A 230,686-nucleotide genomic window follows, 5' to 3' on the forward strand; every position below is an offset into this window, starting at 1 on the left:
GCACCCGCCACATACAACTCACCCACCACACCCACCGGCACCGGAACCAAACACCCATCCAGCACATACACCCACGTATTCGCCAACCCACGCCCCATGGAGGGCTTGGCGGCGGCCCTGGCCGCGAACTCCGGGCGGAAGCGGTGCGATGTGGTGAAGGTGGTGTTCTCGGTGGGCCCGTAACCGTTGGTGAGCAGCGTGCCGGGGAAGTCCTCCAGCATCCGCCGCACGGCCGCGGGTGACGGCTCCTCGCCCCCGACCCATATGTGCCGCAGCTGCCCGAGTGCGGGGCTCCGCTGTGCGACGAGGACGTTGAACAGCGAGGCGGTGATGAAGGCACTGGTCGCCCCGTGCCGGGCGACCGCCTGCTCGATGCTCAGCGCAGGCGACTCGCCCGGCGGGGCGACGACGACGGTGCCGCCACCGAGCAGAGGGACCCAGAGCTCGAAGGTGGAGGCGTCGAAGGAGTGCGGTGAATGCGCCAGTACGCGGCCGTGGGTGCCGTCCGCCCAGCAGGGGTCGGCGCACAGGGCAAGGATGTTGCGGTGGGTCACCAGCACGCCCTTGGGCCGGCCGGTGGAGCCGGAGGTGTACATCACATAGGCGGCGTCCTGCCCGTCGTTGCCGGGCAGGCTCCGGCCCGTGCCCGGCATCCGCTCGGCGTCGGAGAGCGCCAGCACCGTGAGGTCGTCGTACGCCTGCGCCCAGGCGCTCGCCCGCCGGTGCGCGGACGGGTCCGTGAGCAGGAGGCACGGCCGTGCCGTGTCCAGGATCGCCCGCAGCCGCGGATCGGGGCTCCGCAGGTCCAACGGCAGATAGGCCGCACCGCTCCTGAGCACGGCGAGCAGGGCCACGACCAGGTCCGCGGAACGTTCCATCGCCACCGCGACGTAGCGCTCCCGGGCGGCACCGAGCCCCTGGAGCGTCTCGGCCAGCCGCCTGGACCGGGACTCGAGCTCCGCGTAGCTGAGCCGCGTATCACCGCACAGCACGGCGATGGCATCCGGCGACGCGGCCGCCTGCTCCTGGAACCGGAGGGGCACCGAGCCCTCGGGTACCGGGTGCACGGGGCCCTGACCGGCCTTCAGCAGGGCCTGCCGCTCGGTGTGGCCCATGAGCTCCAGACGTCCGATGGGCAGGGTGGTGTCCGCCACCGCGGCGGTCAGGAACCTCTCATAGCAGCGGGCGAGCCGTTCGGCCGTGGCGTGGTCGAAGAGGTCCTCCGCGTAGACGAGCCGCCCCTCGAGCCCGGTGTCGGTCTCGGTGATGTCGAAGAGCAGGTCGAAGGCGACCGAGCGGTCCCGCCCCTCGGTCATCATCCGGGCCTCGATTCCCGGGATGCGCATGGCGGCGGTGGCGTTGTTCTGGAGGACCAGCATCACCTGGAACAGCGGGTGCCGACCCGCGGACCGCACCGGGTTGACTGCCTCGACCAACTGCTCGAACGGCACGTCCTGGTGGGTGAGCGCGGCGAGCACCCCGGCCCGCACACGGCGCACCAGCTCGCCGAAGTCCGGCTCCCCGGACTTCGCGGACACATCGGTGCGGACCACCACCGTGTTCACGAAGCAGCCGACGAGGTCTTCCAGTCCGGCGTCGGTGCGGCCGGCGACGGGACTGCCGACCGGGATGTCGGTGCCCGCACCGAGCCGGTGGAGCAGTCCGGCAAGCCCGGCGTGCAGCACCATGAACATGCTCGCGCCCTGCTCCCGGGCGACCTCCCGGACCCGGCCCTGCGCCTGCCGGTCGAGGCGGAACGGTGCGACGGCCGCCCGGTGCGAGGCGACGGGGGGCCGTGGCCGGTCGGTGGGGAGGGCGAGCTCCTCGGGGAGGCCGTCGAGGGCACGCCGCCAGTGGGCGAGCTGCTGCGCGAAAACACTGCCCTCGTCCTCGGGCGACCCCAGCACCTCACGCTGCCACAGCGTGAAATCGGCATACTGCACCGGCAGTTCGTCCCAGCCCGGCGCGGCACCGGCCAGCCGCGCACGGTACGCCACCGAAAGATCACGGAGAAACGGCGCCACCGACCATCCGTCAAAGGCGACATGGTGCACCACGACCACCAGTACGTGCTCTTCGCGCCCGAGCGACAGCAGCTCCGCTCGCAGCGGCAGCTCCAGCGCCAGGGCGAAGGGTCGGTCCACGGCAGCGGCCACGGTCCGTTCGAGGGCGGCCGACTCGACCGGACGCACGGGCAGTTCCAGGCGGGCCGCGGCGTCATCGGGCTCCAGGATCTGCTGCCGCGGCTCGCCGTCCTGGGCGGGGAAGAGCGTCCGCAGACTCTCATGGCGCCCCACCACGTCCTGCAGCGCCGCGGCGAGCGCCGGTGTGTCCAGCGTCCCGGACAGGCGGAGCACGACCGACGTGTTCAGGGATTCGTCCCGGCCGTCCACCTCACCCTGGAACCAGAAGCGCAGCTGCGAAAAGGACAGAGGGATCATGTCGTCCGGGTCTCCAAGCCTCAGAGCGTCAAAGAATAAGGAAGAGGGTGGTCAGGCGAATGCTTCGCGGAGTTCGTTCAGGTACCGCAGCCCCTTGAGCACGGTCGTGTTGTCCACGCCGAAGTCGATCAGGCAGGCGATCTCGTCGACACCGATGTCACGCAGCCGTTCCGCGATCTCCCGCACATCGCCCACGGTGCCGAAAAGGCCGCGCTCTTCGACATAGCTGTCGAAGGAACGGGCGACGAGGAAATCGATGTCATCGTCTTCGAGAGCGTCGAAGTCGGCATCCATATCGGGATCGGCATCGGTACCGGCGCCGGGATATCGGGCATCGTTTTCCAGCGAACGGGTGACCAGGTGGAGCGAACTCTTCAGGTAGTCGTGGAGCGGGGCGCGTACGGCCTCCCGAACCGCCGCCCTGTCGTGGCCCAGCAAGGTGTGCAGCATCAGGGCCACATGGCCCTCCTCGCCGCCGTGGGTCTCCCGGTGCACCCGCCGGTATTCGGCGATCTTTCCGGCCAGTGCGCCGATGTCCTGGTGGAGCAGATGCGTGAGCACCCCGGCACGGCTCGTGGCCGCGGCACGGAAGGTGTCCACGTCGCCCGCGCTGGTGATCCAGACCGGGAGTTCCGGCTGCACGGGTGGGGGGAAGATCCGGACCGTGGTCGGCCGGCCGGTCCCGTCGACCACGTCGGCGCTGCCACCGCGCCACAGGGAGCGGACCTGATCGAGGTGCTCCAGGGTGACGCGCTTGCGGTTCTCGTACGAGGTGCGGCTCAGGGCGAAGTCGACCGGGTGCCAGCCCGACGCGAAGGAGACGCCGGCCCGGCCCCCTGACAGGTTGTCGACCACCGACCATTCCTCGGCGATCCTGAGGGGGTGGTGAAGGGGCGCGACCACGCTTCCGGCCCTGATGGCGATGTGCTCGGTCGCGGTGGCCAGTGCCGCGCCCACCACGGCCGGATTCGGATACAGGCCGCCGAACGCGTGGAAGTGCCGTTCCGGGGTCCACACGGCGCGGAAACCGTGCTGATCGGCGAACCTTGCGCCTTCGAGAAGGAGTTCATAACGGCCGCCGTCGTCCTGGCGGCTTCCGCTGTCATCGGCGAAGTAGAAGAGACTGAAGTCCATGTGATCCCCCGTCTTACGTGGTGGGTGGCCGTCAACCGTCAGCCGTCGAGTTCCGGCGCATCCGCCGCAGCGCCGGCCGCGCCTTCGGGGCACTGTCGAGCCGCGCCACGAGATCGGCCACCGTGGGTTCGTCGAAGACCGCAGCGACCTCGAGCTCGACCCCGAACGCCGCACGGATCCTGCTCACCAGCCGGGTCACGAGCAGCGAGTGCCCGCCCAGCTCGAAGAAGTCGTCGTCGATGCCGATCCCGGGCACCCCGAGGAGTTCCTCGTACATCCGGCACAGGACCTCTTCCCGGGAGGTCCGCGGCTTCCGTCCCCCGCTCCTCGGACCGGCTCCGGGCGCGGGCAGGGCGTCGCGGTCGAGCTTGCCGTGTGGCGTCAGCGGGAAGCTGTCCAGGACGACGACGGCCGAGGGCAGCATGTACGAGGGCAGAAGGTCCGCGGCGTGGGCGGTGACGGCTTCCCCGAGGTGCGCGAAGCCGGGCTCGCCGGCGGGGACGCCGGCGTAACGGTCGTACCACCTGTCGTCCCCGTCATAGCTGCCGTCCCGGTCGTACCACCTGCGGGGCATGCCCTCGGCCGTGATCGGTCCCGGGCCCGGCTCGCCGCCCGGGTGCCCTGCGCCGGCGTCGCCGAACTCGGCGTCGAAGTGCTCCGGACCAGGCGTCCGGGACCAGCGCAGTGCGACCTCGAGCCCGAAGCCCTCGCCCAGCCGGACCATGTCCTGCGGGTCCACGCCATCGGCCGGGGTGCGGCCCAGTGCGCGCAGGTCCTCGCTCAGGCGGGCGTTCGGCATCCCCGTGATCCGCAGCGCGGGCGCATCCCCCGCCCGGGCCGCGATCGCCACGGCCTTCCGGATGCCGTCGACGGTCAGGATGTCCGTCCCCCAGCGCAGCCCGGTCGGGACTGCCGCCGCGCCCCGGGGCGTTCGGGGTGCGGTGCGCAGAAGCACGTCGTATCGGTAGCGGCTCAGCTCGTTGGCGCTTGTGGTCCGCTTCAGCCGCGCCTCGCAGGAGGTGAAGCGCGGCGATGAGGCGACGTACGCGGCGAAGAAGTCCGGGTCCACCAGCAGTTCCCGGTCCGCCGCCAGGCAGCGCCGCACGGCCCGGCGGTGCTCCGGGCTGCCCGGTACCGCTCCGGTCCTGTGTGCCGCGACGGCCGCGTGGAAGCACTCCGCGAGGCCACGGTGGCGCAGGTCTCCCACGAACACCGTGCCGCCGGGGGCGAGGGCAGGTGCCACGGACTCCCGCAGCACACGGGCGAGATAGTCCCCGCCGGGGAAGTACTGCACCACCGAGTTGAGGACCACGACGTCGAAGTGGCCGTCCGGCACTCCGGTCGTGTCATGGGCCGGCTGGCTGAGCAGTGTGACGCGCTCGGCGAGTTCCGGGTGCTCCGCGAGGTCGCCGCGCAGGTTCGCGATCCCCCTGGGCGACAGGTCGAGGCCCCAGTAGGACTCGGTCCCCGGGGCGATGCTGGTGAGCAGCAGTCCGCTTCCCACGCCGAGTTCGAGCACCCGCCGCGGTCCGAGTGCCTTGAGGGCGCGTACGGTGTCCGCCCGCCACGCACGCATCTCCGGCAGGGGGATCGCGGTGCCGTCGTAGCTGCTGCGCCAGCCGGTGAAGTCCTCGCCGAAACGGGCCGCGGTCCGGCCCCCGTAGAGGGAGTCGTGGATCCGGCGCCACTCGGCGACCGAGTCGACGTCGGTCCTGCGGCCACCGCCGGCAGCGCCGGATTCAGGCACCACGTAGGCCACGATCCTGTGGTCGCCGTGCCCGTACTCCCGTATCGTCACCGCCGCCCTTGAGACCTGGGGGTGGGCCGCGATCACCCCTTCGATCTCGCCCGGTTCGATCCGGTGGCCTCGCACCTTCACCTGCTGGTCGGCGCGCCCGACGAACTCCAGTTCGCCGACATCGTTCCTCCGGACGAGATCCCCGGTGCGGTACATCCGCGTCCCGGGGGCGCCGTACGGGTCCGCGACAAAGCGCTCCGCGGTGGTCGCGGGACGGTGCAGATAGCCACGGGCCAGGCTCACTCCCGCGACATGCAGCTCACCCACCGCACCGTCCGCTACAGGCCGCAGCCGTTCGTCGAGTACATACACCCGCGTGCGCCGCACCGGCCTGCCGATCGGCGGCGGGTCGGCGGCGCCGGTCAGCGGGCCGCTCATGGTGGCGCAGACCGTGGTCTCGGTCGGCCCGTAGGCGTTGATCAGTGTGCGCCCGGTCGACCAGCGGCGCGCCAGCCGCGCGCCCAGTGCCTCGCCGGCGACGACCAGGGTGCCCACCGTGGGCAGGGCGTCAGGTGACAGCACGCTCAGGACGGCCGGTGGCACGGTGAGGTGGGTGATGCGCCGCTCGTCCAGGACCCGGTGCAGCTCAGGTCCCGGCAGCAGACCGCGGGCGGGCGCCATGACGAGCGTGGCGCCGGCGGACAGCGCCATGGTCAGTTCCCAGAAGAACGCGTCGAAACTGGGCGAGGCGAACTGGAGTACCCGGGAGGCGGGTTCGAGCGCCGTCACCCGCTGCTGGTGGGCCGCCAGATTGGCGAGCCCGGCCCGTGTCACCACCACGCCCTTGGGGCGCCCGGTGGATCCAGACGTGTAGATCACATACGCGGCGCCGGCCGGATCCAGCGGACCGCCCCGCTCGGAGTCCGCGAGATCGGCCGCCGTGTGGCAGCGCAACTCCGCCCCGAGTTCCGCTGAGTCGAGGCAAACGGGCGGCAACGCGCCGGTCACCTCGGGAGGCAGTGCGCTCGCCCCGGTCGTGAGCAGCAGGCCGGGCCGGGCATCGCCGATCAGCTGGGCGATGCGCCCGGCGGGATATTCGGGGTCCACCGGCAGATACGCGGCCCCGGTCTTCATCACGGCCAGCACCGCGGTCACCAGCGCGACCGACCGGGTCGCCGCGGAGGCCACGATCACCTCAGGTGCCGCGCCGTGCCCGATCAGGAGGCGCGCCAGCCGGTTCGCCCCGGCGTTGAGCTCGCCGTACGAGACCACCTGGTCCTCGAACACCACTGCCGGTGCGTCCGGGTTCTTCTTCGCCCAGTCCTCGAAAAACCCCATCAGGGTGGGCGCCCCGGCCGTCGCGGTACATTCGCCGCGATCGGGTAACTGTCGAAGGTCGAAGGATTCCATGGGCGCGGGAATCGTGGCGGCACACTCCGCGCATTCCGTATATGCGGCGCACTCGGCGTATTTGGCCACGGACTCGTCACCACACGCTAAGGCGTCGAGCGGATCATCACCCACGAACGACTCCTCGCCTTGATCCTGGACCCGTGGTGACGCGCACGCGCATTCCTCGGCGTCTTTGACGAGGACCAGGGACTTGTCCGCTCCCTCATTGCGCAACAGTGCGTTTCGACACGATTCAGCGGCCGATCCTAGGCACGCAACGGTCTGTTTTCACAGTGTTGCAGATGGTTATGTGATCTTGTTAACGTTACCCGTCCACCGCGCCGGCTACGAAGGACCCGTTCTCGCGATGACTTCTCAGGACAGCGCACGATTAGGCGGCCTGTGGAACCACCGCAACTTCCGTCTCCTGCTGATCGGGGAGACAACCAGCAAGCTCGGCACCAGCGTCACTGCGGTGCTGCTCCCCCTGCTCGCCGTCGGCACACTGCATGCCTCACCCTGGATGATCGGCCTGCTGACCGCCGCCCCCTGGGTGCCCTGGCTCATCATCGGACTGCCCGCAGGAGCCTGGGTGGACCGGCTTCCGCGCCGCACCATCATGCTCAGCTGCAACCTGGTCTCGGCCACCCTGCTCGTCAGCGTGCCAGCCGCCTGGTGGCTGGACACCCTGAGCATCTGGCATGTGCTCGTGGTGGCCCTGCTGACCGGTGCCGCCTCCGTGTTCTTCTCCACGGCGTACTCCGCGTATCTGCCCTCCCTCATCGACAAGGCCGATCTGATGGACGGCAACGCCAAGTTGCAGGCCGCCGACCAGACCACCCGCGTCGCGGGACCCGGCCTGGGCGGACTCGTCGCCCAGTTCGTGGGCAGCGCCATCGGACTGCTCTTCGAGGTGCTGGCTTACGTCGTGTCGACGGTGTGCCTGCTGTCCATCCGCGCCACCGAGTCCCTGCCCGCTCGTGAGCCGAGACCGATGGTCCGCGAGATAGCCGACGGCCTTCGCTTCGTCACGGGCGACCGCTACGTCCGCACCATCACGGTCTTCGGCGCGGCGGTGAACATGGCGCTGGCCGGGTACCAGGCCACCCAGATCGTCTTCCTCGTCCGATCGGTCGGCGCCGCCCCGGGCCTGGTCGGAATGCTGGTGGCCTTCGGAGGGGCCGGGGGAATCCTGGGCGGGCTCGCCGCGTCACGGGTGTCCCGCCGTTTCGGCACGGCGCGCGGTCTGCTGTACGTCCAACTCGTGGCGTCGCCCTTCGGCCTGCTCATCCCGCTCACCCACGAGGGCCCGGGGCTCGCCCTCTTCGCCGTCGGATCCACCATGATGATGGCCGGTCTGGTGGCCTGCAACGTCATCATCGTCAGCTTCCGGCAGTCCTACTGCCCACCGGGGCTCATCGGACGCGTCACGGCGACCACGCTTTTCGTCAACTTCAGCACGATTCCCCTCGGCGCCCTGCTCGGCGGGGCGATGAACACCGTCCTGGGGCTGAGGCCGACGATGTGGGTGGTCTGCGCCGGCCTCTGCGCCACGAGCGGCATCCTGCTCTCGGCTCCCCTGCGACGGCTGCGGGATCTGCCCGTCTCGCAGCACGTGCCTGCGGCCTGACTCACCGCCTGCTGGACACCCCGTAGTACTGAAGGTCCTGAACACCGGGAACGGGCTGCACCGGGTAGCGGGTCGTGACGTATGCGACGGTGTCCCCGTCGCGGCTGACCACGACCTCGGTGCGGCCGGTGCTCAGGGGCAGGGCCCTGGCGTACGGTCCGGCAGGAGCGCCGTGGACACGGGGCACATCGCCCACACGCGCGGTGACCGTGGCGGGCGCGGTGAGGAAGGTGAGCACCTCCACCTGGTCGCTCGCGGGCGCGGTGCCCGGGCGGGGGCGCATCAGCAGGGGATGCTTCGCGGCACTGGTCGTGGACGTGAACTGCACGCGTGAGGTGATGTATGCGGTGTCGCGGACGATCCGGGGCCAGCTCCCCGTCTTGAAGCGGGTGAGGTAGTAGGAGGAGATGTCCAGGTAGGTGTGGCCGTTGTGCAGCGAGGGGGCGAACTGACTGCCCTCCGAGTAGTCGTTCCAGGTGGTGAGCTGCACCCAGTCCGCGCCGTCGGCGATCGCGTGGTTCCAGGTCGAGCGCAGGGTTGCGGTGTTGCCCGCCTCGTCGTAGACACCCTGGTTGGGCCGGACGTCCTGCACGGACACGGCCTGCATCCACTTCTTGCCGAGGGAGCGGGCGAGCTGGATGTCGTCGGGGACGCCGTCCTGCTGGACGTAGCTGCGGTTGCCCCAGGACGAGAAGGTGTCGCTGATCGGCGCGAACCGCTCGGCGTTCGCCCGGAAGTCCAGGAAGACCGGGACGAGCGCGGTGCCGATGCCGTGGTCGCGCAGCCGGTCGACGACCTGGCTCCACCAGGCGGGATCCTGGGCCTCGGCCTTGAACGGCGAGACCACGAGGCGCCCGTCAGCCAGCCGGTACGCGGACGGGGAGGCGGCGAGCAGGGCGAGTTGGTCGGCGAGCGTGCGCGGGTCGGTGTCCAGGGAGGTCATGTCCGGCATCAGTACGATGCGGAATCCGGGGTCGACGCGTTGCGCCGCGCGCAGCAGCAGGTCGACCCGCTCACGGTTGGTGCCGGTAAGGGAGAGGATGTCGACGGTGAACCCGTCGATTCCGGCGTCCCGGGCAGTCCTCACTTCCCTTTCCAGGTTGGCGAGTTGCCAGTCGCCGCTGCTCGGCTGCACGGGCAGGGGCCGGTCCCGCAGCAGTCCGCCGTAGGCCGCGTGCTTTCCCTTCTCGCCCTGGGGCGTGAGGTAGTTGCGGGCGTAGTAGTCCTGCGTGGCCGGCTCGTTGTCGAACGAGAGCGGGTACGGCGGGAAGTAGTGCGCGAAGACCTGGTGCGGGCTGCGGCGCAGCACGTCGGCGGCCGGCAGGTCGAAGGCGAGCGCCTGGCTCGGCTGCCCGGTGGGGGTCTCGGTGGCGGTGGGCTGTGGGTCGCGGGTCGGCCGGCCATCGGTGGGCGCCGGGGTCCGCGGCGCGGAGGGAGTCGCGGTGGGCTCCCAGTCGGGGGGCGGCTCGGTGGCTGGCGCGCTCGGCCGCGCGGCGCTCGACGGGGTGGACTCCGGACCGTCGGCCAGCCCGGCGCCGGCGGCCAGTCCGATCAGTAACAGACCGAGCACGGCTCCGAGTACGGCGCGTCTTCGGCCTCCCGACGGCTTGCGGTGGCGGTGTGCTGGACGAGCCTGGTGATGCGTCATGGGTGTCCTCCGCGGACTCCGGCGGGCCGCAGGGCGCAACCCTGGCGCAAGCATGGACTGTTTTGTGTGCGGGTGCAGCGCTGCCGGACGGGCGAATACGGCGATCCCCCGCCGACGGTTCAGGACGTGGTGGCGCCGAGCCGGTCGGTTTTGTGCGACCGCAGATAGGAGTCGACCTTGCCCTCCCGCATGGACTGCCACAGCTCCGCGCCGGCGCTGTTGTCCAGGAGGACCACGGACTGGCCGGATATGGTGTCGGTTCCCTTGGCGGGCGCGTTCATGAACACCATGGAGCCGGGGCGCACGTTCCTGTTGTCCCAGAGCAGTTCGCGCAGGTCACCGTCGCTGAGCCGGTCGTCGACGCTGACGGCGGCGGTGAGGTCGTCCAGCACAGCGGTGGCCTTGGCGGGGTTGGAGAAGGTCGAGGGGCGCATGACCTTCCCGAGCAGGGTCCGCAGGAAGTACTGCTGGCGGTGGGTGCGGTCGAAGTCCCCGCGGGCCAGGTGGTGCCGCTCGCGTACGTAGGTGAGGGCCTGCGTGCCGTTCATATGGCGGTTCGCGCCGTCCACGACGAGGTCCACTCCGCCGACGGAGTCGGTGAGGTGCTTGAACCCGTCCCAGTCGATGACGGCGAGATGGTCGACGCGCACCTTGGTCAGCCGCTGCACCGTGTCGATGAGCAGCGGCGGTCCGCCCCACGAGAAGGCGGCGTTGAGCTTGGACTTGCCGTGTCCGGGGATGTCCACCCACGCGTCACGCGGCAGCGAGACGACATACGCGCCGGAATGGTCGTCCGGCAGGTTGACCAGCATCATCGTGTCGCTGCGCTGGGCGCCGTAGGTCCACTGGGGGGCCTTGGCGTCACGGCCCGTGGTGGGCAGATCGGAGCGGCTGTCGACCCCGACGAGGAGGAAGGTCTGGCCGCCGTGCGACGGAGCGGGCCGTGCCGCTTCGGGTACCTCCGTCGGGAAGACGCCGGAGATGCGGTCGACCTTGCCGGTGTAGTGGTCGACCGTCCACCAGGCGACCCCGCCCACCATGAGCAGGCCGACGGCGAGCAGTGTCAACGCCCCGATGAGGACCCGGCGCGCACGGCTTCTGCGGCGCCGGGGCTGCTTCCCGGCGGCCCTGGTCGTGTCACCGGCACCGGCTTCTCCCGGAGTCCCGTCGGACACACCGGCCGGGCGTTCGGCCGCCGCTTCGTCCCGGTCCTGAACAGCGGCGTCGGCCGCATTCCTGTCCCCCACCACGCACCCCCGCATCGCCGCGATGCGACCCCTTCCGCATCGGGCGCACACTGTAACCATCGCGTTCGATGTTCGTACAGATTTCCGCCAAGCTCACCGCCCGGCACCAACCTGCGCACGGTATGCGGTTTCATATGGCACGGCACTTGTCGGTGACGTTCACGTAAAGGCACCCAAGCGAGCACAAGTTTGCCGTACCGTTCACCATCGTGTCACATGTTCGACGAATAGACGTTCGTGACACGGGTAGCTCACACAGCCGAACGTGCCTGGGGGGGTACATGTGGGATGTTCAAGCAGCTGAATCCGACCGATCACGCAAGGCCCGCTACCGGGCACGCGCTTCGCTGTGGATGGGACGCAAGTCCCGGTGGTATGTGTCCGCTTCGCTGATCACCGACCTTGTCGGCGCCGGCGTGCCGGTGGGGCTGATGCTCTACGTCACCCACCAGCCGTGGGCCGTGGCGAGCGGCATCGTCGCCGGGTTCGCCTGGGCCGGCGTCCAGTCGTTCCGTTCGCGCTACGCGGCCCGGGCCATAGGCGAGGACCGGGGGGCGCTTCCGGTGCTCCACGACTGGTTCATCCTGCTGGGGGTGCTTGCGGTGGGGCACGCCGCGACGGGGGTGCGGCTGCGCGCGCCGCTGTGCCTGGTCGCGCTGCTGCCCGCCCTGCTGCTGACCCTGCTGTGCCGCAAGGCGGTGCACCGTCACCTCGCGGCGGAGCGCCGTAGCGCGCAGGCGGTGATCAAGGTGCTGGTGGTGGGGGAACCCACCGCGGCCGACAGCGTCGCCGCGCACCTCGCCGCCCGCACCGACCATCCGTACGTGGCGGTGGGCGCCGTACCCGTGGGCGACGGCGAGTTGGGCTCGGGCATCCGGACCGGTAACCGGCTCGACGCGGCGGCGCCCCAGTGCACCGCGGAGGACGCCGAGCTCGTCGTGGGCGCGGTGCACGGGCTCGGCGCCGACCTGGTGCTGGTCGTCCCGGGTGCCGCGCTCTCCGGGGAGCGGCTGCGCCGGCTCTCCTGGGGCCTGCACGACGCCGGGATCGAGTTGTTCCTCGCGCCCGGCCTGGTGGAGGTGTCCGTCAAGCGCCTGGAGACCGCTTCCGCCGGCGGAATGTCGCTGCTGCGGGTGGCCCCGCCGACGACGGAGGGCGTACAGCCCGTGCTCAAGCAGGTCCTGGACCGCAGCGCCGCCCTTCTGGGACTGCTCGCGCTTGCTCCGGTGCTGCTGACGGTCGCGGCGGCGGTGAAGCTGTCATCGCCGGGGCCTGTGCTCTACCTCCATGAGCGGATCGGCCTGGGCGGACGCCCGTTCGTGATGTGGAAGTTCCGCAGCATGCGGGTGGGCGCCGACAGTCAGAAGGCCCAGCTGGCCCAGGAGAACGAGAACGACGGGCCGATGTTCAAGATGCGCCGCGATCCCCGGGTCACCCGGGTCGGTCACTGGTTGCGCCGCACCTCGCTCGACGAACTGCCCCAGCTGGTCAACGTCCTCAAGGGTGACATGTCCCTGGTAGGCCCGCGGCCCCCGCTCGCCGACGAGGTGGCCCACTACACGCCCGTCGAGTGGCGGCGGTTGACCGTCCGGCCGGGGATGACCGGGCTCTGGCAGATCAGCGGGCGCTCCGACCTTTCCTGGGACGAGACCGTCCAGCTCGATCTCAGCTATGTCGACAACTGGTCGTTCACCAGTGATGTGGACGTCATGGCCCGTACGTTCCGCGCCGTCGTCGACGGCCGCGGAGCGTACTGAGAGGGACGCCGTGGCCGCACAGCACCCCGGCGCCCGGAGGCCCGGCGACCGGCCGGACCCGTCAGCTTCCGAGACCCTCGCGCCAGTGTGCGTAGGTCGAGGCGATGCCGTCGCGCAGTGGGATCGCCGGCTTCCAGCCGAGCCCCGCCAGCAGGGAGATGTCCAGCAGCTTGCGCGGAGTGCCGTCGGGCCGGGCTGTGTCCCAGGCGATCCGGCCGGTGAAACCGGTGACCTCGGCGACCGTCCCGGCCAGTTCCCGGATGGTGAGGTCGCTGCCGCAGCCGACGTTGACCGGCTCGTCGCCGTCGTAGGAGCGCAGCAGCAGCGCGCAGGCGGCGGCGAGGTCGTCGACGTGCAGGAACTCCCGGCGCGGGGTACCGCTGCCCCACAGCACGACCTCCTCGCGCCCCTCGGCCGCCGCCTCGTGGAAGCGGCGGATCAGGGCGGGCAGGACGTGCGAGGTCTCCAGGTCGAAGTTGTCGCCCGGCCCGTAGAGGTTGGTCGGCATCGCGCTGATGTAGGAAGCGCCGTACTGGCGCCGGTACGACTGCACCTGGACGATGCCCGCGATCTTCGCCAGGGCGTAGGCCTCGTTGGTGGGCTCCAGCGGGCCGGTCAGCAGCGCGTCCTCGGTGATCGGCTGGGGGGCGTGCTTGGGGTAGATGCACGACGATCCCAGGAAGAGCAGACGGCCCACTCCGGCCGCGTGGGCTCCGGCTATCACGCTGAGCTGGATCTGGAGGTTCTCCTCCAGGAACTGCACCGGCTGTGTGCTGTTGGCCATTATGCCGCCGACCTTCGCGGCGGCGAGCACCACCGCGTCGGGGTGCAGGGCGGCCAGCTCCGCGGCGGTGCGCGCGGCGTCGCGCAGATCCAGTTCGGCACGGGTACGGGTGATCACCTCGTGCCCGTCGGCGGCGAGCCGGCGGGCCACGGCGGAGCCCACCAGGCCACGGTGGCCGGCGACGAAGACACGGGCACGGTCGGGCAGCAGCGATGCGGTCATGGACCGGATCATGCCAGGCGTCGCGTGATCGGTACGAACACACCCGCAATTCGAACGACTTTTGCCGTAGTTCACCACGTTCACGACATAAGGCCCGCGTATCGCGGGCGCACGAACCGGAACCGCCCCCCGGCGGGTCCGGCAGGGAAGGGAACACCGCATGACCAAGACCGCGCTGATCACCGGCGTGACCGGGCAGGACGGCTCGTATCTGGCGGAGCTGCTGCTGTCGAAGGGCTACCGGGTGCACGGCCTGGTGCGCAGGTCGTCCAGCTTCAACACCGAGCGGATCGATCACATCTACCAGGGCCCGCAGGAGGCCGAGCGCAGTTTCGTGCTGCACCACGCCGACCTCTCCGACGGGGTGGCGCTGGTGAACCTGCTGCGCGAGATACAGCCGGACGAGGTGTACAACCTGGGTGCGCAGTCCCATGTGCGGGTCTCCTTCGACGCGCCGCTCTACACCGGCGACGTGACCGGTCTGGGCGCGATGCGGCTGCTGGAGGCGATCAGGGCGAGCGGGGTGCAGACGCGGATCTACCAAGCGTCGTCCTCGGAGATGTTCGGCTCCACGCCGCCCCCGCAGAACGAGGACACCCCCTTCCACCCGCGCAGCCCGTACGGCGCAGCGAAGGTCTTCGCCTACTGGGCCACCGTCAACTACCGCGAGGCGTACGACATGTTCGCGGTCAACGGCATCCTGTTCAACCACGAGTCCCCGCGCCGCGGCGAGACCTTCGTGACCCGCAAGATCACCCGCGCCGTCGCCCGGATCAAGGCCGGTCTCCAGGACCGTCTCTACCTGGGCAACCTGGACGCGGTCCGCGACTGGGGGTACGCGCCCGAGTACGTCGAGGCGATGTGGCGGATGCTCCAGCACGACGAACCCACGGACTACGTGGTCGCCACCGGAGTCCCCGCCACGGTGCGGCAGTTCGTGGAGACCGCGTTCGACCACGTCGGTCTGGACTGGAACGAGTACGTCCGCTACGACCCCAAGTACGAGCGTCCCAGCGAGGTCGACGCGCTGATCGGGGACGCGTCCAAGGCCCGCGAGCTGTTGGGCTGGAAGCCCACCGTCCTGGTGGAGGAACTCGCGCGGATCATGGTCGAGGCCGATGTGCGGCAGGTGGAGGACCAGCTCGCGGGGGCCTCGGTGCGCATCGACCGCTGACGCGGCCGGGCACGCAACGTCGCCGCTGGTAACGGATGGGAACACCGGCTCCATGAGGGCGGCGTGAACACGTTTAAATTGTTTATCAGATGAGTCAAATGCGTTCCGCGAAGTGACATGCACTCGTAGAGTTCGCGCACAACACGTTCATACGGCCCGCCCGGACCCAGGGGGCATAGGCGGGCACGTCACAGGCAGAGAGTCCATGACCGGGCTCAGAAGCCGGGGGGTACATGCACAGAAGAACAAGAGGGCGACTCGGCGTCGCCCTCGCACTGTCAGTGGCAGCAACGGGAGGCCTGGGCCTCATCACGATGCTGCCGCAGTCCGCTTCCGCGATCACCTCGCCCGTCGCCTTCACCGCCGACGACCTGCCGACCTGGCAGACCAACGGCATCGTGTGGGCCCTGGCCGAGGCGAACGGCACGGTCTTCGCGGGCGGCACCTTCTCACAGGTGCGCCCGCCGGACGGGGAGAGCGGCACCGCGCAGGAAGCGCTGAACCTCGTCGCCCTGGACGCGGCGACCGGCGATCCCACCTCCTGCAAGCTGTCGTTCGCCGTCGGAAGCGGCAGCGCGACCGTGCGGGCCCTCGCGGTCTCGCCGGACAAGAAGACGCTGTACGCGGGCGGCTACTTCGGCTCGGTCAACAACGTGCCGGTCAGCAGCCTCGCGGCCATCGACATCGCCACCTGCACGCCCAAGGCGGGCTTCCGCCCGAGCGTCCCCGCCACCGTGCGGACGCTCGCGGTCACCGGGGACACCGTCTACCTGGGCGGCGACTTCACCTCCGTCGGCGGCGCCGGGCACGCGCGGTACGCGGCCGTGGACGCCACCAGCGGCGCGGTGAAGCCGTTCCAGGCCGATGTCGACGAGCCCGGCCGGGCCGTCGCGGTCACCCCTGACGGCAAGAACGTGATCCTCGGCGGTGACTTCTTCACCGTCAACGGCGCGAGCTCGCACGCCTTGGCCGTCGTCGACGCGACCACGGGCGCCAATGTCCGCACCTACCCCGGCTTCATCGACGGCAGGTCGGTGGTCAAGGCGCTCGACACCGACGCCACGGGCTTCTACACCGGCAACGAGGGCACCGGCGGCGGTGTCTTCGACGGCCGTATCGCGCTGGACCTGTCCACACTGGACCAGCGCTGGCGCGACACCTGCCTCGGCGCGACGCAGGCGGTCGAGTCCTACCAGGGTGTGCTGTACAGCGCCTCGCACGCCCACGACTGCTCCAGCGTCGGGGAGTTCCCCGACGGCCGCCGTCGCCACCTGCTCGCGGAGCCGACCACCGGCACCAACAAGCTGGGCTGGTTCCCCGACACCAACGACGGTCCGGGCGAGGGCATCGGCCCGCGCGCCATGGTGGTCTCGGAGACCTCGAACAACAAGTACATGTGGGTCGGCGGCGAGTTCACCACCGTCAACGGCTCGGCGGCCCAGGGCCTGACCCGCTTCGCGTCCTCCCCGGACACCGGAGCGCCGACGGTGCCGTCGGCCAGTGGCGAGTCCGTGTCGTCGACCGAGGCCCGGGTCCGCTGGCGCTCGAGCTATGACACGGACGACAGCAAGCTGACGTACAAGGTCTACCGCAACAACGGTGCCACGCCCGTGTACACGGTCGAAGGCGACTCCGTCGAGTGGTCACGTCCGCAGCTCTCGTTCACCGACAAGAACGTCTCCCCCGGCTCCACCTACAGCTACCGGGTGACCGCCACCGACGCCGCGGGCAACGCCTCCGGGCTGTCGTCCACGGTCACCGTGACGGTGCCGACGTCCACCCAGAACTACGCGGCGCAGGTGCTCGCCGACGGCGCGAACCTGTACTGGCGCTACGACGAGTCCGGCAGCCCGTTCATCGGGGACAGCTCGTCGGGTGACCAGAGCGGCGTCCAGATCAACGAGCCCTCGCTGCGCCAGACCCCGGCAGCCGTGACGGGCGCGTCCACCGCCATCGGGTTCAACGGCAGCAACGAGTGGGTCTACAGCGAGAAGCGGACCACGGTGCCGAGCCAGTACTCGATCGAGACCTGGTTCAAGACCACCACCACCCGGGGCGGCAAGCTGGTCGGGTTCGGCGACCGGACCACCCAGAACAGCGGCAACTACGACAAGCACGTCTACATGCGCAACAACGGTCAGTTGATCTTCGGCGTCTGGACGGGCACCGCCCGCACCATCACCACGCCGAACAGCTACAACGACGGCGCCTGGCACCATGTCGTCGCCACCCAGGGCTCCTCCGGGATGGCCCTGTACGTGGACGGCGTCCAGGTCGGCACGCTCGCCGAGACCGGCAACCAGAGCTACAGCGGTTACTGGCGCGTAGGCGGGGACAATCTCAACTCCTGGCCGAACCGTCCGACCAGCTACACCTTCGCCGGTCAGATGGACGAGACGGCGATCTACCCGTCGGCACTGAGCGCGGCCCAGGTGCAGAAGCACCACGCCCTCGCCTCGGCCGTGGCCGACACCGTGCAGACGGTCAAGGCCGCGGACGACACGTATGTCAACGCCGGTGCCGCCAGCGCCAACTACGGCACCTCCACCTCCCTGGCGGTGCGTGGCACCTCGCCGTACGAGACGTATCTGCGCTTCGACCTGCCGGCGGCTCCGGCCGGGACGGTGCTCAAGAGCGCACGGCTCACGGTGAAGACCACCACGATGAGCAGTGCGGGCAGCACGGACGAGATCTCCGTGCGGCCGGTCACCGGAAGCTGGACGGAGTCGGGCACCACCTACGCCTCCAAGCCGGCCGTCTCCGGGACCGCGATCGGCACCCTCACCGGGATGACCGAGCTGTCGTCGCTCTACTCGACGGCGCTCGAGACCGGGGCGCTCTCCCCTGCCCTGGGCGGCAGCTACAGCCTGGCGCTCACGAGCACCGGTGCGGACGCCCTGTGGCTGTGGTCCGGTGAGGCGTCAGCCGCGGAGAACACCCCGCAGCTGGTGCTGACCTTCGGGGCGCCGTAACCTCGCCGCCTCTCCGTGCGGGCCCGCACCTCGGTGCCGGGCCCGCACACCCTCCGGGCCCGCACCTCCGTGTGGGCCCGCCTCCATACCCCGGGGCCCGCTGGCCCCGCAGGAGCCACCATGCACACTCGTACTACTCGGCCTGTCCGGCCTCTCAGGCGCGGCGCCGTCGGCGTCGTCGCTCTCACCGCGCTCCTCGCGCTCACCGGTTGCAGTTCGGACGGCGACGCGGAGGCGAAGGCCAAGCCCACCCAGAGCGCCTCCGGCAAGAAGGCCGCCGCCACACCCGACTCCCAGGCGAGCGCGCCTTCCGAGGGCCCGCGGGCCCCCGCCTCCAAGGGCCCGGTCCTGCCCGACGCGAAAATCACCCCGGCGACCGGCACCTTCACCGCCAAGGAGAAGAAGTACCTCAGCGGCCGGGTACCCGTGGACATGGACCCGGCCGCCGTGCTCCAGACCGGCCAGGAGACCTGCCAGCGCATCGAGCGCACCGCCGCCCACGACAGGAACGCCGCGATCGGCGCGATCATCTCCGGGGACCTGCCGGAGGCGGACGCCGCGATCAAGCAGCTCTGCCCGAAGCAGCAGCCCCTCTTGGACACCGCCGCGACCGGGTTCCCCGGAGGCACCAGGAAGAACCCGGAGCCCGGTACCTACCAGGCGCTCACCACCGCCACGGGTTGCACCTGGCAGGCGACCGGAGACGGCGGCACGGTGCTGGCGGCCGGTCCCGGAACGGGCGCCGGGAAGAAGGTGACCGCGGAGATCCCGGCCGGGACCCGTGTGTTCGTCTCGACCGGCTGCTACGCCTGGCTTCCCGCGTAGAGGTTCGGCTCCGTCACGACGTCTCCCCCCCGGCTGAGCCGGGGGGGGAGACGTCGTGACGGTGTGAGGTCCTGTCCGGACAGGACCTCACACGGGCCGCGGTGCCGCGCCTACCGCATGGCCCCGGGGAGCGCTCATGCCCGCGCGTACACATCCAGCAGCGTGCCGAGCACCGCGTCCATCGAGAACGTCCCGGCAGTGAGTTCGCGGGCCGCCGCGGAGGCGGTCAGGCGCGCGGACGGATCCAGCAGGTCGAGTACCGCCGGGGCGATCCCGTCCGGGCCGGACACGACGCGACCGGCCCCGGAACGGTCCACATCGCGGGCGAGGCCGTTGGAGTCGGTCACCACGACCGGGGTGCCCACGGCCATCGCCTCCAGGACCGACATCGGGAACGGCTCGTCGACCGAGGGCAGTACGTAGACGTGTGCCCTGCGCAGTTCCCCGGTCATCTCCGTCCCGGTGAGCGGCCCCGGGCAGCTCACCCTCCCCGCGAGTCCCAGCTCGTCGATCCGCTTCCGGACCGCGGCGAGTTCGCCCTCGTCGGGCCCGGCGACGACGAGGGTCGCATCCGGATACCTGGCCAGGATCGCGGGCGCCGCGTCCACCAGGTCGACAGGACGTTTGCGGGCCTGCAGGCGGGCCGCGTACAGGATGCGCGGGGGTCCCTGCGGAGCGGGCCCCTCGGGCTGCGCGGGTACGCCGTTGACCAGGCGGACGGCGCGGTCGAGCCCGGCTCCGCCCACCACCGCGTTCAGGTCCCGGAGCTCGCGGCTGGTGAGATGCAGCACCGCACGCGCGCCGGTCAGCACCCGGCGCACCGCGACCGCGTCGAGCAGCCGGGCCGACAGCCGCTCACTCGGGTCGACCATGCCGTGTGTCTGGAGGATCAGGGGACGCCCGGCCCGCAGCGCGGCCAGCGCCACCGGCAGGGTCACCAGGTCCCGGGCCAGATGCACATGGACGACATCGGCGCCCCGCACGAGGCGGTGCGCGCCGGCCAGGAGCGAGGGCGAGGTCAGGCCGCTGAAGCCCAGCGGCAGGACCCTGCGCGCCTGGTACAGCCGCGCGGGCACATCCTCGATCTCATCCGGCAGTGGGCTCGGGAAGCCGTCGCCGAGGGCGGTGAGACGCGCGTCGTGGCCGCGTTCCCGCAGTCCCCGGCAGAGGTTGAGGGCGACACGTACCGGGCCGCCGAAGGCGTGCGTGGGACTGTGGAGGGTGACCGCGTGCAGCACTCTCATGCCGGCTCCTCGACGGGCCTGCGCCGGTTGTCGGCGGTGTGCAGGGTCAGTTCCGGCAGGTCCTTGTGGAGTACCGCCCCGGCGCCGACGACTGCGCAGCGGCCGACCTTCGCCCCGGCCAGGACGGTGGCGCGGGTGGCGATCCAGGCTCCGTCGTCCACGGTGATCGGCGCGTTGCGGTACCGGAAGTCGGCAGCGCGGTGGTCATGGCTGCCGGTGCACAGCAGCGCCTCCTGCGACACGCACACATGGGCGCCGATGGTGACCGGCTCCAGGTTGAGGATCCACGCCCCCTCGCCGATCCAGGTGTGGTCGCCGACGGTCAGTTTCCACGGCCACAGCACGCGCACACGGTGCCGGATGAGCACTCCGGTCCCTATCTCCGCACCGAAGGCGCGCAGCAGCGCCGTCCTGACCCGCGCCGGTGTGAACCACGCCATGAAGACCGTGTTCATCACCGCGAACCACAGCGCCTGAACGATTCTGCTGCGTCCCTTGTCGTATCCGGCCAGTGTGAAGGCCGGGAGATCACGCATCGATCCACCCCCCAACGGCGTCCTCCAGGACGCAACTTCGCCACACTGTAATAGCTGGGCGTTCATCGAAGGCAGGCCGTCAGTACACTGCGGCGGGGATCTCTATCGGGGGCGGGGGCGGGGCGCCATGACGCAGCACACGGAGCGGAGCGCCACAGCGGCGCCCGCCGCACCGGAGCCGGATGCGCAGGAGCACACCACGACGCCGCGGTTCTCGCCGCGCACACTGCTCGCGCGCGCGCTCTCGGTCCCGCTCGTGCTCGGGTTCTCGGTGTTCCTGCCGCTGCTGGTGCTCGTCCAGCCGGGCACGGGTCTGTACGACACGGCGTTGTGGATGCAGCTGACGCTCACGGTGTACTCGGGCCTGCGGCTGTCGGCGATGATCCTCACCAGCCGCCGCAAGCTGCTCGCGGGGTCGTTCTGGTTGTTCGTCTACATGGCGATGGGGGTGGCACCGCTCGTCCAGGCCGTGCTCGGCCGCACACCGACCCCGGTGGTGGGGGCGCGTACCGATCTGGCGGAGGCCGTCCTGCTCGTCCTGGTCGGCTGCGTCGCCTTCGACGTCGGCTCGCTGCTGGCCCGCCAGCGGCCGGGGCGGGCGCGGGACGAGAGTCCCCGCACGGCGCTGGTTCACCGCCGTCGTCTGTATCTGCTGACGATCGTCGCCTTCGTGGGCTCGGCCCTTCTCGTGGTGAAACTGGGCGGTCCCGCGGTCTTCTTCACCAGCCGCCAGGAGATCATCAGCAGCGTCCAGGACGCGGGGCTCTCCCAGGCGGACTCGCAGGCGGGCCAGGCCATCGTGCGCGGCTTCGGCACCGTGCCCGCGCTGATCGCCTGGCTTGCGTACACACGGTGGCTGGTGACCTCGCGGCACGCCCGCCGTTCCGTGATGATCATCGCCACCTGGCTGGCGCTGGCGGGTCTGAACGGAGTGGTCAACAACCCGGTCTCCAACCCGCGGTTCTGGTTCCTGACCGTTCTCTTCTCCCTGCTGTTCACCGTCTTCCCGGTGAGCGCCGCGTTCTACCGGGTCGCGCTGAGCCTGGGCGTGATCGTGGCCCTGATCGTCTTCCCGTTCTCGGACCGGTTCCGCTACGACGACGACAACTACCGTCCGCTGGAGACCACGTCCCCTCTGGAACCGCTGACCATCAAGGACTACGACCAGGTCGGCATGTTCGCCAACACCATCACCTACGTGCGCTCCGGGCGCGGGCACACCTACGGCCGCCAGCTGACGGGTGCGGCACTGTTCGCGGTACCCCGGTCCGTGTGGGCGGACAAGCCGATGGACACGGGTGTGCTGGTCGGCGAGTGGATGGGGGCCACCAACACCAACCTCTCCTCGCCGGTGTGGGCCGAGCTCTGGATCGACTTCGGCCCGGCCGGTATGGCGGCGGGATTCGTCGGCCTGGGGTACGTGGCGGCGCGGGTCGACCGCCGGTGTGCGCGGCGGGCGGTGCGCCGGGCGCCACCGGGCAGTCTGATCGCGCTGACGGTACCGCTGGTCGCGGGATACTCCTTCATCCTGCTGCGCGGACCGCTGTTGCAGGCGTCGGGGCGCGTGGCTATCGCGGCGTGCTGCATCGCACTGATCACCACGTTCCGGCAGGACCGGGCGGGCGGGCTGCGCTGATCGGTGACAGGGGGCGTCTGCCGGCTCTCAGCCGGCGGGGACCGCTGAAGCGGGCGTGACCCCAGGCCGTTCCGCGGCGGGCAGCCGGGCGACGCGGGTCCAGGCCGCCACCGCCTTCAGCGCGGAGCCCGCGGCCAGCCCCCAGGCCGCGCCCAGGGCCGATCCGGTCAGCAGGTATCCGCCGAGCATGAGGGCGACCGAGAGCAGCGAGAACAGCACCTGCACCGACAGGGTGGCGCGGGGGCTGAGCACCCGGAGCGTCACCAGGGCGCAGGTGCCCAGGCCCATCACCGCGTACTGGGCGCCCGTGGCGGGCAGCAGCGCGGCCGCCGACTGCCATGTGTCGCCGAGGAGTCCGCGTCCCACGCCGTCGGGAAGGGTGTAGAGCACCAGACCCCAGGCGAGGCCCACGGCACAGAGCAGCAGGCCGAGCACGGCCGCGGCGCGGGCGGTGGCCCGACGGCCGCCGAGACGGCCCAGCAGCGGCGGGCCGAACGCGTTGACCGAGTTGAACAGCACGTTGAGCGGGCCGAAGAGGGTGGTGGCACCGCGCAGCGCGCCGACCGCCAGCGGAGCCGCGAACAGTCCGAGGCCCAGCACGGCGAGTTGGCTGGAGGCGTTGCCCACGGCGAATTCGACCACGAAGCGCTGTCCGAGGTGCCCCCGGCGCACGTACGCCCGCAGGTCGGCCCGGGCGCCGCGCACGTGCGGCCACAGCAGGCGCAGGCCGATCAGCAGCGCGGGCACGGCCGACAGTCCCCAGACGGCCACGAGCAGACCCGGGGCGGTGTGCTGCGGCTGGAGCAGCAGCGCGGGCACCACGCACAGCAGGCGCAGGCTGTCGGCGGCCAGCGCGAGGCCGGGGCGCCGCAGGGTCGAGAACGCGTACCGGAGTGCGTCCTGGACCAACACCAGTGGCAGTACGAGTCCCAGGGCGAGGAAGGCTCCGCCCGGTCCGGACCAGCCCTCGCCGACGGCGGCGGTCGCCGCGCCGGCCAGGGCGAGCAGGACGCCGGCCGCGGTGGCGGCCAGCGCGGTGAAGGAGACCGCGGACCGGCACGCGGCCCCGGTGGCCGCCGCGCCGCCCCGGGTGAGGACCACGGCCTGGCCGACGTACGCCATGTTGAGGCCGAGCAGCACCGTGAAGGTCAGATAGACCATCGAGAAGGCGGCGAACCCGGGAGCGGTGGAGACCCGGGCGGCGATCACCAGGACGGCGATGTTGGTGAGGCTGGACGCCGCCTGGTCGAGCACCGAGGCGACCACGGCCCCCGAACGCCGCGGTGCGGGCACCGGATCGGCCGACTCCGCCTGCGCGGGCGGCTGGCCGGTCGCCCCAGGCTGATCGGGTATCGGGTCGGACGCCCCGGGCTCGCCGCCGGGCGCGGTCACATGTCTCCCGAGCGTACGGTGCGCAGCGCCATCGTGCTGCTGGGGTCGGCGTCCGGGTCGAGCTCCGGCTCGAGGCGGGCGCCGGGCGGGACGGGACGGCCGGCCGGACTCCCGCCCTTGCGGCGCCGGTTGCCGGCGGGTGCGGCGGGATCGGCCGTACGCCGCGACTCGGTGTGTGTCACCGCGCCGAGCACGGTGCCGCCCGCGCCGACGATCAGCTCGCGGATGCGGACGAGGTCGGCCCGGTGCACGGTGCGCGGGTCGCAGACGATGAGCACACCGTCGACGCGGTCGACGAGCGCGAGGGCGTCCGCGTAGGCGAGTACGGGCGGGGCCACGACCACGACGGTGGCATCGGGGTCGTCGGCCTCGGCGATCAGCTGGGTGACCTGGGGGGAGGTCAGTGCGCGGGGGACGTTGCGCACGCGCTCACCGGGCACGAGGCCGAAGGCGCCGGACTCACCGGCGTCGACCACGAGGCGGTCACGGCCGGGCCACTCTCCGTCGGTGGCCTCGGCGTACCCGCCGCTGCGGCTCCAGCGGGGCCGGGTCGCGGCGGACACGTCGAGCCGTTCGGTCAGGGACGGGGTACGCAGATCGGCCTCGACGAGGAGCACGTTCTTGCCGGTCTCCGCGAAGGACGCGGCGAGGTTGACCGCCATGGCCACGCTCGACTCCATGGAGCCTCGCGCCGCGACGACGAGCACACGCCGCCGGTCCGCGAACCGGTCGTCGTAGGCGAGCCGGAAGGCGATCGAGCGGTACTCCTCGGCCGCCCGGGAGTCCGTACGGCCGACCACCAGGGCCGCGCCCGACCCGCGTGGCAGCGCGCCCAGCACGGGGCCGCGCACCGCACGGGCCACGTCCCCGGCCGAACGCGGCGCGGGGTCGAAGACCAGCCGCACCCAGGCGCCGAGCAGTCCGAGGCCGACACCGACCAGGCCGCCAAGGCCGAGCGCCAGCGGCATGCCAGGGCCGTCGGAGGCGCTGGGCACGGTCGCGTCGCGGATCACGTTGCCGGGCGTCATGTCGAGCGCCTTCAGGCTGGTGATCTTGGAGCGGAGCTCGGTGATGCGGTTGAGCAGGTTGACCTGCAACGCGTAGGCGGAGTCGGCGGCGGCACCTTCGGGCAGTCTCTTGAGCCGGTCCGAGAGTTCGTCGTTCTGCTTGCCCAGCGGATTCAGCTGGTCCTGGAGGCCCTTGACGTTCGCCGCGCGGACCGATTCGTACTGCTCCTTGCGCAGGGCGATGTACGCCTGCGTCAGTGCGTTGGCGCGCCGCGACGCCGCCTCGGGATCGGAGGCGTTGTAGGTGAAGTGGAGCACGAGGGTCTGCGGCGGGGTGGTGACCTGGAGCCCGCCCTGGAGCTGTTCGACCTCGTCGGCGTCCATGCCCAGTTTCTTCGCGGCCCTCTCGGCGACCTTGCGGCTGAGGGCCGTCTGCCGCTCGGACCCCATGTTGATCGCCTTGTCGATGGACAGGGCCGGGTTGAAGGGGTCACTGGAAGGGGCACGCAGGACGACGTCGGTGGTGGCCGCGTAGCTGTCGGCGCCGGTGATACCGAGCCAGGCACCCGCCAGCAGCCCTACGCCGACGCCCCCTGCGATCAGCCAGCGATAGCGCAGCAGTTGGCGGAACTGCTCCCGCAGCTGCTCCGGCTCGTCCTCCGCCCGGATCGTGACGTGTGTCTGGCTCACCTTCCAGGGCCCCCCATAGCCTCATCGATCAGCGCGTCGATCCGCGCGAGACCCGCTTCCCGTGACAGATGAGCCGCCACATGGCGCGGTCCCGCCGCGCCCAGCTCGTCCGCCATTCCCGGATCTCGGGCGAGTCTACGCACCGCTGACAGAAACTGATCCGGATCTTCTGGTTCCACGAGCATTCCGGCACCGGATCGCAACACCTCGCGGGCCGTGCCGCCTTCCGCGGCGACGGAGGCGACCACCGGCCGGCCGGCCGCGAAGTAGGAGGTCAGCTTGGAGGGCACACTCATGTCGAGTACGGAGGCTCGCTGGGTCACGGTGAGCACATCGGCCGCGGCGAGCACATCGGGGAAGTCCGCGTCGGAAACCGGAGGCAGGAATTCCAGGTTGGGCAGCCCTCCGGCCATCCTGGCGAGGTGCTCGCGCTGGTTGCCGTCACCCATCAGCACGATCCGGGTCGCCGGATCGCGACGGGCCGCCTCCACCAGCACCTCGAGCCCCTGCTTGAGGCCCATGTTGCCCGAATGCAGGACGACGGTCCGCTCCGGACCCCAGCCGAGACGCTCCCGGGTACGGGCACGCGGCCCCGACGGTGCCTGTATGTGCGACCAGTTGGGCACCAGACGTATACGTCCGGGGTCCACCCCCATGGCCCGTACACGCTCGACGAACGTCTCATGGATGACACCGACGAGGGTGGCACGCCGCAGCACCCACGACTCCGCTCGCTCGGCCAGCTCGGCGGCACGGCCACCGCCGCCCTTGATCCCGGACTGTGCCGCGGCGGCGCCCATGAGGTCCTGGACGACGGGCACGTACGGGGCGCGGTGCCGGGCGGCGATCCGCGCGCCGAGCACTCCGCCGGCGAGGCTGGGCAGCTGGGCGAGCACCGCGTCGAGCCGGCCGGTCCTGGGCGGGGCGACCAGGCCGTGGGCGAGTATCGAACCCTCGAACAGGCCTCGGCGCAGGGCGCTCTGCCGCGGCGGGACACTGTGCCGACGGCGGTGCACCGTGACACTGGCACGTCGCTCGGTAGCCTGCCACACCTTGCGGTAGGCGGGATCGAGCCGCCACGACGGGTAGTGCGGAAGCCCTGCGAGCACGTGTGTGTCATGGCCGCGGCTAGCCCAGTGCTCGGCGATGCCGGTGGCGTACGGGCCGATGCCGGTGTGCTCGGGCGCGTAGTTGGTGGACACCAACAGCAGCCGCCGCCTGGCGTCCCCGTCGTTGGTCTGTGTCACGCGACGAAACCTTTCCCCCAGCCGCGCCAGCGGCCTCCCCAGTGTGTTCACGTCCCACGGGACCCCCGAATCCCATGCGCTGCTCGAAAGTGAACCAGGACGCACCCAATTGTTCACTCTCCTTGCACCGAGCATGAACGCTATCGTCAAATTCTGCGCGCTCCTGTCAACGGATGCGCGCGGGGGGACACCATCGAACAAGGGGGGCATTTGTGCCATCGAGCAAGCGGTACCGCGTGGGCTACGCACCGGGCGCCTACGATCTCTTTCACATCGGGCACCTGAACATCCTGCGCCACGCACGCGCCCAGTGCGACTACCTGGTGGCCGGGGTGGTCTCGGACGAGATGGCCGAACGCGCCAAGGGCAGGCGCCCGATGATCCCGCTGGTCGAACGACTGGAGATCGTCCGCAGCATCCAGTACGTGGACGCCGCGTTCGTCGAGACCGTGCCGGACAAGGTGGAGACGTGGAAGCAGGTGCGCTTCGACGTGCTCTTCAAGGGCGACGACTGGCGGGACACACCGAAGGGAGAGCGGCTGGAGCGGGACTTCGCCGCCGTGGGCGTGGACGTCGTCTACTTCCCGTACACCGTCCACACGTCGAGCACCCAGCTGCGACGCGCGCTCGACGCCCTCAACACACCGCGTCTCACCGAGGAACTGCGGACAGCTCCCGGAACCATTTCGTGAGGAAGGCGACGAGGAAGAGCGCGGCGGCGACGGCGAGCCCGGTGTAGGCCCACCGGAAGGCGCCGCCCCCGAGCAGCAGGAAGACCAGGCAGAACACCCCGTGGTCCACGGGCAGCAACGCCACCGCCCGCACCGTGGACGGCCCGGCCCCCTGCCCCGGCCCCGCCTTGGGCTTGAGCTTCTCGGTGAGCAGCCCCCCGAAGAACGTGACGACGGCGGCGAGCTGGAAGCCGAGCGGCACCAGCAGCCAGCCGTCGGCCGCGGTCCCGAAGTGCTCGGGGTGCCGGTAGAAGGCGATCAGCACCGCGGTGTGCAGCGCGGTGAGCTTGGCGCAGTCCACCACATGATCAAGCCACTCCCCCGCCGCGCTCCCCCCACCGCGCAGCCGCGCCAGCTGCCCGTCGGCCGAGTCGAACGCGAACCCGACCGCGAGGCCGAGCCACACCAGGAAACCCACCGCCCAGGTGGGCTGCGCGAACGCCACCACCAGAACCGCCGCGAAACTGAAGCCCGCACTGATCAAGGTGACCTGGTTGGGCGTGAGCCCCATCCGGTAGGCCCCGGCCGCGAGATACCTCCCCGCGGGCCGGTTCACGAACCGCGAATACAGCGATACCCCTTTTGCACTCTTCTGCGCGGACTTCAGACGTGTCAGCGCCGACTTATCAGTAACCGTGCTGCTCATCGATCCCCCCGGACCTCATGACCCCACCAGTGGCTCCCCCGGCCCACATCATCACAGGTGGGGACCTGCAAAAACGAACCGCCGGAAAACTGACCGGAAACCGGGGGTGCCGCCACACCCGGCTCGCGACCGGGGTCCCCGCGGGCCCACGCGGCGCCTGCCGCGGCCCCGACGAAATGACGGCGAGACAGGGCGGCGCTCCTGGACTTGGTCCTACCCCCTCTGATTCCTCTGCTTCTTCTTACCCATGACGCGGGCAACGCCGATTGCCACGGTCATGACCAGGCAGACAACGGACACCGCGGCGAGGCCCCCGACAGTCGGGTTGACCCAGGAGGGGACGAGGTCGTGCTCGGAGTTGCACCAGTTGTGCAGCGGAAACAGCGGATCGTTGGGGTGCTGTAGCGCGAACCCGGGGTCGTAGGAATCGCCCCAGGTCTCACCGATGTCCATGCCGCCCCACGCGGCGAGGGCCCCGACGGCGAATGCCACGGCAGCCAGCACCGCGGTCACGGCGAAGCACACGAACCACCATCCAGGGTGGCTCCAGAGCTTGCCCCGGAGCTCCCTCCACACCAGCCGGATCATGTTCACCGTCCCCGGTTCTCCGGAGGTCGGTCAGCGCGAGCGCGCCGGCGCGTTCTCCTGTCGCTAGATCTTCTCTGGAACGCATCGGCGAAACCGGACACGAACGGCGACAGCTTGCCATCCGGCTGACCACCCGGTGAGAGGGGGCTCTGCGGCCCCTCATCGGCCTCCGTGCCGGACCCGGCTTGGGCCCGCGGTGGGCCCTGGGGCCCTTCTCCAGGCCCAGGGGCAGGCATAGCGTGTTGGTTGGGCTCCCGGGGGACGCACACGTGGCGTGTGGGCACCAGTCAGTTGACCTGCACTCCCGAGAGGGTGGTGAGTCGCTTGTCGCGGCCCGGGCTCCACACGCCTACCGGTGACGTCACGCACACCGGTGTCCCCATGCCGTGCTCGAGCGACCGCAGCACATGGCCGTCCTCGCTCAAGGCCGTTCGCATTCTGCTGCATGTGCTGTTCGCGTTCACGCTGGTGGGCGCGTTGGGAGTGATCGGCTCAGCCGTCGCCGCCGAGAGGATGACTCCGGGGCTGTGCGGACTCGCGTTGTACGCGGCCGCGCCGGGCGCCCTGTCCTGGGTGCTCTTATGGCGCATCCCCAGGGGCGGTAGACGTGACTGGGGCGGTCTGGTCGCCTTGCAGACTTTGTTGGTCGCGGGCAGTCTGCTCAATCTCGCCGCCGGGTCGCTGCTGGGCCTGAGCCAGCTGATCCTGCCGGTGCTGACCCTGGCGTTCCTCACCAGGCCTCAGAGCCGGACATGGTTCGGAGTGCGGGTACGGGGACGGAACTGGCGCGACCTCCGTGAAGCGCTCCGCCGGTTCTCCCTGTCGCGCATGCTCTTCCGGCGAGGCGAGCGGGGACAGACGGCCGTGGAGTACCTGGGCCTGATCATGATCGTCACTCTGATCATCCTGGCTCTGGTGACCGGTGGCGTATCTCGTCACGTCGCCGACGGGCTCCACACCGCGGTCTGCACCATCGCCGGCTCGTCGTGCGAGACGGGCGGAACAGTCGGCGGGAACGGCGGGGGCACCGGGGGTGCGGCCGGCGGTGGTACCGATTCGGGTGGTTCGACCGGCGGCGCCGATGGGGGAACGGACGGAGGTTCGAGTTCGGCCGGCACGGCTTCTGGCGGTGCGAATTCAGGAGGAGCCAGTTCCGGTGGTGCCGCATCCGGCGGTTCCGATGGTTCTGATTCCGGTGGTTCTGGCTCGGGTGGCTCCGGTGGCACCGTCTCCGGGTCCGGTGGTGCGACCGGCGGCGACACAGGTGGAAGCAACGGCGGACACGACGGCGGAAGCACCGACGGCGGAACCAGCTCGGGAGGATCAACCTCAGGAGGCCCAACAGGAGCCGACAACGGCGGCACCACCTCCGGTGGCAACAACGGCGGGTCGGACTCCGCTGGGTCGAGCAGCGGCGACACGGGCGGCAGCAACGGTGGTGGCACTGAGGGCGGAACGACCTCCCGTGGCACGTCCGGCGGCGACAACGGTGGGGCGAGCGGCGGGTCGGCCTCGGGTGGCTCGGGCGGCACCGGCTCCGGTGGTGCGACCGGCGGCGACACAGGTGGAAGCAACGGCGGACACGACGGCGGAACCAGCTCGGGAGGATCAACCTCAGGAGGCCCAACAGGAGCCGACAACGGCGGCACCACCTCCGGTGGCAACAACGGCGGGTCGGACACCGGTGGGTCGAACGGCGGCGGCAGTTCCCATTCCGGTGGGTCCGGCAGTTCGTCCGGCGGCTCCAACTCAGCCGGAAACAACGGCGGTAACTCGGGCGGCTCAAGTTCCGGCGGCGCCAATTCAGGCGGAAGCAACAGCGGCTCCTCCAGCAGCTCCTCCAGCAGCTCGTCCGGCGGCTCGACCGGCGGCTCATCGGGTGGTTCATCGGGTGGAACCAACGGCGGCATCGACGGCGGCCTGATCGGTGGCACGAGTTCCGGCGGTGCTTCCGGCGGCAGCAATGGCGGCTCCTCCGGCTCCAGCGGCAGCGGCAGCGGTAGCGGTAGCGGTAGCGGTAGCGGTAGCGGTAGCGGTAGCGGTAGCGGCAGTTCATCGGGCGGAACGTCCGGAGGCTCCAGCTCGGGTGGCCAGCCCAGCGCGGAGCCGACACAGCCCGAAGACCCCGAACCCGAAGACTCCAAGGATCCTGAGCAGTCCGAGGCCGACAAGAAGTGCGATGGCAACGGCCTTCATGCCGGTGCCTCCGGTTCCGGCGAGCGGGTCGTCCTGGCCATCGGCCCCGACGATGGGGCTGGTGGCGCCGGCCCGGCGCACACGGAGCCAGGTCTCGAAGCCCTTGCCGCCGCCGCCATGGCCGCCAGCAGCGCCATGGTCTCCGGCTTCGACGCCCTCCAGCAGGCCGGCAGCGCCGCCGGCTGCTCGGATGCGACAGGGGAGGACGGTGACCAGGACAAGGACAGCGATACCGACGAGGACACCGACCACGACAAGGACAGCGACACCGACAAGGCGGATGGGCCCGAACCCAATCCTCATCCGGAGGTGGCGATCGACCCGGACGTGGACGTGGAGGACATTCAGGAGAGTCTCGAGGGCAAGGGTCATGTGACCTGGCGTGATACGCGTGAGCAGCTCTACCGCAATGACACCCGCCCGCCGAGCGTCATCTTCAACCAGGGCTTCGCGCCGCAGGATCCGAACAACCCGGACCTGGACAGCTATGTGAACCACAGCGAGAACTCCGCCTTCGTCGGCACCACCAACAATGAGGAGTTCGCGACCAAGTGGGGTGCCAAGTACGTCTACGACATCGACGCGCCTGGCGGTATCGACATCAACAAGACGTACGGCCCCGACAGTCCCTACTCCCATGAGGACGAAATCGCCTTCCCCGGCGGGATCCGTCCTGAATACATCAGGGGCGTCTGGGAGGTGAAGCCCGACGGATCCCTGGGGAAGTACGTGAGCAACAAGAACTTCACGGGTTAGCCGGGAATTCAGGGGCGGTCGGACGGCTCCGGTATCCGCGCCGGGGTGGTGTGGCCGTGCAGCGATCTGACCGAAGCGGCCCGCGCCGGCCGGGCCCCGACGTCGAGGTGGCCACCGTGCCATCGGCACCGGCGACGGCGGCTGCGCTTGATGCGCACCCGCTGGACCTGGATGCGTACCCGCGGCGTCACACCCTGATCCCGTCGCATGCCATGATGGCTACCGAGCAGTAGCTTCACAGCTTGATGGAGGGCACTGGCATGGCCCGTGTGTTCGGTGTGAGCAGCAGCATCGTCGTCGACGTCCCGCCCGATGTCGCCTACCGGGCCGTAAGCAGTCCGGCCGACATGGGCCGTTGGAGTCCGGAGAATCTGGGCACGACGGGCGGCGCGGAGGACGGACCCGCCGTGCTGGGCACGACATTCGTCGGGCGCAACAAGCGTGGACGGTTCCGTTGGGTCACACGGTGCACGGTCACGGCGGCCGATCCCGGCCGTCGCTTCGCGTTCCGTGTCCACGCCATCGGGCTCAACCGCCCGCTGCTGCCCGGCCCGATCGCCACCTGGGAGTACCGGTTCGAGCTGGCCGGTGACGCCACGCGGATCACGGAGACCTGGACCGATGACCGGCGGGCGTGGCCCGCCTTCGTGGCCAATGCCTTCGACCGGGTCGCCACCGCAGGCAGCACCTTCGCTGACTTCCAGGCCCGGAACATCGATGCAACGCTGCGCAACCTCAAGCGGGAGCTGGAGACACCTGCGGGGTGACCGCACCCCGTGACCGCGCCGCCCCGTCGACCTCCGCCGAATGCGCCCGCTTCGCGGTCCGCTGACGACCGTCGACCACTTCGGTGACCGGCGGACGCCGGGTCTCGGTCCAGACGCCGAGAGCCTCGCCGGGGCACCGGACAGTGGATGTGGTCAGGCAGGCAGCTTGAGCAGCATCAAGGGCGTCGTGGTCGGTTGGAGGGAGCCGCCGTCGGGTTCGAGGGTGAGTCCGATGGCGGTGGCGTTGGTGAGGTCGCCTTCGATGGCTACGGCCCCGTCGCGCTCGAGCAGTCCGGCCGGGTGCATGGTGCCCTGCTCGGCGTACCAGAGCTGGTAGGTCTTCCCAATTGCCGGCCTGGGAAGGTTGGCACCGACGAACACCGCCTTGCCGAATTGCCGGGACGCGATGACCGAGGTGGCGGCTCCGTTGGTCGTGCGGCCCTGGACGGTGCGGGCGTCGGGGGCGGAAAGGACCGAGGTCAGGTCTTCGAGTTGCCCGGCCACCTGCTGGGCCTGCCGCTGTGAGTCGCTGTTCTGCTGGTGCTGCCAGGCCGCGACGCCGGCCAGGGTGACAGTGGCGGCGAGGCTGGCGGCGACGAGGAGGGGGCCGGTCCTGCGCATGCGGGAGAAGACCGATGTGATGCGCTGGCCGGTCGCCGGCACCCGCGGGGGCATCTGGCGCACGGAGTCGATACCGCGCATGACGGAGTCCCTCATGGCCCGCGGGGCGGGGGTGTTCACCGCGGCGGCAAGCCGACTCGCCGTGGCGGAGAACCCCGCCACCTCGTCCCGGCATGGTGCGCAGTGCGCAAGGTGGACCTCGACCGCGCCGTGTTCGTCGTGCGGGAGCGCGTCCAGAGCGTAGGCGCCGGTGAGGGTGTGGGGTTCTTCGTGGACTTTCATGTGGTCACCCCCATGCAGTCACGCAGCCGGATGAGCCCGTCGCGCATGCGTGTCTTGATGGTCGGAAGCGGTGTGCGGAGGGTTTCCGCGACTTCCCGGTAGGTCAGCCCCTGGTAATAGGCGAGAGTGACCGCCTGCCGTTGGAGTTCGGTGAGTTGCTTCATGCAGCGGCGTACCTGCTGGCTCTGCAGTCGGGTCTCGACACGCTCGGCGACATCGTCGTAGGGGCGTTGCAGGTCGCGTACCGCGTGGTCGTGGTCGCGGTTGGCCGCGGCTTCGGCGGAGCGGACCCGGTCCACGGCACGGCGGTGGGCGAGCATCGTCGCCCAGGCGTGGACGCTGCCCTTGCCCGGGTCGTAGCGGGACGCGCGCCGCCACAGGTCGATCATGACCTCCTGCGCGACCTCTTCGGACTGGGCCCGATCGCGTACGACCTTGAGGACGATCCCGAACACGGTGTCGGCGACCGCGTCATAGAGCACGGTGAACGCTTCCTTGTCGCCGCAGGCCACTCGCTGCATGACTTCGTCCAGCCGAAGTCCAGCCGGTCGCGGCGTGCCGGAAGAAGCGGGTTCACTCAACTGGCTTCCTCTCATCGCTGGTGGGCCGCCTCGCACAGACAGCACTGTTGCCCGGCGGGATGCTTCCATCGCATGGCGGCCCTTCGATGACCAATGGAGATAAATGGGCGACTTTACGGACACTGTGCTAAAGCATCCCCATCATTGCTTCGCTGCGGTCGGGGCTGCGGATGGGTCGGCCTGCTACCGGAGGTACGGGTAGCTGGAGCGCGGACACCGGTGCAACGACCGGTCGGGGCGTCGCGTAACTCGTGCCGGCCGAGCGCAAGCGCACAAGGGCTCTCACCGGCGTGCCCGGCAGGAGGCCGCGCTCTCGATGGCAGGCCCAAGCCGGTGGGTCCGGCGCTGCGAATGACAGGTGTGACGATCAACCGGGCAACTCTCATCCGTGTGACACTGGCAGGCGTCAGCGGTCTGCTGGCAGCGTTCTCCTCGTTGACGGTGGCGGAACTCGCGGCGGCGCTCGTGCGGCCGGAGTCCAGCCCCGTGGTCGCGGTCGGCGGTGCGTCGATCGACCTGACGCCGGCGCCGGTGAAGGACTGGGCGATCCGCAACTTCGGCACCGACGACAAGCTCGTGCTGCAAGCGGGCATCCTCGTGGTACTGGCGCTGTTCGCCACAGCCTTCGGGCTGCTGGCCGTCAGGCATCGACGGGCCGGTGCCCTCGGAGTCCTGGCTTTCGGTGTGATCGGAGCCTCGGCCGCGCTGGGGCGGCCGGATTCGGTGTCGTGGACCGACGCCCTGCCCTCGATCGCCGGGGCAGTCGCCGGAGCCATGGCGCTGTACGCACTGGCAGGGGTTCTCACCGGCGGCAGGAAAGCGCGCGAGGCGAACGGGCCGCACAGCGGACCCGGCGGCTGGGACCGCCGGGGCTTCCTGGTCGCCGCGTCCGCGGCAGCCTCCGCCTCCGCAGGGGCGGGAGCCCTGGGCCGAGTGCTGGCCTCGTCCCGGAGTGGTGACGCCGTCGCGTCACGAGCCGCCGCGACCCTGCCCGCTCCCGGATCCCCGGCCCCCGCCATCGCCTCCCGGTCCACGGTCCGCGTACCCGGAATGCGGCCGTTCACCACACCGAACAAGGACTTCTACCGCGTCGACACCGCCCTCGTCGTCCCCAGGATCGATGCGTCGGCCTGGCGTCTGAAGATCCGCGGGAAGGGGGTCACCACCCCGCTCACGTTGACGTTCCAGGACCTGCTGGGCGGAGACCTGATCGAGCGCGACATCACTCTGACCTGTGTGTCCAACGAGGTAGGCGGTCCCTACGTCGGCACCGCGCGCTGGATCGGCGTACGCCTGGCGGACCTGCTGGAGCGCGCAGGGGTCACACCGCCCTCACACGGGGGGCCGGCGGATCAGCTGGTGGCCCGGTCCGTCGACGGGATGACCCTCGGCAGCCCGGTCGAAGAGGTCATGGACGGCCGGGACGCCCTGCTTGCCGTCGGCATGAACGGCGAACCGCTGCCGTTCGAGCACGGGTTCCCGGTCCGCATGATCGTGCCCGGGCTCTACGGCTACACCTCCGCCTGCAAGTGGATCGAGGACATCGAACTGACCACCTTCGACACCTACGATCCCTACTGGGTGAAGCGGAAGTGGGCTCGCAGGGCCCCGGTCAAGACACAGTCCCGCATCGACACCCCCAAACCCTTCGCCCGCCCGGCTGCCGGCACCGTCATGATCGCCGGGGTCGCCTGGGCCCAGCACCGGGGCATCGACCGTGTCGAGGTGCGTGTCGACGACGGTCCCTGGCGGCCTGCCGACCTCGCGGCGGAGCACACCACCGACACCTGGCGCCAGTGGTCCCTTCCCTGGAGGGCGACGTCCGGCACTCACAGCCTCACCGTCCGCGCCACCGACCGCACGGGCGAGACCCAGACCGAAGTGCGGGCCCGCACCGCCCCCGACGGCGCCACCGGTTGGCACAGTGTGGTCGTGACCGTCACCTGACCGCTCGAACGGGCCACGACGTGGCGTCCGAAAAGCCTCATGCGAACGCCAGTTGGGGGACCCACCAACGGGTGATATCCCGTCGTCCGCGGGAATCCACCAATCCGGCCGGGGGCCTCGCCCCGAATTCCCAGTGTGACGATCAAACGGGCAGCCATCGCGAGGCCCAGGCATACGAGGCACCGCTCGCCGCGGATGACCATCGCGCAATGATCACCCGGGACCCCTGACGAGATGAACACCATCGGGTAGCCCAAAGCTCGCCTTCTCGCGCGGGGCACCCGGCTCCCCCTGGTCGCTACACACTGTTTCGCTTCGAGCACTCTGGAGAACTGATGAATGCCTTCCGCTTCCGCCGTACCGCCGTCGCCGTCGCCGCGGCAGCCGTGCTGCCCCTCGTACTCACTGCGTGCGGGGAGAGCGGCTCCTCGACGTCGGCCGCGGACAAGGGCACGACGGCGCCGTCCGAGGAGCAGTCGACTCCTGCCATGGACGACGGCGCTGCGGGCGCCGACGGCCCGTTCGGGCCCGCCTGCGCCTCGGTCCCCAAGGAAGGCGCCGGCTCCTTCGACGGCATGGCCCAGGACCCGGTGGCCACGGCCGCCTCCAACAACCCCGCCCTGTCCACACTGGTGACCGCGGTGGAGAAGGCCGGCCTCGTCGACACCCTCAACAACGCACAGAACATCACCGTGTTCGCGCCGACCAACGACGCCTTCGCCAAGATCCCGAAGGCGGATCTGGACAAGGTCCTCAACGACAAGGAGATGCTGACCGACATCCTCACATACCACGTGGTCGGCCAGCAACTCACCCCGCAGCAGCTCGGGAGCGGCAGCTACGACACGCTGCAGAAGTCGCCCCTCACCACCAAGGGTTCCGGCGAGGACTACACCGTCAACGGCAACTCCAACGTCGTCTGCGGCAACGTTCCCACCGCCAACGCCACCGTCTACATCGTCGACACCGTCCTGATGCCCAAGTCCTGAACGGTCAGGGCCGACCGGCACCCAGAACGCGACTGACGGACTGGGACGACGGGCGGGGCGCACGTCGCGCGGACATGCGCCCCGCTGCCCGGCACGATGCGCGGAGCGCGTATCCCGGCGACGGCTTCCGGGGGCAGATGGGAGTGACCTGTCCCCGGAAGCCGCTGGTCATACCGTGCGCGCTCCTCAGTCCGCCTATCGCTGGTTGACCGGCACGGCCAGATCCTCCACCTGATGGCTCGGGGGGAAGACCCCCTTGTAGGTTGCCTTTCCGGTCAGCGGGTCCACGCCGTACAGACGGAACAAGCCGTTGGTGGCGAGGGCGGCGAAGCCGTGGTTGGTGCCGCGCTTGGCGTCGTAGTAGATGTCGAACCCCGCCCCGGAGCCGGCATCCACTCCAAGGCTCCCGGTAGGAGCGAGGTTGCCGGAGTTCGCCGGCGACTGCACCACGACGCGGTCGTTCAGGGTGTCGATGTCGAACAGCGTGGTGGCCGTTGCCGCGCTCAGATCATTGTTGGTGTAGGCGGCTGCGGTCACACCCAGGGCCGTCGAGGGCGGTGTCGTCGGATTGGTGAGGGCGCCGTCCATGGTCGTGGTGAACGGCGCGGCGGGGTCGTCGATGTTGTGCCGCAGGTTCTGCCCGGTGTCGGAGATCACCCGCAGCCGGTTGGCCGCCGGGTTGAAGTCGACCCCGAACGAGGTGCCGGACAGGGCCACGGTGAGCTGGGAGACCTTCGTGGCTACGGCGGTGCGGGTGTTCAGGGTGTAGACGCCGCCCTGGTCACCGACGCCGTAGAGCCGGCCGTCCTGGACCCGGTAGTCGATGCCGACGAGCTCGGCGTCTCCGGACAGACCGGTGACCCGGCCCAGAGCCCGGACCCTCGAAGGCCGGTCGACGTCGAACTGCACCAGACGCTGATCGGTCGTCAGCCCGACCGCCGTCAGCCCGTCCCGACCATAGTCACCGAAGAGACCTGGTGCCGATGGATCCGCGACAGCCGTCGAAGCGGCGCACGAAGCAGCGAGAACCAGGGCGAAGATGAGAGACGTACGCGTACGCATACCGCACCTTTCCAGAGGATTGAGGCAGCTCCCCGCACGGCGTACGGGTCGAACTGCACAAGAGGATTCGAGGGGAACACCGCAGAGCGAGCGGGAATGGCGAGCTGGTCCCACCAGGCCACTGGATGCCTGTGACGCTCAGCGGCACTGCCACCTCGCCGTACCGCCGGTCAGGATCGGCAGTGCAGCGAGACAAGGCAGAACGAGCAACCGCCTGCGGACCGTGGACACGGAACTGCGGAAACGCATCCGACGCGCATCGAGATCAGGGAATTCACCAGAACCCGATGCAGCTACCACTACCGAATTCCAGTGATATGCCGTGACGACACGCGCGGCATGCCGACAAGTCACCGGAATTGAAACCCGTTTGGTCCGGCAGAGCCCTGAGGCCGCCGGTCGTACGAGTCGGCACTGGCCGCCTCAGGCGGCGGCAAGGCCACACCGGAACGGCCACCACGGCAATCGCCACGCCACGCACAAGCTGACGCACAGGACTTCCTCCCATCCTCGTTCCGCCTTTCGGGACCGGACCGGCCTTTCCCTAGGGATTCGACGCCCACGAGAATCCGGATTGACCGCATTCCGCACTCCTGTGACTGTTCGAGCCACATATGCAGGCCCGAAGGGGCGGTTCGAAAACTGCTTTCACCTTTCCGGAGCAATCGCCGGACACAACCAGAACCAGATACGTCCCCGCACTTCGAGCACCGCCTCCTCTTGTCCGCGGCCCCTCCATCAGCGCCTCGGCCGACATCGCGGCACGAACCACGGAAAGTCGTTGCCGAACCGGGCGCGAGCGGAGGCCCGCTGTACCCACGGCCCTGCTCACCCGGATCGCCGCGCGGTGCCCGCCCCCCGGTGTGCTCAACCTGATCTGCGGTGCGACCGGGGATCTCCGGACCGCCGGCGCGTGGAGGCCCGTCCGGGGTGCCGGGCGGGCCGCTGGAGCGCGCGGCGGCGTCGACGTACTCCCAGGCGGTCGCCGGTCGATGGATCAAGTCTCAAAGATCGACCACAAGTTGCACACATCCTCTCTACATACCGGCCCCGATGGTCTAGATTGATCGTGCTTCAGCTGTTCGAACACGAGGCGACCGTTAATGATCTAGTGGTCCGGCGCTACGGAAAGCCAGCAGTCGCGTCCCCGGCGCCAGCCGCGGGGGATCAATATCTGGGCCCGAGAAGGGCCTTGGGTGCGGGGAGCACCCGGGGTTTCGACGGGTTCCAGCGCACCTCGAGAGCCTGGCAGGACATGCGAGTCTGCTGCCGCCAGGGTGGATTGTCACGTAGCTCGGAAATACCCCGGAAGTCGTGCGCCGGGGGCGGATGTCTTCCGCGGGGAGGAACAGCGCGGCGCGGGGAGCGGGGCCCCCGCGGGGCGGAACAGCGTCGAGCGAAAACGTCGTACCACTGGGGACCTGGGGGGTTCTGTGCGGCAAGGGGGATTAGTCAGCCCGTTTCCGTCAGCGCGCGGGCGACTGACGGACGGGGCAATCAGCCAGCCCGCGATCGACTGGGAGCAGCGGTACCGCCGTACCGTGATCACTAGCGATATCGTGGCCACCGCCTTCGTGGTGGCGACGGTCGGCAACTTCTTCGGGGCCCGTGACGCGGCCAACTGGCACGAGAAGTGGCGAATTCTCGCCTTCGGCACCGAGCTGCTGGTGCTGGGGGCGCTTGCGGTGAGCCGGTCGTGGGCTCCGGCCGTGCTCGGCCAGGGCGCCGAGGAATTCCGGCGGCTCGGACGCTCACTGTTCACGGCGACCGTCGTACTGGCGCTCGGCGGGATCGCCCTCACCTCGCAGAACATCAAACTCTGGATCTTCGTCGCGATCCCCGCGATCGCGCTCGTCACCATGACCACGCGGTATCTGTTGCGCCTCTGGCTGTACAAACAGCGGAAGGAAGGACGGTGCCTGCGACCGGTGCTCGCTGCCGGGAGCCCGGCCACCGTGGGCGACCTGATCACCCGGACCCGCAAGTTCCCACACCTCGGCTGGCGGGTGGATGCGGTGTGCACGACGGACGGTCTCGGGCTCGACGGTGACCGACTGGACGGAGTGCCGGTCGTCGGCCGGCTGACGGACGTCGCGGGCCACGTTCGCAGCGACGGCTACCGTGTCGTCGCGGTCACCGCCGACCCGCACTGGTCACCGGACCGGCTGCAGCGGCTGGCCTGGAACCTCGAAGGCAGCGACGCCGAGATGGTCGTGGCCCCCGTGCTGATGGAGGTGGCCGGTCCGCGGCTGCACGTCGACGCGGTGCTCGGGATCCCGCTGCTGCGGGTCAGCATGCCCACCTTCACCGGGGGCCGCCGGGCGGTCAAAGCGGTCGTCGACCGGATGGGCGCAGCGATCCTGCTGATGCTGTTCGCGCCGCTGATGGTGTTCGTCGGGCTGCTCGTGCTGGTTGACAGCCGGGGTGGGGCGTTCTACCGCCAGCGCAGGGTCGGCAAGGACGGCCGTGAGTTCACCATTCTCAAGTTCCGCACCATGGTCGCCGGGGCTGACGGGGCACGTGCCGAGCTGGCCGACCGCAACGAGGGCGCCGGCCTGCTGTTCAAGCTCCGCCGGGATCCGCGGGTGACCCGGGTGGGAGCGGTGCTGCGCCGGTACTCGATCGACGAGCTCCCGCAGCTTCTCAACGTGCTCACCGGATCGATGTCGCTCGTCGGTCCCCGGCCTCCGCTACCGGAGGAGTCCGCTGCGTACGGCCCGGACATCCGGCGGCGGCTGCTGGTCAAGCCCGGACTCACCGGCCTGTGGCAGATCAGCGGACGCAGCGACCTGTCGTGGGAGGAGGCGGTCCGGCTGGACCTGCGGTACGTGGAGGACTGGTCGCTCGCCCTGGACACAGTGATCTTGTGGAAGACGCTGCGTGCGGTGCTCCAAGGGCAGGGGGCCTACTGATGCGCGGAGAGGTGCGGCTCAACCGGCCAGCCGGCGCGCGGACCGCAGGCCGTAAGGGCCTGCCTCGGGAGGGGAACGGGTCATGAGGGTCAGCGTTTTCGGGCTCGGTTACGTGGGCTGTGTGTCGGCCGCGTGCCTGGCCAGCATGGGTCACGAGGTCATCGGGGTGGACGTGAACCAGGTGAAGGTCGACCTGGTCAACGACGGCAAGGCCCCCGTGGTCGAAGAACGGATCGGCGAGCTCATCGCCGAGGTCGTGCGGACGGGAGCGTTACGCGCTACCGGCGACGTCCGCCAGGCGGTCATGGAGAGCGAGGTGTCGCTCGTCTGCGTGGGCACGCCGTCGGAACCCAACGGCAGCCTGTGCACCACGTACTTGGAGCGGGTCACCGAGCAGATCGGCACCGCGCTGGCGGACCGCGGTGGGCGGCACACCGTCGTGTTCCGCAGCACCATGCTCCCGGGCACCTGCCTGAACCTGCTGGTACCGATCCTGGAGAAGTACGTCGGCGGCACGGCCGGGGTGGATGTCGGGGTCGCGGTCAACCCGGAGTTCCTGCGCGAGGGCACGAGCGTGCAGGACTTCTTCGACCCGCCCAAGACCGTCATCGGCGAGCTCGACCCGGCCAGCGGCGACGTGGTGATGGCGCTGTACGACGGCTTGCCCAGCGAGGTGTTCCGGGTACCGGTCCCCACGGCCGAGGCGATCAAGTACGCGGACAACGCGTTCCACGGCCTCAAGATCGGCTTCGCCAACGAGCTGGGCGCGGTGTGCCAGGCGCTCGGGGTGGACTCGCACCAGGTGATGGACGTGTTCCTGGCGGACCGCAAGCTGAACATCAGCCCCGCCTACCTGCGGCCCGGGTTCGCCTTCGGTGGCTCCTGCCTGCCCAAGGACCTGCGCAGCCTGGTCCACGCGGCGCGGCGGGCCGACGTCTCGGTGCCCATCCTCGCCCACGTGCTGCCCTCCAACTCCGACCATCTGCAGCGCGCGGTGGAGCTGGTCGAGCGCACCGGCAAGCGCCGGGCGGGCCTGTTCGGTTTGTCCTTCAAACCAGGCACCGACGACCTCCGCGAGAGCCCGCTCGTCGAGCTGGCGGAGAGGCTCTTCGGCAAGGGGTACGACCTGCGGATCTACGACGCCAACGTGAGCCTCTCCCGACTGCTCGGGGCGAACCGCGAGTACATCGAGACCCGGCTGCCCCACCTCGCGCAGCTGCTCGCGGACTCCGTCGACGAAGTGCTCGAGCACGCTGAGGTGTGCCTCGTCGGGACCAGGGATCCGGCCGTGCTGTCGGCGCTGCCCCGTGGCAACGGCGACGGCCCGGTGATTGTCGACCTCATCCGCCTTCCCGACGCCGAGGCGCGTCGGGCCGAACCGGGGTACATGGGCCTTGCCTGGTGACGCATCGTTCAATGACACAGCCGGCGGCGACCGGCCGAGCCGGCGCGCGCTGGTCCTGGTGGAGAACTTGTCGGTGCCGTTCGACCGGCGGGTGTGGCAGGAGTGCACGACGCTGCGCGACGCGGGCTGGAGGGTGCACGTCATCTGTCCCCAGGGGAACAGGCGGGACACGGAGCCGGAGGCGGAGATCGAAGGGGTGCGGATCCACCGCTACCCGTTGCGCGCGGCCACCGGAGGGCCGGCCGGCTATCTGCGGGAGTACGGATCGGCGTTGTGGCACACGGTCCGGCTGGCCCGGAAGGTCGGCCCGGTCGACGTGGTCCACGCCTGCAACCCGCCCGACCTGTTGTTCCTGCCGGCGCTGTGGCTGAAGCGGCGCGGAGCGCGGTTCGTCTTCGACCAGCACGACCTGGTACCCGAGCTGTACCTCTCCCGGTTCGGCCGCGGCGAGGATCTGCTCTACCGCGCCGTGTGCGCGCTGGAACGGCTGACCTACCGCGCCGCGGACGTGGTGCTCGCCACGAACGAGAGCTACCGGGACGTCGCGGTGCGCCGCGGCGGCCGGCGGCCGGCGGACGTGTTCGTGGTGCGCAGCGCACCCGACATCGACCGGTTCCACCCCGTGCCGCCCGAGCCGGAGCTGAAGCGCGGCAAGCCCCATCTGCTGTGCTATTTAGGCGTCATGGGCCCGCAGGACGGGGTCGACTACGCCTTGCGGACCCTCGCGAAGCTGCGCGACGAGTTCGGGCGGACCGACTGGCACGCGGTGTTCGTCGGCGCCGGCGACACCTTCGACGCGATGGTGGAGCTGTCCCGGCAGCTCGGGCTCTCGGAGCAGGTGCAGTTCACCGGGCGCGTTCCGGACGCCGACCTGGTGCGCTACCTGTCCACCGCGGACGTGTGCCTCTCCCCCGACCCGCGCAATCCGCTCAACGACGTGTCGACCATGAACAAGGTCCTGGAGTACATGGTGATGGGCCGGCCGATCGTCTCGTTCGACCTCCGGGAGGCGCGGGTCTCCGCCGGTGACGCCGCCGTCTACGCGCCCGCCAACGACGAGGCCGAGTTCGCCAAGCTCATCGCGCTGCTGCTGGACGATCCGGAGAAGCGGGCCCGGATGGGCGAGATCGGCCAGGAGCGGATCAGCGGGCCACTCTCCTGGCGGAACTCGCAAGCGTCGCTGCTCGCCGCCTACGCCGCTGCCTGCCGTGACCACGCTCCGGCGTCGGCGGGCGGCCCGTACCGGCCAGGGAAGAGGCCGCGCCGTTGAGCGATGACACCATACGCCTGGTCACGATCGGGCGGATCGTCCGTCGGCGCTGGCGGCTTCTCACCATCCTCACCGTGGTGGGTGCGCTCGTCGGCTACGGCACCTCTCTGCTGTTTCCGCCGCGCTACACGACGTCGGCGTCGGTACTGCTGCCGGGGGCGTGGGAGGAACGCGAGCTGCTGACTCAGGCGCAGGTCGCGACCAGTTCGGTGGTGGTCGACCGCGCGGCCACCACGCTCGGCTGGGCCGGTGTCAGCGGCAGCGAACTGCGGGATCGGGTGAGCGCCCAGGCCGCCGAGGGGAACATCGTCAAGATCTCGGGCACGGCCGACACCCCGGAGCGCGCACAGCGGCTCGCCGACCAGGTGGCCCAGCAGTTCGTCACGTTCGCCGCGCGGATCGTCGGCGACAACACCGACCCCGAAGCAGCGGCGCGGGCCGAAGCACTGCGGCAGATGGTGGTGCAGACCAGCCGCCGCATCACCGAGCTGGCCGATACGGCCGATCCCGGGCAGACCGTGGAGGGCGTGCAGACCCGCACCGAGCTCGCCAAGCTGCGCACCTCGCTGCAGGAGGCCATCAACAAGCTGGACCAGGCAGACCCGGCTGCCAACAAGGCCAACATGGTCGTCATGGGGCCTGCGGCCCGGCCGGCCGGTGAGGCACCGCCGACGAGGACACAGCTCATCGCCGCCGGGGCGCTGCTGTTCTTCCTGCTCGCGGTCATCGGCCATCTCACCGCCGCACGGACGAGTCGCCGGCTGCGCACCGAACCGGAGATCGCCGCGGCGCTGGGCTCGGCGTCCCTGGGGACCGTCGACGTAGCTGGTGAACGGCTCGTGCACCGGCCGGAAGGCCGTGGCCCACGGGCCCTGGTCCGCCGGCTGCTGGGCACCGACGTCCGGTGGGACGTACCGACCCCGCAGACCTCCGGCGACGAGGCCAGCAGGCAGATCCGCTACCGGCGGGTCTGCGCCCGCCTACGGGACCAGCTGCCGGCCCCCCGGCGGCTGCTGGTTGTCGTCCCGGAGGGCGACGAGATCGCCCGCCGGGCCGCCGGTCAGCTTGTCGCCGAGGCCGGGAGCGATCCTTCCTCCGGCTCGTCCAGCAGGGGACCCATGCTGCGGGTGGTGGGGGTTTCGATGTCCCAGCCGATGGTGCCGGACCGCGACAGCGAGTCCGGCGTCCTGGTCGTGCTCAGCGCCGGCAACTGGACCGCAGGTGAGCTCGCCGGCATCGCCGGGGCGTGTGCGGACGCCAGGCACGAGGTCGTCGGCGTCGTGCTCGCCTGCGCGGTCCGGGCCCGTCCGACACGGTCTGCCGGCCGCCGTCGGCATGCCGCCGCGCCCGCGCTCGCGGTGGGCGACGACGCGACGGGAGGTCCAGGGTGACGACGAGTACGACTTCGGATTCCTCGACCGCCGCTCCGCTGCTGGACCTGCAGGCGCTGGTGGTGGCGGTGCGCAGACGGCGGCGCCTCTGGTGCTCCGCTGCACTGCTGGGGCTGCTCATCGGCGCGGCGGTGGCGGTCCTGCTGCCGCCGCCACCGACCGCGGTGACCAAGGTGCTGGTCGCGCATCAGGAGGACCAGCCGAACGACCCCGGAACGCTGATCCGCACCGATGTCGCGCTGCTGCAAACCACGCGGATCGCCGGCAAGGCCCTGCAGTCCCTCGAGTCCCCGGAGAAGCCGGAGGACTTCATGCAGGACTACGGGGGCGTCGGCCTGACCAACAACCTGCTGCAGATCGATGTGGCAGGTGACAGCGACGCGGAAGCGGTGGCTCGCGCCAAGGCCCTGGCCGATGCGTTCGTCGCGGACCATGTGAGGCGGATACGCGAAGCCGCGAACGCCCAGGCCAAGACCCTGCTCGACCAGCGTGACCGATTGCGGGACGAACTCGCCCAGGTCAACAAGGCGATCGGAGAGGGCTCGACGGACAGCGGACCGGACGCGTCGGCGGACATGGAGTCGCTCTTCGCCCGCCGGGCCGAACTCACCTCGCGGATCGCCGATTTCGACCAGCGCGCCGCGGAGGCGCGCATCGGCGCGCCCCAGCTCATCGCCGGCACACAGATCGTGGACGCCCCGCGCGCTGTGCGGCACTCCCTGCCCAGGACCGCTGCCACCAACGCCGCGATCGGTCTCGTCCTCGGGCTCGCACTCGGGCTCGCGGTGGCCGCGGTCGGCACAGTGGTGGCGGACCGCCCCGTGCTGCGCCGGGAGATCGCGGCCAACCTCGGCGCCTCGGTCATCGCGGAGCTGCCCGGCCGCTCGGCCATGCCGTGGCAGCGCCGGCGTATCCGGACGGCACGCGAACAGCTCACCTCGTCCCTGGCCCGTACCGTGCGCGGCTCGGCGGAACCGGTGTCGCTGCTGGAACTGGGCTGTGCGCGCAGCACGAGCGTGATCGCTCTGGATCTCGCCAGGGCACTGGCCGCGGAGGGGCCGGTGGTCGTCATCGACGGGCTGCCCGGCCCGCAGCTCGCGGGCCGCCGCCCGAAGCCGGGAGACCCGACCGTGGTCAGCGGCGAGCGTGCCGCGGCCGTGTCGCATCAGGAGCGCCCGTTCGGCGTCGGCTCGGTGGCGCCCGGCACGGCGTGGACCGACCTCCAGTACCTCGGCACTCAGACCGTGCTCGTCGTGCGTGCCGGGCACGGCAGCGCCGCATGGCTGCACACCGTGGCGCGGCAGCTCGCGGACCAGCGCATTCCGGTGATCGGTGTGGTGCTGATCGACCCCGATCCGCGTGACCGGACCGACGGCACGCTGTGGAACGGGCTGCACACCGCGCTGCGCGGCCAGCACGAGCGGCCGGCCCTGCAGAACGGTGGGGGTACTTCCCACGCCGTTCAGGCTGTGGGAGAGGGACGGCGGGGGACGGAGCGGCCGCCGGTGCGGGCGGCACGGGTCCCGGACAGCGACCAGGAGGCACGGTAGGACATGTGTGGCATCGCAGGCACTTACCGCTGGCCGGACGGGAAGGTCGTGACCGACCGGCTCACCGACTCCCTCGCCCACCGCGGTCCGGACGGCGCGGGCCGGTACAGCCACGAAGCCGGCGACGGCGAAGTACACCTCGGGCACCGCCGGCTGGCCATCATCGACCTGTCCGGGACCGGCGCCCAGCCGATGGTCTCGGACGGCCTCGTCCTGACGTACAACGGGGAGCTGTACAACGCACCCGAGCTGCGTGCCGAGTTGGCAGCGGCCGGGGTGCGCTTCCGCGGCACCTCCGACACCGAGGTGCTGCTGGAGGCCTGGCGACGCTGGGGCACGGACTGCCTGCCCCGGCTGCGCGGCATGTTCGCGTTCGGGATCTTCGACGAGCGCACCGGTGAGCTGGTGCTCGCCCGCGACCAGCTCGGCATCAAGCCGCTGTTCCTGCTCCGGCGCGGCGAGGGTCTGGTGTTCGCATCCGAGCTCAAGGCGCTCGCCGCCGTGACCGGCGGGTCGCTGCAGGTGGACCATGCGGCGCTGGTGGCCTCGCTGCTGTACTACTGGGTGCCGGACTCACGGTGCGCGTTCCGCGAAGCGGAGAAGCTGCCGCCGGGGAGCTGGCTCAGGTGCCGGCCCGACGGCCGGGTGGAGCGCGGCCGGTTCTGGAATCTCCGGGACGTCGCCGCCGAGGCCCGGGAGCGGGCCCGGGACGGCGAGCAGCCGGATGTCGCCGCCATCGTCGAGGAGTCGACCCGTCGCCACCTGCTGTCCGACGTACCCGTGGCGACCTTCCTCTCCGGGGGTCTCGACTCCAGCTACCTGACCGCGCTGGCGGCCCGCGACCGACCCGGGATCTCCGCTTACACGATCGGGTTCCGCGCCGAGGACGCCAGGTTCGAGGCGATGCCGGACGACCTGCGCTACGCCCGGCGGGTGGCCGAGCGGTTCGGCGTCGACCTGCATGAGATCGAGATCGCTCCGAATGTGCTCGACCTGCTGCCGCGGATGACGTACCACCTGGACGAGCCGATCGGCGACCCCGCCGCGATCAACACCTTCCTGATCTGCTCGGCCGCTCGGGAGGCCGGGGTCAAGGTGATGCTCTCGGGAATGGGTGCCGACGAGCTGTTCGCCGGTTACCGCAAGCACCTGGCCAACCTGATCGCGCTGCGCTACCAGCGCGTCCCGCGGCCCCTGCGGCGCGGCTTGTCCGGGGCCGTGGACCGGCTGCCGGTCGCCACGGCCCGCCGGGGGTACCGCTCGGTGCGCTTCGCGAAGCGGTTCCTCTCCTTCGCCGATCTGCCGGAGGAGACCGCGTTCCGGCGCAGCTACACCATGTACGACCAGGCCGAGCTGCTCGACCTGGTCGATCCGGACCTGGCCCAGGCGGTCGACGACGTGCTGACCGAGCATGCGGACGTCTACCAGGACAACGACCTCGACGACTTCGTCAACCGGATGTGCCTGGGCGACGCCCGGATGTTCCTTCCGGGCCTGAACCTCGCTTACACGGACCGTTCGAGCATGGCCGCGTCGACCGAGGTGCGGGTGCCGTATGTCGACGTCGAGGTGGTCAAGGCGGCGTTCGCCGTGCCCGGTGACCGCAAGATCGTGGGACGGCAGGGCAAGGCCGTCCTCAAGGAGGCGGCCGCCTCGGTCCTGCCCCGGGAGATCGTGTACCGGCCCAAGGGCCTGTTCAGCGCCCCGCTGCGCGCCTGGATGAGCCGGGACCTGGCACCGCTGGTGCGCGAGGTGGTCAACGACGGCGTGCTCGTCCGCTCCGGGTTCCTTCGCCGCGACGCCCTGGCGCGCATGGTCGCCGAAGACGCCGCCGGGCAGCGGGACTTCTCCAAGCATCTGTGGCATGTGCTGACCCTCGAGTACTGGTACCGCGGCGCGACCTCCGGGTCCGGCCACAACTCACCGACGGCGTAAAGACAAGAGGACTTCGGGTGAAACAGGTAGTGCAGAACTACAAGAGCGGCGAGCTGGCGCTGCTCGACGTGCCGGTGCCGGGGTGCAAGCCGGACGGTGTGCTCGTCCGGAGCGCCTACTCGCTGATATCCACCGGCACCGAGCTCATGAAGGTGTCCGAGGCCGGCATGTCGATGCTGGGCAAGGCCCGCTCCCGGCCGGACCAGGTGGCCAAGGTCGTGCAGAGCGTGGCCACCAACGGGGTGCCCGCCACCTACCGCAAGGTGATGGGCAAGCTGGACTCCTACACGCCGCTGGGCTACTCGCTGTGCGGGGTGGTCGAGCAGGTCGGCGCCGGGATCGACGATGTGAAGGTCGGCGACCTCGTGGCCTGCGCGGGCAACGAGCACGCGTTGCACGCCGAGCTGAACTGGGTGCCGAAGAACCTCTACGCCCCGGTGCCGGACGGCCTCGCTCCGCGGCACGCGGCCTTCGGCACCGTCGGGTCGATCGCGTTGCAGGGCGTGCGCCGCGGCGAGCCACAGCTCGGCGACGTCGCGCTGGTCATCGGCCTCGGGCTGATCGGGCAGCTGGTGGTCCAGCTCCTTGCCGCTTCGGGAGTCCGCGTCGTCGGGGTCGACCCCGACCCGGTGCGCTGCGGGCTCGCGGAGCGCCTGGGCGCCGCGGCCAGCGGCGATCCCGCCTCCACGGCCGTGGAGAACGCCGTCGCGGAACTCACCGGCGGTCACGGCGTGGACCAGGTGTACCTGGCCGCCGGCGGCGGCAGCAACCAGCCCGTCGAGCTGGCCGCCCGGCTGAGCCGGGACCGCGGCCGGGTCGTCGACATCGGCAAGTGCCGCCTGGACCTGCCGTGGAACGCGTACTACGAGAAGGAGCTCGACGTCCGGTTCTCCCGCAGTTACGGCCCTGGGCGCTACGACCCGGAGTACGAGCTCGAGGGGCGGGACTACCCGATCGGCTACGTGCGCTGGACCGAGCGCCGCAACCTGGCGTGCTTCCTCGACCTCCTCGCCGGCGGACCGGTCGACGTGGAGCCGCTGGTCTCCCACATCGCCGACTTCGACGACGCCGTCGAGACGTACCGGAGCCTGAAGGACGGCGCGCTGAAGGCCGTGGCCGTGCTGTTCCGGTATCCCGCCCACCCCGGCCAGGCTGCGGAAACGGAGGCCACTGCGGTGGCCGTGCCCGCGGTGCGGCGCAACGGCGGAGTCCCCGCTCCGGCCCGGTCGGCCAAGACACCGGTGCGGCTCGCGTTCGTCGGCGCGGGGAACTACGCGACGTCGATGCTGCTGCCGCACCTGGCACAGCGCGACGGCGTCGAGTTGTCCACGGTCGTCACCACGACGGCGCTGTCCGCGGCCAACGCGAAGCGGAAGTTCGGCTTCGCCGAGGCGACCACCGATCTCGACGCCGTACTCGGCGACAAGTCCATCGACGCGGTGTTCGTCGTCACCCGCCACAGCTCGCACGCCGAACTCACCCGCAGGGCACTGCTGGCCGGCAAGACGGTGTTCGTGGAGAAGCCGTTGGCACTCACCGGGGACGAGCTGTCCGGCGTGCTCGCGGCGGTCGAGGAATCCGGCAACGACCGGCTGCAGGTGGGCTTCAACCGCCGGTTCGCTCCGCTGTTGCGGGAGGCCAGGCGGCGGTTCGGCGCCCGGACCGGCCCGGCGAGCATCCGCTACCTGGTCAACGCGGGGCGGCTGCAGCATGGGAGCTGGTACCTCCAGCAGGGCACCGAGGGCTCGCGGTTCGCCGGCGAGGGCGGGCACTTCATCGACACGGCGAGCTGGCTGCTCGAGGCCGACCCGGTCTCGGTGTACGCGATCGCCACGCCCGGCAACGAGGATCTACAGGTCGTGCTGCGCTACCCGGACGGCTCCACGGCCACCGTCAGCTATGTCACCACCGGCCCGGCCGGCTTCCCCAAGGAGACGCTGGACCTGGTCGCGGACGGCCGCGCACTGCGGCTCGACGACTTCGTCCGTGCCTCGGTCTACGGCCGCAAGCGGTGGGTCAGTTCGCGGCTGCCCAAGGCCCGGGACAAGGGTCAGTCCGCCGAGCTGGCCGCGTTCGTCAAGGCGGTGCGGACCGGCGGTCCGATGCCGGTGCCGCTGGAGTCGCTGGTCGCCACCACGTCGGCCACCCTCGCCGTACAGGCCAGCCTGGTCGCCGGTGCCCCGGTGACGTTGGCGAGGGCGCGATGAGCATGAGCGCGGGCTGGTACCTGCGGCGGCTGTCCCGGATGGGACCGCGGGAGGTCGGCGGCCGGGTGGGCGACGCGGCGCGCAGGCGGTGGTGGCGGTCGGCGCGGCCGGACTGCCCGGGAGTGACCGGCGCCCGGTTCACCGCGGTACTGCCCGCGGGGACGGTCGCCGCGATACCTCCGGACGCCGCGAAACGTCTCATCGCCGAGGCGGACCGGCTGATGGCCGGGCGCGCCGAGTATTTCGGGGTGGACCGCGACGACCTGGCCGACCCGGACTGGTGGTACGACCCCAGGACCGGGCGCCGGGCTCCGTGGGGCTACGCCTTCGACGTGCCGTACCGGGACGAGGAGGCGGTCGGGGACATCAAGCAGATCTGGGAGTTGTCCCGGCACCAGTACCTCACGGTGCTCGCCGCCGCCTACGCGATCACCGGGGACGAGCGGTACGCCGAGCGAGTGGCCGAGCACCTGCGGTCGTGGTGGGCGGTCAACGCGCCGCTGCGCGGGGTTCACTGGACCAGCGGTATCGAGTTGGGGATCCGGCTGCTGTCCTGGGTGTGGATCCGCCGGCTGCTCGACGGCTGGCCGGGTGCGGCCGGGCTGTTCGAGGGCAATCCGGTGGCGCTCCACCAGATCTGGCACCACCAGCGCTGGCTGGCCGCCTTCCCCAGCCGGGGGTCGTCGGCGAACAACCACGTCATCGCCGAGGCCGCCGGGCAGTTCGCCGCAGCCTGCGCGTTCGGGTGGTTCCCCTCCTCAGCGCGTTGGCAGGCCGACGCACTGAGTTCGTTGGAACGGCATCTGCGCGGCAACACCTTCGCCTCCGGCCTCAACCGCGAGCTGGCCACCGAATACCACGGACTGGTGCTGGAACTCGGCCTGGCCGCGGTGGCCGAGGCGGACACCGCCGGAGTGCCGGTGCCCGCGTCGATCCGGCTGGTGCTGCTGCGGATGACCGACGCGCTCGCGGCCGTCGTGGACAACCGGCTACGGCCGCCGCGCCAGGGGGACGCGGACGACGGGCACGGTCTGGTCGTGGACGGCGCGGGCACCGACCGCTGGGCCTCGCTGCTGGCCACCGGGGACGTCGTGTTCGGCCGGCTCGCCTGGTGGCCGGCGGTGACCGGCACCGACGTGCGCACCCCGCTGCTGGCCGCGCTCATCCGGCCCACGGCACCGGCCGTGTCCCGCCCGGCAAGCCGACCCGCCCATTTCGCCGACGCGGGCATGACGATCCTGCGCGGTCCGGCGGAGATCTGGTGCCGCTGCGACGGTGGTCCGCACGGATTCCTGTCCATCGCCGCGCATGCTCACGCGGACGCGCTGTCCGTGGAGGTCCGGCACGACGGGGTCGACGTGCTCGCCGACCCGGGGACGTTCTGCTACCACGGGCAGCCCGAGTGGCGGCAGTACTTCCGGTCGACCCTCGCCCACAACACCCTGCAGTTGGACGGCGGTGACCAGTCCGTCTCCGGCGGCCCGTTCCTGTGGACCCGGCAGGCCCGCAGCCGGGTCCTGGTCGCGGACACATCCGACGCCTCCGGCCGGGGGACGGCCCGCTGGTGCGCCGAACACGACGGTTACGAGGGCTCCGTGCACCGGCGCCGGGTGGAGCTGAGGGCCGCAGCTGAGGAACTGCGGGTGGTGGACGAGGTGCGCGGAGCGCGCCGGGCCGTGCGACTGGCGTTCCACCTCGGCCCGGCGATCACCGCGGACCTGGTGGGGAACCGGGCGGTGCTCACCTGGACCCGGGACGGCGAGGACCGCTCCGCGGCTCTCGACCTCCCCGCCCAGCTCTGCTGGCGGGCGCATCGCGGCGAGAGTGACCCGCCGCTGGGCTGGTACTCCGCCGGCTTCGGGCGCAAGGAACCCGCCACCACGCTGGTCGGCACCGGCTTCGCCGACGGCACCGCGCTGTCCGGGGAGTTCACCACCGTGCTCAGGTTCCACGGCTAGGGGGGCGGGTGGGGATCAAGTGGCGGCACTGGGCGTTGCCGGCGGCACCGCTGGCGCTGGCCCTGCTGGCGGCGGCCGGCTGTGAGAGCGCGCCGGACGCGCGGCCGGAGCGGACCGCCGCGCCGACCGCCGCGCCGTCCACGTCCGTGGCCCGGGTGTGCGCCAAGCCCGCGGCCGGGCCGGCGAAGGCGCCGGCAGGTGCGGTGACGGTCGACCCGGCGGTGGCCGGTGACCTGGCCGCGAAGACCAGGAACAGCCCGCCGCACACCGTGTTCTGGCTTCGACCGGGTCAGCACAGGCTCGAGCCGGACCGCTACGCCCAGGTCATCCCCAAGGAGGGGAACAGCTACCTCGGCGCGCCGGGCGCGGTGCTCGACGGCCGCAAGACCAACCAGTACGCGTTCGGCGGCACCGCCCGGAACGTCACCATCCGCTATCTGACGGTGCAGGGTTTCGTCGCGCCGCATGACGAGGGCGTGGTCAACCATGACTCGGCCGACGAGTGGGTGATCGAGCACGCGACGATCCAGAACAACACCGGCGCGGGGCTGATGGCCGGTGCCCGCCAGCGTGTCCGCGCCAGCTGCCTGCGTGGCAACGGTCAGTACGGCATGAACGCGTACAAGGCCACCGGCCGGATCAGCGGCCTGGTCGTCGAGGGCAACGAGATCACGGGCAACAACAGGGACGACTGGGAGCGGCGGCGGCCGGGCTGCGGCTGCACCGGAGGCGTCAAGTTCTGGGCCGTCAACGGCGCCGACGTACGCGGCAACTGGGTGCACGACAACCGCGGTGCCGGGTTGTGGGCGGACACCAACAACAACGACTTCCGCATCGAGGACAACGTGCTCGAGGCCAACGACGGTGCCGCGCTGATCTACGAGACCAGCTACAACGCGGTCATCCGGAAGAACACGATCCGGCGGAACAACTGGGTCGAGGGCCGCAGGCATGCCGACCGCGGCGACACCTTCCCGTTCGCGACCGTCTACCTGTCCGAGTCCGGTGGCGAACCACGGGTCCGGGCCCGCACGGACAAGATCGAGATCTACCGGAACGTGCTGGAGAACAACTGGTCCGGTATCACCCTGTGGGAAAATGCCGACCGGTTCTGCAACAGCCCGGCCAACGCCTCGTCCGGTGACTGCACGCTACTGGTGGAGAACACCGGCCGGTGCGCACAGCCGGCGATCGCCACCGCACCGCTCTACGCCGACTGCCGGTGGAAGACCCAGCGGGTGGACATCCACAGCAACCGCTTCGTGCTGGACAAGTCCGTCGTCGCCTGCATGGTGGACTGCGACCGAATGGCGGTGCTGGCCAACTACGGCACCTATCCGGACTGGTCGCCGTACCAGGGAGAGCGGGTGGCCGAGGCGATCACCCGCAAGCAGGACAACCGCTGGCACGACAACGTCTACCTCGGACCATGGAAGTTCGTCGCCCACGACCCGAGCCGGATACTCGACTCCGGGCAGTGGCAGGGCACGCCGTACCAGCAGGACGCGGGCAGCACCTTCCGCGCGCAGGACGGTGGTTGAGATGAGCCCGGACCACACGGACCAGACGTCGAAGGTCGTCGGGACGGTCTGGGGACTGCTGGTCCTCAACACGCTCGGCTCCGCCGGGGCGAAGACCGTCATCCCGCTGCCCCGCTCCCTCATCCAGATGGTCACCATGGGCGCACTGGCCGCCGCGTTCGCGCTGGCGCTCGCGGTCAACCTCCGGCTGCGTATCCGGGCCAGCGCCTTCGTGTTCCTGCTCACCCTGCTGCTGGTGCCGAGCGTGATGTCCAGCGCGGACCTGGAGTCCGGGTTCGGCGCGCTGTTCCGCTGCGCCCGGCTGGCGCTCTTCGTCGGCACGCTGTGGCTGCTCAGCCGCTGGTGGGACGGCGGACTGACATTCGTCCGGCACCACATACGGATCTACTTCGTGGTGCTCGGGTCGGTGGCCGCCGGCGCGGTCGTCTCACCGGGCGCCGCCATGCCCGAGCTCTACGGCGGACGGCTGGTCGGCGCGTTGTGGCCGCTCACCCCGCCGCAGATCGGACAGTACGCCGCGGTGATCATCGGGCTGACCGTGCTGCTCGTGCTGGGCCGCCGGACCGACGCGCGCAGCGCGGCGCTGGTCATCGTGCCGGCACTCGTCCTGCTCGCGCTGACCCATACCCGGACGGCCACGATCGGCCTGCTCATCGGGCTGGCGTTGGCGATCGGCTCGCTGATCATGACCAGCGCCGCCGCCCGCCGGTTCTTCGCCTGGGCGGTGCTGTGCGCCGCCGTGGCCGCGGTGGGGTTCGGCTCAGCGCTGCAGGCGTGGTTCCTGCGTGGACAGAGCCAGGAGTACTTCACCAGCCTCACCGGTCGGGCAAAGGTCTGGAACGCGCTGCTGGCAGCCCCCCGGACGACTTCGGAGTCCCTGTTCGGCGCGGGCCTGGGCGACAAGTCGTTCGGCGGGCTGCCGATCGACAACAGCTGGCTGGCCGTCTACCACGAGCAGGGTATGACCGGTGTCGCCCTGGTGGCGGCGATCATCACCGTGCTGGGCGGAGTCGCGTTGCTGCGGCCGCCGTCGCTGCCGAGGGCCTGCGCGATCTTCCTGGTCAGCTACTGCGCGATCGCGTCGTACACCGAGGCCGGGCTGGGCGACGCCTCGCCGTATCTGCTGCATCTGGCCGTGGCCGCCTCTTTGCTGGCGGCACCCCCCGCGGCCGCTCCCCTCTCGGCACCCGAAGCCCCTCGCCGGCGGATCCCGCGATGGGCCATGAGATCGGAGGTGACCTGAGCATGCACGTTCTCGTAGTGCACAACCGCTACGCCTCGGCGCAGCCGAGCGGCGAGAACAAGGTCGTCGACCAGGAGGTGGCGCTGCTGCGCGGCGCCGGCCACCGGGTCGAGGTGTTCGAGCGGCGCAGCGACGACATCGCCGCCCGGTCCCTGCTGGGCAAGGCCGCGATTCCGCTGCTGGTGCCGTGGAACCCGGCGGTCCGCGCGGAGCTCGCCGCCCGGCTCCGCACCGAGCGGCCTGACGTGGTGCACGTCCACAACGTCTTCCCGCTCCTGTCGCCGGCGGTGCTCGCCGCCTGCGCCGACGCCGGCGTACCCGTCGTCGCCACACTGCACAACTACACCCAGGTCTGCCCGCCCGGCACCCTGCAGCGGGACGGCCGGCCGTGCACCGAGTGCGTCCGGTCCGCGCCGCTGCCCGCCGTCCGGCACGGCTGCTACCGGAGCTCGCGGCTGGCGACGGTGCCGCTCGCGGTCAGCCTGTCGGTCAACCGGCGGCGTTGGTGGTCCGGGGTGGAGCGGTTCTTCTGCATCTCCGCGGCGCAGCGCGACGTCCTGGTGCGGGCCGGCATGCCGTCCGAGCGGCTGGCGGTGAAGCACAACTTCGTGCCCGACCCGGGCGCCCGCCGGGATGGCGACGGCGAGCATCTGCTCTATCTCGGGCGGCTCGCGGAGGCCAAGGGTGTGCGGCTGCTCATGGCCGCGTGGGACGCGATCGCCGCAGAGGGCGGTGTGGGCGTGCCGCTCACGGTCGCCGGTGCGGGGCCGCTGGAGCGAGAGGTGGCCGACTGGGCGGCGGGCCGGGACGACGTGCGGTACGTCGGCCTGTACGACCCGGCCCAGTGTCGGCAGGCGATCGCGCGGTCGGTCGCCGTGGTGGCTCCGTCCACGTGGCTGGAGGCGTTCGGCCTGGTGGTCGTGGAGGCGATGGCGGCGGGGGTCCCGGCCGTCGCCGCCGGTCACGGCGCCTTCGTCGAACTCGTCGAGGACGGGGTGACCGGGCTGCTGCACCGGCCGGGCGGGCCCGGCTCGCTCGCGTCCTGCCTGCGCCGGGTCACGGCCGATTCGGCCCGCAACCGGGAGATGGGCCAGGCGGCCCGGCGCCGTTACGAGCGGGACTTCAGCCCGGCCGTCGGGCTGGAACGCCTGGTGGACGGGTACCGCACCGCGATCGCGGTGCGGTCCGGCGGCGGGGACAGCCCGCCGCTGTCACGTGACGAAAACACTGGCTCGCGGCGGGGGCACCCGCGCGAGCGGGATGGGGGCAGGAGATGACACGATGCCGACTCTGCGGCTCGGCGGCGCTGGTGAGCGTCGTCGACCTCGGGGCGACCCCGCCGTGTGAGAGCTTTCTCGCCGCGGACCAACTGGACCAGCCCGAACCGGCGTACCCGCTGCACCTGCGGGTCTGCACCGACTGCTGGCTCGCGCAGATCCCTCCGCTGATCACGCCGGAGGAGACGTTCACGCAGTACGCGTACTTCTCCTCCTACTCGACCTCCTGGGTGGAGCACGCGCGCACCTTCGTCGCCGACGCCGTACGGCGGCTGGGCCTCGGCTCCGACTCCTTCGTGGTCGAGGTCGCGAGCAACGACGGGTATCTCCTGAGACACATGGTGGACCGCGGGATCCGCTGCCTCGGCATCGAGCCCTCGGTGAACGTCGGTGCCGCGGCGCGGGACGCGGGTGTGCCCACGCTCACGGAGTTCCTGGCCCCGGCCACCGGCGCCGGCGTCCGCGCCGAGCACGGCCCGGCGGACCTGGTCGTGGCCAACAACGTGTACGCGCACATCCCCGACGTGGTCGGGTTCACGCAGGGGCTGCGCGTCCTGGTCGCCGACGACGGCTGGGTCTCCATCGAGGTGCAGCACCTGCTGACCCTGATCGAGGAGAACCAGTACGACACGATCTACCACGAGCACTTCCAGTACTACACGGTCGCGTCCGCGATCCGGGCGCTGGCGAGCGGCGGACTCGCGCTCGTGGACGTCGAGCTGCTGCCCACGCACGGCGGCTCCATCCGGCTGTGGGCCCGGCCGGTCGAGGTGGCCGGCGAGCCGACCCGGCGGGTGGCCGACGTGCTGGCCCGGGAGAAGGCCGCCGGGCTCCAGGAGCTGTCCGGGTACACCGACTTCTCCGCCCGGGTGGCCAAGGTGCGCCGGGACCTGCTGCGGTTCCTCATCGAGGCGGCCGAGCGCGGCGAGACGGTCGTCGGCTACGGCGCCCCGGGCAAGGGCAACACCCTGCTCAACCACTGCGGCATCCGGCCCGACCTGCTCCCGTACACGGTCGACCGCAACCCCTACAAGCACGGCAGGTTCACCCCGGGCACCCGCATCCCGATCCTGCCGCCCGAGCAGATAGCCGCCGACAGACCGGACTACGTCCTCGTCCTCCCGTGGAACCTGCGGGCCGAGCTGGTGGAGCAGCTGTCCTTCGTGCACGCCTGGGGCGGCCGGCTGGTCTTTCCCATACCGGAACTGAGCATTGTCGAGGTCAAGGCATGAAGGTCGTACTGTTCTGCGGCGGCTATGGACTGCGGATGCGGAGCGGTGCCGCAGACGACGTGCCCAAGCCGATGGCGATGGTCGGCCCGCGGCCGCTGATCTGGCACGTCATGCGCTACTACGCGTACTTCGGGCACACGGAGTTCATCCTGTGCCTCGGGTACGGGGCTCACCACATCAAGAACTTCTTCCTCAACTACGAGGAGACGACGTCCAACGACTTCGTACTGCGGGGCGGGCGGACCGAGCTGCTGTCCACCGACATCGCCTCCTGGACGATCACGTTCGCGCAGACCGGCATCGAGTCACCGATCGGTGAGCGGCTGCGCCGGGTGCGGCACCACCTGGACGGCGACGAGATGTTCCTCGCCAACTACGCCGACGTGCTCACCGACGCCCCGCTGCCGGAGATGATCGACCGGTTCGCCCGTCGCGACGCCGGTGCGTCGATGATGGTGGTGCCGCCGCAGTCCTCGTTCCACTGCGTGGAGCTGGGCGAGGACGGCCTGGTGGGGGGCATCACGGCGGTGAGTGACATGCCGCTGTGGGAGAACGGCGGCTACTTCGTGCTCCGCCAGGAGGTCTTCGACCACATCCCGGAGAACGGGGACCTGGTCGCCGACGGCTGCGCCCAACTGGCCAAGCGCGGGCGGTTGGTGGCGCACCAGCACCGCGGCTTCTGGAAGCCGACGGACACGGTGAAGGAGCGGGCCGCGCTCGATGACGCCTACGCCCGGGGCGACCGCCCCTGGGCCGTGTGGGAACACGGCGGCGCGGGGGCGACCGGCGGCAGGTACGGCTCCGGAGCAAGAGCGTGATCCGGCTCGTGGCCGGGCGCCTGGACCGGATCGTCGCGGTGGGCGCGCACTGCGACGACATCGCCATCGGCGCCGGCGGGACGCTGCTGACGCTGTGCCTCGCGCGGCCGGGTATCCGCGTCGACGTGCTGGTGCTCTCCGGCGGTGGCAGCGAGCGGGAGCAGGAGGAGCAGGCCGCGCTCGCCGCGTTCTGCCCGGGCGCCGACCTGCGGCTGACCGTGCACAAGCTGCCGGACGGCCGATTGCCCGCGCACTGGGAAGAGGCCAAGGCCGCGGTCGAGGAGTTGCGCGCGGGGACGGAGCCGGATCTCGTGCTGGCTCCGCGTACCGATGACGCGCACCAGGATCACCGCGGTCTGGCGAAGCTGATGACCACCGCGTTCCGCGACCACATGGTGCTCGGCTACGAGATCGTCAAGTGGGACGGCGATCTCGGCCGTCCGGCGGCGTACCAGCCGCTCTCGGCGGAGGTCGCCGAACGGAAGGTGCGGCTGCTGCAGGAGCACTACCCCTCGCAACGGCACCGGCCCTGGTACGACCGCGAGGCCTTCCTCGGTCTCGCGCGGATCCGCGGCATCGAATGCCACGCGCGCTACGCCGAGGCGTTCGCCGTCACCAAACTCACTCTCAACCTGGGGGAATGAACCTTGCGCGTACTGCTGACCGGGCACCAGGGCTACCTGGGCACCGTGATGGCCCCGGTCCTCGCGGCCGCCGGGCACGAGGTCACCGGGCTTGACGCCGGCCTGTTCGCCGACTGCGTGCTGGGCCCACCGCCCGCGGACCCTCCCCCAGTCGGCGCCGGCGCGCCTTTGGGCGGTGCCCCCACCCCAGTCGGCGCCGGCGCGCCCGTGGGCGGTGCCCCCACGGGATCCCGTGTGGACCTGCGCGACATCACGGCCGAGCACGTGGCCGGGGTGGACGCCGTGATCCACCTGGCCGCCCTGTCCAACGACCCGCTGGGAGCACTGGCGCCGGACCTGACCTACGACATCAACCACCACGCGTCCGTGCGGCTGGCCCGGCTGGCCCGCGACGCCGGAGTGCGGCGCTTCCTGTACGCGTCGACCTGCTCGGTCTACGGCGCCGCGGGCGGTGACGACCTGGTGGCCGAGGACGCGCCGCTGCGGCCGGTGACGCCGTACGCGGAGTCCAAGGTGCGGGTGGAGGACGACCTGCACGCGCTGGCCGACGGCGACTTCAGCCCGGTGTACATGCGCAACGCCACCGCCTTCGGCTACTCACCCCGGCTGCGCGCGGACATCGTGCTGAACAACCTGGTGGGCCACGCGCTCCTGTCCGGCGAGGTGCTCGTGCTCTCCGACGGCACTCCCTGGCGCCCGCTGGTGCACGCCGCCGACATCGCACGGGCCTTCACGGCCGCGCTGGCCGCGCCGCGGGACGCGGTGCACGACCGGGCCTTCAACATCGGCAGCGAGACCAACAACGTCACGGTCGCCGAGATCGCCGAGCAGGTCGCCGAGGCGGTGTCCGGCTCGAAGGTGGTGATCACCGGGGAGACCGGTGCCGATCCGCGGTCGTACCGGGTGGACTTCTCCCGTTTCCGCGCCGCGGTGCCCGGCTTCGACTGCGAGTGGACGGTGAAGCAGGGCGCGCTCGAACTCGCCGACGCCTACCGGAAACACGGTCTGACCCGGGAGGACTTCGAGCGACGCTTCACACGGCTTGCCGTGTTGCGCGCCGCGTGCGACGCCGGCGCCGTCGACGACACCCTGCGGTGGCGCCGATGACCGAGGCCGGCGAAGCGATGCACAGGCTGGTGGAGCGGCTGTACCCGCTGTGCCGGAGCATCACCGGCGACGGTGTGCGCGCCACCCTGGACATCGTCGGCGAGTACATCCCGCTGCAGGTGCACGAGGTGCCGACCGGGACGCAGGTGCTCGACTGGACGGTGCCGCAGGAGTGGAACATCAAGGACGCGTACATCGCCGACACCGCCGGCCACCGGGTCGTCGACTTCGCCGCGTCCAGCCTGCACGTGCTCGGCTACAGCGTGCCGGTGTCGGCGACCATGCCGCTGGCCGAGCTGCGCGGACACCTGCACACCCTGCCGGACCACCCGGCCTGGGTGCCCTACCGCACCAGCTACTACAAGCCGGATTGGGGATTCTGCCTGGCCCAGGAGACCCTGGACGCGCTGCCGGAGGGCGAGTACGAGGTGTGCGTCGACTCCACACTGACCGATGGACACCTCACCTACGCCGAGCACGTGGTCCCAGGGCAGGTCGCCGACGAGGTGATCGTCTCGTGCCATGTCTGCCACCCGTCGCTGGCCAACGACAACCTGGCCGGAATCGCGGTGGCGACGTTCCTGGCCCGGGCGCTGGCGCAGCAGACACCGCACTACACCTACCGGTTCCTGTTCGCACCCGGCACCATCGGGGCGATCACCTGGCTGGCCCGCAACGCGGAGCGGGTGGAGCGGGTCAAGCACGGGCTTGTGCTGGCCTGCGCCGGCGACCCGGGCCGGCTGACGTACAAGCAGAGCAGGCGCGGCGACGCCGAGATCGACCGGGTGATGCGGCACGCACTGGACGCCTCCGAACGCCCGCACCACATCACCGAGTTCACGCCGTACGGCTACGACGAGCGGCAGTTCTGCTCGCCCGGGTTCGATCTCGGCGTGGGCTCGCTCAGCCGGACCCCGTACGCCGGCTACCCCGAATACCACACCTCGGCGGACAACCTGGACTTCGTCTCCCCGGAGGCGATGGCGGACACGCTCGCCCTGTGCCGCGAGGCATTCGCCGTGCTCGACCGCAACCGGCGTTACGTCAACCTCAGCCCCTACGGCGAACCACAGCTGGGCCGGCGTGGGTTGTACGACGCGCTCGGGGGCCGCAGTGACACCAAGCAGGCCCAGATGGCCATGCTCTGGGTGCTCAGTCTCTCCGACGGCGAGCACAGTCTGCTGGACGTCGCCGAGCGGTCCGGGCTGCCGTTCGACACCGTCGCCGCCGCGGCCGACGCCCTGGCCGCCACCGGGCTGGTCAAGGCATGACGCCGATGACCACCGAGGGGGAGGATCCGCGGCCAACGGCCCCACCGGCGGGACCCGCCAGACGGGGCATCGTCGGCCGGCTGTCCTGGGGGCTGGCCGACCAGGCGGCCTCCAGCGTGTCCAACTTCGCGGTGGGGATCTACGTTGCCCGCTCGCTGGGGCTGACCGCGTTCGGCGTGTTCAGCCTGGCCTGGGTGACCTACGGCGTGGTGCTCAGCGTGTCCCGCGGGCTGGCCACCGACCCGCTCGTAGTGCGCTTCAGCGGCGTGCCGGACGCGTCCTGGCGGGGGGCGGTGGCCCGGTCGTCGGGTACCGCGCTCGGCGTCGGTGCCGCCGTCGGCGCGGCGTGCCTGGTGGTCGGGCCGGCTGTCGGCGGCCGCGTGGGGACCGCGTTCGCCTGTCTCGGCGTCATGCTGCCGGGGCTGCTGCTGCAGGACGCCTGGCGGTACTCGTTCTTCGCCGCCGGCACCGGGCGGAAGGCTTTCGTCAACGACCTCGTGTGGGGCGTCGCGCTCGTCCCGGCCATGGTGGTGGCGGCCCGCGTGGGCAGCGTGGCCGCGTTCGTGCTCGCCTGGGGCGCGTCCGCCGGGGTGGCCGCGGTGTACGGCTGCTTCCAGTCCGGGATCCGGCCCCACATGACCGGAGCGCGCGAGTGGGTTCGCGAGCACCGCGACCTCGGCTACCGGTACCTGGTCGAGAACACCTGCGTCAGCGGCGCGAGCCAGCTGCGGGCGTACGGGCTCGGCGCGATCGTCGGGGTCGGCGCGGTGGGTGTGGTCCGAGGCGCCGAGCTGCTGCTCGGCCCGTTCCTCGCCGTGCTGATGGGGCTGTCCCTGGTCACCGTCGCGGAGGCGGCTCGGGTGCTGCGGAGGGCCCCGCACCGGCTCGCCGCGTTCTGCCTCCTGCTGGGCGGCGCCCAGGCCGCCGCCGCGCTGCTCTGGGGCGCGGCACTGCTACTGGTGCCCGACCCGTTCGGCCGGCTCGTGCTCGGCGATGTCTGGCACTCCGCATCGCAGCTCATCGTGCCGGCCACGCTCGGCGTCGCGGGAGCCGGCCTCGGCACCGGCGCGGCGGCCGGGCTGCGCGCGCTCGGCGCGGCCCGGCGCAGTCTGCGCTGCCAGCTGTTCGCCTCCGCCTGCTATGCCGGCGGCGGGATCGGCGGGGCGGCCGTGGCCGGCACGGTCGGCTCGGCCTGGGGCGTCGCCGCCGCGACCGTCGGCAGCTCGGCCGTGTGGTGGCTGCATCTGCGCTCCGCCGTGCGCGGGCACCACCAAGAACCCATCCGCGAAGTGAGGACGCCATGACTGCCCATCCCCGGTTGAGCATCGGCCTGCCCGTGTACAACGGCGAGGAGTACCTGGCCGAGTCCCTCGACGCCCTGCTCGGCCAGACCTACGAGCACTTCGAGCTGGTCATCTCCGACAACGCCTCGACCGACGGGACCCAGGACATCTGCCGCCGGTACGCCACGAAGGACTCGCGCATCCGGTACCTCCGGCTGCCCTGGAACATCGGCGCCGCGCCGAACCACAACCACGTTTTCACCGAGTGCCGCGGCGAGCTGTTCAAGTGGGCCTCGCACGACGATCTGTACGCCCGGGACCTGCTGCGGCGCTGCGTGGAGGCACTGGACGAGCGGCCGGACGTGATCCTCGCGCACTCCGGCCAGGCGGTCATCGACGGCGACAGCCGGGTGAAGGTCCCTTACGAGTACGGGCTCGCCACCGACTCGCCGCACGCGCCGGAGCGCTTCCGCAGTCTGCTGTTCGAGCCCGGCGGCGACGACTTCTACGGGGTGATGCGGGCCGACGTGCTGCGCCGGGTGAAGCCGCACGACAGCTACCACCACGCGGACCGGACCTTCGTCGCCGAGATCACCCTGCACGGGCGCTTCCACCAGGTGCCGGAGCTGCTGTACTTCCGCCGCGACCACCCCACCCGCGCCGAGCGGGCGAACCCGGGCAAGCGCTCCCGGTGCGTCAACCTGGACCCGCGCCGGGCGGGCCCGCTGCACCCCACGCCCCGGCTGCTCGCCGAGTACGTCTGGGGCTTCGCCTCGGCGATCCGGCGTGCGCCGTTGTCCACATCCGACCGGCGGGCGTGCTACCGCCACCTGGCCGCATGGATGACCAGCAGGGTCCGGCCGGGCGCAGGCGAACGGGTCGAGGACCGCGCCCCGGTCGACCCGGACCGGCTCACCGTCTCCGTCGACGCCCTCGTCGCCGGCCGTGAGGGGAGGCAGGTATGACATCCGCGGACGAAACCCCAGTGCGCGTAGGGGTGTTCGGCCTGCTCGGCTCCGGCAACCTCGGCAACGACGGGTCGCTCGAGGCCGTGCTCGGGTACCTCCGCGCCGAGCAACCGGAGGCGGTCGTGGACGCGTTCTGCGGCGGACCCGAGGTCGTCGCGACCCGTTACCGGATCCCCGCCGCACGGCTGCACTGGTACCGCGGGGAGTACCGGACCGCGTCGCGTGCGGGCGCGATCGCGGCGAAGGGTCTGGGCAAACTCGTCGACGCCGTCCGCACCGCCGCATGGGTGCGCCGGCACGACGTGGTGATCGTGCCGGGCATGGGCGTCCTGGAGGCCACGCTGCCGCTGCGGCCGTGGGGCTTCCCGTACGCGCTGCTCCTGCTCTGCGCATCCGGCCGGCTGTTCGGCACCCGGGTCGCGCTGGTCGGTGTCGGCGCCGCCGCGATCGGCGACCGGCCGACCCGAACACTGGTGCGCTGGTCGGCGCGGCTGGCCACGTACCGGTCGTACCGGGACGCCCTGTCCCGCGACGCGATGCGGGCGATGGGCGTGGACACCGCGCGCGACGAGGTCCACCCGGACCTCGCCTTCGCCCTGCCGGCGCCGCGGGCGAGCGGACCCGACAGGCTCTCGGCCCCGCCGGGCCGAGTCTGCGTCGGCGTCATGGCCTTCCACGGCGGCAACGACGACCGAGCCCGGGCCGATGAGATCCACCGGCGCTACCTCGACGGGACGACGCGCTTCGTCCGCGCACTGGTCGAGGACGGCAGACCGGTCCGGCTGCTCACCGGCGACGAGGTCGACCGGCCGGTCGTCGCCGCGATCCTCGACGCCGTGGACTCGCCGCTGGTCACCGCTGCCGAGGCGGCCTCGCTGGCCGACCTGATGAAGGAGATGGCGGCTGCCGACACCGTGGTGGCGACCCGGTACCACAACCTGGTCTGCGCGCTGAAGGTCGGTACGCCGACGCTCGCGCTCAGCTATGCGGCGAAGAGCGACGTGCTCATGGCTCAGATGGGTCTTGGCGCGTACTGCCACCCGGCTCGCGAGGTCGACGGCGACCGGCTTCTCGAGCAGTTCCGGGCCCTGGAAAAGAGGTCGGCGGAGCTGCGGCAGACCCTCACTGAGCGGAATCTGGTCGCCGCCGGACAACTCGACCACCAGTTCACCGCCTTGACAGCGGCCCTGTTCCCGGCGGCCGACCACGCCCACGCCCTGCGGGAGGCTCCATGAAAGCGACCGAAGTCCCGGCGATCGCCGGCGCGTACCTGTTCGAGCCGACGCCCTACGCCGACGAACGCGGCTTCTTCTGCCGCACCTTCGACGCCGACGTGGTCCGCTCGGTGGGCCTCGACCCGGACGCCTTCGTCCAGGACAGCCTGTCCCGCTCGGTCCGGGGCGTGCTGCGCGGCCTGCACCTGCGCTCCGGCGCAGGCGAGGCCAAGCTGGTGCGCTGCTCGTACGGGAGGATCTTCGACGTCGTCGTGGACCTGCGAGCGGACTCGCCGACCTACCTGGGCCACGCCTCCTTCGAGCTGTCCGACGAGACGCAGGTGGCCCTGTACATCCCGGCGGGGTGCGCGCACGGCTTCCAGGCTCTGACCGAAACCGCGGACGTCTCGTACCGGATCGACCGCCCGCACGACCCGGCCGAGGGCGTGACGATCGCCTTCGACGACCCGGAGCTCGCCATCGACTGGCCGCTGCCGGTCACATCGATGTCCCAGCGGGACCGTGAGGCGCCGAGCCTCGCCGAGGTCCTCAAGCACCAGGAAGGTTGAGGTCGACGTGCACACCGAAGACACCGAGGGCACCGCGGAGTTCCCGCTGCCCCGCTCGCGGCGGGCCAACGCGCGGCTGCACGCCTTGATCCCCGGGGGCGCGCACACCTACGCCAAGGGCGACGACCAGTACCCCGAGGATCTGGCCCCGGTCATCAGCCACGGCCGAGGCGCCCACGTGTGGGACGTCGACGGCAACCGCTACATCGAGTACGGCTCCGGCCTGCGGTCGGTCAGCCTCGGCCACGCCCACCCACGCGTGACCGAAGCGGTGCGACGGCAACTCGACCGCGGCAGCAACTTCGTCCGGCCGTCCATCGTGGAGGTCGAAGCCGCGGAACTCTTCCTGGCCACGGTGCCGACCGCCGAGATGGTGAAGTTCGCGAAGAACGGCTCCGACGCCACCACCGCCGCGGTACGCCTCGCCCGCGCCGCCACCGGCCGCCACCGGGTGGCCATCTGCGCCGACCATCCGTTCTTCTCCGTCGACGACTGGTTCATCGGCACCACGCCGATGTCCGCCGGTGTTCCGGCGGCGACCAACGAGCTCACCGTGACGTTCCCCTACGGGGACCTGGCCGCCACGGAGGAGTTGCTCACCCGGTACCAGGACGAGGTCGCCTGCCTGATCCTCGAACCCGCCACCCACACCGAGCCGCCCCCCGGGTACCTCGCCGGCCTGCGCGAGCTGGCCGACCGGCACGGCTGCGTACTGGTCTTCGACGAGATGATCACAGGCTTCCGCTGGTCCGAGGCGGGTGCCCAGGGCCTGTACGGCGTCGTCCCCGACCTCTCCACGTTCGGCAAGGCGCTGGGCAACGGATTCGCCGTCTCCGCGCTGGCCGGGCGCCGAGATCTGATGGAGCGGGGCGGGCTGCGTCACCCCGGCGACCGGGTGTTCCTGCTGTCCACCACACATGGTGCCGAGACGCACTCCCTGGCAGCCGCGATGGCCGTGCTCACCACCTACGTCGAAGAGGGCGTCACCGCGCGGCTGCACGCCCTCGGCGAGCGGCTGGCCGCCGGAGTCCGCGACGCCGCGGCCGCCATGGGCGTCGGCGACCACATCGTCGTCCGGGGACGGGCCAGCAACCTGGTCTTCGCCACCCTCGACGAGAACCGGCAGCCGTCACAGCGGTACCGCACCCTGTTCCTGCGCCGACTCCTCGAGGGCGGGGTGCTGGCCCCGTCGTTCGTGGTGAGCAGCGCGCTCGACGCCGCCGACATCGATCACACCGTCGACGTGGTGGCCCAGGCATGTGCGGTGTACCGAAAGGCACTGGACGCCGCCGACCCCACCCCCTGGATGGCCGGACGCCCGGTGAAGCCCGTATTCCGCCGCTTGGCGTGACGTGCCGTCAGCGGTGATCCCACCGGCCGGCGCCGGCCATCCGGTCGACGAGCCACGCGGTCGCCGGAACCACCGCCAGCGCGGTACACCAGCCGCCGAGGACGTCGGTCGGGTAGTGCGCGCCCAGGGCGACCTGGGCCCAGCCCATGGCGGCGCCGGCCACCAGCGCCGCGGCAAGCACGACCGACGTGCCGGCCGTCCTGCCGAGACCGAGCCGGCCGGTCACGAGCAGCGCCACCACGAGGGCGAACGCCGTGGCAAAGGCGGTGTGCCCGCTCGGGTAGGACAGGTTCTCTCCGTGGATGGTGCGTCCCACCAGGGGCTTGAGCACCGTCGCCGTCCCCACGGTCATGCCGGCGCCGACGACGACGAGCACCGCCGCGCGAGGACGCCGGAGCAGCAGGCAGCCCGCCACGGCGGCCACGACCAGCGCCGCCGCCCCCACCGGCTCCCCCAGGAAGTCGACGGACAGAGCGATGTGCCGCCACGTCGGCCCCACACCTTCCAGGGCCGCCCCGATCCGCGCGTCCACCGTTCCGGGCTTGCTCTCGTCGGCATACAGGACCCCGAGCCCGACCACCACCGTTGCGGCGAGCGCCGCGACCAGCCCGAGCCACCCGCGCACCGCCGGGGCCAGCACCACGGGCGCCGACCGGCCAGTCACCCGCCCACCGCGTCCGGTCGGTCTGCGGTGCCCTGCCGTGGGAACACGAGCCGGTCAACGACCGGCTGCTGCCCGCGGAGGCCACCACCCTGTGCCAGCCCGCCGATCCGGCGTTGCGCACCAAGGGCCAATCGGTCGCCCGCCCGGCGGTTCGGGCCCGCGCCGCGAGCATCACGTTTCGGGCTCCTGTGGCCGACTGCCGCTGCAGCCCCAGCGGGGGCACACCGTCGCAGACCATCCGGCAGACGCGATGCGCCTCCCCCTGCCGTCGGGGCCGACACCATGTCACCCGCCGCTACCACCGCGCCTCGCCCCCAGTAACTGCCCGGCTCTTCCCGCCGCATGGCAGGACGTCCGATGTGCCGACCACGCAACTCGACGGCTTGTCCGACACCCTGGCCAAGGCGTCGGAATCAGCCTCTCCTCGCCACCCTAGCCGTCAACGCGGCCGCAACTCCGGATCCCTGTTGCGTTCCAGAGCACCGAGGGTCGCCGAGACCGCGATCGTGACGCGCGGATGACGTCCAACCACGGGACATCGCCATGCTCACCGCCGACCGCGCCCGGATCGCGACCGGGAAGGCTCAGCAGCTCGGCTCCCCACACCGCCGCCTACAAGGCGACCCTCAGCCTGACCACCACGCCGACGGTGTCCGTCGAAGCGGGACAAGGTCACTGCCGCACATCGTCCGGCATCACCCCAGGGCGCGGCCGTCGTGCCCTGACGCACGAAGATGACGGCGGAGTCATCACATGCGACTCGGTACGGCTGCGGCGGCAAACGGTTTCACCCTTCCTGCCGCCCTTCAACCGCGTTGCGTGCGATGACCTGCGCGTACCAGTCGGCGCTCTCCTTGGGCGTGCGCCGCTGGCTCGCGAAGTCCACGTGCACGATGCCGAATCTCTTGCTGTAGCCGTAGGCCCATTCGAAGTTGTCCAGGAGCGACCACAGGAAGTAGCCCCGCACGTCGGTTCCGGCCTCGATCGCCCGGTGCACGGCGGTCAGGTGGCTGTGCAGGTAGGAAACGCGCTCGGGGTCGTGCACGCGGCCGGACGGATCCGAGTAGTCGTGGTACGCCGCGCCGTTCTCGGTGACCAGCAAGGGGACGCCCGGCAGGTCGTCGCGCAGCCGCGTCAACAGCTCGTACAGTCCACCGGCGTCCACGGGCCAGTCCATGGCGGTGCGCGGTCCAGGTGCGGGCAGGAAGCGGACATGCCGCTCGGCTCCGGCCCAGGGCGACGGCGACTCGCACTCTCCGGCGGCGACGACGGTGGGCGAGTAGTAGTTGATGCCGAGCGAGTCGATCGGCGTCGATGCCGCCGCGAGGTCCCCGTCCCGTACGAACGACCAGTCCGTGATCGCGGCGGTGTCGCGGATCAGGTCGTCGGGGAGGCGGCCGTGGAAGACGGGGTCGAGGAAGATCCGGTTGCCGACGGCGTCGATCCGGCGGACGGCGTCCAGGTCGTCGGCCGACGGCGTGAGCGGTCGTAGTGCGTGGAGGTTGAGGGTCAGCGACACCTCGGACGTGTCCGGTAGCGCCGCGCGCAGCGCTCGGACCGCCCAGCCGTGGGCCAGGTTGAAGTGGTGGGCGGCGCGCAGGCTGTCCAAATGGCTGGTGCGGCCCGGGGCGTGCACGCCGCTTCCGTACCCGAGGAACGCCGCGCACCACGGTTCGTTGAGAGTCGTCCAGGTCCCTACGCGGTCGCCGAGGGCGTCAGCCATGATGCCGGCGTACTCGGCGAAACGCTGGGCGGTCTCCCGCTGCGGCCAGCCGCCCGCGTTGTCCAGCTCCTGGGGCAGGTCCCAGTGGTAGAGGGTGGCGACCGGACGGATTCCGGCGTTGAGGAGTTCGTCGACGAGCCGTCGGTAGAAGTCGAGGCCCTTCTGGACAGCGGGCCCTCGCCCGTTCTGCTGCACGCGGGGCCAGGCAATGGAGAAGCGGTAGTCGGTCACACCGAGGCGCCGCATGAGGGCGACATCCTCAGGCATGCGGTGGTAGTGGTCGGCGGCTATGTCGCCGGTGTCACCGTTGCGGACTCTGCCCGGTGTGCGGCTGAAGGTGTCCCAGATGGAAGGGGTGCGGCCGTCCTCGGCGGCAGCGCCTTCGATCTGGTAGGCGGCGGTGGCGGTCCCCCACCGGAAGCCACCGGGAAACCGAAGCTCGGTCGTGTCGCTGGGGAGTATGTCGAGTGCGGACATGGGCTGATTGCTCCGAATCAAGGTCGGATGGAAGGCTGAGCGTTGTCGGAACTGGCCTCGGGTCAGCCCTTGACGGCTCCCTGCATGATTCCGCCGACGATCTGCCGGCCGAGGAAGGCGAAGACCAAAAGCACGGGCAGGGTGCCGAGCAGGGTGCCGGCCATGACCACGGACTGGTCCTGGACGTATCCCCCGCCGAGCTGGCGAAGGGCGACCTGGACGGTCGGCTCGGAGGAGGACAGGGCGATGATGGGCCAGAAGAAGTCGTTCCACGCGGCCATGAAAGTGAGCAGGCCGAGGACGGCCATGCCGGGACGGGCGATCGGGACCACGATCGACCAGAAGATGCGGGCGGTGGAGGCGCCGTCGACCCGGGCGGCCTCGATGAGTTCGTCGGGCAGCGACTGGAGTAGGTACTGGCGCATGAAGAACACGCCGAAGGCGGAGACCAGGCCGGGCAGGATCACTGCCTGGAGCTGGTTCACCCAGCCGAGCTCGGCGATCAGCATGAAGAGCGGGATGACCCCGAGCTGCGGCGGGATCATCATCGTGCCCACCGTGACCGCGAGCAGCGCGCCCCGGCCCCTGAAGCGCAGCTTGGCGAAGGCGAACCCGGCGAGGGTGCAGCACAGGACGGTGCCGAGGGTGATCGAGCCGGAGACGATGAGGGAGTTGAGGAGGGCCGTGCCGATGTCGGCTTCCTCCAGGACCGCCTCGAAGTTGCGGATCAGGTTCGGTCCGGGCAACAGGGTCGGCGGGACCTTCGCCAGATCGGCGTTGGAGCGACTCGCGGCGACTATCGTCCAGTAGAACGGGAAGGCGGAGAAGGCCACGGCGACGACGAGGATCGCGTAGGCAAGCGGACCGGCGTGCAGGGTGCGGCCCGCACGGGAGGACCTGCGGCGCGGCGGGCGCGCACGTACAGCGGTAGGTGAAGCGGTCGCCAGGTCGGCCGGCCTACCGGGTGCCGGGACCTGGGCGGGCTCGGTATGCACGGTCATCGGCCGGCCTCCTTGCGGGAACGGCGGCGCGCGATCAGGGCGTTGGCCCCGACCAGCACGAGGATCAGCAGGAACGTCACCCAGGCGATCGCCGCAGCCCGGCCCAGGTGGAAGAAGCCCCAGCCCTGCTCGTACATGTACAGGCCGAGGGTCTGGTACTGATGCGAGATGCCGCCCGACATGGAGCCCTCGAAGAGCAGCGGCTCGCCGAAGAGCTGGGTCGCGCCGATCGTGGAGACCACGACGGTGAACAGGATCGTGGGCCGCAGCCCCGGCAGCGTCACATGGAAGAGCTGCCGCCACCGGGAGGCGCCGTCCATCTCGGCCGCCTCGTACAGCTCCGATGGGATGGACTGCATGCCGGCTAGGTAGATGAGCGCGTTGTACCCCGTCCAGCGCCATATGACGATCGTCGAGACCGCGATCTGGGAGGCGAGGGTGCCGGTCTGCCAGTCGACCGGACCGATGCCCACGAGGCCGAGAACATAGTTGACCAGCCCGAAGTCGCGGCCGAAAAGCTGGGCGAAGACGAGGGTGGCGGCGGCGACCGAGGTGGCGTACGGCAGCAGCATCGCCGTCCGCAGGAACGTCCGGCCGCGGAGCTTGTAGTTGAGCAGGTGCGCCAGGCCGAGCGCCATGACCAGCTGCGGCACGGTGGACAGCACGCCGATGGTGAAGGTGTTGCGCAGCGCGGTCCAGAAGTACTGGTCGTTCAGCAGTGCGGCGTAGTTGCCGAAGCCCCGCCACTCCATGTCACCGGGTGTCTGCAGCTCCACCCGGTAGAGCGAGACGAAGGCGGTGTAGATCAGCGGGAAGAGCCCGAAGGCGGCGAAGAGGGTGAAGAACGGGGCGACGTAGGCGTATGGCGCGAGCGTGCTGCGAAGGCGACGCGCTGCGAAAGGACTTCGAGGCTTCGCGATCTCTGCCGGGGCGGTGAGGGTCACTTGGCGGCCCTTCGAGGTGAGAGGTGAAGGAGGACTCCTCCGCCGCCGAGCGGGGTCGAGTGCGGCGGCGGAGGAAGGACGGGTAGCTGCAGTCGGGCACTGCGCGGATCCCTATCCGAGGGTGTTCGCGACGCCCTTCTTCGCGTTCTCCCACGCCTTCTCCGGGGCGAGGCCCTTGCGTTCCACCTCGCTCAGCGCGTTGGTGATCTGCTGGGCGATGTTCTGGTCGTGGACCCCGAGGACCTGGACAGGGGCCGACTCGGCCGCGTGTCCGAAGATCTGCCCGATGGGCGCGCTGGAGAAGTACGGGTCCGTGGTGCGGGCGATCTCGGCGATCGCGCCCTTGGCCGAGGGGAAGTTGCCCTGCTTGGCGAAGACCTTGACCTGCTGCTCGGGGGCGGTGAGCCAGGCGATCAGCTCGTACGCCTCCTTCTTGTGCTTCGCGGCTTTCGGGACGGAGAGGTAGGAGCCTCCCCAGTTGCCCATGCCGCCCGGGAGCTTGGCGATGTCCCACCTGCCCTTGCCGCTCTCACCGGCCTGGCCCTTGATGTAGCCGAGCATCCAGGCCGGGCAGGGGATGGTGGCGAAGGAACCGGCGGCGAAGGCCTGGTTCCACTGGGGGGACCATTGGTCGAGCTCGGCGCTGAGACCGGCGTGACTTGCCTTGACGGAGGCGTCCCATGCCTTCTTCAGCGCGGGGTTGGTCTCCCAGATCAGCTCACCGGAGGCGTCGTAGTAGCGCTCTTCCTCCTGTCCGATCATGATCGAGTAGAGACTGCCGACACTGTCCAGCCAGGCGCTCTTGCCCGGGGCCTTGGCCTTGTACTGCTTGCCGAGCTCCAGGTAGCCGTCCCAGGTGGCCCAACGCTTTGCCAGTTCGGTGCGGTCGGTGGGGAGGCCGGCCTGCTTGAAGAGGTCCGTGCGGTAGCACATCGCCTCGGGGCCGACGTCGGTCCCGAGGCCGAGGACCTCACCGTTCCTCCCGGTCGCGGCCGCCCACTTCGCCTCGGCGAAGGCGCCCTTCAGCTTGTCCGCGCCGTACTTCCGCAGGTCCTCGAAGCGGTCGGTCTGCTGCTGGGTGACGGACGCGATCCGGCCCACCTCGATGCCTTGGACGTCGGCGAGGCCGCCGCCGCCCGCGAGCCGGGTCTGCAGGGACTTCCAGTAGTCGGCCTCGTCCTGAGTGGCGGTCTGCTTGATCGTGACGCCGGGGTGGAGCTTCTCGTACTCCGCGTAGAGCCCAGCCTCCTTGTAACCGAAGGAGCCGAACAGGTCCACGGTGATCGTGACCTTGCCGCCCGCCCTCTCTGACGAGGAACCGGAGCCGCAGGCGGCGAGCAGTGTTCCGGCCAGCACGACTCCGCCGAGGCGGAAGATCGCTCTCCTGGCGGCTCTGGCAGTAGTCAAGACGGCCTCCTGGGCTTCGGTTGAACACGAGGTGCTTGAGAGCGCTCTCAGACGCGATGTGGAGCCTGCCCGGGCGCGCCGCACACCGTCAAGACTTGAAGCAGTAACGGCTTGGTTTCACCGACAAGAGGCGACCGTTGGGAGATTTGGCCGCGAAGACACCTCGGCCCTGCGGCGATCGGTCGGCGGCTGCGGACGCCCGACCGCTGGAGGCACGCCGGGGAGGGCTGCAGCCGTCATCAACCGAACTCGCGCGACGATGCAGGCGGTTCGCCGCCCGTACGAGTTGTTCGGCCGGACGACAGCCGACACCGCGCTTCTTCTCACAGACTCATCGAGCCGGGGCTGAACGCCTGAAAGAGCGGGCATCCGATGCCATACGGCGCATCAACGGCACCGGCCAACGGGGAGGCAGGACGCGACGTGTGGACGGGTCACCTGCGATTTCGGATTTCAGGAGGACTGGCGCCGCACCAGCACGGTCGGGGTGATCACGGAATCGGCCCACGCCTGCTCAGGGTGATTGAGAAGGCGCATCAGAAGCCTGACCATCAGGCGGCCCATACCTTCGATGTCCTGACGAACGGTGGTGAGGGCAGGGGACGCACCGCTGGCGACGTCTTCCATGTCATCGAACCCGACGACTGAGACATCCTCGGGGACCCGCAGGCCGCGCTCCAGAAGAGTGCGCAGCGCGCCCCGTGCCATCAGGTCGTTCGCGGCGAAGACGGCATCGAGTCCGGGGCATCGGTCGAGCAGCGTTCTCATGGCCCTGGCGCCGCTCTCCTCAGTGAAATCGCCGAGCTGCACGAGTTCGGGGTCGGCGTCGATGAGGACGTCGTGGTAGCCGGCTGCACGGTCCACCGCGGAGGTCTGGTCAGGTGGGCCGGCGATGTGCGCGATTCTCCGGCGCCCTGTGGAAGCGAGGTGTGATACCGCTGCCCGCGCCCCGCCCCTGTTGTCGCAGTCTACGTGGGGGACCGCTGAAAAGGAGCCCGCAGGGGGGCGGCCACCGAACACGGACGGCACCCTGCTGTGGGCTATCAGATGGGCAAGCCTGTCGTCGCTGTGCAGGGAGAAGGCAAGAGCGCCGTCCACGTGCCCGCCGGAGAGGTACCGGGCGATCCGGTCATGGTCGGACTCGCCCTCCACCCACAGCAGCACGAGCTGGAGGTCGTTTGCCGTCAGCTCCCTGCTGATCCCTCTTACCTGCCGCTCGAAGAAGGGATCAGAGAACACCCGGAACTCGGGCTCGGCGATGATCACGGCCACGGCGCCGGTACGTTGGGTAACCAAGGAACGCGCCGCCCGATTGGGAACGTAACCTAGATCGTCGACAGCCTTGCGCACCTTGTCGATCAACGGCTGGCGCACTCCGGACCCGCCATTGACCACACGGGACACCGTCGCCCGTGAGACGCCCGCGCGAGCCGCCACCTCTTCGAGGGTGGGACGAGACGTCATCGTCTGCTCGGGCAAGAGGCTCTCCTGTTCCACGTGCTGAAGTCCGGCGGGCTGCCGTTGCAGCATAGTCCCGCAGCACGGAAACATGAGAGCGCTCCCAGAAAGGAGACTCTTCTCCGCGCCTCACGCGCCTCCTCTGCACGCCGCGCCCCGTGGGCAGCCGATGCGATTCGCACGCTCCGGGCGGGCGAGTTCCCCCGCCAACCCCTGTCGCGCACAGAGCCTGATCACCCGTACTGCGGCCACCTTTCAACTCCTTGAAGACCCAGCAGCCGGCACGCGGTTCTGGCTCAAAGTATTGACCGCCCCGGAGTGCCGTCCTACGTTGTCGGCGGTTTGAGAGCGCTCTCAGAAGGGCTGCGCATGAGATCTCGCAGAAATCTGTCGTTACTGACGACGGCTGCTCTTGCCGTTACAGCGCTGGGCACCGTCGGCAGCGGTGCCGCTTCGGCCGCGACCGTGGAGGTGGGCAAGGGCAGCTACAGCGACGTACGGCCCGCCGGCCGCCAGGGGCCGTCGAACAACAGTGGCCAGGCGGTCAAGCCCAAGGTCACCGTCTCCGTGGCGGACGCCCCCGTCCCGACGAACGACTGGTGGTCCTCGCTGGCCTTCCAGCGCTTCTCCAGTAACCCGTGGTCGGAGAACATGTACGGCCACCCCCTCACCTACAAGGCGGTCGCCGGGGGCTTGGAGGTCGGCTACCCGACCACACATCAGATCGTGGGCAGCGGCCGTCAGTACGAGTTCCCGCACAAGGCCGACCTGACCCTGGGACTCGCGGGTCTCAACTCTCCCGACGCCAAGGCGGACGGGTGGAGCGACTGGACCGTCAGCCCGTACTGGAACGACGGAGCGCGCAGCCTGCGGACGACGATCGGTCATGGTCTTCCGTTCGTGTACGCGGAGGGCACCGGCGGGGCGGCACAGATCAGCGCCGCGGCCCCGCCGACCGTCTTCGCGGATCAGGGCAACGTCCTCGGTCTCACCATCTCGGGTCATGACTACGCGCTGTTCGCTCCGGGCGGCAGCGACTGGACCGTCTCCGGCAATGGGATCCGGGCGGACCTGGGCACCAAGAAGTACTTCTCTCTCGCGGTCCTTCCCAGCAAGGACGCACTCCCCCACTACAAGAAGTACGCCTTCAGTTTCGTGACCGGCTCGAAGGTGGCGTGGGAGTACAGGGAGGGCGACGGCGAGGTCAGGGCGACCTATGCGCTTACCACCGAGGCGATGGAGGGAACCGAGACCGGCACCATGCAGGCGCTCTACCGCCACCAGTGGCTGCACACCACCGACCCGCTGACCGCCTACAGCTACGTTTCGTCACGCGGCGAGATGAAGGTCCGCGAGGGCACCTCCTTCACGACCACTCAGAAGGTGAACGGCGTCCTGCCCGGCCTCCCGAGCGCGACCGGCGTCGACAAGGCGAAGCTCCGCGCCTACATCAACGACGTGCTGACCCAGGGCGACCCCTTCGGCGGCGCCATCGACACCTACTGGACCGGCAAGGCCCTGGGTAGGCTCGCCCAGCTCGTCCCCCTCGCGGACCAGGCCGGGGACACCGCCGGCCGGGACAAGCTGCTGACCTTGATCAAGGGCCGCATGGAGGAATGGTTCACGGTCGGCGGCCCCTCCGAGTTCTCCTACGACAAGGACTGGCGCACCCTCATCGGGTACCCGGCCTCGTACGGAAGCGACCAAGAGCTCAACGACCACCACTTCCACTACTCGTACTACGTGATGGCCGCCGGCATCGTGGCGCAGTACGACCCCCGCTGGGCCGCTGACTCCGAGTGGGGCGGCATGGTCAAGGAGCTCATCAAGGACGCCGCGAACCCGGCGAGGAACGACACCGAGTACCCGTTCCTGCGCGGCTTCGACGTCTATGCCGGCCACAGCTGGGCCGCCGGCCACGAGGCGTTCGCGGCCGGCAACAACCAGGAGTCGTCATCGGAGTCGATCAACCTCAGCGCCGGCCTGATCATGTGGGGCTCGGCGACGGGCGACAGGGCGCTGCGCGACCAGGGCGTCTACATGATGATGACGGAGTCGGAGTCGATCGCGCAGTACTGGTTCGACGCCGACCGGCAGGTCTACCCGCAGGACTTCACCCATGACGTCGTCGGCATGGTCTGGAGCAGCGGCGGCGCGTACGCGACCTGGTGGACCGCCAACCCCGAGGAGATCCACGGCATCAACTTCCTGCCGATGACCGGCGGTTCGCTGCATCTGGCCCGTGAGAAGGCCATGCTGAACCGCAGCGTGGCCGAGATGGAGAGGGAGAACGGCGGCCCGGCCGTCGAGTGGAAGGACATCTTCTGGCAGGTCCAGGCTCTCTACGACCCGGCCAAGGCCATGAGCTACTGGAACCAGTGGAACGGCGGCTACGTCCCCGAGGCCGGCGAGACCAAGGCCCACACCTACCACTGGGTCGCCACGATGAACGCCATCGGATCGCCGGACATGACCGTCACGGCCAACTCCCCGACAGCCGTCGTCTTCGACAAGAACGGCACCAAGACCTACGCCGCGCACAACTACGCAGCCGAGGCGTGCTCGGTGGTCTTCTCCGACGGCGGAGTGCTGAACGTCCCGGCGAAGTCCACCGCGTCCGGCGCGGGCGACGACGCCGGGCTCGGCACCCTGTGCGGCGCCCCCGGGGACGACAAACCCGGCGCACCCGGCACCCCGGTCGCAAGCGACATCACCGACACCTCCGTCAAGCTGACCTGGAGCGCCGCCACCGACGACAAGGGCATCAAGGACTACGACGTCTACCGCGGCACCACCAAGGTCGCCACGGTCACCGGCACCACCCACACCGTCACCGGCCTCACCGCCGGCACCGACTACACCTTCAGCGTCAAGGCCCGTGACACCTCCAGCCAGGTCGGCCCGGCCAGCGGCACCGTGACCGTCACCACCACGGGCAACCCGCCCCCGCGCGACGAAGCACCCGGCGCGCCCGGTACCCCCGTCGCCGGTGAGATCACCAGTTCCTCCGTCGCGCTGAGCTGGGAGGCGGCAAACGACGACAGGGGCGTCAAGGACTACGACGTCTACCGCGGCACCACCAAGGTCGCCACGGTCACCGGCACCACCCACACCGTCACCGGGCTCACCGCCGGCACCGACTACACCTTCAGCGTCAGGGCCCGCGACACGGCCGACCAGGTCGGCCCGGCCAGCGGCACCGTGACGGTCACCACCTCCGGCCCCCCGCCGGTCACGGGTGACACCTTCTACCTGCGCTCCGGCGGCCAGCTGGCCACCCAGGCGGCCGCTGCCGGCTCCTCGGACACCATCCGGTCCGCGGACGGCACCAACCGCGACGGAGCCCCCTACAACCCGCTCGTCTACGAGGTGAAGAACGTCAACGGCACGCTGAAGGCCGGGACCGGCACGGCCTTCACCTTCAAGGTCGACGCCGGAACCAACGTCGGCTACGCCCAGCAGGCCCGGGTCTCCTACGACCTGACCGGCGACGGCGCCTTCGACCGTGTCGAGACCTTCCGCTATTTCGCCTCCGACCCGATCACCGGCTGGGAGGACTACTCCTCCGCCCGGCAGGGAGGACTCTCCGCCTCGGGCACGCTGGGCGACCTGAACGGCGGCACCATCCGCGTCGAGGTCTGGAGCGCCCTGGGCAACGGTCCTTCCACTATCCAGGTGGGCACGGGTTCCGTCCTCACGATCCCGTTCGCCTGACGGGAACCCGGCCCGGCCTGTGGGAATGCCCACAGGCCGGGCCGCCCGTGCGACCGGCCAGGGCCCGCACCTTCAACGGCTCCCGCCCGGTGCCGTAACGAACCGGCACCCCTCATCGCGCTGATCCGACCGCCGATGGATCCAGCCCGATTCGTGCATCCCTGCGCACGCCCGCTGAAGAAGGCGACGACATCGCCCAGGACTCCGAGGGCCGAGCGCAGGATCTGCCGTGTGGTGCGGTAGCTGAGGGTCAGCTTCGCAGACCGGCCGCGGATGTTGACGCCCGGCCGGGCACGCCTTCCCGGACTGGGACGCCGAGCGGGAGGGTGTGGCCGCTCTGATCACGGAGTGGGACGCGGACCCGGACACGGGTGTCCGCACGAGCGGATCGCGGTGTGCGTCCCGACCAACCAGATGGCGACCGAGCCGTGGTCGCCGAGCCCCCTACGACAGCCACCGTCATGTGTATCGCCTTGCGCGCTCAGCAGTGTCAGTCGTGGGCGACGACGGCGACGGGGACGGCGGCATGGTGCAATACCGCGTGCGCCACGGAACCGATGTGGATGCCGAACGGTGCACGGCGCACGCGACGGCCGACGACGACGAGCGAGGCGTCACGGGAGGCGTCGACAAGGTGGCTGGCGGGGCTACCCATACGGGATATCTCGTCCACCCTGACGTCCGGGTACTTTTCCCGCCAGGGCAGGAGCACCTCGGTGAGGGCGCCTGCCTGCGCACGGGATATGTCCGCGCGGGGGTCGTACCCGCCGGCCATGCCGTACGCGTAGGAGGGCGGCAGGTCCCAACTGTGGACGACGGTGAGGGTGGCCTTGCGACGCCGTGCCTCCTCGAATGCGAAGGAGATCACCTGGACATTGGAGCTGCCGGTGTCCAGCCCCAGGACGACGGGCCGGAAGCCGGCGGCACCGGACGCGGTGCCGACGGCGTCCTCGAGGTGCTCGGCGGCCTGCCCACCCGCCCGGACCAGGACCACGGGCACCTCGGTGTGGGCGGTCACGGACTGGCCGACGGAACCCACGAGGAAGCCACCGATACCACTCAGCGCGCGGGAGCCGAGGACCAGCAACTCCGCGTCCAGTGCGGCGTCCAGGAGGACACCGGCCGGGATTCCGTTGCGTTGTTCGGTGCTCACCTCGACGCCGGGGTGACGCTGCCGCAGTTCTTCGGCGACCTCGCGGAGGACGCGCTCGGTCCAGTGCTGGTCGGTCTCGGCCCCGAGGAGCGGCGCCTGCGCCATCGGCACCGGCTGCCACACCTGGACCAGTTTCACCGGCAGGTCGTGCAACTCCGCCTCACGGGCGGCCCATTCCGCGGCGGCACGGCTCTCGGTCGAGCCGTCGAGTCCCACGACAATCGTTCCGGGCACAGAGCCCACCTCCTGCGTTGTGTGATCTGCTTCGAGCATCTCGGTCAGTGGACGACCGGGGCAGGGACCGCTGGTCCCGGATGGGGGCCGGCAGGCCCTCTTGGCGGACCGGAGCGGTGGGCCACGTCAGCGGGCCCACCGCACCGGCGGCGTTCAGCGCAGCCACCTGTGGTCGCGGACGAAGGGGAGCTTGTCCCACGGCCGCCCCAGGCCCAGGGCGTCGCCGGCCGAGGCGGCGGCGAGGGCGATGAGCACCATGGCGTAGACGAGGTGGTAGTCGATGAACGGGTTCGTCGACATGCTCCGTGAGCCGTCCGACAGGTGCTGAGCGGGTGGCCACTCGGCCATCCACATCAGCGCCATCATCACGGTGCCCGCGAGGGCCGTCAGGCGCAGCGCCACCCCGGCGGTCAGGGCGAGGCCGATGCCGAGCAGACCGAGCATGAACAGCCAGTCCGCCCAGGCGGCGCCGGCCCAGGAGTGGAAGGCGGATTCCATCGGTCCGACGGCGACGTGGCCGAGGAACCCCTCGGTGGGCGAGCCACCGTCGATCCAGCCCTTGCCGGACCGGGTGGCGTAGCCCAGTCCGAAGGTCTTGTCGAGGAAGGCCCACAGGAAGACGAGTCCCATCAGCACACGGACCGAGGAGAAGACGTAGGCCCGTGCCGTGTCCGTGTCGATGCGTGCAGGCGCTGCGGACTCCGGGGCGGAGGCGGCCTGGTTCCTGCGCATGGACGGCAGGTGGAATCGGGCCTTCGGGTCGGGGTGCTGGTGCACGGCCATGGTGATGATCCCTTCGATGACGTTCCGTTCGGTTCCTGACACCGCGGACTCTCCCGGCCGGCGCCGGGCCGCGCCGGGCGCCAACGGTCCACGGCGGTGGGCTGAACAGCCCTTGGTGAGGACCCCGCCCGCCCTCACGGTCCACGCGGCGCCTTTCATCGTCGTCGCTGTAAGAGGCCGGGAGGTACCAGCGTGGGCGGCTCGGCTGCGCCACCTGCCCTGGGCAGATGCCGCACCGGCGGGCAGCGTCGGCGTGCCCCGCCCGGCCGGCGGGCCCGTTCAGTCGTGTGGGACGACCGCGACCGGGGCCAGGCAGTGGTGCAGGACCGCGTGGGTGACGGCCCCGATGTGGGTACCGATCCGCGCGCGCCGGACCCTGCGGCCGACGACGACGAGCCGGGCGTCGTGCGACAGCTCCATCAGGTCCTGCGCCGGCCGACCCTGGCGGCAGTCGCGCGCCACCACTACGCCCGGGAACTTCTCGGTCCAGGCGGCCAGCGCCTTGTCGAGCGCCCGTCGTGCGTCCTCGGCGACCTCCGTCATGAGCAGTGGCAGTGCGCCGCCCATGTCGGGTCCGTAGAGCGCGGGGACAGCCCAGTTGTGCACCACCCGCAGGCCGCAGCCGTATCGGTCGGCCGCACCGAAGCCGAAGGCGAGCACCTCGTCGCTGGGGGCGGACACGTCCAGACCGACCACCACATCCCCCGTAAGGTTCTGCTCGGGCTCCAGGGGGTCGTGCGGGCGAACGAGGACGACAGGTCGCCGCGTGCGGGCGAGCACGGCCAAGGAGACCGACCCTGCGAAGAAGCCGGCCAGGCCGCCCAGACCGCGGGAGCCGAGCACCAGCAATTCCGCGTCGTCGGCAGCGGCGCACAGCACCTCCACCGGGTCGCCGGCCACCCACTTCGTCTCGACATCCAGGCCCGGGTGGCGGCGCCGCAGCCGCCTTTCGGCGGTGGCGAGCGTACGCTCGCCCCATCCGCGTGCCGTCGCCGGGTCGACCAGACGAGTGCGCGGGTCCTCGTCCCTGCTCCATGCCCGGAGCAGCCGCAGCGGCACCGCGCGGCGCAGTGCCTCCTGGGCGGCCCACTGCGTGGCGGTGAGGCTCTCCTGGGATCCGTCGAGGCCGACGGTGACGGTGCGGGACATGGGGACTCCGTAAGTCTGGCCGCCGGCAGAGCCGGATGCGGCGTACGTGGACTGAACTGCACGACCTCTCAAGGGAGTTGGCCGTCCGGCACTCCGAGGCGCCATGCTGGGCGGGCCTGCCCCTCACACCGTGGTCGGCCAGGGTGGTTCGCGCAGGGGGCCGGAGGTCCCTGTCATGGGCCAGTGGGCCTCGCGGCCGCGCATCACCGGCTGGACGGCCCCGACGCCGTGACCGAACGGCCGGGAGACAGGGCCGATGGGCCCTCCGCGGATCGCCGCCTTCTCACGGATGCTGAGGACGGGAAAGGGCGGCCGAAGCGGCGTGCCCGTCGAACCGTATGGAGGCACCCTCATGACCAGCAACATCACCGTAGGAGTGGACGGTTCCGCGGAGAGCCTGGCAGCGGCCGGCTGGGCGGCACGCGAAGCCGAACTGCGCGGGATGCCGCTGCGTATCGTGCACGCCTGGCTCTGGCAGCCGCTGGACGTCCCGGTCGTCCAGGACAGGGAGACGCAGGCCAAGTCCGCCCACACGGTGCTCCGCGAAGCGGAGACTCACATCGCTGGCCGTCACCCGGCTCTCACGGTCACCGCCGAAGTGGTCCAGGACACCGCGGTCGCCGCTCTGCTGAGGGAGGCCGAAGCGTCCGAGATGCTGGTGCTGGGTTCGCGGGGGCACGGGGCGTTCGTCGGCTTCCTCCTCGGCTCCTACGGTCAGCAGGTGATCGCCGCCGCGAAACGGCCCGTCATCTCCGTGCGCGCCCGTGGCGGGCAGACGCAGGCGCAGGGCGGCGAGATCGTCGTGGGCCAGCAGGGCACGCCGGAGGACAGCGACGCGGTGCTCGGTTTCGCATTCGAGGAGGCGGCCGCACGCGGCGCGGCCGTGCGTGCGGTACGGGCCTGGAACCTGCCGCCGGTCTTCGCATACAGCCCCGGCTCGATGTGCCTGGCGGACGAGGCGGGCGGATTGGAGCCCTTCGAGAAGAAGGCGCTGGCGGAGGCCCTCGCCCCGTGGCGGGAGCGGTTCCCCGACGTCCCCGTGACCGAGCACGTCGAGATCGGCAGCGCGGGACAGGTACTGCTGTCGGCCGTGTCGAACGCGCAGCTGCTCGTGGTCGGCCGACGGACGCGCCACGCGCCCGTCGGTACCCGCATCGGATCGGTCGCTCACGCCGCCTTGCACCATGCGCCCTGCCCCGTCGCTGTCGTTCCGCACGACTGACCGTCTCCCGGTGGCGGGGGCCGAGCACATGGCCGGCCCCCGCCATGAAGACGACACCGCCGGGACCGCCGAAGCGGCCGGATCGCAAGGCGATTCCACGACCAGGAACGCATACCGGGCCGAGCTGTCGTCGCTCGCCGCAGGGCCAGCCTGCGGGCCGGCGAGGTCAACCCGTCCGAGACCCGCCCGCGGGCCAAAGCGCCCTCGGTCACCTGGGTCATGTGCGGCCCCGGCGTGTAGGCGTCAGGGTCGCCCAGTACATCGAAGCCGACCTGACCCGGGGCAGAGCTCGCCTGTGAAACGAGCTCAGCAGACCTCCGCCTCACCACAGGCCGGATTCCGCATGACGCTGACGACTGCCGAGTTGGCCGGTCGGCATCAGCGACTCGCCGACATCAATCATGCGACGGCGCGGCAAGGGGACTTCCGGACCCGCCTCGAAACGACATCCACGACAGGTGGCCCGTCCAGACGTCGCCGGATGTCAGCGCGCGAAAGAGTCCGGCGGCCGCGCCCGTCGTGCTCTTCGTAGGCCGGGATGCCGACAGCGGCCCCTGCTCAGCTCCGGCGCGTCACGGAGCAGGGGCCCTGTCATCAGTACGCATCCGCGTACGTAACTGGCGTTCAGCCTCGCGGGCGGGCTTCCCGCCCGGCCGAACCAGCCTGGTCCTTGTGGGCGGCCAGTGCCTGGGTAGCGATGACGGCGGCCTGCACCCGGCGTTCGACACCCAACTTGGCGAGCAGCCGCGAGATGTTGTTCTTGACGGTCTTCTCCGCCAGGTACAGGCGCTTGCCGATCTCCCGGTTCGTCAGCCCTTCTCCCACCAGAGCGAGAATCTCCCGCTCCCGCTCGGTCAATCCGGGCAGCCCCTGGCGCTGCTCCTCCTGGGGGGATCCGCCACGCAGCCGGGCCATCACCCGTGCCGTGGCGCCGGGGTCGAGCATGGACTGGCCCGAGGCGACCGTGCGCACGGCGGTGACCAGGTCCGTGCCGGTGATCTGCTTGAGGACGTAACCGGATGCGCCGGCCATGATCGCGTCGAGCAGCGCCTCCTCGTCGTCGAACGAGGTCAGCATCAGACAGGCCAGGTCGGGCATGCGCGAGCGCAGTTCCCGGCACACGCTCACGCCGTCCCCGTCCGGCAGACGCACGTCGAGGACAGCGACCTGCGGGCGCAGTGCTGGCACCCGCACCAGTGCCTGCTCGGCCGTACCGGCCTCCCCGACCACGGTCAGGTCGGGCTCGGCGTCCAGCAGATCGTGCACACCGCGACGCACCACCTCGTGGTCGTCGAGAAGGAAGACCCTGACCGGTGCCTTCTCGGTGAGGCCGCCGCTGCTGTCTGTCATCGCACACTCCGTGTTCGCCGAATTCTCCGCCCCGAGGGGCTCCTTGGGTATCCTGTCGCGCGAGCGGGACCATCGCCCAGGGCCGGACGGCCCCCATGCCCCGGCCAGGCCCGGCAATCGCCGGTACCCGATGCCGCAAAGGCCAGCGCACCCCCCTGTGGACGACGATCACGAGCCGGGTGAACGGTATCCGTCGGCGCCCCCGTTGTGCGGCCCTCGGTTCCCGCTGCGACGACGAGGCATCGCTGGCGAGGGGCCTTCGGCCCCATGGTGAGGGACCCGCCGGACCTGCTGCCTTCGCTCGCGGTCCGGTTGACTTCCCCGCGTGCGCCGGCACGGCCGGGGCAATGGCCCCGGGACACCGCTTGGATCAAGAAAGCAGGGCTGCCGCCATGACGACGCCCCAGATCAGCCTGACCACGACCCCGCTGGACCACAGTACGACGGCGGTCGCCCTGGCCGGGGAGCTCGACCTGTACACCGTTGCGCACATCGAGGCGGAGCTGACCCATCTCACGCGGGAGACCGCGCGCGAACTGGTGCTCGACCTGGCAGACGTCACCTTCTGTGACAGTTCCGGCGTGGCGCTGTTCCTGCGCATGCACCGCCGGTGCGTGGCTGCCGGTGTGCGCTTGAGCCTGTGCCGCATCCAGTGGCTTACTGCTCGCGTCGTCCGCGCCCTGGGTGTGCACCACGTCGTGCCCTGCTCCTTCGCCTGACCCCTCGGAGAGATCCGGCCTGCGGCGATGGCCGAACCGGCGCGGCTGAAAGGTCCGTTCGGCCCTACTGAGGCAGCGTGCAGCGGGAGACGCTGGCTGGAGGCAGCGAAGTCGTCCAGGGCCGAGCTGGAGCAGAAGGTGAGCACGATGAAGGACGAAGCCACGCACACCACGGTGGACGGCCACCGTGAGGCGGTGGCGCCCCGGCGGACAGAACAGCTCGGCCGTGTCGAGTGCCTGCGGCTGCTCGGCAGCGTCTCGCTCGGGCGCATCGTCTTCACCCATCAGGCCCTGCCGGCCATCCGACCGGTGAACCACCTCATGGACGGCGAGGACATCATCGTCCAGCTGCACGACGGCGCCACGCTCGCCTCCATCGTGACGCCGAACCAGGCCGCAGGTGTCGTGGTGGCCTACGAGGCTGACGTCATCGACCTCGAGACGCACGTCGGCTGGAGCGTGGTGGTCACCGGTTACGCCCACGGGGTCACCGACGAGAGCGAACTCGCGCGCTTCGCCGCCCGTCTGCGCCCGTGGGCGCAACACCCCGCCATGAATGCCGCGTTGCGTATCCGGCCGGACCTGGTGACGGGCTTGCAGGTCATCGCATAGAGCCAGTCGCACCGGATGACCGAGTCCTGCGACGGCAAACGCCGCTGTCACCCCGACTGCGGGCACCTGTTCCACGGCAGCCCTCAGAACATCGGGTGGGGCCGCGGACGGGGCGCCGTCCCCGGCCTGCACCGGAAGGATCGGATGTTCGCCTGCTGGGAAGCCGGCGATCAATCGCCAGGGCCGGAGGCGAGAGGCGCGCGCCACACCAGCCGGCTGCCACCCTCGTCCGGGCGCCCGATCTCCACGGTGCCACCCACTTTTCGGGCCCGCTCTTCGAGGTTGTTCAGGCCGCTGCGCCGGCCGTCGGCAGGAATGCCTCTGCCGTTGTCCGTCACGGTGAGGAGGACTTCGTCGGAGGTGGCTTGCAGGACGATCTCCACCCGGGTGGCGTGTGCGTGGCGGGCGGCGTTGCTGAGCATTTCGGTCAGGGCTGCCGTGACGTGATCGGCCACCTGCGGCGGTACGTCCGTGTCCAGCAGGCCCTCCATGCTCAGGCGGGGCGGGAACCCGAGCACAGTCGCCGTCTCGCCCACGGTGCGGGCTATGCGCGCCCGCAGACTCGGCCCCGTGTCCTCCTCGCGGGCTCGCAGGCCGAAGATGGTGGAACGGATGATCTTGATGGTCTCGTCGAGGTCTCCGACGGCGCGCGAGACCCGTTCGGCGGCGCCCTCGTGCTGCACGAGGCGTGCGGCGCTCTGCAACGTCATGCCGGTCGCGAACAGGCGCTGTATGGCGAGGTCGTGCAGGTCCCGGGCGATGCGGTCGCGGTCCTCCAGGAGCGCGAGCTGCTCGGCGTCGCTGCGGCGTTCGGCCAGCTCGAGGGCGAGCGCGGCCTGTCCGGCGAAGGCCAGCAGCGGCTCCAGTTCGGCTCCGGCGAAGACCGGCTCCCCTTGGTGGCGGGCCAGCAGCAGCACTCCCCGGGTGTCCTTGGCGGCTGTGCCCAGGGGGACGGCGACCGCCGGGCCCAGGCCGTCGAAGCGGCCGGGCCCGGCGCTGTACCGGTCGTCCTCGGCGAGGCCGGCCGTGGTCACGGGTGCACCGGCCTGGTAGGCGGCGCCGGAAAGGGTGCCTTCGACCGGTACGACCAGGCCGCGGCGGGTGTCGTCGTCGGCACCGATGGCCAGCTCGACGACGAGGTCGTCCGTACCGGCCACGGGCACGGACACGTCGGCGAGCGTAGCCTCCGTGATCTCCCGGGCTCGGCGGGCGATCAGCTCCAGGACCTCCAGGCGCGGGCTGCCCGAGAGCAGGCTGTTGGTGATCTCCGCGTTCGCCTGCAGCCAGCGTTGCTGGCGCTGCGAGGCTTCGTAGAGCCGGGCGTTGTCGATGGCGACCCCGGCGGCGACGGACAGCGTGGAGATCACCGACTCGTCCTCAGCGTCGAAGTCCATGCCCCCGTGCTTGTCGGTCAGGTAGAGGTTGCCGAAGACCTCGTCGCGGACGCGGATGGGCACGCCGAGGAACGTCCGCATCGGCGGGTGGTCGGAGGGGAAGCCGTAGGACGCCTCATGGGTGCCGAGGTCGGTCAGGCGGAGCGGTTCGGGATTGCGGATGAGCTCGCCGAGGATGCCGTGCCCGGCCGGCAGGGGCCCGATCCCGGCGATCTCCTGCTCTGTCAGGCCGACGGTGAGGAACTGCGACAGGCTCCGTCCGTCGGGGCCGATCACTCCGAGCGCCGCGTACTGGGCATCGACCAGCAGCGCGGCGGCTTCCACGATCCGTCGCAGCACCTGCGCAAGGTCCAGTTCGCGGCCCACCGAGACGACCGCCTCCAGCAGGCTGTGCACCCGGTCCCGGGTGCCTCGCGCGGCGTTGATACGCGCCTGCAGTTCCTCCAGCAGCTCGTCGAGCCGCATCTGAGGCATCCGCGACAGCGGCTCCTCCACACCCACCGGGCCTCCTCCGTCGATCCCCCGCCCGTACCGGGACAGCCTATCGGCCGTGTGGGTGGACGGAGGGTCAGGTCAAGGGCAGTGGCCGGGGCCCGGCGTAGTACGCGGCGCGCATGATGTCCTGCATGTCGTCGAGCATCGGCATGCGCGGGTTGGCCGGGGCTCACTGGTCCTCGTAGGCGTTCAGCGCCGGCTGAGGCAGGGCGCCGAATACGCCGTCTCGTCGATGCCCAGGGCGCGGAAGGACGGGGCGATACCGACCGCGTCGCGCAGCGCTCCACGGCGGCCGCGTAGGAGGCGACGCCTTCCTCGGGGGTGGAGGCGGGCAGGCCCAGTACGCGGGCGACGTCCTGGAAGCGTTCGGAGGCCCGGTGCCGATGCAGGTGGTGCCAGCGTGCGGGCTCCCGCCTGCCCCGCGGCAGGGGTCGAAGGGGGCTGTCCCAGTGCCATTGGGCCCTCGTCTCCCGCACGCCGAGCGGCCCGACAGATCACGGGCCGAAGGGCCCGCGGTACAGGTCCTGACCGGTTCTGTTCGCCCTCCCCACCGCGGCCCACGCTGGTGGCGACGACAAGCAGGAGGAGCGGGCGATGGAGGCAGCAGTGGTGAAGACCCTGAGAGAGCCGTTGGCAGGTGCGCATCCGCGTCGAGGCGTCCGGCTGTGCCATACGGACATTGACGCGGCCCACGGTGACCGGCCGGTCAAGCCCCCCTCCGTTCGTAGCCGGGCACGAGGCCGTCGGCGTCTATCGAGGACTCGGGAACGGGATAGCCCCGGGACAAATTCCCTTTGTGCCGGGGACGACCGTGGTGCCGCGGGCGGAGGCCAAGAGCTGTTCAGGCGAATGGAGATGAGAACCGTGGTGAAGCACCGGACTGTGGGCGAAGTGATGTCGAGCGAAGTGGTCAAGGCACATCCGGACACCTCCCTCAAGGAGCTGGCCCGCCTGCTCACGTCCCACCGCGTCAGCGGTCTGCCGGTGGTGGACGACGACGACAAGGTCATGGGCGTGGTCTCGCGGACCGACCTGACCCGGGAACAGGCGGCTCGCGGCCGGACCGGGGCCGGCCGGGACCGCGTGCTGGGAGCCCTGAGGCGGATCGCCCGCGCTCGCCCCACCGCCCCGGCCCTGACGGCCGGCGGGCTGATGTCGAGTCCCGCGGTCACCGTGCATCCCGAGCAGCGCGTGGTCGACGCGGCGCGCATCATGGAACGCCGCCACATCGACCGGCTACCCGTCGTGGACGAGGAGGACCGTCTCATCGGCATCACCACACGCCGCGACCTCCTGAGCGTCTTCCTGCGCACCGACGAGGAGATCCGCGAAGACGTAGCCGGCGCTGTCTGCCTCCACGGTCCCGCTGACGACGCCGGCAAACTCCACATAGATGTCCGAGACGGGGTCGTCACCATTGAGGGCGCCGCCGGACCTGAGATCGACACCATGGCGCTGATCCGGGCCGCATGGCGGGTCGACGGCGTCGTCGGCGTGGTCAACCGGCTGGCGGCCGACCGGCAAGACGCCTCGTCCGTACGGCCGAGCGAGCTATAGCAGTCGGACCTTCCGGAACGCTGGGGCAAGTTTGCCCGGATGCTGAGCCCCTGGCCATGGAAGGAACTGGCCATGGAAGAAGGCGCGCTGCCGATCATCACCCGCCCCAGGCGCAGCGCCGAACTCGTCCACCGCTTCGAGGCCTGCCCCCTGACCGCCCACACCCTGCCGATCGTCGAAGCCCGTACCCGGTTCTGCCGCTGGTGCGCCACGCGTCACACCTCATCAGGGATGTGCCGCTGTCGCCGAAAGGCACCAGGCGGTCGGCCTGGCGCGTGCGGCGAGCCGGACGGCCCGGTGTGGCTGCGGGCACGCGGGATGCCCCAAGTACTTGAAAATGCCGGGAGCCGGGTGGGGGGTGCCCGGGCCGTTGGACCCCCGCAGACGCCGAAAGGCACTGCACGAGCGGCGGCACCCGCCGCCGCGTCGCGGTCGCCTCCCGCTCCGCAGGGGAGGCTGACGTGATGTGCAAGCGCGGGCTCGACTCCCGCCCCTGAGCGGTTCTGCGGGTCGGGCGAGGCCGCGCTGGGTGCTGCGGCGGCCTGCCCGAGACGTCCGGGGTCACGGCGTGTGGACGGTGGGATCAGGCCGGGTGCCGGTCGTAGCCCCAGGTCCAGTCGGCGACTTCGGGCATGTCAGTGCCGTGCTCTCGGATCCAGGCGTGGTGGCGGACGCGGGCGTCCGCCATGGCCTGCCGTACGCTCACGGCCCGAACGGCGAGGCCGGGCACGCGGTCGATCACGTCCATCACGAGGCGGTAGCGGTCGAGGTCGTTGCGTACGACCATGTCGAAGGGGGTCGTCGTGGTGCCCATCTCCTTGTAGCCGCGGACGTGGAGGTTCGGGTGTCCGGCGCGGCGGTAGGCGAGGCGGTGCACGAGCCAGGGGTAGCCGTGGTAGGCGAAGATCACCGGCTTGTCGCGGGTGAACAGGGCGTCGAATTCCAGGTCGGTCATGCCGTGCGGGTGCTCCTCGTGGGGCATGAGCCGGGTCATGTCGACGACGTTCACCACGCGCACGGCGAGCTGGGGCAGATGGCGCCGCAGGAGGCCGGCCGCCGCGAGGGTCTCCTGGGTGGGTACGTCGCCGGCGCAGGCAAGGACGACCTCGGGGTCGCGCGTTCCGTGCTCGCTGCCTGCCCATTCCCACACACCGGCGCCGCGGGCGCAGTGCGCGCGGGCGTCCTCCAGGGAGAGCCAGTCGAAGCACGGCTGCTTGCCGGCCACGATCACGTTCACGTAGTCACGACTGCGCAACGCGTGGTCGGCGACGGACAGCAGGGTGTTGGCGTCCGGGGGCAGGTAGACGCGGACGACCTCGGGGCTCTTGTTCAGGACGTGGTCGACGAAGCCGGGGTCCTGGTGGGAGAAGCCGTTGTGGTCCTGGCGCCACACATGGGACGTCAGCAGGTAGTTGAGGGAGGCGATGGGTGCGCGCCAGTGCAGGGCGCGTGAGGTCTTGAGCCATTTGATGTGCTGGTTGACCATGGAGTCGACGATGTGGGCGAAGGCTTCGTAACAGGAGAACAGCCCGTGCCGGCCCGTCAGAAGGTAGCCCTCCAGCCAGCCCTGGCACGTGTGCTCGGAGAGGATCTCCATCACCCGGCCGTGCCGGTCGAGATGCTCATCAGTGTCCAGGACCGGGTCCTGCCATGCCTTGCCGCTCGCCTCGTACACGGCCTGGAGGCGGTTCGAGGCGGTCTCGTCGGGGCCGACGAGGCGGAAGTCGCGGCGCTCGCCGGTGGATGCCATGACGCTTTCGAGGAACTGTCCGAGTACCCCGGTCGGCTCGTGGCGGGTCGCGCCGGGCCGGTCCACGGGGACGGCGAAGCCTTCGAGCGGAGGCAGGGGCAGGTCCCGCAGGAGCAGGCCGCCGTTGGCGTGGCGTGTCGCACCGAGCCTCCGTTCGCCCTCCGGCACGCATTCCAGCACCTGGGGGCTCGGCCGGCCGGTCTCGTCGAAGAGCTCCTCGGGACGGTACGAGCGCAGCCACGCTTCCAGTTGGGCCCGGTGGTCGTCGTTGTCGCGGACTTGCGCCAGGGGCACCTGGTGGGAACGCCAGGTACCCTCGACGGGCACGCCGTCGACCTCGGCGGGGCCGGTCCAGCCCTTGGGCGTGCGCAGGACGATCACCGGCCAGCGCGGCCGTCCGGCGGGGGCGCCGGTTCGGGCCTGCTGCTGGATGCGCCGGATGTGGTCGAGGGCCGTGTCCATCGCGGCTGCCATGGCCTGGTGGACTTGGTGCGGGTCATCACCGGTTACGTGCAGGGGATCGTGACCGTAGCCGCGCAGCAGCTCGTCGAGCTCCGTCTCCGGCATCCGCGCAAGCACGGTGGGGTTCGCGATCTTGTATCCGTTGAGGTGGAGGATGGGCAGGACCGCTCCGTCGTGGACGGGGTCGAGAAACTTGTCGGAGTGCCAGGAGGCGGCCAGCGGTCCCGTCTCCGCCTCGCCGTCGCCGATGACGCACGCCACCAGCAGGTCCGGGTTGTCCAGGGCGGCGCCGTAGGCGTGCGACAGGGAATAGCCCAGTTCGCCGCCCTCGTGGATCGAGCCGGGGGTTTCGGGCGCCACATGGCTCGGCACTCCGCCGGGGAAGGAGAACTGCCGGAACAGCCGCGCCATGCCGTCCTCGTCACGGCTCACGTCCGGGTAGACCTCGCTGTAGCTGCCCTCCAGCCAGGAGTTGGCGAGAACGGCCGGCCCGCCGTGTCCGGGACCCCAGACGCAGAGTGCGTCGATGCCGTGCCGCTTGATGATCCGGTTGAGGTGGGTGTGCACGAGATTGAGCCCCGGGGAGGTGCCCCAGTGGCCGAGCAGCCGCGGTTTGATGTGCACCGGTTCCAGCGGCTTCTTCAGCAGAGGGTTGTCCATCAAGTAGATCTGGCCCGCCGAAAGGTAGTTGGCGGCCCTCCAGTGCGCATCCAGCGCACTGAGCTCCTCGTCGGTCAGCGGTACGCCGTCCGGCCGCTCGTCCTTGCGCATGCTTCCTCCGTCGTGTGTGGTCGCGGGCGGCAGGCGGGAGCCGGGCCGGCGTAGCCGAAACATGCGACGCGCCGCGTCGCAGGAGTGCGGACCGTCTCAGCAGCGCCCCGGGACATGGGACCTCCCGCGAGTCCACCGACCCCATGGTCGGAAGTGCACCCGCCGCCTCAGACGCTGACACGGCAAAAGCCGCGCGGTAAGGGCCGGATGGGCCCACCCTGCTCTGCCCGGGCGGACCACAGCCACGTGCCTGCTCTGTACGCGGCAGACTGGATGGACACCGTTACTGTCCATTCCGCGCGGAGGGGGCGGGCTCACGATGCCTTCCCGGAGTGGGAGTCATGGCCGTACATGTTCGTGGCGGCGACAAGGGCGAGCATCCCGACCGCCATCATGATCAGTCCCACCAGTGGCCGGTCAGCACCGTCCCACTGCCAGTCGACGGCGAACACGAGAATCGCGCCGAGCCCGATCGATGTGACGGCTCCGATGGCCAGCAGTCCGAGCATGTGGCCCACCTCCTTGGAACGGCTGATGGGCACCCTGCCCCTGCCAGATCTCACTGTCACCGAACAGTGGAGCAGCTCCAAGGGCCTGATGGCCCGTCCGACGCACCCATGAGGCCCGCAACGCGCGGTGGACACAGTGGTGGGCCCGACAGGCCGAGAATCGGGCTGCCGGGCCCGGGACATCGTGACGGGACTCAGCTCAGGGCCGCGCCGAGTGCCAGGAAGCCGGCTACCGCCACCAGCAGCATGCCCATGAGGGGCGTTATGAAGCGCAGATACTGGTCGTAGCGGACCTTGGCCAGGGCAAGGCCGCCCATGACGACAGCGGAAGTGGGGGTGATGAGGTTCACCCATCCCGAGGCCGACTGGTAGGCGGTGACCACCAGGGCTCGGCTGACTCCGGCGAAGTCGGCCAGCGGCGCGAGGATCGGCATGGCGAGGGCGGCGTGGCCGGAGGAGGAGGGGACGAAGAACGCCAGGGGGAGGTTCACCACGAACATCAGGACGGCGAACACGCCGGACGATGTGCCGGACACCGCCCCATGCAGGGTGTTGAGGATGGTGTCGGTGACGCTGGCGTTGTTCATGATGACGGTGACACCCCTGGCCAGCATGACGATCACGGCCGCGCCGATGAAGTCTCCCGCTCCGGCGGTGACGGCCTCCGCGGTGCCCTTCTCCCGCAAGCCTCCGATCAGCCCGACGAGGACGGCCGCGACGATGAAAAGGGCGGCGAGCTCGGGGAAGTACCAACCGAGTGTGGGCAGGAAGGTGACGTGCAGATCGGTCCAGGGGACCACGGCGAAGATCATGAAGAGGAAGGTGGCTGCGAAGAGGCCCAGGACGGTGCGCTGACGACTGGTGAGCTCCACCTGGTCGCCGCCTTCGGTCTGGAGACGACGGTCGTCCTCGGTGAGCGGGGTCAGGGAGCGTGAGGGGTCGGCGGTGATGCGGCGGGCGTAGCGCAGCAGGTACGCGGCTGCCAGCGTCGTCAGGCAGGCCCACATCGCCAGGCGCAGCAGGATGCCGTCTCCGGTGCCGATGCCGGCGCTGTCGGAGGCCACTCCGGTGGCGAACGGGTTCACGGTGGAGGCGAGGGTGCCGACTCCGGCGCCGACCATGATGACGGTCGCGGCGACCATGCGGTCGTAGCCCAGGCCGAGCATCAGGGGGATCATGAGCCCGTAGAAGCCGAGGGTTTCCTCCGCCATGCCGTAGGTGGTGCCGCCGAGGGAGAACACCGCCAGCAGGACGACGAGCAGCACCGCTCTGTGGTGGCGCAGGCGTTGAGCGAGACGGGCCACCCCGGCGGTGAGGGCTCCGGTGCGCATGGTGACGGTGATGAAGGCTCCCACGGCCAGGATGAAGAGGAACACTCCAGCGGCGCCCGCGAAGGTTCCGGTGCCACCGGGTGTGGTGAGACCGCTCTGGGTGTCGGTGACGCCGTACAGGCCGTTGACCGGTGAGAGGAACAGGTCCTTGAGCCGCTCCCAGAAGCCGGTGGTCACCTCCACCGACCGGTAGGTGCCGGGAACGGGGCTGCCGTCCTTGGTGTCGTAGCGTCCGGCGGGCAGCACGAAGGTAAGGGCCCAGACCGCGACGGTGACCGCTATCAGGACGGTGAACGCGGAGGGGAACGACAAGCGCCGCTTCGTGGGTGCGGTGCCGGCCTTGTCGGCGGTGGGCTCGGGGGCTCTGGGGGTGGTGCCGAGGCTCATGTCAGGTCCTCATGTGCGTCGAGGCGGCCGTCGAGGTCGCGGCCGGTGGGTGTGACGACGGTGCCGGCGGTCCCGTCGAGGATGGCTCGGGCGTCTTGGAGGGCGCCGATGGCTGCCGTGCCGCCCGTGAGTTCCACGAACCGGCACACGGCGTCGACCTTGGGGCCCATCGATCCCGCCGGAAAGTGCTGGGCTCGCAGCGCTGCGGGGGTGGTTCGTCCTATGGGTTCGGCCTCAGGGGTGCCGTAGTGGAGGGAGACGTGGGGGACGTCGGTGAGCAGCAGCAGGGCGTCGGCGTCGAGCGCCTCGGCCAGGAGGGCCGCGGTGAGGTCCTTGTCCACCACCGCTTCGACTCCGGTCAACTGCCCCTGTCCGTCCCGGACGACCGGTACGCCGCCGCCTCCGGCGCACACGGCCACCGCTCCCGACTGGAGCAGCAGCCGGATCAGTCGGGTCTCCACGACCCTCTGTGGGCGGGGTGAAGGTACGACACGCCGCCAGTGCGTGCCGTCCTGCCTGACCGTCCAGCCCCGGTCGGCCGCCAGCCGTTCGGCCTCATCCCGTCCGTAGACGGGGCCGACGAACTTGGCCGGGTCGGCGAAGGCGGGGTCGGCCGCGGAGACCAGGGTCTGGTTCAGCAGGGCGCACATCTGGCGGCCGGGAAGGGCGTTCTGCAGGGACTGCAGGAGCCAGTAGCCGATCATGCCCTGGGTCTCCGCGCCCAGGACGTCGAAGGGGTAGGGGCTGCTCAGGGAGCGGTCTGCGGCGCTTTCCAGTGCGAGGACGCCGACCTGGGGCCCGTTGCCGTGGGTGATGACGAGCTCGTGCTCGTGGGCGAGCGGGGCGAGGGCCGCCACGGCGGCGCGGACGTTGGCGAGTTGCACGGCGGCGTCCGGGCGCTCCTCGCGACGGAGCAGGGCGTTGCCACCCAGGGCGACGACGACACGCATGAGTGTTCTCCAGGGGGTGGGGGGCGGCCGGGTCAGTCGGCGAGGGTGGCGACGAGAACCGCCTTGATGGTGTGGAGCCGGTTCTCGGCCTGGTCGAACACGATGGAGTGGGAGGACTCGAAGACCTCGTCGGTGACCTCCAGCGCGGTCATGCCGGTGCGGGCGGCGATCTTCGCGCCGACGGTGGTGTCGCCGTTGTGGAAGGCGGGAAGGCAGTGCATGAACTTCACCCGCGGGTTCCCGGTCGCCTGAAGGACGGCGGAGGTCACCTGGTACGGCTTGAGCAGGGCGATGCGTTCGTCCCACAGCTCCGGCGGCTCCCCCATCGACAGCCAGACGTCGGTGTAGACGAAGTCGACCCCGGCCACGCCTTCGGCCACGTCCTCGGTGAGCGTGATCCGCGCGCCGGTGCCGGCTGCCACCTTGCGTGCCTCGTCCACTGTCTCCGGGGCATTGTGCAGGGAGCCGGGACCGACCATGCGTACGTCCATGCCAAGCATTGCCCCGGTGATCAGCAGGGAGTTGCCGACGTTGTTCCGGGCATCCCCCAGATAGGCGAAGGAAACCTGGTGCAGCGGCTTGTCGGTGTGCTCCCACATGGTGAGCACGTCGGCGAGCGACTGGGTGGGATGCCACTGGTCGGTCAGCCCGTTCCACACCGGCACGCCGGCGTACCGGGCCAGCTCCTCCACCAGGCGCTGGTCGCTACCCCGGTATTCGATGCCGTCGTAGTAGCGGCCCAGCACCCGGGCGGTGTCCTTGATCGACTCCTTGTGTCCGAGCTGTGAGCTCGAGGGCTCCAGGTAGGTCACGTGCGCGCCCTGCTGGTGGGCGGCCACTTCGAACGCGCAGCGGGTCCTGGTCGAGGTCTTCTCGAAGATGACGGCGATGTTCTTGCCGCGCAGCCTCTGCTCCTCGCAACCGCTGCGGCGGTCCGCTTTGATTTGTGCGGACAGCTCCAGCAGGTGGCGGAACTCCACCGGGGTGAAGTCGAGTTCCTTGAGGAAGGTGCGGTGGCTCAGGTCGACGGTCATGCTCTGGCTCCTCGGGGCGTGTGTCAGGGGTATGGCAGAGGTGGGGTGTCCGGGCGCCGGAGTGCGTCAGGCGGCTTCTCGTTCGATGGGGCAGCTCATGCACCGAGGGCCGCCACGGCCTCGGCCGAGCTCGCTGCCGCGTACGGTGATGACCTCGATCCCGTTCTTGCGCAGGTGGGTGTTGGTGGTGACGTTGCGCTCGTAGGCGACGACCACCCCGGGCTCCACGGCCAGCACGTTGCAGCCGTCGTCCCATTGCTCCCGCTCGGCGGAGCGCACGTCCTGGCTGGGTGTGAGCACGTTGATGGACGGCAGGCCCAGGGCGTCCGCGATGGCCTGGTCCATGTACTCGGGTGCGTGGTCCGTGATCTTCAGTCCCTGCCCGCCCGTGCCGGGTTCGATCGTGGACACCGGCAGCATGCCCAGGCCGGCGTAACGGGTGAAGGTGTCACCGCTGACCATCGTCATCACGGTGTCCAGGTGCATGAAGCTGCGGCGCTTGGGCATGTTGATCGCCACCACCCGCCGGGCGGAGCCCGCGGCGAACATGCGCAGTGCCAGGTTCTCCACGGCCTGCGGGGTGGTGCGCTCGCTCATGCCGACGAGTACGGCGCCATTGCCGATGACGAGGACGTCGCCACCCTCGATGGTGGCGGGGTAGGCCCCCTCACCCTCGGTCCACCGGTGGAACTCGCTCTTGTCGAAGAGGGGGTGGTGGCGGTAGACGGCCTCGAAGTGGACCGTTTCACGGCGGCGGGCCCGCTTGCTCATCGGGTTGATGCTCACCCCGTCGTACACCCAGCACGATGTGTCGCGCGTGAACAGGTGGTTGGGCAGCGGTGCGAGGAGGAAGTCGTCGGGTGCCATGGCATGGAGCCGGACACTCGGAGTGGTCCCGACGCGCTTGAGCAGTTCACCCTTGGTGACACCACCGATGAGGCAGGCGGTCAGCGCGGTAGGCTCAAGGGAGTCGAAATAGGCACGGAAGTGGTCGGTGGCCAAGGCCCCGAACTCGCGCTCGTCGAAGACGCGACCCATGATCAGCTGCCGAGCGGCGGGCAGTTCCAGCGTCTCGGTCAGCAGGTCCGCGAAGAGATGGACACGCACTCCGCGGTCGCGCAGCGTGTCGGCGAAGGCGTCGTGCTCCTCGCGGGCGCGTTTGACCCACAACACGTCGTCGAAGAGGAGCGCGTCCTTGTTCGTGGGAGTGAGCCGCTTCAGTTCCAAGTCCGGCCGGTGCAGGATGACCTGCTTCAGACGGCCCGTCTCGGAGTCAACGTGAAAAGACATGGAGCCCCCGTGAGGTCGGTTTCGAAGTGCCGCGGAAAGCAAGGCACATGGCGTGCTCCCCGGCGTCTGCGTGACGCCGGGGAGCACATGAACCCTGTCACTCGCGGCCGGCTGAACCCGGACGGCAACAGTCCCCGGTGGCAGGCCGTGCGGTACCGGCGGTGAGGGCCCGTTGGGCCGAGGTCGCAGGGCCCTTCGGCTCTGGGTGCCGGACGGAAGGACAGGCGCACGGGACGCACGGTCTGGGTGTATCGGCCCCGCTGGCCGCGCAGGGCTCCCGGCGAACTGCTCCACTGCGCGCCTCTTCGCGATACCACGGCCACAGGAGCCCCGCAGTGGTGCAGCCGGCGTGCGTGACGGTACCTGGGCACCCGCCCTCGCAGTCCCACTCCTCCCAGGCCTCCCCGTCCTCGCGGGGCGGCTCGCGCTCGTCGAGCTCGTCGTCGTAGGCGCGGTACGAGTCGGGGTGCGGGAACGGCTCGGTCAGCAGGTCGTAGTTGGTGTGGGTGTCGCCGTACCAGCCGCAGCCCCGCGGGCCGCGCCACAGCCGCTTGAACCCCTTTCGGGGTTCCCGTGCCGCAAGAGGTGCTCGCGGTACTCGGTCGGGAACGTGATCCCGAGCTCCCCCTCCGCCGCCCGCAGGTCCGTCTCGGTCAGCCTCCGCTCCGGCGGGAACCCCTCCCGCCGCATGGCCTCGGGGTCCCGGTACCCGTGACGGCGGCCGTCCAAGAGGCGGAAGTACTCCGCCCTCCAGTCGATCTTCATGCCACGAGGTTAGGCACCGTGCGCGAGGGCGGGGCAGGCCCGCCCTCGCGCAGCGCTTCACCACGGCCCGGCAGTGGATCTCTCCGCCCAGGACGGCCGTGAGCGTGAGAACCGACCAGCAGCCCAGAGCCGACCGGGTCCAGTAAGCCGCTTGAAGACGCTTCACCTCACCTCCCCGCCGCCCACCGAGTCACCGGAAGGTGATCCGGATCACTTCCTGTCACAAGGGGCGGTGGTCCGGTGTCCTGTGGTCGATCGCCTTGAGACAGAGGAGGAAGCCATGCCTGACAGGAACGGCACGAAGCACCGCGTCGTCGTCCTCGGCGCCGGTTACGCCGGGGCCTACGTCGCCGGGACCCTGGCTCGGCGGCTGGCACCGTCGGATGCCGAGATCACCGTGGTCAACACCGAGCCGGACTTCGTGCAGCGGCTGCGACTGCACCAGCTCGCGGCCGGCCAGGCAATCGAGGCCCCGCGCCTTGCCGACGTCTTCGAGGGAACCGGGATCCGGCTGCGACTGGCCCGGGTCACCGACGTCGACCCCGCGCGCAAGTCCGTCACCGTGGCCGTCACCGGCGGCAGCGGCGAGGTCGGCTACGACACCCTCGTCTACGCGCTCGGCAGCCACGGCGCCGACCACGGTGTCCCCGGTGTCGCCGAGCACGCCTTCGACGTCGCTACCCGGCCCTCCGCGCTGCGGCTGCGCGACCGTCTGGACGGTCTGGAGGCGCGGGGCGAGGGCGGGAGGGTGGTGGTCGTCGGCGACGGGCTGACCGGGATCGAGACCGCCACCGAGATCGCCGAGTCCCGCCCTGGCCTGTCGGTAACGCTGATCGCCCGCGGCAAGCTCGGCACCCCCCTCTCCACGGGGGCCCGCAACCACCTGCGCCGCGTGTGCGACCGGCTCGGCGTCACCGTTCTGGAGCACACCGAGGTCGACGCCGTCGAGGCGACACGGGTGCGGTGCGCCGACGGCACCGCCCTGGCATCCGACGCGACTGTGTGGACGGCCGGGTTCGCCGTCACCCCCCTCGCCGCCGCCGGCGGGCTCGAGGTCACCGGGGAGGGCCGGATCGTCGTCGACCGCACCATGCGGTCGGTCTCGCACCCGGACGTCTACGCCGTCGGGGACAGCGCTTACGCCGTCGGCGACAACGGCCTGCCACTGCCGATGTCCTGTGCCTCAGCCGGCTACACCGGACGGCAGGCCACGAACGCGATCGTGGCACGCCTCACCGGCGGCAAGGTCGCGCACACCAAGCTGGAGTACGTCGGCAACCACATCAGCCTCGGGCGCCGGGACGCGATCCTGCAGATGGTCGATCACGAAGCGCGGGCGAGGGCGAAGTACCTGGGCGGCCGGAAGGCCGCGAGGATCAAGTCGGGCATCGTGAGGATGTCGTTGTGGGGCACCTGGCACCCGACGTTCGGCATGCCCAAGCGCAAGCATCACGTAACCGCCGCGCCGGCCCCGTCCCTTGAGAAGAGGGGCCGCTCCCTGGAAACGGAATAGCAGCCCAGGGCCGAGAACACCGACGTAGAAGTCTGCCCCCCGGCCCACGGCCGACCACCGCAGGTAACCGCCGCTGGCCGACGGCGGCAGGCGTCGGCCAGCGGCGGGGCCGACAGCCTGACAAGGCATTCGAGGAAGAAGGATCGAGAAGTGACCGACCACACCACCGACCCGGCGACCGAAGCGTTCGTCGCCCACCGCAACCTGCTCTTCACCGTCGCCTACGAGATGCTCGGATCGGCGGTCGACGCCGAAGACGTCCTCCAAGAGACCTGGTTGCGCTGGGTCAAGGCCGATCTGGGACACGTGAGCGACCAGCGGGCCTACCTGGTGCGGATCACGACCCGGCAGGCGCTCAACCGGCTGCGCACCCTGAAACGCCGCCGCGAGGCGTACGTCGGCCAGTGGCTGCCCGAACCGCTGATCACCACGCCGGACGTGGCCGAGGACATCGATCTCGCCGAGAGCATGTCGATCGCGATGATGCTCGTCCTGGAAAGCCTCTCCCCCACCGAACGAGCCGTGTTCGTACTGCGCGAGGTCTTCGAGGTCGACTACGACGAGATCTCCGAGGCCATCGGCAAGAGCCCCGACGCGGTCCGCCAGATCTCGCACCGCGCCCGAAAGCACGTCGGCGCCCGCCGCCCCCGCAGAACCGCCTCCGTGCGCGAGACCCGGGCGGCCCTTGAGTCCTTCCAGCGTGCCGTCGAGACCGGGAATCCACAGGACCTCCTCGACGTACTCGCCCCCGATGTGGTTCTACTCAGCGACGGCGGCGGCCTCAAGAGGGCCGCGCTGCATCCGGTCACCGGCGCCGAGAAGATCGTCCGCTTCTGGCTCGGCGGCTCCGCCAAGGTCGAGGCCACGATCACCTGGGAGCCCACCGCGGTCAACGGCAGCCCCGCGCTCGCCGTGTACGTGGGCGGCGAACTCGACGGCGTCATGACCGTCCGGGTCGAGGACGCCCGCATCTGCGGCCTCTACTTCGTGCGCAACCCCGAGAAGCTGACCCACCTCACCTCCGAGACCCCGCTCACCCTCCGCTGACGTCGGCGGCTCGGAACCGCCCGCCGATCGCCGCACACCACACGAGAGGAACCCCGCCATGGGCAGACAGACGAACACCGCCGCGTCGCGCGGCCGCACCTTCCTCCGGACCACGGCAGCACTCCAGACCCTGACACTCTTCTTCCAGTCGGTCACCGCAGGCATGCTGCTGACCTCGTCCCACGGCTATCTGATGCACGACATCGGATCGAAGGTGATGTACGCGGCCGCCATGCTGTTCCTGCTCGCCACGATCCTGGCATGGCGCCCGGGCGGCGGATCCCCCCGCCCCGTCCTGTACGCCGCCGGCTTTCTCCTCCTCGCCTCGGCACAGGTCGCGCTGGGCGTGGCGCACGTGCCTTCGTTCCATGTCCCCCTGGGCGTGGTGATGTTCGCCCTGAGCACCCTGCTTCTCGCCTCGTCACTGCTCCCGCACCTGGCGCTGCGCCCGGCGGCCAGGTCCTGGCCGCCGCCTGGTGAACCCCTGCCAGGTCGATCCCGGCGCTGGACTCAACGAGCCACCATCGCCGGCGATCTCACCAACAACCAGTTCTGACCCTCTCAGAAAGGCGGGCTCCCGTGTTCGATCGATCCGTCCTCTCCCTGGCCGCTGCCTTCCTGATCGGCGGTCTCGCGTTCGCCGAACCGGCCGCCGCTGACACCCCGGTCCAGCAGGTCGCCGCAAGCGTCTACACCGTGAGCGCAGGCAGGGTCGGGGCCTCCCTGTCGGCGCTGGCAGGCTTCCTCGGCTCGGTGGCCGGAGCCCTCGCGCTGGCCCGCGTCGACACCCGTGGGCGCCTCGTCACGTGGGCCGGGCGTAACGGAGCGGTCACGGCTCTCGTGGCCGGTACGGTCGCCATGGTCGTCGGCGGGACGGTGGCGGCCACCGCCGACGGTGGTCTCGGCACCGGCAACGGGCTCGGCGGCGCCTACTTCGCCATACTCCTGGGTTTGATCGCCGTCACCCTCGGCCGGCTGGCCCTCACCCCCCGGAAGCGCTGATCCCATCACTCTCGGGAGCGGCCGGGACGCCGAGAAGGTGCAATCGGCTCATGCGGACGTCAAGTCGCTGCACACGTCTTGGAGCGCTGCCCCAGCAACTGGTACCGCCTCAGCGACCTACCGCAGGTCCTCACGTCTCACGTCACGTACCGATGGCGCAGCCGGCCACCGCCGTCTTCAACCCGCGCCAGACCTCGCTGGCGGAGCTGCGCTGATGGGTGACCGAGTGCCGCTACCACTGCGCCCCAGTCGGTGCCGGCCCACTCCGCCCCGAGATCGCGGCCCTGTCCATGTCCGGATCCGGCATCGTCGTCGCCGTCAACGCCGTTGCCCTCAAACGCCCCCGCCTGCCCCGCCCGGTTCCTGCGTACCCGGCAGATGGAGGCGACGACGATGTCCGGTTACGGGGCCGTGGCCGCGCTGCGCTGCGGCAGGCACGAGTGCGTCCTACCGTGGGAAATGTGACCGTCCGCGAGCCCCGCACGCCGCCGCGGCCCCAGCCGATGCTGAGGCTCAGGCTGCTGCTCGTTCTCGGGGTCACCCTCGGGCTACTGGGCATGCACGCTTTGGGCACTGCCGCGCAGCCGTCGACGGGCGCCACCGAGCACATGTCCCACCACGTGGCGGCGGCGTCGATCGGCCCGCAGTACCTCTGCCCCGAGGATGACCCGGGTATGACCCGCCACGGCGGCCACGCGGACCAGATGTGCGCATCTGCGGCCCTGCCCGGATCCCCCGGCATCGCCGCTCCGGACACCGCACCCCTCACCGGCCTGCCGAGCGGCATCGCCGACACTCCGGCCGCGCTGTCGGTCGCGCTGGCCTACGAACCCGCCGGAGGGCGGGCACCACCCATGCTCGCCGAACTCCAGATCCTACGGATGTAGGGGCTCCTCCCGTGGCACGCGCCCGAGGGCGCCGACCACGGACCGCCCGGCCCTACTCTCCCGTATCCGATCACTGGAGCTCAGCGAAATGAACACGAACCGATCCCTGCCGCGCCGCGCTGCACTGGCGGCCACCGCGGTCGCCGTCGGCCTGGTCCTGGCCGCGTGCGGCAGCGACGACAGCACGAACACGGCGGGTACCACTCCTGCGACCACGACCGCACCGGCGGTGTCGGAGGCCGACCGGCACAACCAGGCGGACGTCGCGTTCGCACAGGGGATGATCCCCCACCACCGCCAGGCCGTACTGATGTCCGACATGGTGGCCGCCCGCAGCGCCTCCGCCGACGTCAAGGCACTCGCAGACAAGATCAAAAGGGCGCAGGTCCCGGAGATCGAGACCATGTCCGGCTGGCTCAAGGCCTGGGGCGAGAAGGTCCCCACCGGCATGGGCATGGACGGCATGTACCACGGCGTCGACGGCTCCGGCATACCAGGGATGATGGACGACCAGGACATGAACCGGCTGGACAAGGCCCGAGGCGCCTTCGACACCATGTTCCTGACAATGATGATCGAGCACCACGAAGGCGCGATCGACATGGCCAAGACCGAGAAGCAGCAAGGCGCCTACGTCCCCGCGAAGGATCTGGCCGACGCCATCATCACCTCCCAGACCGCCGAGATCACCCAGATGCGGCAGATGCTGAACGCGGAAGGGTCGTAAGGGACCAGGCACACGGCCGGGCTGCAGCAGCGCCCGAAGCCTGATCCTGGAAGGGCGAGGACGGTGCGCTGCCTTCCTCGCCCTCTCTGATACCGCCCCTGTCTTGTCTCGTCACCTGAGGCAGGTGAGCACGGTGCGGACGGACAGCAGAGCGGCGCTGGTGACGAGCGTCAGTCGGGTGTGCGGGGACCAGTTGCGGCGGCCCGTCGTGCGGCGCCGGGTACGGTGGCGCAGGAGTTCCGGCAGGACGGGGAAGCCGACGCCTCCGAGGATCACGGCCACCGCGATCGCCAGCGTGATCCACGGGGTCTGGGCGTACGGGGTCAGGCTGTCCCCGTGCAGTCCGAAGCCGGCGTTGTCGAACGCCGAGATCGCGTGGAAGAAGCCGGAGTAGGCGGCTTCGGCGAGGGACCGCCGTATCCGAAGCGCAGCCGCAGGGCCAGGAACGCACCCACCGCCAACTCGACGATCAGCGTGCAGCCCGCGACGCCGAGAAGGACGCGGCGAACGTCGCCGATGCCGAGGCCTTTGGTCTCGGCTGCCGCGGTGAGCTGCATACGCAGCCGCAGCTCGCCGGAGACCAGCAGCGCCAGCAGGAATGCCGAAGTCATGATGCCGAAGCCGCCGACCTGGATCAGCGCCAGGAGTCCGCAGGGGTGGACGGGGAAGCACGGCTGGTGGCCTGTCAGGTGAGTGCCGCCTTGGGGAGGTCGGGGATGGACTTGGGGGCCGGGTCCGCGGTGGGCAGGGTGAGGACCATGGTCAGACCGCCTCCCGGGGTGTCCTCCGCGGTCAGGGTGCCTCCGATGGCTTCGGTGAAGCCGCGGGCGACGGCGAGGCCGAGGCCCACGCCGGCTCCGGCGGGGGCGTCTCCGTAGCGCTGGAAGGGTTCGAAGATACGGTCCTTGGCCTCGTCCGGGATGCCGGGGCCCCGGTCGACGACGCGCAGTTCCACGCGCTCGGCCAGCGCACTGGCCGAGACGAGGACGGGCTGGCCGTCGGGGCTGTACTTGACTGCGTTCTCGACGATGTTGGCGACGGCGCGTTCCAGGAGTCCCCGGTCGACGGCGACCATGGGGAGGGTTTCGGGGATGTCGAGTTCGACACTGTCGTCCGGTACGCCGGCCAGGGCCATCGGGACGACCTCGTCGAGGTCGGTCTCGCGGATCAGAGGGGTGACGGTGCCGGTCTGGAGGCGGGACATGTCGAGGAGGTTGCCGACCAGGGCGTCGAGCCGGTCCGCTCCTTCTTCTATGCCTTCGAGCAGGTCGGCCTGGTCTTCCTCCGACCATTCGACGTCATCGGCGCGCAGCGAGGTGACGGATGCCTTGATTCCGGCCAGCGGCGTGCGGAGGTCGTGGCTGACGGCGGCCAGGAGCGCGGTACGGATGCGGTTGCCTTCGGCGAGGCGCTGGGCCTCTTCGGCGCGGCCGACGAGGCGCTGGCGGTCGAGGACGACGGCGGCCTGGGCGGCGAAGGCGCCGAGGACCCGCCGGTCCTCGGCCGGGAGGACGCGGCCGGTGAGGGCGAGGGCCATGTTCTCGCCGATGGGCATGTCGACGTCGGCGTCCTCCGGTCGGGCGGCCGGGGCCGGCCCGGTGCCGGCCGCCAGGGTCCAGGGGTCGACGTCGCTGCCTCGTTCGAGCAGGGCCACCGATTCCATGCCGAAGGTTTCCCGGACCCGCTCCAGCAGGGCGGGCAGGGCCGTCTCGCCGCGTAGGACGCTGCCGGCGAGGAAGGAGAGGATCTCGGCCTCGGCGCGCAACCGGGCGGCCTGATGGGTGCGGCGGGCGGCGAGGTCGACCACGGAGGCGACGGAGACGGCGACCGCGAAGAAGACCGCGATGGCCACGATGTTCCTGGGGTCGGCGATGGTCCACAGGTGCAGGGGCGGGGTGAAGAAGTAGTTGAGCAGCAGGGACCCGAAAGCGGCCGAGGCGAGCGCAGGGAGCAGTCCGCCGAGCAGGGCGGCTGCCACGGTGAGCGTGAGGAAGAGCAGCATGTCGTTGGTGAGCCCGAGGTCGGGAACGACGGTGCGCAGCAGTACGGTCAGAAGCACGGGTCCGGCGATACCCACCAGCCAGCCCCAGATGATGCGGGAGCGGCCCAGGCGGGCGCCTCGCGCGACGGGCAGGCCGCGGCCTTTGGCTGCCGCGTCGTGGGTGACGATGTGGACGTCCAGGTCGGGTCCGGATTCGCGGGCGACGGTGGCGCTGACGCCGGGGCCGAAGACGTACTGCCAGGGGCGGCGGCGGCTGACGCCGAGGACGATCTGGGTGGCGTTGACGCCGCGGGCGAATTCCAGCAGGGCGTCGGGGATGTCGTCGCCGATGACGTGGTGGAAGGTGCCGCCGAGGTCTTCGACCAGGGTGCGCTGGACGGCGAGTTCCTTGGGCGAGGCGGAGGTCAGGCCATCGCTGCGGGCGATGTAGACGGCGAGGACCTCACCGCCGGCGCCCTTCTCGGCGAGGCGGGCAGCGCGGCGGATGAGCTGGCGGCCTTCGGGGCCGCCGGTGAGACCGACGACGATGCGTTCGCGGGCTTGCCAGGTGGAGCGGATGTTGTGCTCGCCCCGGTATTCCTGGAGGTATTCGTCGACCCGGTCGGCCACCCACAGCAGGGCGAGTTCGCGCAGGGCGGTGAGGTTGCCGGGGCGGAAGTAGTTGGAGAGGGCGGCGTCGACCTTGTCCGGCTTGTAGATGTTGCCGTGGGCCATCCGCCGGCGCAGGGCCTGTGGGGACATGTCGACCAGTTCGATCTGGTCGGCGCGGCGTACCACCTCGTCGGGCACGGTCTCGCGCTGGCGGACACCGGTTATGGTCTCGACGACGTCGCCGAGGGATTCCAGATGCTGGATGTTGACAGTGGTAACGACGTCGATGCCCGCCTGGAGGAGTTCTTCGACGTCCTGCCAGCGCTTGGCGTTGCGCGAGCCGGGCACGTTGGTGTGAGCCAGCTCGTCCACCAGGGCCACCGCCGGGCGGCGCGTCCACGTCCATCTCCGTGAACGTGGAGCCCCTGTACTCCAGCTCTCGCCGCGAGACCTGTTCCAGGCCGTGCAGCATCACCTCCGTGCGCGGACGGTGGTGGTGCTCGACGAAGGCGACGACGACATCGGCGCCTCTCTCGGTCCGGCGATGGCCCTCGGAGAGCATCGCGTAGGTCTTGCCGACGCCGGGTGCCGCGCCGAGGTAGATCCGGAATGTGCCGCGTCCCATGTGGTTCAGCCTTCGAAGCGGTAGCCCATGCCGGGCTCGGTGATCAGGTATCTGGGGTGTGCGGGGTCCGCTTCCAGCTTGCGCCGGAGCTGGGCCATGTAGACACGCAGGTAGTTGGTCTTGTCGCCGTACGTCGGGCCCCACACCTCCAGCAGGAGCCGGCGCTGGCTGATCAGTCGGCCGGGGTGGGTGATGAGGATTTCCAGCAGGTGCCACTCGGTGGGGGTGAGCCGGACGTCCCGGCCACCACGGCGGACCTTTTTGGCCACCAGGTCCACCGTGAAGTCGTCGGTCGTGACCGGTACCGTCTCGTCCGAGGGCGCAGCGGCCTCCTGGCGGCGGACGGCCGCGCGGAGCCGGGCGAGGACTCGTCCATGCTGAAGGGCTTGGTGACGTAGTCGTCGGCGCCCGCGTCCAGGGCCTTGATCTTGTCCTCGGAGGTGTGCCGGGCGGACAGCACGAGGATGGGGACACGGCTCCACTCACGTACGCCCTTGATGACGTCGATGCCGTCCATGTCGGGCAGGCCGAGATCGAGCACTATGACATCCGGTCCGCGGGCGCCGGCGATACGCAGGGCCGTACTGCCGTCGGACGCCGAGTCGACGTCGAACTTGCGTGCCTGGAGGTTGATCCTCAGGGCTCGGACGAGTTGAGGGTCGTCTTCCACCACCAGGACCCTGGTCATCGCTGTGGCGCCTTTCTGCCATGGTGGGTGTGCTGGATACGGGGCGGAGCCGGTGGGACACGGAAGGTCCGCGTCCCACCGGCTCCGGAGCCCGTTCGGGCCGGGCATCAGCGCTTGGCCGGATCCCTCAGCGCGAGGTTGAGCTTCAGGACGTTGACGTGAGGCTCGCCGAGGAATCCGGCGGTGCGGCCCTCGGTGTGTTCCTCGACCAGCTTGGCCACCTGCTGCTCGGCGAGGCCGTTCTCCCTGGCCACGCGCCTGACCTGGATCCCCGCGTACTCCGGGGAGATGTGCGGGTCGATCGCGGAGGCGGAACCCGTGACGGCATCCTTGGGCACCTCGGACTCCGGGACGCCGTTGAACTCGGCGACCTGCCTCTTGGCGTCCGCGACTGCTTGGACCAGCCGGGAGTCGGACGCGCCGAGCTGGCTGGAGCCGGTGGCGAGTGGGTCGTATCCGCTGTTGGAGGGGCGCGGCTGGAACCACCTGGGGTCCGGGCGCGCGGCCTCCGCCTCGTCGTCCGGGTTCAGCTTGGGGAGGTCCCAGCTCTGGCCGATGAGCGAGGAGCCGACCTCCTTGCCGTCGGCCTTGACGAGGGAGCCGTTGGCCTTGTCTTGGAAGAGGGCCTGGGCGACACCGGTGACGGCGAGCGGGTAGAGGATGCCGGTCACCACGGTCAGCGCCAGCAGCATCCGCAGCGCGGCCACCAGGAGACGGCCCGTGTTGGAGACGGAGTTGTTCATGGTGATCAGCCGATTCCGGGGATGAGGGACAGAGCCATGTCGATGAGCTTGATGCCGATGAACGGAGCGATCAGGCCGCCCAGGCCGTAGATCCCGAGATTGCGCCGGAGCATCTTGTCCGCGCTGGTCGGCCGGTACCGGACCCCCTTCAGGGCCAGCGGGACCAACGCGATGATGATCAGCGCGTTGAAGACGACCGCGGAGAGGATCGCGGACTCCGGCGATGCCAGGCCCATGATGTTGAGCTTGTCCAGGCCCGGGTAGGCGACCGCGAACATGGCCGGGATGATCGCGAAGTACTTCGCGACATCGTTGGCGATCGAGAAGGTGGTGAGCGCGCCGCGGGTGATGAGGAGCTGCTTGCCGATCTCGACGATCTCGATGAGCTTGGTGGGGTTGGAGTCCAGGTCCACCATGTTCCCGGCCTCCTTCGCGGCCGACGTACCCGTGTTCATCGCGACGCCGACGTCCGCCTGGGCCAGCGCGGGCGCGTCGTTCGTGCCGTCACCGGTCATCGCGACCAGCTTGCCGCCCGCCTGCTCCCGCTTGATCAGGGCCATCTTGTCCTCGGGCGTGGCCTCGGCGAGGAAGTCGTCGACGCCCGCCTCCTCCGCGATCGCCTTGGCCGTCAGCGGGTTGTCACCCGTGATCATGACGGTCTTGATACCCATGCGCCGCAGCTCGTCGAACCGCTCGCGCATGCCCTCCTTGACCACGTCCTTGAGGTGGATGACACCCAGGACGCGGGCGCCCTTCTCGTCCTCGACGGCGACCAGCAGCGGGGTGCCGCCGGCCTGGGAGATGGTGTCGGTGAGTTCCCTGGCGTCGGGGGCGACCTGGCCGCCCTGCTCCGTGACCCAGGCGATGACGGAGCCGGAGGCGCCCTTGCGGGTCTTCCTGCCATCCACGTCGACACCCGACATACGGGTCTGGGCGGTGAAGGGCACCCAGGTGGCGTGCGCGAGTTCGCCCTGGTGGCGTTCGCGCAGCCCGTACTTCTCCTTGGCGAGGACGACGATCGAGCGGCCCTCGGGGGTCTCGTCGGCGAGGGAGGACAGCTGGGCGGCGTCGGCGAGTTCGGCGGCGGTGGTCCCCTTGACGGGTACGAACCCGGCGGCCTGGCGGTTGCCGAGGGTGATGGTGCCGGTCTTGTCGAGGAGCAGCGTGGACACGTCGCCGGCCGCCTCGACGGCCCGGCCGGACATGGCCAGTACGTTGCGCTGGACCAGGCGGTCCATGCCCGCGATGCCGATCGCCGAGAGCAGCGCGCCGATGGTGGTGGGGATCAGGCAGACCAGCAGCGCGGTCAGCACGATCATCGAGGTCTGCTCGTCGGCGCCCGCGTAGATGGCGAACGGCTTGAGCGTGACCACGGCGAGCAGGAAGACGATCGTCAGGGAGGCCAGGAGGATGTTCAGGGCGATCTCGTTCGGCGTCTTCTGCCGGGCCGCGCCCTCCACCAGGTTGATCATGCGGTCGATGAAGGTCTCGCCGGGCTTCGTCGTGATCTTGATGACGATCCGGTCCGAGAGGACCTTCGTGCCACCGGTCACCGCGCTGCGGTCACCGCCCGACTCGCGGATGACCGGTGCGGACTCGCCGGTGATCGCCGACTCGTCCACGGACGCGACACCTTCGACGACGTCACCGTCGCCGGGGATGATGTCGCCGGCCTCGCACACCACCAGGTCGCCGATACGGAGCTCCGTGCCCGGGACGCGCTCCTCGTTCCTGCCGACCATGCGGCGGGCGACGGTGTCGGTCTTCGCCTTGCGCAGGGTGTCCGCCTGCGCCTTGCCGCGGCCCTCGGCCACCGCCTCCGCGAGGTTCGCGAAGATCGTGGTCAGCCACAGCCAGACGGTGATGGCCCAGCCGAACCAGTCGGTGGGGTCTTTGATCGCCAGCACGGTGGTGACCACCGAGCCGATCAGGACCACGAACATGACCGGGGACTTGACCATCACGCGGGGGTCGAGCTTGCGGACCGCGTCCGGGAAGGACTTCAGCAGCTGCTTGGGGTCGAAGAGACCGGCGCCCACGCGGCCGCTCTCGGGCTTGTGACCCGTCGGTACGTCGCTGTGCGGCGCCGGGGTCCCCGTGGTGGTGGACATCGGGTCCTCGTGCTTCCTTACGTGGGTGGTCATGACCCCAGCCCCTCGGCGAGCGGGCCCAGCGCCAGTGCCGGGAAGAACGTCAGACCGGTGATGATCAGGATCGCGCCGACGAGCAGGCCGGTGAACAGCGGCTTCTCCGTGCGCAGGGTGCCCGCGGTGGCGGGTACGGGGGTCTGCTGGGCGAGCGAGCCGGCCAGCGCCAGGACGAACACGACGGGCAGGAACCGGCCCAGCAGCATGCACAGGCCCAGCGTCGTGTTGAAGAACGGTGTGTTGGCACCGAAGCCGGCGAAGGCGGAGCCGTTGTTGTTCGAGGCGGAGGTGTACGCGTACAGCACCTCGGAGAAGCCGTGCGCCCCGACGTTGGTCATGGCCTCCTTGCCGTCCGGCAGGGCCATCGCCACGGCGGTGCCGATCAGTACGAGCGCCGGGGTGATGAGGATGTACATGGCGGCGAACTTGATCTCGCGGGTGCCGATCTTCTTGCCCAGGTACTCGGGCGTACGGCCGACCATCAGGCCGGCCAGGAAGACCGCGATGACCGCCATGACCAACATGCCGTAGAGGCCGGAGCCCACGCCTCCCGGCGCGATCTCGCCGAGCATCATGCCGAGCAGCAGCACACCGCCGGACAGGCCACTGAAGGAGTCGTGGAAGGAATTGACCGAGCCGGTGGAGGTCATGGTGGTGGAAACCGCGAACAGGGAGGAGGTCCCCTCGCCGAAGCGCTGCTCCTTCCCCTCCATGGCGCCGCCCGCGAGCTGGGAGGCGGTGCCCGGGTGGGCGTACTCGATCCAGGTCACCAGGACCACGCCGACGAACCAGATGCTCGCCATCGCGGCGACGATGGCGTAGCCCTGCTTGACGTTCCCGACCATGCGGCCGAACGTGCGCGGCAGCGAGAAAGGGATCACCAGAAGCAGGAAGATCGTCAGCAGGTTCGAGAAGCCGTTGGGGTTCTCGAAGGGGTGGGCGGAGTTGGCGTTGAAGTAGCCGCCGCCGTTGGTGCCCAGGTCCTTGATGGCCTCCTGGGAGGCGACCGCGCCCGGAGAGATGCTCTGGGGCTGGCCGGTCACCGTCGTGAGCTCGTGGATCCCGCCGAAGTTCTGAATCGCGCCGGCGGCGACCAGCAGGATCGCGGCGATCACGGAAATGGGGATCAGGATGCGGATGGTGCCGCGCACCAGGTCGGCCCAGAAGTTGCCCAGCTCGCCGGTGCGGGAGCGCGCGAAACCGCGCACAAGGGCCACCGCGACGGCGATTCCGACGGCCGCGGAGACGAAGTTCTGCACGGCCAGGCCGGCGGTCTGGGTGACGTGGCTCATGGCCGTCTCACCCGAGTACGACTGCCAGTTCGTGTTCGACACGAAGGAGGCAGCGGTGTTGAACGCCTGGTCCGGGGTGATGGCCTCGAAGCCGAGGGACAGCGGCAGTACGTGCTGCACGCGCTGGAGCACGTACAGCAGGAGCACGCTCACGGCGGAGAAGGCGAGGACCGCACGCAGGTAGGCCGACCAGCGCATCTCGGCGTTCGGATTGGCACCGACGCTGCGGTAGATCCACTTCTCGACCCGCAGGTGCTTCTCAGAGGAGAAGACGCGGGCCATGTAGTCGCCCAGGGGGCGGTGCACCAGGGCCAGGGCGCCGACCAGCGCCGCGACCTGGAGCATGTCAGCAAGAACGGGGCTCATGTCGGGGCTCAGAACCTCTCCGGCTTGACAAGGGCGAGGACGAGATAGCCCAGCAGGGCGACGGCCACGACCAGGCCGACAATGTTCTCGGCAGTCACAGCTTCGTCACCCCCTTGGCGATGAGGGCCACCAGCGCGAACACCGCGATCGTGGTGACGACGAAGGCCACGTCGGCCATCGTGAGCTCCTGGATGAAGTGGAAGTTGGAAATCGGCCAGCTGGCCGATGACGAGCCAACCGCATCCCGGCGAGGTCGTTGAGAGGTCTTGACGTCACCCATACGGCGGGCAGGACGACCTTGACGGAACCCATACGCGGGCCCCGACGCGGACCCTGTACGGACCCGCGAAGCTCCCTGCGAACAGCTCCGCAGGTTTCAGTGCGGGGACCAGGTGCTGCTGCGCGGCAAACCGGACGCTCTGGTTCCTGGGGACCTCGCCCCGTTCGCGCTCAGCTACGTCGAGGCGCCGGCTCGCTTCGGTGCCGCGATGCGTTCCTCGTTCGACCGGGTCACCCCGTGGGAGCGGACGGTGTACGTCCACCAGTGACCGGTGGACATGCCGCGAGTGGCGCGCGGTATGTCCGTACGGCGTCTGACGGCCGAGGACGCCCCCGCACTGGCCGCCCTGGACTCCGGCAGTTCACGGATCTACGCCACCTGGGGCCACCCGGCGAGCCTCGCCGCCTCCGGGTACGGCGGGCGGCGCGTGGCCGCGACCGAACCCCCGTTTCGGTCGCGGCCACGCTGGCCTGTGTGTTGGGCACGGCGGTCAGCAGGCGCCGGAGGAGGCGGGGGCTCCGACGGCGAGGATGGCAGGAGCTGCGCAGCAGCCGCCACCGGTCTGTTCGGCGGCCTCGGGCTGGTCGAAGAGGCCCGCGCCGCCGCAGACGCCAGTCTCGGGGAGGGTGAGTTCGACGCGCTCGGCGGCTTCCTCGTCGCCGGCCAGGTGGGCTGCGACGGATCGGACCTGCTCGTAGCCCGTCATGGCGAGGAAGGTGGGGGCGCGGCCGTAGGACTTCATGCCGGCGAGGTAGACATCCTTCTCCGGGTGGGAGAGCTCGGCCGCGCCGTGGGGGTAGACGGTGCCGCATGAGTGCTGGTTGGGGTCGATCAGCGGGGCCAGCTCGACCGGGGCCTGGAGGCGCTCGTCGAGGCCGAGGCGGAGCTCGTTCAGGAAGGTGAGGTCGGGGCGGAAGCCGGTGAGGACGATGACCTCGTCAACCGGATCCAGGCGGCGGCCGTCCTCGCCCACCAGGACCAGCCGGTCGTCCCCGTCCCGTTCGATGACGTCGGTGCGGAAACCGGTGACCGCGTCGGCGTACCCGCCGTCGACCGCGGCCTTCGCGGCGAGGCCGAGGGCACCGCGAGCGGGCAACTGGTCGGCTTCGCCGCCGCCGAAGGTGGATCCGCTGATCCCGCGACGGAGGATCCAGGTGGCGTGCGTCCCGGTACCGTCCTCGTCGTTCCCGGCGAGGTCGGCGAGGTAGGCCAGAGCCGTGAAAGCGGAGGCGCCCGAGCCGATGACGGCGGTGCGCTTGCCGGCGTACCGGGCCCGGACAGCCGGGTCCTTGAGGTCGGGGACGCGGTAGGTGATGTGGTCGGCCGCGCTCTTCTCGCCGAGTGCGTGCAGGCCGCTGCCGCCGGCCGGGCTGGGGGTGGACCAGGTGCCGGAGGCGTCGATGACGGCGCGGGCGAAGATCCGCTCCTGGCGGCCCTCGATGCCGGTGAGGTGAACGACGAAGGGCTGGGCCTCGCGGTCGGCGTCGACGATGCGGTCGCGGCCGCTGCGCGAGACACCGGTGACGGTCGCGTTGTAGCGGACGCGGTCTCCGAGGACGTCGGCCAGGGGCTGGAGATAGAGCTCGGCCCAGTCGCCGCCGGACGGGTAGGTGGCACCGTCCGGCTTCACCCAGCCGGTAGGAGCGAGGAGCTTCTCGGCGGCCGGGTCGACGACCTCGGACCAGGTGGAGAAGAGGCGTACATGCGACCAGTCACGCACGGCGGACGCGGCGGCCGGCCCGGCCTCCAGGACCAGGGGCTCGATGCCCCGCTCGATGAGGCGGGCGGCCGCGGCGAGTCCGATCGGGCCGGCGCCGATCACGACGACGGGCAGGGCTTCGGTGGATGCGTTCACGGCGGGCTCCCAGCTGATTCGACGTCTGTCGATGTCTTGACGCCTCCAGAGTGGACCCCGCATCGACATTCGTCAACATAGACATGTGTCGAAATCCGTCGGATGATGGAGGCATGATTACGAAGGTGTTGCCGCTGCTGGAGCCTGAGGCCGTGGCGGTGTGCTGCCCACCCCTGTCGGAGCGCCCGCTGACGGCCGAGGAGGCCGAACGGACCGCCGTCATGTTCAAGGCTCTGGGCGACCCGGTCCGGTTGCGCCTGTTCTCACTGGTCGCCTCGCACGAGGGCGGTGAGGCATGCGTGTGCGACATCTCGGATGTGGGCGTGTCCCAGCCGACGGTCTCCCATCACCTGAAGAAGCTGCGGGAGGCCGGGCTGCTGTCCTCCGAACGGCGCGGCACCTGGGTGTACTACCGGGTCGAGCCTTCGGTACTCGCCGCGATGGGCCGGCTTCTGACCCGCGCGGCCTCCGCATGAGCATCATGATCGTGCCGCTGGCCGAAGCGCATGCGGATGAGGTCCTGGCGATCTACCAGGCGGGAGTCGACGAGGGCAACGCCACCTTCGAGACCACAGCCCCCACCTGGCAGGTGTTCGACGCGGGTAAGGTGCCGGGGCACCGCTTCGCCGCCGTCAACGAGGACGGCAAGGTCCTGGGCTGGGTCGCGGCGAGCGCGGTCTCGGACCGGTGCGCGTACGCGGGCGTGGTCGAGCACTCCGTCTACGTCCACCCGGCCGCCCGTGGACAAGGCGTTGCCACGCAGCTTCTTACCTCACTGATCGGCTCGACGGAGGCCGCGGGGATCTGGACGATCCAGTCCGGCATCTTCCCCGAGAACCTCGCGAGCCTGGCCCTTCATCAGCGGGCCGGCTTCCGGGTCATCGGTACCCGTGAGCGCATCGGCCGCCACCACGGCGTGTGGCGCGACGTGGTCCTGCTGGAGCGCCGCAGCCCCGCCATCATCTGACGGCACTGCGTTCTACCTGCTCAGCCGGACAGCAGGGATGCGATCTCACGGGCGGCGTCCCGGGCGGGACGGCCGACGCCTATGAGGGTGGCGGAGGCGGGGCCGGTCCAGTCTCCGTAGCCGAGCAGGTGTATCCGCGGGTCGTCGACCGTCCGGGTGCCGACGGTCGCGATGTGGCCGCGGGTCCCCCGCAGGCGCAGTGAAGCGAAGTGGGCGAGGGCGGGGCGGAAGCCGGTGCACCAGACGACCGCGTCCGCTTCCGCGAGGGTGCCGTCGGCCCATTCAACCGCGGTGGAAGTGAGGCGGGTGAACATCGGCTTCGCGGGCAGCAGTCCGGCGTCGCGGGCGGAGCGTACGGGCGGCACAGCCACGATGTCGCCGAGGGATGCCACGCCACCGGTGTCGCCGTGTCCGGCATCCAGGGCCTGGCGGCGGGCGGTGGCCGCGTCGAAGAGGGCGCGGCCGTCGATGTCGTCGGCCAGGTAGCGGGGCGGACGCCGGGTGACCCACGTCAGTTCGGCCACAGAGGCGAGATCGGCGGCGATCTGGGCGCCGGAGTTGCCGCCGCCGACCACGATCACCCGCAGGCCTGCGAACTCGGCGGGACTCTTGTACTGCACCGTGTGGAGCTGGCGGCCGGAGAACTCCCGGCGACCGGGGACGGCGGGGATGAACGGGCGGGTCCAGGTGCCGGTCGCACCGATAACCGCGCGGGCCTGCCACTCGCCCGAGTCGCTCGCCACCCGCAGACAAGTGCCGTCTCGGTGTACGGCGTCGACCCACACGCCGCGTTGGACCGGCAGCTCGTACCGCTTCTCGTACTCGGCGAGGTACTCCACGACATGCCGCGCGTCCGGGTGCGTCTGCCCGGGCTGGGCGGGCATCAGCCGCCCGGGCAGCGAGGAGTACTGCGCCGGGGAGAACAGGTGCAGGGAGTCCCAGGTGTGCTGCCATGCCCCGCCGGGTGCCGTCTGGGCGTCGAGGATGACGTGCTCGATGCCCAGGCGGCGCAGGTGGTAGCCGGCGGCGAGCCCCGCCTGGCCACCGCCGATCACCACCACGTCGGTGCGCTGCGTCATGCGGCGGGCTGCTCCTGGCCGGTCTGGCCGCGCATGAAGATGACCGCCACCAGGGCCAGGCCCACGATCACTCCGACCAACTGCATGCCGATGAAGCCGGCCACCGAGCCGGGGGCGATGCCCGCGAACGTGTCGGTGAAGGCGCGGCCGATGGTGACGGCCGGGTTGGCGAAAGAGGTGGAGGAGGTGAACCAGTACGCGGCGCCGATGTACGAGGCGACGGCGACAGGCGCGAAGCGGAGGCGGTCGGTGCGGGCCAGTCCGAAGATCAGCAGGATGAGGCCGGCGGTCGCGACCACCTCGCCGAGGAGGAGGTTTCCGGCGGAGCGGTCGTGCGTGGACCACTTCACCAGCGGCTCGCCGAACATGGCGTCGGCCAGGATCGCGCCCCCGATGGCGCCGACGATCTGTGAGGGCACGTAGACGGCCAGCTCGCGGGCGGTGACGCCAGCGCCGCCGCGGCGTGCGGTCCACCACTCGGCCAGGGTCACGGCGGGGTTGAAGTGGGCTCCGGAGACCGGGCCGAGAAGGGCGATCAGGACGCCGAGGCCGAACACAGTGGCGGTCGAGTTCGCCAGCAGTTGCAGCGCCACGTCGTCAGTGAGCTTGGTGGCCTGGATGCCCGACCCGACGACGACCGCCACCAGGGCTGCGGTGCCGACCAGCTCGGCGGCGGCGCGGGCGATCAGCGGGGTGCGGGGCGGGGTCGCGCCGGGGGCAGGCCGCGGAGCGGTGTCGGCGGCTATGGCGTCGCTCGCGGCGGGCTCGGTGGCGGTCAAGACAGGTTCTCCTCGGGCAGGTGAGGCAGGGCGGACAAGCCGCGAAGGCTTATGGGCAGGACCGCTTGAGGTTCGCTTCGGCGGTGGCACGCGCGGTCTGGGCGAGGTCGGCGAACTGACCGGCGAGGGCTTCGATGACTTCCGGGCGCAGGCGGTAGTAGATGTACCTCCCGCAGGGCTCCGTCTCCACGACCCCGGCCTCACGGAGCACCTTCAGGTGGTTGGAGAGGTTCGTCTGCTTGGCACCCGTCTCCTCAACGAGGTGGGTGGTGCACAGCGTCTCCCTGGCGAGGAGGGTCACGATCTGGAGCCTGAGCGGGTCGGCCAGAACCCGGATCAGATCAGTGTCGACTGACGTCATCATGGACTGATACTGTCACATCAGTTGGGGCTGACACCAGTCCGAGCTGACCCTATTGGCTCCTTTGAACGGGAACGCCATGTCCACGCCTTCCTCGCCCCGCCTGCCGGACGAACGCCTGGCCGCCGGGGCTGCCCGCCTCGCATCCCGGTACGCCGGACACTTCGGCCCGGAGACCGTCCTCGGCCTCCTCGGCGACTCCTACGCCCGGCTCGCCGAGCGCGCCCGCATCCGTACGCACTTGATCGTGCTCGCGGAACGGCTGACGGAGCCGCACATTGCCCAGGCCCTGACCGAGGCGGGCGTGGACCTCGCCGACGCCTATCCCAAGCCGCTGACCGAGGAGGTCGTCCAAGCCGCCGACGTCGTCAACACGATGGGCTGCGGCGACGCCTCCCCCGTGGTGCCCGGCCGCCGCTACCTCGACTGGCCGGTCCCCGACCCCGACGGAGCGCCGATCGCCGTCGTCCGGGACATCCGCGATGCCATCGACGCCCGCATCGCCGAGCTGCTCACCGAGCTCGACGCCTGAAACCGCCCATCCCCGCAGTGGCCTGATCCCCAAGGAAGAACGATGTCCTCCAACCCTGCCGCGTCCGTCCTCTTCGTCTGCATCCACAACGCCGGCCGCTCCCAGATGGCGGCGGGGTTCCTGCGCCACCTCGCCGGGGACCGCGTCGAGGTCCGCTCCGCAGGTTCCGTGCCCGGTGACCGGATCAACCCCTCCGCGGTGGCCGCCATGGCCGAGCTGGGCATCGACATCTCCGACCAGAAACCGAAGGTGCTCACCCCCGAGGCGGCGCAGGCATCCGACTACATCATCACCATGGGCTGCGGCGACGCCTGCCCGTACTTCCCCGGCAAGACCTACCTCGACTGGCAGCTCGAGGACCCGGCCGGCCAGGGCGTCGAGGCCGTCCGCCCCATCCGCGACGAGATCAAGGGCCTCATCGAGGGCCTCATCGCCGAGATCGACGCCAAGAAGCAGGCCTGATCCCGTGACCGACGCGACCACCGCCGACGACGGCATACGCAACGTCATCATCATCGGCTCCGGCCCCGCCGGGTACACCGCCGCCCTCTACACGGCCCGAGCACAGTTGAAGCCCCTGCTGTTCGGCAGCTCCGTCTTCGTCGGCGGGTCGCTGACCACCACGACCGAGGTCGAGAACTTCCCCGGCTTCCCCGACGGGGTCGACGGCCCGGACCTCATGGCGAACATGCGGGCCCAGGCAGAGAAGTTCGGCGCCGAGATGATCGACGACGACATCGTCTCCGTCGACCTCACCGGCACCATCAAGGAAGTCACCGACTCCGAAGGCACCGTCCGCCGCACCAGAACGGTGATCGTGGCGACCGGGTCCGGCTACCGCAAGTTGGGGCTACCCAAGGAGGAAGAGCTGTCCGGGCGCGGCGTGTCCTGGTGCGCCACCTGCGACGGGTTCTTCTTCCGCGACCGGGACATCGTCGTGGTCGGCGGCGGCGACACCGCCATGGAGGAAGCCACCTTCCTCACCCGCTTCGCCCGCTCGGTCACCGTCGTCCACCGACGCACCACCTTGCGCGCCTCCCAGGTCATGCAGAACCGCGCCTTCTCGGACGACAAGATCTCCTTCCTCTTCGATAGCGAGATCACCGAGCTGGAAGACAAGGACGGCACGCTCTCCGGTCTCACGGTCCGAAACGTGATCACCGAAGAGACACAACACCTCGACGTGACCGGCCTCTTCATCGCCATCGGCCACGACCCGCGTACCGAGCTGTTCACCGGGCAGCTCGGCCTCGACGCCGAGGGCTACCTCAAGGTCCACTCCCCGTCTACGCGCACCAGCCTCCCTGGCGTCTTCGCCGCGGGCGACGTCGTCGACCACACCTACCGCCAGGCCATCACCGCCGCCGGCACCGGCTGCGCCGCCGCCCTCGACGCAGAGCGCTACCTCGCCGCCATCGCCGACGCACGGTAACCACCACACGAAGGGAGGCCGCACCGTGGCCCGCGCCCGCCACCTTGAAGCACAGAACGCGGCGTGGAGGCGCGCAGCGGGTCTTGTCGAGTACGTCGGCGCACTCCGACTCCACGCCGAGAGTCCGCCGGTCGGACCAGCCAAGGACGAAGTCGAGGCGTGGATCGCCTGGGCCGAGGGCCACTTACAACGCCTGAATCCACTCAACGGTTCACCGCTGATGCCGGAAATCGTCCGAGCGTCAAACGAGCGTCACGGGTCAGCAGGCGCCGGCTGGTGCCGTTCGCGCTACGGGCGGGTGTGGCCGCCGTGACACCGGCTAAGGCGAGCTGCAGACCCAGCCGCAGGAGCCGGGTGTGACGCAGGAGAGCGTCATCGAGGGCCAGGGTCGCGCGAGCGCCCGCCGCCCCCGAAGCCAGGAACAGCATGGGACCGAGTATTCCGTAGAGATTCACCCGGCCGCTCCCCTCTCCGACTCCACGCGGCACACGGGCGGCCGAATAGTAGCCGTACCACCGCACACGGTGGCACAGGCCCACCTGGAATGACTGCCTGAGAGGCTCTCCACAAGGTCGTGGCGCACGGGTGGCCGAGAGTCCGTAGCTCAGGGCGGAGCAGACTGCGGCACCCAGCTCGCCCCGAGGGGCCGCCGCTTGCTCCGGACGCCGCCCCCGCATCATGACCCGCACCCCCTCTCCGGCCGCCATAATGGGGGCATGCCCTCCAGCCCACGCCACCCCGCACCCGCGCCGGAGAACCTTCCGGGCGCGGACGCCGAGGACCTCGCGCTGTACCGGGAGAAGTTCCGGTGCCGCCTGCCGGAGTCGCTGGACGAGTTGCACGGCCCGACCCAGGGCGTCGTCGACCTGCCGCTGCACATGGCCTGGTCCGGGATGACCTCGTACGACCTGGGCAAGCCGCGCCAGCGTATGGGCCTGTACCGCACCGTCCTGCACGAGGGGCTGCGCGAGGACCTGCCCCGCTACCTCGACCGGGACCTGCTCCTCCATCTGTGGCCGGTGCTGCGTACCCTCGTCGGGCGCACTGTGCGCACGGTATGGGAAGACGCCTTCCCCCAGCTCGCCTCCCGCACCCGGGCAGCCGCGTGACGGACATGCCGGAGCTGCATACACGGCTCCTGGCGGATGTGATCGCCCTCGGCTCCCCTTACCCTCTGGTCCTCACCGGTGGCTATGCCGTCCGGGCGCACCGCCTCGTGAACCGCCCCAGCCAGGACCTCGATGTCGCCACCGAGAACCCGGCGCCCATGGCCGACATCGCGGCTACGCTGCGCGCCGGCCTGGAAGCCCGCGGCTGGAAGGTGCACGCGCTGGAGACCGCCCCGCTGTCCGCCCGCTTCACCGTGACCGATCCGGCCACCGGGCAGGACTGCGAGGTCGACATCCTCAAGGAGATCTTCTGGCGGCCGGTCACCCAGAGCCCTTACGGGCCCGTCCTCGCGGAGGAGGACGTAATCGGGACCAAGGTCCGCGCTCTCGCTGACCGCGGAGCGCCTCGTGACCTGATCGACGTGTTCGCAGCCTCACGCCGCTGGAGCACTGCCGATCTCGAGGAATTCGGCCGCCGCCACGCCCGCGGCCGCTTCGAGCGCGAAGACCTGCAGGCAAACCTCGCCGGAGCCGAGTGGACCGACGACGAAGCCTTCGCCGCCTACGGCCTGGACCAGGCCACCATCACCACGCTTCGTACCTGGGCCGTGGAGTGGGCCGACGACCTCGCGACCCGACTCCTCGAAGAGTCCGATGACCCGGATATCGACTGATCGCGTCCGGATGAGACTGCATGAAAGCGATCAGAGCAAGAGCCGAAGCGCCCTCCAGCGGCGTGCGACGCACCTGACCCGTCAGTCGATCTTCCCTGCGACGGCCCTGATCTCTGCTCTACCCACGGGTGTACCTCAGGATCGCTGCTACACCACCCGGGGGACGCCATTCTCGGGACGGCAGCTCCAGCCGGGGCCGACGTACGACACGAGCCCGCCGGACGGCCTCTCGAGCGCCGACCGGAAGGGCTTCATAGCCCGGCCTGTGTTGTCTGGATCTACGCCCCGAGAGGCCGGCGCCTGCAAGATCACCTCGGTTCGTTGTTCCGGATCTATGGCCGTAACTGTGCCCAATTCCCGGCTCTCGCCGTCCACCATGCCCGCCAGGACCCACTGGCCAGCAAGGTGCAGGACAGCTCAATGACGAACTCCCCCGGCCGCGGCCTCATTGATCTGGGGAACCCCGTCGTGCTGCTGGAGGAACTCATCGAGCTGGGCGTCATGACCCGGCACAGCGGAGAGGCGATCAATCTACCGGACGTCTACCGGCCGTCGTTCGACATCAGCCGTAAGGGCGGTGCGCCCCGCATGGCCGTCAACTGACGCGGGACAGCAGCCGCCAGACGGGCCCCTATACCCCGTCCGGCGACCGGCTACCGCAGGTCTGATCTCGACCAGTCGTCATGCAAGGACGGGGTATTCAACGTCCCGCCCTGCGCTGCGCGTTCCGCTCCGCCTGCGGCGGCTCCTGCCCGCGCAGCGTGGCGAGCACGAGGTTGCGTTGCCCTCGGAAGCTGCGGATGACCTGTTGGCGGACGAGTTCGGTGCCCGTGCCGGTGGTGCCGATCTGGCCCGTCTCTACCAGGCGCGTGAACAGTGTGTTGTCCAGGTAGGCCGGGACGTTCTTGTAGCCGAATCGGACAGCGCCGCCTCGCCCGTCCTTCAACCGGGCGTCGTCGCACAGCGATTCGAACTGACGACGGGAGAAGTACATCCCATGGATCATCTCCGTCGTGTGCGGCAGTACGGAACGCGGGTGGCAGAGCTTGATCCAGCTCGGGCTGGGGTTCAGTCGCTGCTCGTCGGTCAGCCCGGCGTGCCTCTCCGCGTACCGGTCCAGGCTCCTCATCCGTAACAGTTCCTTGGTGAGGTTCCGGTCGCTGTTCGGGTAGTAGAAGCCGCCTCGCACGGCGTCGAGCTTCTTGTACTGCACGAGGACGAGGCTGTGGCGCGTGACGTTGTAGAAGATGATGTCGCAGCCGAGGGCCTGCTCCGCCGGAGTGCGGTTGGCGTTCGCGACCAGCAGCGTGCGGCCGTGTTCGCGGAATTTCCGCCAGGCCACGTGGCTGGTCTCTTCGCTGAGCCACCCATGCATCGTACGGGTGTCGTGCATGACGAGATGGTCCTCAAGAGCCTGCTGATTGCTCAGCGTGTCGGGCCGTGCGGGAGGATCCTGCGGACGCTGCTCCGGTGGGTCGAACAGCTCGTCAGGATGGCGGGCTGCTCCCACCATGTCGAGGAACACCGGGGGAACCGTGTCGTCGTACAGCTCCTCGGCGGGCGGGTCCCACTCCGCCAGCTGTGGAGCCTGCATCCCGGCCATGCGTGCGACGGCCAGGGTCGCGTCGCGTTGCAGTGCCACTTCCTGCGCCGCCCGCGAGTCGCCGAAGTCCCAGGACTCGATAGCCCCCTCGATCAGCTGGACCGCTTCAGTCAGTTCCGGCCTGAGCCGCAGCAGCAGGGCGCGTATCGCCTCGCCGGTCCCCTTGCTCTGGTGGCCATCCTCGACCAGATGGCGCCGCTGGGCCGCGGTCAGCCCATCGAGCAGCTCGTCGAGCGGGAGGGGCCTGCGCAGTCGACGCACATGGGTGACGCGCAGTTGCTGGTCCTGGTCCCTGGCCCCACGTCGGCGGACGGACTTCCCCACGCGGGTGACCTCAAAGCGGCCGTAGGCGTCCTTGGACGCGATCAGGAGCAGGTGACGGCCCTTGGCCCACAGGTCACGCCCGCGCGTGAATGACCACTCCCAGTCGTGCCGTCGGGATTGATGCAGTTTTTCGAGGAACTCCAGGTACTCGTCCTCATTCTCACGGCACTTGATGATCGCCACCATGGCCGCATTCTTGCCGGTTCCTCCGACTGGCGGGCCTCTTCTCGCCATTCACATGGGCTGTTGGAGGAATCCTCCGCCAGGTAGGCCACCTCTCCGTCATTGCGCAGTGCCTGGACCGTCTGTCCGTCCAGGTGTGGAGCCTGGACGTTGGATTCCATCGGGCACGGGAGCCACAGGTCGTGCGGCCCCTCCGACAGCCGACGGACGGCTGCCTGGAGCGTGACCAGGAATGTACGCCCGCGCTCGTCCCAGGAGCGGGCGATCAGACCCGCGTCGAGGAGCAAAAGCACCGTGCGCGGTTCGGCGGAGCGGGCGAGCCGTTGCCACACGACACGGACGAACGTGGCAAGGCCCAGCTCACACCGCATGGAACCGGGCCGCTCTTTCGCTGCGCTCGCCCTGCCTCGCCGGCACCGAATCCCCGCCTCCGTGACTACCCCTGCGGAAGACCGCGGAGTGAGGGACCTACCGCTCCTCGTGCCCTGCGGTAGGCATCACTCCTCGGCGGCTGCGAGCAGGCTGGTAACTGCCATGACAAGCACACGACGGCCACGGAGGGTGTGGGGCGGTATGAGCGAGCCATGCGATATTCCGATAGAGACGGAGCGGCTGCAAGGGCACGCTGAACGCGCCTTCGTCGAGGTGCAGCGGGCGGACACGAAAGCAACAGCCTTGTGTGGAATAGCCGGTGGCTTGCTGGCTGCAGGGATCGCCGTACTGTCGAGTGCACGTGGCATGCCCCTGATCGAGGTGTTTCCCCCTGGTCTTGGTGTGCCTGTTGCTGATGGCCGCCATAGGGGCTGCGCTGCTCGCGCTGCGGCCCGTGCTCCCAAGGGCGGGGCTTCATGCCGAATTGATGGGCGAGCGGTCGTACACCACCGAGTCGGTGTGAGTGCGGCCGCGCGTGGGGAGCTTGAACGGAATGTCGAGGCCCGTCGGCTACAGGTGCTCTCCTGGCTGGCGGACAGGAAGCTACGAGCTGCCCGTCTGGCCGTCGATTTCACCCTCGCGGCTCTCTTGATGGCCGAACATCCAGCAACCGCACAAGCGCCTTCGCCCTGTCGAGAAGCAGGTGAAGGCGTTGCACCACACAGCGGAGCGTTCGCAGAGAATGCGCCGTCAACGACTCCCCGACAAGGCCAGTCCCGGCATCACAATGCACTGATTTCAGCCGGCCTCACCGACGGAGTCGAGCGTCAAGAGTCCCGACGACCGAGCATCACGCAGCCGCTCCCATCGGTCACTCCAGCACAAATCCGCAGGTGGGGCGGACCCGATGGGCTCAACCTGTTGGATATCGCGAAACAGGTCGAGACACGCCGGCACTACTGCAAAACCGCAGGTCAGCGGCCCTTTTCGGCGGGCTCAAGAATCGCCACGCACTCCACGTGGTGCGTCATCGGGAACAGGTCGAACGCCCTCAGCGTCCGCGGCCTGTACCCGTACTCGCCGAAGTACGCCAAGTCCCGTGCCAGCGCTGCCGGGTCGCAGGCCACATAGGCGATGCGGCGGGCGCCGAGGTCCGAGGCGTACTCGACGACGGAGCGGCCGGCGCCCGCGCGGGGCGGGTCGAGGACGACGAGGTCGGCTTCGGTGATGCCGGTGCGCGGGAGGACGGACTCGACCTTGCCCTGTTCGATGCGGACCCGCGGGAGGTCCTGGAGGTTGTGGCGGGCGTCCTCCACCGCGCGCTTGCCGGATTCGATGCCGAGCACCGCGCCCTTCTCGCCGACGCGTTGGGCGATGGCGCCGGCGAACAGGCCCACGCCGCAGTAGAGGTCGAGGGCGGTGTCGCCCTTGCGGGGCAGCAGGCCCTGCATCACGGCCTCGACGAGGGTCTGGGCGGCCTTCGGGTGGACCTGCCAGAAGCCGCCCATGCCGACGCGGTAGGTGCGGTCGTCGGCGCGTTCGCGTACGAAGGGGCGGCCGTGGACGCGGTGGACGCTGCCGTCCTTCTCGTGGACGCGCAGGACCGAGACCGGCTTGTCCAGCTCCACGATCGGCAGCCGGGCGCCGGGACGCGGGGTGAGGATCACCTGGCGGTCCTGTGAGCCGGTGGCGGCGATGGCCTCGATCGAGGCCATGCCCTCCCAGGTGCGCTGTTCGATGCCGAGCTCGGTCACACCGGGCCCGGCGATCATGCAGTGGTCGACCGGCTCGACCTCGTGGGAGCGGTGGCGGCGCAGGCCGGCGCGGCCGGAGGGGTCGACGGCGTACTGGACGCGGGTGCGCCAGGCGGGCACCTCGCCGGCGGGGAGCTTGTCGCCCTCCGCGGGCATCACGGTGCCGTCCCAGCCCGCCTCCTCCGGGGTGAGGCCGGCGAGACGCTTCAGCTGTTCGGCGATGACCTCGCCCTTGAGGCGGCGCTGCGCGCCGGGCTTGGCGTGCTGCCAGTCGCAGCCGCCGCACTTGCCCGGGCCCGCGTACGGGCAGGGCGCCTCGACGCGGTCCTTGGACGGCTCCAGTACGCGGACGGCGTCGGCACGGAGATAGCGGGAGCCTTCATCGCCTTCGGTGACGCGGGCCACGACCTTCTCACCCGGCAGGGCGTGCCGGACGAACAGCACCCGGCCCTCGTCGGTGCGGGCGATGCAGTGACCGCCGTGTGCGACGGGGCCGATCTCGACCTCGTACTCCTCCCCGACGAGCGAAGACTCAGGTGCGTTCTGCATGGCGGGGAGGACTCCAAGGGGCAGGGGGTGCGACTACGACAGCCCACCAGTCTACGTGGGTGCGCGAGGGCCTCAGGCCTTGGTGCTGGACTCCTTGGGGCGCTCGTTCACGGGACCACGGCGCACCGCGCCCGGAGCGTTCCAGTCCTGACGCTTCTTGGCACGCGCCTTCGCCGCTTCGGACGACTGGAGCTGGTAGGGCACCGAGGTGACCATGACGCCCGGAGTGAACAGCAGCCTGCCCTTGAGCCGCAGCGCGCTCTGGTTGTGGAGCAGGTGCTCCCACCAGTGGCCGACGACGTACTCGGGGATGATCACGCTGACCGCGTCCCGCGGGCTCTCTCGGCGCAGACTCTTCACGTACTCGATGATCGGCCGGGTGATCTCGCGGTAGGGCGAGTCGAGGATCTTGAGCGGCACGTTGATGCCGCGCCGGTCCCACTCGGCCTTGAGGGCCTTCGTCTCGGCCGGGTCCACGTTGATGCTGACCGCCTCGAGCCGGTCGGAGCGCATCAGCTTGGCGTAGGCGACGGCTCGCAGCGTCGGGCGGTGGACCTTGGAGACGAGCACGATGGAGTGGACCCGGGAGGGGCGCACGGTGTCGTCGGTCGGCTCGTCCGGGGCGGCGATCTCGTCGGCGACGCGGTCGTAGTGCTTGCGGATCGCCGTCATCGTTCCGTAGAAGATCACCATGCCGAGCAGGGCCACCCACGCCCCGTGGGTGAACTTGGTGCCCAGCACGACCACCAGCACCAGACCGGTGAAGAAGGCTCCGAAGGCGTTGATCGCGCGGGAGCGGACCATGTGGCGGCGCTTGGCGGGGTCCCGCTCGGTCGCCAGATGGCGGTTCCAGTGCCGGACCATGCCGGTCTGACTGAGGGTGAAGGAGACGAACACACCGACGATGTAGAGCTGGATCAGCTTGGTGGAGTCGGCTCCGTAGACCCAGACGAGCAGGATCGCGGCGCCCGCCAGCAGCACGATGCCGTTGGAGAAGGCGAGCCGGTCGCCGCGGGTGTGCAGCTGGCGCGGCAGGTAGCGGTCCTGGGCCAGGATCGAGCCGAGCAGCGGGAAGCCGTTGTACGCGGTGTTCGCGGCCAGGAACAGCACCAGGGCGGTGGCGGCGGCGAGCACGACGAAGAAGAAGGTGCCGTCGCCGAAGACCGCGGCCGCCACCTGGGAGATCACAGGGTTCTGGACGTAGCCCGAGCCGACCGGGGTGCCGTTCTGGATCAGGTCGTGGGCCGGGTTCTCGGCCATCCTGACGTCGGTGGCGATGGCGAGGCCGATGATGCCGCAGAACATCGTGACGGCGAGGGCTCCCATGAACAGCAGCGTCGTGGCGGCGTTCCTGCTCTTGGGCTTGCGGAAGGCGGGCACGCCGTTGCTGATGGCCTCGACGCCGGTGAGCGCCGCACAGCCCGAGGAGAACGCACGAAGCAGCAGGAAGACCAGGGCGAAGCCGGCGAGCCCCTGCGCCTCGGGTTTGATCTCGAGGTCGGCGGTGGGGGCGCGCATGGTGTCGTCGAGGACAAGCCCCCGGTAAGCGCCCCACACGATCATGATGAAGACACCGGCGACGAAGATGTAGGTCGGGATGGCGAAGAGCTTGCCCGACTCCTTCACGCCGCGCAGGTTCATCAGTGTCAGCAGCACGATGATGCCGATGGCGCAGGACACCTTGTGCTCGACCACGAACGGGATCGCGGAGCCGAGGTTCTCCACGCCGGAGGCGATCGACACGGCGACGGTGAGCACGTAGTCGACGAGGAGCGCACTGGCGACCGTGAGACCCGCCTTGGGGCCGAGGTTGGTGTTCGCCACCTCGTAGTCGCCGCCGCCGCTGGGGTACGCGTGGACGTTCTGGCGGTACGAGGCGACCACCGTGAACATCAGCACCACGACGGCCACGGCGATCCACGGGCTGAAGTGGTAGGCCGACACACCCGCGATCGAGAGGACCAGCAGGACTTCTCCCGGGGCGTACGCCACCGAGGACAGCGGGTCGGAGGCGAAGACGGGGAGTGCGATGCGCTTCGGCAGGAGCGTTTCTCCCAGCCTGTCGCTACGCAGGGCCCGGCCGATCAGGATCCGTTTGAGCGGGTCGGTCAGTTTGGACACGCAGAGGATCGTAAGGGCTCCGTGCGGGCGAAGCCCACTCGCGGCCCCTCTGGGCCGTGTATTGGCATCCTGTCGCCACGTTGTGGTGATACGCGGGTACGGAGGGCTATGGGGATCCATGTGATCCATGCGCAGTGGTACGTCAGTGCGTTCGGATCGGTACCGCGGATGAGGGCAAGCTGGTGGCCGCGTCATAAGCTCGTCAAGGGCAGCGCCGGGCGCTTGTTCCCCCTCCACTGCCCAGCAGAGCCGAGAGAGAAGAGTGACCAGGGTGTTTGCGCAGGTCAGCCGGATGACCAGGACTGCGGGGTAGATAGGTGCACATTGTCATCATGGGCTGCGGCCGGGTGGGAGCGGCGCTCGCGCAGACCCTGGAGCAGCAGGGGCACACGGTCGCCGTGGTCGACCAGGACCCCACGGCCTTCCGCCGACTGGGTTCCGGTTTCGGCGGGCGACGGGTGACCGGTGTCGGCTTCGACCAGGACACCCTGCGCGAGGCGGGAATCGAGGAGGCCGGCGCCTTCGCCGCCGTGAGCAGCGGCGACAACTCGAACATCATCGCCGCGCGCGTCGCCCGGGAGATGTTCGGCATCGAGAACGTGGCCGCGCGGATCTACGACCCCCGGCGTGCCGAGGTCTACCAGCGTCTCGGGATCCCGACCGTGGCCACCGTGCGCTGGACCGCCGACCAGATGCTGCGGCGGCTGCTTCCGTCCGGTGCGGAGCCGCTGTGGCGGGACCCGAGCGGCGGTGTGCAGCTCGCCGAGGTGCACACGTCGGGGGCCTGGATCGGACACAAGATCAGCAAGCTGCAGGAGGAGACGGGTGTGCGTGTCGCGTTCCTCACGCGGCTGGGCGAGGCGGTGCTTCCGACGTCGCAGACGGTGCTGCAGGAAGGCGATCTGGTCCATGTGATGATGCGCACGGACGAGATCGAGAAGGTCGAGGCGGCGTTCGCCCAGGGTCCTGAGGAGGGCGGTCACTGATGCGGGTCGCGATTGCCGGGGCCGGCGCGGTGGGGCGTTCCATCGCGGGCGAGCTGCTGGAGAACGGGCACGAGGTGCTCCTGATCGACAAGGCACCCACCGCGATCTCGGTGGAGCGGGTGCCGCAGGCGGAGTGGCTGCTGGCCGACGCCTGTGAGATCACGTCGCTCGACGAGGCCGCGCTGCAGCGCTGCAACGTCGTGATCGCGGCGACCGGTGACGACAAGGTCAATCTGGTGGTGTCGCTGCTGGCGAAGACCGAGTACGGCGTGCCGCGCGTGGTCGCCCGGGTGAACAACCCCAAGAACGAGTGGCTCTTCAACGAGTCCTGGGGCGTGGATGTCGCGGTGTCCACGCCGCGTCTGATGTCGGCGCTGGTCGAGGAGGCGGTGAGCGTCGGCGACCTGGTCCGGCTGCTGCGCTTCAGCCACGGCGACGCCAACCTGGTGGAGCTGACGCTGCCGCCGGAATCGGCGCTCGCGGGCACGCAGGTCGGGGATGTGGCCTGGCCGGAGGACACCTCACTGGTGACCATCATCCGCGGTCCCCGGGTCCTCACCCCGCACGGCGAGGAGACGCTGGAGCCGGGTGACGAGCTGCTGTTCGTCGCGGCCCAGGCCCGGGAGGAGCAGCTGGAGGACCTGCTGTCGGTGCGCCGGGACTCCGCGGAGAGCTGACGCGAGTCGTAAGCCCTGACGTGAGTCCCGTCGCGTCGTCGGTACGGCCCGGGGAACATGGTTCCCCGGGCCGTACCGCGTGTGACGGGCCGGTTGGCTCGCGCTTCGCGGCAGCGCCGGCATACGAACGGCCCGGGACCTTCTGGTCCCGGGCCGTTCGTTCACGCGGACACCACGTGAATTCGTTCATGCGAAAGAGGGCTGGGCTACGCCTCGTGGTCGCCCCGCGGGGCTGCGTTGCGCTCGCCCTCGGCTCGCTCCTCCTCGGCGCGCTCCTGCTCCTCCATCTCCGCGAAGACGTCGATGGGCGGCGGTGCCTTCGCCAGGAAGACCCAGGTCAGATAGACCGCCAGCAGGAACGGCGGGATCTTCAGGGCCACCAGCACCCAGCCGAACTGGGTGGTGTCCGCCCACCAGTAGAGCGGGAAGAGGATGGCGCACTTGGCCAGCAGGATGAGGCCCCACGCCCAGCTGGCCTTCGCGTAGGCCTTCTTGCGGCCCGGGTTGCGGGTGCGCCAGGAGAGGTTCTCCTTGAAGACCGGGCCGAGGATGAGACCGATCAGCGGCACGCCCGCGAGGGTGGTGATGATGTACGCGAGCCCGAGGCCCAGCGTGTACATCATGCCCGGCAGGTAGAAGTCCTTCGCGTTGCCGGTCATCATCGCGAAGACCACACCGAAGGCCACCCCGAAGACACCGCTGAACGCGTGCTTCACGGTGTCCCGGCGGATCAGCCGTACCGCGACGAGCAGCAGCGAGACCGCGAGTGCGGCGATCGCCGAGATGTGCAGGTCCTTGTTGATCGTGAAGATCGTGACGAAGAGCAGCCCGGGCAGGACCGTCTCCACCATGCCCCGGATCCCACCGAAGGCCTCGAACAGGGCCGCTTCCGTGACGGCCCTGTTGTGCTCGGGGCCACGGTCTTCCTGATCCTGCGCGGTCGGCTTGTCGAGGGAGGTCACCGGCTACTCCTGTCCGAGCGGTCGCAGCTCGTATTTGGGGTTGAACAGCACACGCCGGCCGTGGCTCATGGCGATCCGGCCCGAGGCGATCATCCTGCGGCCCGGTTCTATGCCCACGATCGAGCGCCGGCCCAGCCACACCACGTCCAGGGCGGCGGAGCCGTCGAACAGCTCCGCCTCCAGGGCCGGGACTCCGGCCCTCGGGCGCAGGGTGACCGTGCGCAAGGTACCAGTCACCTTCACGATCTGGCGGTCCCCGCAGTCGCAGATACGCGTGCAACCCGATGCCTGCGAGTCCTCCTGGAGCTCCTCGGACTCGAGGTCCTGCTGGGAGCTGGACAGACGGTCGAGCATCCGGCGGAAGCGGCCGGCCGGTTTCTCGCCATTCTCGGATCGAGATGCAGCACTCATACCGAAAGCGTACCGGGGCGCTCCCCCGGCCCGGGCACGAACCGATCATGGCCGTTTCGGGCGGGTGCCCGCCGCGGGTCAGCGTTCGAAGCGGTATCCCATTCCGGGCTCCGTGAGGAAGTGCCTGGGGTGCGAGGGGTCCGCCTCCAGCTTGCGCCGGAGCTGGGCCATGTAGACCCGCAGATAGTTGGTCTCCGTGCCGTACGAGGGCCCCCACACCTCCTGGAGCAGCTGTTTCTGGCTGACCAGCCGTCCGGTGTTGCGCACCAGGACCTCCAGCAGGTGCCATTCGGTCGGGGTGAGGCGTATGTCCTTGCCCCCGCGGTTGACCTTCTTCGCGGCGAGGTCGACGGTGAAGCCCTCCGCCTCGATGACGACGACCGCGTCGTCACCGCCGCCGACCGGCTCGGCCCTGCGCACCGCGGCGCGCAGCCGTGCCAGCAGCTCGTCCATCCCGAACGGCTTGGTGACGTAGTCGTCGGCGCCCGCGTCCAGTGCCTCGACCTTCTCGTCGGAGGTGTGGCGCGCGGAGAGCACCAGGATCGGGACGCGCGTCCAGCCCCGCAGGCCCTTGATCACCTCGACGCCGTCCATGTCCGGCAGTCCGAGGTCGAGGACGACGGCGTCGGGGGGGCGGGCGGCGGCGAGCTGGAGCGCCGTCGCACCGTCGGCGGCCGCGTCGACGTCGTACTTACGCGCCTTCAGGTTGATCACGAGGGCGCGTACGATCTGCGGCTCGTCGTCGACCACGAGCACTCGGGTCATGAGTGCCTGCCTTTCGTCTCTCGTCTTCTCGTCCGTGCGGAGGATGGCGCGGGAGCGGTGGGGCCCCGGTCAGGTGGTGACCTGGGCGGGCAGCTCGGAGCCGGCGGGGGCGCTGCCGGGCGCCCCCTGGAGGGTCAGCACCATCGTCAGGCCGCCACCGGGTGTGTCCTCCGCCGTCAGCGTGCCGCCCATGGACTCCACGAAGCCCCGGGCCACGGCGAGCCCGAGTCCGACGCCCGCACCGCGCGGGGCGTCACCGTAGCGTTGAAAGGGCTCGAATATCCGGTCCTTCGCCTCGTCGGGCACGCCCCGGCCACGATCCACGACCCGCACCTCGACACGGTCGCCGAGCGCGCTCGCGGACACCAGGACGGGGCTCGCGTCGGGGCTGTACTTGACGGCGTTCTCGACGATGTTGGCCACGGCTCGCTCCAGCAGTCCTTTGTCGACGCGCACCATCGGAAGGGTCTCCGGGATGTCGAGGCCGACGGCGGAGTCGGGGACCCCGACGAGCGCCATGGGCACCACCTCGTCGAGGTCGATGGTGCGGATGAGGGGCGTGACCGTGCCGGTCTGGAGCCTGGACATGTCCAGCAGATTGCCGACCAGGTGGTCGAGCCGGTCGGCCCCGGTCTCGATGCCTTCGAGGAGCTCGGCGCGGTCCTCGTCGGACCATTCGACGTCGTCGGATCGCAGCGAGCTGACGGCCGCCTTGATACCGGCCAGCGGGGTGCGCAGATCATGGCTGACGGCGGCCAGCAGCGATGTGCGGATCTTGTTGCCCTCGGCGAGCTTGCGGGCCTCCTCGGCCTCGTCCACGAGTCGCTGGCGGTCCAGGACCACGGCCGCCTGAGCCGCGAAGGCACCGAGGACACGACGGTCGGCGGCGGGCAGCACCCGCCCGGACAGGGCCAGCGCCATATGGTCGCCGACCGGCATGTCCACATCCGCGTCATCGGGGCGGGCGGCGGGTGAGGGGCCGACGCTGCCCGCGCACTCCCAGGGCTCCACGTCGCCGGTGCGCTCCAGAAGCGCCACCGACTCCATACCGAAGGTCTCCCGCACCCGTTCCAGGAGCGCGTCCAGGGTGGTCTCGCCGCGCAGCACGCTGCCCGCGAGGAACGACAGGATCTCGGACTCGGCGCGCAGCCGGGCGGCCTGGTGAGTGCGGCGGGCCGCGAGGTCCACGACCGAGGCCACCGAGATGGCGACCGCCACGAAGATCACTATCGCGACGATGTTGCGGGGGTCGGCGATCGTGAACAGGTGCAGCGGCCGGGTGAAGTAGTAGTTCAGCAGCAGTGAGCCCAGGGCGGCCGAGGCCAGCGCGGGCAGCAGCCCGCCGATCAGCGCCGCCGCCACGGTCAGCGCCAGGAACAGCAGCATGTCGTTGGCGAGTCCGAGCTCCGTCCCGCCCTGCTGGATCCTCGTGAGGACCAGGGCCAGCAGCACGGGGCCCAGGACGCCGGCGAACCATCCCGCGATGATCCGGGAGCGGCCCAGCCGGGCACCGCGTGCGACGGGCAGACCGCGGCCCTTGGCGGCCTCCTCGTGCGTCACGATGTGTACGTCGAGGTCGGGCCCGGACTCCCGGGCGACGGTCGCGCCGACTCCGGGCCCGAACACGTACTGCCAGGTCTTGCGGCGCGAGGAGCCGAGCACGATCTGGGTGGCGTTGACCCCGCGTGCGAAGTCGAGCAGCGCGGCTGGGACGTCGTCACCGATGACGTGGTGGAAGGTGCCGCCAAGGTCCTCCACAAGGGTGCGCTGGACCGCCAGCTCCTTCGGAGACGCCGAGGTCAGCCCGTCACTGCGCGCGACATAGACGGCGAGGATCTCGCTTCCGGAGCCCTTGGCCGCCATTCGGGCTGCCCTGCGGATCAGGGTGCGGCCCTCGGGGCCGCCGGTGAGTCCGACGACGATCCGCTCGCGGGCCTGCCAGGTGGTGCGGATGTTGTGCTCGCCGCGGTACTGCTGGAGATATTCGTCGACCCGGTCGGCGACCCAGAGCAGCGCGAGCTCGCGCAGCGCGGTGAGGTTGCCCAGGCGGAAGTAGTTGGACAGCGAGGCGTCGATCCTGTCCGGCTGGTAGATGTTGCCGTGCGCCATCCTGCGGCGCAGCGCCTGGGGCGACATGTCGACCAGTTCGATCTGGTCGGCGCGGCGGACGACCTCGTCGGGCACGGTCTCCCGCTGTCGCACCCCGGTGATCGACTCGACGACGTCCCCGAGCGACTCCAGATGCTGGATGTTGACGGTCGAGATGACGTCGATACCCGCGGCCAGCAGTTCCTCGACGTCCTGCCAGCGCTTGCCGTTCCGCGCGCCCGGCACGTTGGTGTGGGCCAGCTCGTCCACCAGGGCGACGGCGGGCCGGCGCCGGAGCACCGCGTCCACGTCCATCTCCGTGAACACGGTGTCCCGGTAGGCCATCTCGCGGCGCGGGGTCTGCTCGAGACCGTGCAGCATGACCTCCGTGCGGGGCCGGTCGTGATGCTCCACGAAGCCGACCACGGAGTCGGTGCCGCGTTCCACCCTGCGGTGTGCCTCGGAGAGCATCGCGTAGGTCTTGCCCACGCCCGGAGCCGCACCGAGGTAGATGCGTAGCTTGCCGCGTGCCATGGCCTCATTGTCCTTCGATGGCCACCCCCGGTGGGCGGCTGTGTCCACAGCGGACACTCATTGAAGCTACATCCATCAAATCCGCCAAAACGGACATCATTCCGTGGTGATGGACGTATTGACGCGATTCTGACGCGAGCACGGCGACCGAGCAGCAGCGCCCCAGGGCGCCGAAACGCCGATGGGGGCCGTACACCACTCGCGGTGTACGGCCCCCATCACGGAAAGCCGGTTGTCAGCGCACCTCGGTGATCTCAGGTCCGCGCTGGAGCTGCCCCATCCCTCCGGAGAAGCGGGATCCTTCCTGCTCCTCCGTCTGGATGCCCTCCGGCACCATCTGAGCGTCGTTCGGGAGCTTGAGGACGATGGGATCGCGCGGAGCCATCGGGCCCTCGCCGCGCACCACGACCGTGTCCCTGAAGATCTGCTCCAGCAGTCCGGCCGCCTCGGGCTGGACCGCGCCCTGCCCGGAGATCACTCCACGCAGGAACCACCGCGGCCCGTCGACGCCGACGAAGCGGACGAGCTGGACGCCCCCGGTGCCGTCCGGAAGCTGGACGGGCACCTGCGCCCGGAGCTCCCAGCCCAGCGGACCCTCGACCTCGTCGATGACGCCGCCCTGCTGGGTGATGCCGGAGGCGATCTCCTCGCGGACCTCGCCCCAGATGCCTTCCTTCTTGGGCGCGGCGAACGCCTGAAGCTGGACCGCGCTGTCCTGCAGCACGACCGTCGCCGCGACGATCGCGTCGCCCGCGACCTCCACCCGCAGCTCCATGCCCTCGACTCCGGGCACGCAGAGACCGCCGAGGTCCACCCGGCCGTCGCCGGGCTGGGAGACCTCGGAGACGTCCCAGGGCCCGTCGGGCCGGGGCGCCGGCGGAAGGTTCACCCGGCGCGGCGCGTCTTCCTCCGCCGCGTCGTCCGTGTCGAGCTCCTCGACGACCTGCTCGGCCTCGCCCGCCACATCGTCGGCGGAACCGCTCTTCTTGCGACGTCCGAACACGTCACTGTCCTTCCCGGTCGGATACGACCGAAGCGTATCGATTCCCACCCTGTAGGCCGTCCACGCCTGACCCGCCCACAGCGGTGTGACCACCGGTGGACCCGAAGCCCCCCTCGGCCCGGGCCGATCCGGGAAGCTCCGCCACCTCGTGGAAGCGCACCTTCTCGACCTGCTGGACGACCAATTGGGCGATCCGGTCGTACCGCTCGAACCGCACGCTCTCGCGCGGGTCCAGATTGACCAGGATCACCTTGATCTCTCCACGGTACCCGGCATCCACCGTCCCCGGGGCATTGACCAGGGCGACACCGCACCGGGCGGCGAGACCGGAGCGCGGATGCACGAAGGCCGCGTATCCGTCCGGGAGGGCGATGGACAGTCCGGTGGGCAGGACCACGCGCTCTCCGGGGGCGAGCTCGGCACCCTCCGTGGTCACCAGATCGACACCGGCATCGCCCGGATGTGCGTAGGCCGGAATCGGCACCTCGGGGTCCAGCCGCCGGATCAGTACGTCGACGGGGTTACGCATCAGGGGTTCACCTCGAAGGCGCGGGCGCGCCTGACCTGGTCGGGATCCGCCATGACGGCCTGGATCTCCTGCTGGCGGCCATTGTCGACGAAGTGGTCGACCTTGACCTCTATGAACAGTGCTTCGGCCCGGACGGCGACCGGCCCCTCCGGGCCGCCGATCCGGCCGGTGGCCCTGGAGTAGATCTTCCGGCCGCTGACCGCGGTGACCTCGGCCTCCAGAAACAGCACGGTGTCCACCGGCACAGGACGGACGAAGTCGGTCTCCAGCCGCCCGGTCACCGCGATCACGCGCAGCAGCCAGTTCAGCGAACCGAGCGTCTCGTCGAGAGCGGTGGCGAGCACGCCGCCGTGGGCCAGGCCCGGGGCGCCCTGGTGAGCGGGGGCGACGGTGAACTCGGCGGTGAGACTGACGCCTTCCCCGGCCTTCGCCTCCAGGTGCAGCCCGTGGGGCTGTCCGCCGCCGCAGCCGAAGCAGTGGTCGTAGTGAGCGCCGAGCAGCTCTCCGGGGGCGGGCGCGTCGGGGTGCCGCACCGGCGGTATGGCGTCGGCGGGAGGGGTCAGTGCAGTACTCACAGGCGCAGACCTTACCCGCGCGGCAAGCCGCAGGTCGCGCCGTGCCAAGCTTGGATTCATGCAGCCCTCCGCCGCCTCCTCCGGATCGCCCTCCGCGCCGTCCTACGACGAGCGCCTCACCGCGCCCCGCTCGTGGTGGCTGATCACCATCCTGGTGGCTCTTTCCGGGGGTCTGGTGCTGCTTCCGCTGGGTCCGGTGCCGATGCTGGCAGGGCTGATCGGGGCGGGCGCGCTGGCAGCCGCCGCGGTGAGCACCTACGGCTCTGCCCGCGTCCGGGTGGTGGCCGGCTCGCTGGTCGCCGGTGACGCGCGGATCCCGGTGTCGGCGCTCGGCGACGCGGAGGTGCTGGACGCGGAGGAGGCCCGGGCCTGGCGTTCGTACAAGGCGGATCCGCGGGCGTTCATGCTGCTGCGCAGCTATGTCCCGACAGCGGTACGGGTGATGGTCACCGACCAGGAGGACCCGACGCCGTACGTGTATGTCTCGACCCGGGATCCCCGGGCGCTGGTGGCCGCCCTGGACGCCGTACGGGCCTGACCCGGTAGGACAACCTGCCTGGCGACCGGGCAGGGCGCTGCGACCCCCTCCAGACGGTTCTTCCTCAGCTCTCGAGCTCCCTGCGCAGCTCCGGTGGAAGCTCAGGGGGCAGCTCGCCCGTGGGCTGCTCCAGCCGCGGCAGGTCGGGCAGCGCGTCCCAGGGGATCTGCCGCTTGCGCAGGTCCTTCCTGATGCGCTCGGCGAGCTTTCGGGTGTCGCGCCGGTTCATCACCGCGCCCACGGCGGCGCCGACCATGAACGGCATCACGTTGGGCAGGTTGCGGACCATGCGCTTCATGATCTGCTGGCGCAGCTCGCGCTTCATCTGGCCGCCGAGCGCGGCGTTGATCGTCGTGGGCTTGGTGACGTCGATTCCGCGTTCTTCGGACCACGAGGTCAGATAGGCGGTGGCGCGCTCCTTGACGTTGCCCGGGGGCCGCATGCCGTAGACCTCGTGGAGCTCGGCGATGAGCTTCAGCTCGACCGCGGCCACGCAGACGATCTCCGTGGCCAGTTCGGCGGGCAGGGCGGGAGGCACGGGCAGCATCGCCGCCGCACCGATTCCGGCGCCGACGGTGGAGCTGGCGTTGGCCGCTCCCGCGATCAGTTTGTCGGCCAGCTCCTCGGGGCCGAGACCGGGGAAGTGCGCGCGGAGTGTCGCAAGATCGCGCACCGGGACGCGCGGGGCGATGTCGATGACGCGGTCGGTCAGCAGACCGAGCAGGGCCTTGCCGGCCTCGCCGGTTCTGCGGACGCCGCTCCTGACGGCGTCCAGCCGCCGGTGCCTGTCCGGAGGCACCGGCTGTCCGGTGGCCTCGAGCGAGGCCGGGAGGCCCCGCTCGTCGTCACGTGCGTCGCCCGGAGAGGGCAGGTGGCCGGCGTGCCCCTGACCCGCTCCGTGGGGCGCCTCGGCGCCGTGCCACGGCTCCGGGGCACTCCGGGCATGCCCGGAGTCCGGAGTCTCCGGAGAGCCCTTGCGCCGGAAGCGTGGCTTCCTGAAGGGCTTCCCGAACGGTGTCCCGCCAGCCACGGCCGCTCGTGCCTCAGTCGCAGTCGCGGCAGATCGGCTGGCCGTTCTTCTCACGGGCCAGCTGACTCCTGTGATGTACCAGGAAGCAGCTCATGCAGGTGAACTCGTCAGCCTGCTTGGGCAGCACCCGGACGGCCAGTTCCTCGTTCGAGAGGTCGGCTCCGGGCAGCTCCAGGCCCTCGGCGGCCTCGAACTCGTCGACGTCGACAGTCGACGTCGACTTGTCGTTCCGACGAGCCTTGAGCTCTTCAATGCTGTCCTCGTTGAGATCGTCATCGGTCTTACGTGGGGTGTCGTAATCGGTTGCCATGTCGCTCTCCCCCTCTGGGTGTCTGCGGTGTCTCAGCGCACGTAACGCGTGAGAGGCCGGACTTGTGCCCGACCTGAGGCGGAGATTTTGCCTCACATCAAGGTCTGTTACTCAATCGACACCCAACCGGACCCCTCAAGAGTGATCAGGTTGGATGGCGATCGGGACCGTACACGGTCCGAATGTCGCACTGCACAGGCGCCACCCCGTGTACTTCCCGTGATACGGGCCCCTGAAAACCCGGACTTTTCCTGGTTTTCCACCGGCTTCCGCTCACGGAGCGTAGATGGCCGGAAATCCACCACTGTGATCGATCACACAGGGAACTCCCGGGGTCGAGTCCGGAGAATTCCGCGTAAAGCGAACAGAGATGTTCTCCCGCCCAGCAACGCGTCGGCCGACGAGGGAAGGACGGCTCCGGGATCGGCCGGCTGCCCCGGAACGGCCACGTCAGACAGGCAGGGTCACCCGCATCACAAGGCCGCCGCCCTCGCGCGGCTCCGCGATGATACGGCCCCCGTGGGCACGTGCCACGGATCGGGCAATCGACAGGCCGAGTCCGACTCCCTTGTCGCTGCCGGTGCGCTCCTGGCGCAGCCGACGGAAGGGCTCGAAAAGGTTGTCGATCTCGTATGCCGGGACCACCGGGCCAGTGTTGGACACCAGCAGCACCGCCTGACCGTGCGCGACCTCGGTGGTGACCGCCACCCAGCCGCCGCGCTCGCCCTCCGGGACGTTGTACCGCACGGCGTTCTGCACCAGGTTCAGGGCGATCCGCTCCAGCAGCACGCCGTTGCCCTGGACGAGTGCGGGTGCCCGGCGGCCGCGGAACTCCACGCCCTTGGCCTCCGCCTCACTGCGCGCCTGGTCGACTGCCCGGGTGGCGACCTCGGCGAGGTCGACCGGTTTGCGCTCGATGATCTGGTTCTCGCTGCGGGCGAGAAGGAGCAGCCCCTCCACGAGCTGTTCGCTGCGCTCGTTGGTGGCCAGGAGCGTCTTGCCGAGCTGTCTGAGCTCCTCCCCGGCCCCGGGGTCGGAGAGGTGCACCTCCAGCAGAGTGCGGTTGATCGCCAGGGGTGTACGCAGCTCGTGGGAGGCGTTGGCGACGAACCGCTGCTGTGCCGTGAAGGCCCGCTCCAGCCGCTCGAGCATCTCGTCGAAGGTGTCGGCGAGCTCCTTCAGCTCGTCGTCGGGGCCGTCCAGCTCGATACGACGGGAGAGGTCGGAGCCCACCACGCGGCGCGCGGTGCGGGTGATCTTCCCGAGGGGGGAGAGCACCCGGCCCGCCATCGCGTAGCCGAAGGCGAACGCGATCACGCTCAGGCCGACGAGGGCGAACAGCGAGCGGGTGAGGAGCTCGTCCAGGGCATGCTGGCGCTGCTGGTTCACACAGGAGTTCACGAGCCGGTTGAAGGCTTCGGTCGAGTTCGGCGGGGTGTCCGGGAAGGTGCACACATCACTGCTCACCTGGCCCTTGTCGATCTTGAACGGGAGCTCGCTGCCCACCTGCACGGCCTGCGCGGCCAGCAGATAGATGATCGAGAGCAGCAGGATCCCGGCGATCAGGAACATCCCGCCGTAAAGCAGCGTGAGCCTTATCCGGATGGTCGGCCGGAACCAGGGGCGTGCCGGCTCCCCGGGGGACCAGGTGGGTTTCGGGGGCGCCGTGGGAGGCGCGGGTGCAGCCGCCACGGGGTCAGATCCGGTAGCCGGAGCCGGGGACCGTGACGATCACGGGCGGCTCGCCGAGCTTGCGGCGCAGCGTCATGACGGTGACCCGCACGACGTTGGTGAACGGGTCGGTGTTCTCGTCCCACGCCTTCTCGAGCAGTTGCTCGGCCGACACGACCGCGCCCTCGCTGCGCATGAGCACCTCCAGCACGGCGAACTCCTTGGGGGCGAGCTGGACCTCCCGGCCGTCGCGGAAGACCTCGCGACGGTTCGGGTCCAGCTTGATTCCGGCGCGCTCCAGTACCGGCGGCAGCGGCACGGTGGTACGGCGGCCGAGGGCGCGTACACGGGCGGTCAGCTCGGTGAACGCGAACGGCTTGGGAAGGTAGTCGTCGGCACCCAGCTCCAGGCCCTCCACACGGTCGCTGACATCACCGGAAGCGGTGAGCATCAGGACACGGGTGGGCATGCCCAGCTCCACGATCCTGCGGCAGACGTCGTCGCCGTGGACGAGCGGGAGGTCCCGGTCGAGCACGACGACGTCGTAGTCGTTCACCCCGATACGCTCGAGGGCCGCGGCGCCGTCGTACACGACGTCGACCGCCATGGCCTCCCGGCGCAGCCCGGTGGCCACCGCATCGGCGAGCAGCTGCTCGTCCTCGACCACGAGTACGCGCACGTGGCTGGTCCTTCCTCTGGATCCTGGTCGCGGCCCCACCTCGCGATCACGCGCGATCGGGCATGACCAGGCGTGTTCGGACATGTCCAGGGCAGGGCTGTCGTAGTGGATTGCATTGGCTGTGTGCCTCCATCCTGCCCCTTACGCGCGTAAACCGGATGTAAGTCACGGTGGTGCCCGCGGGCACTCGGAAGGGGTACCGGGAATTCGTGGGATTCCCTGAAGAGTTGAGGTTTCCCGGCGGGTGGGCCTGGGGAGGACGAGGGCACACCCGCGATCACGCCATGTACGTGGCCTGCCACACCCCGCTCTCTGTCCCCCAGGGAGGGGGCGTGATCAACCCGCCGTAGGCACACCCCCGTGCCATCGACCCGCGACGACGAGGGGGCGCAACCATGGACGCATTCACCACAGGGCTCCTGCACCGCATCAGGACCACGGAGACCGACCTCACACGGGCCCGCGAGACGGGCGACGAATTCCTGGCGGAGGTCGAGCAGGCCGAGCTGGACGACCTGCACCGCCTCGCCGCCGAGCACGGCGTGGAGGTCGGCGCCGCGAGCGTCTGATCAGCCGCGCACGCATGAGGGCCCGGCACCGCCTGCTGAGCGGTGCCGGGCCCTTGTGCGTGCGCGACGGTCGCGTTCCGGATTCGGGTGCGGGTCAGTCGTGCCAGGCGCCCAGCTCGTCGAGCAGGCGTTGCAGCGGCTCGAAGACCCCCGGAGTGGCGGCGATCGCCAGATCGCCGGAGGGCCGCTCGCCGGGGCGGGCGCCGGTGAGAGCGCCGGCCTCACAGGCGATGAGATCGCCGGCCGCGAGATCCCAGGCGTGCAGTCCGCGCTCGTAGTAGCCGTCCAGACGGCCGGCGGCTACATCGCAGAGGTCGACGGCCGCCGATCCGCTGCGCCGGATGTCCCTCACCCGGGGGATGAGCCGGCGGGCGACCTCCGCCTGGTGACTGCGGACGGAGTGGACGTAGTTGAAGCCGGTCGCCACCAGAGCCTCGTCCAGCGGCGGCGCCGGGCGGCAGCTCAGCCGCCGTTCGCCGCAGTAGGCACCGCGGCCGCGCACCGCGTGGTAGGTCTCATCGCGCATCGGCATGTCCACCACTCCGACGACGGTCTCGCCGTCCAGCTCGGCGGCGATCGACACGGCCCAGGTGGGCAGCCCGTACAGGTAGTTCACCGTGCCGTCCAGCGGATCGACCACCCAGCGCACCCCGCTGGTGCCCGGCGCCGATCCGCCCTCCTCGCCGAGGATGCCGTCATCGGGGCGCCGCGCGGCGAGGAATCCCGTGATCAGTTTCTCCGCCGCGATGTCCATCTCGGTCACGACATCGATCGGGCTGGACTTGGTCGCGGCGACGGCCAGGTCGTCGGGACGTCCGTCACGGAGCAGCGCTCCCGCTCGTCGCCCGGCCTCCTGGGCCAGGGACAGCAGTTCGTCGAGCAGGGGGTCGGTCACAAGGGGCTCCCTCGTCGGTACGGGTCGCGGACGTACGCCACCGAATCGCGGACGCACGTGGCCGCGCGGGCGCTCGGACACCGGCTTGCACCGCGCGCTTATGCGTACGGGCTGTCGGCGCCCGCCGCCGCGGGTCGCTCCGAGCGCGGCGGACAGCAGCCGATCGGGCAGAGGTCGTACGACGGCCCGAGCGCTCCCAGCGCGCACCGCGCGACCGCAGTGCCCCGCTCGGTTGCCGCCCGCTCCAGCACCAGGTCCCGTACCGCCGCCGCGAACCGGGGGTCCGCACCCACCGTGGCCGAGCGGCGCACCGGAAGGCCCAGCTCGGCGGCCTTGGCGGTGGCCTCGGTGTCCAGGTCGTACAGCACTTCCATGTGGTCCGAGACAAACCCGATCGGGACCATCACGACGGCCGGAACCCCGGCCCCGTGCAACTCCTCGAGGTGGTCGCAGATGTCCGGCTCCAGCCAGGGGATGTGCGGCGCCCCGCTGCGCGACTGGTAGACGAGCCGCCAGGGATGCTCGGCCCCCGTCTCCTCGCGCACCGCGTCGGCGATCACACGCGCCACGTCGAGGTGCTGCTTCACGTATGCCCCGCCCTCCCCGTGTTCCCAGACGGGACCCGACGCGTCCGCCGCGGCGTCCGGGATGGAGTGGGTGGTGAACGCGAGCTGCGCCCCGGCACGGAGCTCCTCGGGGAGGTCCGCGAGCGCGGTCAGCACGCCCTCCACCATGGGGCCCACGAAGCCGGGGTGGTTGAAGTAGTGCCGCAGCTTGTCCACCCGGGGCAGCGGCAGGCCCTCCGCCTCCAGCGCCGCGAGCGCGTCGGCCAGATTCTCCCGGTACTGCCGGCAGCCCGAGTAGGAGGCGTAGGCGCTGGTCGCGAGCACCGCGACCCGCCTGCGGCCGTCGAGCACCATCTCGCGCAGGGTGTCGGTCAGATACGGCGCCCAGTTGCGGTTGCCCCAGTAGACCGGCAGGTCGAGGCCCGCGGCGGCGAAGTCCGCGCGGAGCGCGGCGAGCAGGGCCCGGTTCTGGTCGTTGATCGGGCTGACCCCGCCGAACAGGAAGTAGTGCCGGCCGACTTCCTTCAGCCGCTCCTTGGGGATACCCCGGCCCCGTGTCACGTTCTCCAGGAACGGGACCACGTCGTCCGGTCCCTCGGGGCCGCCGAAGGACAGCAGCAGCAGGGCGTCGTAGGGCGCGGAGTCGGGCGGAGCGGTGTCGAGAGTGTCCAGCTGTTCGGCCATGACGCCGATCCTCCCACTGTTCGCTCCTTGCTCTCCCGTCCCTCTTCCCTTCCGGCCCTGCGGCAGCGAGCTACCGCCGAGGGGCGGAGCCGGCCCGGGACCCACGGTGGAGTTAGGGTTACCTAACCCGTAAGCTGTTCGGGCTATCCACACGCCTTACGGAGCGCTCCCGCGCCCGTCCACCCCCGTGCCCGACGGAGCGCCCCTTGCCCAGCCCCTACCGCGCGATATTCGCCACCCCCGGCGCCCTGGCGTTCTCAGCGGCCGGCTTCCTCGGCCGTATGCCGCTGTCCATGATGGGCGTCGGCATCGTGGTCATGGTGTCCCAGCTGACTGGGCGTTACAGCATGGCGGGCGCGCTCTCCGCGACGCTCGCGCTCTCGGCGGCGGTGCTCGGCCCGCAGGTCTCCCGGATGGTCGACCGGCACGGACAGCGGCGGGTGCTGCGACCCGCCCTGCTGGCCTCGGGCGCGGCGGTGGCGGGTCTGCTGGTCGGTGCCCGGCAGGGCGCCCCCGACTGGGTCTTCTTCGTGTTCACGGCCTGTGCGGGCTGCATCCCCAGTGTCGGGGCGATGACCAGGGCCCGCTGGGCCGCGATCCACGAGGGGTCGCAGGAGCGGCTGCACACGGCGTACGCCTTCGAATCGATCGTCGACGAGCTGTGCTTCATCGTCGGCCCGATCGTCTCCATCGGACTGTCCACCGCCTGGTTCCCGGAGGCGGGTCCGCTGATCGCCGGGGTGTTCCTGGTGATCGGCGTGCTCTGGCTGACGGCGCAGCGCGCCACCGAGCCCCCGGTGCATCCGCGCGACGCGCACACACCCGGCTCGGCACTGCGCTCCCCCGGTCTCCAGGTGCTGGTCGCGACGTTCGTGGCGATGGGCGCCATCTTCGGCTCGGTGGACGTGGTGACGGTGGCGTTCGCCGACGAGCGGGGCAACAAGGCGGCGTCCAGCCTGGTACTCGCGGTCTACGCGCTGGGCTCCTGTCTCGCCGGAGCGGTGTTCGGGCTGCTGCGGCTGAAGGGCGAGCCGTCCCGCAGGTGGGTGCTGGGCGTCTGTGCGATGACCGTGAGTATGATCCCCCTCCAACTGGCCGGGAATCTCGCGACCCTGGCCGTGTCGCTCTTTGTAGCGGGCCTGGCCATCGCACCGACGATGGTGACCACGATGGCCCTCGTCGAAGCGCACGTACCACGCACCAAGCTGACCGAGGGCATGTCCTGGACGGGCACCGGGCTCGCGGTCGGTGTAGCACTCGGCTTGTCGGCCTCCGGGTGGATGGTGGACGAGTACGGGGCCCGTGCGGCGTACGCGGTGCCCGCCGTGGCGGGAGTGCTCGCGGTCGTGATCGCGTTCCTGGGGTACCGCCGGCTGCGAGGGCCGGTGCCGACGCGGGAGGGGCAGGATGACGGGCACATCCACGACCAGGGCGGGGCACGCGTGGCGTAACTGGGCGGGGACGGTGACATCCCGCCCGGTGCGCGAGGTCACCCCGGCCACAGCCGGTGAACTCGCCGCCGCCATCCGGACGGCGGCGGAGGACGGACTGCGGGTGAAAACGGTCGGCACGGGTCACTCGTTCACCGCGATAGCGGCGACCGACGGGGTGCTGATACGCCCGGACCTGCTCACCGGTATCCGCGAGATCGACCGTGCGTCGATGACGGTGACGGTCGAGGCGGGCACGCCCCTGAAACGGCTCAACGCCGCGCTCGCCCGTGAGGATCTGTCCCTCACGAACATGGGCGACATCATGGAGCAGACCGTCGCGGGCGCGACCAGCACGGGCACGCACGGCACGGGGCGCGATTCCGGTTCGATCTCCGCGCAGATCAGGGGGCTTGAGCTGATCACGGCGGACGGTGCGCTGCTGCGCTGCTCGGAGAAGGAGAATCCGGAGGTCTTCGCCGCGGCCAGGATCGGCCTCGGCGCCCTCGGGGTCGTCAGCGCGATCACCTTCGCCGTGGAGCCGCTCTTTCTGCTCACGGCCCGGGAGGAGCCCATGAGCTTCGACCGGGTCACGGCTGACTTCGATGAACTGAGCGCCGAGAACGAGCACTTCGAGTTCTACTGGTTCCCTCACACGGACAACTGCAACACCAAGCGCAACAACCGCAGCACCGGGCCCGCCGCGCCGCCCGGAGCGCTGAGCGGCTGGGTCGAGGACGAGCTGCTGTCCAACGGCCTCTTCCAGGTGATCAACTCCCTCGGCCGGACGGTACCGGCGACCATCCCGCCGATCGCCAAGGTGGCCAGCCGCGCCCTGTCCGCCCGCACCTACACGGATATCGCGTACAAGGTCTTCACCAGCCCCCGCCGAGTGCGCTTCGTCGAGATGGAGTACGCGCTTCCACGGGCGGCCGCCGTCGCGGCGCTGCGCGAGGTCAAGGCGATGATCGAGCGTTCACCCCTGCGTGTCAGTTTCCCCATCGAGGTACGGACCGCCCCGGCCGACGACATCACGCTGTCGACGGCGTCGGGGCGCGACAGCGCGTACATCGCCGTGCACATGTACAAGGGCACGCCGTACCGCTCCTACTTCACCGCGGCCGAGCAGATCATGACCGCGCACGGCGGCCGTCCGCACTGGGGCAAGATCCACACGCGGGACGCGGAGTACCTCAAGAGCGTGTACCCCCGGTTCGGAGAGTTCACCGCCCTTCGGGACCGACTGGACCCCGGGCGGGTGTTCGGCAACGACTACCTGCGGCGGGTGCTGGGCGACTGAGGCGGCCCCCGCCCAGCGGCGCCGGTGACCCTGGGTCAGGAGGCCTCCGGGTCACCGGACCCGTCTGCCGAAGGCCCACCGGGCGGCGGGGAGAAGCCGTCACCGTCCGGGGGCGAGTCGGAAGAGGACGGAGTCGGAGACGGGGACGGCGGTACGGAACCGGCGTCACGGTCCGGCGCCGGGCGCGAGTCGCCGTCCTCACCCTGCTGCCCCTGCCGCCCGCCCGCACCGGGTCCCGTACCGTCGCCGGGATCACGGCTGGGCGAGGGACCGTGCTCGCGCTGCTCCGTCCCGCCTGCGGGAGAGGTGCCGTCGCCCGCACCTCCCTCACCGACGCCACCGCCCGAGACGACCGAGCCCAGCGTCGTCCCCGTGCCGCCGCCCAGCTCCCGGCCCGTGGCCACTTCGTACCCGGTGATGCCGACCATCGCCACGGCGAAGACCACCACCGCGGCCGAAAGGGGCCTTTTCCAGCCACGCAGCCGACTGCCGTGGACGGTCGGCTCGCCGAACTCCCCTTCGGGCCGCACCTCGTAGGGGGGACGAGGCGACCGACCGGGCCCGGGTCCAGCCTGGACGGCGGCATCGCGGATCTGTTCGCCGGTTCGCCGGAACAGGTGCTGGAGCACGGTGCCCCCGCAGGTGGCGACTGCACTCACCACACCCGCGCCGATGACGGTTCCGTAGACCCCGAGCCGGGACGCCAGCACCGCCGCGGCGATCGCCGCGAGGGTGCTGCCCGCCACCTGGGGCACGCTCAGATCGAGGCGCCCGTCCTTGTGTTGTGCCGTCGTGAGCTCGTCATGTTGTGCCGTACCCAGCTCGTCACTGCCCGGATTCGGATCCCTGCTCGGCCTCTGCTTACCCATCTGTCCCACCATGCACCAAGTCAGGACATAAAGGCGAAGTGGATGATTCCGCTTCAGGGAATCTTGTGAAGATTGATACCTCCCGATTTGGGGTACGGGCTCAACTCCCGCGCTCCGCCACAAGTTCGGCGGCGCGGCGGTCCACCCCCGTGGCCCGAATGGAGTACTGTGGCGAGCCCGGAGACCGGTCGCCTCATGGGCGTTCGGACTGCGGGAGGGGGCCGAAAAGCGGCACTCGAACCGGCGGCGCCGCGGCACCGCACGGCGCCTTGCGGCCCAGCGTGACGAAGCCGGTCACGCTGCGTTGTAAACAGGTAACCGTGCCATAACGGCGATCCAGGGCCCTTGCCCGATACGCCGGGCAACTCGGCAAGGTTGTGGCAGGCTGCACCCGGGCAGGCCACACTCGACTAGCGGAAGCAGCGACGTACGTGACGTCGGCAGGCACCACCCGGGAGGTCCCCATGCCCGAACTGCGTGTCGTGGCCGTCTCCAACGACGGCACACGACTGGTGCTGAAGGCTGCGGACAGTACGGAGTACACGCTTCCGATCGACGAGCGGCTGCGTGCCGCCGTCCGCAATGACCGCGCCCGTCTCGGCCAGATCGAGATCGAGGTGGAGAGCCACCTCCGACCGCGCGACATCCAGGCCCGGATACGGGCCGGTGCCTCCGCCGAGGAGGTCGCCCAGCTCGCCGGCATCCCGGTCGACCGTGTGCGGCGCTTCGAGGGTCCCGTGCTGGCCGAGCGTGCGTTCATGGCGGAGCGGGCCCGGAAGACTCCCGTACGACGCCCCGGGGAGAACGCCGGCCCCCAGCTCGGCGAGGCGGTGCAGGAGCGGCTGCTGCTGCGCGGTGCTGAGAAGGACTCCGTGCAGTGGGACTCCTGGCGCCGTGACGACGGCACCTGGGAGGTACTCCTCGTCTACCGGGTCGCGGGTGAACCGCACTCGGCGTGCTGGATGTACGACCCGCCACGGCGGCTCGTCCAGGCCGTGGACGAGGAGGCACGCGCGCTGATCGGTGAGACCGACGACGCGCTCGCCGTCGCGCAGGAGCCGACCTTCCCCTTCGTCCCGCGCATCGCACGGCTGCCCCGCGACCGGCCGCTCGACCGGGTTCCCGAGCGTGCCCTGGACCGGCCCGCTCCGGTACCCGCCGCAGCAGAGTCCGAGGAGAGCGAGCGCGACTCCCTGACCAGCCTGCTGGAGGCGGTGCCCAGCTTCCGTGGCGACATGGTCGTGCCCGACCGTCCGATCCCGGTCGACTCCCCCGCCACCGGCCCCGACGACGAGGCGGTGACGGAGGAGCCCCCGGCCCCCGCCGCCTCGGCGGGCGCGGGCGCGGCCTACGCGGATGTCCTCATGCCCCGCGCGGTGAGCGGGCACCGTGATCGACTCACCGGTACGACCGACCGCCAGGCGGAGGCCGACGGCGTCCGCCCCGGCCGCCGCGCGGCGGTGCCGAGCTGGGACGAGATCGTCTTCGGGACGCGGCGGAAGAAGCAGGAGTAGAACCACCTCGGTCTTCCGTGCTTCGCACCCTCTGCGCCACCCGAGGGGCCCGTACGGCGATCCGTAAGGGCCCTTCCGCAGGTCCGCGGTTCGTGGCTACTGCGGGTCGGGCCCCGTGGCCACCGGCCGGCTCTCATCAGCGGACCACTCCGACCAGGAGCCCGCGTAGAGGGCGGCCGGAATCCCGGCGATCTCCAGGGCCAGGACCTCATGAGCGCCGGAGACGCCCGATCCGCAGTAGACGCCGACCTCCGAGCCTTCCACCGCGCCGAGGCGCTTGAAGCGGGTGGTCAGTTCCTGCGCCGGGAGGAAGGTCGCGGCCCCCGGGGTGACGTTCTCCGTCGTCGGCGCCGAGACAGCACCGGGGATATGGCCGCCGACCCGGTCGATCGGCTCGACATCACCGCGGTAGCGCTCGCCCGCCCGCGCGTCCAGCAGCAGCCCGCGGCGCGCCAGCGCCGCGGCCCCGTCAGCGTCGAGCAGGGGCACGGCACCCGGTGCCGGGGTGAAGTCGCCCGCCTCGGGCGCCGGGATCTCCGTGGTCAGCGGACCGTTCCAGGCTTCGAGCCCGCCGTCCAGTACGCGTACGTCCCCGTGCCCCGTCCAGCGGAGCAGCCACCAGGCCCGGGCCGCTGCCCAGCCCTGGCCTCCGTCGTAGACCACGACCGGAGTGGACTCCGACACACCCGCGCGACGCATCACCGCTCCGAAGGCCGCCACGTCCGGCAGGGGATGCCTGCCGCCGGCTCCGGGCGGGCCGGCCAGCTCGGTATCGAGATCGATGTAGACGGCACCGGGAATGTGCCCGGCCTCGTACGCGCCCCGCCCGTCGAAGGGAGGGGCGCCCGCCGCCTTGGCCAGGCTGAGCTGCCAGCGGACGTCGAGGAGCACGGGCGGTCGCTGACCAGCCGACTCGCTCAGCAGTTCTGATGCGGTGATGATGGGGTTCATAGCAGCCATCCTCGCGTAGGGCATGGGTACGGCATGCCCCCATCGGCGACGGAGGGGATGAGCCATGGCAGAACGGGCATCCTCCAGGGAGATCCCCGGAAACGCGGCGCGGCCGGGCCACGCCGCGCGCCGGGTGGTGCAAGCATCTGGAGGGGGCACTGGGCTGCTGCCCGGCAGGGCTCGTTCCCGGCCCCACACCGCACGGCCACGACGATGGTCCGAGGAAAGGGTGACGATGACGACCGAGGCGACTCGGCGCACGCCCGGCACGCCCTGCTGGGTGAGCCTGATGGTGCACGGGCTTTCCGCGACGCAGGAGTTCTACCGGGATCTGTTCGGTTGGGACTTCGTCCCCGGACCACAGCACTTCGGCCCGTACCTCCGAGCCATGATCGACGGCAAGGAGGTCGCCGGCATCGGCCAGCTCCCGCCCGATCGCCATCTTCCGATCGCCTGGACCCCCTACATGGCCACCGAGGACGCCGACGAGACGGCCGAGCAGATCAGATGCTGCGGCGGAACCGTCGGCGTCGGTCCGCTGGACGCGGCAGACGCGGGCCGTATGGCGATCGCATCGGACCCGGAGGGTGGTGTGTTCGGCATCTGGCAGGCCGCGGCCCACACCGGCACCGCCCTGTTCGGCACCCATGGCACACCGGTCTGGAACGAGCTGGTGACCAGGGAGACATCGGCGGTCAGCAAGTTCTACCAGTCCGTCTTCGGATACGACGTGGAGCCGGTGGTCTCCACGGAGTTCGACTACGCCACCCTGCACCTGGAGGGCCGCGCGGTGGCCTCCCTCCACGGGGTCGGCCACGCCCTGCCCCGTGACAGGGGCTCGCACTGGATGACGTACTTCGAGGTCGAGGACACCGAGGAGTCCGCGGCCCTGGTACGGGACCTCGGCGGCCACGTGCTGCACGAGCCCCGCGAAGGCAGCAGCGGATGGCTGGCGACGGTGGCGGACCCCGAGGGAGCGGTGTTCACGATCGTGAGGTCGGCCGAGCGCTGACTCACGCCGGTGGCGGCCCGTCCACGTACCGGCAAGGTTCGCCGGCACCGGCAAGGCCTGCGGCGGCCGTGGTGACCGGAGTGCTGACTGCTGACCTACCGCACCCGCGGAGATTCGACAGCATGGTCATGACCATGCCGAACGGCGGAACGCCGCCGATCAGCCCGGTGTCACCGGCAGCACGTCGGGCGACAGCGCTGCCGCTCGCGCCGCCGAGCTCGTCATCCGCTTGCGATGGTGCCGGCGGCACAGCACCTCGTACCCGACGATCTCCGCGGCCCCGCCCACATCGCCCACCACGACCTGCTCGCCCTCGACGACCATCTCGCCGCCCACCGTGCGCGCGTTGTGGGTGGCGCGGGCCCCGCACCAGCACATGGCCTCGACCTGGAGCGTCTCCACCCGGTCGGCCAGTTCGATCAGCCGCTGGGAGCCGGGGAACAGCTTGGTGCGGAAGTCGGTGGTGATACCGAAGGCGAACACGTCGAGATCCAGGTCGTCCACGATCCTGGCCAACTGGTCGATCTGGTCCACCGGCAGGAACTGGGCCTCGTCCACGATGACGTAGTCGACCTTGCCGCCCCGCGACATGTGGTCCACCGCGTATGCGTAGAGGTCGAGCCGGGGTGTGGCCTCCACCGCCTCGGTCACCAGCCCCAGCCGCGACGAGAGTTTGCCCTCGCCCGCCCGGTCGTCACGGGTGAAGATCATGCCCTGGAGGCCGCGTGCGGACCTGTTGTGCTCGATCTGAAGAGCGAGGGTGCTCTTTCCGCAGTCCATTGTTCCGGAGAAGAACACCAGCTCGGGCATGGGAAAGCGACGACCTTTCAGGTCTTGGGCGGGACGGACGGTGAGGCGCGCGGAGTGCGCGGTTCAGGTGCGTACTTCGATCAGCGGAACGAGCTGCTCCACGGGCGTCATCGAACCATGCATGCCGACCATCGCCGACTCCCGGGGCTCGTTCACGGACGCGGTGATCACCACATCCGCGTGTGCCGCCGCGACGACATCGCCGATACGGCCGTACACACGCTCGTCGACCTGGCCGCCGAACCAGCCCGCAGCGATCGCCTCGTCACGGCTCGCGACCCAGAAGCGGTCGCCCAGCACCTCCCGCCAGACGGCGAGCACATCGGACTCGGCGCCCGGCACCGCGTACACATGGCGGGCCCGGCCCTCGCCGCCGAGCAGGGCGACACCGGCACGCAGCTCCCAGTCCTCGTCGAAGTCGATGCGCGACTCCTCGTCGAACGGGATGTCGATCATGCCGTGGTCGGCGGTCACATAGAGCGCGGTGCGCGGCGGAAGCTGCTCGGCCAGGCGCTGCACCAGGCGGTCGACGTACATGAGCTGGCCGCGCCAGGCGTCGGAGTCCACGCCGAAACGATGGCCCTTGCCGTCGACCTCGCTGTAGTAGGTGTAGACGAGCGACCGGTCGGCGGCCGCGAGCTGCTGGGCCGCGAAGTCCATCCGCTCCTCGCCGCTGAGCCTGCCGTGGAACGTTCCACCACTCAGGGCGATCTTGGTGAGCGGGGTGCCCTGGAAAGCCGGCGACGACACCTGAGCGGTGTGCACACCGGCCTCGTCCGCGAGCTGGAAGACCGTCGGGTACGGCTGCCAGACGTGCGGGGAGGTCCAGGGCGTCCAGCGGAGCTGGTTCATCAGCTCGCCGGTCTCGGGGTTGCGGGCGCTGTAGCCCGGCAGGCCGTGCGAGCCGGGCGGCAGGCCGGTACCGAAGGAGGCGAGCGAGGTGGCGGTGGTGGAGGGGAAGCCGACGGTGATCGGTGCACCCGTGCCGCCGCGGGACGAGCCGAGCAGCGAGGTCAGGAACGGTGCCTCGGCGGGGTGCGCTCTGAGCTGCTCCCAGCCGAGGCCGTCGATCAGGAAGACGCAGTTCCGGTCCGCGGGCTCCAGCTCCGTGAGCATGCGGTGTGTTCCGGGCACGCCCTGGCCCGCGGCGATGGTCGGCAGCAGATCGGCGAGGGATCCGGAGCCGTACGCGGGTACGGCGGCGGTGTCGAGTGCGAGGGGGTGGAAATCGCTGTGCCAGGGGTCACCGGGCAGGGCGGAGTCGGGCAGGACCATCAGCGTGCGGCGGCCGTCGTGGCTGCCGTGGCCTCGGACAGGGCCTGGGCGAAGGTGAGGGTCTGCCGGACCGCGTCCGGGCCGTCACCCGCTTCGCTGACGCGCAGACTGAGGTCGTCCGCGGTGGAGCTGCCGGTGTAGCCGTGGTCAGCGTCGCAGTTGGGGTCTCCACAAGCGGCGGGCTCGAGGTCGATACGGGAGACGGCGCCCCAGCCGATGGTGAGAACGACCTCGCGGGGCAGCGTGCCGGGGGTGTACGCCTCCGGGTTGGCGACGACACGGCTGACGACGACCGAGGAGATACGGTCCAGCTTGACCGATTCGGTGGAGGTCGTGGCGTACGGCGTCGGGGAACTGTTGTCGGCGGCCTGCTCGTCGGTGTGGCTCACCACGAACCGGGTGGCCGTGAGCACCAGGACGGTGACATGGCGGCGGACCTCGTTCGAGTCGAACGTGGTCTCCTGGTGGACCAGGTACGACGCGATCTGCTCACCACCGACGGCGGCTTCCACCGCCTCGGCCACGAGAGCCGGGTAGTAGCCGCTGCGCTCGATCGCCGTGCGCAGCCCCTGGGTCGTCGTACCGGTCTTCGCCATGGGCTCCATCCTACGGGGCCGCGGGACCCTGGAGTGCGCTCAGTAACGGGGGAGCGTCCGCGGGCCCAGGTCGCTGCGGGGCGGTGGCGGGGCCAGCCGGACGGTGGCGCCGAGCACGGAGAGACCCCGCTGGGCCACGACGACCGGTTCCAGGTTGATCCCGACCACCTCCGGATGGTCGTCGACCAGTCGCGACACCCGCAGCAGCAGTTCCTCGAGGGCGTCGCTGTCCACGGGCGCCGAGCCGCGCCAGCCGAAGAGGATGGGAGCCGTCCTGATGGAGCGTACGAGCTCGGCGGCATCGCGGTCGGTGGCGGGGACCAGCCGGTGTGCCGTGTCCCCGAGCAGCTCCGTGGCGGGTCCGGCAAGCCCGAACGACAGTACGGCTCCGACGGCCGGATCGATGGCGGCTCGTACGACGGTGTCCACACCGCGCGGGACCATGGCCTGCACGACCGGCCTGATCTCGGCCGGACCGCCGAGTGCCGCGGTCAACTCCGCGTAGGCCTGCCGGACTTGGTGCTCGTCGGCGAGGTCGAGCCGGACGCCGCCGAGGTCGGGGCGGTGCCGCAGGTGCGGCGCCATGGTCTTGAGCGCCACGGGATAGCCGAGCTGCGCGGCCGCGCGCACGGCGGCATCGGGGCTCGGCGCGGGGGCGGTGGCCAGTACGTCGATGCCGTAGCACGCGAGGAGTGCGCGCGAGTCGTGATCGGTGAGGGTGACGCCGTGTGCCCCGCGTGTCTGGTCCATCACCCGGCCGACGAGTGCCGCGGCACCGGCCTCGTCGATGTCGTCGAACTCCGGCACCTTGCCGGGACGCGCGGCGTCCCGGCGCCACTGCGCGTACCGCACAGCTTCGGCGAGGGCGCGTACGGCACGCTCGGCCGCAGGGTACGCGGGGATACGGGGCATGGCGGGAAGCAACTGCGCGGCGGCCGCTTCCGGGGCCCCCGCCCCGTCCCGTACGGCGGCGTCCTGTCGCATGGCGTCGCGTCGTACGGCACCGAACGGACGTGCCGGCCCTGTCCCGTCGGGTGCCGGGTCACCGGGAGCCGCGTCGGCGCCCGGCGCGGTGGACGGCCGCGGGGGCGCCGAACTCGTGGCCGCCGCCAGCGCGTCCGCCAGACCGCCCAGTTCGACATGGACCACGAGGACCGGCTTGGGAGGGGAGGCCTCCGCCGCCTGGCGCAGTGCCCCCGCCAGCACCTCGCCGTCACCCGACTCGGTCGCCCCGCCCTCCCCCACCCAGGGGATCGCGTTGACGACGACCGCGTCGCACGCCGGGTCCTTCATCGCCTCGGCCAGCGCGTAGCGGAAGTCGTCCGGGGTGGCCGCCGTCGTCAGGTCGCGCGGCGGGAGCGGCCGCAGGCCCTCCGCCAGGCAGGCGTCATAGGTGAGCAGCCCGAGGGACTCGGAGTTGCCGAGGATCGCCACCCGAGAGCCCGCGGGCAGCGGCTGTCCCGCGAGCAGCAGCCCCACGTCGACGAGCTCCGTGACGGTGTCGACGCGGATCACGCCCGCCTGCGCGAGGAGCTCGGAGACCGTGGCATACGGGATGCGGGTGGTCGGCACCGCATGCCCGGGTGGGGCGCTGCCGCTGTGCCGGGCGCCCCGTACGACCACCACGGGTTTGACGGCGGCGGTGCGCCGGGCGAGACGGGCGAACTTGCGGGGGTTGCCGAGCGACTCCAGGTACAGCAGCACCACATCGGTGCCGGGGTCCTCGTACCAGTACTGGAGGAAGTCGTTCCCGGACACATCCGCCCGGTTGCCCGACGAGATGAAGGACGACAGTCCGGCGCCGCGCCGGTGCAGTCCGCTGAGCAGGGCGATTCCGATCGCCCCCGACTGGGTGAACAGACCGATCCGGCCCCTGTTCGGTGACTCGGGGGCGAGCGACGCGTTCAGCCGGACCGCGTCCGCGGTGTTGATGATCCCGAAGGCGTTCGGGCCGATGATCCGCATGCCGTAGCTGCGTGCCTGGCGCACCAGTTCGCGCTGTCGCTCGCGCCCCCGGGCGCCGCTCTCCGCGTAACCGGCGGTCAGCACGACCAAGCCCTGCACCCCGTGTTCGCCGCAGTCCGCGACCACTTCCGGCACCCGCTCGGCGGGTACCGCCACGACCGCGAGGTCGACGGGCTCCCCGATCTCCGCGAGCGTCCGGAAGGCGGGCACGCCGTCCAGGCCGGGCACGTGGCCCGGATCGTGCATGCCCTGCGTGTCCTGCGAGACCTCCGCGCGCTGAGCACCCTGCGCGTCCTGCGCCAAGGCCCGGTTCACCGCGTACAGCCGTCCGGTGTAACCGGATTCCACGAGATTGCGCAGTGCGGCACGGCCCACGCCACCCGGTGCCCGGCCGGCGCCGATCACCGCCACCGAACCGGGGGCCAGCAGGCGCTGCACGGAGCGCGCCTCGGCGCGCTGCTCGCGCGCCCGCTGGACGGCCAGTGACCGGGCGGTCGGCTCCAGGTCCAGCGTCAGCCGGACGGCTCCGTCCTCGAAGCTGCGCTTCTGGGTGTAGCCGGCGTCGGTGAAGACCTTGATCATCTTGCTGTTCGCCGGCAGCACCTCCGCCGCGAACCGCCGGATCCCCCGCTCACGGGCGACCGCCGTGATGTGCTCGAGGAGCGCGGACGCGACGCCCCTCCCCTGGTGCGCGTCCTGGACGAGGAAGGCGACCTCGGCCTCGTCGGCGGGCGCCGATGCCGGCCTGCCGTTCGCGTCGATCCGGTCGTAGCGCACGGTGGCGATGAACTCGCCGCCCACCGTCGCCGCCAAGCCCACCCGGTCCACGTAGTCGTGGTGGGTGAACCGGTGGACGTCCTTGGTGGACAGCCGGGGGTAGGGCGCGAAGAAGCGGTAGTACTTGGACTCGTCCGAGACCTGTTCGTAGAAGCTCACGAGCCGCTCGGCGTCCTGCGTGGTGATGGGCCTGATGCGTGCGGTGCCACCGTCACGCAGCACCACGTCGGCTTCCCAGTGGTCGGGGTACGCGTGGTCCGACGGGGTCTGCATGGGCCCAGACTACGACCCGGGCCCCGGTCGCGAAGCCCGTAAGCCGGGTGCAGTCTGAGGTCACCCCCAGACTGAGGAGGCATCACCATGGCTGAGCGCCGCGTCCATGTCGGCTGGGCCGAGGGCCTGCACGCCCGCCCCGCTTCGATCTTCGTCCGCGCCGCCACGGCCGCGGGCATTCCGGTCACCATCGCCAAGGCCGACGCCAGCCCGGTCAACGCCGCCTCGATGCTGGCGGTGCTCGGCCTCGGCGCGGAGGGCGGCGAGGAGATCGTGCTCGCCTCCGACGCGGACGGCGCCGAGGCGGCACTGGACCGGCTGGCGAAGCTGGTGGCCGAAGGACTTGAGGAACTGCCCGAGACCGTGTGAATTGGCGCAGCATTTATGAAGAGGATCGCCACCGGAATACCGGGAGCACCAAGGCACAGCAATTCACGCCTGGGGGCACACCCCCCGGAAATCGTTTATTGAACCTCTTTTGTATACGGCACCTGTGTTAATCACGCGCGCTCGCTGTGTTTACGGGATGTTGCGAAACCCTCACCGCCGGGCGCGGCGGCGGAATACGCAGCCGGTGCGCCCTGGCCGTCCGCTCCGCGTGCACCGCGGTGAGCGCCCGCGCGCGCTCCGCGTCCCCGCGCGCCACCGCGTCCACGATCGCCGCATGCTCGGACCAGCACTCCATCGGCTGGACCGGCTGCTCGACCGCGTACATCCAGGCGATCTTGTACCGCAACTGGGTGAGCAAGGTGATCAGCCCGGGGCTGGCGGACGCCTGGGCCAGCGTCTCGTGGAACCAGCCGCCCAGTGACCGCAGATCCTCGCCCTGGCCGCCGCGAGCCCGCTCCCGGCCCAGTCTTACCAGGCCGCGCAGCACCTTCAGATGGGCCTCGGTACGCCGCTGCGCGGCCCGGGCAGCACCGAGCGGCTCCAGCAGCACGCGGGTCTCCAGAAGGTCGGCGGCCTCCTGCCTGGTGGGCTCGGCGACACACGCGCCGGCGTGCCGGCGGGACACCACGAAGCCTTCGGACTCCAGGGTGCGCAGCGCCTCGCGCACAGGGACGCGCGAGACGCCGTAGCGACGGGCCAACTGCTCCTCGGCGAGCCGGCTGCCACGCTCCAGGACCCCGGACACGATGTCGTCGCGGATTGCCGTGCATACCGAGCGCGCAGGAATGCGCATACCGAACCTCCGCCTAAATCCGCTGCATCCGCTCACTCCGCGCGAGATCCAGTCGATCAGTCGAGCGACGTCTGTTCGGTGACTCTATGACAATGGGACGGAATTCCGATGGCCCGCTCCGGTCCATGGATATCTTTTGGCCGGAAAATGCCGAAGGCTCCGGCCGGTCTCGATGACCGGGCCGGAGCCTTCGTGCTCCGCGCGCCGTGGGACCGCGCGCGGATCGGAGCTTCGCCTGCCGCGTTGCGGTTCGGTCAGACCTTGACGCCGTGGCCGCGCAGATAGGCCACCGGGTCGATGTCCGAGCCGTACTCGGGGCTCGTACGGGCTTCGAAGTGGAGGTGCGGGCCGGTGGTGTTGCCGGTGGAGCCGGACAGTCCGAGCTGCTGGCCCGGGGTGACCCGCTCGCCGACGGAGACGCTGATGGACGAGAGGTGGCCGTACTGGGTGTACGTGCCGTCGTTCATCTTGATCACGACGTTGTTGCCGTACGCGCCACCCCAGCCGGCCTCCACGACGGTGCCCGTGCCGACCGCGACGACCTTGGACCCGGAGGAGGCGTGGAAGTCGATGCCGGTGTGGCTGCCCGAGGACCAGATGGCCCCGCCCGAGTGGTAGTCGGTGCTGACATAGGACCCGGCGACGGGAAGGTTGTACGACAGCAGGCGCTTGCGCTCGGCCTCACGGGCGGCGCGTTCCTCGGCATCCCGGGCGGCCTTGACCCGGAGCTCGGCGTTGCGCTTCGCGTCGGCTTCGGCCTTGGCCTTGGACGCGGCGAGGTCCGCCTCTTCCTGCTGGACGTCGGCCTGGGCGCCGACCTGCTTGGCGAGCGTGTCGCCGACGATGACCACCTGGTTCAGACCGGTGTCCTCGACGGAGGGGCTCTCCGGCTCGGCGGCGAGGGCGGGTGAGGCGAGGGTTCCGACGACGCCGGTGGTGGCCAGCGCCGCGGCCCCGGCGATGCCCGCACGCTTGCGCGTCAGCCGGCTCGGACCACGATGCTTCCCGGTGGCACGGGTGAACGCCATGAAGTGGCTTGTCCTTTCCTTCCTTCTCGCCTACCGGGTTAGCTGACGGGTTCGGAGCAGGAAGGTCTCCTACGGTCCCCCTCCACGCGGATGCGCGAAGGCGTACCGATTCACCCCACGGGACTTGTGGGTCCCCGGCTCCCCAGGCTTGCGCCCGACGGGGACTCGGCGATAGCTGCCCGTTGCCGCAGGTGCGGCGCATATCAACGAGCGGACAGTGCAGAAGACGCTAAGCCGATCTTCGGCCAATCACCAAATGAACACGAGATTTTGTCGCACATCCCACAGGGCAGACAGGCAGCCTCTCCAACAAAACGGACAAACGGGCAGGTGCGGAGAGGGATGAACGGGCAAAGAGAAGGGCCCCGTTGAGCATGCGCCAACGGGGCCCGTGCAGGTCCTCACCCGCGGATGCCTCCTGGCTCCACGGACCTTCGGCTCACTCCCGTCAATCAGCCGGTGACAATGGTCACTTCGCCGATTCCGAGCGCCTTGACCGGCTCCTCGATCTCCGCGGCGTCACCGACGAGGACCGTGACAAGCCGATCCACCGGGAAGGCGCTGACGACCGCGGCGGTCGCCTCGACGGTGCCGGTGGCGGCCAGCCGGGCATACAGCTGTCCCTGGAAGTCGTCCGGGAGACCCTGCTCCACCTGGTCGGCCAGCGTGCCGGCGACGGAGGCGGCGGTCTCGTACTTCAGCGGGGCGACACCCACCAGGTTCTGCACAGCCACATCGCGCTCGGCGTCCGTGAGGCCCTCGGCGGCGAGCGTGCGCAGCACCGTGACGAGATCCTGGAGCGCCGGGCCGGTGTTCGGGGTGTCGACGGAGCCGCTGATGGCGAGCGTGGCCGCGCCGGTGGCACCACCCGGGGCCGCGGGGGCGGCCGAGCGCAGCACCTGGGCGAAGGCCCGCACTCCGTAGGTGTAGCCCTTCTCCTCGCGCAGGACGCGGTCCAGGCGCGAGGTGAGGGTGCCACCCAGGCAGTAGGTGCCGAGGACCTGGGCCGGCCAGACGCTGTCATGGCGGTCCGGCCCGATGCGGCCGATGAGCAGCTGGGTCTGAACGGCGCCGGGACGGTCGACGATCACGACACGGCCCGTGTCGTCGGCGGTGATCGGCGCCATGAGGCGGGGCTCGCCCGCGCTGCCGGTCCAGGCGCCGATGGTGTCGGCCAGCACGGCGTCCAGATCGACGTCGGCGAGGTCACCGACGATCACGGCCGTGGCGGTGGCGGGCCGCACATGGGCCTCATAGAAAGCCCTGACGGCAGCGGAGTCGATGCCTGCCACGGTCTCTTCGCTGCCCTGACGGGGCCGCGACATCCGCGAGGACGCCGGGAAGAGCTGCTTGGCCAGCTCCTTGGCGCCGCGGCGGGCCGGGTTCGCCGTCTCGTGCGGGATCTCGTCGAGCCGGTTGCGTACGAGCCGCTCGACCTCACTGTCCGCGAACAGCGGCGCCCTCAGGGCCTCGGCCAGCAGGCCCATGGCCTTCGGCAGCCGGGAGACCGGCACTTCGAGCGAGAGGCGGACGCCGGGGTGGTCGGCGTGTGCGTCGAGGGTGGCGCCGCAGCGCTCCAGCTCGGCGGCGAACTGCTCCGCCGTGTGTTTGTCGGTGCCCTCGGAAAGCGCTCGGGCCATGATCGTGGCCACGCCGTCGAGGCCCTCGGGCTCCGCGTCCAGAGGAGCGTCGAGGAAGATCTCAACGGCCACGACCTGCTGGCCGGGGCGGTGGCAGCGCAGCACCGTCAGTCCGTTGCCGAGCGCGCCGCGCTCGGGCGCGGGGAAGGCCCACGGCCGGGCCAGCCCGGGCTGCGGCTGCGGGTGGAAGTCCATGGTCACGGCAGCCTCGGTCACTGTCCGGCCCCCTCTGCGTCGTCGGCGTCGTCGTTGTCCTCTGCCGCGGCGGCAGCGGCGGCTGCGGGCTCGTACACCAGCACCGCGCGGTTGTCCGGCCGCAGCCGGGCCTGAGCGACGGCCCGCACCTCGTCCGCGGTGACGTCCAGGACCCGCGAGACGGCGCTGAACGCCAGCTGGGGGTCGCCGAACAGCACGGCGTACCGGCACAGTTCGTCGGCGCGGCCCGCGACGGTGCCCAGCCGGTCCAGCCATTCGCGCTCCAGCTGGGCCTGGGCGCGCTCCATCTCCTCGGACGTCGGCCCGTCGGCGGCGAACCGTGCGAGCTCCTCGTCCACGGCGGCCTCGATCTCGGGTACCTCGACACCACCGGAGGTCTTCACATCCAGCCAGCCCATCGACGGCGCCCCGGCCAGTCGCAGCAGACCGAAGCCGGCGGCGACCGCCGTGCGGTCGCGGCGCACCAACCGGTTGTGCAGCCGGGACGACTCCCCGCCGCCGAGGACGGTGAGCGCCAGGTCTGCGGCGTCGCATTCCCGTGTGCCGTCGTGCGGCAGCCGGTAGGCGGCCATCAGGGCGCGGGCGGGGACCTCGTCGACGATCTCCTCACGCAGTTGCTCACCGATGGTCTCGGGCAGCGAGCCGTCGCGCGGCGGCTGCTTGCCGTCATGGGACGGGATGGAGCCGAAGTACTTCTCGATCCAGGCGAGGGTCTGCTCGGGGTCGATGTCGCCGACAACCGACAGCACGGCGTTGTTGGGCGCGTAGTAGGTACGGAAGAAGTGCCGCGCGTCCTCGAGGGTCGCCGCGTCCAGGTCGGCCATCGAGCCGATCGGGGTGTGGTGGTAAGGGTGGCCCTCGGGGTACGCCAGGGCCGTCAGCTTCTCGAAGGCCGTGCCGTAGGGGACGTTGTCGTAGCGCTGGCGGCGCTCGTTCTTGACGACGTCCCGCTGGTTCTCCATGGACTCCTCGTCGAGCGCGGCGAGCAGCGAGCCCATGCGGTCGGCCTCCAGCCAGAGCGCGAGCTCCAGCTGGTGGGTCGGCATGGTCTCGAAGTAGTTGGTGCGCTCGAAGCTGGTGGTGCCGTTGAGCGAGCCGCCGGCCCCCTGGACCAGCTCGAAGTGACCGTTGCCCGACACCTGCCCGGAGCCCTGGAACATCAGGTGCTCGAAAAGGTGAGCCAGTCCCGTACGTCCCTTGACTTCATGGCGGGAGCCGACGTCGTACCAGAGGCACACCGCGGCGACCGGGGTCAGGTGGTCCTCGGAGAGCACCACCCGCAAGCCGTTGGCCAGGCGGTGCTCGGTCGCTGTCAGGCCGCCGGAGCCGGCCTGCGCTGTGGCCGTGTGACCCATGGGCATGTGGTCCCTTCGATCGCGTTTCGGTAGTCCTGCCGGTTGTCCTGCCACTGTATGCAAGGCCACCGACACCTGGCGAAGTTCCCGGCGGTTCCGTCCCGGTTACGGCGCGTGGTCGCGGAGCCCGCTTGGGCCTCTGCCCCGGGTCGCGGTCCGCGTTGTCGGAGGTACGGTCCACAATGGTCCGCATCAGTTCCCGTTCATGTTCATGTTCATGTTGGTGAAGGAGCCGCAGCAGCGATGGCCCGCCGCAGCACGAAGACGCCGCCGCCCGACGACTTCGAGGAGAGGATCCTCGACATCGACGTCGTCGACGAAATGCAGGGCTCCTTCCTCGAGTACGCGTACTCGGTGATCTACTCCCGTGCCCTGCCCGACGCCAGAGACGGCATGAAGCCCGTCCACCGCCGGATCGTTTACCAGATGAACGAGATGGGGCTGCGCCCCGACCGCGGGTACGTGAAGTGCGCCCGGGTCGTCGGCGAGGTCATGGGCAAGCTCCACCCGCACGGCGACGCGTCGATCTACGACGCCCTGGTGCGGATGGCCCAGCCCTTCTCGATGCGGCTCCCGCTGGTCGACGGCCACGGGAACTTCGGCTCGCTCGGCAATGACGACCCCCCGGCCGCCATGCGGTACACGGAATGCCGGATGGCCGACGCGACGAGCCTGATGACCGAGTCGATCGACGAGGACACGGTCGATTTCTCACCGAACTACGACGGGCAGGAGCAGGAGCCGGTCGCTCTGCCCGCCGCCTTCCCCAATCTGCTGGTCAACGGCGCGTCAGGCATCGCCGTCGGCATGGCGACGAACATGCCGCCGCACAACCTCGGCGAAGTCATCGCCGCCGCACGCCATCTGATCAGGCATCCCGGCGCGGATCTCGAGACTCTGATGCGCCATGTCCCGGGTCCCGATCTGCCCACTGGTGGCCGGATCGTGGGCCTCTCCGGGATCAGGGACGCCTATGAGTCGGGCCGCGGCACCTTCAAGATCCGTGCCACGGTGACGGTCGAGAACGTGACCGCGCGCCGCAAGGGCCTGATCGTCACCGAACTCCCCTTCGCCGTGGGCCCGGAGAAGGTGATCGCGAAGATCAAGGATCTGGTCGGTTCGAAGAAGCTCCAGGGCATCGCGGACGTCAAGGACCTCACCGACCGCGAGCACGGGCTGCGGCTGGTGATCGAGATCAAGAACGGCTTCATCCCGGAGGCCGTCCTGGAGCAGCTCTACAAGCTGACGCCGATGGAGGAGTCCTTCGGCATCAACAACGTGGCGCTGGTCGACGGTCAGCCTCTGACCCTGGGCCTGAAGGAACTCCTGGAGGTCTATCTCGACCACCGCTTCACGGTGGTGCGCCGACGCAGCGAGTTCCGCCGCGGCAAGAAGCGCGACCGGCTCCACCTGGTCGAGGGCCTGCTCGTCGCACTCCTCGACATCGACGAGGTCATCCGGCTGATCCGCTCCAGCGAGAATTCCGCGCAGGCGAAGGAGCGCCTCATCGCGCACTTCTCGCTCAGCGAGGTGCAGACCCAGTACATCCTCGACACGCCACTGCGCCGGCTCACCAAGTTCGACCGGATCGAGCTGGAGAGCGAACGCGACCGGCTGACCGCGGAGATCGAGGAGCTGACCCGGATCCTGGAGTCGGACGCGGAGCTGCGCAAGCTGGTCTCCTCGGAGCTGGCGGCGGTGGCCAAGAAGTTCGCCACCGAGCGGCGCACGGTCCTGCTGGAATCCGCGGGCGCGCCCGCTCCTGCCGCCGTTTCCCTCCAGGTGGCCGACGCCCCCTGCCGGGTGCTGCTCTCGTCGACGGGGCTGCTGGCCCGTACGGTCACGGCCGAGTCGCTCCCGCAGGACGACGGCAAGCGCGCCAGGCACGATCTGATCGTCTCCGCGGTCCTCGCCACGGCGCGCGGCGAGGTGGGGGCGGTCACCTCGGCCGGACGGCTGCTGAGACTCGCGGTGATCGACCTCCCGCAGCTGCCCGACTCGGCGTCCGCGCCGACCCTCGCGGGCGGGGCGCAGCTGTCGGAGTTCCTGTCCCTCGAGCCCGACGAGTCGGTGGTCTGTCTGACCACCCTCGATGAGGCATCACCGGGTCTGGCGCTCGGCACGCTCCAGGGAGTGGTCAAGCGTGTGGTGCCGGACTACCCGGCCAACAAGGACGAGCTCGAGGTCATCAGCCTGAAGGAAGGCGACCGGATCGTCGGCGGCATCGAGCTGCGCACGGGCGATGAGGACCTGGTCTTCATCACCTCCGACGCCCAGCTGCTGCGCTTCCAGGCCGCACAGGTCAGGCCCCAGGGCCGAGCTGCCGCCGGCATGGCAGGCATCAAACTCACCGAGGGCGCCGAGGTGCTCTCGTTCACCGCGGTGGACCCGGCGGCCGACGCGGTGGTCTTCACCGCGGCGGGCTCGACGGGCGCGCTGGACGACTCGGTCACCACGGCGAAGCTGACACCGTTCGACCAGTATCCGCGCAAGGGCCGCGCGACCGGCGGTGTGCGATGCCAGCGTTTCCTCAAGGGTGAGGACGTACTGCTGCTGGCCTGGGCCGGTCCGGCACCGGCCCGTGCAGCGCAGAAGAACGGCAGCCCTTCCGAGCTGCCGGACACCGATCCCCGGCGCGACGGCTCCGGTATCGCCCTGGCGAAGCCGGTGGCGGCGCTGGCGGGTCCTGTGTCGTAGCCGCGGGACCCCGGCACGGGCATCCGGATCAGCCCCGGGTGAGCCCGTCGCGCAAACCGGTGAAGCGCGCCCGCACGATGCGGGCGCGCTTCACACGGCAGCGGGCAACGGGCTACGTCAGGTAGTCGTCCGGATCGCCTTCCTCGGCTCCGGAGTCGTCCGCCGGGCTGGGGACGTACCGGAGCACGCCCCACAGGGCGTGCTCCCCCGGAAAGTCCTCAGGACCGCACACTCGGGCGGCTTCGAGTTGCCCGATCAGGGACCCCGTATCCATTCCGGACCCGATGAGGACCAACTGGGTGCCCCGACCGGTGGCTTCGGTCCCCGACCAGGGTTCCGGGTAGAAACGCAGGAACCTGCCGACGGAGTGGACGGAGTAGCGGTGGTCGGGGTCGGCGGCGCCGAAGTCCACGAAACCCTTGATCCGGTAGAGCCCTTCGGGCCGTGCGTCGAGGAAGTCCAGCAGTCTGCGCGGGTGGAGCGGCTCGGCAGCGGTGAAGGAGACGCTCTCGTAAGCGGCATGGAGATGGGTGCCATGGCCGTGAGCGCCGTCACCGTCATGACCCGGTTGTGCGGAGTCGTCGCCGTGGATGTCGTCGAGGATGTCCTCGATCGACAGCTGTCCGACGCGCTCTCCGCGCGGGCGGCATTCGAAGAGCAGATCCGGATCGATGCGCCCGTAGGCCGCCGGGAGCACGGCTGCGCCGTCGGCCAGAGCGGTGATCCGCTGCCCTAGCCGCTCCCCCGTCTCGTCACCTACGCGGTCCGCCTTGTTCAGGACGACCAGATCGGCGATGGCGAGGTGCCGCTCGATCTCAGGGTGCTTCTCCCGCGTCGCTTCAAATTCGGCCGCGTCGACCACCTCGACCAGACCGCCGTACACGATCCGCTCGTTCTCGCTGGCCAGGAGCATACGGACCAGCTCCTGCGGCTCGGCGAGACCGCTCGCCTCGATCACGATCACATCGATCCGCGCCGCGGGCCCGGTGAGCTTGTCCAGGAACGCATCGAGCTCGCTCGCGTCGACCGCACAGCACAGACAGCCGTTGCCCAGCGACATCGTGGAATCACCAAGCTGACCTGCCACCGTCATGGCATCGATCTCGATCGAGCCGAAATCATTGACGATCGCGCCGATCCTGGTCCCGCCGCTCGCTCTCAGCAGATGGTTGAGCAGCGTGGTCTTGCCGGATCCCAGAAATCCCGCGAGGACGACGACGGGGATCTGAGGCTGACTCAACGCGGCTCCCATGCGGCTTCGGTACCCATCGAGCCACCCAGGATACGGGGCAGCGTACGAGCCGGGACGCGGGGCTCACACCGCGCCCGCCCCGGTCAGCGCCCGCACCTCCGTCTCCGCGTGCTTGGCCTCGTCCGGCAGCTCGGACGAGGTGACTGTGCCGATCCAGCCCGCGAGGAAGCCCAGGGGGATGGAGACCACTCCGGGGTTCTGCAGCGGGAACACATGAAAGTCCACGTGGGGGAACAGCGCTTCCGGGCTTCCGGACACCACCGGGGAGAGCACCACGAGCAGCACCGCGGGGATCAGCCCGCCGTAGACGGACCAGACCGCGCCGCGTGTGGTGAAGTTCCGCCAGAACAGCGAGAACAGCAGGACCGGAAGATTGGCCGATGCGGCGACGGCGAAGGCCAGTCCCACCAGAAACGCCACATTCAGATCCCGGGCGACAAGTCCGAGCGCGATCGCGACCGCCCCGATACCCGCCGCCGCGATCCGGGCCACCGCGACCTCGCTGCGCTGGCCGGCCCCGTTCCGTCGCAACGAGGCGTACAGATCATGGGCGACCGAGGCGGAGGACGCGAGGGTGATCCCGGCGACGACGGCCAGGATGGTCGCGAACGCCACCGCCGCAACGACGGCGAACAACACGGTGCCTCCGGTGGAGCCCTCGCCCCCGCCGAGCTCCTGGGCGAGGAGCGGAACCGCCGTGTTCCCCGCGGGGTTCGAAGCGCGCACCCGGTCCGTACCGAGGATCGCCGCGGCGCCGAACCCCAGCACTATCGTCATCAGGTAGAAGCTGCCGATCAGGCCGATGGACCAGACGACGGAGCGGCGGGCGGCGCGCGCGGTCGGCACCGTGTAGAAGCGGGACAGGATGTGCGGCAGTCCCGCGGTCCCCAGCACCAGGGCAAGCCCGAGGCTGATGAAGTCGACGCGTGCGGTCCAGTCCCCGCCGTACCGCAGCCCGGGGGCGAGGAAGTCCCTTCCATGGCCGCTCTGCCGGGCGGCGGATTCGAGCAGCGCGTTGAAGTCGCCGTGGAAGCGCGCCAGTACGAGCACGGTGAGCGCAATCGCGCCTGTCATCAGGAGCACGGCCTTCACGATCTGGATCCAGGTGGTGGCCCGCATCCCGCCGAACGACACATAGACCACCATCAGGGCACCGACCCCGATGACGGTCCAGGAGCGCGCGGTCTCACTCGTCCCGCCCAGCAGCAGGGCGACCAGACTGCCGGCTCCCACCATCTGTGCCACCAGGTAGAGGACGGAGACAGTGACCGAGGACGTGCCCGCGGCTATGCGCACCGGACGCTCCCTCATCCGGGCGGCGACGACGTCGGCAAGGGTGAACCGGCCGCAGTTGCGGACGAGTTCAGCGACCAGGAGCAGTACGACCAGCCAGGCCACCAGGAATCCGACGGAGTAGAGCATCCCGTCGTAGCCGTAGAGGGCGATGACCCCGGAGATACCTAGGAACGAGGCCGCGGACATGTAGTCGCCCGCTATGGCGAAGCCGTTCTCCATGGGCGAGAACAGCCGGCCGCCCGCGTAGAACTCCTCAGCCGAGCCGTGCCGGTGACGGCTCACCCAGGTGGTGATGCCCAGGGTGACCGCGATGAAGGCACTGAACAGCAGCAGCGCCAGCGTCTGGTGATCGCCGCTCAACGCTCGGCCCCCCGCGAAGGCTCCGCGCCGCCGCGGACCTCTTCCGTCCGGTCCGGGGGGACGGATTCCGCCCCGTCGGGGGATCCGGGCTCCATCAGGCCCTGAGACCCCGCGTCCCTGGTCTGGTCGAAGACCGTCCAGCGCAGATCCAGCGCCGCGCGGTCCCTTCGCAGCCGGGCGTGGCGGGCGTAGGCCCAGGTGAGGAGGAAGGTGGTGAGGAACTGGCCGAGGCCGGCCACCATCGCCACGTTGATCGCCCCGGCGACCGGCTTCGCCATCAGCGCGGGTGCGGCGGTGGCGGTGACGACATACGCCACGTACCAGGTGAAGAAGGCGAACGTCGCCGGGACGACGAACCGCCGATAGCGGCTGCGTACCTCCTGGAAGGCCGCGCTGCGTTGCACTTCCCGATAGATGTCGGACGGTCCTTGCCGGTGCTCCGGGTACGCGGTCCCCGGGAGCGAGGTCGGCGCGGGCATGCCTGTCCCGTCCAGCTCGCCCCATCCGAAGGCCAATGCGTCGTACCACGGGTCGTCGATGCGCACGGCACCGTCGTCCCGGCATTCCTGCTTCTCCACGCTCAGCTCTCTCCCTGTCAGCGAACCATCGCGGTCGCTGGCCCAGTCCAGAATGGACAGAACGGGGAGATCCCTGACTCTTCTCTCTTTCTCTTCACCCCATTAGGTGACGGATGCTGTGATTCCGCTGGGTTTCGGAAGCCCGGGGCGGCGCGCTATGGGCGCCGCGCCGGGGCACGGAGTCAGGCGTCAGGCGTCAGGCGTCAGGCGTCAGGCGTCAGGCGTCAGGCGTCAGGCGTCAGGCATCGATACGGGAGCGGTCGAGTGTCGCCGCGCTGCTGGTGATGAACTCCTTGCGCGGGGCGACGTCGTTGCCCATCAGCAGGTCGAACACCTGCTCCGCCGATTCCAGATCGCCGATGTTGATTCGGCGCAGCGTGCGGTGGCGCGGGTCCATCGTGGTCTCCGCGAGCTGGTCGGCGTCCATCTCACCAAGGCCCTTGTATCGCTGGATGGAGTCCTTGAAGCGAACGCCCTTGCGCTGGAACTCGAGCAGCGTGGAACGCAGTTCGTTGTCCGAGTACGTGTACACGTACTTGTCCTGGCCCTTCTTGGGCTGGACGAGTTCGATCCGGTGCAGGGGCGGTACGGCGGCGTAGACGCGGCCCGCCTCGACCATGGGCCGCATATAGCGCTGGAAGAGCGTGAGGAGCAGGCAGCGGATGTGAGCGCCGTCGACGTCCGCGTCCACCAGGAGGACGATCTTGCCGTAGCGGGCGGCGTCGATGTCGAAGGTGCGGCCGGAGCCCGCTCCTATGACCTGGATGATCGCTCCGCACTCGGCGTTCTTGAGCATGTCGGAGACGGACGACTTCTGGACGTTGAGGATCTTGCCGCGAATCGGGAGCAGCGCCTGAAACTCGGAGTTCCGGGCGAGCTTGGCCGTGCCGAGCGCGGAGTCTCCCTCGACGATGAAGAGCTCGCTGCGGTCGACATCGTCGCTGCGGCAGTCGGCGAGCTTGGCCGGCAGCGATGAGGACTCCAGGGCCGTCTTACGCCGCTGAGCCTCCTTGTGCTGGCGTGCCGCGATACGCGTACGCGCCGCGGCGACGGCCTTCTCCAGGACCGCCCTGGCCTGCGCCTTGGCATCGCGCTTGGTGGAGGTCAGGAACTCCTTGAGCTCCTTGGCCACGACATTGGCCACGATCCGGTTGGCGGCGGAGGTGCCGAGCACCTCCTTCGTCTGCCCTTCGAACTGCGGCTCGGCCAGACGCACGGTGACGACCGCGGTGAGCCCTTCGAGAGCGTCGTCCTTGACCACGTCGTCCTCGGCGACCCTCAGCAACTTGGCGGAGCGCAGCACTTCGTTGATCGTCTTGGTGACCGAGCGCTCGAAGCCGGTGATGTGGGTGCCGCCCTTGGGGGTGGCGATGATGTTGACGAAGGACTTGACCGTGGTGTCGTAGCCGGTGCCCCAGCGCAGGGCGATGTCCACGCCGAGGTCGCGGGTGACCTCGGTCGGCGTCATGTGGCCACGGTCGTCGAGGACCGGGACGGTCTCCTTGAAGCTGCCGTGGCCGGTGAGGCGCAGGACGTCGCAGACGCCCTTGTCCTGGGCGAGGTACTCGCAGAACTCGCTGATGCCGCCGTCGAAGCGGAAGATCTCCTGCGACTTGCCCTCGCCTTCCAGGTCGCGCTCGTCCCGGACGACAATGGTGAGGCCGGGTACGAGGAACGCGGTCTGGCGGGCGCGCTGGTGCAGGGTCTCCAGCGACAGCTTGGCGTCCTTGAGGAAGATCTGCCGGTCCGCCCAGTAGCGGACGCGGGTGCCGGTACGGGCCTTGGGCACCCGCTTGCCCTTGATCAGTCCGTTGGCCGGGTCGAAGGGGGCGTCAGGTCCTGACTCGGTGAAGATTCCGGGGACTCCGCGGCGGAAGCTGATGGCGTGCGTGGCGCCGTTCCGGTCGACCTCGACGTCGAGACGGGAGGAGAGCGCGTTCACCACGGAGGCGCCCACACCGTGCAGGCCGCCGGAGGCGGCGTACGAGCCGCCGCCGAACTTTCCACCGGCGTGCAGCTTGGTCATCACGACCTCGACGCCCGAGAGGCCGGTCTTCGGCTCGACGTCGACGGGGATGCCCCGGCCGTCGTCCCGGACCTCGACCGAGCCGTCGTCGTGCAGGATCACCTCGATGTGGTCGCAGTACCCGCCCAGGGCCTCGTCCACCGAGTTGTCGATGATCTCCCAGAGGCAGTGCATGAGGCCACGGCTGTCGGTGGATCCGATGTACATGCCGGGCCGCTTGCGGACCGCCTCCAGCCCTTCAAGAACGAGCAGGTGACGCGCGGTGTAGTTGGAACCGTCACGGTCTGCGGTCAGCAGCGCACTGGACGGCACTGACATTTCGGCGGTCACGCGGTTCGCTCCTCGCTGAATTTGGATCTGGCCTCTGTGGGGTAAAGGCCCGGCGTCGTTCGCCGGTCAGAGGGTACCGAGGCCTGGTAGAGCCGGTGTAACGCCACCCTCGTGATGGTTCATGCTAGTGCAGAGTCGCATACACGTTCGATCCCTCGATCGGGTGACGTGCACATCACGTTCCCTTCGGCGCATGAACCATTTAGGCTCCGGGCACGTCCTCAACAACAAACCGGCAAGCCAGCCGGGAGGACACATGAGACAGACAAGCAAGCAAGCGAAACCGTAAAGCGAAGCAATACGGCACATTCGCCGCCAGCCAGTCGGCAGCCAGCCGCCTCGAAGGACCCTGAAGAAAAAGTTTCGAGGGAAAGGCCCGAGCGGGAACGTTTTCGGCCTGGTTGGATGTTGACCCTGGTACGACAGCTCGTCGAGCTAGAGAAGAGGCGACGTGACTACTGTTCTGACCCCCGCGAGCCCGCTGACGGCCGCTGACCGCTGCGACCGTTGCGGCGCCCAGGCCTACCTGCGCGTCATCCTGACCAGCGGTGGTGAGCTGCTCTTCTGTGCCCATCACGGGCGCAAGTTCGAGCCGGAACTCAAGAAGATCGCCGTTGAGATACAGGACGAGACCGACCGGCTTTCGGCTGTACCGGCCAGTACCGGCGAAGACGAGCGCTGACTCTCACGTCCTACGACGAGCCAAGGGCCGGTCCAGGACCGGCCGATGGATGGCCGCCCCTCGAGATGAGGGGCGGCCATCCGTTCTCATGCGCTCGCTTCCTCGCAGGGACTGACGCCCTGTGCCGGCCCGGCGACCGTGCGCATCCTCACAGCCGGTCGGCCAGTGAGGGCATCACCGCGGACACCCGGGTGTAGACACCGGGGCTGTCCGCTCTCCCGCATCCGCTCCCCCATGACACCAGCCCGATCAGTCGGCCGTTCGCGACCAGAGGCCCTCCGCTGTCGCCCTGGCAGGCGTCCCGGCCACCCTTGGCATCACCCGCGCACATCATCGTCCCGGGCTCGTAGCGCCCGATCGGGACGCCTGGATACGCCTTGCTGCACGCTTCGTCGGCCAGGACGTGCACCGGTGCCGAGCGCAGTGCGCTCGCATAGCTGCCCGCTCCCGTGGTGTCGCCCCAGCCGTACACCGACGCGGGGGTTCCTGCCGCGTACGCGGGGTCGCCGGCCCCGGCCGGGGTGATCACCTGCGTTGCGGGCAGTGCCTTGGAGAGCGTCAGCACAGCCATGTCGTAGATGTTGGTCTTCGGGTCGTAACCCGGCGCGACCCGTACCTCCCGCACCGGGACCTCCTGGCCCCCCGGCCCGAGAAGGCTCTCCCGTCCGGTGATGACCCGAAGGTCGCGGATCTGCTCCACGGGACCCCCCAGCACCTCATTGCTGAGACAGTGCGCCGCCGTGAGCACCTTCGTGGGTGCCACCAGTGCGCCGCCGCAGAACTGACCGGCCCTCGTACCTCCGAACAGGCTACGGCTGGACAGGGCGACGACCCAGGGGCTGTCCACCGACCGCGCCGGTTTGCCGCCGATGATCACACTGTCAGCGGACGCCGGGGTGGGATGACCGAACGGCATCAGGACAGCTGCCGCCGCCAGGGCCAGGGGTGCTGTCAGTGCTCGGGCGAAGGGGCGACGCATGACGTCTCCTGACTCTCCGGTGGGCTTCCGTCCACCCAGAGTCAGCCACTGCACGATGGCCCGCACCCTGCGCCATGCCGAAGGGCCCGGCTTCCCCGTCAGTTTCGGGGGAGCCGGGCCCTTGGCGTCGTCAGCCGTGCGGACTAGTCGAGGTAGTCGCGCAGCACCTGCGAGCGCGAGGGGTGACGCAACTTCGACATGGTCTTGGACTCGATCTGGCGGATTCGCTCACGCGTGACGCCGTAGACCTTGCCGATCTCGTCCAGGGTCTTGGGCTGGCCGTCGGTGAGGCCGAAGCGCATCGAGACGACACCCGCCTCGCGCTCCGACAGGGTGTCGAGCACCGAGTGCAGCTGCTCCTGAAGGAGGGTGAAGCTGACCGCGTCAGCCGGCACGACCGCTTCGGAGTCCTCGATCAGGTCACCGAACTCGCTGTCGCCGTCCTCACCCAGCGGGGTGTGGAGGGAGATCGGCTCACGACCGTACTTCTGGACCTCGATGACCTTCTCCGGGGTCATGTCGAGCTCCTTGGCCAGCTCCTCCGGGGTGGGCTCGCGGCCGAGGTCCTGGAGCATCTGACGCTGCACACGCGCGAGCTTGTTGATGACCTCGACCATGTGCACCGGGATACGGATGGTGCGGGCCTGGTCGGCCATGGCGCGGGTGATCGCCTGACGGATCCACCAGGTGGCGTACGTGGAGAACTTGTAGCCCTTGGTGTAGTCGAACTTCTCGACGGCGCGGATCAGACCGAGGTTGCCCTCCTGGATGAGATCCAGGAAGAGCATGCCGCGACCGGTGTAGCGCTTGGCCAGCGAGACGACCAGCCGGAGGTTGGCCTCCAGCAGGTGGTTCTTGGCGCGGCGCCCGTCCTCGGCGATGATCTCCAGCTCGCGCTTGAGCTTCGGGGCGAGCTTGTCGGAGTTCGCCAGCTTGTCCTCGGCGAACAGGCCGGCCTCGATGCGCTTGGCGAGCTCGACCTCCTGCTCCGCGTTGAGGAGCGGGACCTTACCGATCTGCTTGAGGTAGTCCTTGACCGGGTCGGCGGTGGCGCCGGCCGCGGCGACCTGCTGCGCGGGCGCGTCGTCCTCATCCTCGTCGGAAAGGACGAAACCGGCGCTCTCGGCACCCTCGGGCTCGTCGCCCTTGCCGGGCTGTACCTCGTCGAGGACCTCTTCGGTCTCGGCCAGCTCGTCGGAGTCGTTCTTGGAAGCGGTCTTCTTGGCCGCGGCCGTGGTCTTCTTGGCAGCGGTCTTCTTCGCCGCCGTCGTCTTCTTGGCAGCGGTCTTCTTGGCCGCCGCCTTCTTCGCGGGCGCCGCGGTCTCGTCGGCCGAGGCGTCGGCGGTGGCCGTCGGAGCCGTGGCTGCTGCGGCGACGGTCTTCGCCGTGGCCGTCTTGGCCGCGACGGTCTTGGTGGCGGTGCGCTTCGCCGGGCTCTTCGCTGCGACGCTCTTCCGGGTGCGCTTGGGCGACTCCGCGGCACTGACCATCAGCGTCACACCCTCTTCCTCGAGGATCTGGTTGAGGCTGCGCAGAACATTCTTCCACTGGGTTGGCGGAATCTGGTCAGCCTCGAAGGCCCGACGCACGTCATCGCCGGCGATCTGCCCATCAGCCTTTCCCCGCTCGATGAGCGCCATCACAGACTCGGACTCGGCGATCTCCGGCGGGAGCGTACGGGATGTGCTGGCCGACACGAACAACCTCTCGGAACGATGGAAAACGGCTTCCGCCCCCGCCCATGTTCGGGCCGGAGCCGACGACCACCGGGCTGGGGATGTACCGGCGGCGCGGGCTAGGACCTCGGAGGAGAACAGCGCCGGCTACGGCGCCTGTATTCCCTCCTCGGCTGTCACCTCTTAGGTCATCGCACTGTTTCGACGAGCGTTACGCCCATTTCGCGTGGCCCGAGTCACACCTCATTCTCGGCAAAACGTCTGAAAAGGTATGTCGCCCGACAATCGTCTCGTCTGAAACAGTGTGCGCGGGCTTCTGTCACGTTCCCCCACTTCCCCACAGCCGGTGCCGGAAACCATCCGGACGCCCCACAGGCGACCGTTTCCAGCCCTTCCGGTGATCGCGCCGGCCGTCGTTCCGGACTCCGCGTCGGCCCTCGCGTCCGCGATCGTGTCGCCGGACCCCGAGGGTCCGGCGACACACGATGGGGCGCACACGGGCCCCTGCCGTGTCCGCGGTCAGTGCTCGCGCGGAGCGGGCACGACGCGGTCCACCTCGGGGTGGGCGGTAAGGAGTTGACGCATGGCCGTCTCGGCGCCGTTCGCATCGCCCGCGGCGAGCGCGTCGGCGATCCGGGCGTGGTGCGCCAGGGACGCCTCGGAGGGACGCTCACATCCGGCGGCGGGGCCGCCGGAGACCTGGAGCGCCGCGGAGACGATGCCGGACAGGTGCTCCAGCATGCGGTTGCCCGCGACCTGGATCAGCAGGGAGTGGAACTCGGCGTCGGCACGCGCGAAGGTGATCGCGTCACCCTGGGTGAGCGCGTGGTTCATGATCTCGACCATGTCGGTGAGACGCTGCTGCACGTCCTCCCTGCCGTGACCGGCGGCGAGGCGGGCGGCGAGCGGCTCGATCGTCCAGCGGAGCTCGGTGAGCTCGCGGCGCTGATCGTCACGCTGCGGGCCGAAGGCGCGCCACTCGATGATGTCGGGGTCCAGGAGGTTCCAGTCACTGACCGGTCGCACCCGGGTGCCGACATTGGGGCGGGCGCTGACGAGGCCCTTAGCCTCCAGGACACGGAGTGACTCCCGGACCACCGTCCGGGAGACCTCGAAGCGCTGCCCGATCTCTTCGGGAACGAGCGGCCGGTCGGCTCCGAGGTCGCCGGACACGATCATCTGGCCGAGCTGCTGGACGAGTTGGCCGTGAAGTCCACGGCCCCGGCTGCCCGCCGCGCGGCGGCCGACCGCACGGCCCAGATCGGCTTCCGAAGTGTCCCAGGCGGCTGGGGGTCCCACGCGTTCGGGGCGGTCGACGCCGGGGACCTCCGGGTAGGGGTATCGGTCGAGTTCGCCCGGGCCGACGAGGCCGGACTCGGCGGGGCGGGCGGCGGTCATCATGGTGTGTGCAAGGGTACTCACGCATCCTTTGTCGGCGTCCCCCGAGCAGCCCTTGAGGTCTTTGGTGAAAAGCACACGAAAGGGTGATCACCGCCCTCGCCGCAATTGACGGCTTATCAGGCACAAACGGTCATCTGCGGGGGAGTTACGAGGCGCACGAAGGCGGGAAGCCACGCTTCCCCTTGCGTGATCGCGGCAACGCCGTTGAAGCATTGGAGAGTTGGGGCCGGTATTCGCTCTCCGGGGCGCGTTCGCGATGCCAGGCCGAGGGCGAGGGCACAGAGAGGGCGGCCCGACCAACCGGAGCGGATCCGGCCGGAGTTCTCCCGGGTAGCCACGGCCTGTCGGAGGGAACAGACGCGCTCGCGGCAGGTGTCAGACTTCGGGCCGCAGCATCGGCGGGTTCAGCAGGTTCGCGCCGCCAGCCCGGAACAACTGCGCGGGACGGCCTCCCTGACGGGTCGTGGTGCCCCCGGCCGGTACCAGGAAGCCGGGCGTGCCCGTCACCTTCCGATGGAAGTTCCGCGGGTCCAGGACCACACCCCACACCGCCTCGTACACGCGCCGCAGCTCGCCCACCGTGAACGCGGGCGGGCAGAACGCCGTGGCCAGCGAGGAATACTCGATCTTCGACCTTGCCCGCTCGACACCGTCAGCGAGGATCCGGGCATGGTCGAAGGCGAGCTGGGCGGCCGGCTCGCCCTCGCGTCCGCCGCTTTCCGGATTGAGCAGCGATTCGACGGGGGCCCACCGCGCGCTGTTCGCGTCCCCGCCCGCTCGAGGCGCGGGCAGATCGGGAGAGAGCGCGAGATGGGCCACGCTCACCACCCTCATCCGTGGGTCGCGCTTCGGGTCGCCGTAGGTGGCCAGTTGTTCCAGATGCGCACCGTTGCCGGTGTCGGGTGAAGCGGGATCGTGGACGCACAGCCCCGTCTCTTCGACGAGCTCCCGCGCGGCTGCGGCGGCGAGATCCTCATCGGCCCGTACGAACCCTCCGGGCAGCGCCCAGCGCCCCTGGAACGGCGGCTCTCCGCGGCGGACCACCAGTGCGCAGAGGGCATGGCGGCGTACGGTGAGCACGACCAGGTCGACGGTGACGGCAAACGGCGGGAAGGCCGACGGGTCGTAGGGTGGCATGCCGCGATCATAGTCGTCTTCCTGACGATAAACACTCCCTTCGTGATCCAGATCCGGGGACTTCTTCGGCGGCTCCGGTCGCCGATCGTCAGCCGCCGCCGGGCTCGATGTCGGAGCCTCGTCGGCGGCCCCGGTCGGAAGTGCTCCTCGGGTCTCGGCGCCCGGTGCCCGGTGCGGGCCGCTGCCGGGGCCGCTCGCCCGGGCCAGGTGCCGTCTGCTTCCTGCGCCCGCCCCGCCTCAGCTCGGTCTTGCTCACCGAGTGCGCGGATCCTGTTCCCTCTGCCTCACCGGGGTCCGGCGCCGCGTGCTCGCGCAGGCAGCGTCGCAGCTCTTCAGGATCCAGTCCGTCGTTGCACGCCTGATGAAGCAGCCGGGCGAAGAGATACTCCGGATCCGCCCGCAGCGCGAGGCTGAGCGCGACCCGCGCCTCTGGTTCGTCGCCGGTCGACCATGCGACCCAGCCCGTCAGCGCCAGCGGTGCCGCGGAATGCTCGCCGTAAGAGCCGACGCAGCGACGGGACAGCGCCCGCCAAAGTCGCAAGGCGTGGTGGGCTTCCGGCCCTTCCATCCACGCGGCGGCCTTGTCGCGGGTGTCCCGGTCCTGGAGTCCGAGGATCACCGCCGCCGCTTCCTCGTGCGAGATCAGCTCGTCGTCGTGCGCGTCGGCCTCGGGCCATGCGGTCCGCACGGGCGCCTGCGCCGCGAGCCGCTCCATGAGCAGCCGTGCCAGCCTCAGGGTGTCCGCGCGGACCTCCTCCCGGCGTCCTTGATCCACGATGCCGACCAGCAGCGCCGACGCGATACCGTCCAGTGCCCGCTCCTGCTCGGCCGCCGCGGACGTCCGCAACGGCTCGAGCCGCGCCTCAAGGTCCCGCAGCGAACCCCTCACCTGGATGCCCGCGTAGGCCGCGGCCGCGGCCATCACGGAAGTGCCCGGCATCGACATGACCGTCCCCTCCGCCGGACAGCAGCGGACGTCCGGGCAGCAGTAGGACCAGAAGCGGCCGTCGGACAGACACAGCGCCTCGTACACCGGCACGTCGAGAGCGCCGCAGGCGGTCCGCAGGCGCTGTGCCAACGGTCGCAGCTCATCCATCACCTCGCGAGCGGTCTGTCCGGCCGAAGGATCCCGGCAGAGGAAGACGATGATTCCGTCCGGCTTCGCGCCCCGCCGCCCGCATGCGTCGATCAGGCATTCGGCAAGCTGGTCCGCCATCGGCGGCCACTCGGCCCCCGAGCCGGGGATCCCCACTCTCAGCCTGCCCCCGAACCGTCCCCGGCTGCCGTGGAGCGCCACCATGACCACGGAGTTCGTCGGGTGAAACCCCATCAGGTACGGGAGGGCGTCGGCGAGCTCCGCGGGCCCCCGCAAGGTGATCGACTGCTCGCCGGCATGGCTCCCGGAGCCACCGGACGCAGGCGGCTGGTTGTGTTCGTTGGTCTCTCGCATGCCTCGACGGTCCCGTGGTCAAGTCCACGCCGCCAGCCCTGTGGATAACGTTATCCACAGGTGGGACCGCGCGTTCGCGCGATGTCCGTGCCATCGGGTTGCATAGGTCCATGACCAACGCAGACCACGCAGATCTGAGGGCATCGGCGGATGCCGTGCTGGCCCGTCTCGTCGGGGACACCACCGGTGCCGCAAGGCTCCGTGAGGACCAGTGGCGCGCCATCGAGGCGCTCGTCGCCGACAAACGCAGGGCGCTCGTGGTCCAGCGCACCGGCTGGGGCAAGTCCGCCGTGTACTTCGTCGCTACCTCTCTGCTGCGGGAGCGGGGCGCCGGCCCGACGGTGATCGTCTCGCCTCTGCTCGCGCTCATGCGCAACCAGGTGGAAGCAGCGGCCCGAGCGGGGATCAGAGCCCGGAGCATCAATTCGTCCAACCAGGAAGAATGGGAGGAGATCCAGGCGGAGATCGCGTCCGGAGCCGTCGACGTGCTGCTGGTCAGTCCCGAGCGGTTGAACAATCCCGACTTTCGGGACCAGGTCCTGCCCAAGCTGGCCAGCGCGACCGGGCTCCTGGTCGTCGACGAGGCCCACTGCATCTCCGACTGGGGCCACGACTTCCGGCCCGACTACCGCCGGCTGCGCACGATGCTCGCCGACCTACCACCGGGTGTCCCGGTGCTCGCCACCACCGCTACGGCCAACGCCCGCGTCACCGCCGATGTCGCCGACCAACTGGGCACGGGCGCGGGCACGGACGCGCTCGTGCTGCGCGGGCCGCTCGACCGGGAGAGCCTCAGCCTGAGCGTGCTCCGGCTTCCCGATGCCGCCCACCGCCTGGCCTGGCTGGCGGACCATCTCGGGGAGCTCCCGGGGTCGGGGATCATCTACACCCTGACCGTCGCGGCGGCCGAGGAGGTCACGGCCTATCTCAGGCACTGCGGACACACGGTGGCCTCCTATACGGGGCGCACGGAGAACGCGGACCGGCAGCAGGCCGAGGACGACCTGCTCGCCAACCGCGTGAAGGCCCTGGTCGCCACCTCCGCGCTGGGGATGGGCTTCGACAAACCCGACCTGGGATTCGTGGTCCATCTCGGTTCGCCCTCCTCCCCCATCGCCTACTACCAGCAGGTGGGCCGCGCGGGTCGCGGCGTGGAGCATGCCGAGGTGCTGCTCCTACCGGGCAAGGAGGACGAAGCGATCTGGCAGTACTTCGCCTCCGTCGCCTTCCCTCCCGAAGAGCTCGTCCGCCGGACCCTGGACGTGCTGGCGCAGGCAGGCAGGCCGCTGTCGCTGCCCGCCCTGGAGCCCCTGGTCGAGCTGCGGCGCACGCGCCTGGAGGCCATGCTCAAGGTCCTCGACGTGGACGGCGCGGTACACCGCGTGAAGGGCGGCTGGACCTCGACGGGGCAGCCCTGGGAGTACGACACCGAGCGGTACGCGTGGGTGGCCCGGCAGCGGACGGCCGAACAGCAGGCAATGCGTGACTACGCGTCGGCAGCGGACTGTCGGATGGAGTTCCTGCGCCGACAGCTCGACGACGAGCAGGCGGCGCCATGCGGACGCTGTGACAACTGCGCTGGGGCCCGCTTCGATTCGGGTGTGTCCGAGGCCGCGCTTCAGGCCGCGCGTGGGGAGTTGGGCCGCCCCGGTGTGGAACTCGAGCCGCGCAGGATGTGGCCCACGGGTCTCGCAGCGGTGGGAGTGGATCTGAAGGGCCGTATCCCGGTCGGCGAACAGGCCTTCACCGGGCGGGCGCTGGGACGCCTGTCGGACATCGGATGGGGCAACCGGCTCCGGCCGATGCTCGCTCCCCAGGCTCCGGACGGTCCCGTGCCGGACGATGTGCTGAGCGCCGTGGTGTCCGTGCTCGCGGACTGGGCCAAGGGTCCCGGGGGTTGGTCGTCGGGCGCCGAGGACGCTCCGCCGCGCCCGGTCGGGGTGGTCATGGTGGCGTCGCGGGTCAGGCCGGCGCTCGTCGGCTCAATCGCAGCCCGGATCGCCGAGGTCGGCCGGATGCCGCTGCTCGGGACCGTCGAGTACGCCGCCGGGTCCGAGAACAGGTCCGTCTCACGCACCAACAGCGCCCAGCGGGTGCGAGGACTGCATGAAACGCTGACCGTGACGGCCTCTCTGGCCGGGGCGCTCGCGTCGGCCGACGGGCCGGTGCTGCTCGTAGACGATCTCTCAGACAGCGGCTGGACTCTCGCGGTCGCGGCGCGGCTGCTGCGCCGTGCGGGGGCCAAGGGGGTGTTTCCGCTGGTCCTCGCCACATCCGCATGAGGGGGCCCGGCCTGGGCAAGCGAAGGATATGAGCGTCATACCTGTCCATTCCAGTCAGCGGGCTCAATTGCTCGTTGCCGCCCGCCCGTAGGCCAGGAAGAATTGGAAGCGTCCCCGCGCGGCCCGTTCGTGGTCCTGATGGGTTGTGTCGTGGCGCGTCCCACCAACCCCTGCCCGCTCTGAGCGCGCGTATGCGAAGGGAGGAACGTGACCTTCGGATTCGCCTCGTCCGCAGCCTCGTCGCTGAGTGCTGCGGCCGGCTCACCCAGCCGCCTGGCACGGATGCTGGAGCCCGCTGAATGGGCAGCTGCCGGAATCCCCCTGCTGCGCAGCCCCCGTGATGTGGTCAGCAGCCTTCACACCCGCCACCGGCCCACACCCGCGACGGCGGTCGTGGCCGTGCTCGACCATGAGGAGAGACTCACCGCCAGTGCCTCGTTCGCCCGGCGCTCCGTGCCCGCCGACGGCTGGGACTTCCGCAACGCGCTCCTGGCTCATCTGCGCCGGGTGATTCCACACGATCTACGCCGGCGCACCCCGGTCCGCACCGCCGTGCTGCTCTACTGCCGTGACGGCGACGAACGGTGGACGGAGGAAGACGGAGCCTGGATGTGGGGTCTGCGTGACGCCTGCACGCTGCACGGGCTGCGCTGTGGCGCGTACATCACGCTCACAGGTGGCGGGTGGCAGGTGCTGGGGGAAGGGCGGGGCGGTCGGCGGCCCAACTTCGAGTCCCCACCGGATGGCTTCGGCGCCGCGCCGGAAGTGGTCCCGCTGCGCGCCGCGAGCGGAGCGGCCGAGATACTCCGCCGGACGGCTGCCCGCTGAGCTCACGGAGGCACCACCCGGCGCGTAGCCCGCATCTCCCAGCGTTCCCGTTTCCGGTGACCTTCCGGTGCACGCGCGTGGCGACCGGCCGTGACTGGCACGGCCGGCCCGATGCGCCGGCATCGCCGTGTTCTCGGCGCGGGTTCAGACGCCCGCACCGAGAAGGGCGTTGATGCGTTGCGCATCACCGCAGACGATCAGCAGCGCTCCCGCACGGTCCATGGCGCCGGGCAGGGCACGGGCGGTCTCGTCGTCGGTGCCGCCGTTGACGGCGACCACGACCACCGGCCGGGTGCCCGCGCGGTCCACCGAGGCGGCGTCCGCGTAGAAGACGTCGTCACCGGCGTCGTGCTGGGCCCAGTAGGCGGCTTCGCCGAAGGACAGCTCGTGTGCGGCCCAGGGGTGCTGCTCGCCGGTGGTGAGCACCAGGATGTCCTCTGGGGCTCGCCCGGAGTCGAGCAGCAGGTCGACTGCTTCACCCGCGGCATCGAGCGCACCCGCTGGCGGAGCCGGGATCAGCTGAATCTGCGGCACGGAACGATTCTCCGGCTGCGGCGAAGGCACCGAAGTGGCCGGGGCCGCGGAGCCGTGCGTGCGCTGTGCGGGCGGCGGCGTGGGCCTGGCCTGGCCGGGTCCGGGACGTCCGGGACGGGGCGTGGCCGCGTTACGCGGGCCGGGTACGGGACGGGGGGTCGGCGCGGTGCGGCCGGTGGCCGTAGTCGCGCGGGGACCCTGGGCGCTCTCGTGAATCTGTGGCTCCTCGGGGATGAGAGGTATGTATGGATATCTATCAAACGCCGATGCGCCTGGCATCAGCGGGTGGGCACATGAGTGCGATCCGTGAGGTCGGCCTCCGCACAGCGGTCACCGACCGGTCTGATCAGAAGTCGAAGCCGAGTTGGCCCTCGCTCTCCGGAACAGCAGCCGCCCGCACCGGGACACGAACCTTCTTCAGGTGCCGCCACTGCGGCATCCCGTCGAGAAAAGCCCACGACACCCGGTGGTACGGCGTGGGGCCGCGCTCTGCGAGCGCGGCCTTGTGCACGGGCGAGGGGTAGCCCGCGTTGTCGGCGAATCCGAAGCCTTCACACACCGGATCCATTCCGAGCTCGGCCATCATCGCGTCCCTGCTCACCTTGGCGATCACCGAGGCGGCAGCGACCGCGACACAGGACTGGTCACCCTTGATGACCGTACGGACGCGCCAGGGCAGTCCGAGGTAGTCGTGCTTCCCGTCGAGGATCACCGCGTCAGGCCGCACGGGCAGCCCGTCCAGGGCACGCACCGCGGCGAGCCGGAGCGCCGCGGTCATCCCGAGTTCGTCGATCTCCTGCGGGCTGGCATGCCCGAGTGCGTGCGAGGTGACCCACTCCTCCAGCCGCTCCGCAAGCTCCGTACGGCGCTTGGGGCTGATCAGCTTGGAGTCGGTGAGACCGTCAGGGGGCCTGCGCAGCCCCGTGATGGCAGCGCACACCGTGACCGGCCCGGCCCAGGCCCCGCGCCCGACCTCGTCGACTCCGGCGATGATCTTGGAACCGGTGGTGGCCCGGAGCGAGCGCTCAACGGTGTGAGTGGGTGGTTCGTACGGCATGGCGCCAGTCAGGGTACGCCGCTCCGGCCGGCGACGACACCCCGGATGTCGATCTACGAGCCGTCCCGGGTCCCCCTGAGCGGCGAAGGGGGACCCGGCCGCAGCAGGGGAACCATGATCTGGTCGACCATCTCGCCGATTTCGGCGTCCGGCCATTCACTTCCGCACACCTTCGAGCGGTACATCAGGATCGCCGGCATCACGTCGCCGACCAGGCTTCCCGTGGCATCCGCGCGCACATCGCCTCGCTTGATTCCGCGGCGGACCACTTCGAGGAAGAGTCGGCTTGCAGGCTCGGCGACTCCGCTGATGATCAGCGCGCGAAATCGTTCAGCGGTGGTCTCATCATCGCACTCGTGAAGCACCGCGCGAAGAGCGCAGCCCGGTTTCGAGTACATGGCCGCGCGGATACGGCGGCAGAGTTGGTACAGGTCTTCGCGGACGCTGCCGTGATCCGGCGCTTCACCGACTTCCGGCAGTCCCGCGCGCAGCGCGTCCGCCACCAGCTCCTCCTTGGACGACCAGCGCCGGTAGACGGCGGCCTTGCCGGTCTGGGCACCGGCCGCGACACCCTCCATGGTCAGCCCGTTCCAGCCGACCGTACTCAACTGGTCGAGCACTGCGGCGAGAATCGCCTGTTCGAGCACGGAACCGCGGCGGCGCGGCGTCACCTGCTGCGGCCGAGCGGTGGCCGCAGAGCGTGAAGTAGCCATCGGAAACTCTCCGTTGAAGCAGTGCGGTAGCTCCAGTGAACGCTTGCGTTCACTGTTGGGGACTCACTACCGTTTGACGGGACAGTGAACGCATCCGTTCACTGACTCATGGGTGGGGGACTCATAGTGACAACCTCTCAGCTAGAACAACAGCACAAGCGGGGCGAGGCCCGGCGCGAGGGGCGTCCGGGAGTCGCCCTCGCCGTCATCGCGGCCTGCCAGCTCATGGTGGTACTCGATGCGACAATTGTGAACATCGCACTGCCGCACATCCAGGGCGCACTCCACTTCTCCACCACCGATCTCTCCTGGGTGCTCAGCGCCTACACCCTGACTTTCGGTGGCCTGCTTCTGCTCGGTGGCAGGGCGGGCGACATCCTCGGCCGCCGCAGGGTGTTCATGGCGGGCATCCTGGTCTTCACCCTCGCATCGCTGCTCGGCGGGCTCGCGCAGGAACCCTGGCAACTGCTCGCCGCACGGGCGCTCCAGGGGGTCGGCGGGGCGATCGCCTCACCGACCTCACTCGCGCTGATCACCACGACCTTCCCCGAAGGGCCGGAGCGCAACAGGGCCTTCGGGGTGTTCTCCGCGGTCTCGGCGGGCGGGGGTGCCATCGGGCTGCTGGCGGGCGGAATGCTCACCCAGTGGCTGGACTGGCGGTGGGTTCTCTTCGTCAACGTCCCGATCGGCATCCTGATCGCCTTCCTCACACCCCGCTACATCGGTGAATCCGAGCGCCACCCCGGCCGCTTCGACATATCCGGTGCGCTGACCTCAACGGCCGGTATGGCCTCTCTGGTCTACGGATTCATCCGGGCATCCGAGGAGGGCTGGCGGGATTCGCTCACGCTCGGGTCCTTCAGCGCGGCGGTCGTCCTGCTCGGCGCCTTCGGGGTCATCGAGTCCAGGGCCAAGGAGCCGATCGTCCCGCTGCGGATGTTCACCGACCGCAACCGCTCGAGTTCGTACGTCATCATGCTGAGCCTGGCGGCCGCGATGTTCGGCATGTTCTTCTTCATCGTGCTCTTCGTGCAGAACGTGCTGGGGTACTCCCCGATCAAGGCCGGTCTGGCCTTCCTCCCGGTCACCGTCGCGATCGTCACCGGCGCGGGAACCGCCCAGCGGCTGCTGCCCGTCCTCGGCCCCAAGCCGTTCATGGTCTCGGGGTCCGCGATCACCGGCAGCGGTGTCCTCTGGCTGGCCCTGATCGGCTCGGACAGCACCTATCCGAACGGGGTACTGGGGCCGATGGTGCTCTTCGGCTTCGGCATGGGCCTCAACTTCGTGACGCTCACCCTGACCGCTGTGTCGGGTGTCGCACAGCATGAGGCGGGTGCGGCATCGGGGCTGCTCAACGCGACTCAGCAGGTGGGCGGCTCGCTCGGATTGTCCATCCTGGTCACCGTGTTCGGTACGGCGAGCCGGGACGAGGCGCAGAAGCAGGTGCCGTCGTTCCTCGCGCAGTCGTCCCCGGAGCAGAAGGCGCAGTTCGCCAAGACGGGTGAGCTTCCTGCGCCGTGGGGGCACGAGGTGCTGGCCGAGGGAATCTCCACCTCGTTCGTGGCAGCCGTGGCGATGGTGCTCATCGCCCTGCTGACGGCTGTCGTGGTGGTGCGCGTACGCAAGAGCGACCTCGAGGCCCTCAGCGGCGCAGCGGGGGGTGCGGGGCCCGTCGCATAGCGGGCCGGAGCCCAGGGCCGCGGATTCAGTCCGTACCGGTGCCCGGGTCGTACTCGTCGCCGTACGAGTCGCGCTCGTCTTCGGAGGACCAGCGGCCGTCGCCGGGACAGCCTGAGGTCCGGACCTCGACAGGCCGTTCTCTGATGATCGACCTGGCCCGGGCCTGGCTCCAGCTCGTCGCATACCAGGGTTCGTCCGCATGCCCGAGGTCGCGGGCGATCTCGGCGAGCGCACACGAGCGGACGGGCTCGGGCAGCCGGTCAAGGGCCGGCACGGCGTCCGCGGACAGACCCGTCAGATAGTCGACGTCGATCTTGCCGGTCTCCTCGTGACGCTGCACACCGCGCTCGGCGATCAGGGCGTCCGGTGACGCGAGCCCGAACGCGAGGACTGCGGCCATGGCGCTGCCCACCACCGCCCGCGGCAGCCAGCGGCCGCCGAGGAGCCCCGCGCCGATGATCAAAATGATCACCAGACCGAGCCACAGCTCCATCGCGGCCACGGAGACCCTCAGCCGGGTCAGCCCGTAGGCGTCGACGTAGAGGTCCATCCTGCGCAGCGCGGACGCCACCACGATCAGGGTCAGCAGACACAGGGTGCCCAGCACCCCGCGGACCAGGGCGGGGTCGCGCGGCCCGCCCTTCGGTGCCCAGCGCAGGGCGAGACCGATGACGAGGAGGGTGAGCACGGTGGCCCAGAGCAGTTGCCAGAAACCCTGGCGGGCGTACTCGGCGTAGGTGAGTCCCGTCTCCCGCAGCACCTTGTCGTAGCCACCGAAGAGGACGGCGAGCTGGACCGCGATGAAGGCCGCGAAGAGCAGGTTGAGCACCACAAGCGGCAGCGCCCACTCGAATCGGCCCCGGGATTTTCCGGCCCGCACGGTCGTCCGGTCCCAGCGGAGCGGTGCGGCCGCCGTACGCGCCATCGCAAGCGCGGTGAGAAGCCCCACAAGGAAGAGGAAGAACCGCCAGGGGCCGTCGACGAGTGAGACATCGGGGATCAGCTTTCCGAGCAGATCCGCGAAGGCCGCGTCCGCACCGGCGAACAACGCGCCGAACACGACGAGAAGCACCAGCGCCACGGCGATCGTGCGGACCACAGGTCCGAGACGGCCACGCGAGCCGTCCACCCGTTCACGCACTCCCCGCCAACCCCAGGACACACCGGTGGCCAGGGAGTCGAGCAGACCGACCGGGGCGAGGAGGACACCCGGCCAACTCCTGCCACCGTGCAGGGCGAGGGCACCGGCCACTACGGCCGACGCCACCGCGAGGAAGGACGGCCACCCGGCGTCCGACAGGGCAGGAATGCCCACCAGACCCAGCGCTCCGAGGGCCCACACCGCGGTCCAGGGGCGCAGCCGACGGCCGGCGGCGTGTGCGGCGAAGTACGCGGCGAGCGCGGCCGGCACGGCCACGATCAGCAGATTCACCCCCAGCCCGTCCCCCAGCAGCAGCGCGCTCAGCACCGCGGTGGCGAGGACGCCCCACAGGGTGGCCACGCGTATGGGAGCGGGCGGGGCGGGACGCATACGGGCGAGCAGTGGCTCGGGCCGCCGCACAGGAGGCGGCCAGGGCTGACCAGCGGGGGGCCAGGCGCCCACCGGGGCATGCCATGGACCCGCCGCCCGGGCCCGGGGGCCGTGCGGGCTCGCCGGCCCCACCGCCTTCCCGGCGGTGTGGGCCTGACCTGCCGGGTGGGCCTGACCTGCCGGGTAGGCCTGACCTGCCGGGCCCGATGGGCTCGCCGATGCTCCAGTCGTGGCGGACGGATTCGCGGTGTGCCCTGTCGATGACGACGTGCGCGCCGGATCCGCCGACAACTGCGGTGGGATTTCAGGGCCTCGCGGCTCGGCGGCCGCACCGTCCCGGCGCGGCGTCGCGTCGTCCTCGTGGCCATCGGGCGGCTGCTCGGCGCCAGATGGCTTGGCCGGTATGTCGGACACGGGCCCCCCTCCCGACCGGGTGCCCTCGTGCCTTGCCTGGCGGTGCGACGGTCCCGGCACTGTTTCGACACCCGGCCGTCATGATCAACCGTGGCGTGGGCGAAAGGGTAGCCCTCCGCGAAGCCATGGCGTCGGTCACGGTCACGCTGTGGCAAGACCGTGACACGTCCCCGCGCCGCCGATCTCCCGGGATCCGTCAGCCGGTACGCGTCGGCACCCAGGACGGCAGGGTCTCGGTGCGGTCCAGCCAGTGCGCGGGCGGTGCTCCGGTCACGGCAGAGGCGACGACACCTCCGGCGATCGCGCAGGTCGTGTCCACATCCCCGCCGACCTGGGCGGTGGTCCAGAAGGCCTGCTCGAAGTCCCCGAGCGCACGGGCCGCCGACCACAGTGCGAACGGCACCGTGTCATGCGCGCTGGTACGACGGCCGCTGCCGAGCACGGCGGCGACCGTCGCCGCGTCGCCGTAGTCGAGCATGTCGCGCGCACGGCGCAGGCCGGCTCCGACCGCACTGCGCGGCACGAGCGCCACCACACCGTCGAGCAGTTCTTCGGGCGTGGGCGGGCCGGAGGGGGAGGCGACCAGCGCTGCAGCCGCCGCGACGGCCATGCTGCCCACGACGGCTTCACGGTGCTGGTGCGTCGTGTACGACGAGATCTCCGCCTGGTGCGTGGCCTGCTCCGGATCGTCGGCGTACCACGCACCGAGCGGTGCGATCCGCATCGCCGCACCATTGCCCCAGGATCCCTGGCCGTTGAACAGTGCCGAGGCGAGTTCACGCCAGTCACCGCCCTCCCGGATCAGCCGGAGCATCCGGTTGACCGCGGGTCCGTACCCGCGGTCGAAGTCATGGCGTTCGGCGAACGAACGCGCGAGCGCGTCCTGGTCGATCCGCTGGTGCGAGACCAGCACCGCCAGCACGGAGCAGGCCATCTCGGTGTCGTCGGTCCATTGCCACCGACCGTCCGGCAGCTCGCGCCGCTTCAGCAGCGGATAGTTCGCGGGAACGAAGAACTGGGAGCCCAGCGCGTCTCCCACGGCCAGCCCGCGCAGACTGGCCAGGGCGCGGGAGAAGCGTGGGTCACCGGCGTCGGATACGGGGCTGGAGCGGGGGGCTCCGGAATCTCCGGGTGTGACGCCACGGGTGATATCGGTGCTACCAGCAGTAACGGCGGCCGCGCCGCTCTGGGCGGCACCGGAGTCGGGGGACTCAACGGAATCGAGGGAATGGTCGGGGGGAAAGTCAACGGTCATCGCATGGCCACTCTATCGGGTGGTCCCCATACGACTCGGGAATGCACCAGCGTTCAAACGGCCTGTCCAGCGTGTACCGCCCGTCGTCACCGAGCAGCAGCATCCGCGTCTCGCCGTTGTCCGGGTTCGACAGCGACTCGAATTCGGCGACCGTCCAGTGGAACCACCGCATGCAGAACAGCCGCATGGTGAGCCCATGGGTGACGATCAGCACGTTCGGCGGATGGTCCGGAGCCTCGAAGCTCCGGTAAAGGCTCTCCAGGAACGCCCCGACCCGGTCGTACACATCCGCACCTGACTCACCCTGCGGCAGGCGGTAGAAGAAGTGCCCGTAAGCGTCACGATGGGCTTTCTGCAGCCGCACATCGTCGCGGTCCTGCCAGTTTCCCCAGTCCTGCTCGCGCAGTCTGGGTTCCTCCCGGACCCGTACGAGCCTCGGATCGAGGTGGAATGCCTTGTAGGTCTGATGGGTCCTGCGGTACGGCGAGACGTAGACACTGATTCGTTCATGGCCGAAGAGCTCGCGCAGCCGCACCCCCGTGTCCTCTGCCTGGCGCCATCCTCGCTCGGTGAGCCGCAGGGCGTGGTCGGGCTCGCGCTCGTACACCGAGTCGTCGGCGTTCCCCACCGACTCTCCGTGCCGGACCAGAACGATGCGCCGCGGTCGTGCCATACGACAAACACTAGATCGACGGGTACCGCGCTGCCGCCGTACCCGCCTTCACCGCCGTGTCCGTCATGCCGGTCGCCCTCACCGCTCAGACCGTCCAGGGCGCCTCGAGCTCCACGACATCGCCCGCGAGCGCCGCGATGTCCGCCTCCGTCTGCGCGCGCAGGGAGAGCCGCTCCACCCGCTCCACCCGGTACTTGCCGTGCTCGGCCGCCGACTGCCACATGGACAGCACCAGGAACTCGTTCCCCGGCGCCTCGCCGAACAGACCGCGCACCATCCCCGGCGACCCGGCCATCGCCGGGTTCCACACCTTCTCCTGCATCAGCGAGAAGTGCTCGACCCGGTGCTCGTGCACCCGGCAGTGGGCGACGCGCACCACGTCGGCGTCCGTGAAGCGCGGCTCGAAGCCCGTCTTCACATCGAAGCGGTAGTCGAAGATCTTGACCTGGCTGTCCTTGAACGTCCCGGACTGTGCCGCCGCCAGCCGGTCGTGCGAGCGCGCCATGAACGAGTCGTAGAACGCACGCGTCTCCCAGAACGCGAAGACATGGGCGACATCCGGCCGCCTGCGGCTCCACCCTCCGCCCTGCCCCCGGAATCCCGGCTCACCCAGCAGCCCCGCCCACTTTCGCTGCCCCCGCTCGAACCCCCGACGGTCCACCACGGTGCAGCGAATCCACTTGACCAGCACCGCGCCATCGTACGGCGCGCGGCGTGGCGCTGGTCGCTCTACGGCGAGACCTCCTTCCAGCGAGCGTGACAACATGGGTTCGTGCAATGGGTGTTGACGCCTGCGGCGACGAATCCGGGAAGTGGAAGGGCAGCAGAATGAGCAGCCTCAGCAAGGGCCTCGGCAAGGTTCGGGTGACGCTCAAGTGGGATCCCAGTCCCCTCGGCGCTCAGGCGACCGATCTGGACATCGTCGCGGCGACCTACCGGGCGGACGCCCCGCACGGCGCTCCCGCGTATCTGGTGCACTTCGGCAGCCGGTCCCCCGACGGCACGATCACCCTCAACCGGGACAGCAAGACGGGGCAGGGCTTCGGTCCGGACGAGGTCATGACCCTGGAGCTCGATCGCCTCTCCGACGAGTACACCCGGGTGGTGGTCGGTGTCGTCATCCAGCAGCACGGCGGCGAGAAGGTGTTCGGCGACATCCCGAACACCGGGATCCAGATCCTCGACGGCCATGCCGAGCTCGCCGCCGACGATCTGTCCGGCATCCCCGAGGCGACAGCGGCGGCGATCGCGGAGTTCACCCGCGACGGCAACGGCTCGTGGCAGCTGCGCACGGAGGTCCGGGGCTATGTCGCCGACCCGGCTGAGTTCTCGGATCTGATGGGTGCCGCGCACACGTGAGCTCCCGGCGTCGTTCGTCGTGGGGCAGAATCCCGCGATGTGATGATCAGCGCGCGAGAACTCAACCGGTCCACCCTGAGCCGTCAACTGCTGCTGGAGCGTGCGCCGCTGACCGTCTCCGACGGGGTACGGCGAGTGGTCGCCCTCCAGGCACAGCACCCGGCTTCGCCGTACGTGGCGCTGTGGAACCGGCTCAGCGCGTTCGACCCGGCCGCCATGGATGCCGTCCTCACCACGCGCTCGGTGGTCAAGGCCACCCTCATGCGGATCACCCTGCACGCGGTGCACGCGGACGACTACCCGGTCTTCCGCGCGGCGATGCGGCCGACGTTGTACGCGTCCCGGCTCGGCTCTCGTTTCACGGCCGGGGGCCTGACACCCGGGGATGCCGACGAACTGATGCCGGAGCTGCTGGCCTTCGCACGCCAGGCGCGCACCACGGTCGAGCTGAGGGCATGGCTCGGGGAGCGGTCCGGCGCCGACAGGGTCTCGGACGCCGGGCACGCCGCTGACAGCACGTGGTGGGGGCTGAAGGGGTACGCGCCGCTGCACCACGCTCCCACGGGTGGAACGTGGTCATTCGGCCCGCGGCCGTCCTTCATCGCTCCCATGACCGAGCCGGGTGAGATTCTCCGCACGGATCCGGAGGCGGCACAGCAGGCTCTGCCGACCTTGATCGTGCGGTACCTGTCGGGGTTCGGCCCCGCGTCGGTGGCCGACATCGCACAGTTCGCCCTGGTGAAGCGGACGGCCGCCCGGGAGGCACTGCGCGCTCTGGACGGTGCCGTGGAACAGCTCCGGGGACCGGACGGCACCGCTCTGTTCGACCTGTCCGGAGCCCACCGGCCGACCGCCGAGACCCCCGCTCCGGCCCGGCTCATGGCGATGTGGGACAGCGTCCTGCTGGCGTACGCCGACCGCAGCCGGGTGATTCCCCCGGCATACCGCCCCCTGGTGATCCGGCGCAACGGCGACGTACTGCCCACGCTGCTGGTCGACGGATACGTCGCCGGTGTGTGGCGTCAGGTGGACGACGGCATCGAGGCCACGGCGTTCCACCCTCTTCCGGCCTCTACCTGGGACCAACTCGCCGGGGAGGCCCGGGACCTGACCTCACTCCTCGCAGACCGTGATCCGGCGGTCTACGGGCGCTACCACCACTGGTGGGCCAAGCTGCCCGAGGCGGAGACACGACTGCTGTGATCCCGCTCGTGGAGCCGGGCTGCCTCTGCCGGTCCCGGACGTCCCGTGGTCATGAGACGCGTTCGAAGAAGTGCGTGCGGCCGATGGCGACGAAGCCGCGGCGCTCGTACCAGTGCTGCGGCCAGTCCGCCGCGTCGGCGATCAGGAACCGTGTACCGCAGTTCTCTTCGGCGGCCAGTCTCAGGGCGGTGGAGAGCACTGCGTCGGCGTGACCGCGCCTGAGGCGCGCTTCCGAGGTGATCAGGTCCTCGATCTGGGCCGTGCCGGTTGCCCGGTCCATGTAAAGGTCAGCCCACGAGGCGACCTCGCCCTCTTCCGTACGGGCCCCGATGAAGTGAACGGCGTCGGCTCCGCGCCGACGGGCCTCGCGCCGGTCGACGAGCTGGCGGATGACCTCGTCGTCGGCATCGGGCAGGAAGCCCCGCCAGCGCTGGGTGAGTGGGGTACGTATCGCGTCGAGGTCCACCCGCTCCGCCGGTCGTATGCCGTTCGGTACCGGGCCTGTGTGGAGCATGACCAGACAGGTGGACGGGGTGTAGCCGGCCCGGATCAGCGGCTCCGCGCACGCAGCCCCGGTTTCGTCGTCGAGTACGGAGATCACCTGGTACGGCAGGTGCCCCAGTGCGTCCTCCGCGATCTCGGGCAGGGCCTCGGGGTCCACGGCCGCGTCGACGACGACCTGGTTGTCGGCATGGGAATGGGCGAAGGCGTCGCCGGACACCGCGAATCCACCGGGCAGTTCCACGACGTGCGCGGCTCGGCGGCAGGCGAATGCGGAGAGGAACGCGTTGATCCGCTGAAGTTCTGGGCTTGGCACGGGAGGAGCCTAGACAGCCGTGGACATGGCCGCTTTCGAATTGTTCGCGCGGATTGTTCACGCGGAACCTGATCCGCTGCGCAAAGGAGGGTGCCGACCATGGTCGGCACCCTCCCAGGTGCGGTTCAGCGCCGTCGGCGGCGGATGCTCACCGCGGCGTCGGACGCGAGCGCTCAGCTGCAGCCGCTGGTCGAGCCGCAACCCTCGCAGATGTAGCAGGAACCGGCCCGCTGCATCTTGGTGCCGCAGGAGAAGCACAGAGGTGCGTCCGCGCTGATGCCGAGCTGCATCTCGACCAGTTCCGCCGAGGTGTGCGCCTGCTTGGGGGCCGGGACCTCGGCCTTCGGGGTGGCCACGGCCTTCAGGGGCTCCTGCTGACGCGGGGCCGACTGGGCAAGGCCCTCGACGTCGACCTCGTCGTCGGAGGGCTCGTACGAACCGGTCTCCAGGTGACGCTGACGCTCCTCGGCGGAGTGGATGCCGAGGGCCGAGCGGGTCTCGAACGGCAGGAAGTCCAGCGCCAAGCGGCGGAAGATGTAGTCGACGATCGACTGCGCCATCCGCACGTCCGGGTCGTCCGTCATACCGGCCGGCTCGAAGCGCATGTTGGTGAACTTCGAGACGTACGTCTCCAGCGGCACGCCGTACTGGAGGCCGACCGAGACGGCGATCGAGAAGGCGTCCATCATGCCGGCGAGAGTCGAGCCCTGCTTCGACATCTTCAGGAAGACCTCGCCGAGACCGTCGTCCGGATAGGAGTTGGCGGTCATGTAGCCCTCGGCGCCACCGACGGTGAAGGAGGTGGTGATGCCGGGACGGCCCTTGGGGAGGCGCTTGCGGACCGGGCGGTACTCGACGACCTTCTCGACCGCCGTGCGGATGGTCCCCTCGGCCTTCTCGGTGATCTCCTTCTTCTCCACCTCCTTCTTCTTCGCGGAGAGAGGCTGGCCGACCTTGCAGTTGTCGCGGTAGATGGCGAGCGCCTTGACGCCCAGCTTCCACGCCTCGAAGTAGATCTCCTCGACCTCCTCGACGGTCGCCGACTCCGGCATGTTGACCGTCTTGGAGAGCGCGCCGGAGATCCACGGCTGGATCGCGGCCATCATGCGGACGTGGCCCATCGCGGAGATGGAGCGCTCACCCATGGCGCAGTCGAAGACCTCGTAGTGCTCGGTCTTCAGACCGGGGGCGTCGATCACGTTTCCGTGCTCGGCGATATGGGCGACGATCGCCTCGATCTGCTCGGGCTGGTAGCCGAGGCGGTGCAGCGCCTGCGGCACGGTGCCGTTGACGATCTGCATGGAGCCGCCGCCGACCAGCTTCTTGAACTTGACCAGCGCCAGGTCCGGCTCGAGACCGGTGGTGTCGCAGGACATCGCCAGGCCGATGGTGCCGGTCGGGGCGATCACCGAGGCCTGGGAGTTGCGGAAGCCGTTCTTCGCGCCCAGTCGGATCACGTCCTGCCAGGCCTCGGTGGCCGCGGCCCAGATCGGGGTGTCCAGGTCGTCCATGCGGACGGCCACGGCGTTGGCGTCGGCGTGCTGCTTCATGACCCGCTGGTGCGGCTCGGCGTTGCGGGCGTAGCCGTCGTACGCGCCGACCACCGCGGCGAGCTCGGCGGAGCGGCGGTAGGACGCGCTGGTCATCAGCGAGGTGATCGCACCGGCCAGGGAGCGACCGCCGTCGGAGTCGTAGGCATGGCCGGTGGCCATCAGCAGCGCGCCGAGGTTGGCGTAGCCGATGCCGAGCTGGCGGAAGGCGCGGGTGTTCTCACCGATCTTCTGGGTGGGGAAGTCGGCGAAGCAGATGGAGATGTCCATCGCGGTGATGACGAGCTCGACGACCTTGGTGAAGCGCTCGACGTCGAAGGACTGGTTGCCCTTGCCGTCGTCCTTGAGGAACTTCATCAGGTTCAGCGAGGCCAGGTTGCAGGACGTGTTGTCCAGGTGCATGTACTCGCTGCACGGGTTCGAGCCGTTGATCCGGCCGGACTCGGGGCAGGTGTGCCAGTGGTTGATGGTGTCGTCGTACTGAATGCCCGGGTCGGCGCAGGCCCAGGCGGCCTCGGCCATCTTGCGGAAGAGTTCCTTGGCGTCGACCTCCTCGATGACCTCGCCGGTCATACGGGCACGCAGACCGAACTTCCCGCCGGACTCGACGGCCCTCATGAACTCGTCGTTCACACGGACGGAGTTGTTCGCGTTCTGGTACTGGACCGAGGTGATGTCATCACCGCCGAGGTCCATGTCGAAGCCCGCGTCGCGCAGTGCGCGGATCTTCTCCTCTTCCTTCACCTTGGTCTCGATGAAGTCCTCGATGTCGGGGTGGTCGACGTCCAGGATGACCATCTTGGCGGCACGGCGGGTGGCGCCGCCCGACTTGATCGTGCCCGCGGAGGCGTCGGCGCCGCGCATGAAGGAGACCGGCCCGGAGGCGTTGCCGCCCGAGGACAGCAGCTCCTTGGAGGAGCGGATACGGGAGAGGTTCAGGCCGGCGCCCGAACCGCCCTTGAAGATCATGCCCTCTTCCTTGTACCAGTCGAGGATCGACTCCATGGAGTCGTCGACGGACAGGATGAAGCAGGCGGAGACCTGCTGGGGCTGGGGCGTGCCGACGTTGAACCACACCGGCGAGTTGAAGCTGAAGATCTGGTGCAGGAGGGCGTAGGCGAGCTCGTGCTCGAAGATCTCCGCGTCGGCGGGCGAGCTGAAGTAGCTGTGGTCCTCGCCGGCCTTGCGGTAGGTCTTCACGATCCGGTCGATGAGCTGCTTGAGGCTGACCTCGCGCTGCGGGGTTCCCACCGCACCGCGGAAGTACTTGCTGGTGACGATGTTGACCGCGTTCACCGACCAGAAGTCGGGGAACTCGACGCCGCGCTGCTCGAAGTTGACCGAGCCGTCGCGCCAGTTCGTCATGACGACGTCACGGCGCTCCCACACGACCTCGTCGTACGGATGTACGCCGGGCGTGGTGTGGACACGCTCGATACGCAGACCCTGCCGGGCCGCTGCGGCCTTGCCGCCCTTGGCTCGGGAACCCCGTGCCGGGCCGCTCGTCGTCTCTGTCATGCCGCCTCCCATATACGGGCGAAAACGCCCTGAAGTGCCCAGATCTTCCCGTGGCACGAATTCTGTCTGATGCCTCGGACACCGCACCGCGCACAGCGTCCATGGCAGGTCTTTGCCGCTTCCGCGGCCGATCACCGACCCTCCCCGGGCCCCGCGATCAGTCAGCGGCGGTGGCGGGAACCGGGACCACCGCATCGGGTGCGGGCACACCGGATGCACTGGTCCCGCGCTCCCGCGCGGACGGCCGCTGCCCGCGGAGTTCCGCGATGGCGGCCTCGAAGTCCTCGAGCGAGTCGAACGCTCGGTAAACGGACGCGAAGCGCAGGTACGCGACGAGGTCGAGCTCCTGCAACGGGCCGAGTATGGCCAGACCCACGTCGTGGGTGGTCAGCTCGGCGCTGCCGGTGGCGCGCACCGCCTCCTCGACCCGCTGGCCGAGCTGAGCGAGGGCGTCCTCGGTGACCGGTCGTCCCTGGCACGCTTTGCGCACACCTGAGATGACCTTGGTACGGCTGAAGGGTTCGGTGACCCCGCTGCGCTTGATCACCATCAGCGAGGCGGTCTCCACCGTCGTGAACCGACGGGAGCAGTCGGGGCACTGGCGGCGACGCCGGATCGACGTCCCGTCATCGGTGGTCCGGCTGTCGACGACGCGGCTGTCCGGGTGCCTACAGAAGGGGCAGTGCATGGCTCCCAACACTCCTTCACGGCACGACTGAATAGCCCCGACAGAAGGCGTTCACCCCCCTCGAAGCAGCCACAAGCATAGGCGATCTCCCAGCCCCTGAAGCACTGGGGACCACAACTTGTGGGCGGCGGCACCAATCCAACCACTAGATCTGGGGTTTGACTGCCTTCCCTTCGCATCGCGTGTCGCCGCGGAGGGGGTCGCAGGCCGGCGTCGAGCCTACGGGAGACGCGCGGCTCCCCCGCTTCCGGGGCCACGGGTGACACACTGGAGGCACCTGCGGGTACACCCGGGTGGCTCCGCACCGGATCACAGGACTGGCGCCATACACCCGGCCACGCGCACACGTCCGGCCAATCGCGTTTTTTCACTCGAACGTGTGTTTGGCGCAACCTTTCGAAAGCAACTACCGTTGTCCAGCTAGGGAGACCATTTCGAGAGGGGCCGACGTGACCACCACCGCAGACAGTGCCACCATCACCGCCCAGGACCGCTCCCAGAACCGATTCGAGCCGGTGCATGCCATGAACGACGCAGCCACGCCCCCAGAGGAAGCCGAGCCCTCGCGACCTACGCGCTCACTGCCCGGTCGACCCCCGGGGATCCGCGCGGACAGCTCCGGACTCACGGACCGGCAGCGGCGGGTCATCGAGGTCATCCGTGACTCCGTGCAGCGTCGTGGCTACCCACCGTCGATGCGGGAGATCGGCCAGGCGGTCGGGCTGTCCAGCACCTCCTCCGTCGCCCACCAGCTGATGGCCCTGGAGCGCAAGGGCTTCCTGCGCCGCGATCCGCACCGCCCCCGGGCCTACGAGGTGCGCGGGTCCGACCAGCAGGCCACGCAGCCGACGGACACCACCGGCAAGCCCGCCGCCTCCTACGTGCCGCTCGTCGGCCGGATCGCGGCCGGCGGCCCGATCCTCGCCGAGGAGTCCGTCGAGGATGTGTTCCCTCTCCCCCGGCAGCTCGTGGGCGACGGTGAGCTGTTCGTGCTGAAGGTCGTCGGTGACTCGATGATCGAGGCAGCGATCTGTGACGGTGACTGGGTGACGGTGCGACGTCAGCCGGTCGCGGAGAACGGTGACATCGTCGCCGCCATGCTGGACGGCGAGGCCACGGTCAAGCGCTTCAAGCGCGAGGACGGCCATGTCTGGCTGCTGCCGCACAACGCGGCGTACCAGCCGATCCCTGGTGACGAGGCCACGATCCTCGGCAAGGTGGTGGCGGTGCTTCGGCGGGTGTGACCCACTCGTCGGCTCTGACCGGCCCCGGGACCCACTGCGCCGGTCCCGGGGCCCAACTGTGTGCACCCGCCCCGACCGGGGGGCCGGCCTCGCCCTGGCTCAGCGCCCCTCGGACTTCGCCACTGCGTCGATGGCGGCCAGCGAACGACGCACCTGGTTACGGTCCGTGGTGAACCAGAAGTCGGGAAGTGACGCCTTGAGGTAGCTTCCGTACCGCGCCGTGGCAAGCCGCTGGTCGAGCACGGCAACCACACCCCGGTCCCCGGTGGCTCGCACAAGACGGCCGGCGCCCTGAGCCATCAGCAGTGCCGCATGGGTCGCCGCCACCGCCATGAACCCGTTTCCTCCCGCTTCCTCCACAGCCTTCTGGCGTGCGCTCATCAGCGGGTCGTCCGGGCGCGGGAACGGGATCTTGTCCATCACCACCAACTGGCAGCTCGAACCAGGGACATCGACTCCCTGCCAGAGCGACAGCGTGCCGAACAGACAGGTCTCGGGGTCCGCCGCGAAATTCTTGATCAGCTCGCCGAGCGTCTCCTCGCCCTGGAGCAGAATCGGGAACTCGGGGATACGGGTACGCAGCTCCTCGGCCGCGAGCTGGGCGGCCCGCATCGAGGAGAACAGGCCGAGCGTGCGGCCACCGGCCGCCTGGATCAGCTCGGTGAGTTCATCGAGCATGTCCTCGCGGCCGCCGTCCCGCACGGGGCGGGACAGATGCTTGGCGACGTAGAGGATCCCCTGTTTCGGATAGTCGAACGGCGACCCCACGTCGAGGCCCTTCCAGACGGGCAGGTCGTCGCCCTCGACGCCCTCGGGGGAGAGCCCGAGGGAAGCACCGACGCCGTTGAAGTCCCCGCCGAGCTTGAGCGTCGCGGAGGTGAGGACCACGGAGCGGTCGGCGAAGAGCTTCTCGCGGAGCAGCCCGGACACCGTGAGCGGTGCCACGCGCAGGGAGGCACCGAAGCGGTCGTGCCGCTCGTACCAGACCACGTCGTACTCGGAGCCGTTGGTGATGCGCTCGGCCACGTCATGGACGCTCTCGACCGAGGCGAGGGCCTGCTTGCGCACGGCGTCCTCGTCCTGGACCGCCTTGTCCCGGGTGGTCCCGATGGCGGAGATCACCGTGCGAGCGGCGTCACGCAACGCCATCAGCGCATAGCCGAGGTCTTCCGGGATCTCCTCGAGCCGGCCGGGGAGGGCGAGTTCCATCAGGCGCTCGAAACCCTCGGCGGCGGTCTGCAACTGGTCGGCCGCCTTCTCGTTGACCAGCTTGGCAGCCCTGCGCACCGCCCGGTTCACCTGCCCGGGGGTGAGCTCCCCCGTGGCCACACCGGTCACCCGGGACACCAGCTCATGGGCCTCGTCGACGATCAGAACCTCGTGTGAGGGGAGCACGGGCGCGCCCTCGATCGCGTCGATGGCGAGCAGCGCGTGGTTCGTCACCACGACATCGGCGAGCTTCGCCCGCTCCCTGGCCATCTCGGCGAAGCACTCGGCCCCGTACGCGCACTTCGAAGCGCCGAGGCACTCCCGGGACGACACGGACACCTGGGACCACGCACGGTCGGAGACACCCGGAGTGAGGGCGTCCCGGTCACCCGTCTCCGTCTCGTCCGACCAATCGCGCAGGCGCAGCAGGTCCTGGCCCAGCTTGCTGGTGGGCGTCGCGGCCTCGAACGGGTCGAAGAGGCCTTCCTCCTCTTCCTGCGGCACTCCCTCGTGCAGCCGGTGCAGGCAGAGATAGTTCGACCGGCCCTTGAGCATGGCGAACTCCGGGCGGCGGCGCAGCAGCGGATGCAGCGCGTCGACCGTCCTGGGCAGATCACGCTCCACGAGCTGGCGCTGGAGCGCCAGTGTCGCCGTGGCCACCACCACCCGCTCCCCCTGTGCCAGCGCAGGTACGAGATAGCCGAGGGACTTTCCGGTGCCCGTGCCGGCCTGGACGAGCAGATGGGACCCGTCGTCGACAGCCGCGGCCACGGACTCGGCCATGGTGACCTGGCCAGGCCGCTCCACTCCGCCGACGGCGGTGACGGCGGCATGGAGGAGCTCGGAGAGGGAGGGCTTCGTCATAGACCGTCCACCCTACGGTGCGCCACTGACAGCGCGGGCACGCACCGGCACCGCCGCGGCCTCATCCGGAGGCGAGCGGGTTGGGGACCAGGCCGTGCATGGCTGCATGCGGGCGCTCCGAGCGGTCCCGGTAGCCGTCGAGGTGCAGCCGGTTGCGATTCAGGCACAGGCGTGCAATACGCGGAGTGAGCAGGTCGAACAGCTCGTAACGGTCCTTGAGCTCCGGGAACCGCGTCTGGTGGCGCAGGATCTCCGCGCGCACCAGCGACCAGAACTCACCCTCCGGTAGACCCAGTTGCTCCTCACACAGGGGGGCGAGGAAGCGGAACACGCCGACGAAGAGGCCCGCGTGGATGAACTGGGTGAGGAAGTCCGGTCGCTCCGTCAGCAGGACCGCCCGCACCTCGTCGGGCATCGACCCGTGTTCGGGCAGCGGCTCGGCGCTGATGTTGACGTCATCGACGAAGTCCTTGATCGCCAGGCGTACGGGTACGTCACGCTCGTCGAAGACCACGATGGCGTTCTCCCCGTGCGGGGAGAACACGGTGCCGTAGCGGTAGAGGTAGTGCAGCAGGGGCGGCAGCAGCGCGGCGAACAGGTGGCGCAGCCACGCGGCGGGCGCGAGCCCCGAACGCTCGACCAGTTCGGCGGTGAAGGCACGCCCCAGCGGATCCGTGTGGAGCAGGGATGCCAGGGTGCGGGCGCGTTCCCCGGGAGGGAGGCGCAGTGGTTCCCGCCAGATGGCGCCGAGCAGCTCCCGGTACTGGTACGGCACATCCGGCAGCCGGTCGTACAGCGGGTGCTCGACCGTGACCGATGCGACCTCGCCGAGCAGGACCACCCCGCACTCGTCCCGCAGGAAGGAGTCACCGTCCCGGATGGCCTGCACCCATGCGGTGACGGCCGGGGCGGCAAGAGTGCGTTCAGTGGGCAGCCCGCGCCAGACCAGGGTGTTGAGGACGGACAGCGGCAGTTTGACCGTGTGCCGGTCGGGACGGCTGGTGTTGAGGAAGGTGCGGATGGACTGCTGGGGCAGTCGTAGGTCGGGGTCCGCGGTGAGCGGGACGATGTCACCGTTCGCGAGGGAGCCGGCGTAGAGCGGGAGCACCACGTGCTCCCACTGCCAGGGGTGGACGGGGAGCAGGAGATAGCGCTCGGGGTCCAGGTCCCGTGCGCGCAGCTCCCCGGCGAAGGCCGCGCGTACGCCGTCGTCCAACTCCTTCGCGTAGAGCGCGTCGGGGCTCGCGAGCCCGGTCACCCCTCGGTAGGTGGCAAGGGCGGTGCTGACGGCGATCCAGGGCAGTCGGCTCGGCCTGCGGGCTTCCGGGGCCCAGTGAGCGGTGTCACGGGCCGAGAAGCCGATGCGGCCCTTGTTGAGGACCAGCCATGGATGGCCGGTCTGGTGACCCTCGAGCGCGGCGTAGTCGAGGTCGGCGAGCCTGTCGGCGGAGAGGGCCTCGTGTGCCAGCCGGCAGTCGGCGGCGAGGGTGGTGCTCAGCTCACGGATCAGATGGCCGAGGGTGGGACCGTCGAGATCGAGGAGCTCGCGCGCGCCGACGAGGAACCGCAGCGGATCGCCGAACGGCGCCCCGTCGATCCGGATCGAGTCCGGTGCCACCCGCCAGCTCCCGTACGCCCCGCGCCGCGAGCGGAAGGTGAGCGACCCGCCGTCGTCGAGCCGGAGGCCGTACTGGTCGCCGTCCTCATCGCGGTCGGGATCGCGGGGGTCGGGGCAGCTGGTCGGGAGCGGCTCGATGAGCTCCTCGTACGCGAACTCGCCGATCATCTTGGCCAGCAGGCGGCGGGCCGCGCGCCGCCAGGCCGCCTGGTCGAGCCCGGTCGGCCGGAGCAGGATCGGCGACGCGTCGGAGTCTGGAGTGACGGAGGACTGCGGCACGGTGACTCCTCGGGTGGAACCGATGGGTGACGAGCGGAATATGGAGTTCTGCGGGTGGTTCACAGCAGCCTGGCCAGTGTGCGTTCGCGGAGCATGAGCGCGGCTCGTTTGCCGGGGAGGTCCACCTCCGCGGCGAAACGGAAGCCGGCGCTCAGGAAGGCGGAGACGGACGGGGTGTTCCGCAGATCGGGTTCGGCGACGACGCGTGCGCAGCGGGGGCGGTGGTCGAGGATGAGTCCGGCGGCAGCCCGCAGGAGCGCGGTGCCGACGCCGCGACCCCGGTCGGCGACTCCCCCGATGAGCAGATGGATGCCGGTGTCATGGGGCCGGGCAGGGTAGTGGCGGGCGAGGGGGTCGAGATCGGCCCGGTAGATCTCGAAGTAGCTCATGGGTACGCCGTCGAGGACACCGAGGCAGGGGACACTGCGGCCGTCGCCGTCGAGCTGGGCGCGCAGATGGGTGCCGGTGACCGGCTCGGGTCCGGAGAGCTCCCAGAAGGCCGCCACGGCGGGGTCGTTCATCCAGCCGCTGATCAGACTCAGATCTCGCTCGACGCTGACGGGGATCAGCCGGAACGAGCCGAGCGGTGTGGCGGCTGCGCGCCAGTGGGCCGGCTCGTCGAGCAGGTCATCACGCGGCTGCGCTCCACCGCCCTCTGTGTCGTCGGGGCTCAGCAGGGAGAGGAGTTCACCGGGCAGCCGCAGATCCAGGGTGTCCTCACAGCCCGCCCCGGATTCGGGGGCGGGCTGCATGTGACCACCGACGGGTCCGGTGCCAGCGCCAGTGCTGGATTCGGTGGGAGGCATGGGGCGGTGTCCTCAGGGCCTCAGGAGTGGAGGGGGTTGCTGATCGTCACGTAGACGGACTGGGTGTCCACCGGGCCGACGAGTTCGTCCAGCCCCTGGAGCCGGGTGAGGAGGTTCGCCTTGCAGCGCAGGGTGTCCGATTCCAGGAGCAGGGCCGGAAGGGGTGAGCCGAGGTCTGCGGCGGACCCGAGGAACCGGCGGAAGGCCGCGATGAGGACATGCTCCTCGGCGAGGCGCTGCGCTCCGAAGGCGCCGATGAGCCCGAGCACGTTGTTGACGCCGAGGTAGTAGGCGAAGCGCTCGTCGGTGACGGCGTCGCTGACGAAGGTGTCGCTGGTGTCCCCGATGCCGGGGAGTCTGCTCCGCAGGGCAGCGCGGTGGGACTCACGGAAGTAGTAGCCCTGGTTGTCACGGTAGCGCCCGCCGACGGGCCAGCCTTCGGGGTCGAGGATCACCAGGGTGTTCTGCTGGTGGGCTTCCAGGGCGATTCCCGCGGTGCCGTCCAGCCAGAGCACAGGACGGACGACGTACCGGAGGTAGCGCAGAAACCACTCGGCCGAGACCGCGCTGACGGGCCGGTGCAGGCGGCCGGCCAGTCCGTGCATGATGTCGGCGAGACGGGAGTACGTCCCGGAGCGGCCGGGCCAGGGCCGGGGTGCTGTGAGCCCCGCAATGCACACGGCGTCGTCGCCCGGGCCGAAGGGGTTGTGGCGCAAAACCACGTCGAGGCCCGTCACGGGTGCGCCGCCTGGGTCGTCGACGGCGAGCCAGGCCGGGTCGCGGACGATGTCGAAGCCGGGATGGACGCTGCGCCACTGCTCGGCCAGTCCGCTGCGGAGCAGCCGGTGGACCTCCGCTCCGCGGTGGAGTTCCTTGCGGAGGTTCTCCCGCCGGGAGTTGGTGATCCGCAGGCCCAGGGAGAGCTTGAGCATCATGTTGACGCCGGGCCGGTGGACGGTGCGTACCGACGAGGTGGGGTGCCAGGCCTCGCCCCCGGGGCCGAGGTCATGGAGCAGCCCGGCGTCGAGGAGCGCGGCGAGAGCGGGGCGCCGGATCACCTCGCGTGCCTGCCAGGGGTGGAGTGGCAGTGCGACGGTGCCGGGCGGGAGCCGGAGGTCACCGGCGAGCCGTGCCGTGAGCTGCTCGGCGGGAACGACACGCCCGTGCTCCGTCCAGGCGGAGTCGGCGGCGAGGACACTCCGGTCGACGGCCATCCAGTGGAGGGGGAAGGAGCCGTGCAACTCGGGTGAGTAGCGGCGGACCTCGGTCTCGGAGAGTCCTTCCCGGCTCTTGGGCGTGGGGTGCAGCGGGTGTCCGGTGATCAGCGACTGCTCCGCGGTGAGGAACGGGTCGGCGTCGGGCCGTGGTCCGGGGCTCAGCCTTCGGTCGGTGATGAACTCGGCCGTGCGGCGCAGTGAGTCGGCGACCCTGCCGACGAGCTCCGCTCCGATGGAGGCCTGTCCGCCGTAGCCGCCCTGCTCGCGGGTGAGCAGTGCGGCGACGGTGACGGCGTCCGCCGGCGGGGCGTCCTGGGGCGCGCCTTCCAGGGCCGGCACCCCGAAGCGGTGCCAGCCGGTGGCCGACCAGTAGCGGACGGGGACGTGCAGGGCGGTGCCGCTGGCGGGGAGCGGGATACGGAGCACGTCGCCGTCCGGGCGGGGCAGGTCGTTCTCCCTGGCCCAGCAGCGCAGCAGGTTCTCGACAGCGGCGGCGTCCGCGGCGAGGAGCGGATCGCGCTGGTCCAGCGGATCCGTGTCGTCTTCGTCCACGGGATCCGGGTCCCTCAGCGGATCCGTGGCGTATGCCTGCTGCGTGGCGGAAGGCTGCCCGGCCGGGGACCCCGTGCACTGCCGCGGCAACGTCGGCAGTGTCGGGGGCTCGACGGCGAGGGGGGCGCGCGGCCCGTGCTGTGCGCTGGGGCCCGGGGAGGCGGGGGCGTCAGGCTCGGAAGCGCCGGAGGCGCCGGAAGCATCGGGTGCGACGGGGGTGGGGTTCACAGTGGACTTCCTTGTGCTGTCATCCGGGATCAGCGGAATCCGCGGCACCTGCGACATCCGTGACCATCGCGGAATCCGCGACGGCCACGGCATCCGCGCCTTCCGCGGGATCAGTGCGACGGCCGGGTGGCGTGCCGATGGTGGGGGGAGCCCTCGGCCGCGGCCAGGGCGTCGGCGAAGCGGTCGAGAACCGCAGCGGCCTGTTCGTCGGTGAGGGTGAGCGGGGGAAGGAGCCGTACCACGCCCGCGTGCCGCCCGCCGAGTTCGACGATGAGCCCGCGGCGCAGGCACTCCTGCTGGACCGCGGCGGCGAGGGCAGGCGCGGGCGGCGGCGCGACGGCGCCCGGGTCGTCGGTGTCCGGGTCCACCAGCTCGACGCCGATCATGAGGCCACGGCCCCGTACGTCGCCGATGCAGGGGTGTGTCGCCGCCAGCCCCTGGAGCCGGCCGATCATACGGGCGCCGAGCGTGGCGGCCCGCTCCGCGAGGCGGTGTTCGCGCACGTAGGCGAGCGTGGCGGCACCGGCCGCCATGGCGAGCTGGTTGCCGCGGAACGTACCGGCGTGTGCTCCTGGTTGCCAGGTGTCGAGGTCGGAGTGGTAGACGATGACGGCGAGCGGGAGCGAGCCCCCGATGGCCTTGGACATGACCATCACATCGGGCACGATCCCGCTGTGTTCGACGGCCCAGAAGGCACCTGTGCGACCGACGCCGGTCTGTACCTCGTCCGCGATCAGCGGGATCGAGCGCGCGGCCGTGATCTCGCGCATCCGGCGCATCCAGGCATCCGGGGCCGGGATCACGCCGCCCTCCCCCTGGACGGGTTCGAGGATCAGACCAGCGGGGGCGGGCACGCCGCCCTTGGGGTCGTCGAGGAGACTGTCCGTCCAGCGGGCCGCCAGCTCCGCGCCGCGCTCACCGCCGATCCCGAACGGGCAGCGGTAGTTCTGCGGGTACGGGAGCCGGGTCGCCCCCGCCTCGGTCGCGCCTCCCGATGCCGCCAGCGCTCCCGCGGTCATGCCGTGGTACGCGCCGGTGAAAGCGAGCAGCCCCGAGCGGCCGGTCGCCGTGCGCACCAGCTTGATGGCCGCCTCGACCGCGTCGGTACCGGCCGGTCCGCAGAACTGGATACGGGCGTTGTCCGCGAGCCGGGGCGGCAGGGTGGCGAACAGTTCGGTCGTGAAGGCGTCCTTGACCGGTGTGGCGAGGTCGAGCACGTGGAGCGGCGCACCCGAGTCGAGCACCTTGCGGATCGCTTCGAGGACGGCGGGGTGGTTGTGGCCGAGTGCCAGGGTGCCGGCGCCCGAAAGGCAGTCCAGGTAGCGGCGGCCGTCAGCGCCCTCGATCGTCAGTCCTCTCGCCCGTACGGGGACGATCGGGAGCGCACGCGCATACGTACGTGCCGCCGACTCCCGGAGCGACTGGCGGCGAAGGATCCCCTCCTGCGCGGCGGGCTGCGCCGGCAGGGCTGATTCGGTCACGGCCACGTCCAACGGTCCTCCTGGTCCTTCCTGCTTGACACATGCGCCTCCCCCACCGGTACGGAACTCCTGCGGCGCAGCGCTGAGCCCGGACCGTGTGTCCCCCGTACGTACCAACGACGCCGAAACCAATGGATCACGGGCATTTGGAAGATCGTTACGGCCGGGAACCAGGCCCCGGCTCCCGGCCGTCCCCATGGGCACCGGCATAGTGGGGGCCGCGCTCCCGCACGCATGGCCATCGCCAGGACGTGCGAACAGAGTTCGTCCCAGCAAACACGCAACTCATGAAGTCCCAGGGGGATCACGACATGCGACTCAATCGCCCGACCTTCGCAGCTCGCCGCGGGAGGAGCGCCGGTCGCAGACGTCCGGCGTTCGCAGCGGCGGCTCTCGCGGCGGCGATCGCGCTCACGGCCACGGCCTGTGGCCCGGGCGAGGACAACGCGAACGGCAGCCCCAGTGCGACGGCCTCTGCCGACGGCAAGATCACGATCCCGGACGATGTCAAGGACCGGCTCAAGCAGCACGGCATCGATCTGGACAAGTGGAAGAACGGCGAGTGGAAGAACTGGGACAGGGAGACCTGGCTGCGGGAGGCCCAGGACTTCGTCAACCCCATCATCGAGGACCTCTGGGACCCGGACCGTATGCGGGACGCCGATCAGCCCGACCGTCCGGTCGAGGACGAGGACATATCCGGTGACGACGGCGTCACCGACCCGACTCCGGAGCCGGTGCGCGCGCAGGAGGTGAGCACCCCGTACCACGGGAACGTGCCGGAGGCGGGCAAGGTGCTCTTCGACGGCCCCAAGGGCACGATGGTCTGCTCGGCGACCGTGGTGAAGGACCCGGCCAACCCCGGCAAGTCCAACATGGTGTGGACCGCGGGCCACTGCGTGCACGCGGGCAAGGAGGGCGGCTGGTACCGCAACATCGTCTTCGTCCCGTCGTACAACGACAGCGCCAAGTCGGGCAAGGCCACGCGGGAGGAGATCGCTCCCTACGGTGTGTGGTGGGGTGACTGGGCCCAGACCAGCGACCAGTGGATCTCCCAGGGCGCAACGACCGGCGGCAAGGGCGCGCCGTACGACTTCGCGGTGATCCATGTGACGCCGGAGAAGGGCGGGAACGGCAAGTCCCTGGAGGAGACGGTCGGTTCGGCGCTTCCGGTGGAGTTCGCGGCGCCGGCCGTGTCGAAGATCGGCAGCATGACGGCGACCGGCTACCCGGCGGCGCCGCCCTTCGACGGTGAGCGGATGTTCCAGTGCAAGGACAAGCCGGGCCGGCTGTCCGTGGAGACGGACCAGCCGACGATGTACCGCATCGGCTGCACGATGACCGGTGGCTCGTCCGGTGGCGGCTGGGTCGCGAAGGGCCAGGACGGCAAGCCGGCCCTGGTGTCGAACACCTCCATAGGCCCGGTGACGGCGGGCTGGCTGGCCGGACCGCGGCTCGGCCCCGAAGCGAAGGCCGTGTACGAGTCGGTCAGCAAGAAGTTCGCGGGCCGCTGAGCCGTATGTGAACGCGAAGGCCCGGTTCTCCCGGGAGGTGACTCCCTGAGAGAACCGGGCCTTTGTGCTGCCGGGCCGCGTCGTGCGTCAGAACGGCACGGCGTCAGTGCGCCGCCGGGACATACGGACCCAGGGCCGCGGCCAGCTCCTCGTGGACGCGCGCCTTGATCAGCGTGCCCTCGGGGGTGTGTTCTTCGGACAGGACCTCGCCGTCCGCGTGCACCCTCGAGACCAGACCGCCCTGTGTGTAGGGCACCAGGGCCTCGATCTCGACCTGGGGCCTGGGCAGTTCGGCGTCGATGAGCTCCAGCAGCTCACCGATCCCGATACCCGTACGGGCGGACACGGCGATCGCGTGCCGCTCGATGCGCAGCAACCGCTGCAACACCAGTGGATCGGCTGCGTCCGCCTTGTTGATCACGACGATCTCGGGCACGTCCACCGCGCCGACATCGCGGATCACCTCGCGCACCGCGGCGAGCTGCTCCTCGGGAGCGGGATGCGAGCCGTCGACCACGTGGAGGATGAGATCGGACTCGCCGACCTCCTCCATGGTGGAACGGAACGCTTCGACGAGGTGGTGCGGAAGATGCCGTACGAAGCCGACGGTGTCCGCCAGCGTGTACAGCCGGCCGCTCGGGGTCTCGGCCCGGCGCACGGTCGGGTCCAGGGTGGCGAACAGTGCGTTCTCCACGAGGACTCCGGCACCGGTGAGTCGGTTGAGCAGCGAGGACTTGCCGGCGTTGGTGTATCCGGCGATCGCGACCGAGGGGATCTTGTTCCGCCGGCGCTCCTGCCGCTTGATCTCGCGGCCCGTCTTCATCTCCGCGATCTCCCGGCGCATCTTCGCCATCTTCTCGCGAATCCGTCGCCGGTCCGTCTCGATCTTGGTCTCACCGGGGCCTCGGGTGGCCATACCCCCGCCGCTGCCGCCGCCCATCTGCCGGGACAGCGACTGACCCCAGCCCCGGAGCCGGGGCAGCATGTACTGCATCTGGGCCAGCGCCACCTGCGCCTTGCCCTCACGGGACTTGGCGTGCTGGGCGAAGATGTCCAGGATCAGGGCGGTGCGGTCGACCACCTTGACCTTGACCACGTCCTCGAGGTGGATCAGCTGTCCCGGGCTGAGCTCACCGTCGCAGACGACGGTGTCGGCGCCGCTGTCGGCCACGATGTCCCGCAGCTCGTTCGCCTTGCCGGAGCCGATGTAGGTGGCCGGGTCGGGCTTGTCGCGGCGCTGGATGACGCCGTCGAGCACGACGGCACCCGCCGTCTCGGCGAGCGCTGCGAGCTCCGCCAGCGAGTTCTCCGCGTCCTGCACGGTCCCTGAGGTCCAGACACCGACCAGCACCACACGCTCCAGCCGGAGCTGACGGTACTCGACCTCGGTGACGTCCTCGAGCTCGGTGGAGAGCCCTGCCACGCGTCGCAGCGCGGCACGGTCGGAGCGGTCGAACTGCTCGCCGTCCCGGTCCGCGTCGACCTCGTGGCTCCAGGCGACGTCCTCTTCCATCAGGGCATCGGCCCGAAGGCTCTCGGCGCGGCTGCTGTCCGCGAAGCTCTGTGCGTCCTCGGAAGGGGATGAAGAGGAGGTCATTGGATCCTTACGTCGATGGGGAGGAAGAGTGGTACAGGAGCACCAGGACGGAACGGGCACAACGCCAGTCACAACGCGTGACCGCCGGGAGAAATTCCCGGGGCGATCGGTACGTCGATGGTCGCACGGTGCTCCGGCGGCCGTCATCCCGGTTTCACGCGACTCCTGTCCCGTCTATACCCGCTTCTCCTCCTTCTGCTCCTTCTGCTCCGCTTTCTTCGCGGCCCTCTCCGCCTTCGGCGCGTCGCTGCGCCAGTCCGGGTGGCCGGGCATGCCCGGGGTCTTCGCCCCGTACAACCACGCCCTGAGGAAGCCGGAGAGATCGCGGCCCGAGATCTGCGAGGCGAGCCGGATGAAGTCCGCCGTGCCGGCGTTGGCGTCCCGGTGGCGGCTCACCCAGGTGCGCTCCAGCAGGTCGAAGGCGCTGGTGCCGATCTCCTGGCGCAGGGCGTACAGCACCAGTGCGCTGCCGTTGTAGACGATCGGCCGGAACAGTCCCAGTTGCTTGCCCGCGGCCGCGGGCTTCGGCGCGGCGGGCGGACCGCCCGACTCCCGCCAGCCGTCCGAGCGGGTGTACGCGAGACGCATCCGCTGCTCCAGGGACTTCTTGTCGTGCTCTTCCGCGTACACGGCCTCGTACCAGGTGGCGTGTCCCTCGTTGAGCCAGAGGTCGGCCCAGGCCCGCGGGGTGACACTGTCCCCGAACCACTGGTGTGCCAGCTCATGGACCATGATCGAGTCGACGTACCACTTCTCCCGGTCACGCGACGTGAACAGCGAGCGTTCGAAGAGCGAGAGCGTCTGCGTCTCCAGCTCGAATCCGGTGTCGGCCCCGGCGACCAGCACTCCGTAGGTCTCGAAGGGATAGCGCCCGACCTTGCTCTCCATCCACTCGATATGGCCTGGGGTGCGCTTCAGCCAGGGTTCGAGGAGCGTGCGGTCGGCCGTCGGTACGACGTCCCTGAGGGGTAGCCCGTGTGGTCCCGCACGATCGATCACGGTCGACGGACCGATGCTGACCTGCGCGAGCTCGGTCGCCATGGGGTGGCTGGTGCGGTAGAGCCAGGTGGTGTTCGCACCGGCGGCGGCCTTCTCCCCCAGGAGCCCGTTGGCCACCGCCGTCAGGTTGGACGGCGCGGTGACACGGAAGGTGAAGAGGGCCTTGTCGGCCGGGTGGTCGTTGCAGGGGAAGACGCGGTGCCCCGCGTCGGCCTGGTTCGCCATCGCCAGCCCGTCCGCGGTGCGGACCCAGCCGCCCGCTCCCTTGGGGCCGCTGGGATCGCTGGTGTGGGTGACGGTGATGCTCAGTCGGCGACCCGCGTCGACCGGCCTGACCGGGGTGAGCACGAGGTCCTCGCCCACGGTGGTGAACGCGGCCTCGGCCCCGTTCACTTCGACGTCCTTGACGCTCCCGTGGGTGAAGTCGAGGTTGATCCGTTCCAGACGCGAGGTCGTCCGGGCGGCGATCTTGGTGATGGCTTGCAGGGGCTTGGTGTTCGAGCCGCCGTAGACGAACGCGATGTCGTAGGAGAGGACGTCGTACCCCGGGTTGCCCAGGTGCGGGTAGAGCGGGTCACCGATGCCGAGCGCTTCGGGCCGGGGCGGAGCGGAGGCCAGGAGTGTGGCCGCGGCGGTGGCGAGCATGGCGGCCCGCAGGCGTCGTGAGGTCAGCAGCATGCACCACGGCTACCAGGGCGGTGTTCGTGTACGTCGACGGCGCGCGCCGTGCCCACTCGAACGGACTTTGACGGGGGCGCCGCCCCACCGCGCCGCGGGCCTGCCTTGGTCCTGCCCGGTCATGGCACTAGGCGCGGCTCACGTCGTAGACCCCCGCCACATCGCGCATGGCCCGCATCAGCACGGTAAGTCCGGCCGCGTCGGGGAGCTGAAGCGTGTACGTGTGCCGTACGCGCTGCTCGCTCGGCGGTTCGACGACCGCGGAGACGATCGCGGCGTCGGCCATCGCGATGACCTCGGTCAGGTCCGCCAGCAGTCGCGTCCGGCCGAACGATTCGACGACGAGGGTGACCCTGCACTCCGACGCATCGCCCCAGCGCACTCCGACCGGTGCCCGCCCCAGCGCCCGCATCCTGGCCACGGCGGGACACTCGGCGCGATGGACGGTCACCGTGCCGCCTCGTACCGGGAAGCCGGTGACCGCGTCGGGTGGCACGGGTGTGCAGCAGCCCGCGAGGCGTACCGGCGCGTGGGGCAGGTCGGTCACGGCATTCGCCGCGGTGCGGCGACCGGCGAAGACGGCCGCGGGGGCGCGGGGGGCGGAGGTCGCGGGCTTGGCACCCTCGGGGTGTTCGGCCAGCCATTTGGTGATCGCGATCCGCGCTGCGGGGGTGCGGGCGTGGTCCAGCCAGTCGGACGAGGGCCCGGACGCGGCGTCCTGGGCGAGCAGCAGCTGCACGGTGTCGCCGTCGCCGAGCTGCGTGCTGAGCGTCACGAGGCGGCCGTTGACCCGTGCCCCGATGCAGGCGTGCGCCAACTCGCCGTACTGCGCGTACGCGGCGTCCACACAGCTCGCGGCCTCGGGCAGACCCAGGGCGCCGCCGTCGGTGCGGAAGACGGTGATCTCCCGGTCCTCGGCCAGGTCGGCCTGGAGGGAAGTCCAGAAGGTGTCGGGATCGGGTGCGGACTCCTGCCAGGCGAGCAGTCGGGACAGCCAGCCGGGGCGGGTCGGGTCGGCGCGCTCTCCGTCCGCCTGCTGGGTGTCGGCAGCGCCGGAGGTCTCCGTGCCTTCGGTCGCCGCGTAAGGGTTACCGAGCGCGATGACACCGGCTTCAGCGACCTTGTGCATCTGATGCGTGCGGATGAGCACTTCGGCGACGGCGCCCTCGGGGCCGGCGACCGCGGTGTGCAGCGACTGGTAGAGGTTGAACTTGGGGGCGGCGATGAAGTCCTTGAACTCCGAGATCAGCGGGGTGAAGCAGGTGTGCAGCTCGCCGAGCACGGCGTAGCAGTCGGCGTCCTCCGCGACGAGGACGAGTAGCCGTCCGAAGTCCGTGCCGCGCAGCTCGCCGCGCTTGAGCCGGATGCGGTGCACGGAGACGAAGTGCCTTGGTCGGATGAGGACTTCGGAGGGGATTCCGGCTTCGCGCAGTACGGCACGTACGCGTTCGGCGATGGCGTCCAGGGCATCGCAGGCGTCGGGGTTGTCCGCGACGAGCGCGCGGGTGCGTTCGTACTCGTCGGGGTGGAGGATGGCGAAGACCAGGTCCTCCAGCTCGGTCTTGAGGGCCTGTACGCCGAGGCGCTCGGCGAGCGGGATCAGCACGTCCCTGGTCACCCGTGCGATGCGGGCCTGCTTCTCGGGGCGCATGACGCCGAGGGTCCGCATGTTGTGCAGCCGGTCGGCCAGTTTGATCGACATGACGCGCACATCGCTGCCGGTGGCGACGAGCATCTTGCGGAAGGTCTCGGGTTCGGCCGCGGCACCGTAGTCGACCTTCTCCAGTTTGGTGACCCCGTCGACGAGATAGCAGACCTCCTCGCCGAACTCGGCGCGCACCTGTTCGAGTGTCACATCGGTGTCCTCGACCGTGTCGTGGAGCAGGGACGCCGTCAAGGTCGTGGTCTCCGCGCCCAGTTCGGCGAGGATCAGGGTCACGGCCAGCGGATGGGTGATGTACGGCTCGCCGCTCTTCCGGAACTGGCCGCGGTGCGACGACTCGGCGAGTACATACGCCTTGTGCAGGACGGCGAGGTCGGCGTCGGGATGATGGGCGCGATGTGCCTCGGCGACATGGCTGATCGCGTCGGACAGCCGGTCCCGCGCGTTCGGCCCGAGCAGCGCGGCGCGGCCCAGCCGACGGAAGTCGAGTCTGGGTCGCCCGCGCCGGCGACTGGGTACATCGGATTTGGGGGCCTCTGCGCTCATGGGGCACCTCCCGGCGGCGTCGACCGGCGGTGGGACGGGCAGGCTTGCCCGCCGGGCCGGTGCTTGATGCTACCGAGCCCACCACGTGGCGGAGTCCCGCTCTCGCTCAGCGTGAAACGGATCACCCATTCGAGCGAAGCTCGGTGCGACGGCCGTTTGTGCTGCCCGCCTCGCCCACGGAGCGGTCCGCGGTGACGCAGACGGCACGGCTCGGGCGATGCGGTGAGGCGGTCAGTCGCCGGTCAGCAGGGCCGGAGCGATCCGGCCCTCGGCCACGATCACCGCGGGGCCGGTCATCTCGATCTCGCCGTCCGGGCGCTCCGTGATCGTCAGGGTGCCGCCGAGCAGGTCGACGGTGTACGTGACGGGCGCACCGGTCGCGGCCGGGTCGTCGCCGTCGCGCCGTGCCGCGGCCACGGCGACCGCGCAGGCCCCGGTACCGCAGGCGCGGGTCTCACCCGCACCGCGCTCATGGACCCGCATCGCCACATGACGGGGACCGCGGTCCTCGACGAACTCGACGTTCACCCCGTCCGGATAGACGGACGGGGGCGCGTACGCCGGGGCGGAGCGGAGCTCGCCCGCGTGGTCGAGGTCCTCGACGAACACCACCGCGTGCGGATTGCCCATGTTCACATTGCGTGCGGGCCAGCTGCGGCCGTCCACGGTGACCGTGGCCTCGTCCTCCGGGAAGCGGGCCCGGCCCATCGCGACCGTGATGGCACCCGGGGCGCTGCTGCCGGGCGTCGCCTTGGCGATATGGACCTGCTTGATGCCGGAGCGGGTGGCGATCGGGACGTCTCCCGCGCTGACCAGACCGGCGTGCTCCAGATAGCGGGCGAAGACCCGCACGCCGTTGCCGCACATCTCGGCGACCGATCCGTCGCCGTTGCGGTAGTCCATGAACCACTCGGCCCGGTCGGCCATCGGCTGTGCCTCGGAATGGTTGGCGCACCGCACGACCCGCAGCACCCCGTCCGCGCCGATCCCGGCCCGGCGGTCGCACAGCCGGGCGACGGCGGCCGGGGACAGGTCGATGACGCCATCGGGATCGGGGACGATCACGAAGTCGTTCTCTGCGCCGTGGCCCTTGAGGAAGGCGGGCGACGCCGTGCTCGGGGTGGTCTGAGCTGAGGTCACGAGGTCAATCGTACGGTCCGGGCATGTCACGGCGTGGGGCGGCCGGCCGTACGGCGGCCCGGCCCACGTGACCGGACCCGGCCGGTCAGCGGAGTCTGGCCACCCGCCACACCGCGAGCACCACCAAGGCAACGGTGGCGGCGGTGTACAGCGTGATCACCCGCCAGTCGGGCCGCTCACCGGAGCCGCGCACCGGGAGCCCCGGCCAGGTGTAGCCGACCCGGCGGGCCGCCGTCAGCCCCCAGCCCGCCGCGCAGCCGCTGATCAGCAGGCCGAGCATGGCCACGACCGCGCCACCGTCGCCCGAACCGAAGGCGAGCGGGAACGCGAACATGAGGGAGCCGACCGCGGCGAGCCCCACGATGGGCGCGAGCTGCCAGATCCGCAGTCTGCGCTGCGGACGAAGCTCGACCTCGACCTCGGCGCCCACCACGAGCCCGACCGACGAGTCGTCGATGGAGGGGTCCAGGCCGGGCTCGAGGACGGGGTCCAGGTCCAGGGCGTCTTCAGGACCGTCCGGACTCAGGCGCGCCGCGCCTTCCTGGGTTTCCCGGATCCCCTGATCACTTTCGCGAGGGCCGGCCTCCATCGCCACGCGCCCTCCCAACTCGGACTCCACTGGTGGATCGATGCTTGATGATGGCACGAGCCCGGGCATCGGAATGACGGGCAGCGCGTCCCGATGCCATCACGTGATCAGGCTGTGACCGCTCGTTCGACCAACGCGAGTGCACGGTCCACGAGTTCCCCGCGGTCCGCGACGGCGCCGCTCAGCCAGTGGACACGCGGGTCGCGGCGGAACCACGAGTCCTGACGGCGCGCGAAGCGCTTGGTGGCACGCACGGTCTCGGCACGCGCCTCGTCGTCGGTGCAGTCTCCGGCCAGTGCGGCGAGCACCTGCTGGTAGCCGAGTGCGCGGGACGCCGTGCGCCCCTCCCGGAGCCCCTGCGCCTCCAGGGCGCGCACCTCGTCGACGAGCCCGGCGTCCCACATACGGTCCACTCGCGTGGTGATGCGCTCATCGAGTTCCGGGCGTCCGACGTCCACCCCGATCTGGACGGTGTCGTACACGGACTCGTGCCCAGGAAGGTTGGCGGTGAAGGGTTTGCCGGTGATCTCGATGACCTCCAGCGCCCGGACGATCCGGCGCCCGTTGCCGGGCAGGATCGCTCGTGCGGCGTCCGGGTCGGCGGCGGCCAGCCGCGCGTGCAGTGCGCCCGGGCCGCGCTCTTCCAGCTCGGCTTCGAGCCGGGCCCGTACGACGGAGTCGGTGCCGGGGAATTCGAGGGCGTCGATGGCTCCCCGGACGTACAGCCCGGAACCTCCGACGAGCACGGGCGTACGGCCGTCCGCGAGCAGCCGGTCGATCTCCGTACGGGCCAGCCGCTGGTACTCGGCGACGCTGGCCGTCTCGGTCACGTCCCAGATGTCGAGAAGGTGGTGCGGGACGGCGTCCCGCTCCCGGAGGTCCAGCTTGGCGGTGCCGATGTCCATTCCCCGGTAGAGCTGCATCGAGTCGGCGTTGATGACCTCGCCGTCGAGCTGCTGAGCCAGATGGACGCCCAGATCGGACTTTCCGGCCGCGGTGGGACCGACGACGGCGATGACCCGCGGTGCGGGAGCTGCACTTCTCACCGGCCCAGTCTCGCAAACCTCGCCGCACGTCCCCGAACGAGTTACGTGACGGCACCTTCGGCCTGGTCGTTTCCGTTGCGAGGTCTCGCACGCCGGTTTTACGAACCGGCGCTCCCGAGGGGCGCGATGGGACGCCCCGGGCAGCGCGGGATTTCGCCCACACGAGTATCCTAGGGAGTAGATATGGGCGTTTTTGCACGGTTTCGCCGGACCGGTAAGGGGACTGCCGAGGCGTCAACCAAGGAGGGTACGGCCGGCACTCCGGTAGCCGAATCCGCATCCGCTACCGGGCCCGAGAGTTCGTCGGAGTCGACGGAGGTGTCGTCCGAGGCCACAGCGGCTCCGGAGGAGGCTCCGGGACAGGCCCAGACGCCCGCCACCGGGGAGAGCGTGGAGATCCCCAAGCAGCAGTCAGCCGACGAGGCCGCCGACAACGAGGCCGGTGAGAGCGCCCGGAAGTAGACCCCACGAGCGAAGGTGACCCATGGGCATCCTGGACACGCTGAAGGCCAAGCTCGCCCCGGCCAAGGACAAGGTCTCCGACTTCGCGCACCAGCACGAGGACAAGATCGACAAGCTTGAGCACGGCCTGGAGAGGGCCGCGGCGAAGGTCGACCACCGGACCAAGGGCAAGTACCACGACAAGATCGAGTCGGGCACAGGCAAGGCCAAGGAGGCACTGGACCGCCTAGCCCACAAGGATGGCGTCGCGGGCCCCAAGGACCCGGGCACCATGCCGCCCGCTCCCTGAAGACGCGGCAGCACGCGGGCTCTCCTGCGGGCATGGACGGGCGGGCGGAGGGGGAAGGCCCGAAAGAGTTCGGCGTGAGCAGCAGAGCGACCCGGACGGCCGCGGAGCGAGACCTGCTCCGCGGCCGTCCGCTGTGGCGAACCGGGCGAACCCGGGCGGGCCGGAGTGAACGAGGGGTACCGGGCGGGTCGGGCCGTGCGTTACCGCGCCTTCGACGCGTACGACCACGTGGCCACGAAGTAGCCCACGCCATAGGGAGCGTCCTCGTACAGCAGCCGCCCTTCAGGCCGCGTGCTCTCGGCCGCGCCCGCAAGCACCTGCCAGGGAGCACGGCCGACGGCCTTGAGCTCACTCGCGAGGGAGGCATCGATCGCCATCAGTGCCGCCGAGTCCGCCGCACCCAGAGCCCGGGCGGCAGCGGCATCGAACGCGGCGGCCCGTTCGTCCAGATAGCCGGGAGCCTTCAGGGTCCGGCATGCACTTCCGTCACCCGTGATCAGCAAAGCGGTGCGCGACGGGCCGGCAGCCAGCTCACGGCCGGTCTCGCCACACCGCTCCGGGGGCAGCAGCGGATCGATCGCGAGCCCCTCCACCGGGGCCGCGTCCCAGCCTGCCCGGTCGAGCAGCCACGCGGCGACGGCCAGCGACGCGGGAAGCCGCCGAGCGTGCGTCTCGGGGGCGGCTGTGGTCTCGCCGTGCTTGCCGAGCCGCAGATCCCCAGCGACGCCATAGCCGCTGAAGGAGCCCGAAGCGCCCTGTGGGTACACTCCGGCCTCGCCGGGACCGGCCGGGCCGATCACCACCAGCCGGTCCGGGCGGGCAGCCGCGAGACCGTCGAGCGCCTGCGCGCACGCGACCCGCGCCGCGTCCAGCTCGGGTGCGGCACCAGCGGCCACCTCGGGCACCAGGAGCGGAGGACAGGGGCAGACGGCAGCGGCGACCAGCATGATCCGCAGCCTAGTACCTGCCCCGGCGCCCTCGTCAGCCGACCGAGCAGCCGCCCGTCACGGCCGGAAGCGGCGCCGGGGCGCCGATCGTCGGGATGCCCAGCATCACACCCGCGGGCTGGGCCGGGGTGGCGTTGCGCTTCTCCCAGGCGTCGCCCGCCCGGGTGCGGCGCACCGCGGTCGTCGGGCCCTCGGCGAGCAGGTGGTGCGGGGCCGCGTAGGTGATCTCGACCGTGACCACGTCACCGGGCCGCACCTCGGTCCCGGGCTTGGTGAAGTGGACGAGTCGGTTGTCCGCCGCCCGCCCGGACAGCCTGTGGGTGGCGCCGTCCTTGCGGCCCTCGCCCTCCGCGACCATGACCTCGAGCGTCCGGCCGACCTGCTTCTTGTTCTCCTCCCAGGAGATCTCCTCCTGGAGCGCGACCAGCCTCTCGTAGCGGGCCTGGACGACCTGCTTCGGGATCTGGCCCTCCATCTCGGCGGCAGGAGTCCCGGGCCGCTTGGAGTACTGGAAGGTGAAGGCCTGCGCGAAGCGTGCCTCGCGCACGACGTGCAGGGTCTGCTCGAAGTCCTCTTCGGTCTCGCCGGGGAAGCCCACGATGATGTCGGTCGAGATCGCGGCGTGCGGAATCGCGGCACGGACCTTCTCGATGATCCCGAGGAACCTCTCCTGCCGGTACGAGCGGCGCATCGCCTTGAGCACCGTGTCGGAGCCCGACTGGAGCGGCATGTGGAGCTGTGGCATCGCATTCGGGGTCTCCGCCATGGCCGCGATCACGTCGTCCGTGAAGTCGCGGGGGTGCGGCGAGGTGAAGCGGACCCGCTCAAGACCCTCGATGGCGCCGCAGGCCCGCAGCAGCTTGGAGAACGCCTCACGGTCGCCGATGTCGGAGCCGTAGGCGTTGACGTTCTGCCCGAGCAGGGTGATCTCCGAGACGCCCTCGGCTACCAGCGCCTCCACCTCGGCCAGGATGTCGCCGGGACGCCGGTCCTTCTCCTTGCCGCGCAACGCGGGGACGATACAGAACGTGCACGTGTTGTTGCACCCCACGGAAATGGAGACCCATGCGGCATAGGCACTCTCGCGGCGCGTGGGCAGCGTGGAGGGGAACGCCTCGAGCGATTCGGCGATCTCGACCTGCGCCTCGTCCATGACCCTGGCGCGCTCCAGCAGCACCGGCAGCTTGCCGATGTTGTGCGTGCCGAAGACGACGTCGACCCACGGCGCCTTCTTGACGATGGTGTCGCGGTCCTTCTGGGCCAGGCAGCCGCCGACGGCGATCTGCATCCCGGGGCGGGACGTCTTCATCGGGGCGAGCCGCCCGAGATTGCCGTACAGCCTGTTGTCGGCGTTCTCCCGGACCGCGCAGGTGTTGAACACGATGACGTCGGCCTCGCCGTCGCCGGCACCCTCGGGCGCCCGGACGTATCCCGCTTCCTCCAGCAAACCCGACAGCCGCTCGGAATCATGGACGTTCATCTGACACCCGTAGGTGCGGATCTCGTAGCTGCGCTTGACGTCCACTGCCTGGCTCCGGTCACTGCTGGTCATGCATCAAGAGTAGGCGGTGCCGCGGGCACCCTCGGCCCTGCGCTCACTCCTCGCCCACCCGCACAACAAAAGACCCCGGTTGCAGCCACTTTGTACCGGTATAAGCATGGAAAGGAAGCCTCCAAGGGGAGCACGGGAGGGACGACATGCCTGTACGTGGGACCCCCATCACCCAACGTGGCCGAACTCTGGACGAGCGCGGCCCCGGGCCGTGCGAGGTCGTGCTCGGCGTCAACGGCACCGAGCGCACGCTGGAGATGGAGCCGCGCGTGAGCCTGCTCGACGCCCTTCGCGAGCATCTGCAACTGACCGGCGCGAAGAAGGGCTGCGACCAGGGCACCTGCGGTGCCTGCACGGTATGGGTGGACGGGCGGCGCGTGCTCGCCTGCCTGACGCTGGCGGTGACCTGCGAGGGTCATGAGATCACGACCGTCGAGGGCCTCGCGGACAAGGACGAACTGCACGCCATGCAGCAGGCGTTCATCGCGGAGGACGCGTTCCAGTGCGGCTACTGCACCCCAGGCCAGATCATGTCGGCCGTGGCACTGCTCGCCGAGGGCCACGCCCATGACGACGCCGAGATCGGCGAGTGGATGAGCGGCAACATCTGCCGCTGCGCGGCGTACCCCCGGATCCGGGCCGCAATCCGCGCCGTGCGCGACGGCAGCGATCAGGCACAGCAAGCGGATCAGGCACGCCGGACCGCGCATCCGGACCAGGAGCGCCCGGACCAGGAGTCCGGACCCCGCTGACAACGATCAAGCAGCCAACCCAGGGAGCCCCGCCGTGCGGTCCATCTCCTACTCCCGCGCCTCCGACGCGGCCAGTGCGGTGGCCGCCGTGAGCTCCGACCCCACCAGCGACTTCCTCGCGGGAGGCACCACCGAGGTCGATCTGCTCCGGCAGAACGTCCTCTCCCCCAGACGTCTCGTCGACATCAACGCCCTCCCGCTCACCGGCGTCGAAAGCACCCCCGACGGCGGTCTTCGCATCGGTGCCCTCGCCAGGATGAGCGAGGTCGCCGAGGCTCCGGTCATACGCGAGCGCTACCCGGTGATCGCGCAGGCGCTGGAACTGGGCGCCTCGGCGCAGCTGCGTCACATGGCGTCCATGGGCGGCAATCTGATGCAACGCGTGCGGTGTTCGTACTTCAGGGACGCCGAGTCGCCCTGCAACAAGCGGGAACCGGGCACGGGTTGCCCCGCGATCGGTGGATTCAGCCGCGGCCATGCCGTGCTCGGCACCAGCGACCACTGCATCGCCACGCACCCGTCCGATGTGGCGGTGGCCCTCATGGCACTCGACGCCCGCGTACGGACGCAGGGCCCCGAGAGCGTGCAGGACGAGCACGTGTACGCGATCGACGGCTTCTACCTGCTGCCCGGCCACACCCCGCATCGCGAGCACCCGACGGCACATGGCGAGCTGATCACCGCGATCGAGGTCCCGGCCGCACCGGTCGCCCGGAACTCCCTCTATCTGAAGGTGCGCGACCGTGAGTCCTACGAATTCGCCCTGGCGTCGGTCGCGGTGGCGCTCTCGCTCGTGGACCACACCGTGGCGGACATAAGGATCGCCCTCGGCGGAGTGGCCACCAAACCCTGGCGGGCGCGGCGCGCCGAGGACTTCCTCATCGGGGCCGTCGCGGAGCGGGCGAACTTCGTCCAGGCGGCACGGGTGGAGCTGGCCGACGCCAGACCCACCGCGATGGACGCCTTCAAGATCGCACTCGCCCAGCGCGCGATCGTCCGCGCGCTGGAAACCCTCTCAGGCGGGAGCCCAGCATGACCGCGGCACCCATGGCACCCACGGCAGGCCCGTCGCGGGAGGCGGTCGGGCAGTCCTTCGACCGCGTGGACGGCCGCGCCAAGGTCACGGGAGCGGCGCGGTATTCCGCCGAGATCCCGATCCCGGGTCTGACGTACGCCTACGTCGTCGGCGCCCGTATCGCCTGCGGACGCATCACGGCCATCGACACGAGCACCGCTCTCTCCGAGGACGGCGTACTCGCCGTCCTGACCCACCAGAACCTGCCGAGGGTCGCGACCCTGCCTCCGCTCATCCCTTCACTGGCCGGGACGGCCGCACCGGGACAGACCTTCTTCCCGATGCAGGACGACATCGTCCACTACGCGGGCCAGCAGGTCGCACTCGTCGTCGCCGACACCTACGAGCGGGCCCAGCACGCGGCGAGCCTGGTCAGGGTCACCTATGCCGAAACGCCCTCGGTCACCACGATCGGTCAGGGCCGGGATTCCGCCTACGAACCGGAGTCGATCTTCGGCGGATTCATGCCCGGGCGGATCGAGCGCGGGAACATCCAGGCGGGGCTCGACCACGCCGACGTCCGTGTGGAGGCCACCTACACCTTCGCCGCGAACAACCACAACCCGATCGAGCCCTCTGCCACGACCGCGCAATGGCAGGGCGACGAGCTGGTGCTCCACGACGCGACCCAGGGGGTCAACGCCACCCAGATGACCGTGGCCCGGCTGCTCGGTATCCCGCTGTCCCGGATCCGTGTCATCAGCCAGTACGTGGGCGGCAGCTTCGGCTCCAAGGCCATGGTGCACAACCACTGCGCGCTGGCCGCGATGGCCGCCCGCGAGGTGGGGCGGCCGGTGAAGCTGGCCCTCACGCGTGAGCAGATGTTCACCTCGGTCGGCCATCGCGAGGAACAGGAGCAGCAGCTCGCCGTCGGCGCCACCCGGGACGGCCGGCTGACCGCGATACGCCACCACAAGATCTCGGTGACCTCGCGCTTCGACGACTGGGCCGAACCCTCGCTCGGCGTCTCGTCCCAGCTCTACGCCTGCCCCCACTACCAGGGGATCTACCGTCTGATCCGCGGCAACACGATGACGCCCACCTTCATGCGCGCTCCGGGTGAGGCGTCGGGGATGTTCGCCCTCGAATGCGCGATGGACGAGCTCGCCGGGGAACTCGGCCTCGACCCCGTCGAGCTGCGTCTGCGCAACCGCACCGACCACGACCCCAACTCCGGCCTGCCCTGGTCCAGCAGCGGCCTCAGGGAGTGCTACGAACGGGGCGCCGCCCGCTTCGGCTGGGGTGAGCGCGGCACCGACCCGAGGACGCGGCGCGAGGGGCACTGGCTGATCGGCAGCGGTATGGCCAGTGCCGCGTATCCCGTCGCCCCGCCGGGGAGCCCGCAGCGTGCCCGCGCCCGGCTGTACGCCGACGGCACCGCCGTCGTGCAGGCGGCCACGCCCGAGTTCGGCACGGGTGTGACCACGGTCATGACCCAGGTGGCCGCCGATGCTCTCGGGATGCCATGCGAACGGTGCCGTTTCGAGCACGGTGACACCGATCTGCCGAGCATCGCCGCCGCTGTCGGCTCCGCGGGCGCCGCGATGATCAGCGCCGCGGTGCACAGCGCGGCCACCGCCCTGCGCAACCAGATGATCGCCCGCGCCGTCGGCGACAGGGGCTCGCCCCTGCATGGCGCGAATCCGGTCGATGTCGTCGTCCGGGACGGGGTGATGACCGCGGGGACGGCGGCGGAGTCCTACGTCTCGCTGCTCCAGCGCCACTTCCTGCCGGACGCGGAGGCCACCGGGTCCTGGAGCCCTCCCGGGGCCGCCGACGCGGAGTACGCCATGCTCACGTTCGGCGCCCAGTTCGCCGAGGTGGCCGTCGATCCAGAGCTCGGTCTGATCCGTGTGCGCCGGATGACCGGGGCGTTCGCCCCCGGCCGGGTGCTCAACCCGAAGACCGCCACGGGCCAGCTCATGGGCGGGACGCTGTGGGGGCTGGGGCAGGCACTGCTGGAGGCCAACCACATGGACCCGGACACGGGCCGTTGGGCGAACTCGAGCCTCGGCGAATACCTCGTCGCGGTCAACGCGGACGCCCCCGACGTGGATGTCGAGCTGATCGAGGTGGATGACCCCGTCGTCAATCCGCTGGGGGTCAAGGGGGTCGGGGAGATCGGTCAGGTGGGCGTGGCCGCCGCGATCGCCAACGCCGTCCACAACGCCACGGGCCGGAGGATCCGCAAACTCCCGATCACCATCGAGGACATCCTGTGACGACGCGCTGACCCAGTGCTGGCCCAGAGCGGCACGGGGGGCGGCTGAGCGGACATCCGGCCTGGCATCGGCCCCCCGGGTCCCTGCCCGGCGCCGTCCGGCCTGGCCATCATGGGCGGTGAGCTGGCAGGATCGCGGCCATGCCCCGAGCTCTCCCCCGCCCCACCAGACGCCGTGCCCTTCAGGGGTCCGCGGTGCTCGCCGTGGTGTGCGGGCTGCTGCTGTGGTGGCTGCTGCCGTTCGGTGAGAGCGCCCCGAGCGGTCGGCTCACCTTCAGTACAGGTGTGAAGACCGGCGTGTACCAGCGGTACGGCGAGCTGCTCAAGGGCGCGCTGGCCCGCGATCTGCCAGGAGTCGACATAGACCTGCGGACCAGCGAGGGCTCGCAGCAGAACCTCGCCCGGGTGGCCGCGGGCGAGGCCGACTACACCATCGCCACCGCCGACGCCGTGGCGACGTACCAGCGGGACGCCAGGCCCGGCGCTGACCGGCTGCGCGCCTGCGCGCGGCTTTACGACGACTACGTCCAGCTGGTGGTGCCCGAGGGCTCACCCGTCAAGACCCCCGCCGACCTGCACGGCATGAAGGTCGGCGTCGGGCAGCCGGGCTCCGGCGTGCGGCTGATCGCCGAGCGGGTGCTGAGGGCGGCGAAACTCGACCCGGCGAAGGACATCAAGCCAGTGTCGGCGGGCATCGACACCATGCCGGACCTGCTGAAGGGGAGACGGCTCGACGCATTCTTCTGGTCGGGCGGGCTGCCCACCAGCGCGGTGCAGACGCTGTCCGAGCACCTTCCGATCCGGTTGGTCCCCCTCGGCGACAAGCTGGTCGACCAGCTCCTCGAGACGAGCTCGGTCACGCGCTACTACCGCTCTGCCGTGATTCCCGCCGACGCCTATCCGCACATGCTCGGCGGATCCGTCCAGGTGCAGACCGTCGCCGTGACGAATCTGCTGGTCACCACCACGGACGCGGACCCGGAGCTGACCGAGCGCATCACCCGCACCGTGATCAACAGCCGGGACCGTATCGGGCACGAGGTGCACCCCGCGCAGCTGGTCGACTTCCGGACGGCGATCTACACGGACCCACTGCCGCTGCACGAAGGTGCCCGGCGGTACTACAGCTCGACCAAGCCGTAGCCCGCCGCAGCCGCGGTACCGGCGGCTGTCGGCCGAGCCGCCGTACCAACGGAACCGACGCGGCTCACTGCTCGCCGAGCGCCATCCACTTCTCCGGCTTCGCCAGGGGTTCGAAGCCGATCTTCGCGTACACCTCGTGTGCGTCGGCGGTCGCCAGGAGGACCCGCCGCAGCCCGTACGGTGCGAGATGCTCGCGGACGGCGGCGACCAGGGCGGTGCCCAGGCCCTTACCGCGGGCATCTGGTGCGATGTAGACATCGCACAGCCAGGCGAACGTGGCCCGGTCGGTGACCACGCGGGCATAGCCGACCTGTGCACCGGAGGCACTGTCGTAGAGGCCGAAGTTGAGAGAGCCGGCGATGGCCGCGTCCTGCTTCTCCCGGCTTCGGCCGAGGGCCCAGTACGCGTCCTGTGACAGCCATCGGTGGATCAGCGCGGGATCGAGTCGGGCAGGATCGGCGGATATCTCGTAACCGGCGGGAAGAGCGGTGTGCATGGCCGCATCCAAGCAGCGCGCGGCCCGCGGAGGCCAGCGAATAGCCGCGGGCCGGATGCTCCGGGCGCTGGGAGCCCCGCTACGACCGGAGTGCCCCGTCGTACTCGGGGCCTGCGGGCGGCGTACGCGGCACCGTGAGCGTGACCCGCAGGCCGTGCGGCTCGCTGTGCGCATACGCGATCGATCCGCCGGCGGCCGCGAGGAGCGCGCGGGTGATGGAGAGGCCGAGGCCCGAGCCCTTCACGTTCTGGTGGCGGTTGCTGCGCCAGAAGCGGTCGCCGACCCGTCCCAGCTCCTCGTCGGTCAGTCCAGGTCCTCGATCGGTGATCACGATGGTGGAGGTCTCCCCGTCCGCTGAGACCGCGACGGTGACCTCCTCGTCTTCGGGAGTGAACTTCAGCGCGTTGTCGATCACCGCGTCGAGCGCGCTGGAAAGCGCGATGGGGTCGCTCCAGGCCGTCACCGCGGTGCCGTGGCCGACGAGCCGTACACCCTTCTCCTCGGCGAGCGGGCGCCAGGCCGCGACCCGTTCGGCCGCGAGCTCGCCGATGTCGGTCAGCCGCAGATCCGCCGACGCGTGCTCGGCCAGCGCGAGGTCGAGCAGATCGTCGAGTACCTGGGCCAGCCGCTTGCCCTCGGTGCGTACGGAGGCGATCTCCTCGTTGCCCTCGGGCAGTTCGAGTGCGAGCAGCTCGATACGCAGCAGCAGCGCCGCGAGCGGATTGCGCAGCTGGTGGGAGGCGTCGGCGACGAAGGCGCGCTGCTGTTCCAGGACCTCTTCGACGTTGTCCGCCATCTCGTTGAACGAGCGGGCCAGCCGACGCAGTTCAGGAGGGCCACCGGAAGCCGCGACACGTGAGTTCATCCTGCCCGTGGCGATGTCGTGGGTGGCGGCGTCCAGCACACGTACCGGCCGCAGCACCCAGCCGGTCAGCCGCACGGCCGCCCCGACGGCGACGAGCATCGCCGCGGACTCCCCGGCTGCGATCACCAGCCATCCGGCCAGGATCCGGGAACGCAGTTGCCCGGTGGGAGAGTCGGTGACGACGACCGCCACGACGTCGCCCTCCCTCACCACCGGTGAGGCGACGACGAGTCTGGCTCCTGCCTGCCAGGGCCACACCTGAGGCGGGTCATGGCTGCGCCGCCCGAGCAGCGCCTCCTTGAAGGCCCGGCGGCCTTCGCCCTCGTCGGGTATCTCCCAGTACTCGGGAGCGCGGGCCATCGCGGCCTCGCTGCGGTAGAAGACGCCGGTCCGCATTCCGTAGACGTCGTGATAGCGGTTGAGCTCCTCCACGAGCCGTTGCCTGCGCTCGTCCTGCCGGGAGACCCCGTCGGTGACGAACTGCGCCTGGGCGGCGAAGCGTGCGGTGTCGTCCAGGCGGTCGACGACGACGTTCTGCTGTTCGGCCGCGGCGAGGCTCACGGCGAGCGGAAAGCCGAGGGCGAGCAGCACCGCCGCCATGAGGACGATGAGGAGGGGAAGAAGACGAGTACGCAAGGGAAGCTGTGGCCTCTACGCGGCGGGCGCGACCAGGCGGTACCCCACGCCGCGCACGGTCTCGATCAGAGCGGGCATCCGGAGCTTGGAGCGCAGCGAGGCGACATGCACCTCGAGGGTGCGCCCGGTGCCCTCCCAACTCGTGTGCCACACCTCGCTGATGATCTGCTCGCGCCGGAAGACCACACCGGGGCGCTGGGCGAGCAGCGCGAGGAGGTCGAACTCCTTGCGGGTGAGCTGGACGACCTCACCGTCGACGCTGACCCGGCGGGTGGGGAGCTCGACGGTGACGGGACCGAGCGTGAGAGCGCTGCCGGTGGACGGAGCCGCGTCGTCGCCGGGCACGTTGCGCCGGCTGACGGCATGGATGCGCGCGAGCAGCTCGCCCGTGTCGTAGGGCTTGACGACGTAGTCGTCGGCGCCGAGGTTGAGCCCGTGGATCCGCGAGCGAACGTCCGAACGCGCGGTGACCATGATGACCGGGGTGGCCGTGAGCTTCCTGAGCTTTCCGCAGACCTGGTAGCCGTCCTGGTCGGGCAGTCCGAGATCGAGCAGGATCACGCCGAAGGGCGGCCTGTCCCCATCGGTCACGGGCAGCACGGCCCGGAGCGCCTCCTCGCCGCTGCGGGCGTGGGTGACGGAGAAGCCGTGTCTGGCCAGTACCGCGGAGAGAGCGGCGGCCACATGGTCGTCGTCCTCGACCAGCAGAAGTCTCACTGGCCTCCCTCCGGATTGATGGCCGGGCCCCCCGGTCCCGCGACAGCCGCGACGTCCGGATCAGGTCCTGGCTCTGGCGTGTGTACACCGCATGAACGCTGATCACCGCCCGGTGAGTCAAGGGGCGTCCCCTTGTTCCGCGGTTTCCGTTATCCACCCGGTACGCCACCCATGATCCCGTTCACCCTGGGTGTCCGACCGATGCCGTATCGTTATGCTCAATTTCAGCTCAGATGTACTGACGCTGGTCGCACCGCGTGCTTAGGGTCCTCTCCAACCGAGGAGGACGGAGCAAGAAGCCGATGAGCGGAGTGTCAGTGACCAAGGGCGTGGAGGATGCCGCACCCACGGCGACCGACCTGGTCGTACTGAGCAACGTCAATAAGCACTTCGGCGCGCTGCATGTGCTCCAGGACATCGACCTGACGATCTCGCGCGGCGAGGTCGTCGTGGTGATCGGGCCCTCCGGGTCCGGCAAGTCCACGCTGTGCCGCACCATCAACCGGCTGGAGACGATCGATTCCGGCGCCATCACCATCGATGGGAAGCCGCTGCCCCAGGAGGGCAAGGATCTCGCCCGGTTGCGCGCCGACGTGGGCATGGTCTTCCAGTCGTTCAACCTCTTCGCACACAAGACCGTGCTGGAGAACGTCATGCTGGGCCAGACGAAGGTCCGCAAGACGGTGAAGAAGGTCGCCGAACAGAAGGCACGCTCCCTGCTCGACCGAGTGGGCGTGGGCACCCAGGCCGACAAGTACCCGGCGCAGCTCTCCGGAGGTCAGCAGCAACGCGTCGCGATCGCCCGGGCGTTGGCGATGGGCCCGAAGGTGATGCTCTTCGACGAGCCCACCTCCGCCCTCGACCCCGAGATGATCAACGAGGTGCTCGAGGTCATGCAGCAGCTGGCGCGGGACGGAATGACCATGGTCGTCGTCACGCACGAGATGGGCTTCGCACGGTCGGCCGCGAACCGTGTGGTGTTCATGGCAGACGGCAAGATCGTCGAAGAGGCCTCGCCCGAGGAGTTCTTCAACAACCCGCGCAGCGACCGCGCCAGGGACTTCCTGTCGAAGATCCTGCACCACTGAGCGGCTTCACCGCCTCCGTGATCAGCCTTTCGATCACTCGATTCAGCCGATCACCGGGCACCGCATCGCTTCAAGATCGCTTCAAGTCAAGGGAAGTCACCATGAACCTTCGCAAGGTCACCGCCGCCTCGGCCGTCGTCCTCTCGCTCGCCCTCGCGACCACCGCCTGCGGCGGCGGCAAGAAGGACTCCGCCGGCGGCGGCAGCGACAAGGGCGGCAAGATCACGATCGGTATCAAGATCGACCAGCCGGGTATCGGTCTGAAGACCCCGGACGGCAAGTACACCGGCTTCGACGTCGAGGTCGCCAAGTACGTCGCCAAGGAGCTGGGCTACGAAGAGGGCGACATCGTCTTCAAGGAGACCAAGAGCGCCGACCGTGAGACCGCGATCCAGCGCGGCGACGTCAAGTTCATCGCCGCCTCCTACTCGATCAACGACAAGCGTCTGGCGAAGGTCGACTTCGCCGGCCCCTACCTGCTGGCCCACCAGGACATCCTGGTCCGCGCCGACGACGACTCGATCAAGTCCCCCGAGGACCTGAACAACAAGAAGCTCTGCTCGGTGGCCGGCTCGACCTCGGCGCAGAACGTCAAGGACAAGCTGGCTCCGAAGGCTCAGCTCCAGACGTACGGCGGCTACTCCGAGTGCCTGACCGGTCTTCAGAGCAAGGTCATCGACGCGCTCACCACCGATGACTCGATCCTCGCGGGCTACGCCGCGCAGGACGCCTTCAAGGGCAAGTTCAAGCTCGCCGGCTTCAAGATGAGCAACGAGAACTACGGCATCGGCGTGAAGAAGGGCGACACCGAGCTCAAGGACAAGATCAACAAGGCGCTCGAGAAGATGGTCTCGGACGGCTCCTGGAAGAAGGCAGTGGACGCGAACTTCGGCCCGGCCGGCTACAAGAACGAGGAAGCCCCGAAGATCGGCAACATCGTCAAGTAACGCCTGGCTGACCGGGCGCGCCGCCGCTGACGGCGGCGGCGCGCCGAGTCCTTCCCACACGCAGACGCGGAAGCGCGGGAGATCGTGTTCGACTTTCTTGATATGGACGCCCTGCTGGGCGCCTTCTGGGTGACGGTGAAGCTCACCGTCTACTCGGCGATAGGCGCCCTGATCTGGGGAACGCTGCTGGCCGGCATGCGGGTCAGCCCGGTGCCGCTGATGCGGGCCGTCGGCACCGCGTACGTGAATCTCGTGCGCAACATCCCGCTCACCGTCGTCATCCTCTTCGCCTCGCTGGGGCTCTACTCGACCCTCGGCGTGGCCCTGGGCGCAGACATCACCGACGAGATCAACTTCCGGCTTTCGGTGCTGGGCCTGATCGCCTACACCGCGGCCTTCGTGTGCGAGGCGCTGCGGTCCGGTATCAACACGGTACCCGTGGGGCAGGCGGAGGCCGCGCGAGCCCTTGGACTGAGCTTCACCCAGGTGCTGCGGCTCATCATCCTTCCGCAGGCCTTCCGGTCGGTCATCAATCCGCTGGCCAACGTGCTGATCGCACTGACCAAGAACACCACCGTCGCCTCCGTGATCGGCGTGGCCGAAGCCGCGTACCTGATGAAGGAGTGGATCGAGACCTACGCCGCCCTGCTCCCGATCGTCACGATCTTCGCGCTCGGTTTCATCTGCCTGACGCTGCCGACCGGACTGATCCTCGGCTGGGTGAGCAAGAAGGTGGCGGTAAAGCGATGAGTTCCCTTCTCTACGACACCCCTGGCCCCCGTGCCAAGGTGCGCAACGTCCTCTACAGCATCCTCTTCACCGCCCTGCTCGGCGCGGTCGGGTGGTGGGTGTACGACGGTCTGAACTCCAAGGGTGAGCTCGACTGGATCAAGTGGGAGCCGTTCTTCACGAGCTCCCAGCCGTACACCGCGTTCATCCTGCCGGGCCTCCAGAACACCCTCATCGCGGCATCGCTCGCGTTGGTCATCGCCCTCCCGCTCGGCGCGGTCTTCGGTATCGCCCGGCTCTCCGACCACTCGTGGGTCAGGGGCGCCGCCGGCACGGTCGTGGAGTTCTTCCGCGCCATTCCGGTGCTGATCCTGATGCTCTTCGCCAACCAGGCGTACTCCGACTTCACCGACATCAACCCGGACGACCGTCCGCTGTACGCGGTGGTGACCGGGCTGGTGCTCTACAACGCCTCGGTCCTCGCGGAGATCGTCCGGGCAGGCATCCAGTCCCTGCCCAGGGGGCAGACGGACGCGGCCAAGGCGATCGGCATGCGCAAGGGCCAGACGATGACGAACGTGCTGCTGCCTCAGTCGGTGACGGCCATGCTCCCCGCGATCGTCAGCCAGCTCGTGGTGATCGTGAAGGACACCGCACTCGGCGGTGCGATGCTCAGCTTCGCCGAACTGCTGTCGTCGGTCCGGCCGATGAGCGCCAACTACGGCGCCAACACCATCGCCTGCTTCACCATCGTCGCCATCATCTTCATCGCCCTGAACTTCGCCCTCACCTCGGCCGCGGGCTGGCTGGAGCGAAAGCTGCGACGCGGCAAGAAGAGCACCGGCGCGGTGGTGCACGCGGGCCCCGGCGGTGGCTTGGAAACCATCGGGCCGACCAAGATCAACAACGACGGTGGCAGCGCGGTCTGATCGGCCGTCAGGCACTGGATACACAAGGGGCGGTGACCGGAAGGTCACCGCCCCTCGCCGTGCCCCCGTGTGTTGTGGTCGCTTGACGGGGACACCAGCAGTGGGTTGCATACGTTCTGTGATCGCGCACCGGGCTTCGGCCAGTCCCTCCCTCTTGTTCCCTATGTCCCCGCAGGCCACAGGAGCCGCGCCGTGGACCCGGTGATCGTCGTCGGCGCGGGCCCGGTCGGGCTCGCGCTGTCTCTGGCGCTGGCCGCGCAGGGTGTGCCCTCGGTCGTACTCGACGAGGGCGCGGGGAAGGACGAGCCGCGTCCCGCGCGCACGGTCGTGCTGCGCGCCGACACCGCGGCGCTGCTGGAGCGACTCGGCTGCGCCACGATCCGTGACGAGGGCATCCGCTGGACCGGCTGGCGGTCCCGGCGGCGCAAGCAGGAGTTGCGGGTGCTGGAGCTCGGTGGAGACGAGCTGCCCGAGTCGGTGCACATTCCCCAGCACGCCCTGTTGCGGGGTCTGCGCGACTCCATCGCGGAATCCGGACTCATCACGGTCGCCACGGACAGCAGGCTCGACAGCCTGGAGCAGGACGGTACCGGCGTCACCGCGCACGCCCGCGGCCCCGGGACGACGTGGTGGCGCGGGAGTTATCTGGTGGGCTGCGACGGAGCCAGGTCGACGGTGCGCAAGCTCCTCGGCGTCCGGTTCCCGGGGCGTACGTCCGTGGAACGCCATGCCGTCGCCGTGCTGCGCGCCGAGCTGCCCTGGCCCGGCGAGGCCGTGCTGCACCGGCTGCCGCCATGGCGCTCGGGCGGCGAGGAGGTCACGGCAAGGCCGCTGCCTGACGGGGTGTGGCGACTGGACTGGCTACTGCCTGCCCGGGGCGAGCTGGTGACCCCGGAAGCGCTCGTGTCGCGGGTGCGCGACACCCTGTCCGGCTGGTGCGACGGCCCCCCGCAGTACGACCTCATCGACACCGGCGTCTACACCCTGCACCACCGTCTG

General features: G+C 70.2%; 188 protein-coding genes, 4 pseudogenes and 1 riboswitch (1 of these 193 cut by a window edge). Of the genes and pseudogenes, 82 read left to right on the top strand and 110 right to left on the bottom strand.

The genetic code is table 11. From position 1 onward, the window contains the following. From ABZ532_RS12570 to ABZ532_RS12580, 3 genes are all read right to left on the bottom strand, one after another. Window positions 1-2,441 (bottom strand): condensation domain-containing protein (locus tag ABZ532_RS12570; RefSeq protein ID WP_361281724.1); only part of this gene is annotated, 2,441 nt, incomplete at its 3' end. Window positions 2,442-2,492: 51 nt separating this feature from the next. After that, window positions 2,493-3,575, bottom strand: coding sequence for a MupA/Atu3671 family FMN-dependent luciferase-like monooxygenase (locus ABZ532_RS12575; RefSeq protein WP_361281726.1), 1,083 nt, complete (start codon window positions 3,573-3,575; stop codon window positions 2,493-2,495). A 31-nt stretch (window positions 3,576-3,606) separates the two neighbouring features. Next, window positions 3,607-6,651, bottom strand: a complete 3,045-nt coding sequence (locus ABZ532_RS12580; RefSeq protein ID WP_361281728.1) for an amino acid adenylation domain-containing protein — start codon at window positions 6,649-6,651, stop codon at window positions 3,607-3,609. 421 nt (window positions 6,652-7,072) lie between these two features. Here ABZ532_RS12580 and ABZ532_RS12585 point away from each other — a divergent pair, with 421 nt between their 5' ends. Further along, window positions 7,073-8,335, top strand: coding sequence for an MFS transporter (locus ABZ532_RS12585; RefSeq protein WP_361281730.1), 1,263 nt, complete (start codon window positions 7,073-7,075; stop codon window positions 8,333-8,335). A 1-nt stretch (window position 8,336) separates the two neighbouring features. Here the strand turns inward: ABZ532_RS12585 and ABZ532_RS12590 are convergent, their stop codons facing one another. Together ABZ532_RS12590 and ABZ532_RS12595 are read right to left on the bottom strand one after the other, a co-directional pair. Next, window positions 8,337-9,905, bottom strand: coding sequence for an endo-1,3-alpha-glucanase family glycosylhydrolase (locus ABZ532_RS12590; protein WP_361281733.1), 1,569 nt, complete (start codon window positions 9,903-9,905; stop codon window positions 8,337-8,339). Window positions 9,906-10,102: 197 nt separating this feature from the next. Beyond that, window positions 10,103-11,230 (bottom strand): LCP family protein, encoded by a 1,128-nt coding sequence (locus ABZ532_RS12595; RefSeq protein WP_361281736.1) that lies wholly within the window; start codon window positions 11,228-11,230, stop codon window positions 10,103-10,105. Window positions 11,231-11,607: 377 nt separating this feature from the next. On the opposite strand from ABZ532_RS12595, the gene ABZ532_RS12600 reads away from it, so the two are divergent. Further along, window positions 11,608-12,987 carry a sugar transferase gene (locus ABZ532_RS12600; RefSeq protein ID WP_361281738.1) on the top strand — a complete coding sequence of 460 codons (1,380 nt, stop codon included), beginning with the start codon at window positions 11,608-11,610 and terminating at the stop codon, window positions 12,985-12,987. 61 nt (window positions 12,988-13,048) lie between these two features. On the opposite strand, the gene ABZ532_RS12605 is transcribed toward ABZ532_RS12600, so the two are convergent. Continuing rightward, window positions 13,049-13,993, bottom strand: a complete 945-nt coding sequence (locus ABZ532_RS12605) for a GDP-L-fucose synthase (protein WP_361281740.1) — start codon at window positions 13,991-13,993, stop codon at window positions 13,049-13,051. 160 nt (window positions 13,994-14,153) lie between these two features. On the opposite strand from ABZ532_RS12605, the gene gmd reads away from it, so the two are divergent. From gmd to ABZ532_RS12620, 3 genes are all read left to right on the top strand, one after another. Further along, on the top strand, window positions 14,154-15,167 hold the full coding sequence (gene gmd / locus ABZ532_RS12610; RefSeq protein ID WP_361281743.1) for a GDP-mannose 4,6-dehydratase: 1,014 nt from the start codon (window positions 14,154-14,156) through the stop codon (window positions 15,165-15,167). Between the two features lie 233 nt (window positions 15,168-15,400). Continuing rightward, complete coding sequence (locus tag ABZ532_RS12615) at window positions 15,401-18,139, top strand: LamG-like jellyroll fold domain-containing protein (RefSeq protein WP_361281746.1); 2,739 nt, start codon at window positions 15,401-15,403, stop codon at window positions 18,137-18,139. 120 nt (window positions 18,140-18,259) lie between these two features. After that, window positions 18,260-18,964, top strand: coding sequence for a hypothetical protein (locus tag ABZ532_RS12620; RefSeq protein ID WP_361281748.1), 705 nt, complete (start codon window positions 18,260-18,262; stop codon window positions 18,962-18,964). A 134-nt stretch (window positions 18,965-19,098) separates the two neighbouring features. On the opposite strand, the gene ABZ532_RS12625 is transcribed toward ABZ532_RS12620, so the two are convergent. Together ABZ532_RS12625 and ABZ532_RS12630 are read right to left on the bottom strand one after the other, a co-directional pair. After that, the gene (locus ABZ532_RS12625; RefSeq protein WP_361281750.1) at window positions 19,099-20,208 is read right to left on the bottom strand and encodes a glycosyltransferase; all 1,110 of its coding nucleotides are present in this window, start codon (window positions 20,206-20,208) and stop codon (window positions 19,099-19,101) included. After that, a complete protein-coding gene (locus ABZ532_RS12630) occupies window positions 20,205-20,744 on the bottom strand; it encodes a WcaF family extracellular polysaccharide biosynthesis acetyltransferase (protein ID WP_361281752.1) in 540 nt (179 codons plus the stop codon). The genes ABZ532_RS12625 and ABZ532_RS12630 overlap by 4 nt, the downstream gene beginning before the upstream one ends. A 127-nt stretch (window positions 20,745-20,871) precedes the next feature. On the opposite strand from ABZ532_RS12630, the gene ABZ532_RS12635 reads away from it, so the two are divergent. Beyond that, window positions 20,872-22,380, top strand: coding sequence for a hypothetical protein (locus ABZ532_RS12635; protein WP_361281755.1), 1,509 nt, complete (start codon window positions 20,872-20,874; stop codon window positions 22,378-22,380). A 27-nt stretch (window positions 22,381-22,407) separates the two neighbouring features. Here the strand turns inward: ABZ532_RS12635 and ABZ532_RS12640 are convergent, their stop codons facing one another. Genes ABZ532_RS12640 through ABZ532_RS12650 form a run of 3 tightly spaced genes read right to left on the bottom strand, consistent with a single transcriptional unit; the run spans window position 22,408 to window position 26,674 of the window. Then, window positions 22,408-23,772, bottom strand: coding sequence for a hypothetical protein (locus tag ABZ532_RS12640; RefSeq protein WP_361281757.1), 1,365 nt, complete (start codon window positions 23,770-23,772; stop codon window positions 22,408-22,410). Further along, window positions 23,769-25,469: a lipopolysaccharide biosynthesis protein gene (locus ABZ532_RS12645; RefSeq protein ID WP_361281760.1), complete on the bottom strand. Its 1,701-nt coding sequence runs from the start codon at window positions 25,467-25,469 to the stop codon at window positions 23,769-23,771. The genes ABZ532_RS12640 and ABZ532_RS12645 overlap by 4 nt, the downstream gene beginning before the upstream one ends. Further along, window positions 25,466-26,674: a glycosyltransferase gene (locus ABZ532_RS12650; protein WP_361282129.1), complete on the bottom strand. Its 1,209-nt coding sequence runs from the start codon at window positions 26,672-26,674 to the stop codon at window positions 25,466-25,468. Before ABZ532_RS12650 ends, ABZ532_RS12645 begins: the two co-directional genes overlap by 4 nt. A gap of 254 nt (window positions 26,675-26,928) precedes the next feature. Here ABZ532_RS12650 and ABZ532_RS12655 point away from each other — a divergent pair, with 254 nt between their 5' ends. Next, the gene (locus ABZ532_RS12655; RefSeq protein WP_361281763.1) at window positions 26,929-27,408 is read left to right on the top strand and encodes an adenylyltransferase/cytidyltransferase family protein; all 480 of its coding nucleotides are present in this window, start codon (window positions 26,929-26,931) and stop codon (window positions 27,406-27,408) included. Here ABZ532_RS12655 and ABZ532_RS12660 read toward each other — a convergent pair. After that, entirely contained in the window at window positions 27,368-28,093 is a 726-nt protein-coding gene (locus tag ABZ532_RS12660; RefSeq protein ID WP_361281765.1) for a CDP-alcohol phosphatidyltransferase family protein, read from the bottom strand. The two genes, ABZ532_RS12655 and ABZ532_RS12660, sit on opposite strands and share 41 nt — an antisense overlap. A 213-nt stretch (window positions 28,094-28,306) precedes the next feature. After that, on the bottom strand, window positions 28,307-28,681 hold the full coding sequence (locus ABZ532_RS12665; RefSeq protein WP_361281768.1) for a hypothetical protein: 375 nt from the start codon (window positions 28,679-28,681) through the stop codon (window positions 28,307-28,309). Window positions 28,682-29,062: 381 nt separating this feature from the next. On the opposite strand from ABZ532_RS12665, the gene ABZ532_RS12670 reads away from it, so the two are divergent. Further along, window positions 29,063-31,633: a hypothetical protein gene (locus tag ABZ532_RS12670; protein ID WP_361281771.1), complete on the top strand. Its 2,571-nt coding sequence runs from the start codon at window positions 29,063-29,065 to the stop codon at window positions 31,631-31,633. An 8-nt stretch (window positions 31,634-31,641) separates the two neighbouring features. On the opposite strand, the gene ABZ532_RS12675 is transcribed toward ABZ532_RS12670, so the two are convergent. Beyond that, window positions 31,642-31,842: a hypothetical protein gene (locus tag ABZ532_RS12675; protein ID WP_361281774.1), complete on the bottom strand. Its 201-nt coding sequence runs from the start codon at window positions 31,840-31,842 to the stop codon at window positions 31,642-31,644. A 51-nt stretch (window positions 31,843-31,893) separates the two neighbouring features. Here ABZ532_RS12675 and ABZ532_RS12680 point away from each other — a divergent pair, with 51 nt between their 5' ends. After that, window positions 31,894-32,400, top strand: a complete 507-nt coding sequence (locus tag ABZ532_RS12680; protein WP_361281776.1) for an SRPBCC family protein — start codon at window positions 31,894-31,896, stop codon at window positions 32,398-32,400. A gap of 153 nt (window positions 32,401-32,553) precedes the next feature. Here the strand turns inward: ABZ532_RS12680 and ABZ532_RS12685 are convergent, their stop codons facing one another. Both ABZ532_RS12685 and sigK read right to left on the bottom strand, forming a co-directional pair. Next, window positions 32,554-33,303, bottom strand: coding sequence for an anti-sigma factor (locus tag ABZ532_RS12685; protein WP_361281778.1), 750 nt, complete (start codon window positions 33,301-33,303; stop codon window positions 32,554-32,556). Next, on the bottom strand, window positions 33,300-33,899 hold the full coding sequence (gene sigK, locus ABZ532_RS12690; RefSeq protein WP_361281781.1) for an ECF RNA polymerase sigma factor SigK: 600 nt from the start codon (window positions 33,897-33,899) through the stop codon (window positions 33,300-33,302). The genes ABZ532_RS12685 and sigK overlap by 4 nt, the downstream gene beginning before the upstream one ends. 336 nt (window positions 33,900-34,235) lie before the next feature. On the opposite strand from sigK, the gene ABZ532_RS12695 reads away from it, so the two are divergent. Beyond that, window positions 34,236-35,831 (top strand): molybdopterin-dependent oxidoreductase, encoded by a 1,596-nt coding sequence (locus ABZ532_RS12695; RefSeq protein ID WP_361281783.1) that lies wholly within the window; start codon window positions 34,236-34,238, stop codon window positions 35,829-35,831. A 335-nt stretch (window positions 35,832-36,166) separates the two neighbouring features. Beyond that, window positions 36,167-36,820: a fasciclin domain-containing protein gene (locus tag ABZ532_RS12700; RefSeq protein ID WP_361281786.1), complete on the top strand. Its 654-nt coding sequence runs from the start codon at window positions 36,167-36,169 to the stop codon at window positions 36,818-36,820. Window positions 36,821-37,015: 195 nt separating this feature from the next. On the opposite strand, the gene ABZ532_RS12705 is transcribed toward ABZ532_RS12700, so the two are convergent. Further along, window positions 37,016-37,882 carry a DUF4394 domain-containing protein gene (locus tag ABZ532_RS12705; RefSeq protein ID WP_361281789.1) on the bottom strand — a complete coding sequence of 289 codons (867 nt, stop codon included), beginning with the start codon at window positions 37,880-37,882 and terminating at the stop codon, window positions 37,016-37,018. Window positions 37,883-39,315: 1,433 nt separating this feature from the next. Between ABZ532_RS12705 and ABZ532_RS12710 the strand changes: the two genes are divergently transcribed. The 21 genes from ABZ532_RS12710 to ABZ532_RS12810 all read left to right on the top strand — a co-directional run bounded on the left by ABZ532_RS12710 (window position 39,316) and on the right by ABZ532_RS12810 (window position 67,028). Next, window positions 39,316-40,794 carry a sugar transferase gene (locus ABZ532_RS12710; RefSeq protein ID WP_361281791.1) on the top strand — a complete coding sequence of 493 codons (1,479 nt, stop codon included), beginning with the start codon at window positions 39,316-39,318 and terminating at the stop codon, window positions 40,792-40,794. 82 nt (window positions 40,795-40,876) lie between these two features. Further along, window positions 40,877-42,199, top strand: coding sequence for a nucleotide sugar dehydrogenase (locus ABZ532_RS12715; RefSeq protein ID WP_361281794.1), 1,323 nt, complete (start codon window positions 40,877-40,879; stop codon window positions 42,197-42,199). Further along, complete coding sequence (locus tag ABZ532_RS12720) at window positions 42,189-43,469, top strand: glycosyltransferase family 4 protein (protein WP_361281797.1); 1,281 nt, start codon at window positions 42,189-42,191, stop codon at window positions 43,467-43,469. Before ABZ532_RS12715 ends, ABZ532_RS12720 begins: the two co-directional genes overlap by 11 nt. Then, on the top strand, window positions 43,466-44,860 hold the full coding sequence (locus tag ABZ532_RS12725) for a Wzz/FepE/Etk N-terminal domain-containing protein (RefSeq protein ID WP_361281800.1): 1,395 nt from the start codon (window positions 43,466-43,468) through the stop codon (window positions 44,858-44,860). The genes ABZ532_RS12720 and ABZ532_RS12725 overlap by 4 nt, the downstream gene beginning before the upstream one ends. Beyond that, a complete protein-coding gene (locus ABZ532_RS12730; protein WP_361281802.1) occupies window positions 44,857-46,410 on the top strand; it encodes a Wzz/FepE/Etk N-terminal domain-containing protein in 1,554 nt (517 codons plus the stop codon). Before ABZ532_RS12725 ends, ABZ532_RS12730 begins: the two co-directional genes overlap by 4 nt. 3 nt (window positions 46,411-46,413) lie before the next feature. Further along, window positions 46,414-48,345: an asparagine synthase (glutamine-hydrolyzing) gene (gene asnB / locus ABZ532_RS12735; protein ID WP_361281804.1), complete on the top strand. Its 1,932-nt coding sequence runs from the start codon at window positions 46,414-46,416 to the stop codon at window positions 48,343-48,345. 17 nt (window positions 48,346-48,362) lie between these two features. After that, window positions 48,363-50,552 (top strand): bi-domain-containing oxidoreductase, encoded by a 2,190-nt coding sequence (locus ABZ532_RS12740; RefSeq protein ID WP_361281805.1) that lies wholly within the window; start codon window positions 48,363-48,365, stop codon window positions 50,550-50,552. Continuing rightward, window positions 50,549-52,510 (top strand): alginate lyase family protein, encoded by a 1,962-nt coding sequence (locus tag ABZ532_RS12745; RefSeq protein ID WP_361281807.1) that lies wholly within the window; start codon window positions 50,549-50,551, stop codon window positions 52,508-52,510. Before ABZ532_RS12740 ends, ABZ532_RS12745 begins: the two co-directional genes overlap by 4 nt. Before the next feature lie 8 nt (window positions 52,511-52,518). Beyond that, a complete protein-coding gene (locus tag ABZ532_RS12750; protein WP_361281810.1) occupies window positions 52,519-54,051 on the top strand; it encodes a right-handed parallel beta-helix repeat-containing protein in 1,533 nt (510 codons plus the stop codon). A 1-nt stretch (window position 54,052) separates the two neighbouring features. Then, a complete protein-coding gene (locus ABZ532_RS12755; protein WP_361281812.1) occupies window positions 54,053-55,294 on the top strand; it encodes an O-antigen ligase domain-containing protein in 1,242 nt (413 codons plus the stop codon). Window positions 55,295-55,296: 2 nt separating this feature from the next. Beyond that, on the top strand, window positions 55,297-56,571 hold the full coding sequence (locus tag ABZ532_RS12760; protein WP_361281814.1) for a glycosyltransferase: 1,275 nt from the start codon (window positions 55,297-55,299) through the stop codon (window positions 56,569-56,571). After that, complete coding sequence (locus ABZ532_RS12765) at window positions 56,568-57,803, top strand: class I SAM-dependent methyltransferase (RefSeq protein ID WP_361281816.1); 1,236 nt, start codon at window positions 56,568-56,570, stop codon at window positions 57,801-57,803. Before ABZ532_RS12760 ends, ABZ532_RS12765 begins: the two co-directional genes overlap by 4 nt. Then, the gene (locus ABZ532_RS12770; protein WP_361281818.1) at window positions 57,800-58,621 is read left to right on the top strand and encodes a glucose-1-phosphate cytidylyltransferase; all 822 of its coding nucleotides are present in this window, start codon (window positions 57,800-57,802) and stop codon (window positions 58,619-58,621) included. Before ABZ532_RS12765 ends, ABZ532_RS12770 begins: the two co-directional genes overlap by 4 nt. Further along, window positions 58,618-59,265, top strand: coding sequence for a PIG-L deacetylase family protein (locus ABZ532_RS12775; RefSeq protein ID WP_361281820.1), 648 nt, complete (start codon window positions 58,618-58,620; stop codon window positions 59,263-59,265). Before ABZ532_RS12770 ends, ABZ532_RS12775 begins: the two co-directional genes overlap by 4 nt. Before the next feature lie 3 nt (window positions 59,266-59,268). Further along, the gene (locus tag ABZ532_RS12780; protein ID WP_361281822.1) at window positions 59,269-60,372 is read left to right on the top strand and encodes an SDR family oxidoreductase; all 1,104 of its coding nucleotides are present in this window, start codon (window positions 59,269-59,271) and stop codon (window positions 60,370-60,372) included. After that, the gene (locus ABZ532_RS12785; protein ID WP_361281824.1) at window positions 60,369-61,643 is read left to right on the top strand and encodes a DUF4910 domain-containing protein; all 1,275 of its coding nucleotides are present in this window, start codon (window positions 60,369-60,371) and stop codon (window positions 61,641-61,643) included. The genes ABZ532_RS12780 and ABZ532_RS12785 overlap by 4 nt, the downstream gene beginning before the upstream one ends. Before the next feature lie 5 nt (window positions 61,644-61,648). Beyond that, the gene (locus tag ABZ532_RS12790; RefSeq protein WP_361281826.1) at window positions 61,649-62,947 is read left to right on the top strand and encodes a hypothetical protein; all 1,299 of its coding nucleotides are present in this window, start codon (window positions 61,649-61,651) and stop codon (window positions 62,945-62,947) included. Beyond that, on the top strand, window positions 62,944-63,891 hold the full coding sequence (locus ABZ532_RS12795; protein WP_361281828.1) for a glycosyltransferase family 2 protein: 948 nt from the start codon (window positions 62,944-62,946) through the stop codon (window positions 63,889-63,891). Before ABZ532_RS12790 ends, ABZ532_RS12795 begins: the two co-directional genes overlap by 4 nt. After that, window positions 63,888-65,129, top strand: coding sequence for a polysaccharide pyruvyl transferase family protein (locus ABZ532_RS12800; protein WP_361281830.1), 1,242 nt, complete (start codon window positions 63,888-63,890; stop codon window positions 65,127-65,129). The genes ABZ532_RS12795 and ABZ532_RS12800 overlap by 4 nt, the downstream gene beginning before the upstream one ends. Further along, window positions 65,126-65,677 (top strand): dTDP-4-dehydrorhamnose 3,5-epimerase, encoded by a 552-nt coding sequence (gene rfbC, locus ABZ532_RS12805; RefSeq protein ID WP_361281832.1) that lies wholly within the window; start codon window positions 65,126-65,128, stop codon window positions 65,675-65,677. Before ABZ532_RS12800 ends, rfbC begins: the two co-directional genes overlap by 4 nt. A 7-nt stretch (window positions 65,678-65,684) precedes the next feature. Beyond that, window positions 65,685-67,028, top strand: coding sequence for a glutamate-1-semialdehyde 2,1-aminomutase (locus ABZ532_RS12810; protein WP_361281834.1), 1,344 nt, complete (start codon window positions 65,685-65,687; stop codon window positions 67,026-67,028). A gap of 7 nt (window positions 67,029-67,035) precedes the next feature. Here ABZ532_RS12810 and ABZ532_RS12815 read toward each other — a convergent pair whose 3' ends face one another. The 6 genes from ABZ532_RS12815 to ABZ532_RS12840 all read right to left on the bottom strand — a co-directional run bounded on the left by ABZ532_RS12815 (window position 67,036) and on the right by ABZ532_RS12840 (window position 74,723). Continuing rightward, entirely contained in the window at window positions 67,036-67,692 is a 657-nt protein-coding gene (locus ABZ532_RS12815; RefSeq protein ID WP_361281836.1) for a phosphatase PAP2 family protein, read from the bottom strand. A 787-nt stretch (window positions 67,693-68,479) separates the two neighbouring features. Next, the gene (locus ABZ532_RS12820) at window positions 68,480-69,892 is read right to left on the bottom strand and encodes a GH1 family beta-glucosidase (RefSeq protein ID WP_361281838.1); all 1,413 of its coding nucleotides are present in this window, start codon (window positions 69,890-69,892) and stop codon (window positions 68,480-68,482) included. A 62-nt stretch (window positions 69,893-69,954) separates the two neighbouring features. Next, window positions 69,955-70,893 carry a carbohydrate ABC transporter permease gene (locus tag ABZ532_RS12825; protein ID WP_361281840.1) on the bottom strand — a complete coding sequence of 313 codons (939 nt, stop codon included), beginning with the start codon at window positions 70,891-70,893 and terminating at the stop codon, window positions 69,955-69,957. Beyond that, the gene (locus ABZ532_RS12830; protein ID WP_361281842.1) at window positions 70,890-71,837 is read right to left on the bottom strand and encodes a sugar ABC transporter permease; all 948 of its coding nucleotides are present in this window, start codon (window positions 71,835-71,837) and stop codon (window positions 70,890-70,892) included. Before ABZ532_RS12830 ends, ABZ532_RS12825 begins: the two co-directional genes overlap by 4 nt. A gap of 111 nt (window positions 71,838-71,948) precedes the next feature. Next, a complete protein-coding gene (locus tag ABZ532_RS12835) occupies window positions 71,949-73,244 on the bottom strand; it encodes an extracellular solute-binding protein (protein ID WP_361281844.1) in 1,296 nt (431 codons plus the stop codon). Between the two features lie 453 nt (window positions 73,245-73,697). After that, window positions 73,698-74,723 carry a LacI family DNA-binding transcriptional regulator gene (locus tag ABZ532_RS12840; protein WP_361281846.1) on the bottom strand — a complete coding sequence of 342 codons (1,026 nt, stop codon included), beginning with the start codon at window positions 74,721-74,723 and terminating at the stop codon, window positions 73,698-73,700. A 348-nt stretch (window positions 74,724-75,071) separates the two neighbouring features. Here ABZ532_RS12840 and ABZ532_RS12845 point away from each other — a divergent pair, with 348 nt between their 5' ends. Next, window positions 75,072-78,416 carry a glycosyl hydrolase gene (locus ABZ532_RS12845; RefSeq protein ID WP_361281848.1) on the top strand — a complete coding sequence of 1,115 codons (3,345 nt, stop codon included), beginning with the start codon at window positions 75,072-75,074 and terminating at the stop codon, window positions 78,414-78,416. A 490-nt stretch (window positions 78,417-78,906) separates the two neighbouring features. On the opposite strand, the gene ABZ532_RS12850 is transcribed toward ABZ532_RS12845, so the two are convergent. From ABZ532_RS12850 to ABZ532_RS12860, 3 genes are all read right to left on the bottom strand, one after another. After that, the gene (locus ABZ532_RS12850; RefSeq protein WP_361281850.1) at window positions 78,907-79,803 is read right to left on the bottom strand and encodes a universal stress protein; all 897 of its coding nucleotides are present in this window, start codon (window positions 79,801-79,803) and stop codon (window positions 78,907-78,909) included. A 153-nt stretch (window positions 79,804-79,956) separates the two neighbouring features. After that, window positions 79,957-80,586: a hypothetical protein gene (locus ABZ532_RS12855; protein WP_361282131.1), complete on the bottom strand. Its 630-nt coding sequence runs from the start codon at window positions 80,584-80,586 to the stop codon at window positions 79,957-79,959. Window positions 80,587-80,865: 279 nt separating this feature from the next. Next, window positions 80,866-81,735 carry a universal stress protein gene (locus ABZ532_RS12860; protein WP_361281852.1) on the bottom strand — a complete coding sequence of 290 codons (870 nt, stop codon included), beginning with the start codon at window positions 81,733-81,735 and terminating at the stop codon, window positions 80,866-80,868. Between the two features lie 352 nt (window positions 81,736-82,087). On the opposite strand from ABZ532_RS12860, the gene ABZ532_RS12865 reads away from it, so the two are divergent. Next, window positions 82,088-82,957 (top strand): universal stress protein, encoded by an 870-nt coding sequence (locus ABZ532_RS12865; RefSeq protein ID WP_361281854.1) that lies wholly within the window; start codon window positions 82,088-82,090, stop codon window positions 82,955-82,957. A gap of 624 nt (window positions 82,958-83,581) precedes the next feature. On the opposite strand, the gene ABZ532_RS12870 is transcribed toward ABZ532_RS12865, so the two are convergent. After that, window positions 83,582-84,307 (bottom strand): response regulator transcription factor, encoded by a 726-nt coding sequence (locus ABZ532_RS12870; protein WP_361281856.1) that lies wholly within the window; start codon window positions 84,305-84,307, stop codon window positions 83,582-83,584. A 392-nt stretch (window positions 84,308-84,699) separates the two neighbouring features. On the opposite strand from ABZ532_RS12870, the gene ABZ532_RS12875 reads away from it, so the two are divergent. Further along, entirely contained in the window at window positions 84,700-85,026 is a 327-nt protein-coding gene (locus tag ABZ532_RS12875) for an STAS domain-containing protein (protein ID WP_361281858.1), read from the top strand. Between the two features lie 147 nt (window positions 85,027-85,173). Then, complete coding sequence (locus ABZ532_RS12880) at window positions 85,174-85,638, top strand: pyridoxamine 5'-phosphate oxidase family protein (RefSeq protein WP_361281860.1); 465 nt, start codon at window positions 85,174-85,176, stop codon at window positions 85,636-85,638. Window positions 85,639-85,808: 170 nt separating this feature from the next. Here the strand turns inward: ABZ532_RS12880 and ABZ532_RS12885 are convergent, their stop codons facing one another. Together ABZ532_RS12885 and ABZ532_RS12890 are read right to left on the bottom strand one after the other, a co-directional pair. Beyond that, the gene (locus tag ABZ532_RS12885) at window positions 85,809-87,497 is read right to left on the bottom strand and encodes a GAF domain-containing sensor histidine kinase (protein ID WP_361282133.1); all 1,689 of its coding nucleotides are present in this window, start codon (window positions 87,495-87,497) and stop codon (window positions 85,809-85,811) included. Between the two features lie 103 nt (window positions 87,498-87,600). Continuing rightward, a pseudogene (locus ABZ532_RS12890) lies at window positions 87,601-87,907 on the bottom strand (iron-containing alcohol dehydrogenase); the annotation flags it as partial. Window positions 87,908-88,394: 487 nt separating this feature from the next. On the opposite strand from ABZ532_RS12890, the gene ABZ532_RS12895 reads away from it, so the two are divergent. Further along, window positions 88,395-89,084 (top strand): CBS domain-containing protein, encoded by a 690-nt coding sequence (locus ABZ532_RS12895; protein WP_361281862.1) that lies wholly within the window; start codon window positions 88,395-88,397, stop codon window positions 89,082-89,084. 583 nt (window positions 89,085-89,667) lie between these two features. On the opposite strand, the gene ABZ532_RS12900 is transcribed toward ABZ532_RS12895, so the two are convergent. The 7 genes from ABZ532_RS12900 to ABZ532_RS12930 all read right to left on the bottom strand — a co-directional run bounded on the left by ABZ532_RS12900 (window position 89,668) and on the right by ABZ532_RS12930 (window position 98,333). Beyond that, window positions 89,668-92,067, bottom strand: coding sequence for a phosphoketolase family protein (locus tag ABZ532_RS12900; RefSeq protein ID WP_361281864.1), 2,400 nt, complete (start codon window positions 92,065-92,067; stop codon window positions 89,668-89,670). 314 nt (window positions 92,068-92,381) lie between these two features. Further along, window positions 92,382-92,576 carry a hypothetical protein gene (locus ABZ532_RS12905; protein ID WP_361281866.1) on the bottom strand — a complete coding sequence of 65 codons (195 nt, stop codon included), beginning with the start codon at window positions 92,574-92,576 and terminating at the stop codon, window positions 92,382-92,384. Window positions 92,577-92,770: 194 nt separating this feature from the next. Continuing rightward, entirely contained in the window at window positions 92,771-94,294 is a 1,524-nt protein-coding gene (locus ABZ532_RS12910; RefSeq protein WP_361281868.1) for a Na+/H+ antiporter NhaC family protein, read from the bottom strand. Continuing rightward, entirely contained in the window at window positions 94,291-95,244 is a 954-nt protein-coding gene (locus tag ABZ532_RS12915; protein WP_361281870.1) for a carbamate kinase, read from the bottom strand. Before ABZ532_RS12915 ends, ABZ532_RS12910 begins: the two co-directional genes overlap by 4 nt. Before the next feature lie 32 nt (window positions 95,245-95,276). Further along, complete coding sequence (argF, locus tag ABZ532_RS12920) at window positions 95,277-96,278, bottom strand: ornithine carbamoyltransferase (RefSeq protein ID WP_361281871.1); 1,002 nt, start codon at window positions 96,276-96,278, stop codon at window positions 95,277-95,279. A gap of 66 nt (window positions 96,279-96,344) precedes the next feature. Then, window positions 96,345-97,568: an arginine deiminase gene (locus ABZ532_RS12925; protein ID WP_361281872.1), complete on the bottom strand. Its 1,224-nt coding sequence runs from the start codon at window positions 97,566-97,568 to the stop codon at window positions 96,345-96,347. A gap of 483 nt (window positions 97,569-98,051) precedes the next feature. Further along, complete coding sequence (locus ABZ532_RS12930; protein ID WP_361281874.1) at window positions 98,052-98,333, bottom strand: SMI1/KNR4 family protein; 282 nt, start codon at window positions 98,331-98,333, stop codon at window positions 98,052-98,054. Window positions 98,334-98,613: 280 nt separating this feature from the next. On the opposite strand from ABZ532_RS12930, the gene ABZ532_RS12935 reads away from it, so the two are divergent. From ABZ532_RS12935 to ABZ532_RS12960, 6 genes and pseudogenes are all read left to right on the top strand, one after another. Then, window positions 98,614-99,846 carry an FAD-dependent oxidoreductase gene (locus ABZ532_RS12935; RefSeq protein ID WP_361281876.1) on the top strand — a complete coding sequence of 411 codons (1,233 nt, stop codon included), beginning with the start codon at window positions 98,614-98,616 and terminating at the stop codon, window positions 99,844-99,846. Between the two features lie 150 nt (window positions 99,847-99,996). After that, window positions 99,997-100,893: an RNA polymerase sigma-70 factor gene (locus tag ABZ532_RS12940; RefSeq protein ID WP_361281878.1), complete on the top strand. Its 897-nt coding sequence runs from the start codon at window positions 99,997-99,999 to the stop codon at window positions 100,891-100,893. A gap of 58 nt (window positions 100,894-100,951) precedes the next feature. Beyond that, window positions 100,952-101,311, top strand: a pseudogene (locus tag ABZ532_RS12945) (hypothetical protein); the annotation flags it as partial. A 161-nt stretch (window positions 101,312-101,472) separates the two neighbouring features. Beyond that, on the top strand, window positions 101,473-101,895 hold the full coding sequence (locus ABZ532_RS12950; RefSeq protein ID WP_361281879.1) for a DUF6223 family protein: 423 nt from the start codon (window positions 101,473-101,475) through the stop codon (window positions 101,893-101,895). 461 nt (window positions 101,896-102,356) lie between these two features. Further along, on the top strand, window positions 102,357-102,782 hold the full coding sequence (locus ABZ532_RS12955; RefSeq protein WP_361281881.1) for a DUF6153 family protein: 426 nt from the start codon (window positions 102,357-102,359) through the stop codon (window positions 102,780-102,782). A gap of 88 nt (window positions 102,783-102,870) precedes the next feature. Then, on the top strand, window positions 102,871-103,509 hold the full coding sequence (locus ABZ532_RS12960; RefSeq protein WP_361281882.1) for a DUF305 domain-containing protein: 639 nt from the start codon (window positions 102,871-102,873) through the stop codon (window positions 103,507-103,509). A gap of 111 nt (window positions 103,510-103,620) precedes the next feature. On the opposite strand, the gene ABZ532_RS12965 is transcribed toward ABZ532_RS12960, so the two are convergent. The 9 genes and pseudogenes from ABZ532_RS12965 to ABZ532_RS13005 form a co-directional block, all read right to left on the bottom strand. Next, on the bottom strand, window positions 103,621-103,929 hold the full coding sequence (locus tag ABZ532_RS12965) for a potassium transporter TrkG (RefSeq protein ID WP_361282135.1): 309 nt from the start codon (window positions 103,927-103,929) through the stop codon (window positions 103,621-103,623). Further along, a complete protein-coding gene (locus ABZ532_RS12970) occupies window positions 103,833-104,120 on the bottom strand; it encodes a hypothetical protein (protein WP_361282157.1) in 288 nt (95 codons plus the stop codon). The genes ABZ532_RS12965 and ABZ532_RS12970 overlap by 97 nt, the downstream gene beginning before the upstream one ends. 74 nt (window positions 104,121-104,194) lie before the next feature. Further along, window positions 104,195-106,727, bottom strand: a pseudogene (locus ABZ532_RS12975) (sensor histidine kinase KdpD). A 5-nt stretch (window positions 106,728-106,732) separates the two neighbouring features. Further along, a pseudogene (locus ABZ532_RS12980) lies at window positions 106,733-107,415 on the bottom strand (response regulator). A gap of 107 nt (window positions 107,416-107,522) precedes the next feature. Beyond that, entirely contained in the window at window positions 107,523-108,158 is a 636-nt protein-coding gene (kdpC, locus tag ABZ532_RS12985) for a potassium-transporting ATPase subunit KdpC (protein ID WP_361281884.1), read from the bottom strand. A 5-nt stretch (window positions 108,159-108,163) separates the two neighbouring features. After that, window positions 108,164-110,302, bottom strand: a complete 2,139-nt coding sequence (gene kdpB / locus ABZ532_RS12990) for a potassium-transporting ATPase subunit KdpB (protein ID WP_361281886.1) — start codon at window positions 110,300-110,302, stop codon at window positions 108,164-108,166. Next, a complete protein-coding gene (kdpA, locus tag ABZ532_RS12995; protein ID WP_361281888.1) occupies window positions 110,299-111,963 on the bottom strand; it encodes a potassium-transporting ATPase subunit KdpA in 1,665 nt (554 codons plus the stop codon). Before kdpA ends, kdpB begins: the two co-directional genes overlap by 4 nt. An 8-nt stretch (window positions 111,964-111,971) precedes the next feature. Further along, window positions 111,972-112,061, bottom strand: a complete 90-nt coding sequence (gene kdpF, locus ABZ532_RS13000) for a K(+)-transporting ATPase subunit F (RefSeq protein WP_018845955.1) — start codon at window positions 112,059-112,061, stop codon at window positions 111,972-111,974. After that, window positions 112,058-112,243 (bottom strand): hypothetical protein, encoded by a 186-nt coding sequence (locus ABZ532_RS13005; RefSeq protein WP_361281891.1) that lies wholly within the window; start codon window positions 112,241-112,243, stop codon window positions 112,058-112,060. Before ABZ532_RS13005 ends, kdpF begins: the two co-directional genes overlap by 4 nt. Before the next feature lie 112 nt (window positions 112,244-112,355). Here ABZ532_RS13005 and ABZ532_RS13010 point away from each other — a divergent pair, with 112 nt between their 5' ends. Then, a complete protein-coding gene (locus ABZ532_RS13010; protein WP_361281893.1) occupies window positions 112,356-112,511 on the top strand; it encodes a hypothetical protein in 156 nt (51 codons plus the stop codon). A gap of 222 nt (window positions 112,512-112,733) precedes the next feature. Here the strand turns inward: ABZ532_RS13010 and ABZ532_RS13015 are convergent, their stop codons facing one another. Continuing rightward, window positions 112,734-114,098 (bottom strand): NAD(P)-binding domain-containing protein, encoded by a 1,365-nt coding sequence (locus ABZ532_RS13015; protein ID WP_361281895.1) that lies wholly within the window; start codon window positions 114,096-114,098, stop codon window positions 112,734-112,736. A gap of 113 nt (window positions 114,099-114,211) precedes the next feature. Between ABZ532_RS13015 and ABZ532_RS13020 the strand changes: the two genes are divergently transcribed. Both ABZ532_RS13020 and ABZ532_RS13025 read left to right on the top strand, forming a co-directional pair. Then, window positions 114,212-114,574, top strand: a complete 363-nt coding sequence (locus ABZ532_RS13020) for a metalloregulator ArsR/SmtB family transcription factor (protein WP_361281897.1) — start codon at window positions 114,212-114,214, stop codon at window positions 114,572-114,574. Next, a complete protein-coding gene (locus ABZ532_RS13025; protein WP_361281899.1) occupies window positions 114,571-115,065 on the top strand; it encodes an N-acetyltransferase family protein in 495 nt (164 codons plus the stop codon). Before ABZ532_RS13020 ends, ABZ532_RS13025 begins: the two co-directional genes overlap by 4 nt. Window positions 115,066-115,085: 20 nt before the next feature. On the opposite strand, the gene ABZ532_RS13030 is transcribed toward ABZ532_RS13025, so the two are convergent. The 3 genes from ABZ532_RS13030 to ABZ532_RS13040 are packed head-to-tail and all read right to left on the bottom strand — an operon-like array spanning window position 115,086 to window position 117,287. Continuing rightward, window positions 115,086-116,144, bottom strand: coding sequence for an ArsO family NAD(P)H-dependent flavin-containing monooxygenase (locus ABZ532_RS13030; RefSeq protein ID WP_361281901.1), 1,059 nt, complete (start codon window positions 116,142-116,144; stop codon window positions 115,086-115,088). Continuing rightward, window positions 116,141-116,923, bottom strand: a complete 783-nt coding sequence (locus tag ABZ532_RS13035) for an MIP/aquaporin family protein (RefSeq protein WP_361281903.1) — start codon at window positions 116,921-116,923, stop codon at window positions 116,141-116,143. The genes ABZ532_RS13030 and ABZ532_RS13035 overlap by 4 nt, the downstream gene beginning before the upstream one ends. Window positions 116,924-116,972: 49 nt before the next feature. Next, window positions 116,973-117,287, bottom strand: coding sequence for a metalloregulator ArsR/SmtB family transcription factor (locus tag ABZ532_RS13040; RefSeq protein WP_046776624.1), 315 nt, complete (start codon window positions 117,285-117,287; stop codon window positions 116,973-116,975). A 76-nt stretch (window positions 117,288-117,363) separates the two neighbouring features. On the opposite strand from ABZ532_RS13040, the gene ABZ532_RS13045 reads away from it, so the two are divergent. The 6 genes from ABZ532_RS13045 to ABZ532_RS13070 all read left to right on the top strand — a co-directional run bounded on the left by ABZ532_RS13045 (window position 117,364) and on the right by ABZ532_RS13070 (window position 121,634). Beyond that, window positions 117,364-117,816 carry a three-helix bundle dimerization domain-containing protein gene (locus ABZ532_RS13045; protein ID WP_361281906.1) on the top strand — a complete coding sequence of 151 codons (453 nt, stop codon included), beginning with the start codon at window positions 117,364-117,366 and terminating at the stop codon, window positions 117,814-117,816. Between the two features lie 42 nt (window positions 117,817-117,858). After that, the gene (locus tag ABZ532_RS13050; RefSeq protein ID WP_361281908.1) at window positions 117,859-118,278 is read left to right on the top strand and encodes an arsenate reductase ArsC; all 420 of its coding nucleotides are present in this window, start codon (window positions 117,859-117,861) and stop codon (window positions 118,276-118,278) included. A gap of 4 nt (window positions 118,279-118,282) precedes the next feature. After that, window positions 118,283-119,248, top strand: coding sequence for a thioredoxin-disulfide reductase (gene trxB, locus ABZ532_RS13055; protein ID WP_361281910.1), 966 nt, complete (start codon window positions 118,283-118,285; stop codon window positions 119,246-119,248). A gap of 716 nt (window positions 119,249-119,964) precedes the next feature. Beyond that, a complete protein-coding gene (locus ABZ532_RS13060) occupies window positions 119,965-120,357 on the top strand; it encodes a hypothetical protein (protein WP_361281912.1) in 393 nt (130 codons plus the stop codon). Window positions 120,358-120,362: 5 nt separating this feature from the next. Then, on the top strand, window positions 120,363-121,031 hold the full coding sequence (locus ABZ532_RS13065) for a nucleotidyl transferase AbiEii/AbiGii toxin family protein (protein ID WP_361281914.1): 669 nt from the start codon (window positions 120,363-120,365) through the stop codon (window positions 121,029-121,031). A gap of 420 nt (window positions 121,032-121,451) precedes the next feature. Then, entirely contained in the window at window positions 121,452-121,634 is a 183-nt protein-coding gene (locus ABZ532_RS13070) for a hypothetical protein (RefSeq protein WP_361281916.1), read from the top strand. Window positions 121,635-121,731: 97 nt separating this feature from the next. Here the strand turns inward: ABZ532_RS13070 and ABZ532_RS13075 are convergent, their stop codons facing one another. The 3 genes from ABZ532_RS13075 to ABZ532_RS13085 all read right to left on the bottom strand — a co-directional run bounded on the left by ABZ532_RS13075 (window position 121,732) and on the right by ABZ532_RS13085 (window position 127,937). Beyond that, window positions 121,732-123,144 (bottom strand): hypothetical protein, encoded by a 1,413-nt coding sequence (locus ABZ532_RS13075; protein WP_361281918.1) that lies wholly within the window; start codon window positions 123,142-123,144, stop codon window positions 121,732-121,734. A 1,343-nt stretch (window positions 123,145-124,487) separates the two neighbouring features. Beyond that, window positions 124,488-125,816 (bottom strand): class I SAM-dependent RNA methyltransferase, encoded by a 1,329-nt coding sequence (locus ABZ532_RS13080; protein ID WP_361281920.1) that lies wholly within the window; start codon window positions 125,814-125,816, stop codon window positions 124,488-124,490. 72 nt (window positions 125,817-125,888) lie between these two features. Next, a complete protein-coding gene (locus ABZ532_RS13085; protein ID WP_361281922.1) occupies window positions 125,889-127,937 on the bottom strand; it encodes an APC family permease in 2,049 nt (682 codons plus the stop codon). A 317-nt stretch (window positions 127,938-128,254) separates the two neighbouring features. On the opposite strand from ABZ532_RS13085, the gene ABZ532_RS13090 reads away from it, so the two are divergent. Further along, a complete protein-coding gene (locus ABZ532_RS13090; RefSeq protein ID WP_361281924.1) occupies window positions 128,255-128,923 on the top strand; it encodes a TrkA family potassium uptake protein in 669 nt (222 codons plus the stop codon). Further along, window positions 128,923-129,600, top strand: a complete 678-nt coding sequence (locus ABZ532_RS13095; RefSeq protein ID WP_361281926.1) for a TrkA family potassium uptake protein — start codon at window positions 128,923-128,925, stop codon at window positions 129,598-129,600. The genes ABZ532_RS13090 and ABZ532_RS13095 overlap by 1 nt, the downstream gene beginning before the upstream one ends. 206 nt (window positions 129,601-129,806) lie before the next feature. Here the strand turns inward: ABZ532_RS13095 and ABZ532_RS13100 are convergent, their stop codons facing one another. From ABZ532_RS13100 to ABZ532_RS13130, 7 genes are all read right to left on the bottom strand, one after another. Continuing rightward, on the bottom strand, window positions 129,807-130,562 hold the full coding sequence (locus ABZ532_RS13100) for a DUF3159 domain-containing protein (RefSeq protein ID WP_361281928.1): 756 nt from the start codon (window positions 130,560-130,562) through the stop codon (window positions 129,807-129,809). A 3-nt stretch (window positions 130,563-130,565) separates the two neighbouring features. Continuing rightward, on the bottom strand, window positions 130,566-130,973 hold the full coding sequence (locus ABZ532_RS13105) for an OB-fold nucleic acid binding domain-containing protein (RefSeq protein WP_361281930.1): 408 nt from the start codon (window positions 130,971-130,973) through the stop codon (window positions 130,566-130,568). 78 nt (window positions 130,974-131,051) lie between these two features. Continuing rightward, window positions 131,052-131,738, bottom strand: coding sequence for a response regulator (locus ABZ532_RS13110; protein ID WP_361281932.1), 687 nt, complete (start codon window positions 131,736-131,738; stop codon window positions 131,052-131,054). 69 nt (window positions 131,739-131,807) lie between these two features. After that, the gene (locus tag ABZ532_RS13115) at window positions 131,808-134,360 is read right to left on the bottom strand and encodes a sensor histidine kinase KdpD (RefSeq protein WP_361281934.1); all 2,553 of its coding nucleotides are present in this window, start codon (window positions 134,358-134,360) and stop codon (window positions 131,808-131,810) included. A gap of 235 nt (window positions 134,361-134,595) precedes the next feature. Continuing rightward, the gene (locus tag ABZ532_RS13120) at window positions 134,596-135,363 is read right to left on the bottom strand and encodes a DUF3710 domain-containing protein (RefSeq protein WP_361281936.1); all 768 of its coding nucleotides are present in this window, start codon (window positions 135,361-135,363) and stop codon (window positions 134,596-134,598) included. 1 nt (window position 135,364) lies between these two features. Then, a complete protein-coding gene (gene dut / locus ABZ532_RS13125; protein WP_361281938.1) occupies window positions 135,365-135,892 on the bottom strand; it encodes a dUTP diphosphatase in 528 nt (175 codons plus the stop codon). Further along, the gene (locus ABZ532_RS13130; protein ID WP_361281940.1) at window positions 135,892-136,467 is read right to left on the bottom strand and encodes a PaaI family thioesterase; all 576 of its coding nucleotides are present in this window, start codon (window positions 136,465-136,467) and stop codon (window positions 135,892-135,894) included. Before ABZ532_RS13130 ends, dut begins: the two co-directional genes overlap by 1 nt. A 58-nt stretch (window positions 136,468-136,525) precedes the next feature. On the opposite strand from ABZ532_RS13130, the gene ABZ532_RS13135 reads away from it, so the two are divergent. Then, window positions 136,526-137,005 carry a DUF3093 domain-containing protein gene (locus ABZ532_RS13135; RefSeq protein ID WP_361281942.1) on the top strand — a complete coding sequence of 160 codons (480 nt, stop codon included), beginning with the start codon at window positions 136,526-136,528 and terminating at the stop codon, window positions 137,003-137,005. A 64-nt stretch (window positions 137,006-137,069) separates the two neighbouring features. On the opposite strand, the gene ABZ532_RS13140 is transcribed toward ABZ532_RS13135, so the two are convergent. The 4 genes from ABZ532_RS13140 to ABZ532_RS13155 all read right to left on the bottom strand — a co-directional run bounded on the left by ABZ532_RS13140 (window position 137,070) and on the right by ABZ532_RS13155 (window position 140,695). Next, on the bottom strand, window positions 137,070-138,035 hold the full coding sequence (locus ABZ532_RS13140) for a hypothetical protein (protein WP_361281944.1): 966 nt from the start codon (window positions 138,033-138,035) through the stop codon (window positions 137,070-137,072). 13 nt (window positions 138,036-138,048) lie between these two features. Continuing rightward, complete coding sequence (locus ABZ532_RS13145) at window positions 138,049-138,345, bottom strand: DUF4193 domain-containing protein (RefSeq protein ID WP_338673390.1); 297 nt, start codon at window positions 138,343-138,345, stop codon at window positions 138,049-138,051. Between the two features lie 450 nt (window positions 138,346-138,795). Continuing rightward, complete coding sequence (locus ABZ532_RS13150) at window positions 138,796-140,037, bottom strand: HAMP domain-containing sensor histidine kinase (RefSeq protein WP_361281946.1); 1,242 nt, start codon at window positions 140,035-140,037, stop codon at window positions 138,796-138,798. A gap of 4 nt (window positions 140,038-140,041) precedes the next feature. Next, window positions 140,042-140,695 carry a response regulator transcription factor gene (locus ABZ532_RS13155; RefSeq protein ID WP_361281948.1) on the bottom strand — a complete coding sequence of 218 codons (654 nt, stop codon included), beginning with the start codon at window positions 140,693-140,695 and terminating at the stop codon, window positions 140,042-140,044. Window positions 140,696-141,090: 395 nt separating this feature from the next. Between ABZ532_RS13155 and ABZ532_RS13160 the strand changes: the two genes are divergently transcribed. Continuing rightward, window positions 141,091-141,264: a hypothetical protein gene (locus ABZ532_RS13160; RefSeq protein WP_361281950.1), complete on the top strand. Its 174-nt coding sequence runs from the start codon at window positions 141,091-141,093 to the stop codon at window positions 141,262-141,264. 94 nt (window positions 141,265-141,358) lie between these two features. Here ABZ532_RS13160 and ABZ532_RS13165 read toward each other — a convergent pair whose 3' ends face one another. Next, window positions 141,359-142,159, bottom strand: a complete 801-nt coding sequence (locus tag ABZ532_RS13165; RefSeq protein WP_361281952.1) for an inositol monophosphatase family protein — start codon at window positions 142,157-142,159, stop codon at window positions 141,359-141,361. Between the two features lie 98 nt (window positions 142,160-142,257). Then, window positions 142,258-143,409 carry a ferrochelatase gene (locus ABZ532_RS13170; RefSeq protein ID WP_361281954.1) on the bottom strand — a complete coding sequence of 384 codons (1,152 nt, stop codon included), beginning with the start codon at window positions 143,407-143,409 and terminating at the stop codon, window positions 142,258-142,260. Window positions 143,410-143,615: 206 nt separating this feature from the next. Between ABZ532_RS13170 and ABZ532_RS13175 the strand changes: the two genes are divergently transcribed. Both ABZ532_RS13175 and ABZ532_RS13180 read left to right on the top strand, forming a co-directional pair. Continuing rightward, a complete protein-coding gene (locus ABZ532_RS13175) occupies window positions 143,616-144,860 on the top strand; it encodes an MFS transporter (RefSeq protein ID WP_361281956.1) in 1,245 nt (414 codons plus the stop codon). Then, window positions 144,817-146,139 (top strand): D-arabinono-1,4-lactone oxidase, encoded by a 1,323-nt coding sequence (locus ABZ532_RS13180; RefSeq protein ID WP_361281958.1) that lies wholly within the window; start codon window positions 144,817-144,819, stop codon window positions 146,137-146,139. Before ABZ532_RS13175 ends, ABZ532_RS13180 begins: the two co-directional genes overlap by 44 nt. Before the next feature lie 35 nt (window positions 146,140-146,174). Here the strand turns inward: ABZ532_RS13180 and ABZ532_RS13185 are convergent, their stop codons facing one another. Further along, window positions 146,175-147,008, bottom strand: a complete 834-nt coding sequence (locus tag ABZ532_RS13185) for a hypothetical protein (RefSeq protein ID WP_361281960.1) — start codon at window positions 147,006-147,008, stop codon at window positions 146,175-146,177. A 431-nt stretch (window positions 147,009-147,439) separates the two neighbouring features. Here ABZ532_RS13185 and sepH point away from each other — a divergent pair, with 431 nt between their 5' ends. Continuing rightward, window positions 147,440-148,522, top strand: coding sequence for a septation protein SepH (sepH, locus tag ABZ532_RS13190; RefSeq protein ID WP_361281962.1), 1,083 nt, complete (start codon window positions 147,440-147,442; stop codon window positions 148,520-148,522). Between the two features lie 96 nt (window positions 148,523-148,618). Here the strand turns inward: sepH and ABZ532_RS13195 are convergent, their stop codons facing one another. Beyond that, window positions 148,619-149,473 (bottom strand): sulfurtransferase, encoded by an 855-nt coding sequence (locus tag ABZ532_RS13195; RefSeq protein WP_361281964.1) that lies wholly within the window; start codon window positions 149,471-149,473, stop codon window positions 148,619-148,621. Between the two features lie 235 nt (window positions 149,474-149,708). Here ABZ532_RS13195 and ABZ532_RS13200 point away from each other — a divergent pair, with 235 nt between their 5' ends. After that, window positions 149,709-150,485, top strand: a complete 777-nt coding sequence (locus ABZ532_RS13200) for a VOC family protein (protein WP_361281966.1) — start codon at window positions 149,709-149,711, stop codon at window positions 150,483-150,485. Window positions 150,486-150,644: 159 nt separating this feature from the next. Here the strand turns inward: ABZ532_RS13200 and ABZ532_RS13205 are convergent, their stop codons facing one another. The 4 genes from ABZ532_RS13205 to ABZ532_RS13220 form a co-directional block, all read right to left on the bottom strand. Then, the gene (locus ABZ532_RS13205) at window positions 150,645-151,295 is read right to left on the bottom strand and encodes a thymidine kinase (RefSeq protein ID WP_361281968.1); all 651 of its coding nucleotides are present in this window, start codon (window positions 151,293-151,295) and stop codon (window positions 150,645-150,647) included. 63 nt (window positions 151,296-151,358) lie between these two features. Further along, on the bottom strand, window positions 151,359-152,570 hold the full coding sequence (locus ABZ532_RS13210) for a nucleotide pyrophosphatase/phosphodiesterase family protein (protein ID WP_361281970.1): 1,212 nt from the start codon (window positions 152,568-152,570) through the stop codon (window positions 151,359-151,361). Then, complete coding sequence (locus ABZ532_RS13215) at window positions 152,570-153,166, bottom strand: DUF5998 family protein (RefSeq protein ID WP_361281972.1); 597 nt, start codon at window positions 153,164-153,166, stop codon at window positions 152,570-152,572. The genes ABZ532_RS13210 and ABZ532_RS13215 overlap by 1 nt, the downstream gene beginning before the upstream one ends. 39 nt (window positions 153,167-153,205) lie before the next feature. Next, window positions 153,206-156,181: a GNAT family N-acetyltransferase gene (locus ABZ532_RS13220; protein WP_361281974.1), complete on the bottom strand. Its 2,976-nt coding sequence runs from the start codon at window positions 156,179-156,181 to the stop codon at window positions 153,206-153,208. An 87-nt stretch (window positions 156,182-156,268) separates the two neighbouring features. Here ABZ532_RS13220 and ABZ532_RS13225 point away from each other — a divergent pair, with 87 nt between their 5' ends. Next, entirely contained in the window at window positions 156,269-156,550 is a 282-nt protein-coding gene (locus ABZ532_RS13225) for an HPr family phosphocarrier protein (RefSeq protein ID WP_361281976.1), read from the top strand. Window positions 156,551-156,677: 127 nt separating this feature from the next. Here ABZ532_RS13225 and ABZ532_RS13230 read toward each other — a convergent pair whose 3' ends face one another. From ABZ532_RS13230 to ABZ532_RS13245, 4 genes are all read right to left on the bottom strand, one after another. Continuing rightward, window positions 156,678-157,364: a GntR family transcriptional regulator gene (locus ABZ532_RS13230; RefSeq protein WP_361281978.1), complete on the bottom strand. Its 687-nt coding sequence runs from the start codon at window positions 157,362-157,364 to the stop codon at window positions 156,678-156,680. A 254-nt stretch (window positions 157,365-157,618) separates the two neighbouring features. Continuing rightward, the gene (locus tag ABZ532_RS13235; RefSeq protein WP_361281980.1) at window positions 157,619-158,392 is read right to left on the bottom strand and encodes a M23 family metallopeptidase; all 774 of its coding nucleotides are present in this window, start codon (window positions 158,390-158,392) and stop codon (window positions 157,619-157,621) included. A 12-nt stretch (window positions 158,393-158,404) separates the two neighbouring features. Then, window positions 158,405-158,573, bottom strand: a riboswitch (cyclic di-AMP (ydaO/yuaA leader). A 271-nt stretch (window positions 158,574-158,844) separates the two neighbouring features. After that, entirely contained in the window at window positions 158,845-160,248 is a 1,404-nt protein-coding gene (locus ABZ532_RS13240; RefSeq protein WP_361281982.1) for a pitrilysin family protein, read from the bottom strand. Beyond that, on the bottom strand, window positions 160,245-161,609 hold the full coding sequence (locus ABZ532_RS13245) for a pitrilysin family protein (protein WP_361281984.1): 1,365 nt from the start codon (window positions 161,607-161,609) through the stop codon (window positions 160,245-160,247). The genes ABZ532_RS13240 and ABZ532_RS13245 overlap by 4 nt, the downstream gene beginning before the upstream one ends. A 237-nt stretch (window positions 161,610-161,846) precedes the next feature. On the opposite strand from ABZ532_RS13245, the gene ABZ532_RS13250 reads away from it, so the two are divergent. Further along, entirely contained in the window at window positions 161,847-164,300 is a 2,454-nt protein-coding gene (locus ABZ532_RS13250) for a DNA topoisomerase IV subunit A (RefSeq protein WP_361281986.1), read from the top strand. Between the two features lie 112 nt (window positions 164,301-164,412). On the opposite strand, the gene ABZ532_RS13255 is transcribed toward ABZ532_RS13250, so the two are convergent. The 4 genes from ABZ532_RS13255 to ABZ532_RS13270 all read right to left on the bottom strand — a co-directional run bounded on the left by ABZ532_RS13255 (window position 164,413) and on the right by ABZ532_RS13270 (window position 170,142). Beyond that, window positions 164,413-165,552 carry a GTP-binding protein gene (locus ABZ532_RS13255; RefSeq protein WP_361281988.1) on the bottom strand — a complete coding sequence of 380 codons (1,140 nt, stop codon included), beginning with the start codon at window positions 165,550-165,552 and terminating at the stop codon, window positions 164,413-164,415. Window positions 165,553-165,615: 63 nt separating this feature from the next. After that, the gene (locus ABZ532_RS13260) at window positions 165,616-167,208 is read right to left on the bottom strand and encodes a cation acetate symporter (protein WP_361281990.1); all 1,593 of its coding nucleotides are present in this window, start codon (window positions 167,206-167,208) and stop codon (window positions 165,616-165,618) included. After that, entirely contained in the window at window positions 167,205-167,753 is a 549-nt protein-coding gene (locus ABZ532_RS13265; RefSeq protein ID WP_361282137.1) for a DUF485 domain-containing protein, read from the bottom strand. Before ABZ532_RS13265 ends, ABZ532_RS13260 begins: the two co-directional genes overlap by 4 nt. A 271-nt stretch (window positions 167,754-168,024) precedes the next feature. Continuing rightward, window positions 168,025-170,142, bottom strand: coding sequence for a DNA topoisomerase IV subunit B (locus ABZ532_RS13270; RefSeq protein WP_361281992.1), 2,118 nt, complete (start codon window positions 170,140-170,142; stop codon window positions 168,025-168,027). 451 nt (window positions 170,143-170,593) lie between these two features. On the opposite strand from ABZ532_RS13270, the gene ABZ532_RS13275 reads away from it, so the two are divergent. Then, a complete protein-coding gene (locus ABZ532_RS13275) occupies window positions 170,594-170,824 on the top strand; it encodes a hypothetical protein (RefSeq protein WP_361281994.1) in 231 nt (76 codons plus the stop codon). A gap of 148 nt (window positions 170,825-170,972) precedes the next feature. Here the strand turns inward: ABZ532_RS13275 and ABZ532_RS13280 are convergent, their stop codons facing one another. The 5 genes from ABZ532_RS13280 to ABZ532_RS13300 form a co-directional block, all read right to left on the bottom strand. Then, the gene (locus tag ABZ532_RS13280) at window positions 170,973-171,803 is read right to left on the bottom strand and encodes a serine protease (RefSeq protein ID WP_361281996.1); all 831 of its coding nucleotides are present in this window, start codon (window positions 171,801-171,803) and stop codon (window positions 170,973-170,975) included. A 143-nt stretch (window positions 171,804-171,946) separates the two neighbouring features. Then, window positions 171,947-173,500, bottom strand: a complete 1,554-nt coding sequence (locus tag ABZ532_RS13285; protein WP_361281999.1) for an RNA polymerase sigma factor — start codon at window positions 173,498-173,500, stop codon at window positions 171,947-171,949. A 498-nt stretch (window positions 173,501-173,998) separates the two neighbouring features. Continuing rightward, entirely contained in the window at window positions 173,999-174,955 is a 957-nt protein-coding gene (locus ABZ532_RS13290) for a FadR/GntR family transcriptional regulator (protein WP_361282001.1), read from the bottom strand. Window positions 174,956-175,255: 300 nt separating this feature from the next. Continuing rightward, on the bottom strand, window positions 175,256-176,017 hold the full coding sequence (locus tag ABZ532_RS13295) for an NUDIX domain-containing protein (protein WP_361282003.1): 762 nt from the start codon (window positions 176,015-176,017) through the stop codon (window positions 175,256-175,258). Window positions 176,018-176,105: 88 nt separating this feature from the next. Beyond that, window positions 176,106-177,467 carry a DUF4192 domain-containing protein gene (locus ABZ532_RS13300; protein WP_361282005.1) on the bottom strand — a complete coding sequence of 454 codons (1,362 nt, stop codon included), beginning with the start codon at window positions 177,465-177,467 and terminating at the stop codon, window positions 176,106-176,108. A 110-nt stretch (window positions 177,468-177,577) separates the two neighbouring features. On the opposite strand from ABZ532_RS13300, the gene ABZ532_RS13305 reads away from it, so the two are divergent. After that, window positions 177,578-179,749, top strand: a complete 2,172-nt coding sequence (locus ABZ532_RS13305; protein ID WP_361282007.1) for a RecQ family ATP-dependent DNA helicase — start codon at window positions 177,578-177,580, stop codon at window positions 179,747-179,749. Window positions 179,750-179,956: 207 nt separating this feature from the next. Beyond that, entirely contained in the window at window positions 179,957-180,577 is a 621-nt protein-coding gene (locus tag ABZ532_RS13310; protein WP_361282009.1) for a hypothetical protein, read from the top strand. A 144-nt stretch (window positions 180,578-180,721) separates the two neighbouring features. On the opposite strand, the gene ABZ532_RS13315 is transcribed toward ABZ532_RS13310, so the two are convergent. From ABZ532_RS13315 to ABZ532_RS13325, 3 genes are all read right to left on the bottom strand, one after another. Then, complete coding sequence (locus ABZ532_RS13315) at window positions 180,722-181,354, bottom strand: hypothetical protein (protein ID WP_361282139.1); 633 nt, start codon at window positions 181,352-181,354, stop codon at window positions 180,722-180,724. 103 nt (window positions 181,355-181,457) lie between these two features. Continuing rightward, window positions 181,458-182,168 (bottom strand): ribonuclease HII, encoded by a 711-nt coding sequence (locus ABZ532_RS13320; RefSeq protein WP_361282011.1) that lies wholly within the window; start codon window positions 182,166-182,168, stop codon window positions 181,458-181,460. A gap of 53 nt (window positions 182,169-182,221) precedes the next feature. Continuing rightward, window positions 182,222-182,881, bottom strand: a complete 660-nt coding sequence (locus tag ABZ532_RS13325; protein WP_361282013.1) for a TetR/AcrR family transcriptional regulator — start codon at window positions 182,879-182,881, stop codon at window positions 182,222-182,224. Window positions 182,882-183,007: 126 nt separating this feature from the next. Here ABZ532_RS13325 and ABZ532_RS13330 point away from each other — a divergent pair, with 126 nt between their 5' ends. Beyond that, window positions 183,008-184,561, top strand: coding sequence for an MFS transporter (locus tag ABZ532_RS13330; RefSeq protein WP_361282015.1), 1,554 nt, complete (start codon window positions 183,008-183,010; stop codon window positions 184,559-184,561). 25 nt (window positions 184,562-184,586) lie between these two features. Here the strand turns inward: ABZ532_RS13330 and ABZ532_RS13335 are convergent, their stop codons facing one another. From ABZ532_RS13335 to ABZ532_RS13350, 4 genes are all read right to left on the bottom strand, one after another. Continuing rightward, window positions 184,587-186,395 carry a DUF4153 domain-containing protein gene (locus ABZ532_RS13335; RefSeq protein ID WP_361282141.1) on the bottom strand — a complete coding sequence of 603 codons (1,809 nt, stop codon included), beginning with the start codon at window positions 186,393-186,395 and terminating at the stop codon, window positions 184,587-184,589. 307 nt (window positions 186,396-186,702) lie between these two features. After that, on the bottom strand, window positions 186,703-187,761 hold the full coding sequence (locus ABZ532_RS13340) for an ADP-ribosylglycohydrolase family protein (protein ID WP_361282017.1): 1,059 nt from the start codon (window positions 187,759-187,761) through the stop codon (window positions 186,703-186,705). Then, window positions 187,751-188,434, bottom strand: coding sequence for a histidine phosphatase family protein (locus ABZ532_RS13345; protein WP_361282019.1), 684 nt, complete (start codon window positions 188,432-188,434; stop codon window positions 187,751-187,753). Before ABZ532_RS13345 ends, ABZ532_RS13340 begins: the two co-directional genes overlap by 11 nt. An 85-nt stretch (window positions 188,435-188,519) precedes the next feature. Next, complete coding sequence (locus ABZ532_RS13350; protein ID WP_361282021.1) at window positions 188,520-189,125, bottom strand: YdbC family protein; 606 nt, start codon at window positions 189,123-189,125, stop codon at window positions 188,520-188,522. Window positions 189,126-189,262: 137 nt separating this feature from the next. On the opposite strand from ABZ532_RS13350, the gene ABZ532_RS13355 reads away from it, so the two are divergent. Both ABZ532_RS13355 and ABZ532_RS13360 read left to right on the top strand, forming a co-directional pair. After that, window positions 189,263-189,793 carry a TerD family protein gene (locus tag ABZ532_RS13355; RefSeq protein ID WP_361282023.1) on the top strand — a complete coding sequence of 177 codons (531 nt, stop codon included), beginning with the start codon at window positions 189,263-189,265 and terminating at the stop codon, window positions 189,791-189,793. A 39-nt stretch (window positions 189,794-189,832) separates the two neighbouring features. After that, a complete protein-coding gene (locus tag ABZ532_RS13360; RefSeq protein ID WP_361282025.1) occupies window positions 189,833-190,996 on the top strand; it encodes a winged helix DNA-binding domain-containing protein in 1,164 nt (387 codons plus the stop codon). A 49-nt stretch (window positions 190,997-191,045) separates the two neighbouring features. Here the strand turns inward: ABZ532_RS13360 and ABZ532_RS13365 are convergent, their stop codons facing one another. From ABZ532_RS13365 to nrdR, 3 genes are all read right to left on the bottom strand, one after another. Beyond that, the gene (locus ABZ532_RS13365; RefSeq protein WP_361282027.1) at window positions 191,046-191,813 is read right to left on the bottom strand and encodes a GNAT family N-acetyltransferase; all 768 of its coding nucleotides are present in this window, start codon (window positions 191,811-191,813) and stop codon (window positions 191,046-191,048) included. Window positions 191,814-191,986: 173 nt separating this feature from the next. After that, on the bottom strand, window positions 191,987-194,881 hold the full coding sequence (locus tag ABZ532_RS13370; protein WP_361282029.1) for a vitamin B12-dependent ribonucleotide reductase: 2,895 nt from the start codon (window positions 194,879-194,881) through the stop codon (window positions 191,987-191,989). A 157-nt stretch (window positions 194,882-195,038) separates the two neighbouring features. Beyond that, entirely contained in the window at window positions 195,039-195,569 is a 531-nt protein-coding gene (gene nrdR, locus ABZ532_RS13375; RefSeq protein ID WP_361282031.1) for a transcriptional regulator NrdR, read from the bottom strand. Window positions 195,570-196,018: 449 nt separating this feature from the next. Between nrdR and lexA the strand changes: the two genes are divergently transcribed. Beyond that, window positions 196,019-196,813: a transcriptional repressor LexA gene (gene lexA, locus ABZ532_RS13380; RefSeq protein WP_361282033.1), complete on the top strand. Its 795-nt coding sequence runs from the start codon at window positions 196,019-196,021 to the stop codon at window positions 196,811-196,813. Between the two features lie 99 nt (window positions 196,814-196,912). On the opposite strand, the gene ABZ532_RS13385 is transcribed toward lexA, so the two are convergent. The 5 genes from ABZ532_RS13385 to ABZ532_RS13405 all read right to left on the bottom strand — a co-directional run bounded on the left by ABZ532_RS13385 (window position 196,913) and on the right by ABZ532_RS13405 (window position 205,073). Next, window positions 196,913-198,886 carry an ATP-dependent DNA helicase gene (locus tag ABZ532_RS13385; RefSeq protein ID WP_361282035.1) on the bottom strand — a complete coding sequence of 658 codons (1,974 nt, stop codon included), beginning with the start codon at window positions 198,884-198,886 and terminating at the stop codon, window positions 196,913-196,915. 61 nt (window positions 198,887-198,947) lie between these two features. After that, window positions 198,948-200,741, bottom strand: a complete 1,794-nt coding sequence (locus ABZ532_RS13390; protein WP_361282143.1) for an IucA/IucC family protein — start codon at window positions 200,739-200,741, stop codon at window positions 198,948-198,950. 101 nt (window positions 200,742-200,842) lie between these two features. Continuing rightward, window positions 200,843-201,589 carry a GNAT family N-acetyltransferase gene (locus ABZ532_RS13395; RefSeq protein WP_361282037.1) on the bottom strand — a complete coding sequence of 249 codons (747 nt, stop codon included), beginning with the start codon at window positions 201,587-201,589 and terminating at the stop codon, window positions 200,843-200,845. A gap of 20 nt (window positions 201,590-201,609) precedes the next feature. Continuing rightward, entirely contained in the window at window positions 201,610-203,457 is a 1,848-nt protein-coding gene (locus ABZ532_RS13400; RefSeq protein WP_361282145.1) for an IucA/IucC family protein, read from the bottom strand. Between the two features lie 239 nt (window positions 203,458-203,696). Beyond that, window positions 203,697-205,073 carry a diaminobutyrate--2-oxoglutarate transaminase family protein gene (locus ABZ532_RS13405; protein ID WP_361282039.1) on the bottom strand — a complete coding sequence of 459 codons (1,377 nt, stop codon included), beginning with the start codon at window positions 205,071-205,073 and terminating at the stop codon, window positions 203,697-203,699. A gap of 305 nt (window positions 205,074-205,378) precedes the next feature. On the opposite strand from ABZ532_RS13405, the gene ABZ532_RS13410 reads away from it, so the two are divergent. Continuing rightward, the gene (locus tag ABZ532_RS13410) at window positions 205,379-206,581 is read left to right on the top strand and encodes a hypothetical protein (RefSeq protein WP_361282041.1); all 1,203 of its coding nucleotides are present in this window, start codon (window positions 205,379-205,381) and stop codon (window positions 206,579-206,581) included. Between the two features lie 103 nt (window positions 206,582-206,684). Here ABZ532_RS13410 and hflX read toward each other — a convergent pair whose 3' ends face one another. The 6 genes from hflX to miaA all read right to left on the bottom strand — a co-directional run bounded on the left by hflX (window position 206,685) and on the right by miaA (window position 214,839). After that, a complete protein-coding gene (gene hflX / locus ABZ532_RS13415; RefSeq protein WP_361282043.1) occupies window positions 206,685-208,178 on the bottom strand; it encodes a GTPase HflX in 1,494 nt (497 codons plus the stop codon). Window positions 208,179-208,352: 174 nt separating this feature from the next. Beyond that, complete coding sequence (locus ABZ532_RS13420; RefSeq protein ID WP_361282045.1) at window positions 208,353-209,855, bottom strand: M1 family metallopeptidase; 1,503 nt, start codon at window positions 209,853-209,855, stop codon at window positions 208,353-208,355. Window positions 209,856-209,982: 127 nt separating this feature from the next. Further along, complete coding sequence (locus tag ABZ532_RS13425) at window positions 209,983-212,064, bottom strand: HD domain-containing protein (protein WP_361282047.1); 2,082 nt, start codon at window positions 212,062-212,064, stop codon at window positions 209,983-209,985. A 231-nt stretch (window positions 212,065-212,295) separates the two neighbouring features. Next, entirely contained in the window at window positions 212,296-213,204 is a 909-nt protein-coding gene (gene dapF, locus ABZ532_RS13430; RefSeq protein WP_361282049.1) for a diaminopimelate epimerase, read from the bottom strand. A gap of 85 nt (window positions 213,205-213,289) precedes the next feature. Further along, window positions 213,290-213,793 carry a hypothetical protein gene (locus tag ABZ532_RS13435; RefSeq protein ID WP_361282147.1) on the bottom strand — a complete coding sequence of 168 codons (504 nt, stop codon included), beginning with the start codon at window positions 213,791-213,793 and terminating at the stop codon, window positions 213,290-213,292. 107 nt (window positions 213,794-213,900) lie between these two features. Further along, complete coding sequence (gene miaA / locus ABZ532_RS13440) at window positions 213,901-214,839, bottom strand: tRNA (adenosine(37)-N6)-dimethylallyltransferase MiaA (RefSeq protein ID WP_361282051.1); 939 nt, start codon at window positions 214,837-214,839, stop codon at window positions 213,901-213,903. Between miaA and ABZ532_RS13445 the strand changes: the two genes are divergently transcribed. The 3 genes from ABZ532_RS13445 to ABZ532_RS13455 all read left to right on the top strand — a co-directional run bounded on the left by ABZ532_RS13445 (window position 214,808) and on the right by ABZ532_RS13455 (window position 215,590). Continuing rightward, complete coding sequence (locus ABZ532_RS13445) at window positions 214,808-214,888, top strand: hypothetical protein (protein WP_361282149.1); 81 nt, start codon at window positions 214,808-214,810, stop codon at window positions 214,886-214,888. The two genes, miaA and ABZ532_RS13445, sit on opposite strands and share 32 nt — an antisense overlap. A gap of 269 nt (window positions 214,889-215,157) precedes the next feature. Continuing rightward, on the top strand, window positions 215,158-215,301 hold the full coding sequence (locus ABZ532_RS13450; RefSeq protein WP_361282053.1) for a gliding motility protein: 144 nt from the start codon (window positions 215,158-215,160) through the stop codon (window positions 215,299-215,301). 22 nt (window positions 215,302-215,323) lie between these two features. Beyond that, window positions 215,324-215,590, top strand: a complete 267-nt coding sequence (locus ABZ532_RS13455) for an antitoxin (protein WP_361282055.1) — start codon at window positions 215,324-215,326, stop codon at window positions 215,588-215,590. Window positions 215,591-215,790: 200 nt separating this feature from the next. Here ABZ532_RS13455 and ABZ532_RS13460 read toward each other — a convergent pair whose 3' ends face one another. Next, window positions 215,791-216,537 carry a class III extradiol dioxygenase subunit B-like domain-containing protein gene (locus ABZ532_RS13460; protein WP_361282057.1) on the bottom strand — a complete coding sequence of 249 codons (747 nt, stop codon included), beginning with the start codon at window positions 216,535-216,537 and terminating at the stop codon, window positions 215,791-215,793. 34 nt (window positions 216,538-216,571) lie between these two features. Beyond that, complete coding sequence (gene miaB, locus ABZ532_RS13465; protein ID WP_361282059.1) at window positions 216,572-218,089, bottom strand: tRNA (N6-isopentenyl adenosine(37)-C2)-methylthiotransferase MiaB; 1,518 nt, start codon at window positions 218,087-218,089, stop codon at window positions 216,572-216,574. A 146-nt stretch (window positions 218,090-218,235) separates the two neighbouring features. Here miaB and ABZ532_RS13470 point away from each other — a divergent pair, with 146 nt between their 5' ends. The 4 genes from ABZ532_RS13470 to ABZ532_RS13485 all read left to right on the top strand — a co-directional run bounded on the left by ABZ532_RS13470 (window position 218,236) and on the right by ABZ532_RS13485 (window position 223,280). Then, window positions 218,236-218,841, top strand: coding sequence for a (2Fe-2S)-binding protein (locus ABZ532_RS13470; RefSeq protein WP_361282061.1), 606 nt, complete (start codon window positions 218,236-218,238; stop codon window positions 218,839-218,841). A gap of 34 nt (window positions 218,842-218,875) precedes the next feature. Beyond that, the gene (locus tag ABZ532_RS13475; protein ID WP_361282063.1) at window positions 218,876-219,877 is read left to right on the top strand and encodes a xanthine dehydrogenase family protein subunit M; all 1,002 of its coding nucleotides are present in this window, start codon (window positions 218,876-218,878) and stop codon (window positions 219,875-219,877) included. Next, window positions 219,874-222,138 (top strand): xanthine dehydrogenase family protein molybdopterin-binding subunit, encoded by a 2,265-nt coding sequence (locus tag ABZ532_RS13480; RefSeq protein WP_361282065.1) that lies wholly within the window; start codon window positions 219,874-219,876, stop codon window positions 222,136-222,138. The genes ABZ532_RS13475 and ABZ532_RS13480 overlap by 4 nt, the downstream gene beginning before the upstream one ends. Before the next feature lie 140 nt (window positions 222,139-222,278). Next, window positions 222,279-223,280, top strand: coding sequence for a TAXI family TRAP transporter solute-binding subunit (locus tag ABZ532_RS13485; protein ID WP_361282067.1), 1,002 nt, complete (start codon window positions 222,279-222,281; stop codon window positions 223,278-223,280). A gap of 64 nt (window positions 223,281-223,344) precedes the next feature. Here ABZ532_RS13485 and ABZ532_RS13490 read toward each other — a convergent pair whose 3' ends face one another. The 3 genes from ABZ532_RS13490 to ABZ532_RS13500 all read right to left on the bottom strand — a co-directional run bounded on the left by ABZ532_RS13490 (window position 223,345) and on the right by ABZ532_RS13500 (window position 225,994). Further along, a complete protein-coding gene (locus tag ABZ532_RS13490; RefSeq protein ID WP_361282069.1) occupies window positions 223,345-223,776 on the bottom strand; it encodes a GNAT family N-acetyltransferase in 432 nt (143 codons plus the stop codon). Between the two features lie 79 nt (window positions 223,777-223,855). Then, complete coding sequence (locus ABZ532_RS13495; protein ID WP_361282071.1) at window positions 223,856-225,277, bottom strand: HAMP domain-containing sensor histidine kinase; 1,422 nt, start codon at window positions 225,275-225,277, stop codon at window positions 223,856-223,858. A gap of 15 nt (window positions 225,278-225,292) precedes the next feature. Further along, on the bottom strand, window positions 225,293-225,994 hold the full coding sequence (locus ABZ532_RS13500) for a response regulator transcription factor (RefSeq protein ID WP_361282073.1): 702 nt from the start codon (window positions 225,992-225,994) through the stop codon (window positions 225,293-225,295). 302 nt (window positions 225,995-226,296) lie between these two features. Here ABZ532_RS13500 and ABZ532_RS13505 point away from each other — a divergent pair, with 302 nt between their 5' ends. The 5 genes from ABZ532_RS13505 to ABZ532_RS13525 all read left to right on the top strand — a co-directional run. After that, entirely contained in the window at window positions 226,297-227,082 is a 786-nt protein-coding gene (locus ABZ532_RS13505) for an amino acid ABC transporter ATP-binding protein (RefSeq protein WP_361282075.1), read from the top strand. A gap of 101 nt (window positions 227,083-227,183) precedes the next feature. Then, complete coding sequence (locus ABZ532_RS13510) at window positions 227,184-228,029, top strand: glutamate ABC transporter substrate-binding protein (RefSeq protein ID WP_361282077.1); 846 nt, start codon at window positions 227,184-227,186, stop codon at window positions 228,027-228,029. 84 nt (window positions 228,030-228,113) lie between these two features. After that, window positions 228,114-228,779 carry an amino acid ABC transporter permease gene (locus ABZ532_RS13515; protein WP_361282079.1) on the top strand — a complete coding sequence of 222 codons (666 nt, stop codon included), beginning with the start codon at window positions 228,114-228,116 and terminating at the stop codon, window positions 228,777-228,779. After that, complete coding sequence (locus ABZ532_RS13520; protein ID WP_361282081.1) at window positions 228,776-229,687, top strand: amino acid ABC transporter permease; 912 nt, start codon at window positions 228,776-228,778, stop codon at window positions 229,685-229,687. The genes ABZ532_RS13515 and ABZ532_RS13520 overlap by 4 nt, the downstream gene beginning before the upstream one ends. A 192-nt stretch (window positions 229,688-229,879) precedes the next feature. Next, on the top strand, window positions 229,880-230,686 hold the 5' portion of the coding sequence (locus ABZ532_RS13525) for an FAD-dependent monooxygenase (RefSeq protein ID WP_361282083.1). The gene runs 816 nt beyond the window's last position; 807 of the gene's 1,623 nt are visible here — the first part of the coding sequence; its start codon is at window positions 229,880-229,882; the stop codon falls past the right edge of the window.

It is taken from the genome of Streptomyces sp. NPDC019396, from assembly GCF_040632375.1.
GTDB lineage: Bacteria > Actinomycetota > Actinomycetes > Streptomycetales > Streptomycetaceae > Streptomyces.

What these genes read in the sequence shown, in the direction of transcription:
- kdpB (WP_361281886.1), bottom strand. Translation starts at nt 110,302, where the DNA reads ATGACCACCCACGTAAGGAAGCACGAGGACCCGATGTCCACCACCACG.
- ABZ532_RS12970 (WP_361282157.1), bottom strand. Translation starts at nt 104,120, where the DNA reads ATGACTTCGGCATTCCTGCTGGCGCTGCTGGTCTCCGGCGAGCTGCGG.
- ABZ532_RS13065 (WP_361281914.1), top strand. Translation starts at nt 120,363, where the DNA reads ATGCCGGAGCTGCATACACGGCTCCTGGCGGATGTGATCGCCCTCGGC.
- ABZ532_RS12700 (WP_361281786.1), top strand. Translation starts at nt 36,167, where the DNA reads ATGAATGCCTTCCGCTTCCGCCGTACCGCCGTCGCCGTCGCCGCGGCA.
- ABZ532_RS13225 (WP_361281976.1), top strand. Translation starts at nt 156,269, where the DNA reads ATGGCTGAGCGCCGCGTCCATGTCGGCTGGGCCGAGGGCCTGCACGCC.
- ABZ532_RS12875 (WP_361281858.1), top strand. Translation starts at nt 84,700, where the DNA reads ATGACGACGCCCCAGATCAGCCTGACCACGACCCCGCTGGACCACAGT.
- ABZ532_RS12685 (WP_361281778.1), bottom strand. Translation starts at nt 33,303, where the DNA reads ATGAAAGTCCACGAAGAACCCCACACCCTCACCGGCGCCTACGCTCTG.
- ABZ532_RS13080 (WP_361281920.1), bottom strand. Translation starts at nt 125,816, where the DNA reads ATGCAGAACGCACCTGAGTCTTCGCTCGTCGGGGAGGAGTACGAGGTC.
- argF (WP_361281871.1), bottom strand. Translation starts at nt 96,278, where the DNA reads ATGACCGTCGACCTGAGCCACCGCACCTTCCTCAAGGAACTCGACTTC.
- ABZ532_RS12960 (WP_361281882.1), top strand. Translation starts at nt 102,871, where the DNA reads ATGAACACGAACCGATCCCTGCCGCGCCGCGCTGCACTGGCGGCCACC.
- ABZ532_RS13005 (WP_361281891.1), bottom strand. Translation starts at nt 112,243, where the DNA reads ATGGGTGACGTCAAGACCTCTCAACGACCTCGCCGGGATGCGGTTGGC.
- ABZ532_RS12660 (WP_361281765.1), bottom strand. Translation starts at nt 28,093, where the DNA reads ATGAGCAGCACGGTTACTGATAAGTCGGCGCTGACACGTCTGAAGTCC.
- ABZ532_RS12855 (WP_361282131.1), bottom strand. Translation starts at nt 80,586, where the DNA reads ATGGCCGTGCACCAGCACCCCGACCCGAAGGCCCGATTCCACCTGCCG.
- ABZ532_RS13145 (WP_338673390.1), bottom strand. Translation starts at nt 138,345, where the DNA reads ATGGCAACCGATTACGACACCCCACGTAAGACCGATGACGATCTCAAC.
- ABZ532_RS13410 (WP_361282041.1), top strand. Translation starts at nt 205,379, where the DNA reads ATGCGACTCAATCGCCCGACCTTCGCAGCTCGCCGCGGGAGGAGCGCC.
- ABZ532_RS12625 (WP_361281750.1), bottom strand. Translation starts at nt 20,208, where the DNA reads ATGAGAGTGCTGCACGCGGTCACCCTCCACAGTCCCACGCACGCCTTC.
- ABZ532_RS12665 (WP_361281768.1), bottom strand. Translation starts at nt 28,681, where the DNA reads ATGATCCGGCTGGTGTGGAGGGAGCTCCGGGGCAAGCTCTGGAGCCAC.
- kdpC (WP_361281884.1), bottom strand. Translation starts at nt 108,158, where the DNA reads ATGAACAACTCCGTCTCCAACACGGGCCGTCTCCTGGTGGCCGCGCTG.
- ABZ532_RS13195 (WP_361281964.1), bottom strand. Translation starts at nt 149,473, where the DNA reads ATGAACCCCATCATCACCGCATCAGAACTGCTGAGCGAGTCGGCTGGT.
- ABZ532_RS13370 (WP_361282029.1), bottom strand. Translation starts at nt 194,881, where the DNA reads ATGACAGAGACGACGAGCGGCCCGGCACGGGGTTCCCGAGCCAAGGGC.
- ABZ532_RS13420 (WP_361282045.1), bottom strand. Translation starts at nt 209,855, where the DNA reads ATGCTGCTGACCTCACGACGCCTGCGGGCCGCCATGCTCGCCACCGCC.
- ABZ532_RS12705 (WP_361281789.1), bottom strand. Translation starts at nt 37,882, where the DNA reads ATGCGTACGCGTACGTCTCTCATCTTCGCCCTGGTTCTCGCTGCTTCG.
- ABZ532_RS12620 (WP_361281748.1), top strand. Translation starts at nt 18,260, where the DNA reads ATGCACACTCGTACTACTCGGCCTGTCCGGCCTCTCAGGCGCGGCGCC.
- ABZ532_RS12585 (WP_361281730.1), top strand. Translation starts at nt 7,073, where the DNA reads ATGACTTCTCAGGACAGCGCACGATTAGGCGGCCTGTGGAACCACCGC.
- ABZ532_RS12915 (WP_361281870.1), bottom strand. Translation starts at nt 95,244, where the DNA reads ATGCGTGTCGTCGTCGCCCTGGGTGGCAACGCCCTGCTCCGTCGCGAG.
- ABZ532_RS13180 (WP_361281958.1), top strand. Translation starts at nt 144,817, where the DNA reads ATGACGGGCACATCCACGACCAGGGCGGGGCACGCGTGGCGTAACTGG.
- ABZ532_RS13425 (WP_361282047.1), bottom strand. Translation starts at nt 212,064, where the DNA reads ATGAGCGCAGAGGCCCCCAAATCCGATGTACCCAGTCGCCGGCGCGGG.
- ABZ532_RS12760 (WP_361281814.1), top strand. Translation starts at nt 55,297, where the DNA reads ATGCACGTTCTCGTAGTGCACAACCGCTACGCCTCGGCGCAGCCGAGC.
- ABZ532_RS13395 (WP_361282037.1), bottom strand. Translation starts at nt 201,589, where the DNA reads ATGCCTCCCACCGAATCCAGCACTGGCGCTGGCACCGGACCCGTCGGT.
- ABZ532_RS13185 (WP_361281960.1), bottom strand. Translation starts at nt 147,008, where the DNA reads ATGGGTAAGCAGAGGCCGAGCAGGGATCCGAATCCGGGCAGTGACGAG.
- ABZ532_RS12770 (WP_361281818.1), top strand. Translation starts at nt 57,800, where the DNA reads ATGAAGGTCGTACTGTTCTGCGGCGGCTATGGACTGCGGATGCGGAGC.
- ABZ532_RS13320 (WP_361282011.1), bottom strand. Translation starts at nt 182,168, where the DNA reads ATGCCGTACGAACCACCCACTCACACCGTTGAGCGCTCGCTCCGGGCC.
- ABZ532_RS13135 (WP_361281942.1), top strand. Translation starts at nt 136,526, where the DNA reads ATGCAGCCCTCCGCCGCCTCCTCCGGATCGCCCTCCGCGCCGTCCTAC.
- ABZ532_RS13105 (WP_361281930.1), bottom strand. Translation starts at nt 130,973, where the DNA reads ATGAGTGCTGCATCTCGATCCGAGAATGGCGAGAAACCGGCCGGCCGC.
- ABZ532_RS13385 (WP_361282035.1), bottom strand. Translation starts at nt 198,886, where the DNA reads ATGACGAAGCCCTCCCTCTCCGAGCTCCTCCATGCCGCCGTCACCGCC.
- ABZ532_RS13485 (WP_361282067.1), top strand. Translation starts at nt 222,279, where the DNA reads ATGCCCCGAGCTCTCCCCCGCCCCACCAGACGCCGTGCCCTTCAGGGG.
- ABZ532_RS12935 (WP_361281876.1), top strand. Translation starts at nt 98,614, where the DNA reads ATGCCTGACAGGAACGGCACGAAGCACCGCGTCGTCGTCCTCGGCGCC.
- ABZ532_RS12575 (WP_361281726.1), bottom strand. Translation starts at nt 3,575, where the DNA reads ATGGACTTCAGTCTCTTCTACTTCGCCGATGACAGCGGAAGCCGCCAG.
- rfbC (WP_361281832.1), top strand. Translation starts at nt 65,126, where the DNA reads ATGAAAGCGACCGAAGTCCCGGCGATCGCCGGCGCGTACCTGTTCGAG.
- ABZ532_RS12900 (WP_361281864.1), bottom strand. Translation starts at nt 92,067, where the DNA reads ATGCGCAAGGACGAGCGGCCGGACGGCGTACCGCTGACCGACGAGGAG.
- ABZ532_RS12860 (WP_361281852.1), bottom strand. Translation starts at nt 81,735, where the DNA reads ATGTCCCGCACCGTCACCGTCGGCCTCGACGGATCCCAGGAGAGCCTC.
- ABZ532_RS13455 (WP_361282055.1), top strand. Translation starts at nt 215,324, where the DNA reads ATGGGCATCCTGGACACGCTGAAGGCCAAGCTCGCCCCGGCCAAGGAC.
- ABZ532_RS13060 (WP_361281912.1), top strand. Translation starts at nt 119,965, where the DNA reads ATGCCCTCCAGCCCACGCCACCCCGCACCCGCGCCGGAGAACCTTCCG.
- ABZ532_RS13480 (WP_361282065.1), top strand. Translation starts at nt 219,874, where the DNA reads ATGACCGCGGCACCCATGGCACCCACGGCAGGCCCGTCGCGGGAGGCG.
- asnB (WP_361281804.1), top strand. Translation starts at nt 46,414, where the DNA reads ATGTGTGGCATCGCAGGCACTTACCGCTGGCCGGACGGGAAGGTCGTG.
- ABZ532_RS13470 (WP_361282061.1), top strand. Translation starts at nt 218,236, where the DNA reads ATGCCTGTACGTGGGACCCCCATCACCCAACGTGGCCGAACTCTGGAC.
- ABZ532_RS13160 (WP_361281950.1), top strand. Translation starts at nt 141,091, where the DNA reads ATGGACGCATTCACCACAGGGCTCCTGCACCGCATCAGGACCACGGAG.
- ABZ532_RS13070 (WP_361281916.1), top strand. Translation starts at nt 121,452, where the DNA reads ATGACGAACTCCCCCGGCCGCGGCCTCATTGATCTGGGGAACCCCGTC.
- ABZ532_RS13020 (WP_361281897.1), top strand. Translation starts at nt 114,212, where the DNA reads ATGATTACGAAGGTGTTGCCGCTGCTGGAGCCTGAGGCCGTGGCGGTG.
- dut (WP_361281938.1), bottom strand. Translation starts at nt 135,892, where the DNA reads ATGCGTAACCCCGTCGACGTACTGATCCGGCGGCTGGACCCCGAGGTG.
- ABZ532_RS13235 (WP_361281980.1), bottom strand. Translation starts at nt 158,392, where the DNA reads ATGGCGTTCACCCGTGCCACCGGGAAGCATCGTGGTCCGAGCCGGCTG.
- ABZ532_RS12615 (WP_361281746.1), top strand. Translation starts at nt 15,401, where the DNA reads ATGCACAGAAGAACAAGAGGGCGACTCGGCGTCGCCCTCGCACTGTCA.
- ABZ532_RS12680 (WP_361281776.1), top strand. Translation starts at nt 31,894, where the DNA reads ATGGCCCGTGTGTTCGGTGTGAGCAGCAGCATCGTCGTCGACGTCCCG.
- ABZ532_RS12715 (WP_361281794.1), top strand. Translation starts at nt 40,877, where the DNA reads ATGAGGGTCAGCGTTTTCGGGCTCGGTTACGTGGGCTGTGTGTCGGCC.
- ABZ532_RS13445 (WP_361282149.1), top strand. Translation starts at nt 214,808, where the DNA reads ATGACCCGCGGTGCGGGAGCTGCACTTCTCACCGGCCCAGTCTCGCAA.
- ABZ532_RS12785 (WP_361281824.1), top strand. Translation starts at nt 60,369, where the DNA reads ATGACCGAGGCCGGCGAAGCGATGCACAGGCTGGTGGAGCGGCTGTAC.
- ABZ532_RS13505 (WP_361282075.1), top strand. Translation starts at nt 226,297, where the DNA reads ATGAGCGGAGTGTCAGTGACCAAGGGCGTGGAGGATGCCGCACCCACG.
- ABZ532_RS13200 (WP_361281966.1), top strand. Translation starts at nt 149,709, where the DNA reads ATGACGACCGAGGCGACTCGGCGCACGCCCGGCACGCCCTGCTGGGTG.
- ABZ532_RS12845 (WP_361281848.1), top strand. Translation starts at nt 75,072, where the DNA reads ATGAGATCTCGCAGAAATCTGTCGTTACTGACGACGGCTGCTCTTGCC.
- gmd (WP_361281743.1), top strand. Translation starts at nt 14,154, where the DNA reads ATGACCAAGACCGCGCTGATCACCGGCGTGACCGGGCAGGACGGCTCG.
- ABZ532_RS13025 (WP_361281899.1), top strand. Translation starts at nt 114,571, where the DNA reads ATGAGCATCATGATCGTGCCGCTGGCCGAAGCGCATGCGGATGAGGTC.
- ABZ532_RS13300 (WP_361282005.1), bottom strand. Translation starts at nt 177,467, where the DNA reads ATGCGAGAGACCAACGAACACAACCAGCCGCCTGCGTCCGGTGGCTCC.
- ABZ532_RS13295 (WP_361282003.1), bottom strand. Translation starts at nt 176,017, where the DNA reads ATGCCACCCTACGACCCGTCGGCCTTCCCGCCGTTTGCCGTCACCGTC.
- ABZ532_RS12675 (WP_361281774.1), bottom strand. Translation starts at nt 31,842, where the DNA reads ATGCGACGGGATCAGGGTGTGACGCCGCGGGTACGCATCCAGGTCCAG.
- ABZ532_RS12930 (WP_361281874.1), bottom strand. Translation starts at nt 98,333, where the DNA reads ATGAAGATCGACTGGAGGGCGGAGTACTTCCGCCTCTTGGACGGCCGC.
- ABZ532_RS13170 (WP_361281954.1), bottom strand. Translation starts at nt 143,409, where the DNA reads ATGGCCGAACAGCTGGACACTCTCGACACCGCTCCGCCCGACTCCGCG.
- ABZ532_RS12635 (WP_361281755.1), top strand. Translation starts at nt 20,872, where the DNA reads ATGACGCAGCACACGGAGCGGAGCGCCACAGCGGCGCCCGCCGCACCG.
- ABZ532_RS13305 (WP_361282007.1), top strand. Translation starts at nt 177,578, where the DNA reads ATGACCAACGCAGACCACGCAGATCTGAGGGCATCGGCGGATGCCGTG.
- sigK (WP_361281781.1), bottom strand. Translation starts at nt 33,899, where the DNA reads ATGAGAGGAAGCCAGTTGAGTGAACCCGCTTCTTCCGGCACGCCGCGA.
- ABZ532_RS13490 (WP_361282069.1), bottom strand. Translation starts at nt 223,776, where the DNA reads ATGCACACCGCTCTTCCCGCCGGTTACGAGATATCCGCCGATCCTGCC.
- ABZ532_RS13245 (WP_361281984.1), bottom strand. Translation starts at nt 161,609, where the DNA reads ATGCCCATGGGTCACACGGCCACAGCGCAGGCCGGCTCCGGCGGCCTG.
- ABZ532_RS12880 (WP_361281860.1), top strand. Translation starts at nt 85,174, where the DNA reads ATGAAGGACGAAGCCACGCACACCACGGTGGACGGCCACCGTGAGGCG.
- ABZ532_RS12925 (WP_361281872.1), bottom strand. Translation starts at nt 97,568, where the DNA reads ATGTCTTTTCACGTTGACTCCGAGACGGGCCGTCTGAAGCAGGTCATC.
- ABZ532_RS13510 (WP_361282077.1), top strand. Translation starts at nt 227,184, where the DNA reads ATGAACCTTCGCAAGGTCACCGCCGCCTCGGCCGTCGTCCTCTCGCTC.
- ABZ532_RS13435 (WP_361282147.1), bottom strand. Translation starts at nt 213,793, where the DNA reads ATGGAGGCCGGCCCTCGCGAAAGTGATCAGGGGATCCGGGAAACCCAG.
- ABZ532_RS13050 (WP_361281908.1), top strand. Translation starts at nt 117,859, where the DNA reads ATGTCCTCCAACCCTGCCGCGTCCGTCCTCTTCGTCTGCATCCACAAC.
- ABZ532_RS12910 (WP_361281868.1), bottom strand. Translation starts at nt 94,294, where the DNA reads ATGAGCCTCGGCACCACCCCCAGAGCCCCCGAGCCCACCGCCGACAAG.
- miaB (WP_361282059.1), bottom strand. Translation starts at nt 218,089, where the DNA reads ATGACCAGCAGTGACCGGAGCCAGGCAGTGGACGTCAAGCGCAGCTAC.
- ABZ532_RS12800 (WP_361281830.1), top strand. Translation starts at nt 63,888, where the DNA reads ATGACATCCGCGGACGAAACCCCAGTGCGCGTAGGGGTGTTCGGCCTG.
- ABZ532_RS13340 (WP_361282017.1), bottom strand. Translation starts at nt 187,761, where the DNA reads ATGACCGTTGACTTTCCCCCCGACCATTCCCTCGATTCCGTTGAGTCC.
- ABZ532_RS12825 (WP_361281840.1), bottom strand. Translation starts at nt 70,893, where the DNA reads ATGACCGTGCATACCGAGCCCGCCCAGGTCCCGGCACCCGGTAGGCCG.
- ABZ532_RS13045 (WP_361281906.1), top strand. Translation starts at nt 117,364, where the DNA reads ATGTCCACGCCTTCCTCGCCCCGCCTGCCGGACGAACGCCTGGCCGCC.
- ABZ532_RS12670 (WP_361281771.1), top strand. Translation starts at nt 29,063, where the DNA reads ATGCCGTGCTCGAGCGACCGCAGCACATGGCCGTCCTCGCTCAAGGCC.
- ABZ532_RS13345 (WP_361282019.1), bottom strand. Translation starts at nt 188,434, where the DNA reads ATGGCACGACCGCGGCGCATCGTTCTGGTCCGGCACGGAGAGTCGGTG.
- nrdR (WP_361282031.1), bottom strand. Translation starts at nt 195,569, where the DNA reads ATGCACTGCCCCTTCTGTAGGCACCCGGACAGCCGCGTCGTCGACAGC.
- ABZ532_RS13325 (WP_361282013.1), bottom strand. Translation starts at nt 182,881, where the DNA reads ATGGCTACTTCACGCTCTGCGGCCACCGCTCGGCCGCAGCAGGTGACG.
- ABZ532_RS12695 (WP_361281783.1), top strand. Translation starts at nt 34,236, where the DNA reads ATGACAGGTGTGACGATCAACCGGGCAACTCTCATCCGTGTGACACTG.
- ABZ532_RS12905 (WP_361281866.1), bottom strand. Translation starts at nt 92,576, where the DNA reads ATGCTCGGACTGCTGGCCATCGGAGCCGTCACATCGATCGGGCTCGGC.
- ABZ532_RS12790 (WP_361281826.1), top strand. Translation starts at nt 61,649, where the DNA reads ATGACCACCGAGGGGGAGGATCCGCGGCCAACGGCCCCACCGGCGGGA.
- ABZ532_RS13095 (WP_361281926.1), top strand. Translation starts at nt 128,923, where the DNA reads ATGCGGGTCGCGATTGCCGGGGCCGGCGCGGTGGGGCGTTCCATCGCG.
- ABZ532_RS13110 (WP_361281932.1), bottom strand. Translation starts at nt 131,738, where the DNA reads ATGACCCGAGTGCTCGTGGTCGACGACGAGCCGCAGATCGTACGCGCC.
- ABZ532_RS12865 (WP_361281854.1), top strand. Translation starts at nt 82,088, where the DNA reads ATGACCAGCAACATCACCGTAGGAGTGGACGGTTCCGCGGAGAGCCTG.
- ABZ532_RS13250 (WP_361281986.1), top strand. Translation starts at nt 161,847, where the DNA reads ATGGCCCGCCGCAGCACGAAGACGCCGCCGCCCGACGACTTCGAGGAG.
- ABZ532_RS12885 (WP_361282133.1), bottom strand. Translation starts at nt 87,497, where the DNA reads ATGCGGCTCGACGAGCTGCTGGAGGAACTGCAGGCGCGTATCAACGCC.
- ABZ532_RS13030 (WP_361281901.1), bottom strand. Translation starts at nt 116,144, where the DNA reads ATGACGCAGCGCACCGACGTGGTGGTGATCGGCGGTGGCCAGGCGGGG.
- ABZ532_RS12605 (WP_361281740.1), bottom strand. Translation starts at nt 13,993, where the DNA reads ATGACCGCATCGCTGCTGCCCGACCGTGCCCGTGTCTTCGTCGCCGGC.
- ABZ532_RS13215 (WP_361281972.1), bottom strand. Translation starts at nt 153,166, where the DNA reads ATGGCGAAGACCGGTACGACGACCCAGGGGCTGCGCACGGCGATCGAG.
- ABZ532_RS12820 (WP_361281838.1), bottom strand. Translation starts at nt 69,892, where the DNA reads ATGTCCGCACTCGACATACTCCCCAGCGACACGACCGAGCTTCGGTTT.
- kdpA (WP_361281888.1), bottom strand. Translation starts at nt 111,963, where the DNA reads ATGAGCCCCGTTCTTGCTGACATGCTCCAGGTCGCGGCGCTGGTCGGC.
- ABZ532_RS12755 (WP_361281812.1), top strand. Translation starts at nt 54,053, where the DNA reads ATGAGCCCGGACCACACGGACCAGACGTCGAAGGTCGTCGGGACGGTC.
- ABZ532_RS12745 (WP_361281807.1), top strand. Translation starts at nt 50,549, where the DNA reads ATGAGCATGAGCGCGGGCTGGTACCTGCGGCGGCTGTCCCGGATGGGA.
- ABZ532_RS13075 (WP_361281918.1), bottom strand. Translation starts at nt 123,144, where the DNA reads ATGGTGGCGATCATCAAGTGCCGTGAGAATGAGGACGAGTACCTGGAG.
- ABZ532_RS13230 (WP_361281978.1), bottom strand. Translation starts at nt 157,364, where the DNA reads ATGCGCATTCCTGCGCGCTCGGTATGCACGGCAATCCGCGACGACATC.
- ABZ532_RS12630 (WP_361281752.1), bottom strand. Translation starts at nt 20,744, where the DNA reads ATGCGTGATCTCCCGGCCTTCACACTGGCCGGATACGACAAGGGACGC.
- hflX (WP_361282043.1), bottom strand. Translation starts at nt 208,178, where the DNA reads ATGACCTCCTCTTCATCCCCTTCCGAGGACGCACAGAGCTTCGCGGAC.
- ABZ532_RS13520 (WP_361282081.1), top strand. Translation starts at nt 228,776, where the DNA reads ATGAGTTCCCTTCTCTACGACACCCCTGGCCCCCGTGCCAAGGTGCGC.
- ABZ532_RS13280 (WP_361281996.1), bottom strand. Translation starts at nt 171,803, where the DNA reads ATGCGTCGCCCCTTCGCCCGAGCACTGACAGCACCCCTGGCCCTGGCG.
- ABZ532_RS13355 (WP_361282023.1), top strand. Translation starts at nt 189,263, where the DNA reads ATGAGCAGCCTCAGCAAGGGCCTCGGCAAGGTTCGGGTGACGCTCAAG.
- ABZ532_RS12580 (WP_361281728.1), bottom strand. Translation starts at nt 6,651, where the DNA reads ATGGGGTTTTTCGAGGACTGGGCGAAGAAGAACCCGGACGCACCGGCA.
- ABZ532_RS12765 (WP_361281816.1), top strand. Translation starts at nt 56,568, where the DNA reads ATGACACGATGCCGACTCTGCGGCTCGGCGGCGCTGGTGAGCGTCGTC.
- ABZ532_RS12795 (WP_361281828.1), top strand. Translation starts at nt 62,944, where the DNA reads ATGACTGCCCATCCCCGGTTGAGCATCGGCCTGCCCGTGTACAACGGC.
- ABZ532_RS13040 (WP_046776624.1), bottom strand. Translation starts at nt 117,287, where the DNA reads ATGATGACGTCAGTCGACACTGATCTGATCCGGGTTCTGGCCGACCCG.
- ABZ532_RS13115 (WP_361281934.1), bottom strand. Translation starts at nt 134,360, where the DNA reads ATGGCACGCGGCAAGCTACGCATCTACCTCGGTGCGGCTCCGGGCGTG.
- ABZ532_RS13205 (WP_361281968.1), bottom strand. Translation starts at nt 151,295, where the DNA reads ATGCCCGAGCTGGTGTTCTTCTCCGGAACAATGGACTGCGGAAAGAGC.
- ABZ532_RS12870 (WP_361281856.1), bottom strand. Translation starts at nt 84,307, where the DNA reads ATGACAGACAGCAGCGGCGGCCTCACCGAGAAGGCACCGGTCAGGGTC.
- ABZ532_RS13255 (WP_361281988.1), bottom strand. Translation starts at nt 165,552, where the DNA reads ATGGGAGCCGCGTTGAGTCAGCCTCAGATCCCCGTCGTCGTCCTCGCG.
- ABZ532_RS13220 (WP_361281974.1), bottom strand. Translation starts at nt 156,181, where the DNA reads ATGCAGACCCCGTCGGACCACGCGTACCCCGACCACTGGGAAGCCGAC.
- ABZ532_RS13210 (WP_361281970.1), bottom strand. Translation starts at nt 152,570, where the DNA reads ATGGTCCTGCCCGACTCCGCCCTGCCCGGTGACCCCTGGCACAGCGAT.
- ABZ532_RS13460 (WP_361282057.1), bottom strand. Translation starts at nt 216,537, where the DNA reads ATGCTGGTCGCCGCTGCCGTCTGCCCCTGTCCTCCGCTCCTGGTGCCC.